Annotated in this window: 193 protein-coding genes, 1 tRNA gene and 10 pseudogenes (2 of these 204 only partly in view); 114 read left to right on the forward strand and 90 right to left on the reverse strand. The window is 63.6% G+C overall.

Annotation, left to right across the window (positions count from 1 at the left end; genetic code table 11):
• Window positions 1-1,251, forward strand: partial view of an IS110 family transposase gene (locus OKW26_RS39190; RefSeq protein WP_429356894.1) — the 3' portion only. Its footprint begins 75 nt before the window's first position; the window shows 1,251 of its 1,326 coding nt (coding positions 76-1,326); its start codon lies beyond the left edge, outside the window; it ends in the stop codon at window positions 1,249-1,251.
• A 41-nt stretch (window positions 1,252-1,292) separates the two neighbouring features.
• A pseudogene (locus OKW26_RS39195) lies at window positions 1,293-1,484 on the forward strand (transposase domain-containing protein); the annotation flags it as partial.
• Between the two features lie 59 nt (window positions 1,485-1,543).
• On the opposite strand, the gene OKW26_RS39200 reads toward OKW26_RS39195, so the two are convergent.
• Together OKW26_RS39200 and OKW26_RS39205 are read right to left on the reverse strand one after the other, a co-directional pair.
• Complete coding sequence (locus OKW26_RS39200) at window positions 1,544-2,467, reverse strand: dTDP-4-dehydrorhamnose reductase family protein (RefSeq protein ID WP_429356895.1); 924 nt, start codon at window positions 2,465-2,467, stop codon at window positions 1,544-1,546.
• A gap of 11 nt (window positions 2,468-2,478) precedes the next feature.
• Window positions 2,479-2,682 carry a heavy-metal-associated domain-containing protein gene (locus OKW26_RS39205; protein WP_090803824.1) on the reverse strand — a complete coding sequence of 68 codons (204 nt, stop codon included), beginning with the start codon at window positions 2,680-2,682 and terminating at the stop codon, window positions 2,479-2,481.
• Window positions 2,683-2,816: 134 nt separating this feature from the next.
• Between OKW26_RS39205 and cueR the strand changes: the two genes are divergently transcribed.
• The 4 genes from cueR (at window position 2,817) to OKW26_RS39225 (ending at window position 5,544) form a co-directional block, all read left to right on the forward strand.
• Entirely contained in the window at window positions 2,817-3,239 is a 423-nt protein-coding gene (gene cueR, locus OKW26_RS39210; RefSeq protein WP_018418651.1) for a Cu(I)-responsive transcriptional regulator, read from the forward strand.
• Between the two features lie 296 nt (window positions 3,240-3,535).
• A complete protein-coding gene (locus OKW26_RS39215; RefSeq protein WP_429356896.1) occupies window positions 3,536-3,682 on the forward strand; it encodes a DUF3563 family protein in 147 nt (48 codons plus the stop codon).
• 248 nt (window positions 3,683-3,930) lie between these two features.
• On the forward strand, window positions 3,931-4,278 hold the full coding sequence (locus OKW26_RS39220) for a hypothetical protein (protein WP_429356897.1): 348 nt from the start codon (window positions 3,931-3,933) through the stop codon (window positions 4,276-4,278).
• Between the two features lie 225 nt (window positions 4,279-4,503).
• Entirely contained in the window at window positions 4,504-5,544 is a 1,041-nt protein-coding gene (locus OKW26_RS39225) for an ABC transporter substrate-binding protein (protein WP_429356898.1), read from the forward strand.
• A 77-nt stretch (window positions 5,545-5,621) separates the two neighbouring features.
• On the opposite strand, the gene OKW26_RS39230 is transcribed toward OKW26_RS39225, so the two are convergent.
• Together OKW26_RS39230 and OKW26_RS39235 are read right to left on the reverse strand one after the other, a co-directional pair.
• Window positions 5,622-6,467 carry a 23S rRNA (adenine(2030)-N(6))-methyltransferase RlmJ gene (locus OKW26_RS39230; RefSeq protein WP_184062159.1) on the reverse strand — a complete coding sequence of 282 codons (846 nt, stop codon included), beginning with the start codon at window positions 6,465-6,467 and terminating at the stop codon, window positions 5,622-5,624.
• Window positions 6,468-6,586: 119 nt separating this feature from the next.
• Window positions 6,587-7,558 carry a potassium channel beta subunit family protein gene (locus OKW26_RS39235; protein WP_429356899.1) on the reverse strand — a complete coding sequence of 324 codons (972 nt, stop codon included), beginning with the start codon at window positions 7,556-7,558 and terminating at the stop codon, window positions 6,587-6,589.
• Window positions 7,559-7,793: 235 nt separating this feature from the next.
• On the opposite strand from OKW26_RS39235, the gene OKW26_RS39240 reads away from it, so the two are divergent.
• A complete protein-coding gene (locus tag OKW26_RS39240; RefSeq protein ID WP_090803833.1) occupies window positions 7,794-8,591 on the forward strand; it encodes a 3-hydroxybutyrate dehydrogenase in 798 nt (265 codons plus the stop codon).
• A gap of 10 nt (window positions 8,592-8,601) precedes the next feature.
• A complete protein-coding gene (locus tag OKW26_RS39245) occupies window positions 8,602-9,834 on the forward strand; it encodes a patatin-like phospholipase family protein (RefSeq protein WP_429356900.1) in 1,233 nt (410 codons plus the stop codon).
• 155 nt (window positions 9,835-9,989) lie between these two features.
• On the opposite strand, the gene OKW26_RS39250 is transcribed toward OKW26_RS39245, so the two are convergent.
• A complete protein-coding gene (locus OKW26_RS39250; RefSeq protein ID WP_429356901.1) occupies window positions 9,990-11,189 on the reverse strand; it encodes an amino acid aminotransferase in 1,200 nt (399 codons plus the stop codon).
• Between the two features lie 511 nt (window positions 11,190-11,700).
• On the opposite strand from OKW26_RS39250, the gene uvrB reads away from it, so the two are divergent.
• From uvrB to OKW26_RS39275, 5 genes are all read left to right on the forward strand, one after another.
• Entirely contained in the window at window positions 11,701-13,794 is a 2,094-nt protein-coding gene (gene uvrB, locus OKW26_RS39255) for an excinuclease ABC subunit UvrB (RefSeq protein ID WP_184062154.1), read from the forward strand.
• 340 nt (window positions 13,795-14,134) lie between these two features.
• Entirely contained in the window at window positions 14,135-14,683 is a 549-nt protein-coding gene (locus OKW26_RS39260; protein WP_184032585.1) for an iron transporter, read from the forward strand.
• 111 nt (window positions 14,684-14,794) lie between these two features.
• Window positions 14,795-15,127, forward strand: a complete 333-nt coding sequence (locus OKW26_RS39265) for a cupredoxin domain-containing protein (RefSeq protein ID WP_429356902.1) — start codon at window positions 14,795-14,797, stop codon at window positions 15,125-15,127.
• 108 nt (window positions 15,128-15,235) lie between these two features.
• Window positions 15,236-16,081, forward strand: coding sequence for an FTR1 family iron permease (locus tag OKW26_RS39270; RefSeq protein WP_429356903.1), 846 nt, complete (start codon window positions 15,236-15,238; stop codon window positions 16,079-16,081).
• Window positions 16,078-17,487, forward strand: a complete 1,410-nt coding sequence (locus OKW26_RS39275) for a 4Fe-4S binding protein (protein ID WP_429356904.1) — start codon at window positions 16,078-16,080, stop codon at window positions 17,485-17,487. The genes OKW26_RS39270 and OKW26_RS39275 overlap by 4 nt, the downstream gene beginning before the upstream one ends.
• A gap of 278 nt (window positions 17,488-17,765) precedes the next feature.
• Here OKW26_RS39275 and hemP read toward each other — a convergent pair whose 3' ends face one another.
• The 4 genes from hemP to OKW26_RS39295 form a co-directional block, all read right to left on the reverse strand.
• Window positions 17,766-18,026 (reverse strand): hemin uptake protein HemP, encoded by a 261-nt coding sequence (hemP, locus tag OKW26_RS39280; protein WP_184062150.1) that lies wholly within the window; start codon window positions 18,024-18,026, stop codon window positions 17,766-17,768.
• Between the two features lie 184 nt (window positions 18,027-18,210).
• On the reverse strand, window positions 18,211-18,693 hold the full coding sequence (locus OKW26_RS39285) for an SRPBCC family protein (RefSeq protein ID WP_090803848.1): 483 nt from the start codon (window positions 18,691-18,693) through the stop codon (window positions 18,211-18,213).
• Window positions 18,694-18,778: 85 nt separating this feature from the next.
• Window positions 18,779-19,177 carry an OsmC family protein gene (locus OKW26_RS39290; RefSeq protein ID WP_429356905.1) on the reverse strand — a complete coding sequence of 133 codons (399 nt, stop codon included), beginning with the start codon at window positions 19,175-19,177 and terminating at the stop codon, window positions 18,779-18,781.
• Window positions 19,178-19,382: 205 nt separating this feature from the next.
• On the reverse strand, window positions 19,383-20,261 hold the full coding sequence (locus tag OKW26_RS39295) for a pirin family protein (RefSeq protein ID WP_429356906.1): 879 nt from the start codon (window positions 20,259-20,261) through the stop codon (window positions 19,383-19,385).
• A gap of 122 nt (window positions 20,262-20,383) precedes the next feature.
• Between OKW26_RS39295 and OKW26_RS39300 the strand changes: the two genes are divergently transcribed.
• Window positions 20,384-21,394 carry a LysR family transcriptional regulator gene (locus tag OKW26_RS39300; RefSeq protein ID WP_187613915.1) on the forward strand — a complete coding sequence of 337 codons (1,011 nt, stop codon included), beginning with the start codon at window positions 20,384-20,386 and terminating at the stop codon, window positions 21,392-21,394.
• Window positions 21,395-21,817: 423 nt separating this feature from the next.
• Here the strand turns inward: OKW26_RS39300 and OKW26_RS39305 are convergent, their stop codons facing one another.
• From OKW26_RS39305 to OKW26_RS39345, 9 genes are all read right to left on the reverse strand, one after another.
• Window positions 21,818-22,237 (reverse strand): ExbD/TolR family protein, encoded by a 420-nt coding sequence (locus OKW26_RS39305; RefSeq protein ID WP_090803854.1) that lies wholly within the window; start codon window positions 22,235-22,237, stop codon window positions 21,818-21,820.
• A gap of 16 nt (window positions 22,238-22,253) precedes the next feature.
• Window positions 22,254-22,985: a MotA/TolQ/ExbB proton channel family protein gene (locus tag OKW26_RS39310; protein ID WP_184044393.1), complete on the reverse strand. Its 732-nt coding sequence runs from the start codon at window positions 22,983-22,985 to the stop codon at window positions 22,254-22,256.
• Window positions 22,986-23,013: 28 nt separating this feature from the next.
• Window positions 23,014-23,751 carry an energy transducer TonB gene (locus OKW26_RS39315; RefSeq protein WP_429356907.1) on the reverse strand — a complete coding sequence of 246 codons (738 nt, stop codon included), beginning with the start codon at window positions 23,749-23,751 and terminating at the stop codon, window positions 23,014-23,016.
• 328 nt (window positions 23,752-24,079) lie between these two features.
• A complete protein-coding gene (locus tag OKW26_RS39320) occupies window positions 24,080-24,334 on the reverse strand; it encodes a (2Fe-2S)-binding protein (RefSeq protein WP_090803857.1) in 255 nt (84 codons plus the stop codon).
• A gap of 149 nt (window positions 24,335-24,483) precedes the next feature.
• The gene (murI, locus tag OKW26_RS39325; RefSeq protein WP_429356908.1) at window positions 24,484-25,371 is read right to left on the reverse strand and encodes a glutamate racemase; all 888 of its coding nucleotides are present in this window, start codon (window positions 25,369-25,371) and stop codon (window positions 24,484-24,486) included.
• Window positions 25,372-25,535: 164 nt separating this feature from the next.
• Window positions 25,536-26,015 carry a bacterioferritin gene (gene bfr / locus OKW26_RS39330; protein WP_018418627.1) on the reverse strand — a complete coding sequence of 160 codons (480 nt, stop codon included), beginning with the start codon at window positions 26,013-26,015 and terminating at the stop codon, window positions 25,536-25,538.
• A gap of 202 nt (window positions 26,016-26,217) precedes the next feature.
• Complete coding sequence (locus OKW26_RS39335; protein ID WP_429356909.1) at window positions 26,218-27,741, reverse strand: fumarate hydratase; 1,524 nt, start codon at window positions 27,739-27,741, stop codon at window positions 26,218-26,220.
• A 51-nt stretch (window positions 27,742-27,792) separates the two neighbouring features.
• Window positions 27,793-28,143: a YqhA family protein gene (locus tag OKW26_RS39340; protein WP_184062143.1), complete on the reverse strand. Its 351-nt coding sequence runs from the start codon at window positions 28,141-28,143 to the stop codon at window positions 27,793-27,795.
• A gap of 208 nt (window positions 28,144-28,351) precedes the next feature.
• Window positions 28,352-29,254 (reverse strand): DMT family transporter, encoded by a 903-nt coding sequence (locus OKW26_RS39345; protein WP_429356910.1) that lies wholly within the window; start codon window positions 29,252-29,254, stop codon window positions 28,352-28,354.
• A 473-nt stretch (window positions 29,255-29,727) separates the two neighbouring features.
• Between OKW26_RS39345 and acs the strand changes: the two genes are divergently transcribed.
• From acs to OKW26_RS39365, 4 genes are all read left to right on the forward strand, one after another.
• Window positions 29,728-31,710 (forward strand): acetate--CoA ligase, encoded by a 1,983-nt coding sequence (acs, locus tag OKW26_RS39350; protein WP_429356911.1) that lies wholly within the window; start codon window positions 29,728-29,730, stop codon window positions 31,708-31,710.
• 157 nt (window positions 31,711-31,867) lie between these two features.
• On the forward strand, window positions 31,868-32,296 hold the full coding sequence (locus tag OKW26_RS39355; protein ID WP_184062140.1) for a DUF4212 domain-containing protein: 429 nt from the start codon (window positions 31,868-31,870) through the stop codon (window positions 32,294-32,296).
• A 4-nt stretch (window positions 32,297-32,300) separates the two neighbouring features.
• Window positions 32,301-34,319 carry a sodium:solute symporter family protein gene (locus tag OKW26_RS39360; protein ID WP_429356912.1) on the forward strand — a complete coding sequence of 673 codons (2,019 nt, stop codon included), beginning with the start codon at window positions 32,301-32,303 and terminating at the stop codon, window positions 34,317-34,319.
• 70 nt (window positions 34,320-34,389) lie between these two features.
• A tRNA-Ser gene (locus OKW26_RS39365) sits at window positions 34,390-34,480 on the forward strand.
• Between the two features lie 249 nt (window positions 34,481-34,729).
• Here the strand turns inward: OKW26_RS39365 and OKW26_RS39370 are convergent.
• The 3 genes from OKW26_RS39370 to OKW26_RS39380 all read right to left on the reverse strand — a co-directional run bounded on the left by OKW26_RS39370 (window position 34,730) and on the right by OKW26_RS39380 (window position 37,322).
• Window positions 34,730-35,386, reverse strand: coding sequence for a hypothetical protein (locus OKW26_RS39370; protein ID WP_429356913.1), 657 nt, complete (start codon window positions 35,384-35,386; stop codon window positions 34,730-34,732).
• Window positions 35,387-35,403: 17 nt separating this feature from the next.
• The gene (locus tag OKW26_RS39375; protein WP_429356914.1) at window positions 35,404-36,786 is read right to left on the reverse strand and encodes an AAA family ATPase; all 1,383 of its coding nucleotides are present in this window, start codon (window positions 36,784-36,786) and stop codon (window positions 35,404-35,406) included.
• A gap of 185 nt (window positions 36,787-36,971) precedes the next feature.
• Window positions 36,972-37,322 carry a hypothetical protein gene (locus OKW26_RS39380; RefSeq protein WP_429356915.1) on the reverse strand — a complete coding sequence of 117 codons (351 nt, stop codon included), beginning with the start codon at window positions 37,320-37,322 and terminating at the stop codon, window positions 36,972-36,974.
• Window positions 37,323-37,402: 80 nt separating this feature from the next.
• On the opposite strand from OKW26_RS39380, the gene OKW26_RS39385 reads away from it, so the two are divergent.
• From OKW26_RS39385 to OKW26_RS39415, 7 genes and pseudogenes are all read left to right on the forward strand, one after another.
• Entirely contained in the window at window positions 37,403-38,167 is a 765-nt protein-coding gene (locus OKW26_RS39385; protein WP_429356916.1) for a hypothetical protein, read from the forward strand.
• A gap of 28 nt (window positions 38,168-38,195) precedes the next feature.
• Entirely contained in the window at window positions 38,196-38,681 is a 486-nt protein-coding gene (locus OKW26_RS39390; RefSeq protein ID WP_260330531.1) for a hypothetical protein, read from the forward strand.
• Between the two features lie 61 nt (window positions 38,682-38,742).
• On the forward strand, window positions 38,743-38,943 hold the full coding sequence (locus OKW26_RS39395) for a hypothetical protein (RefSeq protein ID WP_184032630.1): 201 nt from the start codon (window positions 38,743-38,745) through the stop codon (window positions 38,941-38,943).
• Window positions 38,944-38,980: 37 nt separating this feature from the next.
• A pseudogene (locus tag OKW26_RS39400) lies at window positions 38,981-39,772 on the forward strand (RHO alpha subunit C-terminal catalytic domain-containing protein); the annotation flags it as partial.
• Between the two features lie 15 nt (window positions 39,773-39,787).
• A pseudogene (locus OKW26_RS39405) lies at window positions 39,788-40,917 on the forward strand (FAD-binding oxidoreductase).
• A gap of 176 nt (window positions 40,918-41,093) precedes the next feature.
• Entirely contained in the window at window positions 41,094-41,555 is a 462-nt protein-coding gene (locus OKW26_RS39410; RefSeq protein WP_429356917.1) for a hypothetical protein, read from the forward strand.
• Window positions 41,556-41,561: 6 nt separating this feature from the next.
• The gene (locus tag OKW26_RS39415) at window positions 41,562-41,717 is read left to right on the forward strand and encodes a hypothetical protein (protein ID WP_429356918.1); all 156 of its coding nucleotides are present in this window, start codon (window positions 41,562-41,564) and stop codon (window positions 41,715-41,717) included.
• Here OKW26_RS39415 and OKW26_RS39420 read toward each other — a convergent pair.
• Window positions 41,664-43,231, reverse strand: a protein-coding gene (locus OKW26_RS39420) for an IS3 family transposase (protein ID WP_429353101.1) whose coding sequence is annotated in 2 segments (ribosomal slippage) — window positions 41,664-42,793 and window positions 42,793-43,231 — 1,569 coding nt in all. Because the reading frame shifts where the segments join, the coding sequence is not laid out codon by codon here. The genes OKW26_RS39415 and OKW26_RS39420 overlap by 54 nt on opposite strands.
• A gap of 68 nt (window positions 43,232-43,299) precedes the next feature.
• Between OKW26_RS39420 and OKW26_RS39425 the strand changes: the two genes are divergently transcribed.
• The gene (locus OKW26_RS39425; protein WP_429356919.1) at window positions 43,300-43,842 is read left to right on the forward strand and encodes a hypothetical protein; all 543 of its coding nucleotides are present in this window, start codon (window positions 43,300-43,302) and stop codon (window positions 43,840-43,842) included.
• A 108-nt stretch (window positions 43,843-43,950) separates the two neighbouring features.
• On the opposite strand, the gene OKW26_RS39430 is transcribed toward OKW26_RS39425, so the two are convergent.
• Genes OKW26_RS39430 through OKW26_RS39465 form a run of 8 tightly spaced genes read right to left on the reverse strand, consistent with a single transcriptional unit; the run spans window position 43,951 to window position 50,449 of the window.
• Complete coding sequence (locus tag OKW26_RS39430; RefSeq protein ID WP_429336071.1) at window positions 43,951-44,241, reverse strand: contact-dependent growth inhibition system immunity protein; 291 nt, start codon at window positions 44,239-44,241, stop codon at window positions 43,951-43,953.
• Window positions 44,231-44,311 carry a hypothetical protein gene (locus OKW26_RS39435; protein WP_409259047.1) on the reverse strand — a complete coding sequence of 27 codons (81 nt, stop codon included), beginning with the start codon at window positions 44,309-44,311 and terminating at the stop codon, window positions 44,231-44,233. The genes OKW26_RS39430 and OKW26_RS39435 overlap by 11 nt, the downstream gene beginning before the upstream one ends.
• Window positions 44,312-44,370: 59 nt before the next feature.
• Window positions 44,371-44,763, reverse strand: coding sequence for a Na+/H+ antiporter subunit G (locus tag OKW26_RS39440; protein WP_429356920.1), 393 nt, complete (start codon window positions 44,761-44,763; stop codon window positions 44,371-44,373).
• 8 nt (window positions 44,764-44,771) lie between these two features.
• Window positions 44,772-45,047 (reverse strand): K+/H+ antiporter subunit F, encoded by a 276-nt coding sequence (locus tag OKW26_RS39445; RefSeq protein ID WP_018418609.1) that lies wholly within the window; start codon window positions 45,045-45,047, stop codon window positions 44,772-44,774.
• Window positions 45,041-45,535 carry a Na+/H+ antiporter subunit E gene (locus tag OKW26_RS39450; protein WP_429356921.1) on the reverse strand — a complete coding sequence of 165 codons (495 nt, stop codon included), beginning with the start codon at window positions 45,533-45,535 and terminating at the stop codon, window positions 45,041-45,043. Before OKW26_RS39450 ends, OKW26_RS39445 begins: the two co-directional genes overlap by 7 nt.
• A gap of 2 nt (window positions 45,536-45,537) precedes the next feature.
• The gene (locus OKW26_RS39455) at window positions 45,538-47,319 is read right to left on the reverse strand and encodes a monovalent cation/H+ antiporter subunit D (RefSeq protein ID WP_429356922.1); all 1,782 of its coding nucleotides are present in this window, start codon (window positions 47,317-47,319) and stop codon (window positions 45,538-45,540) included.
• A complete protein-coding gene (locus tag OKW26_RS39460) occupies window positions 47,316-47,648 on the reverse strand; it encodes a Na+/H+ antiporter subunit C (protein WP_429356923.1) in 333 nt (110 codons plus the stop codon). The genes OKW26_RS39455 and OKW26_RS39460 overlap by 4 nt, the downstream gene beginning before the upstream one ends.
• Window positions 47,648-50,449: a monovalent cation/H+ antiporter subunit A gene (locus OKW26_RS39465; RefSeq protein WP_429356924.1), complete on the reverse strand. Its 2,802-nt coding sequence runs from the start codon at window positions 50,447-50,449 to the stop codon at window positions 47,648-47,650. The genes OKW26_RS39460 and OKW26_RS39465 overlap by 1 nt, the downstream gene beginning before the upstream one ends.
• A 539-nt stretch (window positions 50,450-50,988) precedes the next feature.
• On the opposite strand from OKW26_RS39465, the gene OKW26_RS39470 reads away from it, so the two are divergent.
• Both OKW26_RS39470 and OKW26_RS39475 read left to right on the forward strand, forming a co-directional pair.
• Window positions 50,989-52,251, forward strand: coding sequence for an MFS transporter (locus tag OKW26_RS39470; RefSeq protein ID WP_429356925.1), 1,263 nt, complete (start codon window positions 50,989-50,991; stop codon window positions 52,249-52,251).
• A 56-nt stretch (window positions 52,252-52,307) separates the two neighbouring features.
• Window positions 52,308-53,393, forward strand: coding sequence for an asparaginase (locus tag OKW26_RS39475; RefSeq protein WP_429356926.1), 1,086 nt, complete (start codon window positions 52,308-52,310; stop codon window positions 53,391-53,393).
• Window positions 53,394-53,430: 37 nt separating this feature from the next.
• On the opposite strand, the gene OKW26_RS39480 is transcribed toward OKW26_RS39475, so the two are convergent.
• A complete protein-coding gene (locus OKW26_RS39480; RefSeq protein ID WP_090803881.1) occupies window positions 53,431-54,423 on the reverse strand; it encodes a chemotaxis protein in 993 nt (330 codons plus the stop codon).
• Window positions 54,424-54,773: 350 nt separating this feature from the next.
• On the opposite strand from OKW26_RS39480, the gene OKW26_RS39485 reads away from it, so the two are divergent.
• From OKW26_RS39485 to OKW26_RS39495, 3 genes are all read left to right on the forward strand, one after another.
• Window positions 54,774-55,349, forward strand: coding sequence for a DUF4142 domain-containing protein (locus OKW26_RS39485; protein WP_429356927.1), 576 nt, complete (start codon window positions 54,774-54,776; stop codon window positions 55,347-55,349).
• A 110-nt stretch (window positions 55,350-55,459) separates the two neighbouring features.
• Window positions 55,460-57,199 (forward strand): tetratricopeptide repeat protein, encoded by a 1,740-nt coding sequence (locus OKW26_RS39490; RefSeq protein WP_429356928.1) that lies wholly within the window; start codon window positions 55,460-55,462, stop codon window positions 57,197-57,199.
• A 68-nt stretch (window positions 57,200-57,267) separates the two neighbouring features.
• Entirely contained in the window at window positions 57,268-58,293 is a 1,026-nt protein-coding gene (locus OKW26_RS39495) for an aldo/keto reductase (protein ID WP_429356929.1), read from the forward strand.
• 43 nt (window positions 58,294-58,336) lie between these two features.
• Here OKW26_RS39495 and OKW26_RS39500 read toward each other — a convergent pair whose 3' ends face one another.
• Window positions 58,337-59,080 carry an SDR family oxidoreductase gene (locus tag OKW26_RS39500; protein ID WP_429356930.1) on the reverse strand — a complete coding sequence of 248 codons (744 nt, stop codon included), beginning with the start codon at window positions 59,078-59,080 and terminating at the stop codon, window positions 58,337-58,339.
• 118 nt (window positions 59,081-59,198) lie between these two features.
• On the opposite strand from OKW26_RS39500, the gene OKW26_RS39505 reads away from it, so the two are divergent.
• The 6 genes and pseudogenes from OKW26_RS39505 to OKW26_RS39530 all read left to right on the forward strand — a co-directional run.
• Window positions 59,199-60,089 (forward strand): LysR family transcriptional regulator, encoded by an 891-nt coding sequence (locus OKW26_RS39505; RefSeq protein WP_429356931.1) that lies wholly within the window; start codon window positions 59,199-59,201, stop codon window positions 60,087-60,089.
• A gap of 137 nt (window positions 60,090-60,226) precedes the next feature.
• Entirely contained in the window at window positions 60,227-61,741 is a 1,515-nt protein-coding gene (locus OKW26_RS39510) for an amino acid racemase (RefSeq protein ID WP_429356932.1), read from the forward strand.
• A gap of 221 nt (window positions 61,742-61,962) precedes the next feature.
• Window positions 61,963-67,911: an excinuclease ABC subunit UvrA gene (gene uvrA / locus OKW26_RS39515; RefSeq protein ID WP_429356933.1), complete on the forward strand. Its 5,949-nt coding sequence runs from the start codon at window positions 61,963-61,965 to the stop codon at window positions 67,909-67,911.
• 723 nt (window positions 67,912-68,634) lie between these two features.
• Window positions 68,635-69,627: a GlxA family transcriptional regulator gene (locus OKW26_RS39520; RefSeq protein ID WP_090803900.1), complete on the forward strand. Its 993-nt coding sequence runs from the start codon at window positions 68,635-68,637 to the stop codon at window positions 69,625-69,627.
• A gap of 116 nt (window positions 69,628-69,743) precedes the next feature.
• Complete coding sequence (gene rfbC, locus OKW26_RS39525) at window positions 69,744-70,295, forward strand: dTDP-4-dehydrorhamnose 3,5-epimerase (RefSeq protein ID WP_090803902.1); 552 nt, start codon at window positions 69,744-69,746, stop codon at window positions 70,293-70,295.
• Window positions 70,296-70,339: 44 nt separating this feature from the next.
• A pseudogene (locus OKW26_RS39530) lies at window positions 70,340-70,687 on the forward strand (GNAT family N-acetyltransferase); the annotation flags it as partial.
• A 216-nt stretch (window positions 70,688-70,903) separates the two neighbouring features.
• On the opposite strand, the gene OKW26_RS39535 reads toward OKW26_RS39530, so the two are convergent.
• The 3 genes from OKW26_RS39535 to OKW26_RS39545 all read right to left on the reverse strand — a co-directional run bounded on the left by OKW26_RS39535 (window position 70,904) and on the right by OKW26_RS39545 (window position 72,120).
• Window positions 70,904-71,065: a DUF1328 domain-containing protein gene (locus OKW26_RS39535; protein WP_013089029.1), complete on the reverse strand. Its 162-nt coding sequence runs from the start codon at window positions 71,063-71,065 to the stop codon at window positions 70,904-70,906.
• A gap of 57 nt (window positions 71,066-71,122) precedes the next feature.
• Window positions 71,123-71,287, reverse strand: coding sequence for a hypothetical protein (locus OKW26_RS39540; protein WP_184062126.1), 165 nt, complete (start codon window positions 71,285-71,287; stop codon window positions 71,123-71,125).
• Window positions 71,288-71,490: 203 nt separating this feature from the next.
• The gene (locus tag OKW26_RS39545) at window positions 71,491-72,120 is read right to left on the reverse strand and encodes a LysE/ArgO family amino acid transporter (RefSeq protein ID WP_018418582.1); all 630 of its coding nucleotides are present in this window, start codon (window positions 72,118-72,120) and stop codon (window positions 71,491-71,493) included.
• Window positions 72,121-72,237: 117 nt separating this feature from the next.
• Between OKW26_RS39545 and OKW26_RS39550 the strand changes: the two genes are divergently transcribed.
• Entirely contained in the window at window positions 72,238-73,131 is an 894-nt protein-coding gene (locus OKW26_RS39550; protein WP_187611980.1) for a LysR family transcriptional regulator ArgP, read from the forward strand.
• 37 nt (window positions 73,132-73,168) lie between these two features.
• Here the strand turns inward: OKW26_RS39550 and OKW26_RS39555 are convergent, their stop codons facing one another.
• Complete coding sequence (locus OKW26_RS39555) at window positions 73,169-74,119, reverse strand: LysR substrate-binding domain-containing protein (protein ID WP_429356934.1); 951 nt, start codon at window positions 74,117-74,119, stop codon at window positions 73,169-73,171.
• A gap of 169 nt (window positions 74,120-74,288) precedes the next feature.
• Between OKW26_RS39555 and OKW26_RS39560 the strand changes: the two genes are divergently transcribed.
• Together OKW26_RS39560 and OKW26_RS39565 are read left to right on the forward strand one after the other, a co-directional pair.
• Window positions 74,289-75,461 carry a M20 aminoacylase family protein gene (locus OKW26_RS39560; RefSeq protein ID WP_184062123.1) on the forward strand — a complete coding sequence of 391 codons (1,173 nt, stop codon included), beginning with the start codon at window positions 74,289-74,291 and terminating at the stop codon, window positions 75,459-75,461.
• A 60-nt stretch (window positions 75,462-75,521) separates the two neighbouring features.
• Window positions 75,522-76,937 (forward strand): MFS transporter, encoded by a 1,416-nt coding sequence (locus OKW26_RS39565; RefSeq protein WP_429356935.1) that lies wholly within the window; start codon window positions 75,522-75,524, stop codon window positions 76,935-76,937.
• Between the two features lie 85 nt (window positions 76,938-77,022).
• Here the strand turns inward: OKW26_RS39565 and OKW26_RS39570 are convergent, their stop codons facing one another.
• The 3 genes from OKW26_RS39570 to OKW26_RS39580 form a co-directional block, all read right to left on the reverse strand.
• Window positions 77,023-78,024 (reverse strand): NADP-dependent oxidoreductase, encoded by a 1,002-nt coding sequence (locus OKW26_RS39570; protein ID WP_429356936.1) that lies wholly within the window; start codon window positions 78,022-78,024, stop codon window positions 77,023-77,025.
• Window positions 78,025-78,119: 95 nt separating this feature from the next.
• A complete protein-coding gene (locus tag OKW26_RS39575; RefSeq protein WP_429356937.1) occupies window positions 78,120-78,929 on the reverse strand; it encodes an oxidoreductase in 810 nt (269 codons plus the stop codon).
• A 109-nt stretch (window positions 78,930-79,038) separates the two neighbouring features.
• Complete coding sequence (locus tag OKW26_RS39580; RefSeq protein ID WP_429356938.1) at window positions 79,039-79,647, reverse strand: TetR/AcrR family transcriptional regulator; 609 nt, start codon at window positions 79,645-79,647, stop codon at window positions 79,039-79,041.
• A 92-nt stretch (window positions 79,648-79,739) separates the two neighbouring features.
• On the opposite strand from OKW26_RS39580, the gene OKW26_RS39585 reads away from it, so the two are divergent.
• Window positions 79,740-81,185, forward strand: a complete 1,446-nt coding sequence (locus OKW26_RS39585) for a DEAD/DEAH box helicase (protein ID WP_429356939.1) — start codon at window positions 79,740-79,742, stop codon at window positions 81,183-81,185.
• Between the two features lie 50 nt (window positions 81,186-81,235).
• Here the strand turns inward: OKW26_RS39585 and OKW26_RS39590 are convergent, their stop codons facing one another.
• Genes OKW26_RS39590 through OKW26_RS39600 form a run of 3 tightly spaced genes read right to left on the reverse strand, consistent with a single transcriptional unit; the run spans window position 81,236 to window position 84,124 of the window.
• Window positions 81,236-82,240, reverse strand: a complete 1,005-nt coding sequence (locus OKW26_RS39590) for a substrate-binding domain-containing protein (RefSeq protein ID WP_184070111.1) — start codon at window positions 82,238-82,240, stop codon at window positions 81,236-81,238.
• A 29-nt stretch (window positions 82,241-82,269) separates the two neighbouring features.
• Window positions 82,270-83,310 carry an ABC transporter permease gene (locus OKW26_RS39595; RefSeq protein ID WP_429356940.1) on the reverse strand — a complete coding sequence of 347 codons (1,041 nt, stop codon included), beginning with the start codon at window positions 83,308-83,310 and terminating at the stop codon, window positions 82,270-82,272.
• Window positions 83,303-84,124, reverse strand: coding sequence for an ATP-binding cassette domain-containing protein (locus OKW26_RS39600; protein WP_221309219.1), 822 nt, complete (start codon window positions 84,122-84,124; stop codon window positions 83,303-83,305). The genes OKW26_RS39595 and OKW26_RS39600 overlap by 8 nt, the downstream gene beginning before the upstream one ends.
• A 417-nt stretch (window positions 84,125-84,541) precedes the next feature.
• Between OKW26_RS39600 and OKW26_RS39605 the strand changes: the two genes are divergently transcribed.
• Window positions 84,542-86,947 (forward strand): filamentous hemagglutinin N-terminal domain-containing protein, encoded by a 2,406-nt coding sequence (locus OKW26_RS39605; protein ID WP_429356941.1) that lies wholly within the window; start codon window positions 84,542-84,544, stop codon window positions 86,945-86,947.
• Window positions 86,948-87,188: 241 nt separating this feature from the next.
• Here OKW26_RS39605 and OKW26_RS39610 read toward each other — a convergent pair whose 3' ends face one another.
• Window positions 87,189-88,223, reverse strand: coding sequence for an AraC family transcriptional regulator (locus OKW26_RS39610; RefSeq protein ID WP_184062115.1), 1,035 nt, complete (start codon window positions 88,221-88,223; stop codon window positions 87,189-87,191).
• A 143-nt stretch (window positions 88,224-88,366) separates the two neighbouring features.
• On the opposite strand from OKW26_RS39610, the gene OKW26_RS39615 reads away from it, so the two are divergent.
• From OKW26_RS39615 to OKW26_RS39645, 7 genes are all read left to right on the forward strand, one after another.
• The gene (locus OKW26_RS39615; protein ID WP_429356942.1) at window positions 88,367-88,774 is read left to right on the forward strand and encodes a carboxymuconolactone decarboxylase family protein; all 408 of its coding nucleotides are present in this window, start codon (window positions 88,367-88,369) and stop codon (window positions 88,772-88,774) included.
• A gap of 45 nt (window positions 88,775-88,819) precedes the next feature.
• Window positions 88,820-89,875, forward strand: a complete 1,056-nt coding sequence (locus tag OKW26_RS39620; protein WP_429356943.1) for a 3-keto-5-aminohexanoate cleavage protein — start codon at window positions 88,820-88,822, stop codon at window positions 89,873-89,875.
• A 78-nt stretch (window positions 89,876-89,953) separates the two neighbouring features.
• Window positions 89,954-91,228, forward strand: coding sequence for an MFS transporter (locus tag OKW26_RS39625; protein WP_184062172.1), 1,275 nt, complete (start codon window positions 89,954-89,956; stop codon window positions 91,226-91,228).
• 5 nt (window positions 91,229-91,233) lie between these two features.
• Window positions 91,234-92,070 carry an SDR family NAD(P)-dependent oxidoreductase gene (locus tag OKW26_RS39630; protein WP_429356944.1) on the forward strand — a complete coding sequence of 279 codons (837 nt, stop codon included), beginning with the start codon at window positions 91,234-91,236 and terminating at the stop codon, window positions 92,068-92,070.
• Window positions 92,071-92,300: 230 nt separating this feature from the next.
• The gene (locus OKW26_RS39635) at window positions 92,301-93,941 is read left to right on the forward strand and encodes a 3-(methylthio)propionyl-CoA ligase (RefSeq protein WP_429356945.1); all 1,641 of its coding nucleotides are present in this window, start codon (window positions 92,301-92,303) and stop codon (window positions 93,939-93,941) included.
• Between the two features lie 91 nt (window positions 93,942-94,032).
• Entirely contained in the window at window positions 94,033-95,157 is a 1,125-nt protein-coding gene (locus OKW26_RS39640) for a porin (RefSeq protein ID WP_429356946.1), read from the forward strand.
• 124 nt (window positions 95,158-95,281) lie between these two features.
• Window positions 95,282-95,656, forward strand: a complete 375-nt coding sequence (locus OKW26_RS39645) for a BON domain-containing protein (RefSeq protein ID WP_187611993.1) — start codon at window positions 95,282-95,284, stop codon at window positions 95,654-95,656.
• Window positions 95,657-95,915: 259 nt separating this feature from the next.
• Here OKW26_RS39645 and OKW26_RS39650 read toward each other — a convergent pair whose 3' ends face one another.
• From OKW26_RS39650 to OKW26_RS39660, 3 genes are all read right to left on the reverse strand, one after another.
• Window positions 95,916-96,311: a VOC family protein gene (locus OKW26_RS39650; protein WP_429356947.1), complete on the reverse strand. Its 396-nt coding sequence runs from the start codon at window positions 96,309-96,311 to the stop codon at window positions 95,916-95,918.
• A 282-nt stretch (window positions 96,312-96,593) separates the two neighbouring features.
• Complete coding sequence (locus OKW26_RS39655) at window positions 96,594-97,457, reverse strand: class I SAM-dependent methyltransferase (protein WP_429356948.1); 864 nt, start codon at window positions 97,455-97,457, stop codon at window positions 96,594-96,596.
• 89 nt (window positions 97,458-97,546) lie between these two features.
• A complete protein-coding gene (locus tag OKW26_RS39660; RefSeq protein ID WP_429356949.1) occupies window positions 97,547-98,440 on the reverse strand; it encodes an NAD(P)/FAD-dependent oxidoreductase in 894 nt (297 codons plus the stop codon).
• Window positions 98,441-98,725: 285 nt separating this feature from the next.
• On the opposite strand from OKW26_RS39660, the gene OKW26_RS39665 reads away from it, so the two are divergent.
• From OKW26_RS39665 to OKW26_RS39675, 3 genes and pseudogenes are all read left to right on the forward strand, one after another.
• A complete protein-coding gene (locus tag OKW26_RS39665) occupies window positions 98,726-99,358 on the forward strand; it encodes a TetR/AcrR family transcriptional regulator (RefSeq protein ID WP_018421953.1) in 633 nt (210 codons plus the stop codon).
• Window positions 99,346-99,467 (forward strand): annotated as a pseudogene (locus tag OKW26_RS39670) (IS5/IS1182 family transposase); the annotation flags it as partial. The gene OKW26_RS39665 and the pseudogene OKW26_RS39670, both read left to right, overlap by 13 nt.
• A gap of 807 nt (window positions 99,468-100,274) precedes the next feature.
• On the forward strand, window positions 100,275-100,598 hold the full coding sequence (locus OKW26_RS39675; RefSeq protein ID WP_429356950.1) for a hypothetical protein: 324 nt from the start codon (window positions 100,275-100,277) through the stop codon (window positions 100,596-100,598).
• Between the two features lie 273 nt (window positions 100,599-100,871).
• Here the strand turns inward: OKW26_RS39675 and OKW26_RS39680 are convergent, their stop codons facing one another.
• The 8 genes from OKW26_RS39680 to OKW26_RS39715 form a co-directional block, all read right to left on the reverse strand.
• Window positions 100,872-102,020, reverse strand: coding sequence for a WD40/YVTN/BNR-like repeat-containing protein (locus tag OKW26_RS39680; protein ID WP_429356951.1), 1,149 nt, complete (start codon window positions 102,018-102,020; stop codon window positions 100,872-100,874).
• Window positions 102,021-102,103: 83 nt separating this feature from the next.
• Entirely contained in the window at window positions 102,104-102,373 is a 270-nt protein-coding gene (locus tag OKW26_RS39685) for a MoaD/ThiS family protein (RefSeq protein WP_090803938.1), read from the reverse strand.
• A gap of 271 nt (window positions 102,374-102,644) precedes the next feature.
• Complete coding sequence (locus OKW26_RS39690) at window positions 102,645-103,091, reverse strand: copper chaperone PCu(A)C (protein WP_244145121.1); 447 nt, start codon at window positions 103,089-103,091, stop codon at window positions 102,645-102,647.
• A gap of 115 nt (window positions 103,092-103,206) precedes the next feature.
• Window positions 103,207-104,112, reverse strand: a complete 906-nt coding sequence (locus OKW26_RS39695; RefSeq protein WP_429356952.1) for a copper resistance D family protein — start codon at window positions 104,110-104,112, stop codon at window positions 103,207-103,209.
• A 2-nt stretch (window positions 104,113-104,114) separates the two neighbouring features.
• Window positions 104,115-104,480, reverse strand: coding sequence for a copper resistance CopC family protein (locus OKW26_RS39700; RefSeq protein WP_429356953.1), 366 nt, complete (start codon window positions 104,478-104,480; stop codon window positions 104,115-104,117).
• 18 nt (window positions 104,481-104,498) lie between these two features.
• Window positions 104,499-105,392, reverse strand: a complete 894-nt coding sequence (locus OKW26_RS39705) for a hypothetical protein (RefSeq protein WP_429356954.1) — start codon at window positions 105,390-105,392, stop codon at window positions 104,499-104,501.
• A gap of 106 nt (window positions 105,393-105,498) precedes the next feature.
• On the reverse strand, window positions 105,499-105,879 hold the full coding sequence (locus tag OKW26_RS39710) for a DUF2946 domain-containing protein (protein WP_429356955.1): 381 nt from the start codon (window positions 105,877-105,879) through the stop codon (window positions 105,499-105,501).
• Window positions 105,880-106,483: 604 nt separating this feature from the next.
• Window positions 106,484-107,476 (reverse strand): LacI family DNA-binding transcriptional regulator, encoded by a 993-nt coding sequence (locus OKW26_RS39715; RefSeq protein WP_429356956.1) that lies wholly within the window; start codon window positions 107,474-107,476, stop codon window positions 106,484-106,486.
• Window positions 107,477-107,807: 331 nt separating this feature from the next.
• On the opposite strand from OKW26_RS39715, the gene OKW26_RS39720 reads away from it, so the two are divergent.
• Together OKW26_RS39720 and OKW26_RS39725 are read left to right on the forward strand one after the other, a co-directional pair.
• A complete protein-coding gene (locus OKW26_RS39720; RefSeq protein WP_429356957.1) occupies window positions 107,808-108,575 on the forward strand; it encodes a sugar phosphate isomerase/epimerase family protein in 768 nt (255 codons plus the stop codon).
• Between the two features lie 3 nt (window positions 108,576-108,578).
• On the forward strand, window positions 108,579-109,718 hold the full coding sequence (locus tag OKW26_RS39725) for a Gfo/Idh/MocA family protein (RefSeq protein WP_429356958.1): 1,140 nt from the start codon (window positions 108,579-108,581) through the stop codon (window positions 109,716-109,718).
• 104 nt (window positions 109,719-109,822) lie between these two features.
• Here OKW26_RS39725 and OKW26_RS39730 read toward each other — a convergent pair whose 3' ends face one another.
• Together OKW26_RS39730 and OKW26_RS39735 are read right to left on the reverse strand one after the other, a co-directional pair.
• Window positions 109,823-111,070 carry an MFS transporter gene (locus OKW26_RS39730; protein ID WP_184062097.1) on the reverse strand — a complete coding sequence of 416 codons (1,248 nt, stop codon included), beginning with the start codon at window positions 111,068-111,070 and terminating at the stop codon, window positions 109,823-109,825.
• A complete protein-coding gene (locus OKW26_RS39735) occupies window positions 111,067-112,140 on the reverse strand; it encodes a PRC-barrel domain-containing protein (RefSeq protein ID WP_429356959.1) in 1,074 nt (357 codons plus the stop codon). Before OKW26_RS39735 ends, OKW26_RS39730 begins: the two co-directional genes overlap by 4 nt.
• 444 nt (window positions 112,141-112,584) lie before the next feature.
• On the opposite strand from OKW26_RS39735, the gene OKW26_RS39740 reads away from it, so the two are divergent.
• Both OKW26_RS39740 and OKW26_RS39745 read left to right on the forward strand, forming a co-directional pair.
• Window positions 112,585-113,979 (forward strand): NCS2 family permease, encoded by a 1,395-nt coding sequence (locus OKW26_RS39740; protein WP_429357173.1) that lies wholly within the window; start codon window positions 112,585-112,587, stop codon window positions 113,977-113,979.
• An 89-nt stretch (window positions 113,980-114,068) separates the two neighbouring features.
• Entirely contained in the window at window positions 114,069-114,815 is a 747-nt protein-coding gene (locus OKW26_RS39745) for a DUF899 domain-containing protein (RefSeq protein WP_429356960.1), read from the forward strand.
• A 100-nt stretch (window positions 114,816-114,915) separates the two neighbouring features.
• Here OKW26_RS39745 and OKW26_RS39750 read toward each other — a convergent pair whose 3' ends face one another.
• Together OKW26_RS39750 and OKW26_RS39755 are read right to left on the reverse strand one after the other, a co-directional pair.
• A complete protein-coding gene (locus OKW26_RS39750) occupies window positions 114,916-115,098 on the reverse strand; it encodes a hypothetical protein (protein WP_018418561.1) in 183 nt (60 codons plus the stop codon).
• A gap of 130 nt (window positions 115,099-115,228) precedes the next feature.
• A complete protein-coding gene (locus OKW26_RS39755; protein WP_429356961.1) occupies window positions 115,229-116,143 on the reverse strand; it encodes an NAD-dependent epimerase/dehydratase family protein in 915 nt (304 codons plus the stop codon).
• Window positions 116,144-116,301: 158 nt separating this feature from the next.
• Between OKW26_RS39755 and OKW26_RS39760 the strand changes: the two genes are divergently transcribed.
• The 8 genes from OKW26_RS39760 (at window position 116,302) to hutG (ending at window position 125,771) form a co-directional block, all read left to right on the forward strand.
• Complete coding sequence (locus OKW26_RS39760; RefSeq protein ID WP_090803954.1) at window positions 116,302-117,225, forward strand: LysR family transcriptional regulator; 924 nt, start codon at window positions 116,302-116,304, stop codon at window positions 117,223-117,225.
• Window positions 117,226-117,541: 316 nt separating this feature from the next.
• Complete coding sequence (hutH, locus tag OKW26_RS39765) at window positions 117,542-119,062, forward strand: histidine ammonia-lyase (protein WP_184062092.1); 1,521 nt, start codon at window positions 117,542-117,544, stop codon at window positions 119,060-119,062.
• A gap of 25 nt (window positions 119,063-119,087) precedes the next feature.
• Window positions 119,088-119,783: a histidine utilization repressor gene (gene hutC, locus OKW26_RS39770; RefSeq protein ID WP_429356962.1), complete on the forward strand. Its 696-nt coding sequence runs from the start codon at window positions 119,088-119,090 to the stop codon at window positions 119,781-119,783.
• A 61-nt stretch (window positions 119,784-119,844) separates the two neighbouring features.
• Window positions 119,845-121,533 carry a urocanate hydratase gene (gene hutU, locus OKW26_RS39775; protein ID WP_429356963.1) on the forward strand — a complete coding sequence of 563 codons (1,689 nt, stop codon included), beginning with the start codon at window positions 119,845-119,847 and terminating at the stop codon, window positions 121,531-121,533.
• 8 nt (window positions 121,534-121,541) lie between these two features.
• Window positions 121,542-122,192, forward strand: a complete 651-nt coding sequence (locus OKW26_RS39780; RefSeq protein ID WP_429356964.1) for a HutD/Ves family protein — start codon at window positions 121,542-121,544, stop codon at window positions 122,190-122,192.
• A gap of 84 nt (window positions 122,193-122,276) precedes the next feature.
• Window positions 122,277-123,506, forward strand: coding sequence for an imidazolonepropionase (gene hutI / locus OKW26_RS39785; protein WP_184062088.1), 1,230 nt, complete (start codon window positions 122,277-122,279; stop codon window positions 123,504-123,506).
• A 15-nt stretch (window positions 123,507-123,521) separates the two neighbouring features.
• Entirely contained in the window at window positions 123,522-124,907 is a 1,386-nt protein-coding gene (locus OKW26_RS39790) for a formimidoylglutamate deiminase (protein ID WP_429356965.1), read from the forward strand.
• Window positions 124,908-124,958: 51 nt separating this feature from the next.
• Window positions 124,959-125,771 (forward strand): N-formylglutamate deformylase, encoded by an 813-nt coding sequence (gene hutG / locus OKW26_RS39795; RefSeq protein WP_429356966.1) that lies wholly within the window; start codon window positions 124,959-124,961, stop codon window positions 125,769-125,771.
• Window positions 125,772-126,049: 278 nt separating this feature from the next.
• Here the strand turns inward: hutG and OKW26_RS39800 are convergent, their stop codons facing one another.
• Window positions 126,050-126,184, reverse strand: a complete 135-nt coding sequence (locus OKW26_RS39800) for a hypothetical protein (RefSeq protein ID WP_260321281.1) — start codon at window positions 126,182-126,184, stop codon at window positions 126,050-126,052.
• A 342-nt stretch (window positions 126,185-126,526) separates the two neighbouring features.
• Between OKW26_RS39800 and OKW26_RS39805 the strand changes: the two genes are divergently transcribed.
• Together OKW26_RS39805 and OKW26_RS39810 are read left to right on the forward strand one after the other, a co-directional pair.
• The gene (locus OKW26_RS39805; RefSeq protein WP_187612009.1) at window positions 126,527-127,189 is read left to right on the forward strand and encodes a hypothetical protein; all 663 of its coding nucleotides are present in this window, start codon (window positions 126,527-126,529) and stop codon (window positions 127,187-127,189) included.
• Between the two features lie 187 nt (window positions 127,190-127,376).
• Entirely contained in the window at window positions 127,377-129,305 is a 1,929-nt protein-coding gene (locus OKW26_RS39810; protein WP_429357174.1) for a DUF3857 domain-containing transglutaminase family protein, read from the forward strand.
• A 58-nt stretch (window positions 129,306-129,363) separates the two neighbouring features.
• Here the strand turns inward: OKW26_RS39810 and OKW26_RS39815 are convergent, their stop codons facing one another.
• From OKW26_RS39815 to glgC, 5 genes are all read right to left on the reverse strand, one after another.
• A complete protein-coding gene (locus OKW26_RS39815) occupies window positions 129,364-130,515 on the reverse strand; it encodes a branched-chain amino acid ABC transporter substrate-binding protein (protein ID WP_090803969.1) in 1,152 nt (383 codons plus the stop codon).
• 420 nt (window positions 130,516-130,935) lie between these two features.
• A complete protein-coding gene (locus OKW26_RS39820; RefSeq protein ID WP_429356967.1) occupies window positions 130,936-131,397 on the reverse strand; it encodes a hypothetical protein in 462 nt (153 codons plus the stop codon).
• Window positions 131,398-131,542: 145 nt separating this feature from the next.
• Window positions 131,543-132,409 (reverse strand): pyridoxal kinase PdxY, encoded by an 867-nt coding sequence (gene pdxY / locus OKW26_RS39825; protein WP_090803972.1) that lies wholly within the window; start codon window positions 132,407-132,409, stop codon window positions 131,543-131,545.
• Window positions 132,410-132,678: 269 nt separating this feature from the next.
• Window positions 132,679-134,139 carry a glycogen synthase GlgA gene (gene glgA / locus OKW26_RS39830; protein WP_184032883.1) on the reverse strand — a complete coding sequence of 487 codons (1,461 nt, stop codon included), beginning with the start codon at window positions 134,137-134,139 and terminating at the stop codon, window positions 132,679-132,681.
• A gap of 128 nt (window positions 134,140-134,267) precedes the next feature.
• Complete coding sequence (glgC, locus tag OKW26_RS39835; protein ID WP_429356968.1) at window positions 134,268-135,533, reverse strand: glucose-1-phosphate adenylyltransferase; 1,266 nt, start codon at window positions 135,531-135,533, stop codon at window positions 134,268-134,270.
• Window positions 135,534-136,009: 476 nt separating this feature from the next.
• Between glgC and OKW26_RS39840 the strand changes: the two genes are divergently transcribed.
• Both OKW26_RS39840 and OKW26_RS39845 read left to right on the forward strand, forming a co-directional pair.
• Entirely contained in the window at window positions 136,010-137,122 is a 1,113-nt protein-coding gene (locus OKW26_RS39840; RefSeq protein WP_429356969.1) for an alpha/beta fold hydrolase, read from the forward strand.
• 247 nt (window positions 137,123-137,369) lie between these two features.
• Complete coding sequence (locus OKW26_RS39845) at window positions 137,370-137,837, forward strand: GFA family protein (RefSeq protein ID WP_429356970.1); 468 nt, start codon at window positions 137,370-137,372, stop codon at window positions 137,835-137,837.
• Window positions 137,838-138,316: 479 nt separating this feature from the next.
• Here OKW26_RS39845 and OKW26_RS39850 read toward each other — a convergent pair whose 3' ends face one another.
• The 4 genes from OKW26_RS39850 to OKW26_RS39865 all read right to left on the reverse strand — a co-directional run bounded on the left by OKW26_RS39850 (window position 138,317) and on the right by OKW26_RS39865 (window position 143,326).
• On the reverse strand, window positions 138,317-139,633 hold the full coding sequence (locus tag OKW26_RS39850; protein ID WP_429356971.1) for an MFS transporter: 1,317 nt from the start codon (window positions 139,631-139,633) through the stop codon (window positions 138,317-138,319).
• 66 nt (window positions 139,634-139,699) lie between these two features.
• Window positions 139,700-140,914, reverse strand: coding sequence for a tricarballylate utilization 4Fe-4S protein TcuB (gene tcuB, locus OKW26_RS39855; RefSeq protein WP_429356972.1), 1,215 nt, complete (start codon window positions 140,912-140,914; stop codon window positions 139,700-139,702).
• Window positions 140,901-142,310, reverse strand: a complete 1,410-nt coding sequence (gene tcuA / locus OKW26_RS39860) for an FAD-dependent tricarballylate dehydrogenase TcuA (RefSeq protein WP_429356973.1) — start codon at window positions 142,308-142,310, stop codon at window positions 140,901-140,903. Before tcuA ends, tcuB begins: the two co-directional genes overlap by 14 nt.
• A gap of 95 nt (window positions 142,311-142,405) precedes the next feature.
• Window positions 142,406-143,326, reverse strand: coding sequence for a LysR family transcriptional regulator (locus tag OKW26_RS39865; protein WP_429356974.1), 921 nt, complete (start codon window positions 143,324-143,326; stop codon window positions 142,406-142,408).
• A gap of 256 nt (window positions 143,327-143,582) precedes the next feature.
• Here OKW26_RS39865 and OKW26_RS39870 point away from each other — a divergent pair, with 256 nt between their 5' ends.
• Window positions 143,583-144,302: a substrate binding domain-containing protein gene (locus OKW26_RS39870; protein WP_429356975.1), complete on the forward strand. Its 720-nt coding sequence runs from the start codon at window positions 143,583-143,585 to the stop codon at window positions 144,300-144,302.
• On the opposite strand, the gene OKW26_RS39875 is transcribed toward OKW26_RS39870, so the two are convergent.
• From OKW26_RS39875 to OKW26_RS39890, 4 genes are all read right to left on the reverse strand, one after another.
• Entirely contained in the window at window positions 144,293-145,243 is a 951-nt protein-coding gene (locus OKW26_RS39875; RefSeq protein WP_429357175.1) for a cupin domain-containing protein, read from the reverse strand. The two genes, OKW26_RS39870 and OKW26_RS39875, sit on opposite strands and share 10 nt — an antisense overlap.
• Window positions 145,244-145,806: 563 nt before the next feature.
• Complete coding sequence (locus OKW26_RS39880; protein WP_429356976.1) at window positions 145,807-147,111, reverse strand: MFS transporter; 1,305 nt, start codon at window positions 147,109-147,111, stop codon at window positions 145,807-145,809.
• Window positions 147,112-147,194: 83 nt separating this feature from the next.
• The gene (locus tag OKW26_RS39885; protein ID WP_429356977.1) at window positions 147,195-148,382 is read right to left on the reverse strand and encodes a porin; all 1,188 of its coding nucleotides are present in this window, start codon (window positions 148,380-148,382) and stop codon (window positions 147,195-147,197) included.
• Window positions 148,383-148,418: 36 nt separating this feature from the next.
• Complete coding sequence (locus tag OKW26_RS39890) at window positions 148,419-149,600, reverse strand: M20 aminoacylase family protein (protein ID WP_429356978.1); 1,182 nt, start codon at window positions 149,598-149,600, stop codon at window positions 148,419-148,421.
• A gap of 153 nt (window positions 149,601-149,753) precedes the next feature.
• Between OKW26_RS39890 and OKW26_RS39895 the strand changes: the two genes are divergently transcribed.
• Together OKW26_RS39895 and OKW26_RS39900 are read left to right on the forward strand one after the other, a co-directional pair.
• Complete coding sequence (locus tag OKW26_RS39895) at window positions 149,754-150,644, forward strand: LysR substrate-binding domain-containing protein (protein ID WP_429356979.1); 891 nt, start codon at window positions 149,754-149,756, stop codon at window positions 150,642-150,644.
• A 489-nt stretch (window positions 150,645-151,133) separates the two neighbouring features.
• Window positions 151,134-151,400, forward strand: a pseudogene (locus OKW26_RS39900) (alpha/beta fold hydrolase); the annotation flags it as partial.
• Between the two features lie 159 nt (window positions 151,401-151,559).
• Here OKW26_RS39900 and OKW26_RS39905 read toward each other — a convergent pair.
• The gene (locus OKW26_RS39905; RefSeq protein ID WP_429356980.1) at window positions 151,560-152,492 is read right to left on the reverse strand and encodes a DMT family transporter; all 933 of its coding nucleotides are present in this window, start codon (window positions 152,490-152,492) and stop codon (window positions 151,560-151,562) included.
• Window positions 152,493-152,622: 130 nt separating this feature from the next.
• Here OKW26_RS39905 and OKW26_RS39910 point away from each other — a divergent pair, with 130 nt between their 5' ends.
• Window positions 152,623-153,540 (forward strand): LysR family transcriptional regulator, encoded by a 918-nt coding sequence (locus OKW26_RS39910; RefSeq protein WP_429356981.1) that lies wholly within the window; start codon window positions 152,623-152,625, stop codon window positions 153,538-153,540.
• 51 nt (window positions 153,541-153,591) lie between these two features.
• On the opposite strand, the gene OKW26_RS39915 is transcribed toward OKW26_RS39910, so the two are convergent.
• Window positions 153,592-153,792, reverse strand: coding sequence for a hypothetical protein (locus OKW26_RS39915; RefSeq protein WP_429356982.1), 201 nt, complete (start codon window positions 153,790-153,792; stop codon window positions 153,592-153,594).
• Between the two features lie 357 nt (window positions 153,793-154,149).
• Between OKW26_RS39915 and OKW26_RS39920 the strand changes: the two genes are divergently transcribed.
• The gene (locus tag OKW26_RS39920; RefSeq protein WP_184070003.1) at window positions 154,150-154,941 is read left to right on the forward strand and encodes an SDR family NAD(P)-dependent oxidoreductase; all 792 of its coding nucleotides are present in this window, start codon (window positions 154,150-154,152) and stop codon (window positions 154,939-154,941) included.
• Window positions 154,942-155,067: 126 nt separating this feature from the next.
• Here OKW26_RS39920 and OKW26_RS39925 read toward each other — a convergent pair whose 3' ends face one another.
• Window positions 155,068-156,063, reverse strand: coding sequence for an LLM class flavin-dependent oxidoreductase (locus tag OKW26_RS39925; protein ID WP_090805675.1), 996 nt, complete (start codon window positions 156,061-156,063; stop codon window positions 155,068-155,070).
• A gap of 320 nt (window positions 156,064-156,383) precedes the next feature.
• On the opposite strand from OKW26_RS39925, the gene OKW26_RS39930 reads away from it, so the two are divergent.
• From OKW26_RS39930 to OKW26_RS40000, 15 genes are all read left to right on the forward strand, one after another.
• Window positions 156,384-157,985, forward strand: coding sequence for a rhodanese-related sulfurtransferase (locus OKW26_RS39930; protein WP_184062057.1), 1,602 nt, complete (start codon window positions 156,384-156,386; stop codon window positions 157,983-157,985).
• Window positions 157,986-158,531: 546 nt separating this feature from the next.
• The gene (gene bamE / locus OKW26_RS39935) at window positions 158,532-159,083 is read left to right on the forward strand and encodes an outer membrane protein assembly factor BamE domain-containing protein (protein ID WP_090803993.1); all 552 of its coding nucleotides are present in this window, start codon (window positions 158,532-158,534) and stop codon (window positions 159,081-159,083) included.
• Between the two features lie 59 nt (window positions 159,084-159,142).
• A complete protein-coding gene (locus OKW26_RS39940) occupies window positions 159,143-160,096 on the forward strand; it encodes a patatin-like phospholipase family protein (RefSeq protein WP_184044233.1) in 954 nt (317 codons plus the stop codon).
• A 355-nt stretch (window positions 160,097-160,451) separates the two neighbouring features.
• Window positions 160,452-161,141, forward strand: coding sequence for an ABC transporter permease (locus tag OKW26_RS39945; protein ID WP_184044506.1), 690 nt, complete (start codon window positions 160,452-160,454; stop codon window positions 161,139-161,141).
• 5 nt (window positions 161,142-161,146) lie between these two features.
• A complete protein-coding gene (locus OKW26_RS39950; protein WP_184044231.1) occupies window positions 161,147-161,860 on the forward strand; it encodes an ABC transporter permease in 714 nt (237 codons plus the stop codon).
• Window positions 161,861-161,951: 91 nt separating this feature from the next.
• Entirely contained in the window at window positions 161,952-162,743 is a 792-nt protein-coding gene (locus OKW26_RS39955) for an ABC transporter ATP-binding protein (RefSeq protein ID WP_184044229.1), read from the forward strand.
• 28 nt (window positions 162,744-162,771) lie between these two features.
• Window positions 162,772-163,815, forward strand: a complete 1,044-nt coding sequence (locus OKW26_RS39960) for a GlxA family transcriptional regulator (protein ID WP_429356983.1) — start codon at window positions 162,772-162,774, stop codon at window positions 163,813-163,815.
• Window positions 163,816-163,972: 157 nt separating this feature from the next.
• Window positions 163,973-165,208: an aspartate aminotransferase family protein gene (locus tag OKW26_RS39965; RefSeq protein ID WP_429356984.1), complete on the forward strand. Its 1,236-nt coding sequence runs from the start codon at window positions 163,973-163,975 to the stop codon at window positions 165,206-165,208.
• A 67-nt stretch (window positions 165,209-165,275) separates the two neighbouring features.
• A complete protein-coding gene (gene aruF / locus OKW26_RS39970; RefSeq protein WP_429356985.1) occupies window positions 165,276-166,328 on the forward strand; it encodes an arginine/ornithine succinyltransferase subunit alpha in 1,053 nt (350 codons plus the stop codon).
• Window positions 166,325-167,362, forward strand: a complete 1,038-nt coding sequence (gene astA, locus OKW26_RS39975) for an arginine N-succinyltransferase (protein WP_429356986.1) — start codon at window positions 166,325-166,327, stop codon at window positions 167,360-167,362. The genes aruF and astA overlap by 4 nt, the downstream gene beginning before the upstream one ends.
• 2 nt (window positions 167,363-167,364) lie before the next feature.
• A complete protein-coding gene (gene astD / locus OKW26_RS39980) occupies window positions 167,365-168,828 on the forward strand; it encodes a succinylglutamate-semialdehyde dehydrogenase (protein ID WP_184044222.1) in 1,464 nt (487 codons plus the stop codon).
• A 12-nt stretch (window positions 168,829-168,840) separates the two neighbouring features.
• Entirely contained in the window at window positions 168,841-170,181 is a 1,341-nt protein-coding gene (gene astB / locus OKW26_RS39985; RefSeq protein WP_429357176.1) for an N-succinylarginine dihydrolase, read from the forward strand.
• On the forward strand, window positions 170,165-171,235 hold the full coding sequence (gene astE, locus OKW26_RS39990) for a succinylglutamate desuccinylase (RefSeq protein ID WP_429356987.1): 1,071 nt from the start codon (window positions 170,165-170,167) through the stop codon (window positions 171,233-171,235). Before astB ends, astE begins: the two co-directional genes overlap by 17 nt.
• A gap of 145 nt (window positions 171,236-171,380) precedes the next feature.
• Window positions 171,381-172,175 (forward strand): ABC transporter substrate-binding protein, encoded by a 795-nt coding sequence (locus OKW26_RS39995; protein WP_176365738.1) that lies wholly within the window; start codon window positions 171,381-171,383, stop codon window positions 172,173-172,175.
• Between the two features lie 250 nt (window positions 172,176-172,425).
• The gene (locus OKW26_RS40000; protein ID WP_429356988.1) at window positions 172,426-173,802 is read left to right on the forward strand and encodes an EAL and HDOD domain-containing protein; all 1,377 of its coding nucleotides are present in this window, start codon (window positions 172,426-172,428) and stop codon (window positions 173,800-173,802) included.
• 100 nt (window positions 173,803-173,902) lie between these two features.
• On the opposite strand, the gene OKW26_RS40005 is transcribed toward OKW26_RS40000, so the two are convergent.
• Window positions 173,903-175,360 carry an HDOD domain-containing protein gene (locus OKW26_RS40005; protein ID WP_184062051.1) on the reverse strand — a complete coding sequence of 486 codons (1,458 nt, stop codon included), beginning with the start codon at window positions 175,358-175,360 and terminating at the stop codon, window positions 173,903-173,905.
• Window positions 175,361-175,455: 95 nt separating this feature from the next.
• Window positions 175,456-177,270, reverse strand: a complete 1,815-nt coding sequence (locus OKW26_RS40010) for a putative bifunctional diguanylate cyclase/phosphodiesterase (protein ID WP_429336195.1) — start codon at window positions 177,268-177,270, stop codon at window positions 175,456-175,458.
• A 352-nt stretch (window positions 177,271-177,622) separates the two neighbouring features.
• Here OKW26_RS40010 and OKW26_RS40015 point away from each other — a divergent pair, with 352 nt between their 5' ends.
• From OKW26_RS40015 to OKW26_RS40025, 3 genes are all read left to right on the forward strand, one after another.
• Window positions 177,623-178,924 (forward strand): EAL and HDOD domain-containing protein, encoded by a 1,302-nt coding sequence (locus tag OKW26_RS40015; RefSeq protein WP_429356989.1) that lies wholly within the window; start codon window positions 177,623-177,625, stop codon window positions 178,922-178,924.
• Between the two features lie 171 nt (window positions 178,925-179,095).
• Window positions 179,096-179,659, forward strand: coding sequence for a peroxiredoxin (locus OKW26_RS40020; RefSeq protein WP_184062048.1), 564 nt, complete (start codon window positions 179,096-179,098; stop codon window positions 179,657-179,659).
• A 77-nt stretch (window positions 179,660-179,736) separates the two neighbouring features.
• Window positions 179,737-180,201, forward strand: coding sequence for a hypothetical protein (locus OKW26_RS40025; RefSeq protein ID WP_090804017.1), 465 nt, complete (start codon window positions 179,737-179,739; stop codon window positions 180,199-180,201).
• 17 nt (window positions 180,202-180,218) lie between these two features.
• Here OKW26_RS40025 and OKW26_RS40030 read toward each other — a convergent pair whose 3' ends face one another.
• From OKW26_RS40030 to OKW26_RS40050, 5 genes and pseudogenes are all read right to left on the reverse strand, one after another.
• Window positions 180,219-183,545 (reverse strand): efflux RND transporter permease subunit, encoded by a 3,327-nt coding sequence (locus OKW26_RS40030; protein ID WP_429356990.1) that lies wholly within the window; start codon window positions 183,543-183,545, stop codon window positions 180,219-180,221.
• A 3-nt stretch (window positions 183,546-183,548) separates the two neighbouring features.
• A complete protein-coding gene (locus OKW26_RS40035; protein ID WP_429356991.1) occupies window positions 183,549-186,683 on the reverse strand; it encodes an MdtB/MuxB family multidrug efflux RND transporter permease subunit in 3,135 nt (1,044 codons plus the stop codon).
• A gap of 23 nt (window positions 186,684-186,706) precedes the next feature.
• Window positions 186,707-188,068 carry an MdtA/MuxA family multidrug efflux RND transporter periplasmic adaptor subunit gene (locus OKW26_RS40040; RefSeq protein ID WP_429356992.1) on the reverse strand — a complete coding sequence of 454 codons (1,362 nt, stop codon included), beginning with the start codon at window positions 188,066-188,068 and terminating at the stop codon, window positions 186,707-186,709.
• A gap of 433 nt (window positions 188,069-188,501) precedes the next feature.
• Window positions 188,502-189,348: pseudogene (locus OKW26_RS40045) on the reverse strand (IclR family transcriptional regulator).
• A 432-nt stretch (window positions 189,349-189,780) separates the two neighbouring features.
• A complete protein-coding gene (locus OKW26_RS40050; RefSeq protein ID WP_429356993.1) occupies window positions 189,781-191,172 on the reverse strand; it encodes a hypothetical protein in 1,392 nt (463 codons plus the stop codon).
• A gap of 572 nt (window positions 191,173-191,744) precedes the next feature.
• Between OKW26_RS40050 and OKW26_RS40055 the strand changes: the two genes are divergently transcribed.
• From OKW26_RS40055 to OKW26_RS40065, 3 genes and pseudogenes are all read left to right on the forward strand, one after another.
• Window positions 191,745-193,010, forward strand: a complete 1,266-nt coding sequence (locus OKW26_RS40055; protein WP_429356994.1) for an IS256 family transposase — start codon at window positions 191,745-191,747, stop codon at window positions 193,008-193,010.
• Window positions 193,011-193,057: 47 nt separating this feature from the next.
• A complete protein-coding gene (locus tag OKW26_RS40060) occupies window positions 193,058-193,273 on the forward strand; it encodes a group II intron maturase-specific domain-containing protein (RefSeq protein WP_429357177.1) in 216 nt (71 codons plus the stop codon).
• 872 nt (window positions 193,274-194,145) lie between these two features.
• Window positions 194,146-194,196 (forward strand): annotated as a pseudogene (locus tag OKW26_RS40065) (hypothetical protein); the annotation flags it as partial.
• Here the strand turns inward: OKW26_RS40065 and OKW26_RS40070 are convergent.
• From OKW26_RS40070 to otsA, 5 genes are all read right to left on the reverse strand, one after another.
• Window positions 194,196-195,431, reverse strand: a complete 1,236-nt coding sequence (locus OKW26_RS40070; protein ID WP_429356995.1) for an ImcF-related family protein — start codon at window positions 195,429-195,431, stop codon at window positions 194,196-194,198. The pseudogene OKW26_RS40065 and the gene OKW26_RS40070 overlap by 1 nt on opposite strands.
• Window positions 195,332-196,855, reverse strand: a complete 1,524-nt coding sequence (locus OKW26_RS40075) for a M23 family peptidase (protein WP_429356996.1) — start codon at window positions 196,853-196,855, stop codon at window positions 195,332-195,334. Before OKW26_RS40075 ends, OKW26_RS40070 begins: the two co-directional genes overlap by 100 nt.
• Window positions 196,856-196,859: 4 nt before the next feature.
• A complete protein-coding gene (locus OKW26_RS40080) occupies window positions 196,860-199,232 on the reverse strand; it encodes a DUF2345 domain-containing protein (RefSeq protein WP_429356997.1) in 2,373 nt (790 codons plus the stop codon).
• A 525-nt stretch (window positions 199,233-199,757) separates the two neighbouring features.
• Window positions 199,758-200,222: a hypothetical protein gene (locus tag OKW26_RS40085; protein WP_429356998.1), complete on the reverse strand. Its 465-nt coding sequence runs from the start codon at window positions 200,220-200,222 to the stop codon at window positions 199,758-199,760.
• 147 nt (window positions 200,223-200,369) lie between these two features.
• Window positions 200,370-201,803: an alpha,alpha-trehalose-phosphate synthase (UDP-forming) gene (gene otsA / locus OKW26_RS40090; RefSeq protein WP_184062037.1), complete on the reverse strand. Its 1,434-nt coding sequence runs from the start codon at window positions 201,801-201,803 to the stop codon at window positions 200,370-200,372.
• A gap of 376 nt (window positions 201,804-202,179) precedes the next feature.
• Here otsA and OKW26_RS40095 point away from each other — a divergent pair, with 376 nt between their 5' ends.
• The 19 genes and pseudogenes from OKW26_RS40095 (at window position 202,180) to OKW26_RS40185 (ending at window position 224,072) form a co-directional block, all read left to right on the forward strand.
• Window positions 202,180-202,941, forward strand: a complete 762-nt coding sequence (locus OKW26_RS40095; protein WP_429357178.1) for a GntR family transcriptional regulator — start codon at window positions 202,180-202,182, stop codon at window positions 202,939-202,941.
• A 126-nt stretch (window positions 202,942-203,067) separates the two neighbouring features.
• Window positions 203,068-204,678 (forward strand): gamma-glutamyltransferase family protein, encoded by a 1,611-nt coding sequence (locus OKW26_RS40100; protein WP_429356999.1) that lies wholly within the window; start codon window positions 203,068-203,070, stop codon window positions 204,676-204,678.
• Window positions 204,679-204,790: 112 nt separating this feature from the next.
• Entirely contained in the window at window positions 204,791-206,101 is a 1,311-nt protein-coding gene (oxlT, locus tag OKW26_RS40105; protein ID WP_429357000.1) for an oxalate/formate MFS antiporter, read from the forward strand.
• A gap of 52 nt (window positions 206,102-206,153) precedes the next feature.
• Window positions 206,154-206,930 (forward strand): ABC transporter ATP-binding protein, encoded by a 777-nt coding sequence (locus tag OKW26_RS40110; protein ID WP_184044181.1) that lies wholly within the window; start codon window positions 206,154-206,156, stop codon window positions 206,928-206,930.
• Entirely contained in the window at window positions 206,927-207,781 is an 855-nt protein-coding gene (locus tag OKW26_RS40115; protein WP_429357001.1) for an ABC transporter permease, read from the forward strand. The genes OKW26_RS40110 and OKW26_RS40115 overlap by 4 nt, the downstream gene beginning before the upstream one ends.
• A 41-nt stretch (window positions 207,782-207,822) precedes the next feature.
• Entirely contained in the window at window positions 207,823-208,803 is a 981-nt protein-coding gene (locus tag OKW26_RS40120) for an ABC transporter substrate-binding protein (protein WP_429357002.1), read from the forward strand.
• Window positions 208,804-208,823: 20 nt separating this feature from the next.
• The gene (locus OKW26_RS40125) at window positions 208,824-210,176 is read left to right on the forward strand and encodes an amidase (RefSeq protein ID WP_429357003.1); all 1,353 of its coding nucleotides are present in this window, start codon (window positions 208,824-208,826) and stop codon (window positions 210,174-210,176) included.
• 116 nt (window positions 210,177-210,292) lie between these two features.
• Window positions 210,293-210,440: pseudogene (locus tag OKW26_RS40130) on the forward strand (IS6 family transposase); the annotation flags it as partial.
• 405 nt (window positions 210,441-210,845) lie between these two features.
• A complete protein-coding gene (locus OKW26_RS40135; protein ID WP_429357004.1) occupies window positions 210,846-211,193 on the forward strand; it encodes a hypothetical protein in 348 nt (115 codons plus the stop codon).
• A 475-nt stretch (window positions 211,194-211,668) separates the two neighbouring features.
• Complete coding sequence (locus OKW26_RS40140; protein ID WP_429357005.1) at window positions 211,669-212,970, forward strand: ATP-binding protein; 1,302 nt, start codon at window positions 211,669-211,671, stop codon at window positions 212,968-212,970.
• A 184-nt stretch (window positions 212,971-213,154) separates the two neighbouring features.
• Entirely contained in the window at window positions 213,155-214,234 is a 1,080-nt protein-coding gene (locus tag OKW26_RS40145) for an efflux RND transporter periplasmic adaptor subunit (protein ID WP_429357006.1), read from the forward strand.
• Between the two features lie 12 nt (window positions 214,235-214,246).
• Entirely contained in the window at window positions 214,247-217,321 is a 3,075-nt protein-coding gene (locus OKW26_RS40150; protein WP_429357007.1) for an efflux RND transporter permease subunit, read from the forward strand.
• A pseudogene (locus OKW26_RS40155) lies at window positions 217,318-220,471 on the forward strand (efflux RND transporter permease subunit). Before OKW26_RS40150 ends, OKW26_RS40155 begins: the two are co-directional and overlap by 4 nt.
• The gene (locus OKW26_RS40160; protein ID WP_429357008.1) at window positions 220,468-221,901 is read left to right on the forward strand and encodes an efflux transporter outer membrane subunit; all 1,434 of its coding nucleotides are present in this window, start codon (window positions 220,468-220,470) and stop codon (window positions 221,899-221,901) included. Before OKW26_RS40155 ends, OKW26_RS40160 begins: the two are co-directional and overlap by 4 nt.
• A gap of 264 nt (window positions 221,902-222,165) precedes the next feature.
• Window positions 222,166-222,306 (forward strand): hypothetical protein, encoded by a 141-nt coding sequence (locus tag OKW26_RS40165; RefSeq protein ID WP_429357009.1) that lies wholly within the window; start codon window positions 222,166-222,168, stop codon window positions 222,304-222,306.
• A 2-nt stretch (window positions 222,307-222,308) separates the two neighbouring features.
• Window positions 222,309-223,109, forward strand: a complete 801-nt coding sequence (locus OKW26_RS40170) for a MipA/OmpV family protein (protein ID WP_429357179.1) — start codon at window positions 222,309-222,311, stop codon at window positions 223,107-223,109.
• A 147-nt stretch (window positions 223,110-223,256) separates the two neighbouring features.
• Window positions 223,257-223,505: a hypothetical protein gene (locus OKW26_RS40175; RefSeq protein WP_429357010.1), complete on the forward strand. Its 249-nt coding sequence runs from the start codon at window positions 223,257-223,259 to the stop codon at window positions 223,503-223,505.
• Window positions 223,502-223,702 (forward strand): hypothetical protein, encoded by a 201-nt coding sequence (locus OKW26_RS40180; RefSeq protein ID WP_429357011.1) that lies wholly within the window; start codon window positions 223,502-223,504, stop codon window positions 223,700-223,702. The genes OKW26_RS40175 and OKW26_RS40180 overlap by 4 nt, the downstream gene beginning before the upstream one ends.
• Before the next feature lie 118 nt (window positions 223,703-223,820).
• Window positions 223,821-224,072 carry an EF-hand domain-containing protein gene (locus OKW26_RS40185; RefSeq protein ID WP_184062163.1) on the forward strand — a complete coding sequence of 84 codons (252 nt, stop codon included), beginning with the start codon at window positions 223,821-223,823 and terminating at the stop codon, window positions 224,070-224,072.
• Window positions 224,073-224,925: 853 nt separating this feature from the next.
• Here the strand turns inward: OKW26_RS40185 and OKW26_RS40190 are convergent.
• Window positions 224,926-225,672, reverse strand: coding sequence for a response regulator (locus tag OKW26_RS40190; RefSeq protein WP_429357012.1), 747 nt, complete (start codon window positions 225,670-225,672; stop codon window positions 224,926-224,928).
• A 724-nt stretch (window positions 225,673-226,396) separates the two neighbouring features.
• On the opposite strand from OKW26_RS40190, the gene OKW26_RS40195 reads away from it, so the two are divergent.
• Window positions 226,397-227,143: a response regulator gene (locus OKW26_RS40195; protein ID WP_429336224.1), complete on the forward strand. Its 747-nt coding sequence runs from the start codon at window positions 226,397-226,399 to the stop codon at window positions 227,141-227,143.
• A gap of 224 nt (window positions 227,144-227,367) precedes the next feature.
• Here the strand turns inward: OKW26_RS40195 and OKW26_RS40200 are convergent, their stop codons facing one another.
• Together OKW26_RS40200 and OKW26_RS40205 are read right to left on the reverse strand one after the other, a co-directional pair.
• The gene (locus tag OKW26_RS40200; RefSeq protein WP_429357180.1) at window positions 227,368-228,327 is read right to left on the reverse strand and encodes a response regulator; all 960 of its coding nucleotides are present in this window, start codon (window positions 228,325-228,327) and stop codon (window positions 227,368-227,370) included.
• A gap of 10 nt (window positions 228,328-228,337) precedes the next feature.
• Window positions 228,338-230,686, reverse strand: the 3' portion of a protein-coding gene (locus tag OKW26_RS40205; protein ID WP_429357013.1) for a hybrid sensor histidine kinase/response regulator. Its footprint extends 1,080 nt past the window's final position; only the last 2,349 of its 3,429 coding nucleotides appear in the window; the start codon falls outside the window, past its right edge — the gene reads right to left on this strand; it ends in the stop codon at window positions 228,338-228,340.

Here is a 230,686-nt window from a genome sequence, read left to right on the forward strand (position 1 = left end):
TGGGTGGCAGTCCCCCGGACGGCCGACGACCAGCCGGTGCGCGAGTTCGGCACGATGACCGGTGACCTGCACGCGATGGCCGACTGGCTGCTCGCGTGCGGCGTCGGTACCGTGGCACTGGAATCCACCGGCGTCTACTGGATCCCGGTGTATGAGGTGCTCGAGCAGCGCGGGCTGACAGTCTGGCTCGTCGATGCGCGGCAGATGAAGTACGTGCCGGGGCGCAAGAGCGACGTACAGGACTGCCAGTGGCTGCAGAAGCTCATGAGTCTCGGACTGCTGCGTGCGGCCTGGCGCCCCGCTGGCGAGGTCTGCGTGGTGCGCGCGGTGGTGCGGCAGCGCGAGCTGCTGCTCACCGAACAGGGTAGCTGGGTGCAGCGCATGCAGAAGGCACTGCTGCAGATGAACCTCCAGCTCACCGAGGTACTCACGGACGTGATGGGTACGACCGGACAGGCGATCATCCGCGCGATCGTGGCCGGCGAACGCGACCCGAAGGTGCTCGCGCGTTTCCGCCACAGTCTCGTCAAGGCCAGTACCGAAGACATCATCAGGGCGCTGAGCGGCAACTGGCGCGAGGAGCACCTGTTCGTGCTCGCGCAGGCGCTCGCAATGTTCGACAGTCTCGCCGAGCGCATCCTCGAGTGCGATGCGAAGACCGAGGCGCTGCTGGTCCCCCTGGGGCGTCACGACGTCCAGCTGGCCGGGCCGGACAAGAAACGCCAGAAGAACGCCCCCCGGTTCGACGCGCGTACCGCGCTCGCGCGCTGGGCGGGCGTGGACCTGACGCGCATCAACGGCCTGTCCGTGGCCACCGTGATGACGATCCTCTCCGAGATCGGCCCGGATCTGAGCCGCTTTGCCAGCGTCAAGCACTTCTGTTCGTGGCTGCGCCTGTGCCCCGCCACGAAGATCAGTGGCGGCAAGACGCTGTCTTCCGGCACACGACCCTCCGCCAACCGCGCCCGGCAGGCGCTGAAAATGGCAGCCATGAGCCTGTCGCGCAGCGACTCGGCGCTCGGCGCGTTCTACCGCCGGCTGTGCTCACGCATGGACAAGCCGCGCGCCAATACCGCGGTCGCCCACAAGCTTGCCCGCATGGTGTACTTCATGCTCACGCGCGGCGAAGCCTTCGTCGACCAGGGGCAGAAGCGCTATGAGGAACAGCAGCGCCAGCGCAGCATCGCAGCCCTCAGGCGACGTGCTTTCGCCCTCGGATTCCAGCTCCAGCCAAACGCGCCGACTCCATGAAAACCAACCTTTTCCATTGGGTTTCTTGAGAGAGGATCCGATTGTTCGCCGGGTCGCTGCGCGCTGGCCAACGTGCGGCCGCAATCATGAGCCTCATCCGCTCAGCGCAACTGAACGGTCACGAACCCCACGCATATCTGAAAGACATCGGGACACGGCCGCCCACCCACAGGGCAAGCGACATCGCCGCATTGCTGCCACATAACTGGCAACCTCTTACCGCTGTCGCCTGATTCACCGTTCGTCAACGTGGGTTCGCCAGCCGCTTACCGTACGCACGCAAGGCGCCGGATCATACGGAAGTTGCCTGTCCCTGCCACGGAAACGCGGCCAGCACCTCCCGGATCGCCATATCGAAAGGCGTGCGTCGGCCGATTCCGAGTACCTCTAAACGGCTCGATGCCAGATGACAGTTGTGCGGGCGCGGCGTCGCGTCGGTGGGTGTGCGCTGGGGCGTCAGGCGCGCGTCGAGTTGCAACGCTTCTGCCAGGCGCATGGCGATCTCGTACTTGTTCATTGGTTCGTCGCCCGACCATTGCACGATGCCAGAGACCGTTTCGCCGCGCGCGTGCCGCTCGAGCATCTGTCGGATCACGAAAGCGACATCGGGCGTGAACGTAGGATAGCGGATCGCCCAAGCGTCCATCCTGGCAGCCTGGGCCCCCGGCGCCGCCGCCGCTGCAATCGCCGGCACGAGGCTAGTCACGGCCGATTCCGACCAACTGACGATCGGACCATATAGCAGCGGCAGACGCAGCACGCATCCGCCCTCGGCCGTGTCGGTCAGCGCTCGCTCGCCTTCGAGCTTGCTCTGTCCGTACGCGTTCAGTGGCGCAGGTGTGCTGTCGTGACGATAGGGCGGGTGCGTGCCGTCGAACACGTAGTCGGTCGAGATCGACAGTGTCCACGCGCCGTGTCGGTTCGCCGCCCCGGCGATCATTCGCACGGCATCGACGTTCAGCGCGCGAGCAAGCGCCGGATCGCGCTCGCATACATCGGGACGGCGCTCCGCCGCGGCAATCACGACGGCATCCGGCGCTACGCGGTCGATGAAACGCTCGACCGCAACGCTATCGCGAACATCCAACGCGACCATTCGCGGAGACGTTCGGCTATATGCGGTGGAGACGGTCTGCCAGCCGGTTTGGCGCGCGAGTTCGTCGTTGAGCGCGCGGCCGAGCAATCCGGAACCACCTATTACGGCAACCTTGAACATGCGCGGCACCCTCAGCGCACAGACGTGACCGTGTATCCGGCCTCGTCAATCGCGGCCTTCAGCGCATCGACGGGTTGCGCCGACTCCACGAGCACGCGGCCGGTCGCGAGATCCACCTGAACCTGCGCGGCGGCGTCGTGCTCGCGAATCGCGCTCGTGACAGCGGCAACGCAGTGCTGGCAGCTCATGCCTTCTACATGGAGTTCGATTGTCATTGCAAAGACCTCGGCGGAATCAGATTGCGGATAGTCGAATTATGCCTGCCGTACCCTGTTTGGGTAGCTGACCTTCCCACCATGGGAAGGTGTAGGATCGATTGGAGTTCAGCCGCAACCTTGAGGAAACAGTCATGAACATAGGCGAAGCGGCCCGCGTGTCGGGCGTTACGGCAAAAATGATCCGCTACTACGAAAGTGTCGGCCTATTGACTGCGAAGGCGCGCACGAGTGCCGGTTATCGCGTGTATGGCCCGCAGGAAGTGCATTCCTTGCGCTTTATTCGCCAGGCTCGCCGGCTCGGATTTCTGGTCGAGGATATCCGGCGGCTGCTTGCTCTATGGCACGACCGCTCGCGTGCAAGTGCCGAAGTAAAGCGGATCGCGCTCGAACATGTCGCCGAACTCGATCGCCGCATCGCCGAACTGACGGACATGCGCGACACTCTCGCGCATCTGGCCGATCATTGCCATGGTGATGACCGGCCAGATTGTCCGATTATCGAGCGACTGGCGGACACCGATCTTGTATCCGGACAAGGTTGCCGCCCGCTTTAGCGGCTGATCGAAGTGCAACCCAGCCCTGCCGATTCTCAAGGTCGAGCGATTCATGCACCGAAAGTGAGCATAAAAATTGCGAAAATGACGTCCACTTAAAGGACGCCTGGATGAATCCCAATAAAATCAGGAACTGCATCGCACCTTTCCAGTGCACTATTCCAAAACGGAATGCACACCATGCAGGCATTTCACTGTTCAGGTTGCACCTTAAGGCTATAATGCGGGTTAACCCTTTTACGGGAAATCCCTGATGTCAAATCACCGGGGATTCGATCTGATCCTTGGAGAACATCATGTTTGCATTCATTCTTGAGAAGCTCAGCAGCTGGTTCGAAACCGCGGAACGTAGCCGTCGTGAGGCATATCTCGCCTCGTCGTCGGATATCGTTCAGCTCGAACAGCGCATCCGTTCGCTCGAAACCAACGGCTATTCGCTGTAAGTTTCCGCTTTGAGTTTGACCTGGCGGCGCTTGCTTTTGCGCGGCCGTGCAGTACCAATGTCGAGCCCCGTCAAAGCGGGGCTTTGTCGTATCTGGACATCGAAATCCGCGTGTGCCTTCGACGTTTTTTCGAGTGAACGGCGCAAGAAAGCTGCTGATGGCGAATATCGACTAGCTTCGTAACGCGGCCCGCGGTAATGTATGGCGTTTTTCGCACAAGACGGCATTCATAACCAATCGGGCTGTCCATGTCCTCCGTCCGTTCGCTGCAAACTTTCCGAGCCGTGATGGCCGTGGCCGCCATGGCGACGCTCGCCGCCCTCTGCGCCGCGTCGGACGCATTCGCAGTGTCCGATAACGGGCGTCCCCCCGTGATCCTCGATACGCTTGGCGGCGTCAATAATGGCCAGAGCGGTACCGTACTGCTGAGCTCGCCGCCTGCGCCGGAGCCGATCGTCGCCGCGCCGCCGATCGCGGCACCGGTCGAGCTGCCTCCGGAATCGTCGCCGCCGTTCGTGGTCGCGCCGTATATCCAATTGCCGGCGGGTGGTGGCGTGCCGCGGCCGGTGCCTCGAGCGGTGCCCCTTCCGCAATAGGCACCGACGGCGCGAGAGATCGTCGTCGGTGCTTCTGCGCGGTCCCGTTTCTCCCCCATACGCCAGCTTGCCTCGCACCCGACAATCTCATTCGGGTTTGGGCGCATGGCGTCCGTGAAACCGTCCGACGACAATCGTTGCGCGCCTCGCCGCCGTGAGCTTCGATCTCGGCATGTGCGCCTGCGTCACTGCTTCGAACGGAAAACACAACAAGGAGACGTCACCATGCTCAATCAATGGATGCAGCGTGCGACGCGCGCCTGCGTGATGCTGCTCGCACTGGCTGCGTTGCCCGGCGCTGGGTTCGCGAAGGACACGCCGGAAATGCCGTCACTGACGATGGCCGTCGGCGGCTTACCTGGCCTGTACTATCTGCCGGTCCTCGCCGCACAGCAGCTCGGCTACTTCAAGGACGAAGGCCTGAACGTCACGCTCGAAGATTTCGCAGGCGGCTCGAAAGCGCTCGAAGCGGTGGTGGGCGGCAGCGCCGAAGTCGGCGCGGGCGCGTTCGAGCACACGTTGTTCATGCAGGCGAAGGGTCAGCACTATCGCGCGTTCGTGTTGATGGGCCGCGCACCGCAGATCGTGATCGGCGTGGTGAAGTCGAAGGCCAATCAGATCAAGTCGCTCGCGGACTTCAAAGGCGCGAAGGTCGGCGTGAGCGCACCGGGTTCGTCGACGGATCTCGTGCTCACCGTTGCGTTGCGCAAGGCCGGCGTGCAGCGCAGCGACATTTCGGCGATCGGTGTCGGCAGCGGCGCGACGGTGCTGGCCGCAGTGGGCAGTGGGCAGATCGACGCGCTGTCCAATGTCGATCCAATGATGACCAAGCTCACGCGTAGCGGCGCCATCAAGGTGCTTGTCGATACGCGCACGGTGAAAGGCACGCAGGAGGTGTTCGGCGGCATGATGCCCGCGGCGACGCTTTACGCGGCCGAAAGCTTCATCCAGAAAAATCCGAAGACAACGCAGGCGCTGACCAACGCGATCGTGCGTGCGAATCATTGGCTGCAGACCGCGAGCGACGCGGATCTGCTGAAGATGGTGCCGCAAGCCTATCTATTGGGCGACCCGACGCTCTATCTCGACGCCTTTCACAACGTGCGCGACGCGTATTCGCCGGACGGACTGATGCCCGCTGATGGCCCGGCGACGTCGCTGCGCGCGTTGTCGTCGTTCGATAGCCGGCTCGATCCGAAGAAGATCGATCTGAGTGCTACCTATACGAACCAGTTCGCGAGCAAGGCGGCCGCGCAGTTCAAGTGAGCGTATGCGGAGATCGGGTTGCGCAAGACAGGTGACCGGGAACCGCGCGCGGCACGCTCACGCGCCGCTCATCACGTTCAATTGCCGCGATATTCGACCTTGAACGTCGCAGCCTTGTCCTCGCCGAGCGTTTTGACGAGCCATGGCATCTGATCCTTCAGCGTCTTGGCGAGCGTATACGGCGGATTCAGGATGAACATGCCGCTACCGAACAGCCCATAGCCGTCTTCCGGCGGATTGCTGACGCTCAGGCTGACGTGCAGCCAGTTGTCCTTCTGCAACTGCTTCAGTTGATCGGGAAAGCGCTGCGACTCAGGGCGCTTGACCTGCGGATACCAGACCGCGTACGTGCCGGTCGGAAACCGCTTCAGACTTTCCTCGACACAGCGCAGCGTGCGCCCGTAATCGCGCTTGTCTTCATACGACGGGTCGAGCAGGATCAGCGCGCGGCGCGGCGCGGGCGGCAACAGCGTGAGAATCCCGTCGAAGCCGTCGCCCGCATACAGCATTGCGCGTCGGCCCGCGTCGCGAAAATTGTGGCGCAGCACGTCGATTTCGGTGCTGTGCAATTCGAAGAGCCGCATACGATCCTGCGCGCGCAGTTGTCGCCACGCAAGATACGGCGAGCCCGGATAAAAATGCAACTGGCCATCGGCATTGAGCGCGCTGACTTCATCGACGTATTCGGCGAACAGCGGCGGGAGATCGTTGCGGCCCCACAGTTTCGCAATACCCGTTTCGAACTCGCCGGTCTTCGTCGCGTAGCCTTCCTTCAGCGAGTAAACGCCGGCGCCCGCGTGGGTGTCGATATACCAGTAGGCCTTGTCCTTCTGGCCAAGGTAGCGCAGGAGCTGCAACACGACGGCGTGTTTCAGAACGTCGGCGTGATTGCCGGCATGAAAGGCGTGGCGGTAGCTGAGCATGATGAGAGGACGCTGAGAGAGCGCAGGCTGGCCCGAAGGAGCCGGCGACGCGCGGTCGCGTATTGTACGCGACCGCGCGTGCCCGGTTAGCCACCCGGTGCGTGGCGCTGCGCGCGCGATTACTCGTGCGCGTCGCCGATGATCTCCTCGATCCGCTGCTTTATCTCCGGTGTGATGCGCTTGGCCACCTCGGCGGACTGCATGTTTTCGCCGATCTGTTCGACCCGCGAGGCGCCCGTGATCACCGTGCTGACATTCGAATTCTTCAGAATCCACGCGATCGCGAGCTGACCGACCGTGCAGCCGAGCTCGTCGGCGACCGCGCCGAGCTGGCCGACCACGTTGTTCCGGGTCGGGTCCGTGAGCTGCTGACGCAGCCAGTCATAGCCCTGCAACTGCGCGCGACTGTCGGCTGGCACGCCGTCACGATATTTGCCGGTGAGCAGACCCGATGCGAGTGGGCTCCACGTGGTCAGGCCGAGGCCGATGTCCTCGTAGAGCCGTTTGTATTCCTGCTCGACGCGTTTGCGGTGAAACAGGTTGTATTGCGGCTGCTCCATGACCGGCTTGTGCAGATGATGCCGCTCGGCGATTTCATAGGCGGCGCGAATCTCGTCGGCGCTCCATTCCGAGGTGCCCCAGTACAGCGCCTTGCCGCGCGCGATCATGTCGCTCATTGCCCACACCGTTTCCTCGACCGGCGTGTTCGGGTCCGGACGATGACAGAACACGAGATCCACATAGTCGAGCTGCAGGCGCTTCAGCGACGCGTCGATCGCGTTCATCAGGTACTTGCGGTTCAGCGTGTGGTACTGGTTCGGCGCTTCGTTGAGTCCCCAGAAGAATTTCGTCGACACGACGTAGCTCACGCGCGGCCACGCGAGCTCCTTCAACGCATGGCCCATGATCTCCTCGGATTTGCCGCCCGCGTAGACTTCGGCGTTGTCGAAGAAATTGACGCCCGCGTCGCGCGCAGCGGCAAGCGATTCGCGCGCGGCGCGGTGATCCACCTGGTTGCCGTACGTGACCCATGAGCCGATGGACAACTCGCTCACTTGCAGGCCCGAGCGGCCCAGACGTCGATAATTCATGCATGTCTCCTGGTTGGTGATGCCACGGGAATGGAGCCCGGATTCAGCCCGAAAGCGTCCAGTTTAAAGAGATACGGCTCGATGTGCGTTTTACCTATGTCGTTCACAGGGTTCATGCACAATAGCAAAGTCGGCCGCCGCGCTGCATCCGCCGAACGGTCTATACCGTTTGGCCGACTTCTCGCCGCGCGCGGTCTCGTGGTCTCATTGCTCATCAACTGCATGGAGGTTCTGGATGTCGTCTCTGAACTCGAATCTGAACGGCAAAGTTGCCGTCGTCACTGGTGCCGCGAGCGGCATCGGCAAACAGATCGCGTTGACTCTGTCGGCCGCGGGTGCTGCGGTCGCGATCGCCGACCTGAACCAGGACGGCGCGAACGCCGTGGCTGAAGAAATCAGAAAGGGCGGCGGTAAGGCAATCGGCGTGGCAATGGACGTGACGAACGAAGATGCCGTCAACCAGGGGATCGACAAGGTCGCCGAGGAATTCGGTTCGATCGACATTCTCGTTTCCAACGCCGGCATCCAGATCGTCAATCCGATCGAAAACTATTCGTTCTCGGACTGGAAGAAGATGCAGGCCATTCACGTGGACGGCGCGTTCCTGACCACCAAGGCCGCGCTCAAGCACATGTACAAGGACAATCGCGGCGGCGTCGTGATTTACATGGGCTCGGTCCACTCGCATCTCGCCTCGCCGCTGAAGTCGGCGTACGTGACCGCGAAGCACGCTCTGCTGGGCCTGTCGCGCGTGCTTGCCAAGGAGGGCGCTGCGCATAACGTGCGTTCGCACGTCGTGTGTCCGGGCTTCGTGCGCACGCCGCTCGTCGACAAGCAGATTCCCGAGCAGGCGAAAGAATTCGGCATCAGCGAAGAGGAAGTGATCAAGCGCGTGATGCTGGGCGGTACCGTCGACGGTATCTTCACGACGGTCGAAGACGTCGCGCAGACCGTGCTGTTCCTGTCGACATTCCCGAGCGCGGCGCTGACCGGCCAGTCGTTCGTCGTGAGCCACGGCTGGTACATGCACTAAGGGGCGGCCCATGGCGCAACGCAATCTGAAGCGGGCACGGGTGGGCGTGTCGGGCGACGGGGAGGGCGCGGGTCCGTCGGTCGCCGCACGCCCGCGCCGGCATCTCCGGTTGCCCAACTACGAAACCGTCGCGCTGATGCTGCAAGGCGGCGGCGCGCTCGGCGCCTATCAGGCCGGCGTCTTTCAGGGACTTTACGAAGCCGGCATCGAACCGAACTGGATCGCGGGCATCTCGATCGGTGCACTGAATACGGCGATCATTGCGGGCAATCCACCGGAACGACGCGTCGAGCGTCTGCTGCAATTCTGGGAGACGATCTGCCAGCCGGCGTTCGGGGCGCCCTTGCCGGCTCCGATCGAGCACCTGCTGTTCAATTCGAGCGAAGCGGTGCGCAAGGCATTTACGGCAGCGCAGGCAATGAGCGCGATCGTCGAAGGGCAAAAGGGCTTTTTCGTGCCGCGTTTCCCACCGCCGTTGCCCACGGTGTCCGGTCCGCCGCAATTGGCGAGCTACTACGACACCACGCCGCTGAAGGCCACGCTCGAGTCGCTGTGTGATTTCGACCGGATTAATTCCGGCGGAATACGCGTGTCGGTGGGCGCGGTGAATTGCGGCACGGGCAATTTCGCGTACTTCGACAATACCCACACCACGCTCAGGCCCGAGCATTTCATAGCGTCTGGCGCGTTGCCGCCGGGCTTCGCGGCCGTCGAGATCGACGGTCAGTTCTACTGGGACGGCGGCCTGATGTCGAATACGCCGCTCTACGAGATGCTCCAGTCCACGCCGCGTCGCGACACGCTCGCGTTTCAGGTCGACCTATGGAGCGCGATCGGGCCGGTGCCGGACAACCTCACCGACGTGCAGGGCCGCATGAAAGACATCCAGTATTCGAGCCGTACGCGTCTCGTGACCGACATGCTGCAGCGCTCGCAGCGTTTCCGCCACGTACTGCGCGAGGTGCTGGACCGTGTGCCAGAAGACCAACGCGACGATCCGTGGTGCAAGCTGGCCGAAGATCTGTCGTGTTCAAAGCGCTACAACGTGATTCACCTGATCTACCGGCACAAGGAATACGAAGGACACTACAAGGACTTTCAATTCGGTCTGTCGACGATGCGCGAGCATTGGCGAAGCGGTCTCGAAGATATTCTCCGTTCTCTCGAGCAGCCCGACTGGCTCGATATGCCGGAAAACGATGCCGGGTTCGTCACCCACGATATTCATCGGGATTCGCGCTGATTCCTCGCGGAGAGCCCCGACGCTGCGCCAACCAAGGCCGAACCGTCAGAAAACAAAAAAACGGCGCCCTTTCAGAAAAGGGCGCCGTTTTTACAGGCGGTGGCAGCGGCGAACCTGCTGCACTTGCACGGCAAACCTCCGCGCTGTGAATCGCCTTACTTCAGCACGTGAGCAATCGCGGTGGCGACGACGTCGAGGTTGCGCGTATTGAGCGCAGCCACGCAGATGCGGCCCGTGCTGACCGCATAGATACCGAACTCTTCGCGCAGACGGTCCACTTGCGGTGCCGTCAGACCCGAGTACGAGAACATGCCGCGCTGGGCGTTCACGAAGCCGAAGTCACGATCAACGCCGCTTGCCTTCAGACGCTCGACGAGACCATTGCGCATCGCGCGGATGCGCTCGCGCATTTCGCCCAGTTCGCTTTCCCACGTCGCGCGCAGTTCCGGCGATGCGAGCACGGCCGCGACTACCGAGCCGCCGTGCGTCGGCGGGTTCGAGTAGTTGGTGCGGATCACGCGTTTCAGTTGCGACAGCACGCGCGCCGCTTCTTCCTTGCTCGCGGTGATGATCGACAGTGCGCCGACGCGCTCGCCGTACAGCGAGAACGACTTCGAGAACGACGAAGACACGAACACGTTCAGTTCCTGCGCCGCGAACAGACGCACGGCTGCCGCGTCCGCTTCGATGTTGTCGCCGAAGCCCTGGTAGGCGATATCGAGGAACGGCACGAGGTTGCGCGCCTTGACGACCTCGACGACCTGCTTCCACTGCGCGATGCTCAGGTCGACGCCGGTCGGGTTATGGCAGCACGCGTGCAGCACGACGATCGTGCCCGCCTCATAGCTGTTCAGCGCGCTCAACATGCCGTCGAAGTTCACGCCATGCGTCTGCGCGTCATAGTACGGATACGATTCGACGACGAAGCCCGCGCCTTCGAACAGCGCGCGGTGATTTTCCCAGCTCGGATCGCTGATCGCGACCTTGCTATTCGGATTCACGCGCTTCAGGAAGTCCGCGCCGATCTTCAGCGCGCCCGTGCCGCCCAGCGCCTGCGCCGTGACGACGCGGCCGGCCGCGATCAGCGGCGAGTCGTTGCCGAGCAGCAGCTTTTGCACGGCGGCATCGTAAGCGGCGATACCTTCGATCGGCAGATAGCCACGCGGCAGCGCGGCTTCGACGCGAGCCTTTTCCGCCTCGCGCACGGCGCGCAGCAGCGGAATCTTGCCTTCTTCATTGAAGTACACGCCAACGCCGAGGTTGACCTTGGTGGCGCGCGTATCGGCGTTGAAAGCTTCGTTCAGGCCCAGAATCGGGTCGCGGGGAGCAAGTTCGACGGCGGAGAACAGAGACATGATGGGTGGGCAGCAGTAGTGAAAAGAGGGCGGCTTCGCGCGCGAGCGGCTCCATCTGGGGCGTCGGCGGCGTTTCGCGGGTGGGCGTGAGTTCGACGAAACGCGAAAATCGGGGACGGCCTATGGACAGCGGCGAGCGAGCGCAACTTCGCATTGTAACGAATCCGGGCGCTTTTTTCGGACGACCAGACGGGCAAAAGGCGATTATTTGCTTGAAAAACAGGCACTGGAGAGCCATGTGGCCGTAAGGAATTCGAGCGGGGCGTGGCGATGTCGACGGCGCGACCAGGCCGAGGTGCGCTGTCCATTGGCGCTGATTGCGCCACGATGACGCCTGGCGTGGAGGACACAGCCCGGCATGGGAGTTCGCGGTAAACCCCGTCAGGGCGCGCAAGTCCGCAAAGGGCCACAACACACCGGCGCCCAGGGCCGCCCTGCGTAAGCCCGCTCGATCTTCGCTTTCCGCAACCCGTTAGAATGATTCTTTGCCCAAGGCCCGGTGCCGCCCCTCATGTCCGAACACCATCTGACTGAAGCCGACGATACGCTCGACGAATCAAAATTCATCGCGTTCGAAGGTTCACCGTTCAAGCTCTACCAGCCGTATCCGCCCGCCGGCGACCAGCCCACGGCCATCGACACGCTCGTCGAAGGCGTCGGCGACGGTCTCGCGTTCCAGACGCTGCTCGGCGTGACCGGCTCCGGCAAGACTTTCACGATGGCCAACACGATCGCGCGGCTCGGCCGCCCGGCGATCGTGTTCGCGCCGAACAAGACGCTCGCCGCGCAGCTGTATTCGGAGTTCCGCGAGTTCTTTCCGCGCAACGCGGTCGAGTACTTCGTTTCGTACTACGACTACTACCAGCCGGAAGCGTATGTGCCGCAGCGCGATCTGTTCATCGAGAAAGACTCGTCGATCAACGAGCATATCGAGCAGATGCGGCTGTCGGCGACCAAGAGCCTGATGGAGCGGCGCGACGTGGTGATCGTCGCGACGGTGTCGGCGATTTACGGTATCGGCAATCCGTCCGAATACCACAAGATGATCCTGACGCTGCGCACCGGCGATCGGCTCGGCCAGCGCGACGTCATCGCGCGGCTGATCGCGATGCAGTACAGCCGCAACGAAGCCGACTTCCAGCGCGGCTCGTTCCGCGTGCGCGGCGACACGATCGATATCTTCCCGGCCGAGCACGCCGAGATGGCGGTGCGCGTCGAGCTGTTCGACGACGAAATCGAAACACTGCAGCTATTCGATCCGCTCACCGGCCGCGTGCGACAGAAAATTCCGCGCTTTACCGTGTATCCGTCGTCGCACTACGTGACGCCGCGCGATACCGTGCTGCGCGCCGTCGAAACGATCAAGGCCGAGCTGCGCGAGCGCCTCGAATTCTTCTATAGCCAAGGCAAGCTCGTCGAGGCGCAGCGCCTCGAGCAGCGCACCCGCTTTGACCTCGAAATGCTGCAGGAGCTCGGTTTTTGCAAGGGCATCGAGAACTATTCGCGGCACTTCTCGGGCGCGGCGCCGGGCGAGCCGCCGCCGACGCTCGTCGATTACCTGCCGCCCGACGCGATCATGATGCTCGACGAATCGCACGTGCTGATTGGCCAGCTGAACGGCATGTACAACGGCGACCGCGCGCGCAAGGAAAACCTCGTCGACTATGGCTTCCGGCTGCCGTCGGCGCTCGACAACCGGCCGCTCAAGTTCAACGAGTTCGAGCGCAAGATGCGCCAGGTCGTGTTCGTGTCGGCGACGCCCGCCGATTACGAGAAGAGGACCGCGGGGCAGGTCGCCGAACAGCTTGTGCGTCCGACCGGCCTCGTCGACCCTGAAATCGAGGTGCGGCCGGCGCGCAGCCAGGTCGACGACGTGCTTGGCGAGATCAACGAGCGCATCAAGGCCGGCGACCGCGTGCTGGTCACGACGCTGACCAAGCGGATGGCCGAGCAGCTCACCGAGTTCCTGGCCGACCACGGCATCAAGGTGCGCTATCTGCACAGCGACATCGACACGGTCGAGCGCGTCGAGATCATCCGCGATCTGCGTCTCGGCGCGTTCGACGTGCTGGTCGGGATCAACCTGCTGCGCGAGGGGCTCGATATTCCCGAGGTGTCGCTCGTCGCGATTCTCGACGCGGACAAGGAAGGCTTCCTGCGCGCCGAGCGGTCGCTGATCCAGACCATCGGCCGGGCGGCGCGTAACGTGAACGGCAAGGCGATTCTGTACGGAGACAACATCACGGACTCGATGCGTCGCGCGATCGACGAAACCGAGCGGCGCCGTACGAAGCAGATCGCGTTCAACGCCGCGCACGGCATTACGCCGCGCGGCGTCGTGAAACGGATTCGCGACATCATCGATGGCGTGTACAACATCGACGAAGCGCGTGCCGAGTTGAAGGAGCAGCAGACTCGCGCGAAGTTCGAGGACATGTCCGAGAAGCAGCTCGCCAAGGAGCTCAAGCGCCTCGAAAAGCAGATGATGGAGCACGCGAAGAATCTCGAATTCGAGAAGGCCGCGCAGACCCGCGACCAGCTAGCGCTGCTGCGTCAGCGCGTGTTCGGCGCGAACGTCGGCGACCACGTGTCGGGCGTCGAATAGCTAGCGTCCCTCCACCGCTTTTGTCCGCCACGAAAGGGCGCGGCCATTCGCCGCGCCTGTTCACATCGGCCGGCGCTTTAGCTCCCGCTGCAGCCGTCGGCGCGGCCAACTTGGCCGTGACGAATTCCGTCCCTGTTTCCCCGCCGCACGAAGGTTTCTTAAGCGAGCCTTAAGACCCTGCTGACATCAGGCAGAGCGTGCTGACAGGTTTGTTCTCGTCAACGATCGATGATAAACTCGCCCCAATATTGAGAATGGTTCGCATTTAAATTTACATCTGACTTGCGAGCGCAGCGTTTCAATGAAATCGATTCCAGTCTGATAGAAACAAGGAGCTTCAATGCGGATTTCTTCCTTTGTGCGCGGTGGCGCGGCAGCGGTAGCTGCTGTCGCGGCGCTGTCGGCCTCGGCCGCCGAATATCCGATCGGCAAACAGCAGATCCAGGGCGGCATGGAAATCGGCGCGGTCTACCTGCAGCCGGTCACGATGGAACCCGAAGGCATGATGCGCAAGGCGTCGGATTCGGACATCCACCTCGAGTCCGACATCCACGCGGTCAAGAACAATCCGACCGGTTTCGCCGAAGGCGACTGGATGCCGTATCTGCAGGTGCACTACGAACTGACGAAGGCCGGCTCGAACCAGCCGTTGAAGGGCGACCTGATGCCGATGGTCGCGAACGATGGTCCGCACTACGGCGACAACGTCAAGTTGCAAGGCCCGGGCAAGTATCACCTGAAGCTGATCGTCGAACCGCCGATGCAAATGGGCCACATGGCGTTCGGCCGTCACGTCGACAAGGAAACCGGCGTGGGTCCGTGGTTCAAGCCAATCACGCTCGAATACGACTTCACCTTCGCTGGCATCGGCAAGAAGGGCGGTTACTGATCGGCGCGCGGTGCCAATGTGTCGCTCAACGTATCAGTGAATGCAGCAGACGGCGCGCGGACAGTCGGAGTCATATCTGGCATTGGCGCGTCGCGTTTTCCGGAAAGGGCAATGAGAATCAACCGAAAGATCGCGATGCTTGCCGCCGCGTTTTGCCTGGCGGCCACGGCTCATGCAGCCGACCTGCCGACCTTCAAGCTCGAAATGAACGACGGCAAACTGAACCCGGCCCGCATCGAAGTGCCGGCAGGCCAGCGTATCAAGATCGAAGTACGCAACACCGGCAAGGGCGCGGCCGAATTCGAAAGCGTGCAGTTGCGTAAAGAGAAGGTTCTGGCGCCGGGCGCCGATTCGTTCGTCGTGATCGCTCCGCTGGAGCCGGGCGAATACAAGTTTTTCGACGACTTTCACCACCAGGCGCAGGGCGTGATCGTCGCGAAGTAAGCAGTGGTCTCGATCGAATGCGAACGCGAACTCGCCACGGCAAGCGGGCGCTGTCGGTCGCGCGAGGCAACGGAAGCGGGCTGTAGAAGGATCGAAGGGAGAGCTTGAATGGGTCAGATTCTGTTCGTCGTGTGGCGGGAGAGCGTCGAGGCACTGCTGGTCGTCGGCATCCTGTACGCATGGTTGAAAAATGGCGACGACGACGCCCGCCGCGGCTTGCCGTACCTGTGGGGCGGCGTGGCGGCCGGCGTGATCGCGGCGGTGGCGCTCGGCGCGGCGCTGGTCGGCTTCACCGAGGTGCTCTCCGGTGACGCGCAGGATTACTTCCAGACCGCGATGGTGCTCATCGCCTGCGTGCTGATCGTGCAGATGGTGCTGTGGATGAAGCAGCACGGCCGCACGCTGAAGCGCGACATGGAACAGTCGCTGCAAAAGAGCCAGCGCGATTCGAACTGGTGGGGCGTGGCGCTGCTGGTCGCACTGGCGATCGCGCGCGAAGGCAGCGAAACCGTGATCTTCCTGTACGGCCTCGGCTTTGGCCAGTCGGGTCATGTCGACGGCAGTCAGATGCTCGCTGTCGTGATCGGTCTCGCGCTTGCGTTCCTGACCTTCTACGTGTTGCAGCTCGGCGGCAAGATCATCTCGTGGCGGCTCTTTTTTCGCGTCACCGAAATCATGCTGCTGTTCCTCGGCGCGGGGCTGTTCCAGACCGGCGTCGACAAGCTGATCGACAAGGAAATCCTGCCGACGCTCGTCGACCAGCTGTGGAATTCGTCGGCGATTCTCGATGACTCGAGCACCTTCGGTTCGCTCGTCGCGACGCTGACCGGCTACCGCGCGCATCCGGCGCTGATGAATCTGCTCGCCTATGCCGTGTATTGGGCGGTCGTTTATCTGCTCGTGCGCCGCGCCAGTCGCAAGCCCGCGCAGCAGACGGTAGGGCGCGCGGCATGAGCGCCGTGATGGCTTCCCGGCCGGGCCGCCTCGCGGCGGCCGGCCAGTGGATGCAGCGCCACGGCGCGGTGATTCGCGGCATCCAGTGGGTCGTGGTCGCGGTGTATGTGTTCCTGATCGTCGTGCCCGCGCTGATGCCGCTGCCGGACGACACCGCGCATCTGTGGAACAACCTGACGCTCGCCGCGCAGTTCGTGTTCTGGGGCATCTGGTGGCCGTTCGTGTTGCTGTCGATGGTGATGCTCGGCCGCGTCTGGTGCGGCGTGCTGTGTCCGGAGGGCGCGCTCGCCGAATTCGCGAGCAAATTCGGCCGCGGCCGCGCGATTCCGCATTGGATGCGCTGGGGCGGCTGGCCGTTCGTCGCGTTCGGCATCACGACGATCTACGGGCAGATGGTGAGCGTCTACCAGTATCCGAAAGCGGTGTTGCTGGTGCTCGGCGGCTCGACCTTCGCGGCAATCGTGATCGGTCTGCTATACGGACGCGAGAAGCGCGTCTGGTGCAAATACCTGTGCCCGGTCAACGGGGTTTTTTCGCTTCTGTCACGGCTCGCGCCGTTTCACTACAAGGTCGACGAAGACGCGTGGCGCCGCTCGTATAAGAACGGCGAGCATGGGCATCGCGTGATTCCGATCAACTGCGCGCCGCTCGTGCCGTTGCGCAACATGAAAGGCGCGGCGGACTGCCATATGTGCGGCCGCTGCAGCGGACACCGCGATGCGATCGCGCTGACATGGCGCAAGCCGTCGACCGAAGTCGTGCAGTTGGGCGACAAGAACGCGAACCCGTGGGACACCGCGCTGATCCTGTACGGCCTGCTCGGCATCGCGATCGGCGCGTTCCACTGGACCGCGTCGCGCTGGTTCATCGACCTGAAGATGTTCGCCGCGACGTGGCTCGTCGATCGCGACATCACGTGGCCGCTCGACACCAACGCGCCGTGGTTCCTGTTCACGCATTACCCCGACCAGAACGACGTGTTCTCGTGGCTCGACGGCTCGCTGCTGATCGGCTACATCCTGTCGACGGCGCTTGTGTACGGCACCGTGCTGCTGCTGTTGCTGACGGGCGCGACGCGCATGCTCGGGCGCTTCGACGCAACGCGTCTGCATCACTTGACGCAGGGGCTGATTCCGATCGCGGGCGCGGGCGTATTCCTTGGTTTGTCGGCGACGACGCTGTCGCTGCTGCGCGCCGAGCACGTGTCGCTGTGGTGGGCGTCGGGTCTGCGCATCGCAATTCTCGTGATTGCGAGCGCGTGGAGCGCATGGCTCGCGTGGCTCGTCACGCGCCGCTACAGCGAGCGCTTCGTGCAACGCGCGCTGGCGATGTTGTGGTTCGTCGCGGCGCTGGCGGTCGTCAATAGCGCGTGGTGGCTGATGTTCTGGGGCTGGGCCTCGAAGTAAGTCTTCAGCCTGTGTCCGGTGCGAACGCAGGCGCAAGCGCAAACGAAAAGCCGTGGGATGGTGACACCCCACGGCTTTATCATTTTCAGCGATGTACGCCGTTGCGCGCATCGGCTTTCGAGCGAGAACCAAAAAAGCGGCCTGGCTTGCTGCGACGGCTGGCTTGGTGTCTGCACGAAGGGGTCTAGTTCTCGCGTGCAAACCGTCGTGGCTGGCTAATGCCTAACACCTCTCTGGGAGGTGGTCCCCACAATACCCGGTACTTACCTCGTGTCTCGCTACTTCGTCAGGATCAGCTTGCCGAGGCGCGTTGCACGCAGTTGATACGTGTCGCCGTTGTGCACGATGCTGATGTGACTATGGCCTTGCAGCAGCGCGTCGCTGCGCACGACCCGTTCCGACGTCTCGCTCTGGCCGGCGGTTCGTTGCGCGCCGGGTTTCGCCGCGGGCACGGCCGTCGTCGACGATTTCGGGCGGCTGGTTAGCGCGGCCGCCGAGCGGCGCAGGCTGAGCGTGGAGGAGCGAGTCATATCGGTCATTCGTTTTAGCTTGTTCGTCGATTCGATGTGATCATTCTAAATGATAACCATTCCTATTTACAAGATCGAGAAATTGATCGGATCCGACTTTTGATAGCTGAATGAAAGTGCGTCTAGATGGCGATTCTGGAAGCCATTCTGACATGACCCCGCGAAAGCGCGGGCAGGGCGCCCGCGCGGTATGTCAGTGCAACGGTCCCGGTTCCTGCCCGGCCGCGACGTACTGGCGGATCAGCCGCACCGTATCGATATCGTTCTCGCGATACGCGGACTTGACGATCTCCTGCGTCTGCACGGCGTCCTGGTCGGTCGAGACGGGCAGCGTGGTCGCGTACTCGAAGCGTAGGAACAACTGCAGCTCATCGGGCTGCTCGATCGTCATCGTCAGGGAGCCGCCGACGTGCTCGGCGGTCGGCAGGATGTCGTAGCGCACGCTTTCGCTTTCCTGCAGCGTGACGCGATCGCGCACGGTGGCCTGGCCGTAGTGCAACTCACGCTCGAGCACATTGCCGTCGCGCGACAGGATCGTGCAGCTGTCGAGACCAATCACGAACAGTTGCGGCTGCTCGGCGCGCAGCACGAGCCCTTCCCACAGCTGCTCGCGCGTCATCGATTCGACGAAGGGATTCAACGGATCGTTGATCTGAATAAGGTGTTCGAAATTCAAGACGACTGCGTCCTATGAAAATATTGCAATATCCGTGACCCGAACGGACGGCGTCCGACCGTCCTATGCGCGTTTGCTGCGACTGTTAAGCGACCGCGAGCGCGGAGCGGATCGAGATCGTGTGCGTGAGGATCTTGTGCACCGGGCACGCATTGGCAATTTGCAAAAGCCGTTCCCGCTGCTCGCCGGAGAGTTCGCCATCGAGCATGATCTGACGGTCGATCGTCGAGCCTGCGTCGCTGGTTTCCATCGACAGTTTGACGCGTACACCCGCGAGCGGCCAGCCTTTGCGCTGCGCGTACATCTTTAGCGTGATCGACGTACAAGCGCCGAGGCTCGACAGCAGCAGCGAGACCGGCGTCGGGCCGCGGTCGCCGCCGCCTAGCGATTCGGGTTCGTCGGCAAGCCAGGTGTGCTTGCCGTCGTCGAATACGACCTGGAAATTCGTCGAACCGATGTGGGCGGTGATGGTGGGCTCTGCCATGTGCGCTCCTCTGCTAGGGATCTAATAGCGTCGCACGCCACGGACTGTCGAAATCAACGCGGGCCGCGCGACATGAGCCGATATTGTGAACGAATTTAGCGGCGTTCGCGCCCCGAGGCGGGTGATTTGGCGGCGCGCGCGTGGCTGGTGGCAAGCTTCACCTCGCGCCGACAGGCGTGACAAACGCGCGGCACGCGCTCGCCTGTCAGTGCGTGATCGCGCCCATCCGCCCGGCCTGATAGTCGATCACCGCCTGACGGATCTCGTCTTCGGTATTCATCACGAACGGGCCATAGCGCACCACCGGCTCCTTCAGCGGCACGCCGCCGAGCAGCAGCACTTCGAGCGGTTCGTCGCCGGCCGTGATGGTCACCGCGTCGCCGTCGTTGGCGAACACCACCATCGTGCGCGCGTCGATGTCCGCGCGCGCGTCGCCTTCGCCATACACGCCCTTGCCGGACAGCCCATACGCGAACACGCGATAGTCGGCCGGTACTGGCTGGCGGATCGTCGCGCCCGGCTGCAACGAGAAATGCTGATACAGGATCGGCGTGCGCGTTTCGATCGCGGCCTTGACGCCGAGCGCTTCGCCCGCGATGACCTTCACGCGCACCTGACCGTCTTCGGACTTCGCGGCCGGAATGCGTGTCGACGGGATTTCCTGATAGCGCGGCGCGATCATCTTGTCGCGACGCGGCAGGTTCACCCATAGCTGCAGGCCGTGCACGCGACCGCCGGTGCGCGTGAATTCCGGGTCCGGCATTTCGCTATGCACGACGCCCGCGCCCGCGGTCATCCATTGCACGTCGCCGGCGTGCAGCGTGCCGGAATGGCCCGCCGAATCCTTGTGGCCGAACTGGCCCTCGAGCACATAGGTGACCGTCTCGAAGCCGCGATGCGGATGATCGGGCGCGCCGATGGCCTCGCCTGGCGCATAGTCGACCGGCCCCATTTCGTCGAGCAGCAGGAACGGATCGAAGTCCATCAGCAGACGCGTCGGAAACGGTCGATGAACGATGAATCCGCCGCCCTCCACTGTGCGAACCGACGGGAACGTGCGTTCGATCGTGCGTGACGTAGTCATCAATATCACCTCGAAAAATGGGGAATAGCGCGATTTCTGAAACATGGGGCTATTATAGGGACCGTTTTTGGCGGTGCCAGCCGTCCCTCAGCAATGGATTGTTCTATTCATGGAACGATGAGATGAAGATCGATTCACACAATCTGAACGACCTCATGTACTTTTCGCAGGTCGTCGAACATGGCGGATTTTCGGCCGCCGAGCGGGTGCTGGGCATTTCGAAGTCGCGCCTGTCGCGTCGGCTCACGGAGCTGGAAGCGTCGCTCGGCGTGCGCCTGTTGCAGCGTTCCACTCGCAAGCTCGCACTGACCGAAGCGGGGCAGCTGTTCTACCAGCACTGTCAGGCGATGCTCAGCGAAGCGCAGGCGGCGGTCAATGTCGTGCAGCAGCTGCGCTCGTCGCCGCGCGGCACGGTGCGCGTCAGCGTGCCGGTTACGATCTCGCAGACGATTCTGTCGACGATCCTGCCGGAATTCATGCACCGCTTTCCGGAGGTGCGCGTCGTGATGCGCGTGACGAATCGCGTGGTCGATCTGTTCGAGGATTCGATCGACGTCGCACTGCGCGTGCGTTCGGATCCGCCGGAAAACGCGAACATCGTCGTGCGGCCGCTGTGGCGCACCGAGCAGATGCTGGTCGGCGCGCCGAGCCTGCTGCAGCAGAATGCGCCGCCGCTGACGCCGGGCGACCTGAACCGCTTCGAAACACTCGACGTGCCGACGAGCGACGGCCGCCACGTGTACAACCTGATCTCGCCCGACGGCACGCGCCATGCTCACGAACACGAGCCGCGCCTCGTGACCGCCGATCTGATGACGATTCGCGAGGCGGTGCTTGCCGGCGTCGGCATCGCCGCATTGCCGGAGATGATGTATGGAGCCGCGTTGAGAGCGGGGCAACTGTCGCCCGTGATGCCGGGCTGGAGTTTTCCGACGCCGCAGTTGTACGCGGTGTTCGTGTCGCGTCAGGGGATGGTGCCGGCCGTGCGCGCGTTCGTCGATTATCTTGTCGAGATGCTCGATCCGGATGAGGGCAAGCACATCATCGGCGAGTGTCCTGAGCGCGCCGAAAAAGCGGCGGCGCAGGGATCGGTGGCGAGGGCTTCCTCCGCTGTGTCGGCGGCGGTTTCATGAGGCTCTGTGGCAACTTGAGGGGGCAGGGTGCGCTGCGGGCCGCTAGCGCGCTTCGCAAATCGTTTTTAGCATTTAAGCGCGGCCTGTCATGATTACTTTCAATGGCCGCGTGCTTGAATGCGCGCACACACAGGCATATAGTGAAATCCCTTTCGCTAAGGAGTGTCCTATGCGAAAACTCATGGCCGCTATCATAGCGGGCCTGATAGGGCTGACCGCGTTGTCCGTGTCGACCACGGCCCTCGCATGCGGTGATAAAAGCTATCAGTCTTCGGCCGATGGCAAATGATCCCGCCGCCCGAAGGCGCCGAGTGCGCACAAAAAAAGGCCTTCATCCGACGATGAAGGCCTTTTACTTTTTGGCCCTGTTTAAAAGGGGTGTTCCCGTGGACGAGCGCGCTGCTCCGCGTGCCACGTTACCGCTTACTTCGCTTTGGGCTGCGTGACGAAACCGATCTTCGTCAGTCCGCCAGCCTGCGCGGCGGACATCACCTGAGCGACCTTCTCGTACGGCACCTTGCGGTCCGCATCGAGATGCAACTCCGGCTGCGGGCTCGCCTGCGCGGCCGCGGCGATCTTCGCGGCGAGCGCCGCATCGTCGACCTTGGTGCTGTCCCACAGCACGTTGCCGTCCGCGTCGATCGACACCGTCACCTGCGCGGGCTTCGTGTCTTCCCTCTGACTGCTCGCGTGCGGCAGATCGATCTTGACCGCGTGACGGATCACCGGAATCGTCACCATGAAGACGATCAGCAGAACCAGCATCACGTCGACGAGCGGCGTCATGTTGATCTCGTTCATCAGGCCGTCGTCATCGTCTCCGGCGAAAGGGCTCATTGCCATTGGAATGCCTCGTCGATCAGTTGGCGCGGGTTGCGAGACGCAGGCCGTCGCCGCGCTTGGTCGACGACAGACGGGCACCCGTTACGAAGAACGCATGCAGCCCGTGCGCGAAGCGGCTCAATTTCGCGACGATCGCCTTGTTGGCGCGCGTCAGCGCGTTGTAGCCGAGCACGGCCGGAATCGCGACGAACAGACCAAACGCGGTCATGATCAGCGCTTCGCCGACCGGGCCGGCGACCTGGTCAATCGACGACTGGCCGCTCGCGCCGATCGCGAGCAGCGCGTGATAGATGCCCCACACGGTCCCGAACAGGCCGACGAACGGCGCGGTGCTGCCGATCGACGCAAGAATCGCGAGACCGCTCTGCATGCGCGCGACGCTTTCGTCCATCGTGTCTTTCAGGCAGCGCGTGATCCAGTCGGACACGTCCATGCGGTCGTGCAGATGCGGCTGCGTCTGGTGATGATGGTCGGCCGCTTCCTGGCCCGACAGCGCGAGCGCGAGGAACGGGTTGTCATGCGGCGTCGAGGCGCCGCCGCCGAGCTTCTTCACGCCGTCGGCGAGGTCGTCCGAATGCCAGAACGCCTGCTCGGCGTTCTTCGTCAGGCGCTTCAGGCGCATCACGTTCCAGCCTTTGACGACGATCACGCTCCACGACATCACCGACATGATCAATAGCGCGAGCGCGATACCGCGCGTCACGAAATCCCCTTGCGCCCACACGTGTGCCAATCCGTAGTTTTGCATTGCAATTCCTTGTTTTTGAAAGCTTGCTTCAGTCGGTCAGATTGAAGTTGAAAGGCTGGGTGTACGCGGCCCTGACGGGCTCGCCGTTCTCGAGATACGGTTTGCAGGCGCTCGCGCGTACGGCGGCCAAGGCCGCGTCGTCGAGACGGCTAAAGCCGCTGCTTTTCTTCAACTCGATGTTCTCGAGCTTGCCGTTCAGACCGACGACGAAGTGCACGTACGCGGTGCCGGATTCGCCGCGGCGCCGCGATAGAGCCGGGTATTCGGGCTGGGTGATATTGCAATCGAGGTGCGACACGTTTTTCGGCGCGCTGATTTCCATCGTCGGCTTGCCGATCGCGGGCGCTGCCGCGGTGGGCGGTGTCGCCGGCGCGGCGGGCGCGGCCGGCGTCGGATCGGGCGCCGCGACCGGCGTCGGCGATGGCGCAGCGGCCTGTGGCAACGGAGTTGGCGTCGGCTTGGGCGTCGGAGTCGGCTTCGGCTGGGCTTTCGGCCTCGTATGGACGGGCGGCGTTGGCCGGGGCGGCGGCGGAGCGATCGATTGCAGCGCGACCGGCGCGGCGAGCGGCGCGGGCGGCAGCAGTTCGGCGGTCATCACGTGCGATTCGAGCGCGACCGGCACAGGCTCGTGACGCAGCGTCATGATCACGGCGAGCAGAGCGACGTGAACCGCGGCGACTACGGTAGTGGCCGTCAGCGCGCGGGAATTCGGTCGGGTGGACGACGCCAGCGGGGCGCCGGCGGAAACGGGATGCGGAGCCTGCATGGTCAGTGTGGCAGCGCGCCGTGCGGGCGGCGCGTCAAACAGGGCATCGTCATGTTCGGAAAATCAGCAGCGAAATGAACAAAGTAGTCACGAAACCAATCAGCAATTCCATCTCGAACTCCTTTCGAAGGGGGAGCGGGGTAGCTGGCTGGTACGAGTACTGGCTTGCTGACGGCGGTGGGATAACGCAGTACGGTGGACAGTACTGCGGTTGTGTTGCAGACGTGCGGCACATTCAACGTCGCATCGGAGCGTTACATAAAGCGTGCGTGAAGCGGAGGGGCTTTAGACGCACCGACACGGCTTGCACCGGCCCTGCTAGCTGAGCTCAGGCTGCCTTGCGCTCGTAGAACGCGACTTGCACGACCTCGGCGACGCTCTGCACCTGCCGATGCTCGACCACGCCGCAACGGCTCGCGCACACACCGCTTTGCAGCATCACGTCACGCACGGATTCCTCGCATTTGCCGCAGCACGAGGCGACGCCGAGTTCAAACTGCAACTCGTCGAACGAGTCGATGCCGTCCGCAATCGAGGAGCGGATTGTGCGGTCGGATACGGATTTGCAGACACAGACGATCATGGCAGGCGTCATAGCTAACGTTAATGCGAATTATTATCATTTTGTTTGGTTCGTTTGGCAAGCGTCCCGTGCGATTTTTTGTAACAAAACCAGACTCTTAGAATGGATTTCGTCGGCAGGAAGGGCGGGGCGCGCGCCGGTTGCCGGCGCTAGGCGGCGCGAGAATCCGATGCGGCCGTGCGGCCCGACGGTATCGATACCTGCTCGACCGCGGCCTCGATCCGCAGCAGCGTGGCGGCGAGTTGCTGCTGATGGATGCCGTCGTCGGTGGAATAGAAGCGCGGCAGCGGCGTGCCCCCGGCCGACGCGGCGGCGCGCAGGCCGTGCTGCTCGAGCACGCGTTCGAGCTGACGCGCGATCGCCACGCTCGTGTCGATCAGCGCGAGCCGCTCGCCGACGATGTCCCGGATCGCCGCGTCGAGAAAGGGGTAATGGGTGCAGCCGAGCACCAGCGTGTCGGCGCCCGCGTCGAGCATCGGTTCCAGGTAGCTGCGCAGCAGCGCCTGCAGCTCGGCCGAGCCGACGTCGCAACGCTCGACCGCCTGCACGAGCCCGTGGCCGGGCTGGCACAGAAAGCGGCAGTCGGCGGCGTAGCGTTCGAGCAGCCCCTGGAAGCGGGCGCTGCGCAGTGTCGCCTGGGTCGCCAGCACGCCGGCGACGCGGCTTTTCGATTGCAGCGCGGCGGGCTTGACACCCGGCTCGACGCCGACGAGCGGAATCGGCAGCTTTTCGCGCACCAGCGCGATCGACTGCGCGGTCGCCGTATTGCATGCGACCACGAGCGCCTTCGCGCCTTGTGCGGCGAGCCATTCGCCGATGGCCAGCGTGCGGTCGGTGATGAAGTCGTCGTCGCGCTCGCCGTAGGGCGCGTACAGCGAATCGGCGACATACAGCAACGCCTCGTCAGGCAGTTGCGCGCGCACCGCGCGCAGCACGGACAGGCCGCCGAGCCCCGAATCGAAAATGCCGATCGGCGCCTGCGACGCGGCGCCAGCGGCAACACTGCGGACAGTCGGCGACGGCGAAGGGACGGGCATAGGCGAGAAAAACGAGCGTGAAGTGGCGGTCGGCGAAAAGGGCGAAACCACGGTGAGGCGCGAACAAGCGCGCAAGTATATCGCCCGTGCGGTACGGTCCGGCGCGAATGCCTGCTGGGCAGGCGTCGTGCCGCTACCGCGCGGGACGCTTCAGCGTGCTTCGATCAGGACTCGACCGAGCCCATCGCGCTTTGCTGGTAGTTCTGGATACCGACCTTGTCGATCAGATCGAGCTGGGTTTCGAGCCAGTCGATGTGCTCTTCGGTGTCGTCGAGAATCTTCGTGAAGATTTCGCGCGAGATGAAATCGCGCACCGATTCGCAGTAGGCAATCGCCTCCTTGCAGGTGCCTTGCGAAATCTGTTCGAGCTTCAGATCGCATTCGAGGATCTCTTTGGTTTCCTCACCGATCAGCAGCTTGTGCAGGTCCTGCAGATTCGGCAGACCGTCGAGCATGAAGATCCGTTCGATCAGCATGTCGGCATGCTTCATTTCGCCGATCGACTCGTCGTACTCGTGCTTGCCGAGCTTGTCGAGGCCCCAGTGGCCGTACATTCGGGCATGCAGGAAATATTGATTGATCGCGGTCAGTTCGTTCTTCAACTGCGCGTTCAGATATTCGATGACCTTCTTGTCGCCTTGCATGTTATTTCCTTTTTCGGGAACCTTGAATTTCCAACAACAATAAACGCCATGTCCAAAAAAGCCAAGAGATCCGATACAACTGTTGGCGGCGTTGGCGGCCTCGTGCGTGCGGCGCCTTGCGCGTGCATGACGCACGGAAAGAAAAAGCCGGGATCGCGGCCCCGGCTTTTCGACTGATCTGAGTAGCGTTAATCGCGACTCATCAAGCCGTGGCGACCGGAATCTTGCCGATCCTGGCTTGCCATTCCTTCGGGCCGGTCTGGTGCACGGAGGTGCCGTTCGAATCGACGGCGACCGTGACCGGCATGTCCTGCACGTCGAACTCGTAGATCGCTTCCATGCCGAGGTCTTCGAACGCGAGCACCTTCGCGCTGCGGATCGCCTTCGACACGAGGTACGCCGCACCGCCGACGGCCATCAGATACGCGGCCTTGTGCTTCCTGATCGCCTCGATCGCGACCGTGCCGCGCTCGGCCTTGCCGATCATCGAAATGAGGCCCGTTTGCGCGAGCATCGCCTCGGTGAACTTGTCCATCCGCGTCGCAGTGGTCGGGCCCGCCGGGCCGACCGCTTCGTCGCGCACCGGATCGACCGGGCCGACGTAGTAGATCACGCGGTTCGTGAAATCGACCGGCAGCTTCTCGCCCTTAGCGAGCATGTCGGCGATGCGCTTGTGCGCGGCGTCGCGGCCCGTCAACATCTTGCCCGACAGCAGCAGCGTCTGGCCCGGCTTCCAGCCCGCCACTTCTTCCGGCGTCAGCGTGTTGAGGTCGACGCGCTTGCTGGTTTCCGTGTTCGGTTCCCAGTACACCTTCGGCCATGCGTCGAGCGACGGCGCTTCGAGCCTGGCGATGCCCGAACCGTCGAGCGTGAAGTGCGCGTGGCGGGTCGCCGCGCAGTTCGGGATGATCGCGATCGGCTTGGATGCGGCGTGCGTCGGCGCGGCCATGATCTTCACGTCGAGAACAGTGGACAGACCGCCGAGGCCCTGCGCGCCGATACCGAGTGCGTTGACCTTCTCGTGCAACTCCACGCGCAGCTCTTCGATCCAGTCCTTCGGGCCGCGCTCGATCACGTCCTGAATGTCGATCGGGTCCATCAGCGATTCCTTCGCCATCACCATCGCTTTCTCAGCGGTGCCGCCGATGCCGATGCCCAGCATGCCCGGCGGGCACCAGCCCGCGCCCATCGTCGGCACGGTCTTCAGGATCCAGTCGACGATCGAGTCCGACGGGTTCAGCATCGCGAACTTCGACTTGTTCTCCGAGCCGCCGCCCTTGGCCGCGACCTGCACGTCGACGGTGTTACCCGGCACGATCTCGTAGTGGATCACGGCCGGCGTGTTGTCCCTGGTGTTCTTGCGCGCGCCTTCGGGGGGGCTCACGATCGATGCGCGCAGCACGTTGTCCGGATTCAGATAACCGCGGCGCACGCCTTCGTTGATCATGTCGGTGACGCTCATCGTCGCGCCGTCCCAACGCACGTCCATACCGACCTTCACGAACACCGTGACGATGCCGGTGTCCTGGCAGATCGGGCGCTTGCCTTCGGCGCACATGCGGCTGTTGGTCAGGATCTGCGCGATCGCGTCCTTCGCTGCGGGGCTCTGTTCGAGCTCGTACGCGCGGCCGAGCGCTTCGATGTAGTCGAGCGGATGGTAGTAGCTGATGTACTGCAGCGAATCAGCGATGCTCTGAATCAGGTCTTCCTGTTTGATGACGGTCATGGCTAGCTCAGTGGGGAGTGGCGCTTGTTGTCGGATCGCAGCACGGTGCGGTCAGTCTTGCGCCTTCATGGGAGTGGAAATTCTGGTGCCACCCACGGCGTGCAAGGCCGCGGGTCCTTCGAAATGTTTGGGGTGCGTGTGCGTGGTGTTCTGGTCGGGGCTGATGAAGGTCTTCAGCAGATGGATCGACGAGATGCTGATCAGCGCCATCGACAGCTTCACTTTCAGCACGCCGGCGTTCACGTGATCGAGCCATTCCGGTTCGTCCGGATGACCGTCGAGGCCGAGGCGCGATACGAACGTTTCATAGCCGCCGATGATCACCATGATCAGCATCAGCCCGAGGTACAGCGGCACCTGCAGCCAGCGGCTCATGAAAACGAGGTGGGGCAGCGCGCGCATGGGGCGGCGCGGACGGGCGCAGGCGGGTCGCGAAGCGGACATAGGCAACGGTCAGATGAAGCGCGGGTGACGGAACAGGGGGCCAGGCGCCGACGGCGGTGCGGGGCGCGGCCACCGAAGGGGCGCGAGACTCGCGTCAGGCGCGCCATTGTACAGCGTCGGTCGAAGCTGCTGCTTTGCGGCGGGCAGCGCGCCCGCGACACCAGAATTACGATGCGATCGGCGGCACGCTGCGCGCCTTCAGGCTCGCGAGGCCGATACCGGCGACCACGCAGGCAAGCGCGATGCCGTGCGCGAGCGTGGGCCGCTCGCCGAGGAACTCGATGCCGTAGAGCGCCGCGGCGACCGGCAGCACCGCGCTGAACACGCCGGCAAGACTGCCTGGCACGTGACGGATGCCTTTCATCCACAGCCAGAACGAGAAGATGCTGGCCGACAGCCCGTACCACAACACCAGCATCCAGACGCTCGACGGCACCGCGCGATAGTCGAAATGCGCGAGCGCGCCGGCGCCGAGCGGCAGCATCAGCAGCAGGCCGAACAGATGCGTGTACGCGCAAATATCGATCGGCGCGAGCGTCTGCGTGAGGCGGCGGGACAGAATGATGTACAGCGATTCGCAGCACACGGCACCGAGCACCATGAAGTTGCCCGCGAGCGAGCCGGTGCCGGCCGTCGCATCCGCGCCCGCCTGGAAGTGCGCGACATTGATGACGACGACGCCGACGATCGCCAGCGCGATCGACGCGAGCGCGCGGCCATCGGGCCGCTCCTTCAGGATCAGCCACGACAGCAGCGCGACGACCGCCGGAATCGTGCTCGTGATCACGCCGGCCGCGACCGCGCTGGTACGCGCGACGCCGTTGAGCATCAGCAGCGTGAAACCGAAGGTGCCGAATAGCGCCTGCAAAAACAGGTTGATCCATTCGTCGCGTTTGACACGGCGCAGTTTGGTCGCGCGCAACAGCGGCCATAGCACGGCCATCGCGATTACGAAACGCAGCAGCGCGAACAGCGGGACGGGGACGAAGGCGACGATCGATTTACCGATTCCGACATTGCTGCCGACCAGCAGCATCGAGGTAATGAGAAGCAGGGCGTAGCGATTCAAGCTGGAATCCGGACGGCTAGTTCAGTTAGCATTGTAAAAGGCCGTGCGAGAGAGCATAAGGGTGCGAAGGCGGGCGCGCTGGCGGTGCGTCGAGTTCGCATCACCGGTATGCAATGTGCTGCGAGTGAGCGTAGAAGGCTCTGTAGAACGGGCGATCTTTTTCGCGCGCATCTCGTCTGATCAACGCGTAACTGCGTCGATGGCGGGCGCGATCTAAGGGTTTTCGCTTGCAGATCAATACGATGCGCGTAAGTGGCCGGTAAGTTGCCGCGCTTATGGTTAAGCCTTGACGCGGAATAGGATCGCGCAGGGCGCCCGCATGCACGGATGTTGCGATGCCGCACGCACGCGCGTTTGACGGTATCGCGAGGTGGGAGACAGCGCCGCTCGTGGCGGCTCGCACGGGATAAGGCCCGCGCGCCCGACGCGCGCCGGTACAGGTTTTACGTTTCATCTTCACCAAGGGGTTGTCGATGTCTGCGATTGAATCGGTTCTTCAGGAACGCCGCGTTTTTCCGCCCTCCGCTGACACTGCGAAGGGTGCCACGATCTCCGGCATGGACGCGTACCGGGCGCTCGCCGCCGAAGCGGAGCGCGACTACGAAGGCTTCTGGGGGCGTCTCGCGAAGGAGACGCTGAGTTGGCACAAGCCGTTTACGAAGGTGCTCGACGAATCGAAGGCGCCGTTCTACACGTGGTTCGAAGACGGCCAGCTGAACGCGTCGTATAACAGCATCGACCGTCACGTCGAGGCCGGCAACGGCGAGCGCGTCGCGATCGTGTTCGAAGCCGACGACGGTAGCGTCACCAACGTCACCTATCAGGATCTGCTGCAACGCGTATCGCGCTTCGCGAATGCGCTGAAAAAACGCGGCGTGAAGAAAGGCGACCCGGTCGTCATCTATATGCCGATGTCGATCGAGGGCATCGTCGCGATGCAGGCGTGCGCGCGGATCGGCGCGACGCACTCGGTCGTGTTCGGCGGCTTCTCGTCGAAGTCGCTCAACGAGCGGCTCGTCGACGTCGGCGCGGTCGCACTGATCACGTCCGACGAACAGATGCGCGGCGGCAAGGCTTTGCCGCTGAAGAACATCGCCGACGAAGCGCTCGCGCTCGGCGGCTGCGAGAAGGTCAGGAGCGTGATCGTGTACCAGCGCACCGGCGGCAAGGTCGCGTGGGACGCAGGGCGCGACCTGTGGATGCACGAACTCGCACAGGCCGAGTCGGACCAGTGCGCGCCCGAATGGGTCGGCGCCGAGCATCCGCTCTTCATCCTCTATACGTCGGGCTCGACCGGCAAGCCGAAGGGCGTGCAGCACAGCACCGGCGGCTATCTGCTGTGGGCCGCGCAAACGCTGAAATGGACCTTCGACTGGCGCCCCTCCGACGTGTTCTGGTGTACCGCCGACATCGGCTGGATCACCGGCCATAGCTACATTACGTACGGGCCGCTCACGCTTGGCGGCACCCAGGTCGTGTTCGAGGGCGTGCCGACCTATCCGGACGCCGGGCGCTTCTGGCAGATGATCGCGAAGCACGGGGTCACGCTGTTCTATACGGCTCCTACTGCGATCCGCTCGCTGATCAAGGCCTCCGAGGCCGACGCTAAAGTGCATCCGAAGAGCTACGACCTGTCGACGTTGCGCATCATCGGCACGGTCGGCGAACCGATCAATCCGGAGGCGTGGGTGTGGTACTACGAGAACGTCGGAGGCGGCCGCTGTCCGATCGTCGATACGTGGTGGCAGACCGAGACCGGCGGCCACATGATCGCGCCGATGCCGGGCGCGACGCCGCTCGTGCCGGGTTCGTGCACGCTGCCGCTGCCGGGCATCATGGCCGCGGTCGTCGACGAAACCGGGCAGGACGTGCCGAACGGGCAGGGCGGCATTCTGGTGATCAAGCGCCCGTGGCCGGCGATGCTGCGCAACGTGTGGGGCGATCCGGACCGCTACAAGAAGAGCTACTTCCCCGACGAGCTCGGCGGCAGGCTCTACCTCGCCGGCGACGGCGCGGTGCGCGACAAGGAGACCGGCTACTTCACGATCATGGGCCGCATCGACGACGTGCTGAACGTGTCGGGCCATCGTCTCGGCACCATGGAGATCGAGTCGGCACTGGTGGCCAATCCGCTCGTCGCGGAAGCCGCCGTGGTGGGCCGCCCCGATGCGACGACCGGCGAGGCGGTGTGCGCGTTCGTGGTGCTCAAGCGTGCGCGTCCGCAAGGCGAAGAGGCCGTGAAGCTCGCGAACGAGCTGCGCAACTGGGTCGGCAAGGAGATCGGTCCGATCGCGAAGCCGAAGGACATCCGCTTTGGCGAGAACCTGCCGAAGACGCGTTCGGGCAAGATCATGCGTCGTCTGTTGCGTTCGCTCGCGAAAGGCGAGGAAATCACCCAGGACGTGTCGACGCTGGAAAACCCGGCGATTCTCGATCAGCTCGGCGAGTCGATTTAAAGCGTTGTAAGCGGGTCCGCGCGGACGGCGGCGGTGTGTCGATCGACACGCTTGCAGGCACGCCGCGCAGACCCGTTATTCGAGCGGACGGCTTGCATCGCGGCGTTGCGCGGACAATCCCGATTGCCTCGCCGATGCCTTTTTGATACATAGGCGCATGGCCGCGCCGCACCTATCCTCCCACGCCAGGTTGAACCCCCCGCCCGAACCGCCACCGGTCTCGGCGGCGATGGCGCTCGCGCATCGCAAGTACTGGCGTTTCAACCTCGCGCTGATCGCGGTGCTGATGACGCTTGGCTTCTTCGTCTCCTTCGTCGTGCCATTGCTGGCGCCCGCGCTCGCGCAGGTGCACGCAGGCGGCTTCAGGCTGCCGTTCTACTTTGGCGCACAAGGCGCGATCCTGATCTACCTCGCGCTGATCGTCGTCTATATCGTGCTGATGCAGCGCGCCGATCGTCAGTTGCAGCACGCGTTCGAAGCGGATTCGCAGCGCGATGCGGCAAGCGGTCCCGCCGCGGATTCCACCAGCGGCGCGAACGATGACGTCACGATCGGCAAGGCCGCGCCGGCCGCGCGCGGGCGCTGAGCCGATGAAGCTCACGCATCGGCTGATCCGCTCGTACGCGCTCTATACGCTCGGCTTTCTGCTGTTCGTCTACGTGATGTGGCGCATCGAGCGCAGCACCGGTCCCGGGATGTGGATCGGCTATGTGTTCCTGTTCGTGCCGATCGCGGTGTATGCGGTGATCGGCGTGCTGTCGCGCACGTCCGACCTGGTCGAATACTACGTAGCGGGGCGGCGCGTGCCGTCGGCGTTCAACGGCATGGCGACCGCGGCCGACTGGTTGTCGGCCGCGTCGTTCATCGGTCTGGCCGGCTCGATCTACGCGACCGGCTACGACGGCCTCGCGTACATGATGGGCTGGACCGGCGGCTATTGCCTCGTCGCGTTCCTGCTCGCGCCGTATGTGCGCAAGCTCGCGCGCTACACGATTCCCGATTTTCTCGGCACGCGCTATTCGAGCAACGCGGTGCGCGGCCTCGCGGCGCTCGCCGCGATCCTGTGCTCGTTCGTTTATCTGGTCGCGCAGATCCAGGGCGTCGGGCTGATCGCGACGCGCTTTATCGGCGTCGATTTCGCGGTCGGCATTTTCTGCGGGCTCGCGGGCATTCTGGTGTGCTCGTTTCTGGGCGGCATGCGTGCCGTCACGTGGACCCAGGTCGCGCAGTACATCATCCTGATCCTCGCGATGCTGATACCGGTATCGATGATCGCGCACAAGGACGGCCTCGGCTGGGTGCCGCAATTCAGCTATGGGCGCCTGATGGAGCGCATGGAAGGGCTCGAGAAACAGGTGCGCGACGCGCCGCTCGAGGAGCGCGTGCGCGACGACTATCGACGCCGCGCCGCGTTGATGCAACTGCGGCTCGATACGCTGCCGCAATCGTTCATCGACGAAAAGCAGCGGCTCACGCAGGAGGTCGGCGATCTGCGCCGCCATAACGGTCCGTTGCGCGAGATCAAGGAGCGCGAGCGTGCGCTCGAACAGTTTCCGCGCGATGCCGCCGCCGCGCAGATCGTCTGGAGTCAGAAGCGCGACGACATGCTGATGCGGGCGAGCGCGCCGGTGCCGATGCAGGAACCGTTTCCTGCTGTCGGTGAGGAAGACCGGAGCACGCACGCGCGTAACTTTCTATCGCTGCTGCTGTGTCTGTCGCTTGGCACGGCGAGCCTGCCGCATATCCTGACGCGCTACAACACGACGACTTCGGTGGCGTCGGCGCGGCGCTCGGTCGGCTGGACGCTCTTTTTCGTCGCGCTGTTCTATCTGACCGTGCCGGTGCTGGCGGTGCTGATCAAGTACGAGATCCTGTCGAATCTGGTCGGCCATCATTTCGCCGATCTGCCGCAGTGGCTGATGCAATGGCGCAAGGTCGAACCGAGCCTGATCAGCCTCGCCGATACGAACGGCGACGGTATCGTGCGCTGGAGCGAGATCCAGATGCAGCCCGATATGGTCGTGCTCGCGGCGCCCGAGATCGCGGGGCTGCCGTATGTGATGTCGGGCTTGATCGCGGCGGGGGCGCTCGCGGCGGCACTATCGACCGCGGATGGTCTGCTGCTGACGATCGCGAACGCGCTATCGCACGACGTGTACTACCACATGGTGGATCCGAACGCGTCGAGCCAGCGGCGCGTGACGATCTCGAAGATTCTGCTGCTGGGTGTCGCATTGTTCGCGTCGTACGTGGCGTCGCTGAATACGGGGAATATTCTGTTTCTGGTCGGGGCGGCGTTTTCGCTGGCGGCGTCGAGTCTGTTTCCGGCGCTCGTGCTCGGCGTGTTCTGGAAACGCACGACGCGGCTCGGCGCGGTGGCGGGGATGGTCGCGGGGCTCGTCGTGTGCATCTACTACATCGTGTCGACGTATCCGTTCTTCACGCAGATGACGGGATTCACAGGTGCGCGCTGGTTTGGCATCGAGCCGATCAGTTCGGGCGTGTTCGGTGTGCCGGCGGGTTTTCTCGTGGCGATCGGGGTGAGTTTGCTCGATCGAAAGGCGGACGCTTATACGATCGCGCTGGTCGACTATATCCGGCATCCATAGGCGGTTTGCGCGGGGCTTTGGCCAGGGTGTGGCGCAGGGCGCGAAGTTTGCTATAATTCGGCTCCCCGCCGGAGAGATGGATGAGCGGTTTAAGTCGCACGCCTGGAAAGCGTGTATAGGTTAATAGCCTATCGGGGGTTCGAATCCCCCTCTCTCCGCCAGAATGAAATATCAAAACCCTGCAAGTTCAGTGAATTGCAGGGTTTTTGTTTTTCTGACTGACAAATCGACTATCAAACGACCTTCAAACGACCTTCAAACGACTTTCGGCGGGGCGCGGGTCAGGGACACCATAAGCGCATCGCTGACCGCGCCCCGCTGAAAGCGTATCGTGCGCACCCTGAGAGGGCAAATTCGTACTGGCAAGATGTTCGAGCAGTGCGCGCCGCGCCCCGTGGGGTCGGCAACAATCACATTGCTCCGGCGAGGTCGCGCATTTTGCGTTGGGCAAAAGTTGTGATCTTTCCACGGAAACGTTGATAAGACGGCAAATCCTGCACCGGTCCGCTAGTGTTGAGATCAAACGCTAGGCGCGCTCGCATCTCAAAGAAACGATTCTTAAATTTCCTCAAGCGAGCGCCCTGAGTCTCGCTCGCTTCACATAGGGCCTCGAGCAACAGCCCCTTGGCGTCTCTAACATCCTCCAGTCGGCGAATCGCGGGAATACAATCCAACTTCCCTCTGTAATCCGCGTTGCCGGCTATGCGCTTGATTGCCTCGCGATCGGTGAGGAGCCACGTTTCCAACTGCGTCACCGGAATGACTGGAATGACCCTGTCTGCTGCCACCAGACCGTCTGCGGCCGCGATGATTTCTTGTTCCCGCTGGACGATCCCAGCGTTGTCCGCGTCTCGATGGACAAATATCACGTCGGCGTTTGGATAGTGCCTCAATAGAGCATCAAGCTTCTCACGAACCGTGCGCCCAACTGGACGCTGGAACATGCTCAAATCCGGAGCTTCGCCGCTGACTTCTGAGAAACCCTCCTCAATTAAGACATTTTCGATATGGTCCACCAAATTCAAATCGGATGTGCCTTCGCCCGTGAGTATGAAACGTATTTTCATGTCCGCCTCCCCATCGTTTATTCTTCTAAGTCCAGCTCTATTTGAGCATTCGGCGGAAGTGTGAGATAAGCAATGATCGACCCTCGGTCGACGCAAGCGTTGTTTGGCACGTTTCGCCAGCTATCCTGCAAACTCTTGCAGCGAATCGTTGATGCCGGTTTGCCATCTGGCCCACGAACTTTGACGATATCTGCGTAGATCAGGTCGTCCGGCGTCCCGAGCTTCACCAGTACTGGTGAGTGTGTGGCAATAAAAATCTGCCGCATGGGGTTGTCCTCGCCTGCAGGCTGGTTCGCATCGACTGCCAACTCCTTGAGCAATCCAAGCATCGCACTCATCTTGGCGGGATGAATGCCATTCTCAGGTTCCTCAAAGCAGAGCAACCCTTTGAAGTCTGGGTCCTCAGCCATAATGCACAGTGCAAGGAATCGCAATGTACCGTCAGAAAGCGCTCGTGCTGGAAGGAAGGCGCCCGAGCGTTCCTTGACTTCAATGGTTAATAGTTGTCGGACCTGATCGACGTCGACCCTGACATCCGAAGTAGGAACAATCTCCGACAATCGACTGGCAATACGCGAACAGACGTTCTGATCTCGTCGCTGAAGTTTATACAACGTGGCGGCCAGTTTCCCCCCGTCTGCACCGACACTGCTTTCTTCGTGCATCTTGTTTGAACGCCGCATGGCGCTCGGCTCCAAGGAAAGAAAGCGCCATGACTGCATTTCCCTGCGCGCTGCGAGAACAGTGGGCCACACTGCGCTATTGGTATTTGCAACAACCGTCTTTGGAATTCGATGCGCGGGGATTTTTTGCGGTTGACCGCCACTGCCCCCGTCTTGGTGCAAATGAATTTCGGTTATGCCGTCGTCCACGACCTGTGTCGAAATGTATCCGGCTCCCTTCCGCTTATTCACGACTACCTGATCGCGAAACAGCGCGGCACTCAAAGGAAAATGAAGCTTGTTGGCCGCTTCGCCCTTATTGATATATGTCAGCGCTTCGCGGGCGAGATAAAGCCCCAAGGATCCGGAAGACTCGTCCTGTGGACCGCGAGCGAGTTCCACCTCGTAGCGCAGAAAGGTTGATGTAGCTCGTGCTCTTCGACCGAAGTCGTCGACGAGGTCCAGTGGCACGATCATTTCTACCGCCAGTGAAAGTCGCTCCGCCCGAAAATCACTGCTGGTCCAGAAGACGTCAAGCGGATCGGAAGACTCCGAATCGCGTACCGCCAATGCAGCTTCCATAATGGACTTATCGCTCAGCAGCGAGAGGAATTTTATCGCATCGAAAATGTTCGACTTGCCGACGCCATTGAGCCCTGCGATGCAATTGAAAGGGCCAAACGACACGGAAAAGTTGAGCAGGTTTTTGAATCCGTGAGCTTCGAGCTTAGTAAGCATAGCTTTCCCGGTTATCTAGCCAGCGGGCGAGGTGGCAGCCTACGATGTCTTGTTACTGGCTCTTTCGTCTACTAGCGGACGCTGGCTTGGTCGTGCCAGATCATAACGCGCCATTCCAATATTGGGTATCAGAGACGGTAATGAATCGTCCGTCTGATTGATCTGGTGGACCGTCCTCTCGGCAGTCATTGTCTTGACCATTGAATGAAGCCAAGTCGCCATTGCGTGGCAGTTAGCCCGTAGTAGGCAGCGATTACCGCGAGGGCTCCGACGACGACGCCAACCGCCGTCTTGGCGGCATGACTCAAAAGGCTCATAGGTCTTTCCCATACGCACACGAGTGCAGCACTGTAGCGCACGCGGACCAAGATCTGCGCCGCTAATCCGTGCCCCCTGCGACGCAGCGTGCCTGTCTGTTTTTCCCCCATATGGCCCTCCGCCAAATGCTTGGGAAAGTTGAACCGCGAAGCCATTCCCGCGAGCGTCTTTTTTTTCCGTTTCAGCGAGAGCCGTCGAGATTTTGGGCGGTCGCCCATGTACGGACTGCCTGTCGCACAGTAATTATCTGACTGCTGTCAACTCCGGCAGCGACTTCAGATAGACCATCGACACACCCATGTCCCTGTCCGTATTTGAAATGCACTCCGTGGAGCTGTTCTGCCAGCGGCCACCGGGTGCCTGTTATGTCATCTGCGACGAATGGCACTATAAAGCGTGCCTCGGCAAGGCCGCAGACCTTCAGAGAGCCAGGGCGGAGACCCGGGAATTTCTTGCTATCGCCGCACTGAATCGCAGGAAGTGGGAGGAGGACCGGAAACTGATTAGGAATCTCATTGGCAGTCACTGGCTGTTTTTTCATGATGTACGGGACCGGAATCCTGACTCCGATGGCTGGCGGGTCATCGTTGCTCTGCTCGAAGAGGTGCGCCGGGGCAAACTGCTTGCCGTTAAAGGTCCGCGTAATGGCCTGTTTCCGTCACCGTACAGCAGCACGCCGTTAATGAATCCCGTAGCGAGGACAGGTAGTCACACGAACGGCGAGCCCATTCTGTCCGTCCAGTATGATCCGGCCACCTGGCAAACCCGGCTGGACGCTGCGCGCGCAGCCAGGGCTGGCGATAGGGGTGCATCAACGCTGCTTGGTGATGCGCAGCCATTCGAGTATCGGCCTGACATGCCTGATGTAGACGCCGTGCAGGTCGCTGGCAATCAGGGAACACCTCGCAACAATCAGGCACAGAACAAACAAACCGATGACATCGCTCGAATTTTGCGGCTAACGCCCGGTCAATCCCGGCAGCTTCACGACGAGATTACCGGTCAAGGGCTCGGGTTTCATGAAATCATGGAGCGCGCGAAAGATATGTTCAACCTGTGGTAATTGACAAGGTCAGAACAGGAGAATTTTGATGGTTGATACACAGAAAGAAATCGGGCGTCGTTTATCGGCGCTTCAGGGCCTGCAATTGAGCAGCGTGAACCGTGCTGCCGATATGCTGACTTTGGGGTTTGGCGATCTGCGGCCCGTCACCAACTTTCGCGGCGTTATCAAACATGTCGGCGAATGGGCACTCCATATCCAATGCGCTTGGAGGCTAGAGGAAACGGCTCAAGTTGTGGCAACTCAAGAAGATCTCAGCGGGTCCGACGAAAGCGCATACGCGACTGCGGATCACCTTCGAGGACTGCTGGTAGAGCGCGGACCTTGTATTGTCGATGGCGTGTCAGTCAGTGATGACGGGGGCATGATCGTTTCGCTGTCGCGCGGATTTCGTCTCGTCGTTACCCCGGATGGAATCGAAGGAGCCGAAGACTGGCGATTTTTCGCCCCAGGCGTTGACGCGGCGCATCTTGTGATTAAAGGTGGGGCCGTCGCCCCTGAGTCTTTCGAGTGAAAAGTAAAAGCCGATCCTTGCACCCCAGTTCGATCGTCGTTCGCTACGACACCGAGAAAAAATGCTGGTGTGCAATGCTGTCGCCGAAGCGGCAATACGTCCGTTGTGCGAGGGGAAACTGGACATTCCCGTACTGCTGGAAGAATTCGATTTCAAGCTTGACGACGAGTTCGCACGTCGTTTTGGCGCTGCCATTCTGAGCCTGCTGGCTGAATACAAGCTGGAGCTGAAACAGTTCGTTTCTGTCACTCCGGCACCATAGAGAGCTTGTCCGTTTCGCGCTGTCCGGCAGAAACGGAGAACAACCCGAGGACATCTCGAAGCTGGAAGAGACGATGACGCCTCGATTCGCACCGTACGATTTGCGAAATACGAAGATTGCCTTCGAGCAGGAAATCATCGAGAACGGCAATTGGAAACTCGTGATGGAAAATAACCGCGAGTGCTACCACTGCCAGGCCACTCATCCGGAACTAACGGCCTCATTCCTGCCCGAAGACTTCGGCTTCTGTCCAGAGAATCTGAGCGAAGAATCGCTGTGCGCACTCGAAGACTACAAGACGCGTAACGCAGCGTGCCAGACGAGCTGGGAGCGCGATGGGTTCATAGGCGAGGCCGTCGAGTGGCTTGACGAAGATGCGGTCACCCAGTTCCGGGCGCAGCAACTTGGCATCGCCGGCGAAGGCGAGTCGCAGACCATCAGCACCAGGGTCGCCAGCACGAAGCTGTTCGGCAATCTCACGCGACGCGACCTCGGCGACCGGCACCTGTGGACACACAACTCATGGACTCACGTCATGAGCGACCACGCGGTCATCTCGTACATCATTCCCGTTGCCCCCGACAAGACGCTGGTGCGCACCAAGTGGCTGGTTTATGCCGATGCGGTTGAGGGTGCCGATTACAACCTCAAGGATTTGACTGAAGTCTGGATAGCGACCAACACACAGGACAAGCACCTGGTGGAAATCACGCACGAAGGTACGCAAGACCCGGCATATGTGCCGGGTGTGTTCTCGCCGTTCACCGAAGCCTATGTCGACCAGTTTTCACGCTGGTATGCGGTCCGCCTGAGCGCGCACGGCATCTGAAGCAGAGTCACCATCATGAATTCCGTAGAAAAGATGTTTGACCGGGCACCGGAGATTGTCGACCGACTCACTCACGCCGGAACCTGGGAAAGTGGTGCCCGGCATTGGCCGAGTGGTGAACAGCAAACGCTGACGTGCTGCCGCATCGTTGACGAAACGCACGACGTCAAGAGCTTCGAGTTCCGCACGGAGGATGGTTTGCCAGTGCGCTTTGAGCCGGGGCAGTTCATGACGGTGTCCGCGAACGTACAGGGACACACAGTCGAACGCTGCTACACGATTTCTTCGCCGCCAACGCGTCCATATCTGGTGTCCATTACCGTCAAGCGCGTGCCTGGCGGCGTCATGTCGAACTGGCTTCACGACAATATGAAGCCGGGGGGCAGTTGCGCGCATATGGTCCGTCGGGAACCTTCACGTCTACGGTTTCCGCTGCGCCAAAGTCGCTCTATCTGTCAGCCGGTTCGGGAGTGACGCCACTGATGTCGATGACCCGGGCGAGCATCGACCTCGGGCTTGACCGGGATATCGCATTTGTGCACAGCGCGAGGACGCCTGCCGATATCGTTTTTCGCGCGGAACTGCAGAGGCTGGCGAAGCTGTCGCCGCGACTGAAGCTGTTCTTCGTATGCGAAGGCATCGGTGACGAAGGCGACTGGGCTGGCGCGACAGGTCGGCTTAGCCTGCAACGGCTTTCTGAATGGCTGCCCGACTTCAAGGAGCGGGAATTCTTCACCTGCGGCCCTGCCGGCTACATGTCCGCAGTAAAAGAATTGCTCCACGAAGGCGGTCACGACCCGGACCGTTACCATCAGGAAAGCTTCACTTTCGCGCCGGCTGTGGCGCCGGAGCCTGTGGAGGAAAAGAACGGTGCGGTTCGAGAGGTGTTCACGGTCAGGCTTTCCCGCTCGGCCAGGACGTTCACCATGAGCCCGTCTGACACCGTGCTGGCTGCTGCCAGGAAGAACAGCGTCCCGATACCGTCGTCCTGCAGTCAGGTTGTATGCGGGACGTGTAAAACCAGGGTGCTCGAGGGCACTGTGGATATGAAGCACAACGGTGGGATTCGTGAAAGAGAGGTTCAAAAGGGCTTCCGTTTGCTTTGCTGCAGCCGACGCACATCGGACCTCGTTCTCGAGCTTTGAAACTGCATTCCGAATTCCTCCCGCGATAGTCCGGTCGTGCGGACTGTGCTCCAGATTGAGGTTGGCGCGAGCGGCGCTGCACATGGTGATGACAAGGTAACGGTGGTGCGGCAAAACCAACGTGCTAGACTGCATCGGTGGTCATTCGCAACATAAACATTGCCGATACACCCAACATGAATACTTCCTTCGTGAATCCGTTGCCAGGCGTTCCAGATGTTGAATCGCCGTTCTTCGACGAGCTTTTCGCCCAGAAGGAGGCATCTGAAAACGTTTTACGTGTGGCCAGACAACTCCGTGAGAATGGCTTCGCGATTATCGATTTTCCGGATGCCGAGTTCGACGCGCGCGCGGAACGAATCAAAACGAAATTCCATGGAAGGTTTGATTTTGACCACTGGCGCGACGAGCTCTGGCATAAAAATGACGGCATGAGGGTGCAGGACGCGTGGGAGACCGACGAGGACGTGCGATCGCTGGCCTCCAATCCACAGATTCTTCATCTTCTTTCCCAGCTCTACGGACGCCGTGCCATCCCGTTCCAGACGCTGAACTTTCCTGTCGGAACCCAGCAGCCTATCCACAACGACGCCATACACTTTTCGTGCGTTCCAGAGCGCTTCATGTGCGGTGTGTGAGTCGCATTGGAAGACGTGGACGGCACCAATGGCGCGCTCGAATACTATCCGGGCAGCCACAAATTTCCGACCTATGTGCGGCGCGCGTCAAGCAAGTTGTCGCCTCACTCATGCAGCCAGAGGCTGTTTATTTGCGCTGATCGACGCCATCTCGACGACTGAGTCGCGTTCGGGGTTAAGCGTCACGGCACCAACCGGTGTCCAGTTGCGCGTGTGGCGCGACCAGCGGGCCGGATTGCGCTCGCGGGCCCTCTCGTACAGTGCATGCCGAGCGGCGAGAAGCGCACGATCGTCACCGGCGTGACGCTGCGCAGGCGTCACGTAGCGGATGCCACTATGACGATGCTCGAAGTTGTACCACTGCACGAAGCCGGCAGCCCAGGTGCGAGCAGCGTTCAGGTCCTCGAAGCCTGTGACCGGAAACTCCGGCCGGTACTTCGCGGTTCGGAACAGCGCCTCGGCATAGGCGTTGTCGTCGCTGACCCGGGGGCGCGAGTACGACGGCTTGATGCCCAGCCAGTGCAGCATCGCCAGCACGGTAGTGGCCTTCAGCGTCGCCCCGTTATCGCCGTGCAGCACCGGCCGGGCCTCAAGGGCGGCAATGCCTTCGGAGAGCGCCGTACGACGTACGAGATGAGCAGCGTGTTCGGCCGCGTCGCTGTCGTGCACCTCCCAGCCGACAATCTTGCGGCTGTACAGGTCCAGAATCAGGTACAGGTGGAACCATCGCCCTGTGACCGTTGCCGGCAAATAGGTCATGTCCCAGCACCACACCTGGCGCGGCGCGGTTGCAACGTGCGTGGTCGGCGGCCGGCCGCTCGAAGGAGTTCTGGCACGGCCACGGCGCCTCATCTGCCCATGCTCGCGCAGCACGCGTGCAAAGGTCGATTCGCTGGCGATATACACGCCTTCGTCAGCCAGCATCGGCACGATGCGCGCCGGTGGCATGTCGGCAAAGCGCGGCTCGCTGGCTACGCGCAGCACGTTTTCCCGCTCCTGCGGGCTCAAGGTGTGCGCGGGCAGCAGGCGCATCGCGCCGGGCCTGGCGTCGCCAGTGACGAGCCCTTGATTGGCCCTCCAGCGCTGCAGGGTACGCACGTCGATTCCGGCCACCTCGCAGGCCAGGCGCAACCGTGCGCCAGCCAGTCTTGCCGAATCGATTTCCCGGGCCAGGAACTGGCGATCTTCGAGGCCGATCATTCGTCCTCGCCCTTGTCCGTGTTGAAGATCGCCCCGAGTTTTTTTGAAAGAACCAGCAATGCGGCTGCCTCGGCCAGTGCTTTCTCCTTGCGCCGCAGTTCGCGTTCCAGTTCCTTGATGCGACGCTGGTCCTGCTTCGTCTGCTGTGGACTCGCACGGGCCTCTTCGGGCTCGGCCAGCGCCTGCGTGGCCGCTTGCCGCCACTGCGCCAGTTCCTGCGGATACACGCCATGCTCGCGGCACCACGCATTGCGGGCCGTCTCGTCCATCGCTGCCGTGCTCAACACCGCTTCGAAACGCGCGGCCGCTGTCCATGCCCGCTCGCGAGCGGGCCTGGACAGCGCATCACTGCGCCAGCGCTCCAGCGTCTGCGCGCCCACACCGATCTCTCGCGCAACCTCTTCCACTGATGCGCTCTCCGGCGGCAGCAACCGCGCCACTGCTCTGTCCTTGAATGTCTTTCCGTAACGCGCCAACTTGTTCTCTCTTTATCGCCCCCAGATTCCAATTTTATCCAGGCGACAACCATTGTGACGCGGGGGGTGTGAATGAGCACATGGGCGTCTGCTCGGCAACGCAGCACAAGCCCACGGCGCACTACGCTCGATACTTGAGCCTCTGGCAGCAACTGATCAGGAAAGCAGGAATCGCCCCTGTAACGTTCCACGCCAGGAAGGGGCAGGCACTGATTTGGGCTTCGAACCTGCTGCATGGCGGCTCGAAGCAGACCGATCCAACCCGTACCCGTTGGAGTCAGGTCACGCACTATTACTTCGAAAACTGCGTGTACTACACCCCTGTGGTATCTGACCCGGCGTTCGGTCAGACCCACTATCGACAGATCAAGGATGCCAGCACAGGTTTTGTTCAGCCCAACATTTATTCTGGAGTCGAGGTCGAGCATGCCGTCATCGAACGCAGCATGCCTGATGCATTTGAGCCTTACGCAAGGCCGAAACTCCCACCGGATTTCGATTCCGCCGTCTATCTCCAACTCAATCCGGACATTGCGGCAGCCAATGCAGATCCGGCGGCACACTACCTTGAACACGGGTGTCGGGAAGGGCGGCGGTGGAAGTTTCTCTGAGACGTGGGGTATTCGATCCACGCCGGTTCAGCCATCAGATCGGCAAGGTCGGGCTCGGAGTGGCCACGCCAGGTGAGATCGAACCAACCTCGCGCTCCGACGAGTCGCTTACTCGCTCAGAAGACGCCTCAATTCCTCGAGAAACGAAGCGGTCGTGTAGCCCCACAACGCCGGGTCGAAATCTTGCCCGTAATCCGTTTCAAACGCTGAATCCAGATCATCCGGGTGCTCGCTTATGAACGAATCTATTTCGTGGATCATTTCGAGTTGGCTTTCCCGCGGGCAGTCCCTCTTGTAGCATGAAACAATTTCCGGAATCGTATCTCCCCATAAATCAGAATCCTGATTAAGGTATGCGCCAAACAACTGATACAGTTTCGGGTAACGATCATCCAACATATGCAGTAAGAATGTAGTACGGCATTCCATTGTAGGTTTGATATTTCAGTACAACGACAACCTCATTCATCCGCGTCAATTTTCCTGTCTGTCGTGCAATTCCCGAGAGGCGCGAAGCTTCGACGAGCCTCACCCCTCATCCCCCTTCCGCAACTCCCCCGTATTCCCCCGTTCCGCGCAAGCGCCCGTAACAGGCGGCCGCCCCCGCGTCGCCTCTGACAGCGTCACTCCCTGCTGAATCCCAGCCTTCGCCAGCATATGTGCGCTAATCGGTGCGGTGAGAAACAGAAACGCCGGAATCAGCAACTCATGCAGGCTCGCGAAGTTGTTATGCGCGCTGAAATACACCACCGACGCGAGCACGATGCCGCCCACACCGAGCGTGGTCGACTTGGTCGGACCGTGCAGTCGCATGAAGAAGTCGGGCAGCCGAGCGAGCCCGACCGCCCCGACCAGCGTGAACAGGCTGCCGGCCAGCAGCAGCAAACAAACGATCGCTTCGACAAAAGTTTCCATCGGCATACCCCACGCTAGTTGAGTTCGATGATGTCGCCGCGCTGCAGGTACTTGGTGAGCGCGACGGTACCCACGAAACCCATCACGGCAATCAGAAGCGCAACCTCGAAGAGCACCGTCGAGCGTAAGCTGATGCCGTACACGACGATCAACGCGATCGCATTGATGTTGAGCGTGTCGAGCGCGACGATGCGATCGGGCAGCGACGGCCCGCGCACGAGGCGCCACAGCGCGAGCAGGAACGCGATGCCGAGGATCGCGAGCGAGATCGGAATCACGATGGCTAGCATGCGAAGATCTCCATCAATGGGGCTTCATAACGGGACTTGATGAGCGCGATGAGTGCCGCTTCGTCGCCGAGATCGAGCACGTGCACGGAGAGGCGCGTGCGGTCGTCGCTGAGTTCGGCGCACAGCGTGCCAGGGCTCAGCGAGACCACGCTGATAAGCACCGTGAGCGCGATCTCGTGGGTGCTGTCGAGCGGCACTTCGATGAACGCCGGGCGCATCCGCCGCGTCGGGCCGAGCACGAGCAGCGCGACCTCGACGTTGGCCACGATGATATCGACCAACACATGCCAGGCGAGGAGCACGAGCAGCCACGGTCGGCCGAAGCGCACCGGTCGCAGCCACAAGCCTTCGGCGACGCGAAAAGAGATCGCGTAGCCGAGCGCGGCGCCGAGCAGCAGATTGCCTAGCGAGACGTCGTTCATCAGCAGCACCCAGCAGATGATCAGCAAGACCGCGAGCCACGGGTGGGGGAAGAGCCTTTTCAACATCGTCAGTTCCCCTGCGCGTCGGCCGTGGTCGCGGCGGCCGCTGGTGGCGAGGAGCGCGCCGCGGGCAGGATCGCGTGCACGTAGGCGCCGCGATCGAATAGCTGTGTCGCCGTATCGGTGAGATAGTGCCGCACCGCGCCCGCGCCGAGCGTGATGGCCACGACACAGCCGAGCAGGATCGCGCAGGCGGCCAGCTTCGCATTACTGCCACGCGGTGCGCGCTCCTCTTTGCCGGCGGCGGCGCGCGCGGCCGGCGCGGCCCACATCAGGCGCGTGCCCGTGCGGCTCAGCGCGACGATCGAGAGCAGGCTCGACAGCAGTACGGCCGGCCACAGCACGACTGCCGCGCCGAGCGGCGTGGCGGCCAGCACCATCGCCTTGCCGAGGAACCCGGACAGCGGCGGCAGGCCCGCGGCGCCCACCGCGACGATCAGATAGAGCAGCGCGGCGAGGTTCGACGGCCACGGTGCATGCGTGCGCGGGACCGCTTCGACCGTAGCTTCGGCTTCGGTGTGAGCCGGTTCCCCGACCAGCACGGCGAGCGTGCCGGCCGTCTCGACCTGCAGCGGCTGCACCCGCGCCAGCGTCGCCACCGCTTCGCCGTCCGGGTCGGGCGAGATGGCCGCCGCGGCCGCGTCGTCGAGCGCTTCGAGCGAGCCGGGCTCGATCGAATTGGCATCGGCGGAAACGGCGGCGTGGGCGGCGTGCGGGGGCGGGGCTTGCTCGGGTTCGAGCGTGTCGGCGAGCAGGAACAGCGCGCCTGTGCAGAGCGTCGTGCTGATCAGGTAGTAGAGCAGCGCGCTCCATGCGAGCGGCGTCTGTAGTGCGATCGCCGCGATCAGCAGACCCACCGAAACCAGCACGAGATAGCCCGTCGTGGTCTTGAGACTCGACACCGCCAACGCGCCCAGCGCGCCGAACACGATCGTCGCGATCGCGAGCCACCACGCCCACTGATGCATGAACGCATCGAGCACGCCGCCCGCCGCGCCGAACACGAGCGCGTCGCAGCGCAGCATCGCATAGATGCCGACCTTGGTCATGATCGCGAACAGCGCGGCCACCGGGCCGATGGCGCTGCGGTAGGCCTGCGGCAACCAGAACGACATCGGAAACACGGCGGCCTTGAGGCCGAACACGAGCATCAGCGTCGCGCCCGCGAACTGCGCGAGCGGCAGCGACTCCGGCCCGAGACGCGCCAGACGTTCGCCCATGTCGGCCATGTTGAGCGTGCCCGTGACGCCGTAGAGCACGCCGATCGCGACCAGAAAGAACGACGAACCGACGAGGTTCATCAACAGATAGTGCAGCCCGTTGCGCACCCGTCGCGCGCCGCCACCATGCAGCAGCAGCGCGTACGACGCGATCAGCAGCAGCTCGAAGAACACGAACAGGTTGAAGAGATCGCCCGCGAGGAAGGCGCCGTTCAGGCCCATCAGCTCGAACTGGACCAACGCACGGAAATAGCGGCCGCGCCTCGCGTCCTCGCTCGAGGTGCCGAGCAGGCAGCAGACCGCCAGCACGGCGGTGAGCACCAGCATCAGCGCGCCGAGCCGGTCGAGTTCCAGCACGATGCCGAACGGCGCGGGCCATGCGCCGAGCGCGTAGCTGGCGATCTCGCCTTGCGCGGCGCGCGCCATCAGCAGGCACGCGACGGGCAGCAGCGCGATGATGGCGAGCGCGTTCAGCGCGCGTTGCAGGCGTTTCGCGCGCAGCGGCAGCACGACGATGACGCCCGCGGAAAAGAGCGGAATCAGGATCGGGAGCAGGAGAACGTGGTTCATTCGACGCGCGTCTCCTCGTCATTGACGTGATCGTTGCCCGTGATCGAAAACGAGCGCAGCGCGAGCACCACGGTGAAGGCCGTCATTGCAAAGCCGATCACGATGGCCGTCAGCACGAGCGCTTGCGGCACCGGATCGACGTATTGCGCCCCCGCCGCGATGACCGCTGGCTTGCCGATCGCAAGCCGGCCCATGCCGAGCAGGAACAGGTTGATCGCATACGAGAACAGCGTGATGCCGAGAATCACCGGCAACACGCGTGCGCACAGCAGCAGGTAGATGCCGCACGCGCAAAGCACGCCGATCGCGATGGCAAAGGCGGCTTCCATCAGCTTTTCTCCACGGACTGCATGTCCTTGTCGCGTACGCCGAGGTGCGAGACGATCGTGAGCGTCGTGCCGACCACCGCGCCCGTTACGCCGAGATCGAACAGCATCGCCGTGGACAGTTCGATCTCGCCGATCAGCGGCACGTGCAGGTGCCCGAACGCACTGGTCAAAAACGGCTGGCCGAACGCGAGACTGCCGAGCCCCGTGGCCGCGGCGATCAGAATGCCGAAGCCCGCAAGCGCGCGGTAGTTGAGGTGGATGCGCGACTCGGTCCACAGCACCCCGCTCGCGACGTACTGCAGCAACAACGCGATCGAGAGGATCAGCGACGCGATGAAGCCGCCGCCCGGCAGGTTGTGGCCGCGCAGGAACACGAACACGGCGACGAGCACGGTGAGCGGCAGCATCAGCCGGGCGAGGATCGCGAGCATCAGCGGATGCGATTGCGACGACCATGGCCGGCCATCCGGCCCCGCATCGGGCGACTTCAGGCGCAGCCCGCGCAGCAGCGCCTTGACGGCGAGCCCCGCGACCACGAGCACGCTGATTTCGACCATCGTGTCGAAGCCGCGGAAATCCACGAGGATCACGTTGACGACGTTGTGGCCGCCGCTGCCGGGCAGCGCATTGGCGAGGAAGTACGGAGCGATGCCTGGCAGCGGCGCGCTCGTCATGATCCTGTACGACACGGCGCCGAGCAGCGCGCCGCCCGCGAGCGCGAGTACGCCGTTGCGCAGCCGGACGGGGAGCGGCTCGACGGCGCGTTGCAGCGCGGGCAGGAAATAGACGGCCAGCACGAGCAGCAGGATCGTGACCAGTTCGACGGAGATCTGCGTGAGCGCGAGATCGGGCGCGGAGAAGCGCACGAAGGCGAGCGACACGAGCAGGCCGCAGGTGCTCAGCATCACGAGCGCGTAAAGGGTGCGCGCACGCACGAGCACCACGCCGACGGCGAGCAACGCCATCAGCACGAGGCCGCCCAGCGTGAACGGATCGGGCGGCAGGCGCGTGTGGCTGCCGCTCCAGGTGTCGAGCGCGACGAGCGGCACGCCCGGCACGATCAGCATCGCCGCGATCATCCATGCGAGGTAGGCCGGCAGCGAGCGCGTCTCGAACAAGCGCACGATCACGCCGGCGCACTGTTCGAGACGCTGCACGAAGCGCTCGAAGATTTCGCTCGCGTTCAACTCGGTGAGCGCCGTTCGACGGTGGCGGAACGCATTGCGGCGCAGGAAAAAGAGCGCCGCGCCCGCCGCGAACGACACCGCGCTCATCACGAGCGGCGTATTGACGCCGTGCCACAGGCTCAGGCTGTAGTCGGGCAGCTTGCCGCCGAGCGTGACCCACGCGGCCGACTCGAGCAGCCTGCCGATGCTTTGCTGCGGGAACAGGCCGATCAGCAGGCACAGCGCCACGAGAATCTCGACCGGCAGCCGCATGAAGCGCGGCGCCTCGTGCGGCGGATAGTGCGGCAGATCGCGCGGCGTCTCGCCGTCGAAAAACACGCCCCAGACGAAACGTAGCGAGTACGCCACGGAGAGCGCCGCCGCCACGATCGCGATGACCGGTACGGCGAGGTTCAGCGGCCCGAACATGCTTTGCGCGAGTGTTTCGCCGAAGAACATTTCCTTCGAGAGAAAACCGTTGAGCAGCGGCACGCCGGCCATCGACAGCGACGCGACGCTCGCGAGCACGGCCGTATGCGGCATGTACCTGCGCAGGCCGCGCAGACGGCCCAGATCGCGCGTGCCGGTTTCGTGATCGACGATGCCCGCGGCCATGAAGAGCGACGCCTTGAACACCGCGTGGTTGACCGTGTGAAAGAGCGCGGCGACAGTCGAGAGCTGCGTGTCGAGGCCGAACAGCAGCACGATCAGGCCGAGATGGCTGATGGTCGAATAGGCGAGCAGGCCCTTCAGATCGCGCTGCAACAACGCCAACCCCGCGCCGCCCACCAGCGTGACGAGCCCGGCCACTGTCGCCGTGTAAGCCCACAGGTGGGTACCTTCGAAGAGCGGATAGAGACGCGCGAGCAGAAACACGCCGGCCTTCACCATCGTCGCCGAATGCAGATAGGCCGACACGGGTGTGGGCGCCGACATCGCGTGCGGTAGCCAGAAGTGAAAAGGAAACTGCGCCGACTTCGTGAACGCCGCGAACAGCGTGAGCAGCAGAATGGCCGGGTAGAGCGGATCGTGCTGCACCTTGTCAAGCTGGGCGAGCACGTCGTTCAGCTCGTAGCTGCCGCATACGTGGCCGAGCAACAGCACGGCCGCAAGCAGCGCGAGACCGCCCGCGCCGGTAATGGTGAGCGCCATGCGTGCGCCGCGCCTCGCGTCGGGCCGCGATGGCCAGAAGCCGATCAGCAGGAACGAGACGAGGCTCGTCAGTTCCCAGAAGATGACGAGTAGCAGCAGGTTGTTCGACAGCACGATGCCGAGCATCGCGCCCATGAAGAGCAGTAGCAGCAGGTACAGACGCGGCAACGAATCGCTGCCGGCGAGGTAGTAGCGTGCGTAGATGAAGACGAGCAGGCCGATCGCGAGTACGAGCAACGCGAACATGAACGAGAGGCCATCGAGGCGCAGCGACAGCGCGAGGCCGATGTCGGGCATCCACTCATGGCGCCATTGCAGCACGTCGTGGTCGCCCATGCCCACGCGCTCGCTCAGCAGCAGCGCGCAGCCGAACAGCGCCGTCGCGAACGCGATCCAGGTGCAGAGCGCGGCGGCGCGCGGCCTCGTGAGCGCAATGAGCGCCGCGGCCATGAACGGAAGTAGGACGAGCCACCCCAGTACCATTCGATGCCCTCCGGGAGTTCGAGTGTTAGACGGTGTGGCTGGCCGGTGGGACTGGGCCGGCGTGCCGCCAGCCGGGCGGTTGCCCACGGGGCACAATCATAGCCGCAAACAGCCCGGCAGTTCACATCGATACATCAAGCATAAATATACGCACCGCGAAGCGCGCGGCGAGCCCGACTGATGCCCAATCGTGCCCATTGATGCGGACGCGCGTTCGATTTAACGCCCGTCGCGTGACATACGGCGCGCTGATGCACCGTAATCGGCAAACTTGACGATCAATCGAGGCGCCAAATTGAAAGGAACTGAACTGGATCTGTATGCAACTGAAGAGCCAGGCCACACTTTGGCTTTCAATCTTTTCGATGGCACATGGGTGTCCGATGTGCCGGGCTACGGTTTAGGTATGGCCCCCATTTCGACGATGGGCGTCTCCACTGGTTCGAGATCAGCCTCCTTTGTGCATGCCCTCCGGTCTTGCTCTAAACTAGCGCCCGCCCAACCCACGCCCCGATGCGCCCTGTCACGAGCAACAACCGATGCCCCCAGCCTCCATCGATCCCGCCGATTCCCCGCATTTCAGCCTGCCGAAACACCCGCCGTTCCAGCGTTTCTGGTGCACCCGCATCCTGTCGTCGCTGTCGTTCCAGATGCTCGCGGTCGCGATGGGCTGGCATGTCTACGCGCTCACGCATAGCGCGTTCGCACTTGGCCTCGTCGGTCTTGCGCAGTTTCTGCCGATGTTCCTGCTGACGCTCGTCGTCGGCCATGTCGCCGATCGTTACGATCGCCGCCGCATCGCCGCCGTCTGCCAGAGCCTCGAAAGTGTCGCTGCATTGCTGTTCGCGATCGGCACCTTCGGCGGCTGGATCAGCGCGCCGGTCATCTACGTGCTGGCTGCCTGCGTCGGCGCGTCGCGCGCGTTCGAATCGCCGGCCGTGGCGTCGCTGCTGCCGGCCGTGGTGCCGCGCGGCTATCTGCCGAAGGCGACCGCGTGGGCGACGTCCGCCAATCAGACCGCGCAGATCGCCGGGCCCGCGCTCGGTGGTCTGCTGTACGGCATCGGTCCCGGTGCCGCGTATCTCGCGTGCACGCTGACGTTCGCGGCGGCGGCCGCGTCGGTGTGGAGCATTCCGTTGCAGATGAAGCCGGCGAGCCGCGCGCCCGTCACGCTCGAATCGATCTTTTCGGGCATCGCGTTCATTCGTCGCGAGCCGGTGATTCTGGGCGCGCTGTCGCTCGATCTGTTCGCGGTACTGTTCGGCGGCGCGACCGCGTTGCTGCCGATCTTCGCGCGCGACGTGCTGCACGCGGGCCCGCTCGGTCTCGGCCTGTTGCGCTCGGGCACGGCGATCGGCGCGCTCGCGGGCACGATCTGGCTCGCGCATTTTCCATTGCGCAACCGGCCCGGCGCGGCGATGTTCGGCGGCGTGATCGTGTTCGGCATCGCGACGATCGTGTTCGGGCTGTCGCATCAGTTCCTCGTGTCGTTGTTCGCGCTGATGGTGCTCGGCGCGTCGGACACGATCAGCGTGGTGGTGCGGCTGTCGCTCGTGCAATTGCGCACGCCCGATGAAATGCTCGGCCGCGTCAGCGCGGTCAATTCGTTGTTCATCGGGACGTCGAATCAATTGGGCGAGTTCGAATCGGGCCTGACCGCGGGATGGTGGGGCGCGCAGCCGGCGGTGCTGGTCGGCGGTGTCGCGACGATCGTGATCGCGCTGTTGTGGATGCGGTTCTTTCCCGAACTGCGGCACACGCGTACGCTCGAGCGCGAAGAGGCGCTCGCGGCGAGCGCCTGATTGCCAGGGCCTGGGCGCCATCGCCCGATCCATGACACGACGAGGAGACGAACCGCATGAGCCAGTCCGAACTGCACCCCGCCGCGCCGGTCGCGGCGACGATCTATCGTGGCGAATCCGTCGAGAACACGCATCTCGCGCACGTCGCGGTCGTCGATGCGGACGGTCGTCTGCTGTATTCGTTCGGCGACGCCGCGCGCATGACGCTCGCGCGTTCCGCCGCGAAGCCGGCCCAGGCGCTCGCGGTGCTCGAAACCGGCGCGCTCGAGCGTTGCGGTTTCGACGAAGCCGATCTCGCGCTGATGTGCGCATCGCACAGCAGCGAGCCGCGTCATATCGAACGCACGCGCGGCATGCTCGCGAAAGCGCAGGCGAGCGAGGCCGATCTGCGTTGCGGCGGCCATCCGCCGTTATCGGATGCGGTGTACGTCGACTGGATCCGGCGCGGCTTTGCGCCCACCGGCGTGTGCAGCAACTGTTCGGGCAAGCACGCGGGCATGCTGGCCGGCGCGGGTTCGATCGGCGCGGCGCTCGCCGGCTATGAGCTGCCCGGGCATCCGTTGCAGGTGCGGGTGAAGCAGACGGTCGCGAGCGTCTGCGATCTGCCCGACGAGGGCGTGCAATGGGCGATCGACGGCTGCAATCTGCCGACGCCGGCGTTTGCGCTCGACCGGCTCGCACGTCTGTTCGCGAAGCTCGCGGCGGCACAGGATCAACAGGAAACCGAAGCCGCCGCGACGACGCCGCGCGCGGCCGCGCTCGCGCGCATCTATCGCGCGATGACGTCGTACCCGGAACTGGTCGGCGGTGAGGGGCGCTTCTGTACGCTGCTGATGCGGGCTTTCGATGGCGCGCTGGTCGGCAAGGTCGGCGCGGACGGCAGCTATGCGATCGGCGTACGCGCATCGCGGCAGACCGCGCGGCTCGGCGCGAAGGGCGCGCTAGGCATCGCGTTGAAGATCGAGGACGGCAATCCCGCCGTGCTCTACGCGGTCACCGCCGAGTTGCTCGCCGTGCTCGATATCGGTACGCCTGAACAACGCGCGGCGCTCGACGGCTTTCATGCGCCGCAGCGCCTCAACACGATGGGCATCGAGATCGGCCGGATGGATTTCTCGATCGAGCTTGCCGCGCATCGTTGAGCGCGGCGACCCGATTCACTGCTCGACACCCCAGAGCTCAAGCCGCCGCCGCCTTCGCCGGCGCGGCACCCAGCGCATCACGGATCGCATCGGCGAGCTCGCTCGCCGCGAACTTCGCGACATAGCCGTTGGCGCCCGCGTTCTTCACATGCGCCTCATTGGCCGCGCCCGTCAGCGACGAGTGAATGATCACCGGAATATCGCGCGTGCGTTCATCGGCCTTGATCTGGCGCGTCAGCATGAAGCCGTCCATCTCCGGCATCTCCAGATCGGTCAATACGAGCGCGATGGTGTCTTTCGCGCGCGCGCCGTTTTTCTGCGCTTCGCGCGCGACCTGCTGCAGCGTCTGCCACGCTTCCTCGCCGGTCTTCGTCATGATGTAGTCAGCGCCGATCGCGGTGAGCGCCTGTTCGATCAGCTTGCGCGCGAAGCCGGAGTCGTCGGCGGCGAGGATCTTCGCGCCGCGGCGGATGCCGAGCGCCTGGCCGACCGAGGCCGGATCGACGCTCGGATGCTGCGACGGGAACACGTCGCGCAATACCTGCTCGACGTCGATCACCTGGGCGAGGCGCGAGTCGCCGGTATTGCCGTCGATGCGCGCGATGCTCGTGACGAGCTTGCCGCCCGCCGAGCCATCGGCCGACAGCACCTGGTTCCATTCGAGTCGCACGATGTCGTCGACTTCCTCGACCGCGAAGGCCTGCGTCGAACGCGCGAATTCGGTGACCAGCAGGATGTTCAGGCCGCGCGTCGGCTCGCAGCCCATCAACCGCGGCAGATCGATCACGGGGATGATCTGCCCGCGAATGTCGACCGCGCCCATCACGTAAGGCGACGATCCGGCGATCGGCGTGACGGTCGGCATCGTCGAGATTTCGCGCACCTTGAACACGTTGATCCCATACAATTCGTGCGCGTCGCTGCCCGGCACGTGGCCGAGGCGGTATAGCAGCAGCTCGAACTTGTTGGAGCTCGTCAGGTTGCTGCGTTCGGTGTGGCGCTCGTGATTGGCACGGTGGTCGTCTGCCATCGGAATCGTTCTCCAGAATTGCGGTGCTGAGCGGTGCTGAGCGTGCCTGTATCTGGTTATCGGCGCCGATGGCGAAAAATTCAGCACTGCGTGGCAGCGTCGAGCGGCGCGCGCGATTCACGCGAATACGGCAAACGTGTGCGCATTCATATGAGGGTTACCTAAGGTTACAGAAGCGACAGCAGGGTTTCACCTGCCCGACGGCGTGGCTTCTAGAATCGGCAGCGATAAAAGCGTGGCGCCGCGCTGGGCTCGCAAGCAGTCCGCAGCGTTTTGCATCGCACGCTTCGTTCGCGGCGCACACGTGTCCGTCGTTTTGCTTTCAGATGCTTTCACCTCAAGGAGAACGTATGATCCGCCTGCCTTCCGTCCCTTCCGTCGCTTTGGCCCGCATCGCCGCCGTTGCCTGCTTCGGTGGTCTTCTGACGGCCGCCTCGGTGGCCAGCGCGCAGAGCGCCGCGTCCACGGACACGGGCCGCTTGCATGCCGCCGACCAGACCTTCATCGCGGACGGCACGCAAGCCGTCGCGACGCAGCGCGATGCCGCGCGTATCGCCACCGCGCGTTCGGCCGACCGCGACGTGAAGGCCTTTGCCGAGCGCGTGTCGAGCGACGACGCCAGGATCACCGACGCGTTGCGCGCAGCGAGTCCGCGCGGTGTCGACGTGCCGAAGAACGATCCCGATGCGGCCGTGCTCGCAAGCATCAACCATCTGCGCGGCGCGGACTTCGACAAGGTGTACATCGAGCAGGTCGCGCTCGCGGGTGAACAGAAGGCACTGTCCGCTTTCCAGGCGGAAATCGCGGCGGGCCGCGACGAGCAGTTGACGGCCGCCGCGAAACAGGCGCTGCCGACGATCCAGCAGCACTATGCGATGGCGCAGGATCTCGCGAAGCGCAAGCATCTGTCCGTGGCCGCGCAGTAAGCGGCGTCACGTCGCTAAGCGGCAGGCGGCGGTACTTCGAACCCGGGCTTTTCGGCGATAATCGTGCGCTTCTTCCGACGATTCTTCGCGCCTCCGATTCCAGGTACCGCATGAGCAAGCACGCCAGTCTGCCGCAACAGTTGGACCATCTGCTTCGACAAGCCGTCGCGCTTCAGCAGAACGGCGCGCTCGTCGAAGCCGAGGAGTTGTATCGCGAGATACTCGAACTGAAGCCGAAGCATGGCGACGCGTTGCGCTGGCTCGGCGAACTCGCGCTGCAAACGGGCCGCTTGCAGGAAGGCATCGATCTGCTGAAGAAGGCGCTCGTGGTCAACGCGAGACAGCCGGCCGTGCATTCGAATCTCGCCTATGCGCTGAACGCGTTGCAGCGTCATGACGAAGCGCTCGCGTGTGCCGAGCGGGCGCTCGCGATGCAGCCGAAATTCGCCGATGCGTTGAACAATCGCGGCAACGCATTGGCGGCGCTGAACCGTCCGCTCGATGCGCTCGCGAGCTACGAACGCGCGCTTTCGCTCGTGCCGGAGTTTGCGCCGGCGTGGAACAATCGCGCATGCGTGCTGCGCGATCTCGGCCGCTATGCCGATGCGCTCGATAGCTGCGACCAGGCGCTCGCGTTGCAGCCGAACTATCCGGATGCGTGGAGCAATCGCGGCAACGTGCTCGGCGATCTGAACCAGCCGCACGAAGCACAACACTGCTACCAACGCGCGCTGGAACTTGCGCCTGCTTTCGTCGATGCATGGAACAACCTCGGTCTCGCGCAGATCGATCTGAATCAGCGCGAACAGGCGTTGTCGAGCTATCAGCGCGCGCTTGCGTTGAATCCGGCGTCGGTCGAAACGCACTGGAACCAGGCGCTGTGCCTGCTGCAAATGGGCCGCTTCGATACCGGCTGGCGCGAATACGAATGGCGTTGGGAGCGCAGCCGCATCAAGGCCGGCAGGCGCGCGTTCGCGCAGCCGTTGTGGCTCGGCGATGTTCCGCTCGACGGCAAAACGATTCTGCTGCATGCGGAGCAGGGCCTGGGCGATACGTTGCAGTTCTGCCGCTATGCGCCGCTCGTTGCGAAGCTCGGCGCGAAGGTCGTGCTCGAAGTGCCGGGCGCGTTGTTGCGATTGCTGTCGACGCTCGATGGTGTCGATCAGTTGATCGAAGCGGGGCAGCCGTTGCCGCCGTTCGATTGTCATTGCCCGCTGCTGAGCTTGCCGCTTGCGTTCGGCACGAACGAAGCGAGCATTCCGGCGGCGACGCCGTATCTTTTTGCGCAGCCGGCGGCCGTCAGCGAATGGCGTGAGCGGATCGAACACGACGGCAACATCAACGCGGATGCCAACGCAATCAGGCCGCTGAAAGTCGGCCTCGTCTGGGCCGGCGAGAACCGCGCGCATATCGCCGAGCTGCGCAAGATCGACGCGCGTCGGTCGCTCACGTTCGAGCAACTCGCGCCGCTCCTCGAGGTGCCGAACGTTCGCTTCTTCAGCGTGCAGAAGGGCGCGGCCGCGCCGCAATTAGCCGAAAGCGCCTACGGTGAACGCGTCGCCGATTACACCGGGCTGCTGCACGATTTCGCCGATACCGCCGCGCTCGTCGCCAGTCTCGATCTGGTGATTTCGGTCGACACCTCCACCGCGCATCTGGCCGGCGCGCTCGACAAACCCGTCTGGATCCTGAACCGCTTCGACACCTGCTGGCGCTGGTTGCTCGAACGCAGCGACACGCCGTGGTATCCGTGCGCACGTCTGTTCCGTCAACCGGCGCTCGGCGATTGGGGCGGCGTGATCGATGCCGTGCGCGATGCATTGGGGGATCTGAGCGCCACGCCTTCGTGACGCCTTCGGGCGGAGACGCGTAGACTGAACTTCCGTTCATCGATGGCAATGCCACGGAGAGTTCTTCAATGGAATACAGACATCTGGGTGCATCGGGTTTCAAGGTGCCGGTGCTGAGTCTCGGCACCGGTACATTCGGCGGCAAGGGTGAATTTTTCCAGGCGTGGGGCGCGACCGACGTCGCCGAAGCGCGGCGTCTGATCGACATCTGTTTCGACGCGGGCGTCACGATGTTCGACACGGCCGACATCTATTCGAAGGGCGCGTCCGAGTCGGTGCTCGGCGAGGCGCTGAAGGGCAAGCGCGACAAGGCGATCCTGTCGACCAAGGCGACCTTTCGTTTCGACGACGATCCGAACGGCGTCGGCTCGTCGCGCTTCCATCTGATCCAGGCGGTCGATTCAGCGCTCAAGCGTCTGCAAACCGATTACATCGACCTGTTCCAGTTGCACGGCTTCGACGCGAAAACGCCGATCCCCGAAGTGCTGTCCACGCTCGACGACCTCGTGCGCGCGGGCAAGATCCGCTATATCGGCGTGTCGAATTTCTCCGGCTGGCATCTGATGAAGTCGCTCGATATCGCCGACCGTTACGGCTATCCGCGCTATGTCGCGAATCAGACCTACTACTCGCTGGTCGGGCGCGACTACGAGTGGGAGCTGATGCCGCTCGGTGTCGACCAGGGCGTCGGTGCGGTGGTGTGGAGCCCGCTCGGCTGGGGCCGCTTGACCGGCAAGCTCAAGCGCGGCCAGCCGCTGCCGGAGACGAGCCGTCTGCACAAGACCGCCGACATGGGGCCGCCGGTGCCGGAAGACTATCTGTTCCACGTGCTCGACGCGCTCGACGAAATTGCCGCCGAAACCGGCAAGACCGTGCCGCAGATCGCGCTGAACTGGCTGCTGCAACGGCCGACCGTCGCGACGCTGTTGATCGGCGCGCGCAACGAGGAGCAACTGCGGCAAAACCTCGGCGCGGTCGGCTGGAATCTGACGCCGGAGCAGGTCGCGAAGCTCGATGCGGCCAGCACGGTGCGCCCCGCGTATCCGTACTGGCATCAGGAAGGCTTCGCGGAACGCAATCCAAAGGCGGTTTGAGCGGCTGGTCCAGCTCGGCCGCACGCTGGACCAGCGCATCCCATCAGGCCAAACCGCCATTGGCCCGCAATACCTGCCCATTGACCCAACCCGCATCCGGGCCGACCAGAAACGCGACCACGCCCGCCACGTCTTCCGGCTCGCCGAGGCGTTGCAGCGGCGGCATCTTCGCGAACGTCTCGATCTGCTCGTCGGTCTTGCCTTCGAGGAACAGCGCGGTCGCGATCGGTCCCGGCGCGAGCGCATTCACTGTGATGTTGCGCCCGCGCAGTTCCTTCGCGAACACACGCGTGAACGCTTCGACGGCTGCCTTGGTCGCCGTGTAGATGCCATAGCCGGGCAGGTTCAGCGCGAGCACGCTGGTCGAGAAATTGACGATGCGCCCGCCGTCGTTCAGGCGCGCGGCCGCTTCGCGCAGCGTGTTGAAGGTGCCGCGCACGTTGATGTCGAAGGTTTGGTCGTAGAGTGCGTCGGGCGTGTCGGCGAGCGGCGTGGGCTTCATCACGCCCGCGTTGTTGACGAGCACATCCACCTTGCCGAGTTCGCGTTCGGTGATTTCGAACATGCGACGTACGTCGCCGGGCTTCGACACGTCGGCTTGCACCGCGACCGCCTTGCCGCCAGCTTCGCGGATCGCGCCGACGAGCGCGTCGGCTTCGCCCGCGCTCGCTGCGTAGTTGACGGCGACCGCGTAGCCGTCGTTCGCGAGCCGCTGTGCGATCGCCGTGCCGATGCCGCGCGATGCGCCCGTGACGATGGCGACTTTCGGTTGTGGGTTCGTGTTCATGATTGGTTTCCTCATAGAAGGTGGTGGATCGGTGAGGTGAATCATGAAGGCTTTGCGCGCAGAGATAATCCGGTTAGACTCGCCATCATCATTCCATTTGCTTTAATAATCCGCCGATATGGACCGTTTCGAGGAAATGCGCGTATTCGTGCGGATCGCCGAGCGCCAGAGCTTCACGCGCGCCGCCGACGATCTGCAAATTCCGCGCGCGACCGTCACCAACCTGATGAAGCGCCTCGAGCAGCGGCTCGGCGCGCGGTTGCTCGAACGCACGACCCGCACGGTGCGGCTCACGCCCGACGGTGAAGCGCACTACCAGCGCTGCGTGCGCCTGATCGCCGATCTGGAGGAGGCCGAGGGGGCGTTTTCCAATCTCGCGCCAAAGGGGCTGTTGCGCGTGAACGTGCAGGGCACGCTCGCGCGGCACTTCGTGGTGCCGGCGCTGCCCGCGTTTCTCGCGCGCTTTCCCGACATCGAGCTGATGATCGGCGAGGACGACCGGCTCGTCGACCTCGTGCGCGAGGGCATCGATTGCGTGCTGCGCGCGGGCGTGCTGCAGGATTCGTCGATGGTCGGGCGGCGCGTCGCGCAACTGCAGCAGGTGACGGTCGCGAGTCCCGCGTATCTGGCCAAGTATGGCGAGCCGGCCGATCCTGACGCGCTGTCGACGCATCGCGCGGTCAACTACGTGTCGAGCGCGACCGGCAAGCCGGTGCCGCTCGAATTCCGCGTCGACGGGCGGGATGCCGCGCTCGTGCTGCCGTCGGCGGTGTCGGTCAGCGGCGCCGAACTGTACACGGGCGCGGCCCTCGCCGGGCTCGGCATCGTGCAGGTACCGCGTTACCGCGTGGATGGCGAGTTGGCGGCGGGGCGGCTGCGGGTCATTCTGGCGGACTATCCGCCGCCACCGATGCCGGTGTCGGTGCTGTATCCGCAGAACCGGCAGTTGTCGTCGCGCGTGCGGGTGTTCGCGCGGTGGCTGCGGGAGATTTTCGAGGCGGTGAACTGAGGGAGCGAAAAACGCAAAGGAATGCGTTTTCGTGGTTAACGCCTGGACATGTGCGCCTCGCATAATGTCATTTTCAAGAGCGCAGAAAGCCGCCCGTGATCGAGGGTGGACGCACAGAACGACCGGGGGATCTGATCATGAATCGTTTTCGTTCGCTGGGTGTGGCGACGGGCGCGGCGCAGTTCGCCAGTGCCGACATCCTCAGCCGGATGAGCATGGCGTCGCGCCGGCCAGGCGCCGCGCGCCCCTTCGATCTGATTTTCGAACCGCGCGCGTGGCAGGGGCCCGCCGCGCCCGAGGCGACGGACCCGCAGTTCAAGATCCACGTGTTCGACACGATGCGCGCGTTCGAAAAACGCGGCGTCGACGCGATCGTGCTGCCATGCTTTCTGAGCCATACCTTCATCGACGAACTCGCGGCCAACGTCAGCGTGCCGGTCGCCAACATCATGACCGCGCTGTCCGCGCACGTGCGGCGCACCTATCCGTCGGCGCGCCGAATCGGCGTGCTGACGTCGGCGGCGATTCGCGCGAACGGCCTGTTCGAGCGCTACTTCGAAGCCGGGCACTTCGACGTGTGCTATCCGCGCAACGACACCGGTTTCGACGGCGTGACGAGCGCCGTCTTCGGTGTCGGGGGCATCCGCGATGGGCGCCTGCACGGGCGGCCCGTCGAGCTGTTGCGCGCGGCGTGCGCGGATCTGGTCGCGCAGGGCGTCGACGTGATCGTGCCGGGGCTCGCGGAGATCGGCCTCGTGCTGCGCGCGCTCGGGCGCATCGAGGTGCCGCTCGTCGATACGAACCAGGTGTATGCGCGCTATGTCGCGGCGGCGCAGTACACGCAGCCGGAGCGGGCGTTCCGCCTCGGCGTGGTCGGCGGCATCGGGCCGGCCGCGACCGTCGATTTCATGGCCAAGGTCGTGCGCAACACGCCGGCCGCGCGCGACCAGGACCATATCCGGATCATGGTCGAGCAGAATCCGCAGATCCCCGACCGCACCGCGGCGCTGCTCGAGCGCGGCGACGATCCCACCCTCGCGCTGTACGCGGCCTGCAAGACGCTCGAGGACGGCGGCGCGGATCTGATCGCGATTCCGTGCAATACCGCGCATGCGTTCGTCGAGCGGCTCCAGCCGGCGCTGCGCGTGCCGATCGTCAATATGCTGAGCTGTACCGCCGATTATCTGCGCGAGACCTTTCCGGGTCTGCGCGAAGTGGGCGTGCTGGCCACCTCGGGTACGCTCGCGAGCCGCGTCTACGAACAGGCGCTCGACGCGCGCGGCCTGGTGCAGATCGCGCCGTCCGCCACTGCGCAAGCGCGTCTGATGAACGCGATCTACGGCCCGCGCGGCGTGAAGGCGGGGCACACGTCGGGCGACTGTTGCGACGACCTCGCGGCGGCCGTCGACGATCTGCTCGCGCAGGGCGTGCAGGTGATCGTGCTCGCGTGCACCGAGTTGCCGTTGCTGTTGCGTGAGCCGGTGCTCGCGTGTCCGGGCGGGCGCGTGGTGCGGCTGGTCGATCCGACCGACGTGCTGGCGAGGCGCTGCGTTGCGTATGCGCTTGGCGACGGTGTCGCGCGTGGCACACCGGCGGGTTGCGCGACGCCGGATGCGGCCGGGCGCTCGCGGGTTGAAAGCGCGCTGGGCTAGTCGGGTGGCGTGACCGCGGCGCAGCCGTTTGCGCCTCGCCGCCGATCCAGAGGTCAAGGCGCGCCCGAGCCCGCCATGGAAAACTGTATAAACATACAGTATAGTATCCCCCTACAGCCAGGCTTCCGGGCGCTCCTCGCGCCGACCCGGCTGCACCGAACTTGCGCGGTCGCGAGAGCCGGCCGTGAGAGGTGACCCACTCCTTCAGACGGTCGGAAAAATTGTCCTCCAACGACGCAACCCTTGACACCCTCGCTGACACTCCCCAAGGCGGCAACCCGAGCGGCAACAAGATCCAGGGCACGATCCGCATTCGCGGCGCCCGCCAGCACAACCTGAAAAACGTCGACCTCGACGTGCGCACCGGCGAAATGACGGTCGTCACGGGGCCGTCCGGCTCGGGCAAGTCGAGCCTCGTGTTCGACACGCTGTATGCGGAAGGTCAGCGCCGCTACGTCGAAACCTTCAGCGCGTACGCGCGCCAGTTCCTCGACCGGATGGATCGGCCGCAGGTCGACCGCGTCGACGGCGTGCCGCCCGCCATCGCGATCGACCAGACCAACCCGGTGCGCAGCTCGCGCTCCACGGTCGGCACGATGACCGAGCTCAACGATCACCTGAAGCTGCTGTACGCGCGCGCGGCCGAGCTGTTCGACCGCCAGAGCGCGTATCTGGTGCGGCACGACACGCCGGAGACGATCTACGCGGAACTGCTCGAGCGCACCGCGCAGGAGGAGCCGCGGCTCGTCGTCACGTTCCCGGTCGAGCTGCCGGAGTCGGCGTCCGCGCAGGAGGTCGAGCAGTGGTTGTCGGCGAGCGGCTATACGCGCGTGCAGGCGCAGCGCGAAGTCGATTCGCCGACCGGCAAGCGCAAGCTGCTCGACGTCGTCGCCGACCGCTTCCGGCTGCGCTCGGTGGATAAAGCACGCGCGATCGAGGCGATCGAGGCATCGCTGAAGCGCGGCGGCGGGCGCGTCAATATTTACGTGCTGCCGGCTACCTCGGACGAGCCGCAGGCCGAAGCCGCCGAGCCGCGCATCTGGCGTTTCTCCACCGGCTTGCACAGCCCCGAAAGCGATCTGCGCTATGCCGACCCGCAGCCCGCGCTGTTCTCGTTCAACTCGGCCTATGGCGCTTGCGATGCCTGCCGCGGTTTTGGCCGCGTGATCGGCGTCGACCTCGGTCTCGTGATCCCCGACGCGCGCAAGACGCTGCGCGAAGGTGCGGTCAAGCCGATGCAGACGCCCGCGTGGAAGGAGTGCCAGGACGACCTGATGCGCTACGCGGCGAAAGCCGACATCCGCCGCGACACGCCGTGGGGCGAGCTCAGCGAGCGCGAACGCAACTGGGTCGTCAACGGCTCGCCGGACTGGAACGGCAAGTGGCAGACGCATTGGTACGGCGTCAAACGCTTCTTCGACTATCTCGAATCGAAGGCGTACAAGATGCATATCCGCGTGCTGCTGTCGAAATACCGCAGCTACACGCCGTGCGAAACCTGCGGCGGCGCGCGTCTGAAAACCGAATCGCTGCTGTGGCGCCTCGGCAGCAAGGCCAATGCGAACGACGTGCTCGCGCCCGCGCAGCGCTTCATGCCGCGCGGCGTGAAGTGGTCGCGCGCGCAGCTCGAGGCGTTGCCGGGCCTGACCGTGCACGATCTCATGCTGATGCCGATCGAGCGCATCCGCCGCTTCTTCGACGACATCGCGCTGCCGAGCGCGTTGCTCGACGACGCGCTGAAGCTGCTGCTCGCCGAAGTGCGCACGCGCCTCAAGTATCTATGCGACGTCGGTCTCGGCTATCTGACGCTCGACAGGCAAAGCCGCACGCTGTCGGGCGGCGAGGTGCAGCGTATCAACCTGACCACCGCGCTCGGCACGTCGCTGACCAAGACGCTGTTCGTGCTCGACGAGCCGAGCATCGGCCTGCACCCGCGCGACCTGAACCGCATCGTCGAAGCGATGCACCGGCTGCGCGACGCGGGCAATACGCTGGTCGTGGTCGAGCATGATCCGTCGGTGATGCTCGCGGCGGACCGGCTCATCGACATGGGTCCGGGACCGGGCGAGCGCGGCGGCTCGATCATTTTCGACGGCGCGCCCGAGGCGATTCGCTCGACCGGCACGCTGACCGGCGAGTACCTCGGCGGCCGGCGCCATGTCGCGGATGCCGCGCACTGGTCGCGTCGCGCGGTCGACGCGAGCACGCCGCGCATCGTGCTCGAAGGCGCGAGCGAGCACAATCTGCGCGACGTCACGGTCGAAATTCCATTGCAGCGGCTCGTCTGCGTGACCGGCGTGTCGGGTTCCGGCAAATCGACGCTGCTGCAGGACGTGCTGTATCCGGCGATGGCGCGCCACTTCGGGCTCGCCACCGAAGCGCCGGGCGCGTTCAAGGCGCTGAACGGCGCGGACCAGGTCACCGACGTCGTGTTCGTCGACCAGTCGCCGATCGGCAAGACCGCACGCTCGAATCCGGCCAGCTACGTCGGCGCGTTCGACGAAATCCGCAAGCTGTTCGCGAAGGCACCGCTCGCGCAACAGCGCGGCTACGGCCCCGGCATGTTCAGCTTCAATTCGGGCGACGGCCGCTGCCCGACCTGTGGCGGCTCGGGCTTCGAGCACATCGAAATGCAGTTCCTCTCCGACGTGTACCTGCGCTGCCCCGATTGCGACGGGCGCCGTTATCGCGCGGAAATGCTGGAGGTGAAGATCGAGCGCGACCAGCCGGCGCGCGGGTTGAGCATTGCCGACGTGCTCGAACTGACCGTCAGCGAGGCTGCCGCGTACTTCGCGCAGGACGCCGAAGTATTGCGCGTGCTGCAGCCGATCGTCGACGTCGGGCTCGAATACGTGAAGCTCGGCCAGCCCGTGCCGACGCTGTCCGGCGGCGAGGCGCAGCGGCTCAAGCTCGCGGGCTTTCTCGCGGAGTCGGCACAGGCGCGCGGCGCACGCGGCGCGAAGCAGGTGATCGCGAAGCGTCTGTTCATGTTTGACGAACCGACCACGGGTCTGCATTTCGACGACATCGCGAAGCTGATGCAGGCGTTCGGCAAGCTGCTCGCGAGCGGTCATTCGCTGATCGTGATCGAGCACAATCTCGACGTGATCCGCGCGGCCGACTGGATCATCGACCTCGGTCCCGAAGGCGGCGACGGCGGTGGCCGCGTGTTGTGCGCGGGCACGCCGGACGAAGTGAAAGCGTGCGCCGAATCGCATACTGGCGAGGCGTTGCTGCAATACGACCGCGCGATGGACACCGCAACCGCGGCGGAGCCCCAGGGCATCCCGCTGCAGAAGGCCCTGAGCGCGGCCCGCGCACGTCGCGCGATCGAAGGCGAGGACGTGGTGCGCATCGTCAACGCGCGCGAGCATAACCTGAAGGCGCTCGACGTCGACATTCCGCACGGCAAGTTCAACGTGATCACCGGCGTGTCGGGCTCGGGCAAATCGACGCTCGCGTTCGACATCCTGTTCCACGAAGGTCAGCGGCGCTACCTCGAATCGTTGAACGCGTACGCGCGCTCGATCGTGCAGCCAGCCGGACGGCCCGAAGTCGACGCGGTGTACGGCATTCCACCGACCGTCGCGATCGAGCAGCGGCTCTCGCGCGGCGGTCGCAAGAGTACCGTCGCCACGACCTCGGAGGTGTGGCACTTCCTGCGTCTGCTGTACGTGAAGCTCGGCTTGCAGCACTGCATTCACGACGGCACGCCGGTCACGTCGCAAAGCGCCGAATCGATCGCGGCGCAGTTGCTGCGCGATCACAAGGGCCAGCACGTCGGCTTCCTCGCGCCGCTCGTCGTAAACCGCAAGGGCGTCTATACGGACCTCGCGAAATGGGCAAAAGCGCGCGGCAATACGCATCTGCGTGTGGACGGCGAATTCGTGCCGGTCGATCCGTGGCCGAAGCTCGACCGTTTCCGCGAGCACACGATCGAGCTGCCGGTCGCTGACCTCGTCATCTCGGCCGATCACGAAGCGGAGCTGCGCGAAGCGCTCGATCAGACGCTCGACATCGGTAAAGGCATCATGCATCTGCTCGCGCCGCTCGACGGTCTGCACGACGCGCTCAACGGCGGCGAGTCCACCGCGAAGCTCGGCGACGTGAAGGTGCTGTCGACGAAGCGCGCGTGTCCGGTGTGCGGCACGAGCTACCCCGAGCTCGATCCGCGCATGTTCTCGTACAACAGCAAGCATGGCTGGTGCACGAGCTGCGTCGGCACGGGGCTGTCGCTGACGCGGGAGCAGCGGGCCGCGTACGACGACACGATCGTCGACGACGACAATCGCGGTCGCGAGCAGAGCCTGCCCTCGGAGGAGCAGGAACCGGAAGGACTCGTCGACGAGCCGTGTCCGGATTGCGCGGGCACGCGTCTGAATCCGGTCGCGCGCGCGGTCACGTTCGACTCGCAGGCGATCGTCGACGTCGCGCAATGGACCGTGTCCGACACGCGCGCGTGGATCGATACGCTGCGGATGACGGGCCGCGACGCCGAAATCGCGCGCGACGTGGTCAGCGAAATCGGCAGCCGGCTGCAGTTCCTCGAAGAAGTCGGGCTCGGCTATCTGAGCCTCGATCGCGCGGCGCCGAGTTTGTCGGGCGGCGAAGCGCAGCGCATCCGGCTCGCCGCGCAGCTCGGCAGCAATCTGCAGGGCGTGTGTTACGTGCTCGACGAGCCGACCATCGGTCTGCATCCGCGCGACAACCAGATTCTGCTGAACGCGCTGCGCAAGCTCGGCGACAAGGGCAATACGCTCGTCGTCGTCGAGCATGACGAAGATACGATCCGGCGCGCGGATCACATCATCGATATCGGGCCGGGCGCGGGCAAGCGCGGCGGCACGCTGATCGCGCAGGGCAGCGTCGCGGACCTGTCCGCGCAGCCCGATTCGCTGACCGGGCGTTTCCTCGCGCAGCCGATCGTGCATCCGCTGCAGCCGCGCCGCGAGGTCGTCGCGCCGGGCAAGCGTGCGGCAGCGGTGCCGGAGAACTGGCTGACCGTGCATGGCGGCAAGCTGCATAACCTGCGCGACGTGACGGTCGGCATTCCGCTCGCGCGACTTGTCGCGGTGACGGGCGTCAGCGGCTCCGGCAAATCGACGCTCGCGCGCGACGTGCTGATGACCAATCTGCTCGATGCGGTCGGGCGCTCGGTGCTGTCGTCGCCGGCCACGCGCCGCGCGCGTGCGGCCGCCCAGGAGAAGCCGGCCGCGAACCGGCGTTCGAGCGTGCTCGCGCGCTCGGCGCCGCGCGCGCCGCTGAACGTCACGCACATATGGCAGGGCTGCGATTCGGTCACCGGCTGGGAGAGCATCGACCGCGTGCTGGAAGTCGATCAGACGCCGATCGGCAAGACGCCGCGTTCGTGTCCCGCCACCTACATCGGCGTGTGGGATGCGATCCGCAAGCTGTTCGCGGGCACGCTGGAGGCGCGCGCGCGCGGCTATACCGCGTCGCGTTTCTCGTTCAACACGGGCGAGGGCCGCTGCCCCGCATGCGAGGGCCAGGGCGTGCGCACGATCGGCATGAGCTTCCTGCCCGACGTGAAGGTGCCGTGCGACGTCTGCCACGGCCAGCGCTTCAATCCGGAGACACTCGCGGTCACGTGGCGCGGCAAGAACATCGGCGACGTGCTGACCATGGAAATCGACGAAGCGGTCGAGTTCTTCGCGTCGATTACGAACATCGGGCATCCGCTGCAACTGATGAAAGACGTCGGGCTCGGCTATCTGACGCTCGGCCAGCCATCGCCGACGCTGTCGGGCGGCGAGGCGCAGCGCATCAAGCTCGTCACCGAGCTGAGCAAGGTGCGCGACGACATCACGCGGCGTGGCCAGAAGCCGCCGCACACGCTGTACGTGCTCGACGAGCCAACGGTCGGCCTGCACATGGCGGACGTCGCGAAGCTGATTCGCGTGCTGCACCGGCTCGTGGATGGCGGGCATAGCGTCGTCGTCATCGAGCACGATCTCGACGTGATCGCCGAGGCGGACTGGATCATCGACCTCGGTCCGGAGGGCGGCGTGGGCGGCGGTACGATCGTTGCAGCAACGGATCCGGAAAGCCTGTCGCGCGTGGCCGCGAGTCACACGGGCGCGGCTCTGCGGCCGGTGCTCGCGCGCACGGCCGCTACGTCGACGCTGGCCGGCGAAGGGACGAATGGCTGAGGCACGGTGACGAGCGGTGGCGCGGCCGTTGCAACTTCGCAGGTTGCAACGGCCGGCGCCTCGTCGCGTGTCCGCCACACATGATTGCTGCGCTGCATCCAATCATCCGAAGTTCGATCAATGCGGCGCATGCGCGCGTTTAAATCATACGAAAGAGGCCAGCGATGTTTCAAAATAGAAACATTTTTAGATCCCCTGATAAATCAGCATTTGGATATTAATTTGTGGTGCGGAGCGAATGCCACGGAAATGCCTAATGCCGCGGGCAATAAATTTACGCTTTGCGAATAAACCACCGAATTGCCGGGACATAATAGGCCGATAAGCAGTTCACAATTGAAACATTTTTGAACCGCGCAAGAAGCGTACTCGGTAACGCGCAATGGCCGGGCTTCGCATTATCGGCAACTTTGTCCGAATGCGCGAGAGTGCCGTCCATCAAGGCTTTGCGGTAAGATCTCCTCAAGCTCTTCGCGCGGCTTGCATAGTTGCCCGGCGTGTCGCGCGCTCATATCAATCGCTCAATAACCGCTTTTCCTCAGACATGGGCTGTCCTGATGAAACTCGTTTTTCAAATTTACTATAGCGATCCATTCCGCTAACATCACGCTTAATCCTTTATGCGGCGTGTGTCTGTTTTTTCGCCGTAATAACGCATTCTCTCGTTCCGTCTGATGGCGGGGCAAATCGGGGTCCGCAACGTATGACCGTTTGGGGAAGATCATGCCGCACATGCACCTTGATACAACGAGAATTACGTGGCTACACACGCCCGCTTTGAACGTCCGTACTGCAGCGCGGCGAATCGGCATTCTGCTGTTCGACGGCTTCTGGCTGCTCGGCCCCGGTACCGTCGTGGAAATGTTCCAGACCGCCAATGAGTTCGCGGGCACGCGAGCGGGCGAAGATCCGCCCTACGAAGTGCAGTTCCTGTCGATGGACGGCGGCAATGTCGCCAGTTCGTCGTCGGCGCGCATCTGGACTGACCACATCGACACGCGCTTTGGCGGCGGTTTCGACGTGCTGTTCATCGCTGGCGGCTACGGCGCCCACGTGGCCGCGCGCGACGAACGCCTGCTGAACTGGCTGCGCGCCGTGCAATCGCGCACACGCGCGATCGAAACGATCGGCGAGGGGCGCCTCGTGCTCGAAGCGGCCGGCCCGACCGAGCATGACGGCCTGATGAGCCGCTATCCGGGCGCGAGCGCGAGCGAAGGCGCGTTCAGCGCGGCCAACGACCGTCACGACTGCGCCCGCAGCGCGCTGATGTTCATCAAGCGCGACCTGGGCGCCGAGCTTGCGCGCAGCGTCGCCGATCGCGTGATGCCAGGCATGGCTGCGACGTGGGTGCCGCTGCCGGCCGAGGGCGGCACGCTGAGCGTCGCCGAAAAGATTCGCGCGGCCGCGCGCTGGATGGAGGCCAACTGCGACCGTCCGGTCTCGGTCGCCGATGCCGCGCAGGTCGCCGCAATGAGCGAGCGCAATTTCCTGCGCCGTTTCAAGCACGAGATGCAGATCACGCCGTCGGACTACCTGCTGCAGGTGCGGCTGCGTATCGCGTGCAACTTCCTGACCGAGACCGAATTGCCGGTCGACAAGATCGCGCGTCGCAGCGGCACCGGCAACGGCGATCGTCTCGCGAAAATTTTCCGCAAGCGTATGGCTTTGTCACCAACCGAGTATCGCGCCCGCAGCCGGGCGGCCAGTGAGGCGTAGCATGTATCTTTAGCATGCGATAGGGCGCCCGCGTTGCGGGCGCGCCTCGTCTGTCGGACGCGGTCGCGAGAGCGGCCGTATGTTCGCTGGCCAGCCTTTTTACGAGCACAGTGGCGATGGGCAACAGGGTCATGGCGACGGCATTGCCGGAGGTGAAACTCATCGAGCCGGAAGTGTTCATCGACGAGTTCGGCTTCTGCTTCGAGAGTTTCAGCGCGGACGAGTTTTCGGACGACGTCGCGCAAGGTTTCAACTTCGTGCAGGACCGCCATCTGCGCGCCGTGCATGGCGTGCTGCGCGGCTTGCACTACCAGGTGCAGCGTCCCCAAGGGCGGCTGCTGCGCGTCGTGCGCGGTGAGATCTTCGACGTCTCGGTCGACGTGCGCCTGAACTCACCGAACTTCGGCAAATGGAGCGGCGAGTATCTGAGCGAAGCCAACCATCGGCAGATCTGGGTGCCGCCCGGTTTCGCGCACGGCTTCGTCGTGCTGTCCGATGTCGCCGAATGCATGTGGAAGACCACCGAGTACTGGTTCCCCGAACTCGAGCGCTGCCTGCTGTGGTCCGATCCCGACATCGGCATCCAGTGGCCGATCGACTTTCAGCCCATCCTCGGCAGCAAGGATGCGGCGGGCCGTCGTCTGTACGAGGCTGAAAACATCTCGTGAACGACAGGGCCAACCCTACACTTCGGGCATCCAGTCAGTACGAGGTGCTCAACGTGAAGCGTCGCGCAAGCCATCCGCAATCCGTTCCGGTCCGCTGTGTGTGTCGCGCGTTTGCGCCGCTCGGCGCGCAGGGGCTCAATTGCACGTGCGTGGATCAGACCATCGAGATGACCCGCGGCCGTGTGCTGCGCGGCGATTGCCATGTCTCGGTGTATGAAGGACACATCGTCGGCACGATGACGCTTTATGCTTCGGATGGCGAAGCATCGTGCGAGCTATACCGGCATGGCGATGTCGCGAGCCTGCGTCAGTTCGCGGTCGATCCCGCATGGCAGGGGCGCGGCATCGGCCCGTTACTGATCGCGTTCCATGACGCCGCAGATCGCGTATGCGGCCTGAAGCGATGCCGCATACGCCTCTGGCATACGGAGAAAAGAAGCGGAAGGAAAGCAGAATTGAAGCGCCCGATGCTTCGGCAACTATTGCAATATGCTGCGGCAAGTATTGCAACGGCGACAGCGGCCGCGCAATCCTCAACGCGGTACCCACGCAGCGTGGCCAGTTCGCATCGGGCGAGGCGTGAATTCACCGAACGCTGTATGCAGCCGTCAGCGTCGGATCACGCCCATCAGCAGGGTGACGAGGAAGATCACCAGGAAGATGAAGAACAACACCTTGGCGATTTCGGTTGCGCCCGCGGCAATGCCTCCAAAGCCGAACACCGCGGCGATGATGGCGATGATGAAGAAAATCACAGCGTATCGAAGCATGGTGCCTCCACCGGTGGATTGTTGAAATGACGTTTGAACGGCGCCCCGTTGCGTACGTCACGCGGCTTCACGGGTGAGATGCCGGCGAGCGGATTTCAGCAATAGATGTGCCATCGCTTGATTGCCGCCGACGTTCCAGCGATTCACGATCAGATAGCCGACGAGCGCCGCCCGCCAAGCGCAGCGGTCCGCCGCGCGCGGCGGCTGGCCCGTCGACGACATCGGCGGCCTCGCGCCGCGTCTGCCGGAGGTCGAGACGGGGCGCTATTTCGATGCCCAGGCGAAGGAGGCTGACCAGCAGTCGCTGCTGAAGTGTCCGGTGCTCGCGCGGCTGATGAACCTCGTGCCGCGCGACGAAGCCGATGCGCCCGCCGCGCGAGGCGAGCCGCAAGAATCGGCGCTGAAATCAGGCACGCGTCGAACGCTCAACGCAATTGCGTGAACGCGAGCAGCAACACCATGCTGCCGATCGCGCCATCCAGCACGCGCCACGCAGTTGCGCGGCGAAACAGCGGCGCGAGCATGCGAGCGCCATAGCCGAGCGCGACGAACCACACCGCGCTGACCGTCATCGCGCCGAGCGCGAAGGCGACCCGCGCGCCTTCCGGTTCACGCGCGCCGGCCGTGCCGATCAACAGAAACGTGTCCAGATAGACGTGCGGGTTGAGCCATGTGAACGCAAGCGTCATCAGGATGATCGGCAGCGCGCGTTGCGCAGGCGGCGCCTGATCGCGGGATGCGCCGGCCGAGCCATCGAGCACCGCGTGTCCGGGCCGCACCGCGCGGCGCAGCGCGCTGATGCCGAACCAGGCGAGATACGCGAGCCCAACATAGAGCATCGCGTGCACGAAGCGCGGGAAACGCTCCATCAGCACCGCGGCGCCGCCGACGCCCGCGCCGATCAGAATGAAATCGGACAACGTACACAACAGCACGATCTTGCCGACATGCGAGCGCATGATGCCCTGCCGCAGCACGAACGCGTTCTGCGCGCCGATCGTAACGATCAGCGACGCGCACAGCGCCGCGCCATGGGAAAAAGACAACCAGTTCATAAATGGTCCGGAAAAAGGAAAGCAGCGGGGATAGACGGGAAAATCCAACAGCGCTAGTCTGCGGGTTGGCATCTCATAAGAGAAGCTAATTTGCTTAATGCCGATTAAGGAACGCTAATGCTCGACTACGCCTTGCTCGACGCGCTGGCCGCCGTGGTCCGTCACGGCTCGTTCGACCGTGCCGCGAGCGAGCTCAATATCACGCCGTCCGCGGTGTCGCAGCGGGTCAAGCTGCTCGAGGAGCGCGTCGGCAGCGTGCTCGTGAAGCGCGGGCAGCCGTGCGTCGCGACCACCTCGGGCGCGCTGCTATGCCGCCATACCGAACGCGTGCAACTGCTCGAAGCGGAGCTGAACGGCCGCATGCCGGCACTGCCCGGCGCGCTCGTCGAGCAGTGGCCGGCACTGCGCGTCGCGGTCAACGACGACAGCGTCGGCACCTGGTTCGTCGACGCGGTCGCGCCGTTCTGCGTCGAACGCGAAATGCTGCTCGACCTCGTGATCGACGACCAGGACTACACCGCGCAGCGCATTCGCGACGGCAGCGTGCAGGGCGCGATCACGACGCAGGCCGAACCGGTGCAGGGCTGTCGCTCGACGCGCCTCGGCCGCATGCGATACCTGGCGGTGTGCTCGCCGGCGTTTTTCGCGCGCTATTTCGCCGACGGCGTCACGCGCGACAGCCTGCGGCGCACGCCGTGCGTCGACTTCAATCCAAAGGATCAGCTGCAAAAGCGCTTCATGCGGCGCATTACGCGCGCGGAGCTCGATCCGCCGCTGCACTGGATTCCGCACGTCGCCGGTTTTTTGCGCGCGTGCGTGATGAGCCTCGGCTGGGGCATGTGTCCCGAGCGGATGATCGCCGGGCATTTGCAGCGCGGCGAACTGGTCGAGATCGCGCCGGGCAAGCATATCGACGTCGATCTGTACTGGCAGAGCTGGCGTCTGTCGATCGGCTGGCTCGACGATTTCAGCGCGATGCTCAGAAAGCGGGCCGGCGAGTTTCTCGATTGACTACGCGGCGGTGCCGCATGCAGAAATGCGGCAGCTGCTATAGCAACAGCTCGATCGAATGAAACAGGCGGCGCTGTTCCGGGTCCTGCGAGCGCGCGCCTTCGTCGATCGTCTCGCGCAGGCAGTCGAGAAAGCAGGCGGCCGCCGGGCTCGTGGGCGCGCCACGCCGCGACGTGATGCTGACGATGGTTTCGTCCAGCGTTTCACGCAGCGGCAGCGCCCACAGGTTTTCCTTCGCGCGTATCACCTCGACGAGCGGCCACGGAAAGACGCTGACCATATCCGTGTGCGCGAGCAAGCCGAGCACGATCGCGAGCGAATGCGCGAGCACGATCGTGTGCGGCACCGGCATGCCGCGCTTGACGAACAGATTGTTCGACATCGACTCGCGGCTCGCCGGGTCCCAGTTCAGTATCCATTCGGCGTCTTGAAGGTCGAGCAGCGTGCGGCAACCGGCCTTCGGATGGTCGCGCCGCGCGACCACCGCCGCGTGCGTCGAAAAGAGCGGCGCGTTCTGAAACTCCGACTGCGGCGACGCGGGCGGCGGCCGGCCGATCGAAAAATCGAGGCTGCCGTCGCGCAGACGCGGCTGCACGACCGCGAGCAGGCCTTCGAAAAATTCCAGTTGCACCTCCGGCATCCGCTCGCGAAAGCGCCGCACGGCGGGCGGCAGAAAAGTCAGCGCGACCCACGGCGTGACGCCGATCGACAGCTTGCCGGCGGCGGCTCCGCGCAACCCCTCGATCTCGGCTTGCGCGCGCTGCAACTGGCCGAGCACGAGCCGCGCATGCACGACGAGCGCGCGCCCGAACTCGGTGAACGCGACACCGCTCGCGCTGCGCACGACGAGCGGCGCGTGCAGATCGGCTTCGAGCTCGCGCATCGCCTTGGTCACGGCGGCCGGGGAAAGCCCCAGCGAGCGGGCGGCCGCCCGGATACTTCCGGTATCGGCGATCGCCGCCAAGGTATTGAGCTGATGCAGTTTCATTCGAATGAGAGGCGTGACGGGGGCAACCAAGGGTTGGCACCGCAACGATTCTACGCCTGCCGCCCGAATATCGGCGCCGCTATGCTGGGTTCACGCTGACAGGGGCGCAACCAGTTGCATGGGATCGGACTAAGCGCTGAAGCGCCAGGTCCGATCGACAGGAGATGGTATGAACACGATGGTCATTCCGGCGGGCATCGCCGAAGTCGAACAGGAAATGATCGCGCTGCGACGCAGCATCCACGCGCATCCGGAGCTGGCCTACGAGGAGTTCGCAACCGGCGATCTGGTCGCCGACCGCCTGCGGGAGTGGGGCTACAGCGTCCATCGCGGCTTGGGGCAGACCGGCGTGGTCGGGCAACTGAAGCTCGGCCACGGCACCCGCCGGCTCGGCCTGCGCGCCGACATGGACGCGCTGCCGATCCACGAAACCACTGGCCTGCCGTACGCGAGCAAGCTGCCCGGCAAGATGCACGCATGCGGTCACGACGGCCATACGGCGATGCTGCTCGCCGCCGCCAGGCATCTGGCGCGCGAAAAAAGCTTCGACGGCACGCTGAATCTGATCTTCCAGCCGGCCGAGGAAGGGCTCGCCGGCGCGAAGAAAATGCTCGACGACGGCCTGTTCGAACAGTTTCCCTGCGACGCCGTGTTCGCGATGCACAACATGCCGGGCTTTCCTACGGCCAAGCTGGGCTTCATGCCGGGGTCGTTCATGGCGTCGTCGGATACGGTGATCATCAAGGTGATCGGCCGCGGCGGCCATGGCGCGGTGCCGCACAAGGCGGTCGATCCGGTCGTCGTGTGCGCGCAGATCGTGCTCGCGCTGCAGTCGATCGTGTCGCGCAACATCGCGCCGCTCGATATGGCGATCATCACGGTCGGCGCGATTCACGCGGGCGAAGCGCCGAACGTGATCCCCGAAACCGCCGAGATGCGCCTGTCGGTGCGCGCGCTGCGGCCCGAGGTGCGTGACCATCTGCAGCAGCGCATCACCGAGGTCGCGACCGGGCAGGCGGCCGTGTTCGGCGCGCGTGCCGAGGTCGACTATCAGCGCCGCTACCCGGTGCTCGTCAACGATGCGGCCATGACCGCGCTCGCGCGCCAGGTCGCGCTCGACTGGCTGGGCGTCGACGGGCTGATTCACGACATGCAACCGCTGACCGGCAGCGAGGACTTCGCGTTCCTGCTCGAACGCTGCGCGGGCAGCTATCTGATCATCGGCAATGGCGACGGCGAGGGCGGCTGCATGGTCCACAACCCCGGCTACGACTTCAACGACGCTTGCCTCGCGACCGGCGCGGCCTACTGGACCAAGCTCGCGCAGACGTTCCTCGTTTGACGCGGCGGCGGTGCGCGAGCGCCTTGCCGTAGCAGCCACAAGATAATGACGGAGACACAGATGGACTATTCAGCCACACCGCGGTCCGCGAGCGCCAATGCGCTCGATGCGCTCGATGCGCTCGATGCGCAGCGCCTCGCCGATGAACCTCAAAAGCGCGTCGGCCACGCGAAGGCGATCGCCGCGATCACGCTCGGCAACGGCCTCGAGTTTTTCGACTTCACGATCTACAGCTTCTTCGCGACGATCATCGGCAAGCTGTATTTCCCGGTCGAAGGTCAGCTCGCGCAGCTGATGCTCGCGGTCGGCACGTTCGGCGTCGGCTTCATCATGCGGCCGGTGGGCGGCATCGTGCTGGGGGGCTACGCGGACCGCGCCGGACGCAAGGCCGCGATGAGCCTGACGCTGTGGCTGATGACGCTCGGTTCCGCGATCATCGCGTTCGCGCCGACTTATGCGGCGATCGGCGTCGCGGCGCCGCTGCTCGTGATTCTCGCGCGGCTGATCCAGGGTTTCGCGCTGGGCGGCGAGGTGGGCGCATCGACGGCGCTGCTGCTCGAATACGGCAGCGATCGCACGCGCGGCTTCTACGGCAGCTGGCAGTTCGTGAGCCAAGGGATGAACACGGTGGTGGGCTCGCTGCTCGGCGTTGCCCTGGCCGCGACGCTGTCGCCGGCCGCGCTCGAAAGCTGGGGCTGGCGCGTGCCGTTCGTGATCGGCATGGCGATGGGGCCGATTGGCATCTATATCCGGCGGCATCTCGACGAGACGCTGCCGGGTATTGAAGATGGCACGGCAGCGTCTGGCGGCGCTGTTGCGCAGACTGCTTCGAATACCGTTGCGAAGCCCGCTGCGCAAGTTCCGTCGCTACCTGTGCGCGACCTGTTTCGCGACCACGCGCGCTCGATCACAACCGGCGTGCTGACGACGATCGGCGGCACCGCGGCGAACTACATCGTGCTGTTCTACCTGTCGACGTACGCGATCCGCATCCTGCATCTGCCGATGGCGACCGCGCTGTGGGCCGCGTGGACCGGCGCAGTGGTCACGGTGATCTGCTCGCCGTTCGCGGGCGCGCTGTCGGATCGGGTCGGCCGCAAGCGCGTGCTGTGGGTATCGCGCGTGCTGCTGATTCTCGCCGTCTACCCGGCCTTCATGACGATCAACGCGTCGCCGACGGTGCCGGTGCTGCTTGCGGTGGTCGCGGGCCTCGCGCTGCTCGTCACGTTCACCGCGGTGCCCAATATCGTGATGCTGCCCGAGCTGTTTCCGCGCGCGATCCGCGCGACCGGCATGTCGATCGTGTACTGCCTCGGCGTGTCGGTCTTCGGCGGCTTCGCGCAGTTTTTCGCGACCTGGCTGATCCAGATTTCGGGCAGCAATCTCGCGCCGGCGTGGTATCTGATCGGTTGCAGCGTCGTGTCGTTGCTGCCGTTGCCGTTCATGCGAGAGACCGCGGGTAGGGCGATCGATTGACGTGATGGCGATCGGGGTCCGCTGAAAAAAGAGGCGCGATCTTTTCGATCGCGCCTCTTTTGCCATTTGCCCTGCTTCACGCTGACTATCGGATCTTGATGACAACCTTACCCTTGGTACGTCCGGTTTCGACATAAGCCAAAGCCTCCTGGGTCGACTCAAACGGAAAGACCCGATCGATGACGGGTCGTATCGCTCGCGCGTCGATCAGTGCGGCAATCCGGCTGAGCTGTTCTCCGCTGGCCCGCATAAAGAGAAATGTATAGCTGACGTCATGACGTTTCGCGGCCTTCCTGATGCGATAACTCAGAAAGCGCATCACCGTTTTCAGGAACCACGACGCACCGATCTCTTTCGCAAATTCGGCATCAGGCGGACCGGCGATCCCGATGAGTTTGCCACCCGGCTTGAGCACACGCAGCGACTTCTCGAGCGCATTGCCGCCTTGCGTATCCAGTACCAGGTCGTAGTCCTTCAGGATGGTCGCAAAGTCGTCTTTCGTGTAATCGATGACGATATCCGCGCCGAGTTGCTTCACCAGTTCGAGATTCCGCGCGCTCGCTGTTGTCGCGACGGTCGCGCCCACATGCTTGGCCAGTTGAATGGCGAAGCTGCCGACACCGCCCGAGCCGGCATGTATCAGCACTTTCTGCCCTTTCTTCAATTGCCCTTTTTCGATCAGCGCCTGCCAGGCGGTCAATCCCACCAGCGGGATTGAAGCCGCTTCCTCCATCGTGAGTGCTGTCGGCTTGAGGGCCACGCCATCCTCTTTGACCGCGATGAATTCCGCGAAAGTGCCGATGCGATCCTTGTGCGGGCGCGCGTAGACCTCGTCGCCCGGCTTGAATCGCCGCACGCGCGAGCCGACGCGCACGACAACCCCTGCCAGATCGTTGCCCAAAATCAGCGGCAAACGATAGGGCAAAATGAGCTTGAACTCTCCGTCTCTGATTTTGGCATCGAGCGGGTTCACGCCCGCGGCGTGGATCTGGATCAATACGTCGTCCTCGCGCGGCTCTGGAGCCGGCATATCGCCGGATCGTAAGCCATTCTTGCGTCCATATCGATCGACGACGAATGCTTGCATCATGGTTCCTTGTCAGTGGCTCGTTAAGTCTGGTTGTTTCGCTGGCAATAGCACGGATGCAGAGCCTTTGAACAGGGAGGAGACAGTCACGTCGTCTACGTTGCCAGCCGCAGATCTTTGCGGATACCGGCGTCCACCAGTCCAGCGGGCGCAAATCTGCGCAGCAATCGCAGACGGGCGGCGAGTCCGCCAGCGGTATAGCGGAGTTTCGGACGAGCCGCGATGGCGGCCTGCAGTACGGTTTCGGCCACGACCTCGGGACCGTCGGCGCCCTCGACCACTTCCTTCACTCGCTTGTCCACGGCCGAGCGCACCTCGCTGTATTCGTCGAGAGGGGCGTCGGGCGCGATCAAGTTCGCGTCGAAAGGCGTCTTGATGTAGGCAGGTTCAATGACCGATACGCGGATGCCCAGCGTACGCAACTCATGGTCGAGCGACTCCGAATAACCTTCCACCGCGTGCTTGGTGGCGGAATACAGCGCCATATAGGGCATTGGCAGAAAACCGAGCACGGAACCGATGTTGATGATGCGGCCGCTGCGTTGTCGCCGCATATGAGGCACGACAGCACGCGTCATGCGGATGATCCCGAAGAAGTTCGTATCGAAGATCGTGCGTGCCTGGTCGATCGAACTCTCTTCCGCGGCGGCAGGGGCGACGCCGAAACCGGCATTGTTCACCAGCAGGTCGATGCGGCCCTGCAGGCGCAGCACTTCGCTGACGGCGGCTGCAACGGATGCATCGCTGGTCACATCGAGCGGCAGCATGTCGAACGACTGTTGGCCGGCTCGTTGGCCGCGCCGACTGGTGCCGTAGACCTTGTATCCGGCCTTCGCAAGCCGCTTTGCCGTGGCTTCGCCGATTCCTGACGAGGCGCCCGTCACGAGCGCTATTTTGGTTTGCATGATGTTCTTCCCAAGATGTCTTTGCGTGGGTGGTTGAGCATTCGTTTCACTCGAATATGATGACAGTCATATTTGCGGTCCAACGAAAACCGGCACAGGGCCGGCGTTTTTACGCATCAGTCGGTGCGAGTTTTTTCAATGCCGCTTCAAGAAAACTCTCCGATAGTTTGGGGTCGTCGACGGCACGCGCCATCACCATCGTGCCAACCATTGTGGCGATCATCAAAAGCGCCTGTTCGTGCGCGCCTGGCTGACCCCAATCGGGCAATTGGCGCGCAACGACATCGATCATCTCCTTGATGCGGCGGGTGGCCGCGCGCCGTACGGCCGGCGCCTGGCGCGGCATCTCCGAGCCGAGGGCAGAGATCGGGCAACCTGTCTCGATGCTCTCGCAATGCTGCTTCGACAGATAGGCGCGCATCATCGCCGGCAACGCCTGTTCCGGCGGCACGGACGCGGCGATACGCTCCGACAGCGCCACGGATTCAGCTCCGGCGCGGTCAGCGGCTTCGGCAAGCAGCACCTCGCGCGACGGGAAATGGGCATAGAAGCCGCCATGCGTCAGACCTGCCTCCTTCATGATGTCAGCCACGCCCGTGCCGTCGTAGCCGCTGCGCCGAATCGCGCGTGCGGCGACCTCGACGATGCGCTCGTGCGTGATTTCCTTGCGGCTGGCTGGCTTCCGGGTGATGGATGGATTTTTCATGACGACCATCATATATCATTTCGGCGGGATTTGCAGGGGCCATCCAGAGACCGACGGTTCAGGCGGTAACCGCTAGAATTGCGGCTTTAGCCCGGAATACGCCAATGTCTTTTGCCTCGCTTGGCCTGATCGATCCCTTGCTGCGCAATGTGCAGGACCTCAATTACCAGACACCTACGCCGGTGCAGGCCAAGGCGATTCCTGCTGTGCTCAGTGGCAAGGACGTCATGGCCGCGGCACAGACCGGCACTGGCAAAACGGCGGGCTTCGCGCTGCCGCTGTTGCAACGGCTGGTGCAACACGGCCCGGCGGTGTCCAGCAATCGCGCGCGCGTTCTGGTGCTGGTGCCCACGCGTGAACTGGCCGAACAAGTGCTGCAAAGCTTTATCGCTTACGGCAAAGGCCTCGACTTACGATTTCTGGCCGCCTACGGCGGTGTGAGCATCAACCCGCAGATGATGAAGTTGCGCAAAGGCGTGGATCTGCTCGTCGCCACGCCGGGCCGTTTGCTAGATCTCCATCGCCAGAACGCAGTGCAGTTTGATCAGGTACAAACGCTGGTGCTGGATGAAGCCGACCGCATGCTGGATCTGGGCTTTGCGCGCGAACTCAACGCCGTCTTCGCTGCGTTGCCCGCTCAGCGCCAGACCCTGCTGTTCTCTGCCACGTTTACCGATGATATTCGCGCCATGGCGGCGGGCATTCTGCGCGGCCCGGTCAATATCAGCGTCAGCCCGCCCAATGCCACGGCCAGTAAGATCAAGCAGTGGGTGGTGCCGGTGGATAAAAAGAACAAGCCCGACCTCTTCATGCACCTCGTGGCTGAGAACGACTGGAAGCACGCGCTGGTGTTCGTCAAAACCCGCAATGGCGTGGATTACCTGGCGGCCATGCTGGATGAAGCGGGCTATGCGGTCGACACCATCCACGGCGACAAACCGCAACCCGCGCGCCTGCGTGCGCTGGAGCGCTTCAAGACGGGCGAAGTACATATGCTGGTCGCTACCGATGTGGCTGCGCGCGGGCTGGATATCGACGATCTGCCGCTGGTGATCAACGTTGATCTGCCGATCGTGGCGCAAGACTATGTGCACCGTATTGGCCGTACCGGCCGAGCGGGCGCCAGCGGCGTGGCGGTGTCCCTTGTGTGCGCCGATGAAGCCCCGCAACTGGCCGCGATTGAAGCGCTGATCCGGCAAACGCTGCGCCGTGAAGAAGAGCCGGGTTTTGAAGCCGAACACCGCGTGCCGCAAACTGGCGCGACGGGCCAGATCATCAAGAAACCCAAAAAGCCTAAGAAGCCCAAAGTGCCGCAAGCTGCGCCGGGCGCCATGCAGGTGCTCAGCAAAAAACCGCGCCCGCAAAGTGGCGAAAACAAACGCAAGCCTGCAGCGCAACGCGCTGTGGCCGCGGGTAAAGGCACAAGCTTGTCCAGCGGTAGCCCATTCAGCGTGCAAAAGCCACGCAGCAAACCGGCCAGCAAGCCAGTTGCGGGTTCACGTAAGCCGGCTGGCAAACCCGCTGGTGGTCGCGGCAAACGCCAACCCTGATCCGTGTGTGACGGCAACGCACACGCCATTCCATCTCACATCATCCGACCTTAGCGGATTCCGCGTTTGATCAACGGAATGAGCGAGTCGATCGTCGCAGGTGTTTGGACACCCGCGCCGGTGTTGATGGTCAGTCCCGCGAAATGATAAGCAGCCGAGAGCACGCATTGCGTGACCGGCAGGAAGCCTTGCAGATAAAGTTGCTGGTCGAGCGTCGCGGTGATGTATTTGCTCTGCAGCCCCGAAATCGTGGCCGGTGCCAGATCGATGCCACCAATGATGATTTGCCCCGGCTTCTTGCCAGCCTGCTGGAGCGCCTGCGGAATGAACCCGGTTACACCGCCGTGCTGAGTTCCAATCGCCTTCAGATTAGGGTGCGCCTGGATAAAGGCGACCAGGATCGGCACGGCGAGCGATGAATCGGAATCCACCTGAGGTGAGATATTGAGCCTCGTCACCTTTACGCCGGCCTTCTCCAGCGTTTCGGCAAGGCCACGGTCAGACTGACTGCGCACACTCTCGTTGAACACACCGTATTCCAGCGCCTCGTCGCCCTTCTTGATCCCAGCGTTGAGCATCGCCTGCGCGGTGATCTGCCCGCCGACGTAGAGTTCGACGCCGGCGTAGCCGAAGCCCTTCGCGTCGTAAAGTTTCTGGTTCTCGGGTAGCGGCGTGTTGCCGACGGTAACGATGATGCCCTGGTCTACCGCCTGCTTGATCAGTGGCGCGAAGGCTGGATCGCCCGGATGGCCCATGATGCCGATGCACGTCGGATGCGCCGCCATCGCCTGGCGAAACTGCGCAAGCATTGTCTCCGGGCTCCAGGCCGAGAACTGCTCGATCACCTTGATGCCTAAGGCATGCCCCGCGTCCGCAGCCCCGGTCTGACGTGGCAGCGTCGCGCCGTCTCCAGGGTTTCCGCCCATCTGCATATACATTGTCATACCGGCGCCGAGCGGCCCCGTCGTGGTCGGCTCAGTGGCACCGGCCGTCTGCGCGAGGCCAAACGCGAGAATACTCGCCCCCAGGAGGGATCCCGTCATGATCTTGATCATTTCTGCTCCTTTCTCCTGATTTAACGGCTTTATCGCCCCCCAAGCCTGAATCTTTCGCGCAACACGCGCAGCTTGGCGGGATTCTCTACCAACAGATGCAGCGTCACAGCGACGATGAACACCACCCCTTCGATCGCCTGTACCCAGAAGCCGGCGATACCTGTCGCAACGATTCCGGCCTCCAGCATGCCTATCACGAAAGTGCCGAAGAAGGTACCCACGATCGTCGCCGTGCCACCAAACACCGAGGTTCCGCCGATGAACACGCCGGCCAGCGCCGGCAGCAGATAGCCCTGCCCCTGGGTTGAAAAATAGTTCAGATTCTCGAGCGTGAGCAGCACCGTGGCGAAACCGGCCAGCACACCCATCAGCGTGAACAATTTCACCGTCTCACGCACGACATTGATGCCCACGACCTTCGCCACGTTTCGGTTGTCTCCGATGAACAGCAGGTGCTCGCCAAAACGGTGACGATTGAGGATGAACCACATGAACACTGCGAGCCCGAGCGCCCAGAGCGCTTGCATCGGGACCACACCGAACAACGTGCCCGCGAATACTGCATAGGCTGAACCGTTGGCGAGCTCCTGTAGCGCATTGGAGAGCCCGCCGGACAGGATCGAAGCAACCCCAGCCCAGAGGAACTGCGTGCCGATTGTCACGATGATCGAAGGCACACCGACCACCGCGACCAGCACCCCGTTCACCACGCCGACCAGCGCGCCGCCCGCCAATGCCGCGATCCCGGCTAACCAGGCTGATCCGGTGGTGTTCACGCACCAGGCGAACAGGAAGCCCGAGAATGCCATCACGGAGGGGAAGGACAGATCAATTTCCCCCGCCGCAACCACCAGAGTGAGCCCGATCGCCAACACCGCCAGCGGTGGCACGGTGGTCAGGAAGGAGAAGTAGATTGGCCAGCCTAAAAAGACGCGCGGTGCGGTTGCCATGAACAGGCCGACCACCAACGCGAACACGACCAGGCTCGGCACTCCCTCGATGCGTGCAAAATCCGGCAGGCGAAAACGCACCAGCCGCGCCGGCTGTTCGTCTTTTATCGGATCACTCACGTCCTTGCCCCGCAGCCAGCGCCGGCCCGTGCCCGCTCTGCTGTAGCGAAATCAAGAACCGGGTGAGTTCCTCGAGGCTCATCTCACCCGACTTCATATCCGCGACGATCCGGCCACGATCGAGCACGACGAGCCGATCGGCGAGCTCGTGCACATGGGCGAGGTTATGTTCGATGTAGATGCAGGCGCGGCCGGACTCCTTGATCGACCGGACGAAGTCGAGAACCTTACGTACCTCGCTAATGGCAAGCGCAACCGTTGGTTCATCGAGAATGATCAGATCGCTGTCGAAATACATCGCCCGTCCGATCGCGATGCCCTGGCGCTCGCCACCGGAGAGTTTCGCAATCAGCGAATCCGCGTCGATCCCCACGCCGCGGAAACCGAGCTGGCGCTTCAAAATATCGTTGGCAATGCGCCGCTGTTCGGCAACTTTGATGAAGCCGAACCGGTTGGTGATCTGCCGGCCGACAAAAAAATTACGCCACAGCGGCTGCTTCTCGCCCAGCGATTTTTCCTGATAGACCGTCTCGAAGCGCAGTCGGTGCGCCTCGCGCACCGAAAAGCGGTTCCAGTCGACCTCCTTGTCCCGGATGAACAGCTTGCCCGTGCTCGGCCGCACGACACCAGTCAGTACCTTGATGAGCGTCGACTTACCCGCGCCGTTATCACCGATCAGGCCGACGATCTCGTTCCGCCCAATGGCCAGATCGATGCCGGAAAGCGCCCGTATCTTGCCGTAGGACAGGCTGATACCTTGGGCGCGCACGATATGCTGATAGGCGCACGTACCGGGCGCTGCCTGGTTCGGCATCACGCCGCGCTCCAGCTCGAATGACCCACAGCGATGTTGTGAACGACGACAGCCATAGATCTTTCCCCTTTGCTTATCGATCGCCGCATCAACTTACATTGGAAATGTCCCTGAAATTTAGCAAGCCTTAGAGTCCAGTTCAAGAATCGCTTACGAGACCGCTTATATTTCATCGGGAAAATATTAGTCTTGGGCACTTGAACAACGCACAACCTGAGGGATAGAAGAAGCGCGCCAGAAGGGTCCCCACAGGACGAGCGGCCACAAACGCCCGGTCAAAAAGGCGCAAAAAGCAGAGGTATCGGCATGCATCCGCCACTCCAGCGGCTATTCTTCAGACACTACGACTAACGCGTTTCAGGCCGGCTCTGCGGGTCGTCGTCAGCCATTCCGCGCCCCACGCGGAAAGGGGGGTGTATGTCACGTCCAGAACTACCTCGGCCCGCGCGACGCGCGCTGCGTCGTCGGCAGTCAGCCGGACGCCTGTGGCTCGTCATCGGCAGCGCGCTCACCGGACTGTGCTTTGCCCATACGACGCTCGCGGCGGGCAAACTTCCACAAGGCGGCACTTACGTGGCCGGCACGGGCGCGATAGCAAGCCAGGCCAACGGCCTCGTGATCACGCAACCGGGTTCGACGCGCGGCGTGATCGAGTGGAACAGTTTTTCGATCGGCAGGAACAACAGCGTGACGTTCGACAACGGCTCGGGCGCGACGCTGAACCGCGTGACGGGCGGCTCGCCGTCCGCCATCTTCGGCAGGCTCAGTGCAACGGGCAGCCTGTATGTGATCAATCCGCAAGGCATCGTCGTGGGGCCATCGGGCGTGATCAGCACCGGTGGCCGTTTCGTCGCGTCAACGCTCGATGTCTGCAACGACGCGTTCATGCAGGGCGGTGGTTCCCTCACGTTGTCGGGCGACCCGAACGCAAGCGTGATCAACCTCGGCAAGATCAGTTCGAGCAGCGGCGATGTGTTCCTGATTGCGCGACACGCCGTGATCAACGCGGGCACTATCACAGCGCCCAACGGTACGGCCGAACTGGCTGCAGGCGAACAGGTGTTGTTACAGGATTCGGGCAGCAGCAGACAGGTGTTCGTGCAGACGGGCGGCCAGGGTACCGTGGTCAACAAAGGGCGCATAAACGCCGCGCAGATCAGCCTGCAGGCCGCCGATGGGAACGTCTATGCGCTTGCTGGCGGCGGCACGCGCATCCGCGCGACGGGCACGGCGGATCGTGACGGTCACGTGTGGCTCGTCGCCGATGGCGGCCGTGTCAGTCAACTCGGCAAGGTCGCCGCAAGCAACGCCGACGGCAGCGGCGGAACGGTCGACACGCAAGCGGCACAACTCGCATTCGGCAGGCATGCAGCCGTTCACGCGGGCCAATGGAACCTGTTGACACCCACATTCACAATCGATAGTGCGGCCACCCGGGCGTTGCAGCAGAGCCTGAATTCGGGCACATCGGTCGCGGTCACGACGACGGGCGTCAATGGCGCAACGGGCGACCTGAGCATTGCATCCAGCCTTATCTGGGAGGGAGCGGCTTCGCTGACGCTTGTCGCGTACCACAACGTCTCAGTGACGACGGGCACGACGATAGCGAACCGCGGTACCGGCAATCTGACCGTGCGCGCCGACGCAACGGGCAGCGACAATGGAGGCAGCATCGCGAATAACGGCATCATCGACTGGTCGGCAAGCACGGGTATCGTCAGTGCGCTGTACGACATCGGGGGCAACTACAGCGCGGGAACCATTCTGTTGAATCAGGCGTGGACGGCGCCACCTGACAGCGGTCTCGTCACGCAGTCGACCGCCTATGAACTTATCAACTCGCTCGCCGACCTCCAGAAAATCAACCAGGACCTTTCGGGCATCTACGCGCTAGGCAAGGACGTGGATGCAACGCCGCCGTCGGGCACGTTCAATGCGCCGATTGGCGCTTTCCCAGCGAGTCCTTTCACCGGACAGTTCGATGGCATGGGCCATACGATATCCAACCTCAAGATTCAGGCATCACCGTCGGACATCGACCCGGGCGCAGGTTTGTTTTCCGCCATAGGATCTGGCGGTGTCGTACGCGACCTGACGGTGCAAGGCGAGGTCAGTGGCACGGCTAACGCCGGCTACTATGGGATTCTGGCCGGCCTGTTGGATACTGGGCTCAACACCAGCACCATTGCGTCCGTCCACACCAGTGGTACGGTCGCGGTCGAGAACGCTCAAGAGGCGGGCGGCCTCGTCGGCTGGTCCGATGGCACTATCACACGGTCCTCCAGCAATGCTGACGTGTCGTCGTCTCAAGGTTTCTCCGATGGTGGACTCGTCGGCTACAACGGGGGAGTCATCAGGCAGTCTTTCGCATCGGGGAGCGTTGTGGGCACTTCGGCCTATGCCGGCGGGCTGGCCGGTCAAAACGCAGGAACGATCACGCAGTCGTACGCGACGGGTGCAGTCAGCGCGACTGATGCAGCCGCGGGAGCGCTAGTGGGAGTGAATCTATATAGCAGTGTTGAGCAATCATTTGCCACTGGCAGCGTTCAAGGGCAGGGAGGCGGAGGTGGCATCGCGGGCTTCAACTACGGGCCAGTGACCATAAGCAGCGACGTGTTCTGGAATACACAGACGACCGGCACCACCGTCGCTGTAGTGAGTGTGGCTAATGGCGCCCAGGTTGGCAACGCCCAGGGCCTGACCACCGCTCAGATGAGCAACCCCGTCAGCTTCGGTCCCACATACGACTTCGGACCTGGCGGGGTATGGGCCATGCCCGCCGGAGCAACGCACCCCGTGCTGCGGTGGCAACTGGGTCAGTAGTTGGCGAAGGCTTGTCGGCAAGAGGGAACTCGACACGACGCAGATGCTGTCGTGAAAATCATTTGGGCGGGACAATTCCGGGAGGTCGGCGATGAATTGCTCCATTCGCGCGAGGCTTATCCAGTCTGCCTGGATCATCCTTCTGGCCATGCCCTGTGCGGCATGGGCGCAATCGCAAACGATAGTCACGATCGCTGGCACTGGGGCGCAAGGGTAGAGAATCAGCGGCCCAACGCGATGGTTAGCCAGGCGATGCATCGCGGGCCCCAGCACTTCGTTGTGCATTTTTGCGGCGCCACGTCGAAACGCTGCAGCCGAAGCGGCCGTTGAACCAGCGGGAAAACGCGCTCAGCGATGAGAAGCCTACCAGCGTAGCCACTTCAGACAGCGGCCGGTCGCCGCTACTGACATACCGCATCACCTGTTCAACCCGCACCGCATCGACAATCGACAGAAAGCTGCCACCCTGACGGGCGAGGTGGCGATTCACGGTCGTGCGATCCACGCCCAGATGCTGCGCGATCCGGTCGGCCGAGCAGGTGCCAGACGGCAAAAGCGCAATGACCAGTTTCCTGACCTTGTCGGACATGGTTGCGTTGGACTGAAGCAGCATCGAATCCAGATACTGGCGCACCTGCTGCGCCATGACCGGATCGTAAGCTGGAATCGCGGCGTCGAGATCCGCTGCGAGGCACACGATGCCGTCGAAATCCTGGTTGAACTCAACGGGCGCGCCAAATACACGCGCATGCATGGCGAGGCTGGCTGGAGCGCTGTACGTGAGACAGATGGTGCGCGGCTTCCAGGCGGCGCCCAGCACCAGGCCCAGCGTCCGGTACAGGACGCCCAGTATCAACTCCGTTGCCTGGCGCATCGAGCCAGGCATGCCGCCCATGAGGTCTTCGCGGATGATGGCGAGTCCTGCCGTCTCCTCGACGCGCATCACCACCGCCTCGTTCTGCAGGCGCAGATAGTGCGCCATCGATTCGAGCGCGCGGCGCAGTGTCGGCTGTTCCCGCATCGCAAAACCGAGAGGGCCAAGGTTCGACAGGTGGCGGGTCTCGGCCATGCGCAGCGCGAAATCCTCGACGGCAGCGGCCCGGGCGGAGGTTTCCAGCAACCGCGCCACTGCCTCGGCCGGAATCATGATGTCGGGGTTCAGCAACGCGGAACGGTCAATGCCGGCATCACTTAACTGCTGGTAAGGATCAAGGCCCACCGATCGGGCCACTTCGACGTAACTGGTCAGGGAGGCACTGCGAAGCAGATAGGACATATGGTTTTCCCTCGTGCATCAAAATGTAAATTTTTTGCCTCAATCTGTCAAACCGCTATTTGCCAGTATCCGATACTTGCCTCCAGAGACGCGTGATGACCAACGCGTACGGAAATTCGAGAAGTTCGAGAGGAGGCGAAACAATGAGCAATGAGACGAGCCGCAGCGCGACCCCGGTCTGCGATCAGTTGCGCGCAACCGGCAACTGGAATCCCGCCTGGGATGCCATTGCAGAACTCGATCCAATCTGGGCCGAGAAATTCATGGCGATGGGCATGCACACCGTGATGTCGGGTGTGCTGGAACCGAAGGTGTTCGAGTTCCTCGCCATCGCGGTCGACGCGTCCTGCACGCATATGTATGCGCCGGGCACACGCCGTCACATCCGCCGCGCGCTCGAACTGGGCGCCACCAGGGAAGAAATCGCTGCGGTCTTACAGGCGGTTAGCGTCCTTGGCATTCATTCGTCCAGTCTCGGCGCGCCGATCCTGCTGGAAGAACTGGCCGCCTTCGAGAAGGCAAACGTCGACGCTGCGCAGGCCGTTGCCTGACGTCAGCGCAGTCACTTCACTAATTTTCAAAGAGGAACACAGACCATGCATTTCATGGACGACTCCCTGCTGCCTGAAAACCAGGAAAAACTCGTGATCCAGGTGGCGCCCTATGGGCCGCAATGGATCCCCGGCGATTCGGACGATATCCCGGTCACGATGGACGAGCAGGTGCAGAAGGCCGTCGACTGCTACAACGCAGGCGCGACTGTGCTGCACGTGCACGTGCGCGAGGAGGACGGCAAGGGCAGCAAGCGTCTGTCGAAGTTCAACGACATGCTTGCCCGTCTGCGCGATGCTGTGCCGAAGATGGTGCTGCAGGTCGGCGGCTCGATCTCATTCGCGCCGGAGAATGAAGGCGAAGCGGCCCAATGGCAAAACGATGACACACGTCACATGCTCGCGGAGTTGAACCCCCGTCCGGATCAGGTCACCGTCGCAATCAACACCAGCCAGATGAACGTGATGGAGTTGATGACCGAGGCCGACATCGCGGGTACCTCGCTCATGAACCCGGCGCTGCAGGCTGCCTATCGCGACATGATCGTGCCGTCCAATCCCTCATGGCACGTCGAACACATCAGGCGTCTCGTCGCCAACGGCATCCAGCCGCAGTTCATGCTGGGGAATCTGACGCAACTCGAAACGGTCGAGCGTCTTATTCGCAACGGTGCGTATAGCGGTCCGCTGAATATCAATTACGTGGCAATTGGCGGCGGCGCGGCCGGGTTGCATCCCGCCGACATGATCGAGTTTGCCCGCCGCACCCCGGAGGGCGCGGTGCTTACGTTCGAAACGCTGAACCGGAACGTGGTGCCGATGAATACGCTGGCGATTGCGCTGGGCCTGCATGTACGGGTCGGTATCGAAGACACGCTGTTCGGCCCGAACGGCGAGCGGGCGACTTCAGTGCAGCAGATCGAGCAGATGGTGCGCATTGCGCGCGAGCTCAATCGCGACATCGCGAGCGGCGAGGATGCCCACCGCATCTATCAGATCGGCACCCGGTGGGGTTCGGTCGACGAGACGCTGGACAACCTGCGCATGGTACCTAATCGCACGCCCGGCCGGCGCGACGTGCCGGCACGCAAGGTCGCGTGAGCGGGGATAACGGGGCGCAACGCGGCAGCGTATCGCGTTGCGCCTCGCTCTGAACCCTCTCAGGCATGGAGACAGATGATGTTCTGGAAGAAAAGCCCCTCTGCGGTTCTGGCGTCGCTACTGGTGATCCACCTGCTGGCCCACATCGACCGCAATATGCTGCTCGGTTTCTCGCCGCAGATCATTAAAGACCTGGCGCTCAGCAACACGCAATACGGCTTTCTGGTCGGCGCGGTATGGGTGCTGAGCTTCGGCGTGATGGCGATGTTCATGGGCACCCTTGCGGACCGCTTCAGCCGCACCCGGGTCATCGCCGCCGGCGTGCTGATCTGGAGCGCCTGCACGCTGGCCTCGGGCCATGCCCAGAGCTTTGAGCAGATGGTGGTGGCGCGCTTTTTCGTTGCCAGCGGCGAGGCGGCGCTGGTACCTGCCGCGGTGGCCCTGCTGGCTGAACTCTTCTCGGAGAAGCGACGAGGCACGGCAATGGGGCTGTTCTTCATGGGGATCCCCATGGGCGTCGGCTGCAGTTTCCTGCTCGCCGGCAGCTTTGGCGCCACGCATGGCTGGCGGACCACGTTCTATGTCCTTGGCATCGTCGGCGTCGCCGTTGCCTTGCCGCTGGCGCTGCTCAAGGAAGACCGTAGCCAGCTCGCACCGCAGGAACGCGGCGCACCGTTCGTAGCCCAGGCGCTCGCGGTGTTGCGCACCGTCGGCAGCAACCGTGCGCTGGGCTTCGTAATCGTTGGTTTCGTACTGGTACACCTCGTTTTTGCCAGCTTTTCCTTCTCGCAGTTGTGGCTCGTCAACGAACGCGGCATGAACGCGGCTGGCATTGCCACCAGGATCGGCGCGCTACAACTGGTGTTCGGCACGCTGGGCGCGGTGATGGGTGGCGTCATGGGCGATCGTGTGGCGAGCAAACTGCGCGGCGGACACGCCAGCTTCATGGCGCTCCTTGTCGTGATCTGCGCGCCGTTGATGCTGGCCTGCCGTTTCGTCCCGGTCAGTTCGCCGCTGTTCTACATCGGCATGTGCGCGGGATTCTTCCTGCCGCTGGCGGTGTACGGCCCGGGGGCGGCGGCGATCATGAGCATGGCACCCCAGAAGATGCGCTCGACGATCTTCGGTTTCACGATGCTCTCGATCAACGTATTCGCCCTTGCCATCGGCACCGTGGTCATCGGGATGGCCGCCGACCATTTCATCAAGGCTGGCGCCACCGCTCCGCTGACGGGTGTCCTGATCGCCACTGACGTGCTGACGATCAGTTCGGCGCTGTTTTTCGCCCTCGCGGCGCGCGCCTCGCGCAGGCAGCGTGCGCTCGCGCTGCAAAACATACAACCTGCGAGGTAATGGACATGCAAGACCAACGTCGAAATCTGGAAGGGCGTGTCGCCCTCGTCACCGGTGCCGGTCGCGGGATGGGCGGTGCCATCGCCGTGGATCTGGCCCGCGCCGGTGCACGGGTCGCGATCTGCGATATCGACATGCCGGCCCTCGAAGAAACGCGCGCTGCCGTGGAAGCGGCCGGCGCACCGTGTCTGGCGCTGCGCTGCGACGTCTCGTCCAGCAGCGAAGTCGCCAACCTGTTCGCCGCGATCGCCGAGCGTTTTGGGACGTTGCACATTCTCGTCAACAACGCCGCGCTCGTGCCGAACACGCCGATCGATACGGCGCGCCGCAACAGGCATTACGCCTATCTCACCACGCCCGTGCAGCGGCAATCGCTGGCTTTCACCAGCAGCATCAGCGACGAGGAGTGGCATCGTTACTGGGACGTCAACGTGCACGGCCTCTTTTACTGCACCCGCGAAGCGCTCAGGCTGATGCAGCCGCAGCGCGACGGCAGGATCATCAACATCGCGTCGATCGCCGGAATCTCGGCCATGAGCGCGCATAGCCCGCACTACAGCGCCACCAAGGGCGCGGTGGTCGCCTTCACGAAGTCGGTCGCAGCCGAAGTGGCGGGTGCCAATATCTTCGTCAACGCGATGGCGCCTGGGGGTGTGGCCACTCCCGAATTCACGGAATACTTCGAGGCCGCCGGTGAGGAAAAGCGCAACCAGTTCTGGCAAGTGGTGCCGGCCGGACGCCTGGGCACGATGGAAGAATACGCCTCGACGGTGACCTATCTGGCCGGCGACCACTACCTGGTCGGCCAGGTGATCAGCCCGAATGGCGGCGTGGTGATATGACCGGATGCGCCGCGTGACCTGAAGCGATCACGCCTGAAAATCCTTGCATCGACCTCTTCAGCATCTGCCATAACGATCAGTTCTGCGAATAGGATTGTGAGCGCTTCTGGAGATCGGTCTTTGACAAACGACGACTGACCGGCGGTAAAAGACCGCAGGCGCCCAATGGCTCGAATGCTGCCGCGGGCGATGTCGGCTCGTGACTCTGCATTAAAGAATGGACGGACGAAATGAACGGTTTGATGCTGCAAAAGCAGTTGCTGATTTCCTCGCTGATCGTGCATGCCGATCGCCATCATGGGGATACGGAGATCGTGTCGCGGCGGGTAGAGGGTGACATCCATCGCTACACCTTCCGCGACTGTCACCGGCGCGCGCGACAGATGGCCAATGCGCTCACGAGTCTGGGCATCAGGCCGTCCGACCGTGTCGGCACCCTCGCCTGGAACGGCTATCGCCACATGGAGCTGTACTACGGCATATCCGGCATGGGCGCAGTGATGCATACGATCAATCCGCGCCTGCACGCAGACCAGATCGCCTACATCGTCGACCATGCGGAAGATCAGGTCCTGTTCTTCGATCTGACGTTCCTGCCGCTGGTCAAGGCCATTGCCGGCCGCTGCAAGACTGTCAAGGCGTTTGTCGCGATGACCGATCGCGCGCATATGCCGCTGGATACCGGCATTGCCAACCTGCTGTGCTACGAAGATCTGCTCGAGCGCAGCTCGTCGACCTACGTGTGGCCGAATTTTGACGAGGATACCGCCTGTGCGCTGTGCTACACGTCCGGTACCACCGGCAACCCGAAGGGCGTCCTCTACTCGCATCGCTCGTCGCTGCTTCACACCTTCGCTGCCGCACTGCCGGATGCGCTGAACTGCTCGGCGCGCGACGTGATCCTGCCGGTCGTGCCGATGTTCCATGTCAATGCGTGGGGCATTCCGTATGTCGCGTGCATGGTCGGGGCCAAGCTGGTTTTCCCCGGCCCCGGGTTGGACGGCCAAGCGCTCTACGAACTCGTCGAAGCCGAGCAGGTCACCTTCGCGGCTGGCGTGCCGACAGTATGGCAAGGCCTGCTGACCTGGCTCGAGCAAGGTGGCCTGAACTTCTCGACCCTGAAGCGCACCGTCATTGGCGGCGCAGCCTGCCCGCCCGCAATGCTTCACACGTTCCAGGATGGGTACGGCGTGGAGGTCCTGCACGCATGGGGCATGACCGAACTGAGTCCGCTCGGGACCATCGGCGCGTTGAAAGCAAGGCACCTCGCACTGGGTCCGGAAGACCGTTGCGCCCTGCAATCCAAACAGGGGCGCGCGGTATTTGGCGTCGATATGAAGATCCTCGGTGAGAACGGCCAGGAACTGCCATGGGACGGCGTGAGCTCGGGCGATCTGCTGGTGCGTGGCCCATGGGTGGTGCGCAACTACTTCCGCAATGAAGGTGGCAACCCGCTGCGGATCGATGCCGACGCGCATGGCTGGTTCCCGACCGGCGATATCGCGACCATCGACGCCGACGGCTTCATGCAGATCACCGATCGCAGCAAGGACGTGATCAAGTCCGGCGGCGAGTGGATCAGCTCGATCGAGATCGAGAACCTCGCAGCCGCGCATCCCGCGATAGCGAGCGCGGCCTGCATTGCGGCGAAGCATATGAAGTGGGACGAGCGGCCACTGCTTGTCGCCGTGAAACAGCCCGGTGCACAGGTCACAGCCGAAGAATTGCTGGCGTTCTTCGAAGGAAAGATCGCGAAATGGTGGACGCCGGATGCAGTCGTATTTGTCGATGCGGTGCCGCTTGGCGCTACCGGCAAGGTGCTGAAGAACCAGCTGCGCGAAGCGTTTCAGGACTATCTGTTGCCGACTTAAGGAAGCAGGTGGCCTGGCGTGTTGAGTATTGAACGTACGTCTTGAACGTACGTCGTTACGGGTGGATTAAAGCAACAAAACTGGAGACGCAATGAAACTGAAATGGGTAGCTGCGGCCGCGGTGGCCGTCCTTGGAAGTCCGGCCTATGCGCAGTCGTCGGTGACGCTGTACGGCGTCGTGGATTCCGGTCTGCTATATCAAAGTACCTCGGCGGCCTCGTTCAGCCCGACGGCGAAGAATCTGGGGAAGGTCTATCGCTACAAGGACGGCGGGATCTACTCGAGCATCTGGGGCATGAAGGGGACCGAGGATATCGGCGGCGGCTATCACGTCAACTTCAAGCTGCAGGGGTCGTTCGACAGCGGCACCGGCAAGTTCGGCCTGGCGGATACGCCGGGCGCGGTGGCGCAGTTCAACCAGTTCGCAACGGTCGGCTTGTCGGGACCGTTCGGCACGGTCAACGCCGGTCGCCAGATCGTGCCGATGGCCTACGCGATGGCCGATACCGACGTGCGGGCGGGCCAGTATTTCGGCAGCATCCTGACGGCATGGCTGGGCATGAACCAGGCCGCCGGCTGGTCCGGCACCAGCACCAATGGACCGATCGGCGCGCTGTACGACAGCAATGCGATCGTCTACGAGTCGCCGACATTCGCCGGCGTGTCCGCAGCGCTCGAATATGCGCCCGGCGGTGTGGCAGGCAGCTTCCAGGGCGGCACGCGCGAGTCCGCCGTGCTCAAATACTCAAACTATGGCCTCAATCTGAGAGCCGTCTACTACAACGGTCACGACACCAATCCCGGACCGACGACGGTGCCCACCGGACTCGCCAACAACCGCCTCTACTACCTCGGGGCGCTGTACACCTATCACGCCTTCTCCATTTCCGCGTCATATTCCAACGGCAGGAATCCGGCGCACGCGAATCTGGTCAACCTCGACCTGTATTCGGCCGGCCTCGGCTATCAGTTCTCACCGGCATTCAAGCTCACCAGTGGCGTGTATTACCTGAAGGACGCGAACAATTCGGCCAACAAATCGCTCGAGGTCGCCGGAGGCGCCGAATACAGTCTGTCCAAGGCCACTTTGCTCTATGGCCAGGTGGGTTGGGTGAACAACCACGGAGATATGACGCAGACGATTACGTACGGCCAGCCCGTCGCGCCGGGCCTCGGGACGACGGCGGTCATGCTCGGGATACGCCACTACTTCTAGGGATCCTCCGTATTGGGCTCGAAATGAAGACCTCTGGCCGGTGAAGCGTGCCGGCTCGCCCCGCGGTAGCAGAACAGCGATTCCAACGGGGATCCCACAAGACTCAGGAAGATTGGAGAAAGCAATGAAGGTAATCAGGGCACTCAAACTGGCGGTCGGCGCACTGATCGTGACGACATGGATCAATGCATGGTCCCAGCCTGGCGAATCGGGCAGTGGGCCAGCGTCAACCGTCATGGCGTCGCCGGGCAGCGGCGCTTCGGCGAGTTCCAGACAGGCTGATCGCGCGCTCGGCAGGAAGGTACGCGCTGCGCTCATGAAGGACAAGGAGATCAGTGCTTCAAACATCAGTGTCCGTGCGAGAGGTGGCGCGGTGACGCTGTTTGGCACGGTGCCCGATGCAGCGCAGATCGACAGGGCGGCCGGGGTTGCCGAAGCCGTGCCGGGCGTGACAACCGTGAAAAACAATCTGACACTCAAACGCGTATTCGGCCAGTAAGTGGTCATCCTAAGTAAGTCCGGACCGCTGCCAGGCTTGCACCGAAGCGACACCGCTCTGCCTACGACGTCAGTCCGCCGGCGCATCTGGTTGGCGGACGGCGCAAATGGATCGATTGCGCAGATGAGCCCGGTTTCGTCGAAGGGGTGACGGCATTCGTCGGGAGGCAAAACACCCAACGTCGACCGAGCGTGCCGCACCGTTCTTGAGCTTTAGCGAATAGACGAACCGACAGAAAAGTGCTGCTGTCGGTAACGTCCTACCTTGAACGAATCTCGGCAGTACAGAGGTCGCGCTGATGTGTGGCAATCTGCCATGTGTTTCCCCACGGATCTCTTACCATTGCTCGCCTGTCGCCGTATGGCATGTCGGTTGGAACTTCGAGTGAGATCGCATTCGCCGCAATCGCTCGCTGGTAGGTCGAATCGGCGTCCTCGACGTAGACATACAGAAATGCCGGCATCGGATCGCGAAGGCCGTCTGCGCCGCTAACCATCACGACGGAATCGCCGATCATGATTTCGGCAGGCCGCCCGTGACGGAATTCGCCCTGTGCCTGAAACACCATCTTGATGAATGTGATCAGGTTTTCCGGATCCCGTACGACGATTCGGGGCGTGACGGTACGCCATCCATCGGGCTGAAATTTAGCCATGTTGGGCAGCCTCGGAAGAGATTCGCAAGGGCATTGTCCTCCGGGCGCCGGATGGCCGCAAAGGGGGGCGAACTCGGGCGAATCGGCATCTGGCTCGGTTCGGCCACAAACTGCCGGTCACATGCGCCGCCGGAAGGCCGCTCAGGCGTCGGCTCTGCTTCGCAACCGGCCATCTGATTGTCGCAAGGCGAGCGCTCGTTCAGCGGCCAGAAGGGACATCAATCTGGCCGGCCAAAGACGCCCTGTTCCACCGAGCGGAGGCATCTCCCCTGTTAATCCCTGTCAGCTTGCCGGATTTCGTGCCATGACGACCCATGCCGCGCCGTTGATCATCACCGACCCCTCGCCGGGGAGGCTCGCGAAGGCGGCACGAACTGCGGCGGAGGCACGGGCGCGGATGTCGTCGGGCTGACCAGCGAGCGCACGCGACAGCGGGCCGACCTCAAGCGTCATCCTCACTGCGTCGTCGATCGCCGCGTCCCGCGTTTCGCCCTCGCCGAATGGGACGGCCGCGTCGAAGGGCGAGATAACGATTTCGGTGAAACCGGCCGCCGTCAGGATGCGCGCCACGTGCTCCCGGTCGCCGAACGAAAACGGGCCGGGCGCTTCGGGATCGGGGAGCGCGCTCGGCGGGACGATGTCCTTGAGCGCGCCCACCGGCAGTCGCATCCAATCGTTCTCGGCCGCACCGCGCCAGCAGACGAAAGCGACCCGGCCGCCCGGCCGGAGCGCGCGTCGCATATGGGCGAACGCCGCTGTCGGATCGGGGAAAAACATCACGCCGAAACGCGAGAACAGAATGTCGAACGCGCCTTCGGGCAGCTCTGCGCTGCTGGCGTCGGCCACCTGAAACAGGGCCGGCGTATCGTGGCGCGCAAGCGCGCGCGCTCGATCGATCAGCGGTTCGGATATGTCCACGCCCAGCACTTGGCCCCCCGCGCCGACGCGAGCGGCCAGAGCCAGACTTGACGCACCCGCGCCGCAGCCGATGTCCAGCACGCGCTCACCCGTCGCGGGCGCGGCGGCTTCGATCGCGGCCTGGCCGAACACCGCCACCAGAGCGTCGAGCCGGACCTGGTTGGCGACCCAGCGCTCCCCGCTTTGACCATTCCAGTCACCCACCTGATCAGCACTTTGCTTTGCCATGTCATCTCCTTGACTCGACGATCCGCCTTTCGCCGCGTCGATTTACGCCAACCTTTTCGAAGGCGACGACGCAACAAGGATCTGTGCTCTCAAACCACCATCGACTGCTGGGCGAAGATACCCGCCATCGCGCCCTGCGATGAAGCCTGGGTGACCGAGGGCAAGAAGGGCGTGGCGAGGTCGCCAGCGGCGTAGATGCCGGGCATGCTGGTTTGGCGGCGCTCGTCGACTTTGAGGACGATGCCGGTGGGCGTATCGACCGTGGCGAGGCCCAGTGATTCATGCAGGCGTGCGGACGGCTTGTTGCGCGGATGGGCGAACAGGACGTCGACCGCGACATTGCGGCGGGTATCGAGATTGACGGTGTTGATATGGCCCTTGTGATGGGCGATCTCGACGATCCGGCCATCGACGACAGGTATGTTGCGACGCGCCAGATCGACTTGGATATCGGGCGCAATGTCATGACCATCGGCGAAGACAGTCAGTTTGTCCGTCCAATCGCGGAACAGCCTGGCAGACTGGTGCGACTGCGGGCTGGACCAGACGAGGCCCCAATGCTGGCCGGCGACTTCAAAGCCGTCGCAATAGGGGCAGGGCACGATGGACGTGCCCCAGCTTTCGGCAAAGCCCGGAACATCAGGCATCTGGTCGGCGACGCCATAGCTCAGGATCAGGCGGTGCGCCCTCAGGCTTTCGTTATCGTCAGTGACGACGCAGAAATCGTCGATGGCGCCAGACACGCTCTCGGCCCGGGCATCGACCAGCCTGATCGTTGGATAGCGCGTCAACTGCTGCCGCGCCTCGACCAGGATGTCCAGCGGTGGCTTGTGATCGTGGCCGAGCAAGCCATGCGAGTGGCCTGCAAAGCGGTTGCGCGGCCGGCCGGTATCGAGAACCGTGACCTTGCGGCGGGCACGGCCGAGCTGCAGGGCGGCGGCGAGGCCGGCAAAGCTGCCGCCGATGATGATGACGTCATCCATGGTGATGGGCTCCGTGTTGTGATTGGAGGGGTGGGCTGGGCGTGGTGTGCAATATCGTCCAGCGATACGCGCTTGAGACGGTCGGCGAGTAGGGCTTCGGCATTGGCGAGAAAGTTGCTGATGGCTGTATTGATCGGCCCCACAATCCCGCATTCGATATCGCCAGGCGCCCCGGGGAAACCTGATTTGGGCAACTGGTTGAAACCTATCCTTGGCTTGCACATTTAAGATACTGCGTGGTATCGTAGTGCAAGAATTTGAATACTGTCAAGTACTGGAATTGTTGTGACCGAAAACAGCCAGAGCCGGCGCGGCCGGCCCGCCAACGAGGCGCTTCGCCAAACGATCGTCGACGCCGCCTGCGAACTCTTTGTGGAATTGGGTTTTCAAGCGACGACCATGGACAAGGTCGCGCAGCGGGCGAAGATATCCAAGCTCAGCATCTATCGGCACTTCGAGAACAAGGAGGCGCTGTTCAGCGCGGCCATGGTGGCCCACTGCCATCAATTTGCACCCCAGGCCCTTTCTGAAAGCGTCGACGGTTCAGCCGAAGATCAGCTCATGGCGGTGGGATCATCCCTGCTTCGCACGCTGTTGAGCCCGGACGTCCGCAGTGTCGAAGCCATGGTTTTGGCCGACAAGACGAATCAAAAGTCGTTAAGCAAGCTCCATTACGAAGCCGGGCCCGCCCATGTCATCGCCCAAATCGAGGCCGTGTTGCGTCAGTTGCACGCGAAAGCGATTCTGAACGTACCCGATGCTCTCCGATCCGCCCGCTTGTTTGCCGCGCTTTTCAAAGGATCCGATCTTCTGCTTGTCGCACGCTTCGATGAGGCGAGAGCAGAGGATGACAACGAAATCGAATCCTATTGCCGGTCGGCCGTCGCCATGTTCATCGCCGCGCACGGTGGCATCTAAAGGTGCGCTATCGCGGCTTGATGAAGAACCCGCAGAGTTGCACACGCTGTTCGCTCTAAGCAATCTGTGGATGACGCGCGAACGACTGATGCGCGAGGCCGCTGCATGAGCGCAAAAGCCGCCCGCGCGGGCAGGCAATCGGCGCCTTCCTTATGCCGAACGTAGCGCTGCATTCGAGCCAGGTGCCGCACCGCTTCCACCGCATCGGCCCTATGTGGATGGCTCAGTGCGGCAAAACGAGTTCTGAACACCATCCCTAACCTTGCGGGCGCTTCCTTTCGATCTGGTGAACGACAAGCTGATTGCTTATAGAGAAATCAAACTTAAGTTCTAGAGCAATTCGAGGGTCGAGCAAGACGTCATCCTTGCACGGCGTAAGCCGCCTCACCAACTCACGGGTCTAAGCGTCCGCAGAGGCCGATGACTTGTCCCCCAGGCGACGGCACGGAATGACCGTTCCACTCCGATACCTACCCTTAGAACAGAGACTGCTCGACCGGCTGCAACGGGTCCACTTGCGACGATCCTCCGCTGCGGGCCGGCAAGCGGTTCCATCGAACTATTGCATCGACCGGTTGAATCCGCCAGTGGAACTGGGACGTTCAAAGTTGCTTTGCCCCTTCAGGTGGGCGATAGTTCAGAGGGTGGAATGACAAACCCAAGGCCCGCCAGATATAGCCGCTCACTCCAGTTGTAGCAATTCTGTAGCAAACCAAAATTCACCCCGCAGTACCGCGCCCATAGCCCCACGCGGCAACAATCGACCGATATCCGAACGTTGCGATATGACAGCGCCTCTTCATCCAAAAAAACCGTCTTATTTTCGCTCGAAGTCTGTCACCATTTCATGCGACACCGACCGTGAGCGTAGCGTTGGTCCTGCATCGCGGAAGCGTGTCCTAACGGGAGAGTCCTGATGAGCAAGAAGTCCGAAGCGAGCGGTAAGAGCGGCGCGAATGAGTCGACCGCTGCGACGCTGGCCGCGCTGGCGAATTACATCAGTGAATTCGTCATCAATGGGACGCTCGACACCAGATGCGCCGCGAAACTAGTTAAGCGCCTGAGAAAGGAAGCGGAAACCATTTTGGAAAATGGAAGCGCGACAAAGCTGGCACAAAAGGATCTTAAGAAAGCGTTCGACACGGTTGACGCTGCAGTCCAGGACCACGATGCGAAACTGCTGGTCACAGCTAACGCAGCACTACGTACAGCAGACGAGGAGAAAAAGGCGGAAAAGTAGCACTGAAGACTCGCACGCCTTGACGCCGTAGTAGCTGCGTCCTCCGCCAAAAGCTGTCTCTCGCGCAGGAGCGTCCGCGTGACTGCTGGTGCTGATCAGACATTCGGCGAAGTGTCAAAAGGTCTCTTGCGACAAGCCGAGCTACACAAAGCGGTTCGCCGGCGCGTACGGCTCGAAGTATCGATCCATCACGCCGATGCACGCATTCAGGCTATGTCCGGCGCATGAATGGCAATGTAGGCGTTTCATGTCTCACCAGCCCGCCCCGCGCCCTCATCCAAACCGAACACAATAAGCAGGCGGCAAATGCGCTGAAATCAAATGCCAGCTTTCGCCGCCGTCGTCGGACGTCCATAGCGCGCCGGTGGTCGACGCCATTGCGAGGCGCGTGCCGGAGTCATCTACAGCGAGCCCGTGCCGATACACGAGGTCATACGCCGGTGCAGGCGGCAACCCGTTCGAGAAACGCTCGAACGTGCGGCCGCCGTCGCGTGTGCGCGTGACGACGAACTGGCCGTCCACCGGGATCCGGCACTGGTCTTTCACGGCGGGCACAAACCACGCGGTGTCCGGCTCGTGCGGATGCACGGCAACCGCGAAGCCGAAGCTCGATGGCTGCGCTTCGATCCGCTGCCAGTGCGCCGCGCCGTCGGTCGAGCGGAAGATCGCGCAGTGATGCTGCGTCCACAGCGCATCTGGATTTGCGGCGCATTGCACGACGCGGTGCGGGTCTTGCACGTTGGCATCGCCGCGCCGCTCCGGCGGCATGTAGTCGGCCTCCATGCCTTCGGCACTAACGCGCCAGGTCGCGCCGCCGTCGGCGGTTTGCCAGACGCCGCCACACGACACGCCGATGGTCACGCGCCGGCTGTCGCGCGGATCGACCATCACGGAATGGATGCCCGGCGCGTCGTAGCCGCCTCCGAACCATTCTCGGCGCTCCGGGCGATCCCACAGCGCCCGGTTGAGCAGCCATGTATCGCCGCCATCGTCGGAACGGAAGAGCCCGCCGGGAATCGTGCCGGCCCACAGGACGCCCGGCTCGTCCGGGCCGCCGGTTTCGAGCGACCAGATTTGCTGGAGCGTCCAGTTAGGAGCCGGCGGGCTGGGCACGGCCGCGCTCGCATTGTCCGCGCTCGTGTCCGCGCCGTCACCGGCGTGCGTCTCGTCGGCAGGCTGCGGCGGGTAGACGGGGACCGCGCACTCTTCCCAATCCTCTATGCCCGCGCGCCGGCGATGCAGCTTCACGCCGAAGTGGCCGAGATTGAGCGCGGCATACAGCGAACCGTCGCGCGGATCAGGCAGCACCATGCTCACCGGCTCGCCGACGAAATACGGCTCAGCGAGCGTCCAGCCGCCCTCGCCGTCGGCTTGCAGAACGAACAATCCCTTGCGGGTTGCAACAAGCAATCGATCGCTCATGTGGAGTGTCTCCTGTCGACCAGAGTTGGCGCTTTAGCGCTTACTCTGGTCCCATGCAAAGCTCGAGTAAGAGTGGAACCTTCTTATCCGCCCGACAACGCCTGTATGACGTAAACCCGGCTTTCCTCGCCGAGCGCATCGGACAGATGTTGTCGGTCGCGCACCGGCCGGCCGTCGACAAACACGGCGAGATGTCTTCGCAGTGAGCCCTGATCGTCAAGGATGTAGCCGCGCAGTCGAGGTTGCGCGGCGAAGACGGCCTTCAGTGCTTCGCCGAGCGTGCGCGCGTCGATCTCGCGCTCGGGCGTTGCGATATGCCGTTGAATCGAAGCAGCGAAGAAGATGTGCGCCATGGCGGGGTAGCCGAGCGGGAATGGCCTGTTCGTCGATTCTGCAGTTTAGACGATCCGCCGGGTGCTTCGGGGCATCGCCATACAACAGACGACAGGTTGCGCCTCCGAAGCGGCCGTTGCGGTGTCGCGAGTCCGAAAGTCGGCTCGGGGTCGCGTGCCGCCGAGCGCATCGAGCATCATTGACCAGATACAAACGTCCGCCGCTTGCCCGAATCGTTGCAGCCCGCGTTCTCAAGTCTCGCGATCGATTTCGCGCGGGCTGCAAGCGTCATTACTGGCCGGTTGCGCTCTTCACCGCGCATTGCCCGACGATACTCTCCCCGTCACTGAATTTGAACGTGACGGGAACCGTCGAACCGACCGTCAGCGGCTTCTTTTCCTTCTCGAACATCACGTGATAGCCGCCCGGCGCGAATGCGAGTGTCCCGTTGGCCGGGACGGTCACCTTGTCGACCATGACCATCTTCGACGTGCTCCCGGTAGTCTGCGTCTGATGCAGCATGGACATCCCGAACGCATCGGTGCTAACACCTTCGAGATCGACGGGCTTGTCTCCCATGTTCATCAGCTTGAAGTAGCCTCCGGACGGCACGTCGCCCGGCATCGAGCGGATCCAGCAGTCGGACACCATCATGGCGCCCGACGAAGCGGCGAAAGCGGTTAGCGAAGCAGCCGCGAGCGGCAGCGCGATAGCCAGGCGGAAGAAGGGGTGGTGCATGGCATAACCTCCTGTTCTACGTTAAGGAAAATGTGATGGGCCGGTGGGACCTACGTCGCGGCACCGAGGCAAGGCTCGATCGTCATATCGGTCGCATGTCTACATGGTCGCTCCGCTATCCGCCCGTCGGCGACGTATGGCCCAGCACCGCAGCCAGCCCAAGTACGGCTAGCATGACGAGCGCTTCGACAGAGAGAACGCCGTCGAAGCGGCGTTGCGCGGCGGGGTAATCCGGATCGTTCCGCTCGGCAAGCACGAGCAGATCGGGCAGAATCGCCATCCGGTTCCAGCCGCCGAGCAATGTCGCCAGGACCACACATGCAAGCTTTGCGGCGAGCAACCGGCCCCAGTGTGTGCGCAACAGCGGCGCGCTGGCCTGCGCCGTGTCCTGAACGGCGTTGTAGAAACCGGTGACGAGAACAAACACGAGCGCAGCCGTCGCCAGATGAGACAGCGCCGAGCAGAACGCAGCCCTCTGGCCGGGCGGACGGCCTGGTTCGCGTTCGAGCCGGCGCAGCAGGATCGCGGCGACGATGACACTGCCGGCCCAAAGCGCAGTCGCGGAAAGATGGACGACGTGAATCGCCTCACGCCACGAGAAGTCGCCGGAGTCGGCCGCATGGCTCGCGGCTGCCTTGCCCGCGACCCACAGGACGAACCCCGCAGCAAAGAGCGCTGAGCCGCGCTCTTTCTTGAGGCCACTCAACGCCGCGAGCAGCGCGCCGGCAACGCCGATCGACCATGCCTTACCGAAGTGGGACTGCGTCAGTACTGGGGCGATAGCCGAACCAGCTTCACCGAGCGGCGAACCGCTCATGATTGCGGCCTGAAGCCAGAGGTACGCCAGGGCGGTGAGAGCGAGTGCGACTGACGCGACGGTCCGCCAGACTCGCGTCGTGTCTTGCCCTGGCAATCCGCTACGCGCGCCCAGCACGCCGCATGCAAGAGCGCCGGTAGCGACGGCAAACAGAATGTCCTGCATCGCGGCCAGTGCAATCTGGGCGACGACGAGCGGATCCACCGTTACTTCACCGTGAACGTGTAATGCCCCTGGGTGCGATGGCCGTCGTTGGCAACGGCGACCCACGAGACGGTATAGGCGCCCGGCACGAGGGGATTTAGCCCTACCGACATGTGCTTCCTGTTCGACGGGTCAACCGCAGCTTTGCTGCTCGTCACGGACTTGCCTTGCGAGTCGGTGACGGCGATCGAGCTGAAGGCGGGCTCCAGACCATCGTCGAAGTCGATCGCCACGTCCTTCTGCGAGGTCGTGACGGTCGCACCGGCCCCCGGCGCCTCCTGGGTCGGGTAGGCGTGCGCCTGCGCGAGATTGCAGCCGGCGATCATCAGCGCGGCGATGGCCGCGCGTGCAATCGTGTGCAGTTTCATGAGAGGACTCCTTACACGTTAGAACAGCGGCTTGCCGAGCGTTTTCGGCGCAATATCGTCGAAGAAAAGATGGGCCTGTACCAGGATGCCCACATGCGAACCGCTCGCGCTGTTGATTGGTATCTGGGCTTCGACACCGAACTGGCCGTAGCGGTTGATCCAGATGAACCCTGGATTGATTGTCCCAGTGGTTTGGCCCTGACTTCTCGATAGCGGAAACTCGACGATGGGAACAATGTTCGAGAGCGGCTGCGGCAAGCCGAAATCATGCACCTGCTGCTGCAGATAGGGCAGGCTGTACTGGACCGTGAAACCGTAGTCGAAAGAATTGGGCTGACCGGCCCCGGTGGTCAACGAAGGCCCAGCTTCGGCGGTAATGGCAACGGGTCGGAGATAGGCCAGTGAGTCGGGCAGATCGCCCATACCCTTGCCCACGTAGATCGTCGGCGAGATGGTCGAAAAGCTGTCCGCAATCGCGTGGCTGCCGGTTCCACCCAATTCCGCATGCACCCCGACTGAAGTCATGAATTCGTGCGGGGCGTTCACATACAGCAGATACTTCAGGCCGACTCCAAAGTTATCGAACCCGCGCGCAGTCGGATTGTTCTGCATCACGTAAGCGCCGTCGACGGACAGGGCAAGCCTTGACGTGATCAGCTTGTCGTACTCGAAGCTGAACGTATTGATGCTTTGATCGCCGTTGTCTCCAGGAACACGCTGATGCCCGTATTCGAAGTTAGCTTCATCGCCGACACCTGGATCATCGACGGCCAACGTTGACGGAAAGACACGGTCGCCCGCGATGGCATGGGCAGCGGCTGGCGATGAGGCGAGCAGGAGCGCAGTTGCAGCGAACGAGATCGATGCCGTGGCGAAGAAGGGTTTGCCATGGCGCAAGGTATTGGCATTCATGTTTCATCCATTGATTGAGGTCGTCATTGCGCCGCCGCGAGTCTGTGAAGAGACACGACGACGCCTGGCGATGCGTTCGTGCACGGCATCGCCACCAGGGCTCAATTCAGGATGAAACGGGGGGCGCGCGCGGCTGGGCGGATGCCAGCGGTTCGACGCGACGGATGCTCTCGAACCGCGTCGCAACGCGATGCTGGATGGCCCAGACCGTGACCGCAAATTCAGGCTGGACGCTCGGCAGTACGGGCGTGTGCGCAATCAGGTTGCAGTAGCCGCAAGCATGCCAGTGAGCAGCCAGCGAGTGGGAGGTGTCCTCGTTGCCCGGCGGATTGCCTGGAGTCGAATGTGCGGAGCAGAGCGAGGCTGAAGGAAGCCCAGCCTCGTTGCGGTCAGCCAGTGCCTGCGAAACCGTCGGCGCGAGCGTTGCCATCAGGATTGCCAGCAATCCCAGATAGGAGCCCAATTTCCGGCAGAAGCAGCTCAGCATAAGGCCGACGATTCGAGATTGGTCTGGTGAAGGTGAATGCGGCGCATTATGCCATGTGTTACTTGCAGGCATCGACCTATGACAGCTTGCCGCGTCAGACACGGCGACCCCAGGTACGCAGATGTAGCCTTGGTTGAGGCGCTTGGGTCCAAAGGCTCTTGCGATCGGTGTCGTGCTTCTGGACTGGAACCACGCACAGGCCGGCGCGGCTCTCGGTTACCGAGTTATCGCTAGTGCGCGGAACCGGTTTCCTGAATGACCGGACCCCGCTTGGCAACGGACGGCTGTCAGCCCCAAAGTCGAAGGTCTCTTTGGGGTCGACAACAGCCGAGCGCATCGGGTGGTAGCCGGCCCATCTCCAGTCATTCGCTCGCGTGCGCCCGCACCTGCTATTTGCTGATGGGTCTTCGGCTGGCTCGACTGAGCAAAACCGCCACAGCGACGGCGCCAGCCGCGGCGACCACGAAAGCTTCAACGAACGATTTCATGAGCCGTGAGAGCAAGGTGGCCGACATGCATCGGCGTCGGCAGCCTCACCAAAACTGAGCCAGCTTCAAACCACCTCGGTGGGCAAAGCAGATCTCTACTTCTCCCGATCGACCGCTCAAACCGACTCCCGCAGCACCAGCTGATGCTGCAGGATGCGCGACGCTGGGCGTTGGCCGTCGAGCAGCGCCAGCAGCATTTCGGCCGCCGCGGCGCCCAGCTCGACCATGGGCTGGGCCACGGTCGTCAGCCCCGGCTCGAAGATGCCAGCGATGGGCACGTCGTCGAAGCCCATTACCGCCACGTCGTGCGGCACCCGCCGGCCGGCTTTGCTAAAGCCCTTGATCGCGCCGATGGCCAACGTGTCCGAAACGGCGAACACGGCGCTCGGTGGATCCACCACCGCCAGCAGCTTTGCCGCCGCCTGGCTTCCGGCGGCGTAACTATTGTCGCCAGTAACGCAGACAAGCTCGGACGCAGGCGCGAGACCGGCGCGCAGTAGTGCCGCGTGATAGCCCTCGCGGCGCTGACGCGCATACAGGAAGCGCTCATCGCTGGTGATGAAGCCGATGCGCCGGTGGCCCTTGTTGATGAGGTACTGCACGGCATCCGTACCGGCCTGGCGGTGGTCGATGCTGACATAAGGCACGTCACTACCGGGCAAGTATTCCGAGCAATTGACCCATGGCTTGCCGTTCGCCGCCTCGCGCCGGGCTGCCGGGTCGGACATGGGCACGAGATTGATGACGCCGTCGCTCAGACTGCCGGCCAGCGTCGGCAGCGAGGCGTCCGCCGTGCCAGTCCAGGCTTCCAGGTCCGCCGGAAGCAGCGTGTAACCGGCCTGGCGACTGACCGCGCCGGCCCCGCGCACGATCTCGGCGTAGTAGGGGTTGGCGAAATCCGGCATGAGCATCAGCAGAATGCGACTCTGACCGGTACTCAGGCTGCGGCCGAACGGATTGGCCCGGTAGTTCAGTGCCCGTACGGCTGCCTCGACCCGCTCACGCGTGGCCGCCGTCACGGCCTTCGTCCCGTTGAGCACACGCGACACCGTGGCAATGGAAACGCCAGCCTCGCGGGCAACGGCTTCGATGGAGGGTTTGCTTCGCATTGGTTCGTTCAGGCAGCGGCGCGTTTGTCGCCAGCAGGAAGGTAACAATTTTAGCATCACGGGAAAAGGTTTTCCCCTCATGCGTCATCGAACCTCGAAACTGAGCGGGGATTCAGACTCGGCTTGCGGGGATCCATGGTGTTGCTGCAAACCGCAGCGTTATGCAATCCGCTTATCCGAAGCTTCTCGCATACTCCTGTTTGTGCCGGTCCCTGCTGCATAGGGTAAAGCCCTTGTTCCAGGTAAATGGGAAAGCGCTTACATTTTGACTTGCGCCCAGCGCCGTAGGCCATCCGTGCCGCATCCACCTTGACTCTTTGGATTGACGACCATGAATCAAGCCTTGCCCATTTCCATCCAGATTTACAGCCTGCGTAATGCGGGCGAACTCGACCGGCAGTTCGACATTGCCGCCCAAGCCGGATTTCGCCAGGTGGAGCTGATCGGGTCCTTGCTCGAAAATGCGGCCGACACCCGGAACAAGCTTCAGGCGCGCGGCCTTAGCGCCTCCTCCAGCCACCTCAGCATGGCCATGCTGCGTGAGCGGTTGCACGAAGTGAGCGCGGCGTGCGAGACCCTCGGTATCACCCAGTTGGTCATGCCCGCGGTGCCGCCCGCCGAGCGCGACAGTGACGCCGCATACTGGCGGGCGCTCGGCAACGAGTTGGGCAGCCTCGCCCATCGGCTAGCCGCTCAGGGCATCGCCCTCGCTTACCACAACCATGATTGGGAACTCAGCGCCAAGGAGAACGGCGCAACGGCGCTGGAACTGCTGTTCGAGTCCGCCGGGGCAAGGCCGCTCGGCTGGCAAGTGGATGTAGCCTGGCTCGTGCGCGGCGGCGCCGATCCTCTGCCATGGCTTCGTCGTTATACGGGCCGCGTGGTCTCCGCCCATGCGAAAGACCTCGCGCCCGCGGGTGAAAAACTGGACGAGGACGGCTGGGCCGACGTCGGTCACGGTGTCATGGATTGGCCCACGCTGGCCGCCGCCTGCCGCGAAGCGGGGGCGCGTTTCCTCGCCGCCGAGCACGACAATCCCAGCGACGGCGAACGGTTCGCCCGCAATGCCTTTGCCTATCTGCACCAGCTCGGAGCCTGATCCATGAAACCTGTCTTCGTCGGCATCATCGGTTGCGGCAACATCAGCGATGCCTATTTCACCGGCGCGGCGAATTCGGAATTCGTCCGCATCAAGGCTTGCGCCGACTTGCGTCCGGAGGCCGCCCGGGCCAAGGCCGCGCAGCACGGCGTTGCCGCGATGACGGTGGATGCGCTGCTGGCCGACCCCGACATCGAAATCGTCATCAACCTTACGGTGCCGCACGCGCATGTGCCGGTAAGCCTGCAGATTCTGGAGGCGGGCAAGCACGTCTACCTCGAAAAGCCCCTGGGTACCGAGTTCGCGTCCGCACGCGCGATGCTGGCGCGAGCCGAGGCTTCGGGATTACGCGTGGGCTGCGCGCCGGACACCTTCTTCGGCGCGGCCCATCAGGCGTGCCGCACGGCGCTCGATGCGGGCCGCATTGGGCGTGCCATTGGCGGGGCCGTGGCCGTGTTGTCCCGCGGCATGGAGTCCTGGCACCCCAATCCTGAGTTTTTTTTCAAGCCTGGCGGCGGCCCGATTCACGACATGGGCCCGTATTACGTGACGCAGTTGGTCAACCTGCTTGGGCCGGTGGCACGCGTGTCTGCTTGCGCCACCATCGGTTTTCCCCAGCGCATCGTCTCCAGTGAGCCGCTGAGGGGCCAGGTCATCGAGGTCGAGGTGCCCACCACGGTCAACGGTATCCTGCATTTTGAGGGTGGGGCCAACGTGGTGATGAGCGCCTCCTGGGACGTGTGGGCCCATCAGCGTGCGCCTATCGAGATCTATGGCACGGAAGGTAGCCTGTTGGGCGTCGATCCCAATTTCTTTGGCGGGAGTCCGCGCGTGGCTGAACGTGATAGCGGCTTTAAGCCGCTCGACACACAGGTCCATGCTTTTGGCGTCGACAACTTCACGTTGAGGAGTGGTGCGCGGGTGGCCAATTACCGCGCTGTGGGCGTGCTGGACATGGCCATGGCGTTGCGTCGAGGTCGGCCGCATCGCGCGAGCGGCGAACTGGCGTTACACGTGCTGGAGGTGCTGGATGCCTTCGAACGCTCGTCGCGCGAGGGGCGGCACATCGATATCGAGACCGTCGTGCAGCGACCCGTCGTCGTGCCATTGGGTCGAGGCGAAGAGGTGTTTCTCGCCGACTGACTCACCTGACTTCCAGAGTGATCAAGCCGTTGCGACGTGATCCGACTGCGACCATCACATCACGCCCCGGCTGATACAGCTCGCGCGACTCACCTCGCCGCCGACTATCCACGACCGGGCACAGCCGCGCCGTCGCCGTTGCTGGCCGTCGCCGCGTCGCGCGTCTCGGGCATCGCCGCCCACACCAGCAGCACCGCGAGCGCACCGGCCGCCGCGAGGCAGAAGAAGCTCACCGTGTTGCCGAAACGATCGGCGACGAAGCCCGCCGCCGTCGTGCTCAACGTTGCGCCGATGCCGGCCGCGAGCCCGAACAGGCCGATACACAGGTTGTAGCGGCCCTTGTCGCCGGCGACGTCGGCGGCGATCAGCGGCAGCATCACGCCGAACACCGCGGCGCTCAAGCCGTCGAGCATCTGCACCGGCACGAGCAGATAGGGGCTGCTGATGCCCGCGAACAGCAGCGCGCGGATCGGCAACGCGGAGAAGCCGAGCAGCAGAATCGGCCGGCGGCCCCAGCGTTCGGCCGAGCGCCCGACCCACGGCGACATCATCGCGACGATCGCCTGCGGCACGATGATGCATGCCGCGATCACGAGCTGCACGTTGTCTCCCATGCCGGCCGTCACTTCGCCGGCGGCCAGGTTCAGCATCGCCGCGTTCGACAGATGGAACAGCACGATGCAGGCGGCGAACAGCAGCATGCGCTTGTCGCGCAGCAGCTCGCGCAGGCTTTCGCGCCGCTCGAGCTGCTCGGGGGTGGGCGCCGCTTGCGGCAGCTCGATCGTGTCGGTGCGCTGGATCATCGCGAGCGCGATCAGCGCGGGAACCGCGAGGCCCGCGGTCAGGACGAACACCGCGCGCGGCGAGTAGTACTCGCCGAACAGTCCCATCAGACCGGCCGCGACCGCGCTGCCGATCGATGCCCAGCGCGCATTGCGGCCGAGCCGGTCGCCGAGATTCGCGCGACCCACCAGCGCGAACGAGATCGCCGCGAGCGCCGGCGTCAGCATGCAGCTCGCGAAGCCGTGGAACACCTCGGCGGCGATCACCGGCAGCACGGTCGGGCTGATCGCGAGCAGCATCGCGCTGAGGATGATCGCGCCGATCGCCCACGCGGCCGCCGCCTTCTTGTTGCGCAACGCGTCGACCGCGGCGCCGCCGGGCACCTGGCTGACCATCGCGCTGATCGTGCCGACCGACAGCACCATGCCGATCTCGCCCTGGGTCCACTTGTGCGATGCGAGGTAGGACGCGATGAACGGCCCGAAGCCCGTCTGCACGTTGGCGACGAAGAAGTTGAGCCAATCGAGCGCGCGCAGACTTCGCGCCGTGACCATAGTACGGACCGTCATCGGACCGCCCGTGCGTTGGAAACCGCGACGGCCGACGACGCGGCCGGCGGCGCTGAGGCCGCCGGCGCGGCGCTGGCGGCAGGCTGCGCGGGCGGCGCCGGCGACACCGCGCGAATCGGCTTGTCGCTCGCGTAGAGCGGCGTCGCGTTGATCTGCGCGTCGCTCAGATCGATCTGCGGATGCAGTTCCTTGTCGCGCGTGACGAAGCGCAGCGCCGACCAGTTCGCGGCGATCGTGCGCCGGTCGGGGCTGACCATGCCGCCGACGTCGAGGACGATCGCCTGCGGCTGCGCGTTGCCGTCGATCAGCACGTCGACCACACGGCCCACCTTGGCGCCGTTCGCGCGCTCGACGGTCGCATCGAGCAGCGGCAGTTCCAGCGGGTTCGATTTGTTCGCGGTGCTCGGCACGGCCGTCGGGTTCAGCGTGATCGGCGCCCCCTTCGCGGTCGGCGTGAAGTGGAACGCGCCCCACGGGAAGTTCACCTTGCGGTCGCCGACGCCGAGGAAGCCCTGCAGATTGACGACCATCTCGCGCGGCTTGCCGGCTGCGTCGGCGATCATGTCGACCGCGCGGCCGACCACCTTGCCGTCGGGCTTCTGCACCTGGCTGTCGAGCAGCGCGCGCGCGTCGCTGCGCTCGATCGTGCGCAGCACGATCAGCGGCGGCGGCGGGGGAGGCGGCGGAGCCGGCACGACAACGGGCGGCGGCGGTTCGACCTTGTGCGGCTTCACGACCGGCTTCTTCGGTTTCTTCGGCTCCTCGGGCCCCTCGTTCGCCTCGCTCTCGACCGGCTCGGGCGCGGACGCGGCGACCGGCGCGCTTGCCGGCTCGACCGGCATCACCGTCGCATCGACGATCGGCGCCTGCTGCGTACCCCACAGCAGGCTGCTGCAGCCGGACAGCGCGGCGAACGCGAACAGCGCGGCCACGGTGCACAGCCGGCGCAACAGTCGAAGCACATCGAGCGAATCAGGCGAATCAGGCGAATCGAGCGGGCGAAGCGATCCAAGCGGTCCAAACGGGACAATCGGCAGGCGCCCGGCGGGGCGCGGAAAACCGCCAGTCATCAGGAAAAACTCCACGGGCAGGTGCGGACGGGCGCGATGAGCCGCCGCGGTTGGATGGGGTACGGCCCAGAGTTTAACCTGCGCTGCCGCGCGGGCAGCCTTTCGCCGGTTGCGTTGCAGGCGGTTTCGCCGATGCGCTGGCGGTATGGCGCTGCACGCCGCGTGCCTGGAACGCGATCGCCGGGGTGGGTTCGGCGCGTTTCGCGGCTGCCCGTATGCCGTAGGTGTATACGCGCGCAGCGCTCGCGCGAGCGACCGTCGCGCAAAAGATATAAGTCGCGCGACATGTCCGGCATGCCATTCATGCGATTGGACACATAGTTCGCTTCACCTACATTTCGACTCAGAAAAGCGTTACCCACACCGACCAATCCACGAGACGAACCTGATGACGGCCGCTTTAGCGGCCGTTTCAGCGCGCTGATAAAGGAGGCACTCATCATGATGGAACCCCAGGCCCTCGCGAATTCCGACGTTGCGAGCGAATCCTTCGACACCGAATCATTCCGCGGTAAGGGCTTTCTCGACCGCTACTTCGACATTTCCGCGCGCGGCAGCACGCAGCGCCAGGAGATCGTCGCGGGCATCACGACCTTCCTCGCGATGGTCTATTCCGTGTTCGTCGTGCCCGGCATGTTCGGCAAGGCAGGCTTCGATACCAGCGCGGTGTTCGTCGCCGTGTGTCTGACCACGGCGTTCGGCTCGCTGCTGATGGGCGTGTGGGCGCGTCTGCCGATCGCGATCGGCTGCGCGATCTCGCTGACCGCGTTCACCGCGTTCGGCCTCGTGCTCGGCAAGGGCCTGCATCCAACCGTTGCGCTCGGCGCGGTGTTCCTGATGGGCGTCGTGTTCACGACGATTTCGGTGACCGGCGTGCGCTCGTGGATTTTGCGCAACCTGCCTGTCGGCATCGCGCACGGCACCGGGATCGGCATCGGCCTGTTCCTGCTGCTGATCGCCGCGAACGACGTCGGGCTCGTGGTCAAGAATCCGGGCGCGGGGCTGCCGGTGTCGCTCGGCAATATTGCGGCGTTGCCGGCGCTGATGTCGGTCGCCGGACTCGCCGCGATCGTCGGGCTCGTGCGGCGGCGCGTGCCGGGCTCGATCCTGATCGTGATCGTCGCGATCTCGGCGATCGGGCTCGCGATCGATCCGGCCGTGGCGTTTCACGGCATCTTCGCGGTGCCGTCGTTGAGCGCGCCGGGGCATGCGTCGCTGATCGGCGCGATGGACGTGAAGGGCGCGCTGTCGATGGCGGTGCTGCCGAGCGTGCTCGCGCTCGTGATGACCGCCGTGTTCGACGCGACCGGCACGATCCGCGCGGTCGCGGGCCAGGCGGGGCAACTCGACGAAAACGGCCGCATCATCAACGGCGGCCGCGCTCTGACCGCCGATTCGCTGAGCTCGATCTTCTCGGGCCTGCTCGGCGGCGCGCCGGCGGCCGCGTATATCGAGTCGACGGTCGGCGTCGCGGCGGGCGCGAAGACGGGGATGGCGGCGGCGGTCGTCGGTCTGCTGTTTCTCGTCGTGATGTTCTTCTCGCCGCTCGCCGCGCTGGTGCCTTCGTATGCGACCGCGCCCGCGCTGATGTACGTGGGGCTGCTGATGCTGTCGAACGTCAGCAAGCTGCATATGGACGACATGGTCGACGCGATGGCGGGGCTCGTATGCGCGGTGTTCATCGTGCTGACCGCGAACATCGTGACCGGCATCATGCTCGGCTTCGCGACGCTCGTGATCGGACGCGTCGTCAGCGGCGAGTATCGCAAGCTCAATGTCGGGACCGTGGCGATCGCAGTCGTGCTGGTCGGGTTTTATGTCGGCGGCTGGGCGATCTGAGTTTCGTTGCGGCTCCTTGACTTTCGCGTCAGCGTCTCTAAACCTTAAGCTTGAGGTCAAGCCCTGCATCCGCAGGAAAGGAGACGCAGATGGAACCGCAACATCGCATCGGCAGCCGGGAAGAGTGGCTTGCCGCGAGCCGCGCGCTGCTCGCCGACGAAAAAGCGCATATGCGCGCCGGCGACGAACTCGCGCGCAAGCGCCGCGAATTGCCGTGGGTCAAGGTCGACAAGGTTTATACGTTCGATACGCCGGAAGGCCGCAAGACGCTCGCGGAGCTGTTCGACGGCCGCAGCCAGCTGATCGTTTATCACTTCATGCTGGGCCCGGACTGGGAAGAGGGGTGCGTCGGCTGCTCGTTTCTGTCGGACCATATGAGCGGCATTCTCACGCATCTGGTCCATCACGACGTCAGCTATGTGACGGTATCGCACGCGCCGCTCGAGAAGATCGACGCGTTCAAACGGCGCATGGGGTGGACCTTTCCGTGGGTGTCGTCGAGCGGCAGCGATTTCAATTTCGACTACCACGTGTCGTTCACGCCGGAGCAGCTGGCGAGCAAAAAGGCGTTCTACAACTTCACCGAGCAGGACGTCGGCATCGACGAACAGCACGGCCACAGCGTGTTCTACAAGGACGCAAACGGCGACGTGTATCACACGTACTCATGCTACGCACGCGGCGACGAGCGCTTCGTGAACACCTACGCGCTTCTGGACATCGCGCCGAAAGGCCGCAACGAGAACAGTAGTCTGACCGACTGGGTCAGACATCACGACCGCTACGACGACCACGCGCGCGCGGCTTGCCCGGCGTGCGGATCGTACACGGTGTGAAGTGGTGAAGCGGTGAAGCGGGTCGACGAAGGGGGCGAGGGGCGCGCGCCGCGCTAGCTGGCGCGCCGCCTCTGTGCTGCACGAGCGCTGCATCAGCTCGCTACAGCGCCATCTCGAAGGCGGGTCTGAGGAACATTTCCATCGCCATCACGATGAGGCTCATCGCCGCGGCCGCGAGCGTCAGCACGCCGTATTCGTCGTAACGCGTGTCGTACAGACACGCGACGACGAACAGAATCGCCATCAGGTTAGTCAGCCAGTCGAAGTTCAGCGCGAAGCTCATCGGTCGAATCGGGGCGTGTGCGCGACGGTGGAATCGCACCGTCAGGTGCCCGCGATTTTATCGAAAGGAGCTTACGGATTCGCAACGACCGCGCTTACATAGCTTACGTCGCGCGGCGCGCAAAGCCCCGTCAAACGGTGCTTTGCGGCCCCATCATGTCGCGTTCGATCCATTCGATCACCGATGTGCGCCGCGGTTGCCAGCCGAGCAGTTTGCGCGCGCGTTCGCCGCGCACGCGGCTGTTCGAGCCAAGACCGTACGAGGCCGTTTCGTAGCCCCATTCCTGTTTCGCGTCTTCGAGCGGCCAGTCCTGCGGCGCGCCGAGCTTCATCGCGCGTGCGATCGCGGCGCTCATGTCGCGGAACGACGCTTCGCCGCTTTCGACGAAATAGAACGTGCCGGCAGGGGTTTTATCGAGTGCGAGGCGATACAGCTCGGCGACGTCGTCGATATGCACGTTCGACCAGACGTTGCCGCCGCTGCCCACATGACGCACGACGCCGCTTTTCTGCGCCTGGCGCACGAGTCGCGGCAACTGCACGCTCGCGCTGCCGGCCACCGCGCCGTGACCGTAAATCAGCGTGTTGCACAGCACGGCCGAGCGCACGTTGCGTTGCGCGGCGTCGAGCACAAGTTGATCGATCGCGACGCGCGCCGCCTTGTCGGCGGTCGGGGTGGGCAGCGCGTCTTCGTGATAGATGCGTGCTTCACCCGCTTCGCCGCCCGACGCATCGCCGACGATGCTCGACCCGCTCGTGTGCAGGAACACCTTGCCCGAACCGGCGAGTCCGTCGATCAGCGCGCGTACCGCGCCTTCGTGATCGCTGCTCGCGGCGTTGATCACCGCGTCGGCCGCTTGCGCTTCGGCGATCAGCAACGCGCGGTCGTCGAGCGTGCCGAGCACGGGCTCGATGCCGAGCCGCTGCAACTCGCCGCTGTGTTCGGGTTTGCGAATCAGCCCGCGCACCTGATGGCCGGCGTGCGCCAGATGCGCCGCGATCGAGCTGCCGATAAAACCGCTTGCGCCAGTAACGAAAATCTTCAAGACGTTCTCCTGAGGGAAATGCCAAGACCGCAATCTCTTGCATGGGATCGGAGTAAGCGCTAAAGCGCCAACTCCGATCGACAGGCACGCAGTATCGCTCGCGCGGATTCTCGCAAAAAGCGTGTTAGTCTCAAATCAATCTTGATCTGAAATCAACAATGAAAACCTCCACCGACGAATTGCTGGTGTTCGTCACCGTGATCGACAGCGGCTCGATTACCGCGGCGGCCGAGAAGCTGGGGCAGACCGTCTCCGGCGTGAGCCGCGCGCTCACGCGTCTCGAGCAGAAGCTCGACACCGCGCTCGTGCGGCGCACGACGCGGCGTCTGCATCTGACCGAGGAAGGCGACGCGTTCCTGCGGCGCGCCCGCGCGATCCTCGACGCGCTGGAAGAGGCCGAGGAGTCGGTCGCGCGCGGGCGGCAACGGCCGTCGGGGCGCTTGCGCGTCGATGCGGCGTCGCCGTTCATGCTGCATTGCGTGGCGCCGCATATGACCGCGTTTTCGGCGCTGTATCCGGAGATCCGGCTCGAATTGACCAGCAACGAGCGGATCGTCGATCTGCTCGAACAGAAGGTCGACATCGCGATTCGCATCGGCGCGCTGCAGGATTCGACGCTGCATGCGCGCGCGCTCGGCGAGAGCAGGCTGCGCGTGCTCGCGAGCCCGGCGTATCTGGCCGAGCACGGTGAGCCGACCACGCTCGACGCGCTGCACGCGCATCGGCTGATCGGCTTTACGGCGCCGGAGCATTTGAATCGCTGGCCGTTGCGGGAAGGGGGCAGGGGAACGAAGCGCGCCAAGGGGCAGCGGGACGAAGCCGCGCTGCTGAAGATCGAACCGTCGATCACCGCATCGAGCGGCGAAACCTTGCGGCAACTGGCGCTGTCCGGCTGGGGCGTCGCCTGTCTGGCCGACTTCATGACCGCCGGCGACGTGCGCGAAAACCGCCTCGTGCCGATTCTCGGCAACCTGCTCGTCGATGAACGGCAGCCGGTGCATGCGGTGTACTACCAGAGCGCATCGCTCGCGGGGCGCGTGCAGTGCTTTCTGGATTTCATCGCGGCGCGGGTCAAGCTCTGATCCGCGTCGCAGAGCCTTCTGTCCTATAACCCAGATATCGGCGGAGCCGGCGTGTCCGGCTTCCCGCCAGCGTGAGCGCGCCAATTTTGGCCAGATGGCGACCCGCGCCGCGGAGGTGTATATACAACTGTGGGCTAAATCACGGCGGCCACGCCGACCCATGCGTCCAGCACACGCCGCCTACGACCTGCCGCGCTCGCGCCGAGCCACGTGCCAAATAATGGAAATCCCCAGGCACGAAATCTCGAAAAACAAGTTGTATATACAAGGGCCGCCGGCTAGACTTATTTGAACTTGTATAGACAGGACGACAACCATGATTCTGAAGCCCGGCTACCTGAGCCTCCCGCAACTGCGCCAGATCGCGCGTGAGCAGGTCACCCTGCAACTCGATCCCGCGAGCCACGCCGCCATCGACGCGTGCGCGCAGGCCGTCGCCGACATCACCGCCAGGGGCGAGCCGGCTTATGGCATCAATACCGGCTTCGGCCGCCTCGCCAGCACGCACATTCCGCGCGATCAGCTCGAACTGCTGCAACGCAATCTGGTGCTGTCGCACGCGGTCGGTGTCGGCGAGCCGATGTCGCGCCCGGTCGTGCGTCTGTTGATCGCGCTGAAGCTGTCGAGCCTCGGCCGCGGCCACTCGGGCATCCGCCGCGAAGTGATGGAGGCGCTGATCGCGCTGTTCAACGCCGACGTACTGCCGGTGATCCCGGTCAAGGGCTCGGTCGGCGCATCGGGCGACCTCGCGCCGCTCGCGCATATGTCGGCGACCCTGCTCGGCGTCGGCGAAGTGTTCGCGAAGGGCGAGCGCATGCCGGCCACCGAAGGCCTCGCGCTCGTCGGTCTGAAGCCGCTGACGCTGCAGGCGAAGGAGGGTCTCGCGCTGCTGAACGGCACCCAGGCTTCGACCGCGCTCGCGCTGTACAACATGTTCGCGATCGAAGACCTGTACCGCACGGCGCTCGTCGCCGGCGCGCTGTCGGTGGATGCGGCGATGGGCTCGGTCAAGCCGTTCGACGCGCGCATCCACGAACTGCGCGGCCATCGAGGCCAGATCGACGCGGCCGCGGCTTATCGCTCGCTGCTGCAAGGTTCGGCGATCAACGTGTCGCACGCCGATTGCGACAAGGTGCAGGACCCGTACAGCCTGCGCTGCCAGCCGCAGGTGATGGGCGCGTGTCTGGACCAGATGCGTCAGGCCGCCGAAACGCTGCTGATGGAAGCGAACGCGGTCTCCGACAATCCGCTGATTTTCCCGGACACCGGCGAAGTGCTGTCGGGCGGCAACTTCCACGCCGAGCCGGTCGCGTTCGCGGCCGACAACCTGGCGCTCGCCGTGGCGGAAATCGGCGCGCTCGCCGAACGTCGCATCGCGCTGCTGATCGACGCGACGCTGTCGGGCCTGCCGCCGTTCCTCGTCAAGGATGGCGGCGTGAACTCCGGCTTCATGATCGCGCATGTGACGGCCGCCGCGCTCGCGTCGGAAAACAAGACGCTCGCGCATCCGGCTTCGGTCGATTCGCTGCCTACGTCCGCGAACCAGGAAGACCACGTGTCGATGGCGACGTTCGCCGCGCGCAAGCTCGGCGATATCGCCGACAACACCGCGAACATCCTGTCGATCGAACTGCTCGCTGCCGCCCAGGGTGTCGATCTGCGCGCGCCGCACAAGACCAGCCCGAGCCTGCAGAAGGTGATGGACCTCGTGCGCAAGGACGTCGCGCACTACGAGCTCGATCACTACTTCGCGCCGGACATCGCGGCGGTCACGAAGCTCGTGCAGGCCGGCGCGGTCGCGAAGCTGAGCCCGTTCTCGTTCGCGTCGGAACAATGAGTCGTCGAGAGCGCGGATCACACCCATGAACGCACCCGCTTATCAGGGCATCAAGGACTTCATCCTCGCGCGCATTCATGCGGGCGAGTGGGCCGAAGGCGACCAGGTGCCCTCCGAAAACGAGCTTGCGCGCGAATTCAGCGTCGCACGCATGACGGTCAACCGCGCGTTGCGCGAGTTGACCTCGGAGCAGGTGCTGACACGCGTACAAGGCTCGGGCACTTTCGTCGCCCGTCCCAAGTACGAGTCGACCCTGGTGGCGATCCGCAGCATCTCCGACGAAATCGTTGCGCGCGGTCATCGCTATCAGGCGAGGGTGCTGAACATCGGCGCCAGCATCGCCGATGCGGCGCTCGCCGAAGAGATGCAGGTGAGCGCGGGCAGCCCCGTGTTTCATTCGCGCCTGCTGCATTTCGAAAACGAGGAGCCGGTGCAGCTCGAGGAACGCTCGGTCAATCCGGCCGTCGCACCCGAATACGCGCTGCAGGACTTCACGACCACCACGCCCAACCAGTACCTCGTGCGCGTCGCGCCGCTGCAGCGCGTCGAGTACCGCATCGAGGCGCTCGCCGCCGACGAGATCACGCGCGAGCTGTTGAACATGAGTGAACGCGAGCCGTGTCTGGTGCTGCACCGGCGCACGTGGTCGCAAGGCGAGGTCGCCTCGATCGCGAATCTGTGGCATCCGGGCACCCGTTACCGCTTCACTGGGCATTTCTGAATTCGCTTTTTCGTCTTCGCCGAATCTTTATCGAACCTCTTCACGCATGATTAGGGACACCATGAACAATCCGAAACACGTCGATCCGCGTCTCGATCCGACTCGCACGATCCGCGCACCGCACGGCGCGGAAAAGACCTGCAAGACCTGGATCGCGGAAGCCGCGTACCGGATGATCCAGAATAATCTGGACCCCGAAGTCGCCGAGCACCCGCATGCGCTCGTCGTGTACGGCGGCATTGGCCGCGCCGCGCGCAACTGGGATTGCTTCGATCAGATCCTCGCGTCGCTGAAGGACCTGAACGAAGACGAAACGCTGCTGATTCAGTCGGGCAAGCCGGTCGGCGTGTTCCGCACCCATGCGGACGCGCCGCGCGTGCTGCTCGCGAACTCGAACCTCGTGCCGCACTGGGCGACGTGGGAACACTTTCACGAACTCGACCGCAAGGGCCTGATGATGTACGGCCAGATGACCGCGGGCAGCTGGATCTACATCGGCAGCCAGGGCATCGTCCAGGGCACCTACGAGACCTTCTTCGCGGTCGCGAACCAGCACTTCAACGGTGACCCGAAGGGCCGCTGGATTCTGACCGGCGGTCTCGGCGGCATGGGCGGCGCGCAGCCGCTCGCGGCGACGATGGCGGGCTTCTCGATGATCGCGGTCGAATGCGACGAGACGCGCATCGACTTCCGTCTGAAGACGCGCTACGTCGACAAGAAGGCGAAGACGCTCGACGAGGCGCTCGCGATGCTCGACGAAGCGAAGCGCGCGGGCAAGCCGATCTCGGTTGGCCTGCTCGGCAATGCCGCCGACGTGTTCGCCGAGTGCGTCGCGCGCGGCATCACGCCGGACTGCGTGACCGACCAGACGAGCGCGCACGATCCGATTCATGGCTACCTGCCACAGGGCTGGACGGTCGGAGACTGGCGCGAGCGCATGAAGACCGCGCCGGAAAGCATCGTCACGCCGGCCAAGCAGTCGATGGCCAGCCAGGTGCAGGCGATGCTGACGCTGCAGGAACGCGGCGCGGCAACGCTCGACTACGGCAACAACATTCGCCAGATGGCGCTCGAAATGGGCGTGGAAAACGCGTTCGATTTCCCGGGCTTCGTACCGGCGTATATCCGGCCGCTGTTCTGCGAAGGCAAGGGCCCGTTCCGCTGGGTCGCGCTGTCGGGCGATCCCGAGGACATCTACAAGACCGATGCGAAGGTGAAGGAACTGATCCCCGACGATCCGCATCTGCACAACTGGCTCGACATGGCGCGCGAACGCATCGCGTTCCAGGGTCTGCCGGCGCGGATCTGCTGGGTCGGCGTGAAGGATCGCTATCGTCTCGGCCAGGCGTTCAACGAAATGGTCCGGAGCGGCGAGCTGAAGGCGCCGATCGTGATCGGCCGCGATCACCTCGATACCGGTTCGGTCGCGAGCCCGAACCGCGAAACCGAATCGATGAAGGACGGCTCGGACGCGGTCAGCGACTGGCCGTTGCTGAACGCGCTGCTGAACACGGCGGGCGGTGCGTCGTGGGTGTCGTTGCATCACGGCGGCGGCGTCGGCATGGGCTTCTCGCAGCACGCGGGCGTCGTGATCGTCGCGGACGGCACGCAAGCCGCGCACCAGCGCCTCGGCCGCGTGCTGTTGAACGATCCGGCCACCGGCGTGATGCGTCACGCGGATGCGGGCTATGAACTCGCGCAGCAGACGGCGCGCGAGGCCGGTCTCAATCTGCCGATGCTGGGCCGCTGATCGTGACCATGGTCAACCACGCGGGCGGCATGGCAGGCGTCACGCTGATTCGCGGCGCCGACCTCGTGGCGGCGCCGTGGAAAAACGGCGGCGGGCTCACGCGTGAGGTCGCGGCGTTTCCGTCGCCAGGCGGCGGGCAGGGTGCGGCGAGCGCCGACTTCGTGTGGCGCGTGAGCGTCGCCGAGGTTGCGCAGGCGGGACCGTTCTCGCGCTTCGACGGCGTCGACCGGACGCTGGTGTTGCTGGCTGGCGCGGGCATGCTGCTCGATGAGCTGGGCGACGCGGGCGTCGCTTCGACGCATGTGTTGCGGCAGCCGCTCGACATCGCGCGCTTCGATGGCGCGACGCGCATCGACGCGCGGCTCGTCGACGGCGCGACGCGCGACTTCAACCTGATGGTGCGGCGCGACGTGGCGCAGGGCGAGTTGGACGTGTGGCGCGCTGGCACGCGGCAGGATGCGCCGCGCGTGCTCGACGGCGACGTGGCGCTGCTGTTTTGCGCGGGCGGCGCGGTCACGGTCGGACTGGCGGCGGACCACGCGCAAGCCGTGCGGCTCGACACCGGCGACACGCTGCGCGTCGACGGGCCGAACGCGCTCACTTGCGCGCTGACGGGCGACGGCGCGGTGCTCGCGATCACGATCCGCTACACGCGATGACGAATCAACCGTGATAGGGCCTCACATGCGCTCCATCGCGGACAACCCATCCACAGACACACGACGAGCGGCAAAGAGCACGCGATGAAGCAAACCGTCTGGCATCACCTGAATTTGTGCCCGCAGGGCGATCCTCGCCACACGCTCGCCGATGCCGCGATTGCGGTCGACGGCGGCCGTATCGCGTGGCTCGGCGCTTTCGCCGATTTACCCACGCCCTATGCCGCATGGCCGCGCGAAGATCTGCGCGGCGCATGGGTGACGCCGGGCCTGATCGATTGCCATACGCACCTCGTGTACGGCGGCCAGCGCGCCGACGAATTCGCGCAGCGGCTCGCGGGCGTCAGCTACGAAGCAATCGCGCGACAGGGCGGCGGCATCGTGTCGACGGTGCGCGCGACGCGCGCCGCGGACGAAGCGTCGCTGTTCACGCAAGCGGCCGCGCGGCTCGAACCGCTGCTCGCCGAAGGCGTGACGGCGATCGAAATCAAATCGGGCTACGGCCTCGATCTCGCGAGCGAGCGCAAGATGCTGCGCGTCGCGCGGCAACTCGGCGAGCGCTATCCGGTCACGGTCTATACGACGTTTCTCGGCGCGCACGCGTTGCCGCCCGAATTCGCGGGCCGCGCGGACGCGTATATCGACGAAGTCTGCAACACGATGCTGCCCGCGCTCGCGGACGAAGGCCTCGTCGATGCGGTCGACGTGTTCTGCGAGCGCATCGGTTTTTCGCTGGAACAGAGCGAGCGCGTGTTCAACGCGGCCGCGCGCTACGAGCTGCCGGTCAAGATGCACGCCGAGCAGTTGTCGAACGGCGGCGGCACCGCGCTCGCGGCACGGCATCGCGCGCTATCGGCGGATCACCTAGAGTTTCTCGACGAAGCCGGCGTCGCCGCGATGAAGGAAGCGGGCACCGTCGCGGTGCTGCTGCCGGGCGCGTACTACTTCATCCGCGAGACCCAGTTGCCGCCGCTCGAACTGCTGCGGCGCTACGAGGTGCCGATCGCGATCTCGACCGACAGCAACCCGGGCACCTCACCGGCGACTTCGTTACTGCTGATGATGAACATGGCGAGCACGCTGTTTCGCATGACCGTGCCCGAGGTGCTGCAAGGCGTCACCACGCACGCTGCGCGCGCGCTCGGCAAGAGCGATCGGCACGGTGCGCTGCAGGTCGGTCGCGCGGCCGACTTCGCGGTGTGGTCGGTCGATTCGCTGGCGGAGCTCGCTTACTGGATTGGCCGGCCGCTCTGCGCGCGCGTCGTGCGCGCGGGCGAAACCGTTTATACGCGGCGCGAGTCGCGTGCGACCTGAACTAGAACCTGAGAGATGACGCAATCCAATCAATCGCTGTTCGCCGCTGACGCGTATCTGCCTGAGGGCTGGCGCCGCAACGTGCTGCTCGAATGGGACGCTCACGGCACGCTGACCGCGGTCACGACGGATCGACCCGAGGCGCCGGCGGGTGTGCCGAAGGCGGCGGGCCCGCTGATGCCAGGCATGCCGAATCTTCACTCGCACGCGTTTCAGCGCGCGATGGCGGGGCTCACCGAATTTCGCGCCAATGCGACGGATAACTTCTGGTCGTGGCGCGACCTGATGTATCGCTTTGCCGCGCGCATCACGCCGGAAGGCCTCGCGAGCGTCGCGCAGTGGCTCTACATCGAGATGCTGAAGGCGGGCTATACGTCGGTGTGCGAGTTCCACTACGTGCACCACGCGCAGGACGGCCAGCGCTACGCGAATCAAGCCGAGCTTGCGCAACGCGTGGTGGACGCCGCATCGGCGAGCGGTATCGGCATCACGATGCTGCCGGTGCTGTATCAGTACAGCGGCTTCGGCGCGCGCGCGCCGCGCGACGATCAGCGGCGCTTCATCAATACGCCTGAGAGCCTGCTCGATCTGCTCGGCACGCTACGCGCCGCGCGCCCCGAACATGCGGCGCTGCGTTACGGCGTGGCGCCGCATTCGCTGCGCGCGGTATCGGAGGCGTCGCTGCGCACGTTGCTCGGCGGCATCGACGCAAGCGTGCCTGTCCACATCCATATCGCCGAACAGACCGCCGAGGTCGACGCGTGCCTCGAAACCGAAGGCACGCGGCCGGTGCAATGGCTGCTCGATCGTTTCGATGTGGACAGCCGCTGGTGTCTCGTGCACGCGACCCACGTCGACGCGAACGAAACGCTCGCGCTCGCGAAGAGCGGCGCGGTCGCGGGTTTGTGTCTGACCACCGAGGCCAATCTCGGCGACGGCATTTTTCCCGCGCAAGACTATCTCGACGCGCACGGCCGCATCGGCGTCGGCTCGGATAGCCATGTCGGCGTCGATTGGCGCGCCGAGTTGCGTCTGCTCGAATACGGCCAGCGTCTGACGCGCCGGCAGCGCAACGTGCTGGCGTCGGCGCAAGCTCCGCATGTCGCGGATCGTCTGTACGCGGCCGCGCTCGACGGTGGCGCGCGTGCGACCGGCCGCGCGGTCGGCGCGTTGCAGCCGGGCCATCGCGCGGACTGGCTCGTGCTCGACGCCGACCATACGAGCATCGCCGGGCATGAGCGCGAGGCGTGGCTGTCAGGCGTCGTATTCTGCGAGCACGGCGATACGCCGATCCGCGACGTCTACGCGGGCGGCGTCAGGGTTGTCGACGATCGCCGGCATCGCGACGAAGAGGGTGCCTATGCACGCTATCGCGCGGCGCTCGCGGAACTGCTCAAATAACGGCCATGACCCGCCGAACTGATTCTCCGATCCCACCGATTCCGGACTGACATGACTGCTTCGAACCTCACGCCGGTTTTCTCGCTGCATCAGGGAAGCCTGCCGTTGCTGATCTCGATCCCGCATCTGGGCATGCAAATCCCCGCCGACATCGCCGTGACGATGACACCGGTCGCGCAACGCACCGACGATTGCGACTGGCATCTCGATCGCCTGTACGCATTCGCGAAGCGCCTCGGCGCGTCGATCCTGACGCCGACCTACGCGCGCTACGTGGTCGACCTGAATCGTCCGCCCGACGGCGCGAACCTGTACCCGGGGCAGGACACTACGGGTCTGCTGCCGGTCGACACGTTCGACAAGGAGCCGCTCTATCGCGACGGCCATCTGCCCGACGACGCCGAAATCGCGCGCCGTCGCGACGCTTACTGGAAGCCGTATCACGACGCGCTGACCGGCGAGCTCGCGGCGCTGAAGGCGAAGCACGGCAAGGTGCTGCTGTGGGAAGCGCATTCGATCCGCTCGCGCGTGCCGCGGTTTTTCGACGGACGTCTGCCGGATTTCAACTTCGGCACGTCGAACGGTGCGAGCGCCGCGCCGAGCCTGGCTGACGAGCTGGCCGCGCTGGTCGGGCGCCACGGCGGCTATACGGCGATCGCGAATGGCCGCTTCAAGGGCGGCTATATCACGCGGCAATACGGGCAGCCCGAGCAGGGCGTGCATGCGGTGCAACTCGAGCTGTCGCAGATCACGTACATGGAAGAGCGCCTGCCTTATGCATACGATGAAGACCTCGCCGCGAAGGTCGCGCCGCTGCTCGAAGCGCTGGTAACGACGGCGCTCGCTCGCGTGAAATCCGCCTGAAGCTTGTATTCCTTTCTCACCACGCGGATCACGATTGCTGCAAGAACGCGCGGCATCGCGGTCCGCGTCGGCCCGCATCGGTCAGCGTATCGCGAAGGTGTAACAGCATGTGTCCGTGATTGCGTGCGGGCGCGTTCATATGGAATGGTTTGAGCGTCGAGCGCGCACAGCGTATCGTGCGCCGGCTGTTTCAAGACGCGGCGCGCCATGAAAAAAAGCCCCGCGAAAGCGGGGCTTTTTGATGTGCACCGCGTCCATCGGACACGGTTTCACCGCCATTAGTGGCAGCGCTTTTCCCAATGATGATGCACGCGCACCTTATGGCACTCGTGCTGATGCTCATTGGCCTGAGCGGGGACGATCGTGCTCAGGGTGGCGACGGCTGCGGCGACGGCGAGAACGATTTTCTTCATTACAAAACCCTTAAGTCAGTGTTGTGGAGCAAGCCATGCAGCACGACGCGTGCCGCATCGGCGTGTAAGCATGCCACATCAAGCGGCCGCGGATAGGACCGGCGCGCGAATACGTGTGTCAATGCAACACGCGATGTGTCGTCAGCCCTGTTTTGACGCGCTTTGCGCTGAATTGGCCGGTGCGTACCGTGTCAAATGTGTACCTTCGGCATCTGGGCCCCACCGCACGCAAAGCGACGTAGCGGCATTGCACGCGACACCGCGAGACGACGACCCTTTCAAAACGATGACATGCGCGACGCGGTCATCGATTCATCAGGCGAAAAGATGGAAGACCCAGCGATGGAAGATTCCGACGAATTGCTGCTGCCAGTCTGGCGCGCGAACCTGGTGTTGCTGACCAGCGAGGTCGGCGCCGCGAGCCGGCTCGCGCGCATGATGACGTTTTCCGCGAGCTACCTGAAGCTGATGCTGTCCGGGCAACGCGAATTCAGCGAGGAATTCGTGCGCGGCGTCGAGGCCGTCACCGGTTTGCCGGGCGGCTGGATGAACGTGCCGCACACCGGTCACGAGATCCCGCCGAATGCGCGCGAGGCGATCGACAACGAGCAGCCGCTCGCGCGCTTTCGGGGCACCGCGCATCCGGTGCGCAAGAAGACGGTGTTGCGGCCCGAGCCGATTTTTGGGCAGCCGCCGCCCGCGCGACGCCTCGAGGAAGAAACGCTCGATGTCGAAGCGCACCGCCGTCATGCGCATTTTCGCAAGGTGCGCGATCTCGCGACGCAGGAGGTGCGGCGCTTCGAGCGGCATCTGCTGCACGCGCCGGTGGAGCTCGCATCGATGCGCGCGAAGGTCGAGGACGTAATGGCCGCGGCCGAACTCGACGACCGCATTCAAGCCGACCTGGAGGGCCGGCTGGAACAGATCGACAAGCACCGGCACATGCTGCTGCGGCACGTGGAAAAACTGCAGGCGCTGCTGAGCCAGCTCGACGACGGCGAGTGAAGACGATCGACGCCGGCCGCTGCGTCGCGGGTGCGCCGGTGACTTCAATGCCGCTCGAGCTCGACGCGGCAACGCCGACCCCGGCCCGAAACGCACGGGTCGGCGATGTGCTACAACGACGACACGAACCTGTCCGAGGTGGATCTTGGGGAACGTCGTCGTCACGTTGGCGCACACGTCGATCGCGATGATCGGGCGCGCATGCCGCGCGCGCGGCGTGCGCGCCGCGGCGTTGCTTGCCGCGCTATCGGCCGCGAGCGGCATCGCCTTGCCGCTTTGCGCGGCAGCCGGCGAAATCATCACCTCCACCAACGAACGCGCCCCTGCGACGATCGAGCGCGACGTCCATTTGTTCGTGATCCAGAAAGACGGTTCCGTCGAGGAACACGACGACACGCTGATGCGCGCGGACACGGCCAGCGGCGTCGACGAGATCGCACAACGCTACGTGTGGTTCAACAAGGACATCGAGCAGGTGCAACAGTTGGCCGCCGACACGATCGACCCCGACGGCACCGCGCATGCGGTCGGTCCCGAGGCGATCCGCGACGTGCAGGAGCCGCGCTCGTCCGGCGCGCCGAGCTTCGAGGACGGTGTATTGCGCACCGTGATCTTCCCCGGCGTCACGATCGGCTCGCGCGTGCACCTGGAATTTCGCAAGACCCGCGCGAAGCCGCTGCAAGCGGGCACCTTCGCCTATCTGGTCGAGCCGTCGCTCGAGCCCGTCGACGAGCAGCGTCTGATCTTCGACCTTCCCGCCGACGTGCCGCTCTATGCCGATGCGCGCGGCTACGTCGCGATGCCGCCCGTCACCGCGAACGGCCGCACGCGCTACGAGTTCGACTACCGGCACGGCCCCTATGCGCGGCTCGAAGCGGGCGCGGTCGGCTACGCGAACTGGGGCGACCGGCTGATGGTGTCGACGGTGCCGGACTTCGCGAGCTTCGCCGCGCGCTATCGCGGTCCCGCCGAGAACGACGCGACCCGCGACGATCCCGCGATCATCGGTCTCGCACAGCAACTGACGGCCGGCCTTACCGATCCTCGCGACAAAGCCCGCGCGCTGTACGACTGGATGCGTCTGAACATCCGCTACGTCGCGCTTTTTCTCGGCGAGACGGCGGCGATTCCGCACAAGGCGGCCGACATCCTGCGCAACCGCTATGGCGACTGCAAGGACCACGTCGCGCTATACGGCGCGCTGCTCGCGGCCGCCGGCATTCGCAGCGAGCCGGTGCTGCTCAATCTCGGTCCGTACTACACGTTGCCCGAGGTCCCCGGCTACGGCGCGAGCGCGATCAATCACGCGATCATCTGGATTCCCGAGCTGGCGCAATTCGCGGACACGACGGCGGGCGGCACCGCGTTCGGCTATCTGCCCGGCGGCGTCATGGACCGGCCGGTGCTGCTCGTCGACGACGGCGTGCTCGCGCGCACGCCGGCCACTCAACGGCGCGAACGCAAGGCGCGCGTGCAGATCGACATCGACGAAAACGGCACCGCACATTATGCGTACCGCGTCGAGGATCGGGGCTATACCGCGGAGCTCGAACGCAACACGTTCCGCCGCGCGACGCGCCAGGGCGCGCAGCAGCTTGCCGCCAGGCGTCTGCTGCAAGCGGGCTTGCACGGCTCCGCGCAATTGCAGACCGACGACGTCGCCGTGACCGGCGGTCCGTTCGCGACGTCGATGCAGGGCAGCGTGCCGCATCTGATCTGGCCGGACGGCACGACCGCTGTGCGGGCGCTGACGAGCCTCGCCGGCGGCATGGGCTCGCAGGTCGAGGCGTGGCTCGCGGAGCCCGTCAGAACGCAGCCGTGGGCGTGCATCGGCGGGGAGTTCGATGAAACGCTGGAAATGAGCTTGCCGCGCTTCGTGCGCGTGACCGACCTGCCGACCGACAGCACGGTCGAGAACCCGTTGCTCACGTTTGCGTCGCACTACGTCTTCGATCCGGCGACGCGCACGTTGCAGGTCAACCGGCATCTGCGCGCCGCGTTCGGCCATCAGATGTGTACGCCAAACGAATTCGCGGCGATTCGCGACGCCCTCGTGCGCATCGAGCGCGATCTCGATGCCGAGGTGGTCGTCCGGGCGGCGAGCGCGAGCCAGTAGCGCGCCCCGCGCCGGCCACGCGCCGGGCAGGGCCGCGACGATCTACTGGACGTGGAGCTTAGGTGCCGCTCTTCGTCACGACCGGCACCCACGCGCCGTTCTTCACCTGATACAGCGTCGACGCGCCGCTCTTCAACGCGCCGGTGCTGTCGAACGAGATCTTGCCGGTCACGCCGTCGTAGTCGATCGACTTGAGCGCCGGACGGTACACGTTCGGCGAGTCGGATTTGGCCTGCTGCATCGCCTTGATCGCGACCCACGCGCCGTCGTAGCCGAACGGCGCATAGGACAGCACGTCCGCGCCGAAGCGCTTCTTGAACTTCGCGTTGAAGTCCTTGCCACCCGGCAGTTGCGCGAGCGGGCGGCCGTATTCCCAGGCCATCGCGCCGTCGGACGCATCGCCCGCGAGCTTGATGAAGTCCTCGTCCATCACGCCGCCGCCGCCGACCAGCTGTGCGTTCAGGCCGAGCTGCTTCATGCGCCGCGCGAAGCCCGCCGCCTGGCTGTCGAGGCCGGCGAAGAACACGAGGTCCGCATTGGCGCCCTTGAACTTGGTGATCTGCGTGCTGAAGTCGACCGCGTGGTTGTCGGTGTAGTCGCGCGCGACGATGTTGCCGCCGTGCGCCTTCACGGCCTTCTCGAACTCGTCGGCTTCGCCCTGGCCGAACGCGGTGCGATCGTCGATGATCGCGATGCGCCTGGCCTTCGTCACGTCGACGGCATAGGCGCCCGCGTTGCCGGCGTTTTGCGCGTCGGTCGAAATCACCATGAAGGTGTTCGCGAAGCCGCGGCCCGTGATGATCGGATTCGTCGCGGCGGGATCGAGCACCGGAATGCCAGCCTGCTCGTAGACCTGCGAGGCCGGGATCGTCGTGCCCGAGTTGAAGTGGCCGACGACCACCGCGACGCCCGAGTCGACCAGCTTCTGCGCGGCCTGAACGCCGACACGCGGGTCGGCCTGGTCGTCCTGCGAGACGATCTCGAAGTGCGCGACCTTGTCGCCGATCTTGATCTTCTGCGCGTTGGCTTCGTCGATCGCGAGCCGCACACCGTTTTCCAGATCCTTGCCGTAGCCGGCATTGGCGCCCGTCAGCGGCGCGGCAAAGCCGATCTTGACCGGCAGGTCGTCGGCGAAACTGGCAACAGGCGCGACGGCAAACATCGCACCCACGAGCATGGCCAGCGGTTTCAGCGTGTTGCGAAGACTCATGGTCTCTCCTTGCATCGACGGTTGTTATGAAAGCGGTACGACAGCGAAGCGGTACGACACGTGAGGCCGAGGCAAGCCCTCGCGCATCGCAAGACTACGAAGGATCGCTCGCCGCTCACAATGCTGGAATACGCGCACTGGCGTTGAGCCTCGCAGCGTGTTCGCGACGTCAATCTGGGGCGAATATAGAAAGCCAAATTGCCGTCGTCTTGGCAATTCGTGGCGTTTTGGATGAGCATTTCGGCATAGGCGGCAACAGGTGCATGTGGTGCACACGGAGCGTGCGTCAGGCATGCAAGCTGGCTTGCCGTGCGAAGGGCCGTCTGGGCTGCGGATTACGGCATATGCTTAAGAAGCCGGCGCGAGCGCGCCGGCCGGTGTTGCGGTGTTGCGTTGTCGGAGGAGATTCGAGCCTTTTGCCTAGCGCTCGCCTTGCTGGCGCAGCAGCTCTTCACGCAGATGCAAAAGCGGCGCCTTCGTGTCTTCGTCGGCCCACGTGTCGAGATCGTCGATCGCGCGCTGGCAGCCGTCGAGCACCACGTCGAGATCGACCGGCACGCCGTTGTTCAGCGCGAATTCGATCGTCTCGGCGAACTGCTGGCAGTCGTCCTCGCCGTACGAGATGTCGAGATTGTCGGCGATGATTTCGGCGATATTGCTGCGTGCCTTGTCGTCGGCCGTCACCATGTCGACGATGCCGCGCGCGACGGCGGCCGAGTAGTAGAGCGCGATATCGAGCCATTGCGCGGGATCGAAGTCGGGCTGGTCGAACTGGTTCTCGAAGAACTCGATCGCTTCCTGTTCGTGCGCTTCGTCCGCGTCGACGCTGATGCACAACTGCTCAAAAAATTCTTCCCGCTCGCTGCGGATATGACCGTCCATCGAATGCCTCGTCTGCTGAATGCCGGATGCTGAAAATGCCGTGGCGCGAGGGCGCAAGCCCTGGTCCACGCGGCACGCATTATAGGACGGCCGCCAGCAGGGTGCTGGCGAGGGCGCTCGGCAACGAGCGACGTGTCTAAGTTATCTAAGCGGTTTCCGCGACCCACGCATCGAACCACTCGCGCGGCTGGGCGATTTCATTTTGCATCGCCACCAGTTCGAGTTCATAGCGTCCGGCCTGCCAGGTCGCCTTGACGACCGCATTGACCGCGGCGAGCGTGTGCTCGAAGGCCGAGCGGATCGAATCGCCGAGCAGCGTGCGCGCGACGAAGACCGCGCTCGTCAGATCGCCGACGCCGACCGGCTGGCGCGCGAACGGATAGAGCGGACGCTGTCCCATCCACGCTTCGCGTTCGGTGACGACGAGCATGTTGAAGCGGTCGGCGGGGCTGTTGCGATCGAGCAGATGCTTGACGAGCACGAGCTTCGGCCCACGCGCGAGCAGCTCGCGGCACGCGGTGACGGCTTCCTCGAACGTCTCGATCTCGCGACCGACGAGGCGCTGCAATTCGATGTGATTCGGCGCGATCCCGTCGGCGACTTGCGGCATTTCTTTCACGAGGAATTCCTGGATGCCGGGCTCGACCTTGTAGCCGCCCGTGGCGCCCATCACCGGATCGCAAAAGTACCAGGCGCGGGGATTGGCCGCCTTCACGGCCTTGACGATGTCAATCACCGCCTGCGCCTGTTCCTTCGTGCCGAGATAGCCGGAGACCACTGCGTCGCAGCGCGGCAGCATGCCGATCGCGCCGATGCTGTCGACGAGATCTTCCATCTGCGATGCGTCGATCGCGCTGCCGCTCCAATGCCCGTATTGCGTGTGATTCGAGAGCTGCACGGTGTTGAGCGGCCACACGTTGACGCCGAGCCGGCACATCGGAAACACGGCCGCGCTGTTGCCGGCGTGACCGAACACGACATGGGACTGGATGCTCAGAACGTTTTTCGTCATGGTAAGGCTCGCGCAACCGGTCATGCGCGGTCAACAAAACACTGGAAGGGGAGGCTCGCGCGGGCGGGCCGATGGCCCGGGCGCCGCGCGGCAGACATGCCTGATACAGATGGTGCAGGAAAAACCCACGAACTGCATAGCCGGCAAGCCAGCAAACGATACAGGAGTTTGACAGCCGCGAGTTGATCCGTCCCCGTGCTGTTGCGCCGAACCATCAAACGCGCGTGAAGATTAACGAAACCTGACAGTTCAGCGTGCGGCCGGATGCTTCAGACGAGTTCGCGATACAAGGCCAGATAGCGGTCGGCCGACGCGCCCCAGCCGAAGTCCTGGCGCATCGCGCGCCGCTGCGTGGCCTTCCATTCGGTGCGGCGTCCGTACAGCGCGAACGCGCGGCGGATCGCCGAGGCGAGTCCCTTCGGATCGAAGCGTTCGAACACGAAGCCGGTGGCGAAATCGTCGGCGAGGTTTTCGAGCGATGCGTCGGCGACCGTATCCGCGAGACCGCCGATGCAGTGCACGAGCGGCAGCGACCCGTAGGCGAGCGCATAGAGCTGGGTGAGCCCGCAAGGCTCGAAGCGCGACGGCACCGCGACCACGTCGCTGCCGGCGATGATCGTATGCGCGAGGGTTTCATCGAAGCCAAGCTCGACCGCGACCGATTCCGGATGCGCCTGCGCGACCATCCTGAGGCCATTCTCGAGCGCCGGATCGCCGGTGCCGAACACGACCAGTTGCCCGCCGCGCTTGACGATCTCGGGCACCGCGCCGAGCAGCAGATCGAGGCCTTTCTGCTCGGTCAGCCGGCTGACGACGCCGAACAGCAGCGCGTCGCTTCTCTGCGCGAGGCCGAAGCGCTTTTGCAGCGCTTCCTTGCAGGCGAGCTTGCCCGCCAGTCTCGACGCGCTGTAGTGCGTCGCGAGCAGCGTATCGGTGGCGGGATTCCACACCGTGTAGTCGACGCCGTTCAGGATGCCGCTCAGATCGTGCGCACGATGGCGCAGCAGTGCATCGAGCCCGCCGCCGTGCGCGAGCGTCTGGATTTCGCGCGCATAGGTCGGGCTGACGGTCGTGATGCGCTCGGCGTAGTAGAGCCCCGCCTTCAGGAACGACAACTGACCATAAAACTCGACGCCGTGCATGTTGAAGAAATCGTGCGGCAGGCCGAGCAGGCCGAACTGATGCGCGGGAAAAATCCCCTGGTAGGCGAGGTTGTGGATCGTGAACACGCTGCGCGCGGGCGCGCGGCCGTGCTCGCGTTCGGCGGCCTTCAGGTAGGCGGGCGCGAGCCCCGCGTGCCAGTCGTGCGCGTGGACGATCTGCGGTGACCACGTCGGGTCCGTTTGCTGCGCGAGTTGCGCGGCGACCCAGCCGAGCAGCGCGAAGCGCTGCGCGTTGTCGCCGTACGGCACGTGTTCGTCGTTCAGATACGGGTTGCCGGGGCGGTCGTACAGCGACGCGGCGCGGATCACGTAGACGGCGAGCCCGTTGGTGGGCAGCGTGCCGCGTTCGAGCGTCACGTTCGGCGCGCCGAAGCGGCTGCCCAGTTGCGCGACCGGCTGCAGATCGCGCAGGCCGGCGAGCACGGCCGGAAAGCCCGGCAGCAGCACGCGCACGTCGGCGCCGCGCTCGATCAACGCGGACGGCAGCGCGCCCGCGACGTCGGCGAGACCGCCCGTTTTGAGGAGGGGATACAGCTCGCTTGCGACGTGCAGGGCGCGAATCGTCATAGGCCGGGTCTCTGTCGGGGTGGCAGGGTTGCTCGGGGTCGGCAAATAGTCAGCGGTGGTTCGGGCGAAGCCGGGCGATGCCCGCGCCGGCGGCGCGTGGCCGCCGGCGCGGGCAGGCGGTGGGCGCGCTACTGCGGATGCTCGCGCAACGCCTCCTGCGTGACCAGCACGACGCCTTCGTCGGTGCGATAGAAGCGCTCGGCGTCGCGCGCCGGGTCTTCGCCGATCACCGTGCCTTCCGGAATCGTGCAGCCACGGTCGATCACGACCTTCTGCAGGCGGCAACTCGCGCCGACCGTGACCTGCGGCAATAACACTGCCTCATTGATATTACAGAACGAACTCACTTTCACGTTCGATGACAGCACCGAGCGCGAAATCTGCGAGCCCGAGATCACGCAGCCGCCGCAGACGATCAGATTGTTGCCCGAGCCCTGCAGCCCCTTCATGTCGCGTACGAACTTCGCGGGCGGCAACTGCTCCTGGTATGTCCAGATCGGCCATGACTCGTCGTACAGGTCGAGCGTCGGTATCGTCGAGGCGAGGTCGAGGTTCGCGGCCCAGTACGCGTCGATCGTGCCGACATCGCGCCAGTACGGCTCGACGCTCGGGTCCGACGACACGCACGACATGCTGAACGGATGCGCGATCGCCACGCCCTGCGTGACGACGCGCGGCAGGATGTCCTTGCCGAAGTCGTGATCGGTATCGATTGCGGCGATGTTCTCTTCGAGCTGCGTGTACAGGTAGTCGGCGCTGAACACGTAGATGCCCATGCTCGCGAGCGCCGTGTCGGGGCGACCGGGTATCGCAGGCGGGTCGGCCGGTTTTTCGACGAAGCCGGTCACGCGGCGATTTTCGTCGACCGCCATCACGCCGAACGCGACCGCTTCCATGCGCGGCACCTCGATACAGCCGACCGTGCAGTCGGCGCCGCTGTCCGCGTGATCGGCGATCATGCGCGTGTAGTCCATCTTGTAGATGTGGTCGCCCGCGAGCACGACCACATACTTCGGGCGGATCGAGCGGATGATGTCGAGGTTCTGGAACACCGCGTCGGCGGTGCCGCGATACCAGTGCGCGCCTTCGACGCGCTGCTGCGCGGGCCACAGGTCGATGAACTCGCCCATCTCGCCGCGCAGGAAGCTCCAGCCGCGCTGCAGATGCCGCAGCAGCGAATGCGCCTTGTACTGCGTGACCACCGCGATGCGGCGGATGCCGGAATTCAGGCAATTGGACAGCGCGAAGTCGATGATCCGGTATTTGCCGCCGAAGTGCACCGCCGGCTTCACGCGCTTGTTCGTGAGCGGGCCGAGCCGGGTACCGCGTCCGCCGGCGAGGACGATCGCGAGGGTAGTGCGTTGTAAGTCGTTCAGCCGTGCCGGAGTATTCATATTTGTCTCCTGTCGATCGGAGTGAGCCCTTCAGCACTCGCTCCGACCGCATGCAAGATGGTTGCTTGATTGATATACCCCCGGGGATGATCTGGTCGCTTCCTCTGAGCTGATGATTCGGGCTGCCTGGCAGTCGTGCCGCATTGCCGTTCTTCGCTGCCTGTTTTCGCGGGTCCCTCAGTCAGTTCTAGCACCGATTGGACGCGAGCGAATAATGTTTATTGCGAGGGCCGCGTGGCGGATCATCCTCAAACGATCGCCTGTTACGGCGCGTTTTTCGGTGCGGCGCAACACATTGGCCACGAGGTCGCGTCCGGACGATGCTTGAGCCCAGAACGCGCAATATGCATGCCATCTCGCCGCGGCCGTGTGCCGTGCCCGCAGTGCGCGACTGGCGGCGGAGTTCGGCGGCGCATCGTAGAATCGTGCGCTCCCTGCCTCGTGCATCCCTATTGCGTTTTTTGCAGAGCATCCCGATGAATCTTCACCGCCCATTCCTGCTTGCCCTGTCGAGTGTCTGCGCCTGTGCGATGCTGTGCGCGGCGTCCGTCGCGGTGGCCGCCACGCCGGCGGGCGCGCCGCTCAGCGAGGCGAGCCCGAGCGCCGCGAGCGCCGCGGCCGCGTCTTCGCTCGACGATTCCGGCCCGGCCTACGGTCCGGAGCTGCAGGGCTTCAGCTACCCGGCGCCGGTCGGACGCTTCGAATTCACGTCACAGGGCGTGCCTTTGCAGATGGCCTACATGGACGTGAAGCCCGCGCATGCGAACGGCCGCACCGTGGTGTTGCTGCACGGCAAGAATTTCTGCTCGGCGACGTGGGACGCGACGATTCGCCGGCTGAGCGATGCCGGCTATCGCGTGATCGCACCGGACCAGATCGGCTTTTGCAAATCGAGCAAGCCCGAGCATTACCAGTACAGCTTCCAGCAACTCGCGCGCAATACGCATGCGCTGCTCGATTCGCTCGGCGTCAGCGAGGTGACGGTGGTCGGTCATTCGACGGGCGGCATGCTCGCCGTCCGCTATGCGCTGATGTATCCGCGCGAAACGCAGCAACTGGTGCTCGTGAACCCGATCGGACTCGAGGACTGGAAGGCGAAGGGCGTGCCGTCGCTGTCGGTCGACCAGTGGTATCAGCGGGAGCTGAAGACCACCGCCGACGGCATCCGCCGCTACGAACAGGCGACCTATTACGCGGGGCAATGGCGCGCGGACTACGAACCGTGGGTGCAGATGCTCGCGGGCATGTATCGTGGGCCGGGCAAGCAGATTGTCGCGTGGAATTCCGCGCTGCTCTACGACATGATTTACACGCAACCGGTCGTCTATGAGCTGGGGCAGCTCAGCATGCCGACGCTGTTGCTGATCGGTCAGAAGGACACGACGGCGATTGGCAAGGACGCAGCGCCGCCCGAGGTGCGTGCGAAGCTCGGCCATTACCCCGAATTGGGCCGCGCGGCCGCGAAAGCGATTCCCCGTGCGACGCTGGTCGAGTTCGCGGGGCTCGGTCACGCGCCGCAGATGCAGGACCCGAAAGCGTTTCATAAGGCGCTGTTGGAGGGGCTGACAGCGGCGCCGGAAAACCGTTGATCGATTACGAGGGTTTCTGTCGCGCCGCCATAGTCCTGCGTCGCTCTCCGTTAAGCGAAGCTGCCTGGGGCTATTTTGCGGTCCATCGCGGCGTTGCGGAAAGGGCCGGCTGCGGATAGGCGGTAGTCGGCCATGAACAGCCGTTCGACAGTGGTAGATAAATCGTCGACAATACGCCGCCGGGTCACGCACGTACCGGACTTACAAATCTCGTCGCCTATCAACTCGCGGCAGCTAGGAGCCACGTATGCCCGCACCTTTTATCGGCTGTTGCCTCTGCGGCCAGATCAAATTTGAGCTGAGGGACGAGCCACTCACTTTTTATGTTTGTCACTGCGGTAACTGTCAGCGCAGAACAGGCGGTGCTGCGCTACCTGTCATGTTGGTACGTCGATCTGATTTACATGTTGTAGAAGGCGAACCGAACATGCTGATATTTGACTTTGGTCCTGGGCGGCAGCGTCGTAGCAAGGCATGTCCACGTTGTGACACGCGGCTTTGGGCGGAGCCGATTGATCAGCCAGATCTGGCAATGCTCAGACCCGGGACGTTACAGGACCAAAGCGAATTTGCCCCAATAGCGCATATTTTCACCCGTAGCAAACAGCCATGGTTTCTGATTCCTGAAGGCGTTCCTGCTTTTGAGGGAAGAGTCAGCGAGCAAGCGGAGTTACTTCGCTTATGGCGTGAGAGGAAGGTCGACGGGCGACAATGAACCCAGGATTGATGCAAGGTCGCCGGCAATCCGACCGCTTAGCGACTCCACGTCCGTCGAACGTCGTTCAATCGTTTTGGGCCCTGTCCGGCCATAAGCGGGCTCCCACATCTCGAACATGAATGGCCGCTTGGCCCGCCGAATACGGACGTTCGCAATTCGGTTCAGCAGCAATTGTCGGCGCTCTCCAACGTCGGCCAATGGGCGCCTTGGCCAGCACCATGCGCAATAGCCGCTGTACTACACAGAGGACGGCCTCTGGGCGTCAACTTCGACCTGAATGAATTGCAGGCGTTTCAGCCGTCGTATAGTTGGGCGCTTCCGAAACGCCGCCGAGGCGATCAACGTCTTGTAGCCGACTCTGAGCCACCCTATCGACAAGCCCCGCGCCGGTAACACTCGCGCTCAGGCACGAAGCGGCACTGGGACGCGGGCATGCGCGTGTCCCGATTTCGTCCGCGGTTGCCTTGTGCGACTCGTCAAGCGACGGTCGCCGATCGCTCCGCCGCACCGCCTCGTCGATAGAGCACGAGCGTCGCGACGAGGCCACATACGGCTGCGAAACTCAGCCAGTAACCGGGCGCCGCCTTGTCGCCGGTCACCTGGATCAGATACGTCGACACGGCGGGAGTAAATCCGCCAAAGACGGCGGTTGCAAGGCTGAAAGCGAGCGAGAAACCAGCGACGCGCACGTTGACCGGCATGACTTCAGTCAGAGCCGCGACCATCGCGCCGTTATACATTCCGAAAAAGAACGACAACCACAGCAGCACCGCTAGCATTCGGCCAAAGCTCGGCGCGGCCGCCAACCAGGAAAGAGCCGGGTAGGACGTGCAGATGGCAAGCAGTGTGATCGCGATCAGGATCGGCCGGCGCCCAATACGATCCGACAACGCACCGCCGATCGGTAGCCAGATAAAGTTGGATATGCCGACACAGATAGTGACCAGCAGGCTGTCCGCAGTCGTGAGCTTCAGCACCGTCTTGCCGAAAGTCGGGGTGTACACGGTGATCAGGTAGAAGGTGGTGGTCGTCATCGCGACGAGCAGCATGCCTGCAAAGACGGTGCGCCAGTTCGCCAGCATCGTCCGAAACACCTCGCCGACGCGCGGGTGATGGCGCTGCTTCTTGAACTCTTCCGTCTCCTGCAATGAGCGCCGCAGGAAGAAAATGAACGGCACGATTGCACAGCCAATGAAGAACGGAATACGCCAACCCCAGGCGCCAATCTCATTTGCCGTCATCCAGCTGTTAAGGAAATAGCCGAGCGCCGCTGCGACCACGATGGCGACCTGCTGGCTCGCCGATTGCCAGCTCGTATAGAAGCCTTTGCGGCCTGGGGACGCCATTTCCGCAAGGTACACCGAGACCCCTCCGAGTTCGGCGCCGGCCGAAAATCCCTGCAGAAGTCGTCCCATCAGCACCAGTGCAGGCGCGAGCATGCCGATCGTCGTATACCCCGGCACGCATGCAATCAGGATCGTGCCGCTCGCCATGATCGACAACGTCACAATGAGTCCCTTACGGCGGCCGACTTCGTCGATGTACGCCCCCAGTACGATGGCGCCGAGTGGTCGCATCAGGAACCCGGCCCCAAAGACGGAAAACGTCAACATCAGCGATGCGAACTCGCTACTGGACGGGAAGAACACCCTGGCAATCTGGGTGGCATAAAAGCCGAATAGAAAAAAATCGAACTGTTCCAGAAAGTTGCCGCTGGTGACGCGCAGGACCGCGCTGAACTTTGACGTGCGAGCGCCAACCGGATCTTTCGCCGCTAACGATGAGGCGTTCATGATTTGTCTCCATGGATGTCTTTTTATGGCTTAAAGGCCGGTCGACAGCGTTCGACCGGTTTGCGGTCAGTCGGACCGGGTTTGTAGGGTATTGGCTTGTCGCTTTTCGATCGACGACTTCAGGAGTGCAACCGACCGATAGATTCCGTGGGCAAACTTGCCGTACGGCAGCGTGGCGAAGAGCGCCATGACTACGCCCAGGTGTGCCGCGAGCAACCATGCCATTTGAGCGGTGTCGCGCCAGGCCAGAAGCGCGAGCCCGGTTGCACTGGTGAGCAGGAGCAGCGCAATGAAGCCTCTATCCATCGGTTTCTGCTTCGGATCGCCGTGATCCGGGTGGCGGCGCAGGTTGAGCCACAGCAGTCCCGCCGGCCCAATAAGCAGGCCCATCCCGCCCGCAGTGCCGAGGAGCACAGGCAGGGTGAACAATGCGTAGGGAGCGTGCAGGCCGAGCGCGTAGTGATAGAAGGTCGCGACGACGGTGGCCGCGAAGCACAGCATGAAGCCATAGAACGTGAAATGGTGAAAGCGGCGACGTGCGAGTGTGAACGCGTCGCTCGATTCATTGCAGCCGTCTCCGTGCCCGCCGTCGAGGTAAGTGAGTCCAAGCACATGCTTCGTCGCCTCGGCGACGGCGGGAACCGAGGCCGCCGTCCCGGCGGACACATCACGCCAGAATCGCGTCACGCCGGCTCCGAGTGCAAGGCTGGCAAAGCCGAATACCGCTCCAAAAAGCGCAGCCAGCAGGTTGTGCGGGAACACAGCATAGAAGTTTCCGCCCATACGCTCACCGATGAGTGACCCTTTCAGCCAGACGCCGAGAATGAGGAAAAACGCGAGACCGGCTGCAAGCGCAAGCGAGACGGTCAGGCCGTTGCGCTTGTAAAGCGCGCCCATGAAGGACGGCCATGCGTATTCGGCGTAGGTCTCTATCCGAACCTGAGCCATCGCCTTCGGTACGTTGACCGCGAACTCATGCGGCGGGGCGTACTGGCACGCGTGGTAGCACGCTCCGCAGTTGTGGCAAAGGTTGGCGAGGTAGTTGACGTCGGCCTTGCCGAACTCGAGTCGGCGCGTCATGGCCGGAAAGACTGCACAGAATCCTTCGCAATAGCGGCAGGCATTGCATATCTGCATCTGTCTTGCGACTTCAGCTTCGTTGTCGGTCAACGGAAGAACGCGAATGACCGGAGACGGCAGTTCGCTCATGGAGCGATGGATACCGGAGGGAGCCGACGCGAGTTCCTGAGCCTCGCGAGCCAGTGCTTCAAGCTTGTGCACGGTGAACTCCAATGTGTTGGGTAACGGCCTCTGCCGCTTCAGCGCCCGCAATGCGTCCAAAGGCGGTGCCGATTGACATGCCGACGCCCGCCGTATAACCCTTGCCGAGCACATTGCCGGCCATCATTTCGCCTGCTACGAAAAGGTTGTCGCTTGGGCGTCCGCCGAAATGCACCTGGGCCTTGTCGTTGACCTTGAGCCCGAGGTACGTGAACGTGATGCCGGGTCGCAATGCATAGCCATAGAAGGGTGGCGTATCGATCGGGCGCGCCCAGTGAGTTTTCGGTGGCATGAGGTTTTCCGTGTGACAGTCATCGAGCGCAGTATGGTCAAACGTTCCGATTCTGCACGCGGCGTTGTACGCGTCGATCGTCTTGACGAAGGTTGACTCGGGCAACTTCAGTTTTCGGGCGAGCTCCGGAAGTGTGTCGGATCTTTCACCCGGGAAGACCGGCGGCATGAATCGGCCGACGGCCTTGGCATCGATAATCGAGTAGCCGATCTGGTCGGGCTGCTGCGCGACAAGGCGGCCCCAGATCGCGTACCGCTTTGGCCAGAAGTCTTCGCCCTCGTCATAGAAGCGCTTCGCGTCGCGGTTAAGGACTACGCCGAGCGATACACAATCGATCCTGGTGCAGATTCCACCGTCATACAAAGGCGCGCGTGCGTCGATTGCCACGCAATGCGATTGCGAGGGGTCGCCGATTGCATCCGCGCCCGCATCGATCATGAATTTCAGCAATACGCCCTTGTTGAAGCGGGTCCCGCGAATCAGGAAGTTGTCGGCGGGCCACTCGCCGCGTTCGTTCTGGCCCCACGCCTCTCGCAACCATTCTCGATTGGATTCGAAGCCGCCGGCCGCCAGCACGCACGCGCGTGCTTCAAAACGTTGCTTGCCGCTTCTTGCCGCGACGAACCGGTCGCCATCGAGCTCAATCGCGTCGACCGGGGTTTCATAGCGAATCTGAACGCCATGCGCTTCAGCGCTGCGGTAATACGCATTGACGAGCGCCTTGCCGCCGCCCATGAAAAACGCGTTGGTCCGGGCCACATGCAGCGCGCCTGACAGGGGAGGCTGGAACCGCACGCCGTGCTTCTGCATCCACGGCCGGCAACTGGACGACGCACGGATCACGAGACGCGCCAGATGCTCATCCGTCAGGCCGCCAGTGACCTTGAGCAGGTCCTGCCAGTATTCTTCTTCGGGATAGGTGTCGACCAGCACATCCTGGGGTACATCGTGCATGCAGCGCAGATTGCGTGTGTGCTGGGAGTTGCCGCCACGCCATTCCCTGGGTGCCGATTCGAGCAGTTGCACGGAGGCGCCGGCTTCACGCGCCATGAGAGCGGCGCATAGCGCCGCATTGCCGCCGCCTATGATGAGCACGTCGATCATCTCAGTTGTCTCCTTTGAGACGAACTGTAGAAGGCGACGACACCCGCCGCCATCAGCAAAGCGGCAAGGGGGCTTCAGGTTTCGTGAAGGGTTCTCTAGCGCAGAGTCGCGCCCGGCCAGCGGCCTTCGACTACGACCGCCCGGGCGACGTCGGCAAGCACGACCCGCGCAGCGAGCCCGGCGGGAGACAACTCGTCATCGGATACGCTGACGATCAGATTCGGTCTTCTCGCGTCGGCATCCGCGATCGGGACGCTCGCGAGAGTCACGTTCTCCGGGCGCGCCAGCGCCGCGCCTGGCTGGATCGTTGCCCCCAGCCCGGCGCGCACCGCGTCCATCAGCATGGCAAGGCCATCGACTTCGGCGACGATACGCGGCTCGTACCTTGCGCGCTTGAATGAGGCGGCCAGCAGCGCGCGCAGGCCGTGTGATCCGCTCGGCAGAATGAGCGGCAGTTCGCCGAGCTTCGCGATGTGCACTTGTGAGCCGGCAGGCATGCCGTGAAGCGTGCTAGCTCCGATTACGAACAGCCGCTCGTCGAGCAACGGTATGACGCTCCAACGTTGGGCCGGCTCCTCGTGGAACAGGATCGCGAGATCGATCTGCCTCGCGCCAAGCATGGAAGCAAGATACCCCGACAAACTCTCAACCATGCGCAGCCGGACGTCGGGGTAGCGTTCGCGCATCGCCTGCATGAAGGCCAGGCCCAGTACGCCCGTCGTACTCGGTGCGAGGCCTACGCTCACATGGCCCGAAAGACGGGCCTGACGGGCGGCAAGCGCTGCATCGTCGACGTGACGCAGTGCAAGCTGCGCTTGCCGCCAGAACGCGAGCCCAGCGTCGGTTGGCACCACGCCGCTAGACGTGCGCTGCAGCAGACGGGTCGATAGCTCGCTCTCCAGCCGGCTGATCTGCTGGCTCAGCGCGGATGTGACCACGCCGAGTTCGAGCGCCGCCTTGCCCATGCTTCCGTGCTCCACGACGCTGACGAAATATCGTAACTGTCGCAATTCCATGCGATCTCCGGAGAGTGGGCGTGGGCTGCATTCTGGCAGGGCAACGGGAAAAGGCCAAATATGCGGGTCCCGGAGCGTAACTTTCTCATTGTTAAGGCGCCGCTAGCTCAGAATCCTGACTGTTCCTGGCGTCGAGCGTCTGCCTGTCCTCGGCGGATTCAACCGGTCGACGCGCGGCCTCGTCCTGACAGAAGGCGGCCGGCTGTTTCGTGAACATGCCTTGTTAGCGTTGCAAGCACTCGATGACGCGCGCGAAGTGACATCGTCGCTAAATCGCACGCCACAAGGCGTGCTGCGCGTGACAATGCCACCGGCATTCGGCCGCCTGCACATCGTGCCGCATCTGCCGGCCTTCATGGCGCGCTATCCTGATATCGACCTCGACATCGTCTCTACGGACGAAACGCTCAACATGATCGATGCGGGCATTGATGTGGCGATCCGTACCGGCGTGCTGCCCGATTCGTCATTGATGGCGAGGCGCCTGGCACCGCATCGTCGTATCGTCTGTGGCAGCCCGGCGTATTTCGCGCGTAGCGGCACGCCGCGTGTGCCTGGCGATCTGGCCGCGCGCGATGCGCTTCGCGTGTCCCTGGTCCCGGACGACAAATGGTATTTCACGCTGGTCACCGCGGACGCGCGGGCGTCGCAAGAACAGGAACAGGTGCTGGTGGAGTTGCAGGGGCGCTTGCGCGCTGACGACTCCGAAGCCGTGCTCGCGCTCGCCGTGGCCGGTTGTGGCGTGGCGCTCCTGCCGACATGGCTCGCCTCTACGGCCCTGCGCGGAGGACGCTTGCAGCACGTGCTACCGGAATGGGAAGCACGCACCGGACGAGCCGAACCCGCGGTCTGGGCGGTCTACCCACCGAAGAAGATCGTCTCGTCGAAGGTGCGCGCCTTCGTGGATTTCTATGCCGAGTCGTTTGGCGAGCCGCCGTACTGGGACGACGGCCTCGCACTGGAGCGTCAGCCTTGATGGGCGAAGCGGATGTCTAGCGTGCGCAGGTAAGTCTGCAAGCCTGCATCCTGGATTGGAATCACATAGGCGTTTTCGTTCGTTTCGTTCAAATGCGCATGCCAGTGTCCCGGCGGCGTGACGAATGCCATCCCCGTTTTCCAATCGACGCGGGTCGGGTTCACGATATTGCCATCCCTGTCCAGTTCCGTTCCGACCAGCGTATAGACACCCGGCTTGCCGCTGGCGATGAAGTCGAGTGCAATCGACTGGTGCCGGTGCGGCTTCTGCACCGAGTTGGGCGGCACGATGCCGAACATCGCCCACAACACATGCGTGACCGTGCGCGTCTGCGGAAAGTTGGTGTTGCCCATTAGTACGCTGATGCGGTTGCGACGACCCGCGTTCGCTTGTTCCGCGACCGCGCGCAGTGCTGCCTGCGCCTCGGCGGCCGGATAGCGTGTCGGCGCAAAGCGCGCATGTACCCCGGTGGTACCAAGATAGGTGAGCAGCGGCGCGTCATTGACGTAATAGAGCGTGGCCGTCGCAGCAGCGGACAGCACCGTGGCATGGCCGCCTGGGAGCGTGAAGAAATCGCCCATCGAAAAGGGGAAGCTCGTTTCGGACTGCTGCACGCTACCCGCTCCGCTAATGACGTAGCAGACCTGCGAGGTCGCATTGGGATCGAGTGTCAACGCGTCGCCCGCATTGATGCGCAGGAAGTTGGCGCTCAAGCCGGGACCGGTCGCGGGACCCGGGCAGCCCAACTCCGCAGACAGGTCAAGCGGCACGACTCGGGTTGCGCCGTCTGCATAAAGCGAAGGCGAGAAGCTGCAGAACGGCACACGCGAGATGAGCTTCGCACCAATCGGATTGGCGGACGAAGTGTATTCGAAGTATTGCGCGTCTTCCGTGGCGACATTCGGTTTGGTGAGAAGCGCGGGGGATGTCCTGGTCAGCATGGTTTTGCTCCTTTTGAGTTTTGAGGGGGCTTCGCGCGGTTCCATTTGTGAGGATCCGCATCCGAAGGCTGACCTGACTTTAGGCGCGGGGCGTTGGCGCCGGAAGTGCCGGACATCGAAATCACCTTTGCGCAAAAGGAACACCGTGCCACGACGGTTTCGAGGCGCGGCGGGTTGTTCGTGCCGGGCCGCTAGGCAGTTCATCGTCGGCCACGGTTCGGCCATGAGGCAATGTTCAACGAGGTTGTGTTGACGGGCCGAAATCGTACCGACAGCGGACGTTTGATTTCGGACTCTGATCGACCGCTCCGGGTCGCATGCTGCCGACCACGGCGGTCGAGGAGCAAAGCGAGAAATATGCGATTTGCATCGGACAGCACCCGGCCATCAACGGTCACTCCTAGTACTCTCGCGAACGTCCGAATCCGAGAGGCCTAGCTGCCTTTGGACCGGCTATTGGTCACCGGCTAAACATGTGCCCGGGCGGCGATTTCTTCGACGGGACGATTTGTTTTGAAATAGATATACCGCTCCGGATCACTAGCGAAGCCGTGACACAGCGATCAATCGGCGGCTCTTTCTTCGAACATCGGCAGAGCGACCAGGCTGATTAGCCCACACACGCCCATATACCAGACTGGGGCATAGGCGTTTTTTGTCACGCTGATAAGCCATGTCACAACGAAGGGGGCAAAGCCGCCGAAAAGGGTGACCCCAAGACTGTAGATGATGCCCAATGACCGCCCACGGATTCCTCGCGGAAACCTCTCGAGCAGGAGCAGAAACCCGCCCGGACTGGCCAGTACTTTGAGGGCCATGATGAGCGCCACGCCCGGAAGGATCGTAACCATGGCCGGTGCCCGAAGCATTATCGCAAACACCGGGTAAAGCACCAGAACGCTAGCCACGCCGGTGATATAAAGCATCGGCTTGCGTCGTTTCAGCCTATCCGTAAGCCTGCCGCACAATGGTGACGCCACCATCAGCATCAGACCAGCGACCCCGCTCGGCAAGAATGCTGTCGCCGCTGACAGATGAACGACGTTTGTCAGATACGATGGCAAATAGAAAACAATGATATACATCGACGACGTACCGCCAAGCATCAGCAACGTGCCAAGGACGATATGGCGCACATCGTATTGCGTTTCCATGCAAGCACGACTAGCCATGGGCGGCGTTGCGTGGTGCGTTTCGTTCAGGTTCTGACGGATATATAGGCCAATCGGACCGATCAACAGGCCCAACAGGAATGGCACGCGCCAACCCCAGCTTTCGAGGGCGGCTGACGACAACGCATGCGTCAATAGCAGTGCGCAAAATGCGCCTGCAAGCGCTGAGGCACCCTGACTCGCCATCTGCCAACTGACCAGATAGCCGCGAGTGCCCGGCGCGGCCGATTCCATCAGGAATGTCGTTGAAGCCCCGACCTCGCCACCCGCCGAAAAACCCTGGATGAGCCGACCGGCCAGAATCAGAAGCGGCGCAGCGAGACCGATCTGCGCATAGGTCGGCGTCAGGCCGATGATTGCAGTGCCTAGCGCCATCAACAGGATCGTCAGGGTCATCGCGGCTTTGCGGCCCCGGCGATCCGCGTAGGCACCGATCACGATGCCACCAATTGGACGGATCACGAAACCGACACCGAAGGTCGCGAACGACAGCAAAAGCGGACCGTGCAGCCCGCCGACCGGGAAAAAGAGCTTGCCGATAAGCGCAGCAAAAAAGCTGTAGACCGTGAAGTCGAAAAATTCGAGGGCGTTGCCGAGCGCCGTCGCGAGAATGACCCTTCGACGTGAAGACGGATCGACGCGAACGGCGGATAACGGGTCGCGCAATTGCGCGCTGGGAGTACTGATTGTCTTCATGGGTCCCTTCAGACGCTGTGGGGCAGAGGGCACAGCGTCGGCATCTGGTCGCACTGACCTGTGCCGGCCCGCTGTGCTCAGGCTCAGAACTTGTGATACATACCGAGGGATACGGTCATCGGCGTGGTGCCTTGCTCAGGCGATGCCGAGTTCGGTTGTGTCGGCAACGACGTACCGTTTAGCAACACGGACGAGATGCCATAGTTCCGGATAAAACCGGCCCGGGCATAGAGGCCAGTACGCTTCGACAGGGTGTAGTCATAGCCGAGCATTGCACCTAGCGCCGAATCTTGAGCCAGTCGCCCTGCGCTGTCCCGAACACCTGACGTATCGCGATAGACGACCGACGCGCGCAGCACATTGTGTCCGTAGGGCAGCGTCGCGCCCAGCATGTACGAGCGCGCAATGCCATTTCCCGCGAGGCGAGGCGCTACCTGGGCAAATCCAGCCGAAAGTACATAACTGCCCACGTCGTAGATCGCTGCGACGCCATAGGCATCGTTGCGCACGGTCTGCGTTCCTGAGGACGTGGCAACCGGTGTGCTCCAGACCTGGTTATAGTCAGCCGCTACGTACAGCGAACCGTTCGTCCACGAGGCAACGACCCCCTGGTTAGACGCATACGGCGAAACACCTTGGGTACCGTTGAACGCATAGAGGAACGTCGCACCCAGCCCCCCAACGCGCGGCGTGGTCCAGGTCACCGCGTTGCTGACCCGAACCAGCACCTGGCTCGACCCTGGACCGAGGTCGGCATTGTAGCCGACACCCTTACTGGTCTGCACGACGCCACCGGCCAGCCACGTGACAACCGAGTTGGTGACGACCTCTCCGAACGGGTCGGCCACATCGGGAAGAGACGCGGTGGTCTGGCGGCCCAACCGCACCACGCCCCAGCTCGTTGAATTCAGGCCGACCCATGCCTCGCGATCGAACAGGGTCTGGCTCGTCTGCAGGCTGCCGTTGTTGGCCTCGAATCCGTTCTCCAGATTGAATTCGGCCTTCAGTCCGCCTCCCAGATCCTCCCGCCCAAACAGGCCGAATTGTGACGTATGTGTGCCACCGCTTTGCATCTGCCAGAGCTTTTTTGCGCCGACGCTCTGGTAATTGATGCTCATGTCGACTACGCCATAGAGCGCGATCCCGTTGCTGGAGAGTTGGCTGTTGTATTGCGGTAAGGTGAACTGCTGAGACTGAATGAACGAGTCCGGATACGCAGCGTGAGAGAACAAGGCTATCCCCGCAACGAAAACACTCTTCTTATTTTTCATCGAGATCACGAAATGATTAGTAGATAGGTGCTGTCGTCACGCAGCCAGATACTGCTCGACTAAGCGGGCCCAATAGCTGGCGCCGATCGGCAGGGCTTCGTCGTTGAAGTCATAGCCCGGGTTGTGAAGCATGCAACTGCCGTGGCCTTGCGCGCCGTTGCCCAGCGCGACGTAGCAACCGGGCACTCTCTCGAGCATCCAGGAGAAGTCCTCCCCGCCCATCCTCCCCGGCGGCGCCGGGAAAATATTTTCAGCACCGACCACCGCGATAGCCGCTTCACGAGCCAATGCCGTCTCTTGCGGCGTATTCACGAGGACGCGAGAAATTGGTTTGTAGTCGATCTCCGCGGTGACGCCCAGGCTGCGAGCCTGGAATTCGACGATCTCGCGCAGACGGGATTCAATCAGCGCCTGCACCTCCTTGTTGCGCGCGCGCACGGTTACAAGGATTCTGGCCGTCGACGGCACGACGTTATGAGCCGTGCCGGCCATGATCGCGCCTACGGTTACGACCGCCGCGTCCGCCGTCGAAATGTTGCGTGAAACGATGGTCTGAAGCGCCATCACGATGCTAGCGGCTGCAACCACAGGATCCCGTCCGAAGTGGGGCATGGCGCCGTGGCAGCCCTTACCTGTCAGCACGATCGTCACCGTGTCGGACGAGGCAGCCACCGCGCCGCTTTGCACGACAAACTGCCCGACCGGCAGTCCCGGCGCGTTGTGGAGAGCGAATATTGCGTCGCACGGGAACCGTTCGAAGAGGCCGTCCTCGAGCATGCGCACCGCCCCACCCAGACCTTCTTCAGCGGGCTGGAAAATCAGGTTCAAGGTGCCGTTGAAGCGCCGGGTTTGCGCCAGATAGTGAGCGGCGGCCAGCAGGATCGCGGTGTGACCGTCGTGACCACATGCATGCATCTTCCCGCGTGTCTTGCTCGCATAAGGCAGGCCGGTGTCCTCAAGGATGGGCAGCGCGTCCATGTCGGCGCGGATGCCAATCTTGCGCGAGCCATTGCCGACCTTCAGGCGTCCGACCAGGCCAGTGCCGCCCACGCCTTCAGTCACCTCGTAACCCCACGCTTGCAGCTTCTGCGCGACCAGCCGGCTTGTCTCGAGTTCTTCGAAGCCAACTTCTGGATGGGAATGAATGCGCCGACGCAACTCAACAAATTCCGCCGCATGTTCGCGAATCTCGGGATGAATATCTACAGTCTGGGACAACGCTACCTCCTCAAATAGGGCCGAATAACCGCGCCGGCAACAACTGCAGCGCGGATCGAACGGCAGTCTATGGGGGTGGGGGTAAACAAAAAACTGATAAACTTTCATGCCCATAACCATTGGTTATGGTTTTTCGCCTGGAAATAGAGATCGATGAAACTCCATCAACTTCGCGCGTTAGTCGCGGTCGCGGATCAGGGCAGCATCGCCGGCGCAGCCCGGTCGCTATTCGTCAGCCAGCCGGCAGTCACCAAAGCAATCCGCGAACTCGAGTCGGATATCGGGATCACCTTGCTTGGCCGCAGCGTTACCGGTGTGACGTTGACGTCCACCGGTGAATCGCTAGTGCGACGTGCGCGGTTAATCGTCGGCGAGCTGGAGCGCGCCGAGGAACAGATGGCGATGGAAAAGGGCGCGCTGGAAGGGAAAATTACCGTCGGGGTGACGCCCATCACTGCGCTCACCCTGCTGCCGGGCGCCTATGAGCGGTTTCGAAAGGACATGCCTCAGATCAGAGTCACATTCCTGGAGCAGACGACCACGAGGTTGCTCGACAACCTGCGCCAGGGGACGCTCGATTTTGCGTTGGGCACATCAGCTGAGGTACTCTCTGATTCCGCCATGCAGGTTACTGACCTCGCGGTGTATCCCCTAGCGTTTGCGGTAAGGCAAAATGGTCTGCTGGCTCAAGCAACCTCGCTGGCAGATCTTTGTGATGCCGAGTGGCTGCACTCCGATACCACCGGCGCGTACCCAATTTACGTTGCCGAGTTGTTTCGCCGGCACGGCTTGCCGCCGCCGCAACGAATGACACTTTGCACGTCGCAGGCGCTTCTTTATAGTCTCGCGATAACGTTCGACGCAGTCATTGCGTGGTCGTTGCACGCGATCGGCGCTGTCAATGTGCGCGGGCAGTTCCGCAGGCTCGACTTCGTTGAAACGACACGCGATCTGAAGCTGCAGTTGATGCAGCGCGCAGGTGCGATCCAGACGCGACCCTCCGAATATTTCATGCGCTGCATCGTGGATGCGGCAGCAGTGTGATCCTCTGACTCGGCACGCGCGAAGCTATGACTGGTGACGACCAGAATATCTAAGCACGACGATTAACCGTCGGATATCCAACTTAGAGCAGCCATTCGCAATTGCCGTCCGAACGACTGGAGCGGGTCGCCATGCGTCCGACGCGCCGGCTGTACGCGGCCACGTGCCGACGCTCGCCGTCAGGCAGAGGCTCGCATTCAGCTGGCCCTTCCAGAAATGCGGCGTTGCGGATAAATTTCATGTCGTAGCAATCTACATCCCAAAAGGCTACGCAACGGGTTTAGGTCAGCGTGGCAAAGTTCGCGAATGTCTCCTTTTGCGGAGGACCGACGACCGCTCCGGGTCGGGAAGCGCCTTTCCCGGGAGATCCGCGAACAATCATTTTGCTGCCTCTGGCACACCTGTATTCCGCTCAAAGCCTTATGGGATAGGAATTTGGGGGGCATCGGCGAAAAGTTTATTGTGATGACCGTTGTGCGCAACCTGTTTTTTTATGAGCTGGGCCAGCTCAGCATGCCGACGCTGCTGCTGATCGGCCAGAAGGACACGACGGCGATCGGCAAGGACGCCTCGCCGCCCGAGGTGCGCGCGAAGCTCGGCCATTACCCCGAATTGGGCCGCGCGGCCGCGAAGGCGATTCCCCATGCGACGCTGGTCGAGTTCGCGGGGCTCGGTCACGCGCCGCAGATGCAGGACCCGGAAGCGTTTCATCAGGCACTGCTCGATGGACTCGCGGCGGTGCCGACCAATCGTTGAGCGTTCAAAGGGCCTTCTGTCCCGCTACCGTACTCCTGCGTCGTTCACCGCCAGGCGAAACGTCCTGGTTGCTACTTTATGGCTCGTCGCGGATTTCCACGGAGGACGCTTGCGGACAGGCTCTAGTCGGCCAGGAACTGCTTGCGCCCTGAAGACAGCCTAACCGTCAACCGAAGTGGCGGGATGCATTTCAAGTGCCGCGTTGGCGTCCCTTTTAAACGGAACCGCCGCCAGCACCGATGCAAGTACCATCAGACCTCCGCCAAACCATGCCCAGCCAGAAAGATGCTCACCGAGCCATACGTATGCGAATAGCGCGCCGAACGCGGGCTCGCTTCCCATCAGCAAAGCGACGCGCGTTGGGTTGCTGCGCTTGACGGCGAAGTTCTGTGCGAAGAAAGCGAACAACGTACAGGCGAGCACGAGGTAAGCGATGCTCGCCCAGAAGTCACCGTGCCCACTGAGCGACGGCAGCGCATCCCAATGTTGTGACGGCAGCACGAACGTCGCCAGGACACTGCCCAATGCAACGACGCCTGCCTGGACCGCCGTCACCGACAGCGGAGCAAGTTCCGATTCGCGCATCACACGCTTGGTCACGCACACCATCAGCGCACGCAGTAACGCCGCAAGAAGAATCAGCGCGTCGCCCGCGGTCGGAATGATCACGCCTGCGCTCACGAACGCGGCGCCCGTCAGCGACAGGCCCACGGCGATCCATTCGCCACTCGACGGCTTTCGTCGTAGCAACACCCATTCGACCAGCGGCGTAAGCGCGACACACAGACTGATAAGGAACGCCGCATTCGACGCGCGTGTGTGCGCTATCCCGAAAGTCTCGGCCAAAAAGATGCCGAGCAGGATTGCACTGGAGCCGAGCGCGCCCAGCAAGGCGGACGCTTTGACGTGTCGGAGCGAGCGCAACGCCGGCGACAACACGAGGAACGTCAGCCCGAAGCGCAACGCCAGCAGACCGAGCACGGGATAGATCGTGAGCGCGCCTTTCACGACCCCATAACTGGTGCCCCACACCATCGCGACCGCAAGCAGCATCAGGTCGGATATCCATAACGGGCTCTTTTGCTTCGACATGACGGACCTTCTGTTTTTCATTCGAACGGCCCAAATTGTCGGGTATTGCATTGACAAATATAATCCGGGTCAGTGGAACATCTTTTATGTTTGAGATGCACAAATAGCTGGTGAGGGTGCGAGGGTCGCGATGAATCCCAATGAACTCTTTGCGTTGCTACCCGACATGGCGACGTTTGCGAGGGTTGTCGACGCCGGCAACTTCTCCATTGCCGCGCGGCAACTGGGCAGTACACCGTCGACTGTCAGTCGGCAGATCAAGCGCCTTGAGGATTCGCTTGGCACGCGGTTGCTTGAGCGCTCGACCCGTAGCATCCGTTTGACGGATTCAGGCGCGCAGATCTACCGGTATTGCCGGGATATGGTCGGCGCAGCGTCGGGCGCCGTCGACGTCGCTGGACAAGTGACGGGTGATCCGCGAGGCAAGGTCAGCATCAGTGCGCCGATTTCATTTGCGAGATCTGTCATCCATCCGCTTGTTCCCGAATTTCTGCGCATGTGGCCCGACGTGGATGTCCATCTGGTCTTCGCCGACCACGAAGTCGATCCGCTACGTGACGATGTCGATATGGTGATCCGACTCACGCGTTCGCCTCCGCCAGGCCTTGCTGCCCGGCGACTTGGAGCGGTCAAATGGGTTCTATGCGCGTCACCTGCCTATCTCGCGGAACGGGGGACCCCGGCCGAGCCGCACGACCTTGCTCGGCATGCATGCATGTATCTAGGGGAGACGGTCGACGACAATCGATGGCATTTCCGCCGCGACTCTGAGACACAGTCGGTCGAAGTGAAGGGGCGATACATCGCCAATGATGCGGGCGCGCGATTGGATGCTGCGCTGCATGGCCTGGGCATTGCGAGCTTGCCCGATTTTGCTGCTGCGCAGGCGATTTCGAGGGGCGACATTCTCCGGGTGCTGACCGACTGGGAATTCGAGGCCCGTACATATATGGGACCGGTCTGGCTGCTTTATCCGTCGAGCCGTTTTTTACCGTCTCGAGCACGTGCGCTCATCGATTACCTGGTGAGCCAGCTTCACGACAGGTAGGCTGCTACACCGACGGCATCGGGCGCGCAGGGCTGCGCGCCTCCTTTGCTGTCAGCCGTGGTAGAAGCCGTCGGTGACCGAGTTTTGCAGCACGCCGTCGACATAGACGCCGACAGGGTCGCCATCAGTGGACGTGAGGATCGAGCCGATGTGCTGGCCGGGTAGTTTCATCCGGCCACCTTGAATTTTGGTCATCTCCTGGTGATCAAGTTCTGCAGTGTTCTGGATGTCGTCGATGGTCAGCGTGTTCATGATGTGTCTCCTTGAACAAGAGGGTTGTACAAACATTTAAGCGGCCGGCTGCTTGCAGCACACAACGCACATGTCATGCCATCCGGGCGTGATCTGCGCGGAGCGCGCATCCCCAGTGAATCGCGATGATGCGAGTTTGGGCGCCACCATCACTTAGCCAAACGAAGTTGGAAAATCGCTGACATGGCCTTGCTTTCCTTCTCCTACAACAGCAACGAATCGCAGGCGTTCCTGACCGAACCGCCTCACTGGTCGATGGTGGCGCATCGATTACACGTACGTGAACCTCCTGGCGGCATCCGACGTTCAAGACCCGATGTCGCCATTTTTAATTCATCCATTGAAAGGAAATCACTCATGGACCTGAACCTGACAGGCAAGCTCGCACTGGTGAGCGGCAGCACAGCCGGCATCGGTCTCGCTATCGCCAGCACGTTGGCGCAGGAGGGCGCTCGTGTGATCGTGAACGGCCGCGCCCAGTCATCTGTGGACGACGTGGTCGCGCAGCTGAAAGCGCAGACGGGCAGCGACGTGCAGGGATTTGCGGGCGATCTCAGTACCGCCGCTTCAGCAGAAGAGCTCGCGCGACGCTATCCGGACGTGGAAATTCTGGTCAACAACCTCGGCATCTTCGAGCCCAAGCCGTTTGAAGAGATTCCCGATGCGGACTGGCAGCGGTTCTTCGACGTCAATGTCTTGAGTGGGGTACGCCTCGCTCGCCTGTTTTTGCCTGCGATGAGGCAGGCCAACTGGGGGCGCATCATTTTCATTTCGAGCGAAAGCGCGGTGCAGATTCCAGCAGAAATGATCCACTACGGGATGACGAAAACCGCGCAGCTGGCGGTCTCGCGGGGGCTCGCCGAAGCCGTTGCCGGCACGGGCATTACGGTCAATAGCGTGCTGCCGGGGCCGACGAAATCGCGTGGAGTGGGTGAATTCGTGGAGACCCTTGCCAAGGCCGACGGCAAATCGTTTGAAGCGTTCGAAACAGAGTTCTTCGAGAAGGTCCGTCCCACCTCGCTCATCAAGCGATTCGGTTCGCCGCAGGAAATCGCGTCGCTCGTGGCCTATATCGCCAGTCCGCTTTCGTCGGCCACGACGGGAGCCGCGTTGCGGGCCGACGGGGGCGTTATAAAGAGCGCCTTCTAGACCGCGAAGGCATTGGGCCGACTTCTCACACGACCGGCCCCAACTCAGTGCAAAGACAAGGGCGGCTTGCCATGAGCCGCCCTTTTTTCGTGCGTCGCCGTGTCCGCCGATCGGTTCGCGAACCGCTTATCTGGCCGCCATCATTTCATCGCGCACCTCGGCGCCGATCTCGAACGAGCGCAGCCGCGCGGCGTGATCGTAAATCTGCGCGGTCAGCATCAACTCGTTCGCGCCGGTCTGCTCGATGATCGATTGCAGACCTTCGCGGATTGCGTCGCGATCGCCGAGCACCGTGCAGGCGAGCGCACGCGCGACGTTGTTCAACTCCATCTCCGACGCGTCGAGCCGCTCGACCGGCGGCTGCAATTGTCCCGGCGTGCCGCGCCGCAGATTGATGAACTGCTGCTGCAGCGACGTGAACAGGCGTGCGGCTTCGTCGTTCGTGTCGGCGGCGAACAGATTGACGCCGACCATCGCATAGGGCTTCGCCAGCGTCGCGGACGGCCGGAACTGCGTGCGATACACCTGCAACGCGGTCATCATGTAATCGGGCGCGAAGTGCGACGCGAACGCGAACGGTAGCCCGAGCGCCGCGGCCAGTTGCGCGCTGTACAGCGACGAACCGAGCAGCCACAGCGGCACGTTCAGGCCCGCGCCCGGCACCGCGCGAATGCGCTGGCCCGCGACCGGCTCAGCGAAATACCGTTGCAATTCGACGACGTCGTCGGGGAAGGTTTCGGCGCTCGCCTGGAGATCGCGGCGCAGCGCGCGAGCGGTGGTCTGATCGGTGCCGGGCGCGCGGCCGAGGCCGAGATCGATCCGCCCCGGATACAGCGACGCGAGCGTGCCGAACTGCTCGGCGATCACGAGCGGCGCATGGTTCGGCAGCATGATGCCGCCGGAGCCGACGCGAATCGTCTTCGTGCCGCCGGCCACGTAGCCGATCACGACCGAGGTCGCCGCGCTCGCGATACCGGTCATGTTGTGATGCTCGGCGAGCCAGTAACGCTTGTAGTTCAGCTTTTCCGCGTGCTGCGCGAGTGACAGTGTGTTCCTGAACGCGTCAGCCGGCGTGGCACCCGCGGTGACCGGCGAAAGATCGAGAACCGAGAAGGGGATCATTGTCTGTTGATTGCGATGGGCGGCGCTTTTGCGCGATGGGGCATTGTGGCAAAGCGGCGCCTTTTCTGCTGGCGGCGCGGCGATGCCCCTGTCGACCGAAGGGTCGGCAGGACCGATGAGGCGCACTGAGGCGCGACCCATGGCGCGGAAATTGCGCGTGCGTGTTCGTGCGGCGGTGCTTCGCATTCGCAGTGCGCCCGAATCAGCAATCCAGCGAGTGACCGTGCGCCGATCGGAATTCGAGTGTACGGTTAAGTATCGGTGCGGTGACGCGACCCGTTGCCGGACATCCGGAATGTAGCGAAGGAGTTCCCGATCCCATGAATGTCGTCAAAGAGTTTCGTACCCGGTCATTCCAAGACGTGTCCCACGCATTGCTCGACCGCGAGGAGATCGCGCTCGTCGACGTGCGTGAGGAAGATCCGCACGCGCGCAGTCATCCGTTGTTCGCCGCCAATCTGCCGCTGTCGCGGCTCGAACTCGACGCGCCGCTGCGGCTGCCTCGCCCGGCCGTGCCGATCGTCGTGTTCGATGCCGGCGAAGGCCTCGCGAGGCGTGCGGCCGAGCGCTTCGCCGAACTCGGCTATACCAACGTCGCCTTGCTAGAAGGCGGCCTGCAAGGCTGGCGCGAAGCGGGCGGCGAGTTGTTCAAGGATGTCAACGTGCCGAGCAAGGCGTTCGGCGAACTGGTCGAAAGCGTGCGTCATACGCCGTCGCTGTCCGCGCAGCAGGTGCAGGCGCTGCTCGATCGCGAGGCCGATGTCGTGGTGCTCGACGCGCGCCGCTTCGACGAGTTTCAGATCATGAACATCCCCGGCAGCATCAGCGTGCCGGGCGCGGAGCTGGTGCTGCGCGCCAGGCAGCTCGCGCCGGATCCGGCCACGCGCATCATCGTCAATTGCGCGGGGCGCACGCGCAGCATCATCGGCGCGCAGTCGCTGATCAACGCGGGCGTGCCGAATCCGGTGGCCGCGCTGCGCAACGGCACGATGGGCTGGACGCTCGCCGGTCAACCGCTCGCGCACGGCAGCGCGCGGCGTGTCGAAGGCGCGGTCGACGACGCTTCCCGTCTGGCCGCGGCAGACGGCGCGCGCGCGCTTGCCGACCGGGCGCGCGTGCGCCGCACGTCGCGCGACGAAGCGCGCCGCTGGGCCGACGAAGCGATGCGTACCGTCTATCGCTTCGACGTTCGCAACCCCGAGGAATACGAGGCGGGCCACGTTCCCGGTTTTCGCAGCGCGCCAGGCGGCCAGCTCGTGCAGGAAACCGACCTGTTCGTGACGGTGCGCGGCGCGCGCGTGATCCTCGCGGACAGCGACGGTGTGCGCGCGAACATGACCGCATCGTGGCTCGCGCAGATGAACGTAGAGGTGTACGTGGTCGATGGCCTGACGGCGGCCGATTTCGCCGAGAAGGGCATGGCGCCGTTGGCGCGCAACGCGGTCACGCCGCCCGACGTCGACGACATCGCGCCGGCCGAGCTCGCCGCGCTGCTGCAGTCGACGGGAACCGTCGTGCTCGATTTCACGAGCAGCACGCACTATCTGAGGCGGCATATTCCGGGCGCGTGGTTCGTGATCCGCAGTCAGCTCGCCGACGCGCTGCGCACGCTGCCCGACGCGAAGCGCTATGTGCTCACGTGCGGCAGCGACGTGCTCGCGCGCTTCGTCGCGCCGGAGCTCGCCGCGGCGACCGGGCGGCCGGTGCAGGTGCTGCGCGGCGGCACGATCGCGTGGATCGACGCGGGCCTGCCCGTGGAGTCGGGCGGCACGCGGATGGCGTCGCCGCGAATCGATCGTTATCAGCGGCCGTATGAGGGCACCGAGAACGCGCGCGAAGCGATGAGCGCGTATCTGGAGTGGGAGCATGGGCTCGTCGCGCAACTCGCGCGCGACGGCACGCACGGCTTTCGTGTGATTTGATGGGCCGGCCATCCGGCGGCCGGCGATCCGGGGGCCGGCCATCCGGCACCCCTCTTGCGCCACGCGAATCTTCTGCCGATTCGGTGTAAACGCGCTCTCGTCGAAAGCCTCCGATGCGTTTAGATTAGCGGCATCTGGAAGGCTTTTCGAGGGACCAGGGCGGCCATAAAAGGCAGCGGTTTGTCATTCGGCGATGGCGCAAGGTGAGTAGCCAAGGTTGCTCATCGCTTCGTCTGGAGCAGACCGCTGCGCGTCGTCCGCGGTGCCTCGCGCAAGGCGGCTAATGAGCCGCCGTCACTTTCGGTTGATCCTATCGACCGACATGGCGACGCTGTACACAGCGTCGCCTTTTTGCTTCTGGCGTGCCCATCTCGACGGACCTCAGCCGGTCCATTAGTGCTACGCGCAACACGTTGCGTGCGTAGCCGCACCCGTCGCGCCCGCGTTGCTCGCGGTTTTCTCCGTGCGCGGTTATCCTTGTAGTACACACTACAGACCGGCCAGGCGCCGCGACGACAGATCCCACACCTCCGGACAGGAACCGAAGTGAGCCTCAAACCGCTGGGCGTCACGCTACTGATAGCGTGCTTTGCGCTGACCGGCTGCGACCAACAGCAGAGCGATCAAGCCGTGCAAAAACTCAAGGACTTTTTCAACGCCGTCAAACCGGACGCGTTGCTGCTCAAGAACATGACGCCGGGCGTCACGACCGAAGCGCAAATCCTCGCGCAGATGGGCAAGCCCGAGACCACGCGCACCTTCACCGACGGCTCGAAGCGCTTCGAATATCCGCGCGGCCCGCAAGGCCTGAACACCTACATGGTCGACATCGATCGCGACGGCAAGCTGCAGGCGATCACGCAGGTGCTGACCGCGGACAACTTCGCGCAGGTTCGCTCGGGCATGACCGAGGACGAGGTGCGGCGCTTGCTTGGCAAGCCTGGACAGGTGGCGGTGTTTCCGCTGAAGCCGGAAACCGTGTGGAGCTGGAAATGGCGCGAGGGCGGCGTGACCGAAGAAGGCATCTTCAACGTTCACTTCGACCGGAACCAGAGGGTGTACACCACGTCACGCTCGGATGTGATCCGCGGGCGATAGGCGGGGGCAATGTCGATCAGAAGACGGCCGGATAAGCGGGCCGAAAAAGCGGGGTAGGCATGATACGTCGACGTCGATACAGCCGGATCGGGCTGGTGTTGGGGGGCGGCGCCGCGCGCGGCTGGGCGCATATCGGCGCGATTCGCGCGCTGCAAGACGCGGGCATCAGGCCCGACGTCGTGTGCGGCACGTCGATCGGCGCGCTGGTCGGCGCGGTCTATGCGAACGGCGATCTCGACTGGCTCGAGGAGTGGGTGTCGCGCCTCACGTGGCAGACCGTGGTGCGGCTGCTCGATCTGCGCATCTCGGGCGGCCTGCTTGGCGGGCGCAAGGTGATCCAGCTATTCGCCGACAAATTCGCCGGCTGCTCGATCGCGCAACTGCACATGCCGTTCGCGGCGGTCGCGACCGAACTCGACACGGGCCGCGAAATCTGGCTGCAGGACGGCAGCACGATCGACTCGGTGCGCGCGTCGATTGCGATTCCGGGCATCTTCACGCCGGTATGGCACAACGGCGTGTGGCTCGTCGACGGCGGGCTCAGCAATCCGGTGCCGGTGTCGGTCGCGCGGGGCATGCGCGCGGACTGCGTGATCGCGATCGATCTGAACAACGACATCCTGAACGGCCGCGATTTCGGCGGCCCGGTCATTCAAACGCCCGCGCTCGATCCCACCGCGCCGCCGCCCGTCGCGCTGCGCCGCAACGGCAAGCCATGGCCGCGCTGGCTCGCGCCGGCGGAGGCGAGCGCCACCGACGACGTGCGCGTGCCGCCGAAGCCAAGCGCGCAGGTGCCGTCGATGCTGAGCTCGATCGCGCAAAGCATCGACATCATGCAGGTGCGTATCACGCGCAGCCGGCTCGCTGGCGAACCGGCCGATATCCTGATCCAGCCGCGTCTCGGCGGCATGGGCATCTTCGATTTTCATCGCGCGGCGCCAGCCATCGAGGAAGGGCGCGAGGCGGTCGAGCAGATGCTGCCGGCGATTCGCGCGCGGCTCGGGCTCGACTGAGCGCGAGCTGTCAGGCGTCGGAGCCGGCGTGAACGCGCTGATGCAACAGCGCGACGCGTTCGGGCGGTGCCACCGCCGTCGGCGCGGCCTATCGAAAAAGCGACCCGAAACTTGCGAAATCGCCGCACGGCCAGGCGCGCGCCGCGCGTGCGACAACACGATAACCCCCATGAAACCAAGCGCTACGAGCGTTCCGTCGGGCGTCGAAGTGTCATGTTGCGTCGCAGCAAACCGCTCGCCCGGTATTTGAGAAATTGATTTCGGCTTGCGAGACTCCGCGCCATGCCGGAGCAGCGAGCAGCCCATGAAGCCGCCGCCATCCGCGCCAATTCTACGAACCTGGATGGAGACACGCGTGTTCCTATACGGCTTTGGTCCCGTGCTGCTCGCCGGCACGCTCCAGACGATCGAGCTGTCCGTTCTGTCGCTGGCGGCCGCTGTGTTGCTCGGCCTCGCGGGCGCGGCGGCGAAACTCTCGTTCAACCGGCCCCTGCGGGTCATCGCGACCGGCTACACGACGCTGATCCGCTCGGTGCCCGACCTCGTGCTGATGCTGCTGCTGTTCTACAGCATCCAGATCTGGCTCAATGATCTGACCGACATGTTCAACATCGAGCAGATCGACATCGATCCGTTCGTGGCCGGCGTGCTGACGCTCGGTTTCATCTACGGCGCGTATTTCACCGAGACTTTTCGCGGCGCCTTTCTCGCGGTGCCGCGCGGCCAGCTCGAAGCGGGCAGCGCGTACGGCATGAGCGGCGTGCGCGTGTTCACGCGCATCCTGTTCCCGCAGATGATGCGCTTCGCGCTGCCCGGCATCGGCAACAACTGGCAGGTGCTCGTGAAGGCCACCGCGCTCGTGTCGATCATCGGTCTCGCCGACGTCGTCAAGGCCGCGCAGGACGCGGGCAAGAGTACCTTCAACATGTTCTTCTTCATCCTCGTCGCCGCGCTGATCTATCTGGCGATCACCACCGTATCGAACCTCGTGCTGATCTGGCTGAACCGCCGCTATTCGATCGGCGTGCGACACGCGGAGCTCTGAGCGTCATGATCGACATCCTCAATCAATTCTGGAAGGCGTATCTGTTCTGGGACGGGCAACGCCTGTCGGGTCTCGCGGTCACGCTGTGGCTGCTGGTCGCGTCGATCGCGATCGGCTTCGTGTGCGCCGTGCCGCTCGCGGTCGCGCGCGTGTCGAAGAAGCGCTGGCTGTCGACGCCGGTACGTCTGTACACCTACGTATTTCGCGGCACGCCGCTCTACGTCCAACTGCTGTTGATCTACACCGGCGTGTACAGTCTCGCGTTCGTGCGCTCGCACAGTCTGCTCGACGCGTTCTTTCGCAGCGGCTTTCACTGTGCGATCCTCGCGTTCGCCTTGAACACCTGCGCGTACACGACCGAGATTTTCGCGGGCGCGATCCGCTCGACCTCGCACGGCGAAGTCGAGGCGGCGCGTGCCTACGGCATGAGCGCGTTCACGATGTACCGGCGCATTGTGATACCGTCCGCGCTGCGCCGCGCGTTGCCGTTGTACAGTAACGAAGTGATCCTGATGCTGCATGCGACGACGGTCGCGTTCACGGCCACGGTGCCCGACATCCTGAAGGTCGCGCGCGACGCGAACTCGGCGACCTACCAGTCGTTCAACGCGTTCGGGCTCGCGGCGCTGATTTATCTCGTGGTGTCGTTCGCGCTCGTCGCGCTGTTCAGGCGTGCCGAGCGTCGCTGGCTCGCGCATCTCGCGGTGCGCACGCACTGAGCGCGCGTTGACGACATAGCATCGGGCGCCTCGAGCTTCGGCAGGGCGGCGTCCGCACCAGACCGATCCGTATTCTCACTGGGAGAGCATCTTGCTCCATACCACTCAAACCGAAGCTTGCAAGCTCGCCGTACAGGACATCCACAAGCGCTACGGCGACAACGAAGTGCTCAAGGGCGTGTCGCTCAACGCGAACAAGGGCGACGTGATCAGCATCATCGGCGCGAGCGGCTCGGGCAAGAGCACTTTCCTGCGTTGCATCAATTTTCTCGAGCGGCCGAACGCCGGGCAGATCATCGTCGACGGCGAAGCGGTCAAGACGAAGACCGATCGCGCCGGCAATCTCGAAGTCGCCGATCACAAGCAGCTTCAGCGCATCCGCACGAAGCTCGCGATGGTGTTCCAGCACTTCAACCTGTGGGCGCACATGAACGTGCTCGAGAACGTGATCGAAGCGCCGATTCATGTGCTCGGTCTGAAGCGCAAGGAGGCCGAGGATCGGGCGCGCGAGTATCTGGAGAAGGTCGGGCTCGCGCCGCGTCTCGAGAAGCAGTATCCGTCGCATCTGTCGGGCGGCCAGCAGCAGCGTGTCGCGATCGCGCGCGCGCTCGCGATGGACCCGGACGTGATGCTGTTCGACGAGCCGACCTCCGCGCTCGACCCCGAACTGGTCGGCGAAGTGCTGAAGGTGATGCAGAAGCTCGCCGAGGAAGGCCGCACGATGATCGTCGTCACGCATGAAATGGGCTTCGCGCGCAACGTGTCGAACCACGTGATGTTCCTGCACCAGGGCCGCACCGAGGAAGAGGGCAATCCCGCCGAGGTGCTGAGCGCGCCGCGCAGCGAGCGCCTGAAGCAGTTCCTGTCCGGCAGCCTGAAGTAGCGCGCGGCTCGCTTTTTACGGACACCCGATGGCCCGCACGTCCAGCCCGGCTCGCACGACCCAGGTCGCGATCGTGGCACTGCCGCCCGTGTCGATGTCGGGCGTCGGGCCGATCGTCGACGCGCTCAGTCTCGCCAATGAAATCGACGGCCGTGCGCTGTATCGCGTGCAGGTATGTTCGTGGGACGGCCGCGCGGTGCCGCTCGCGGGCGGCGCGCAATGGCCGGCCGATGCCGCGTTCGGCGACGCGATCGCGTGTGACTGGCTGATCATCGTCAGCGAGCGGTTCCAGCAGTTCGCCGACTATCGTCTGTTTCTCGCGAGCCTCGCGCGCGTCGGTCAGCGCACGCCGCTCGTCACCGGTATCCACCACGGCGTGTGGTGGCTCGCGATGGCGGGGCAACTGTCCGGCTATCGCGTCAGCGTGAACTGGGAAACCTATCAGCAGTTCTCCGAACAGTTCGAACGCTCGATCGTCACGCAGCAGATCTTCGAAATCGATCGCGATCGCGCGACCTGCGCGGGCGGCCAGGCGACCGTCGACTTCATGCTCGCGATGATCGGCCGCGAGCACGGGCCCGAACTCGCGGAGCGCATCGCCGATACGCTCGGCGTAGGCGTGCTGCGCGCGGGCGAGGAGCGTCAGCGCATTCCGTTCGTGACCGCGCCGGGCGAGCGCCACCCGCGCCTGAACGACGCGCTGCTGCTGATGGAAGCCAATATCGAGGACCCGCTGACCACCGATGAAATCGCCGGCTTCGTAGGCGTCTCGCGGCGGCAGCTCGAGCGCCTGTTTCGCCAGTATCTCGGCTCGATGCCGTCCAAATACTATCTGGGGCTGCGGCTGTCGAAGGCACGCACGCAATTGCAGCGCACCAGCAAATCCGTCGTGCAGATCAGCCTCGCATGCGGGTTTGCGTCGGCGGCGCACTTTTCGAATGCGTATCGGGAGCGCTTCGGCGTCACGCCGCGCGAGGATCGCCGCAACTGGATCGACCGCCAGACCGGCGCGCACGGCGGCGCGAGCGAGCCGCGGCCGGCCGCGCTGATCGAGCGGCCCGAGCTCGATTGACGCAAGCCATCTGAAAGCGAAACCGCGGCAAGTTCAGCGCAAAGCTCGACAGCCGCGACGCGCGGAACCTCATAGAAAGCGTCGCGTATGCGCAAGACGTGCCGCGCGCGGTTTCCTACACTAGCTGTATTACCTGTCACCCGTAAAAGGAATTGCCATGAACGACCTGACTGTGACACGCCAGACCTTCGACGAAGTCATGGTGCCGGTGTTTGCCCCCGCCGCCTTCGTACCGGATCGCGGTCTCGGCTCGCGCGTGTGGGACACGCAAGGCCGCGACTACATCGACTTCGCCGGCGGCATCGCCGTCACCGCGCTCGGTCATGCGCATCCCGAGCTGCTGAAGGTATTGCATGAGCAGGGCGGCAAGCTGTGGCACATCGGCAATGGCTACACGAACGAGCCGGTGCTGCGCCTCGCGAAGCGCCTCGAAAGCCTCACGTTCGCCGACCGCGCGTTCTTCGCGAATTCGGGCGCCGAGGCGAACGAGGCCGCGCTGAAGCTCGCGCGCCGCGTCGCGTTCGACCGTCACGGCGCGCAGAAAGATGAAATCATTTCGTTCGCGCAGTCGTTCCACGGCCGCACGCTGTTCACCGTCAGCGTCGGTGGCCAGCCAAAGTACTCGGAAGGCTTCGGCCCGGTGCCGGCCGGCATCACGCATCTGCCGTACAACGACATCGAAGCGGCGAAGCAGGCGATCGGCGCGCAGACCTGCGCGGTGATCGTCGAGCCGATCCAGGGCGAGGGCGGCGTGATCCCGGCCGATCCGGCGTTCCTGAAGGCGCTGCGCGAAGCGTGCGACCAGCACAACGCGCTGCTGATTTTCGATGAAGTGCAAACCGGCGTGGGCCGCAGCGGCTTCTTCTACGCGTACCAGGACACCGGCGTGACGCCGGACATCCTGACCACCGCGAAGGCGCTCGGCAACGGCTTCCCGATCGGCGCGATGCTGACCACCAAAGAGCTCGCCGCGCACTTCAAGGTCGGCGTGCACGGCACGACTTACGGCGGCAATCCGCTCGGCTCGGCGATCGCGGAAAAAGTGGTCGAACTCGTCAGCGACCCGAAGCTGCTCGAAGGCGTACGCTCGCGCAGCGAAGTACTCAAGGGTCATCTCGCGAAACTGAACGAGCGCTTCGGGCTTTTTACCGAAGTGCGTGGCAAGGGTCTCCTGATCGGCGCCGAACTGAACGACACGTTCCGGGGCCGCGCGAAGGACTTCGTCACCGCGGCCGGCCAGCACGGCGTGATCATGCTGATGGCGGGTCCGGACGTGCTGCGCTTCGTGCCGTCGCTGATCATGCCGCTCGACGACATGGCCGCAGGCTTCGCGCGCCTCGAGACGGCGTTCGGCGAACTCGTCGGTGCGAACGCGCAGGCGGCGTCGCATTGATGTTCAGGCAGTCCCGCACGCCCACGCTGATGCAGCGGATCATGCGTCACATTCAACAGGAACGATGATGCTCTTCGTACGTCCAGGCCGCCTTGCCGATCTCGATGCGCTCGAGCATATGGCGCGCACCGCGCAGCCGGTGCTGCATTCCCTGCCGCACGACCGGCGCGCGCTCGAAGCGCGGGTCGCGTTGTCGGAAGACTCGTTTCGCGCGGAGGTCGATTTTCCGGGCGAGGAGTTTTATCTGTTCGTGCTCGAAGACTCGGAGACCGGCAAGCTGATGGGCACCGCGAGCATCGTCGCGGCGGCCGGGTACGCGGACCCGTTCTACGTGTTTCGCAACGACGCGCTGATTCATGCGTCGCGCGAACTGCATGTGAATCGCAAGATTCACGCGCTGACGATGTCGCACGAGCTGACCGGCAAGAGCCGGCTCGCGGGCTACTACATCGACCCGTCGCTGCGCGGTGACGCGGCCGCGCAGCTGATGTCGCGCGCGCGGATGATGTACATCGCCGCGAATCGCAAGCGCTTCACGCCCGAGGTGTTCTCGCTGCTGCTCGGCGTGACCGACGAAAACGGTGTATCGCCGTTCTGGGAAGCGGTGGGGCGCAAGTTTTTCGGCCGCGATTTCGCCGACATCGAAGTCGAATCGGGCGGCCGCAGCCGCACCTTCATCGCCGAAGTGATGCCGACCTATCCCGTGTATGTGCCGCTGTTGCCCGAAGCGGCGCAGCGCGTGCTCGGCGAGCCGGACGCGAACGCGCTGCTCGCGTATGAGATTCATCTCGAGGAAGGCTTCGAGACCGATCGCTACGTCGACATCTTCGACGCGGGTCCGGTACTGACCGCGCAGGTGGATCGCAGTGTCAGCGTGAAGCACAACGAAACGCGCGTCGTGCGCGAGGCATCTGCGACGCACGGCGCAACGTACCTGATCGCGCACAACGGCGCCGCCGGCGAGTTCCGTTGCGTGCTCGGCGATCTCGCGCCCGGCAAGGAATCGGGCGCCGGGTTGTTACAGGCGGCGCGCGCCGCGCTCGGCGTACGGGAAGGCGATGCGGTGCGCTGCGTACCGCTGCATCAGCCGCAGGATGAACAATCGGGAGAAGCGCAATGATCGTCGTTCGCGTAGTACAACGAGGCGATGTGGATGCGCTGATGCGGCTCGCGCAGGAAACCGGGCCGGGCCTGACCACCTTCAAACCGGATCGCGATGCGCTCGCGGCGCGTGTCGAGCGCGCGCGCCGCACGATGGAAGATCAGGCCGCGCCGCACGAGGCCGGTTATTTCTTCGTGATGGAAGACACCGCGACCGGCGACGTGGCCGGCGTCTGCGGCATCGAAACGGCGGTGGGTCTGCAGCAGCCGTTCTACAACTATCGCGTGAGCACGGTCGTGCACGCGAGCCAGGATCTCGGCATCTGGACGCGCATGCACGCGCTGAACATCTCGCACGACCTCACCGGTTATGCGGAAGTGTGCTCGCTGTTCCTGAGCCCGCGTTATCGCACGAGCGGCGTCGGCGGCTTGCTGTCGCGCTCGCGCTTCATGTTTCTCGCGCAGTTTCGCGAGCGTTTTCCGCAGCGTCTGTGCGCGGAGTTGCGCGGCCATTTCGACGAGCAGGGCACGTCGCCGTTCTGGCGCGCGGTCGGCTCGCATTTTTACCAGATCGATTTCAACGCGGCCGACTATTTGAGCTCGCACGGCCGCAAGGCGTTTCTCGCCGAGCTGATGCCGCGCTATCCGGTGTACGTCGAACTGTTGCCGGAAGAGGCGCAGCGCTGCGTCGGCCTCACGCATAACGACACGATTCCCGCGCGCCGCATGCTCGAAGCCGAAGGGCTGCGCTATGAGAATCACGTCGATATTTTCGACGCGGGTCCGGTGCTCGAATGCCATATCGCCGATTTGCGCACGGTGCGCGAAAGCGTGCTGGTGGCGGCTGAAATCGGCGAGGCAGCGGAGCAAGCCGCGCAGGACGGGCCGAAGTCGATGGTATCGAATACGTCGCTCGGCGATTTTCGCGTTGGCGTCGTGCCGGGCGTGCCGCGCAACGGTGTGTGCCGCCTGAGCGCGGCCGAGGCCGACGCGCTTCGCGTGCAGGCAGGCGATCCGCTGCGGGTGCTGCCGTTGAAACACAAACAAGGATGATCATGAGCGAGCTTTTCATCGACGGCGAATGGGCCGCCGGCACAGGACCCGTATTCGCATCGCGCAATCCCGGCACGGGCGCGGTGGTGTGGCAAGGCAACAGCGCGTCGGCGGACGACGTCGATCGCGCGGTACGTAGTGCGCGCCGCGCGTTCGCCGCGTGGTCGGCGCTGACGCTCGACGAGCGCTGCGCGGTGGTGCGCCGCTTCGCCGCGCTCGTGACAGAGCGCAAGGAAGCGCTCGCCGAAGCGATCGGCCGCGAGACCGGCAAGCCGCTGTGGGAAGCGCGCACCGAAGCGGCCTCGATGGCCGCGAAGGTCGAGATCTCGATTCAGTCCTACAACGAACGCACCGGCGAAAAGCGCTCGGCGATGGCCGACGGCACCGCGGTGCTGCGGCATCGTCCGCATGGCGTGGTGGCGGTGTTCGGGCCGTACAACTTCCCGGGCCATCTGCCGAACGGGCATATCGTGCCCGCGCTGATCGCCGGTAATGCGGTCGTGTTCAAGCCGTCCGAACTCGCGCCCGGCGTCGCGGCGCTGACCGTGCAGATCTGGCGCGACGCGGGGCTGCCTGCCGGCGTGCTGAATCTCGTACAGGGTGAGAAGGACACCGGCATCGCGCTCGCGAATCACCGGCAGATCGACGGACTGTTCTTCACCGGTAGTTCGGATACCGGAACATTGCTGCACAAACAGTTCGGCGGACGGCCGGAGATCGTGCTCGCGCTCGAAATGGGCGGCAACAATCCGCTCGTGATCGGCCCGGTCGCGGACCTCGACGCCGCCGTGCACCACACGATTCAATCGGCGTTTCTGTCGGCGGGGCAGCGCTGCACGTGCGCGCGCCGCATCTTCGTGCCCGACGATGCGTTCGGCGAGCGCTTCCTCGCGCGCCTGACGGAAGTGACCGCGCGCATCGGCGTCGGTGAATACAACGCCAAGCCGCAGCCGTTCATGGGCGCCGTGGTGTCGGCGCGCGCGGCCTCGCGTTTGATCGGCGCGCAGGAGCGTCTGCTCGCGAGCGGCGCGAAGGCTCTGCTGAAAATGGAGCAGCGCGATCCGCAGCTCGGCTTCGTCACGCCCGCGATTCTCGACGTGACCGACGTAAAGGACCTGCCCGACGAGGAGCACTTCGGTCCGCTCGCGCAGATCATCCGCTACCGCAATTTCGACGACGCGCTCGAACGGGCGAACGATACCGAGTTCGGTCTCTCGGCGGGCCTGCTCGCCGACGACGAAGCGCTGTGGGCGCATTTCCAGCGCACGATTCGCGCGGGCATCGTCAACTGGAACCGGCCGACCAATGGCGCTTCTTCAGGAGCGCCGTTCGGCGGGCCGGGCCGCTCCGGCAATCATCGGCCGAGCGCGTACTATGCGGCCGACTACTGCGCATACCCAATGGCCTCGGTCGAGAGCGCGCAACTGAACATGCCCGCGAGCGTCTCGCCGGGCCTTCAATTCTAAGGATCGACGATGCTGCAAGCCACTGAAGCCAATTTCGACGGCCTGGTCGGCCCGACTCACAACTACGCGGGCTTGTCGTTCGGCAACGTCGCGTCGCAGAACAACGAGAAGTCCGTCGCGAATCCGAAGGCCGCCGCGCGCCAGGGTCTGCGCAAGATGAAGCAGCTGGCGGACCTCGGCTTTCATCAGGGCGTGCTGCCGCCGCAGGAGCGTCCGTCGATGCGTCTGTTGCGCGAGCTCGGTTTTTCCGGCGACGATGCTTCGGTGATCGCGCGCGTCGCGAACAACGCGCCCGAACTGCTCGCGGCGGCGAGTTCGGCCTCGGCGATGTGGACCGCGAACGCGGCGACGGTGAGCCCATCCGCGGATACGCACGACGGCCGCGTGCATTTCACGCCGGCCAATCTGTGCAGCAAGCTGCATCGCGCGATCGAACATGAGTCGACACGCCGCACGCTGCGCGCGATGTTCAGCGACGCCGACCGCTTCGTCGTGCACGAGGCGCTGCCCGGCACGCCCGCGCTCGGCGACGAGGGCGCGGCGAATCACACGCGCTTTTGCGAGCAATACAAGGCGCGCGGTGTCGAATTCTTCGTGTATGGCCGCAGCGAGTATCGTCGCGGGCCGGAACCGAAGCGCTATCCGGCGCGCCAGACGTTCGAGGCGAGCCGCGCAGTCGCGCATCGTCATGGCTTGCAGGAAGCGGCGACCGTGTACGCGCAGCAGAACCCTGAAGTGATCGACGCGGGCGTGTTCCATAACGACGTGATCGCGGTCGGCAATCGCAACACGCTGTTCTGCCATCAGCTCGCGTTCGTCGAGCAGCAGGCGGTGTACGACGAGCTGCGCGCGAAGCTCGCGAGCCTGCACGCAGGGTTCACCGTAATCGAAGTGCCCGACGCCCAGGTCAGCGTCGCCGACGCGGTGACGTCGTATCTGTTCAACAGCCAGCTGCTGACTCGGCCCGACGGCAAGCAGGTGCTGGTCGTGCCGCAGGAGTGCCGCGAAAATCCGCGCGTGGCCGCGTATCTGGATGAGCTGACTGCGCACAGCGGTCCGATCGACGAAGTGCTCGTGTTCGATCTGCGCGAGAGCATGAAGAACGGTGGCGGCCCCGCATGTCTGCGGCTGCGCGTCGTACTCGACGACACCGAACGCGCGGCGGTCGCGCCGGGTGTGTGGCTCGACGACACGCTGTTCGGCCGTCTCGATGCGTGGATCGAAAAGCACTACCGCGATCGTCTCGCACCCGCCGATCTGACCGATCCGAAGCTGCTGGTCGAGTCGCGCACCGCGCTCGATGAGCTGACGCAAATCCTCGCTCTGGGTTCGCTGTATGACTTCCAGCGCTGAGCACCCGATGGCGGTCCCGAGCGCGATGCTCGACGATTTTCTCGCGTGGACGCTCGCGGGGTCCCGGCCTGCCGCACATCAAGCGCAAGGCACGTGTGCGAACGGCGTGCGCTGGACGTGGCAGGGCGACGGTGTACTCGTCATCGAGCCCGCGGAGCAGCACTCGGACATCCGTAGCGTGCTTGTGTCGGCCGGCGTGCATGGCGACGAAACCGCGCCGATCGAACTGCTGTCGCGCATCGTCGCCGATATCGCGCAGGGCCGCGCCGTGCTTGCATGCCGGTTGATGGTGATTCTCGGCAACATCGAGGCGATGCGCGACGGCGGCCGCTATCGCGACGACGATCTGAACCGGCTGTTCAGCGGCCGTCATCTGCAACTGCCGCACAGTCATGAGGCGCCGCGCGCGGCCGCGCTCGAACAGGCCGCGACGCGTTTTTTCGCCGATGCATCCGCCACGCCCGGCGCGCGCTGGCATATCGACATGCATACGGCGATCCGCGCGTCGGTGTTCGAGCGCTTCGCGCTGTTGCCGCATACCGGCAAGCCGTTTTCGCGCGCGATGTTCGAATGGCTCGGCGACGCGCGTATCAGCGCGGTGCTGCTGCACACGACGAAGGGCAACACCTATTCGCACTTCACCGCGCAAGCGTGTGGCGCTGCTGCGTGCACGCTCGAACTCGGCAAGGTGCGGCCGTTCGGCGAGAACGACCTGACACGCTTCGAGGGCGCGGATCTCGCGGTGCGCGCGCTGCTGGCCGGCACGCGCGTGGGTTCGCGAGCCGACGCGCAAGCCGCTCTGCCGCGTGTGTTCACCGTCGTCGATCAGCTGACCAAGCAAAGCGACGCATTCGAACTGCTGCTCGCGCCGGACGTACCGAACTTCACGCCGCTCATCAAGGGCAGCTTGCTGGCGCGCGACGGCGACTATCAATACACGGTGCAGCGCGACGAAGAGCGCATCGTGTTTCCGAACCCGACGGTCAAGCCCGGCCTGCGCGCCGGTCTGCTCGTCGTCGACACCACCGCCGACACACTGTCCAGGCTTGTCTAGACAGGTTCCATGTACAATCGCGGGCTTCGCGGCTGTCGCATCTACGGGTCACGCCGGCCGCGCGAGTCCGAAGCGCGGCGGCGTAATCCGCCTGTGCGCGCCGAATCGGCTCCGTTTCAGTCCACACCGTAAAGGAACATCCGTAATGAAGAAGAATTGGCCCAACCTGGCCGCACTCGCGCTGTTCGCGACGGCGGTGTTGACGGCAGGCACCGCGTCGGCGGCTGAGATCAAGGAAGTGCGCTTCGGCGTCGAGGCGTCGTATGCGCCGTTCGAATCGAAATCGCCCGCTGGCGAGCTGCAGGGCTTCGACATCGACGTCGGCAATGCCGTGTGCGCGAAGCTGAAGGCCAAATGCGTGTGGGTCGAGAACTCGTTCGACGGCCTGATCCCGGCGCTCGAAGCGCGCAAGTTCAGCGCGATCAACTCGGACATGACGATCACCGACCAGCGTCGCCAGGCGATCGACTTCACCGATCCGATCTACACGATCCCGAACCAGATGATCGCGAAGAAGGGCAGCGCTCTGCAGCCGACGCCCGCATCGCTGAAGGGCAAGCACGTCGGCGTGCTGCAGGGCACGATCCAGGAAACCTATGCGAAGGCGCGCTGGGCGCCGGCCGGGGTCGACGTCGTGCCCTATCAGACGCAGGACCAGATCTACGCGGACCTCGCGTCGGGCCGTCTCGATGCGTCGTTCCAGGACGCCGAAGCGGCATCGAAGGGCTTTCTGAAGAAGCCGCAGGGCGCGGGCTTCGAGTTCGCCGGTCCGGCCGTCAGCGACGACAAGCTGCTCGGCGCGGGTGTCGGCTACGGCGTGCGCAAGAACGACAAGGCACTGAAGGATGCGCTGAACGGCGCGTTGAAGGAGCTGAAGGCGGATGGCACGATCGACCGCCTCGCCGCCAAATACTTCGACGTGAAAGTCGTGCTGAAGTAACGATGCATCGAAGTGTGCAAAACGGCCGCGCGTTGCGGCCGTTTTGCTTTCTGCACGCGTGTCGCAAACGTTCAACAAATATTTCGAGATATTGCCTCGTAAGCCTGTTCGTGCCCAATGACGCTGCGATAAAATTGCGACGCACACTGCCGCGCGCGACGGAGCTTGCAACGTCACAGAAACGCGCCAACGTGCAGCGAAAAACAGAACATAGCGGCCAGGCGCCAGCGGCGCCGAGCGGGGGACTGGAATGACCACCATCGCAATCGAGACTCTGAGCCACAGCGGCACGACCGACGACGCGTCGCTCACCGCCAGCTACGCAAGGCAGCCCATTCTGAATCGGGACGGCATGCTGTGCGGCTATGAGATCAAGGTGCGTGCGCCCGAGCTGCCGCTTGCCGACGCGGACCTCACCGCCCCGCAAGCCAATACCGATCTCCCTCCCGAAACCGACGCGTTGCCGGGCCGCGCGTCCACGCCGGTGCAACGCGTCGCGCGTGCGATCGTGCGCGGGCTCGTGCAGGGCGACGTGCGCGGCGCGCTGACCGGCCATCCGGCCTACGTCGACGTGAGCCGCGAGCTGCTGCTCGACGACGCGATCCTGAGACTGCCCGCCGAGCGCTTCATGCTCGAGCTGCCTTCATCGCTCGAAGTCGACGACGCGTTGATCGCGCGTATCGTGTATCTGCATGGCCGCCGCTACCGCTTCGCGCTCGACGACGTCACGCAGCCCAACGAGACTTTCGCGAAGCTGCTGCCGTACGCCGAAGTCGTCAAGATCGACGTCACGCGCACACCGCGCGCGCTGCTGCCGAAGCTCGCGAGCGTGCTGAAGTCGGCTGGCAAGCTGCTGCTCGCATCAGGTGTCGATGCGCAGGCCGACTTCGAAACGTTGCACGAGCTCGGCTTCGACCGCTTCCAGGGTTATTACTTCGCGCGCGCGCAAAGCTCGGCGACGCGCCGCGTCAGCGCGCCGCGCCACGCGCTGCTCAATCTGCTGCAACTGCTCGCGGGCGACCCGACGGTCGCGCAGCTCGAAGCCGAGCTGAAGCTGAACCCGGTGCTCGTCATGCATCTGATGAAGCTCGCGAATTCGAGCGGCCTCGCGGTCGGTCACAAGGTGACGACGCTGCGCGACGCGATCAACGCGACCGGCACCGACCGCATCGCGCGCTGGACGCAGCTGCTGCTGTACGCAGACGGCCGCAAGGTCGCGCTGGAGGACGATCCGCTGCTGCAACTCGCGGCCACGCGCGCGCGCTTCATGGAACTCGCGATCGAGCGCATGCCCGAGGCGGGCCGCGACGAAGCCGATGCGGCCTTCCTGACCGGTGTGTTTTCGTTCGTCGATGCGGTGTTCGGCGGCTCGCTCGAAAATACGCTGAACATCCTTACGCTGTCGCGACCGATCCAGGCAGCGATCCTGCATCGCGAGGGCAGGCTGGGTCTGCTGTTGAGCGCGGTCGAAGCGCTCGAAGGCGGCGCATGGGAGCGCGTCGCCACGCTATGCGAGCGTCTTGCTCCGTTGACCGTGGAAGAGGTCGCGCAGATGGGTCTCGCGGCCGGCGCATGGGCCGGCGTCGCGGATCGCAGCGCGGAAGGGCTCGAGCGGATCGAGGATTGAGTGGGGAAAAAGCCTCACACGGTGCCCGGATAAAATCGTTTTCGGGCAAACACGGAAAGGATCGACGTGAAGCGGCGTGATCAACGATCACGCCAGGTCTTCACATCGTCTCCATTTCCCGCATCTGCCCCTGGCCGAAAAAACGTCCTAACTCCCGTGCCAGTTCGTTGAGCACGCTCATCTCCTTCTGCGAGATGCGGCGCGCCTCCTGCGTATGCGACCAGTCGCCGTAGAGCAGCGCGACCGTCTGATCGGTTTCGTCGACGATCGGCAGCAGCACGAACGCGCGCGCGTCGTCGAACGAGCGCCGGAACCACTCGGGCAGCCGCGCGACCATCTTCGGATCGCGCGCATTCTCGATGAAGATGCCCACCGAGTTCGCGATCGCGAGATGAAATACGTCGGGTTCGAACGCGGTGCTGAACGAGAGCCGCGGCAGCGCCGCGTCGATCTTCGGCCCGAAGCCGAGACGCGCCTTGAACGTGCCGCTGCTGTGCTTGACGTACACCACGGTGCGCGAGAAGCCGAGCGCCGCGAGCACGGTCTCGGCGGCCATCGCGAGCGTCGGTGCGAGCGGGCTGCCCTCGGGCAGGTCGCGCAGATCCTTCACCCCGATCTCGATGCGCGCCTCGGGTGTAAGCGCCTCGCGCGCGATCGCATCGGCATTCGCGCGTAACTCGACGATCTCGCGCATCACGCTGTCGCCGCCATCCTCACGCGATAGCGCGACGCTCATCTGCAGCAGCACCTCGGGGTCGGTGTTCAGCGCGCCGCTGTACTCGTGCGCAAGCTCGCCGATGCGTGCCTCGCGCTCCCCCTCGGGCATGTTCTGCTGGGTGAGCACGTCGGCGACCGCGGTCGAATAATTGGTGATCGCGCGCAGCCACTGCACCTGGCGCGGTTGGGTCACATCCTCCGGATCGAACTCACCCATGCCCGAGCGGATCGTGTCAGGCAGGCGCCAGCGCACCGCGGCTTCGGCGCCGATTTCATCGAACGTCACGCCGAGCACGAGCACGCACGCATCGGTTTCGAGTGCGCCGCCGTCGATATGGCGGCGAATCTGGTCCCATTCGGCGTCGAGATAGAACACGACCAGCAGCTTGCCGATCTGCCGCATCAGCGTGCAGACCACCGCTTCCTCACCGGCGCGCAGGTCGCCGCGCTCGGTCAGCTTGCGCGCGACGCAGCCCGACAGCAGCGTGCGGTTCAGTTCGAGTTTCGCGTCGATGCGGCGCGGCGCGCTTTGATGAAAGTGATCGACGATCTTCAGACCGACGACCAGATGGCCGACCGCATCCATGCCGAGCACCATCAGCGCGCGCGACACGGTCGTGATGTTGCCGCCGAACGCCATGTACATCGCCGAGTTCGCGAGGCGCAGCACCTTCTGGGTGAGCGCGAAGTCCGACAGCACCACTTGCACGAGGCCGGTGAAGTCGAGGTCGTCGTTGGTCACTGCCGCCATGGTGGTGCGCAGCGATTGCGACAGCATAGGGAAATCGCCGCGCTCGCTCATTCGCGTCCAGAGCCGGTCGAGCACTGCCGCCTTTACCATGTGAGTCCCGCAAAAGCCATACGTGTTCCAGTGAATGCCATGCCGGTCGTGAGCCGGCTTGTTGCGCTGCCTGGGCGTCGTGTCTGCATCGCCCGTTACGCGCCGTGCAACTGAAGCTCGCGCGATTCGAAGCGCTGCGCGAGTTCCTCGGACGGCAGCGCCTTGCAAACGAGCCAGCCCTGAATGTGATCGCAGCCCATCTCGGTGAGCAACGCGCGTTGCGCTTCCGTTTCGACGCCCTCGGCTACCAGTTCGAGGTCGAGCGTCTGCGCAAGGCCGACGACGGCGCTAACGATTGCCTGATCGTTTCGCGAGGTTAGCAGATTCTCGACGAAACTCCGGTCGATCTTCAGCTTCGCGAGCGGAAAACGCTGCAGGTACGCGAGGCTCGAATAGCCGGTGCCGAAGTCGTCGACGGCGAAGCGGATGCCCATCGCGGTCAGCTCTTCGAGCAAGCCTTTCGCGTGCGCCGGATCGTGCATCAGCAGACTTTCGGTGATCTCGAAGACGAGGCGGCGCGGATCGATGCCGGTCAGCTCGATCGCCTCGCGCACCGAGTCCTTGAAGCGCGGATCGCGAAACTGCTGCGGCGACACGTTGACGGCCACGTACTGCAGCGAGATGCCCTTGGCGTCCCACTGGATCAGTTGCATGCACGCGACCTTCAGCACCCAGTTGCCGAGAAAGTTGATGAGCCCGATCGACTCCGCGAGCGGAATGAACATCGACGGCGGCACGAGGCCATGCACCGGATGCGTCCAGCGAATCAACGCCTCGACACCGACCACGCCCCGCGTGCGGCTGCTCGTGATCGGCTGGAAGTGTAGCGAAAACTCGCCGTTGCGTACGCCGTCGTAGAGGTCGGCCTCGAGCTTGAGGCGCTCGGCGTCGGCCGGGTTGTCGTCGGGTACGTAGAACGCCAGCGTGTTGCCGCCCGCGGCCTTCGCCTGCAACAGCGCGTGGTCGGCCCAGCGCAGCAGGTGCGTGTCGTGGCCGCCGGTGTCGTTGGCGTGGCGCACGTCCGGGTAGAGCGCGATGCCGATGCTGGCCGACAGGTGCACCTGCTGACCCTTGAACACGTACGGCTGCTGGATCGCGGTCAACAGACGCCGCGCCAGCGCTTCGGCGGCCGCCGCCGCGTCGGTGCGGCTCGCGGCAGGCTTCACGAGGATCGCGAACTCGTCGCTGGCGACGCGCGCGATCGTTTCGTTCGGGCTCGTCATGTTCAACAGGCGCCGCGACGTGTCGCGCAGCATCTCGTCGCCGGCGTCGTAGCCGAGTGCGCGATTCACGCGCTGATAGTCGTCGAGATCGAGCAACAAGAGCGCGACCGGCGTGCCGTGCGCGTCGGCCTTCTGTTGCGCGTCGAGCAACGCGTGCAGCAAGCCCGACTGGTTCGGCAGGCTGGTCAGCCGGTCCAGATGCAGCGCCTGGGTCAGGCGCTCTTCGGTGGCGCGCCACGACGACACGTCGAAGCCGGCGATCGCGTAGCCGTCGACGCCGTCGTGGCTGCTGCGCACGACCCGCAGCTCGACCGTGATCGGATAGGTCAGCGACTTGACGAGCCCGAGCGTCGCTTTCTCGACATTGCCCGAGGCCGCCGCGAGCTTGAGCAGCGCGTCGAGGCGCGGCACGTCGGCGGGCGCGACCAGATCGTGCAGCGTCGCGGTTTTCAGGTATTCGCGGTGATAGCCGATGAAGCGCAGGCTCGCGTCGGACACGTAGATGAAGCGCAGCGCATCGTCGACGTGCGCGAGCAGATCGACCGCGCCGACCACCTGTTCCAGTGGGGGCGGGCGGTTCGCGCTGCTCGGCTGGTCGTCGTCCTCGCGCCGGCCGAACGCCCACAGCCGGTCGATGACCGTGCGCAAGGAGCCCCGGCGGGGCGCGGTGATCGTGTTCGCTTCCATGTTTGTCGCTGGCAACCTGGGTTCGTCCGCAGGCGGGGCTGCTTGTCCGCCGCTCCGGGCGGCCAGGAGATAGCAGGCCGCCCCATCAGAACGAGATAACGACGCATGCGGGGAAATCTTTAGCGGCCCGTGGAGAAAAACATCTGGTAAGGAGAAGCCCGGCGCCGTCGCCGGGACGATTCGGTTAAAGTGACGTCGCTTCGCGGCCGTTAATACGGCGAATCCCCTTTTTTGGCGACGCTGATGACGTCGCGCTGCATAGACTTTCCGAACCTTGCACTGATGATCCATGTCCGAACGCCCCGTCGTCAGGTCCGCCAGAGCCCCACGGCCCGTCCCGCGGGACGTCGAGGTGCGTGATGTCCTCGCCGGCGCGTCGGCCGGCTATCGTGAGCACGGGGAGCTGGACGCTGCCCCACAGTACGTCTATGTCGGCCGCCAGCCGATTCTCGATCGCGATGGCGCGCTTCACGCCTATGAGCTGCTGTTCCGTGCCGGAACGTACAACTACGCCGAAATCAGCGACGACACGCAGGCCACCGCGCAGGTGGTCGCGCGCACGATCGGCGGAATCGGCGTACCCGCCGTGCTCGGCCAGCATCGCGGCTTCGTCAATATCGATCGCGCGCTGCTCTTTAGCGACATCGTCCATCTGATGCCGCCCGAGCGCTTCGTGCTCGAAATCCTCGAAACCGTGCGCTACGACGCCTCGCTCGCGCGTCGTCTCGGCGAGTTGCGCGGCGCCGGCTTCCAGGTCGCGCTCGACGACGTGCACGATCTGTCCGACGAGCTGAGCGCGATGCTGCCGTACGCCGACATCGTCAAGATCGATTTCCTGCAGACGCCGCGCCGTACCGTCGCGAAGCTCGCGTCGACGCTGCGCGGCCACGGCAAGACGCTGCTCGCCGAGAAGGTCGAGACGCGCGAGGACTTCGCGCTCGCCCACGAGCTCGGTTTCGATCTGTTCCAGGGCTACTTCTTCGCGCGGCCGCAGGTGCTGGCCGCGCCGCGCAACCGCTCGCTGCGTCCGGGCCTGCTGCGGCTGCTCGCGCTGCTGTCGCGCGACGCCGGCATCGTCGAGCTCGAGGCGGAGCTGAAGGTCAACCCGGGCGTGGTCGTGCAACTGCTGCGGCTCGTCAATTCGAGTGCATTCGGCCTCGGGCGCAACATCGCGTCGCTGCGCGAGGCGATCATCGCGACCGGCACGCGGCAGATCGCGCGCTGGGCGCAACTGCTGCTGTACTCGGACACCGGCGAGTTGCCGTGGCGCGCCGATCCGCTCGTGCAACTGGCGGCGACGCGCTCGCGCTTCATGGAACTCGCCGCGAACTGGCTGCGTCCGGCCGACGGCGAATTCGCCGACGCTGCGTTCATGACCGGGATTTTTTCGCTCGTGCACATCGTGCTCGACAGCACGCCGGACGCGGTGCTCGAGAAACTCGGCCTCGCGCCGCAGATTCGCGACGCGATCGTCGCGCGCAAGGGCGAGCTGGGCGCGCTGCTGCTGATCGCCGAGGTCGCGGGCGAGGGCGGCGACGCGGCGCCGGTCGCGACGGCGGCGGGCTTCCACGCGCTGACGCCCGACGTGCTGTCGGAGCTGAACCTGTCGGCGGCGGCGTGGTTCGGCGCGCACGTGGCGGAATTGGGCGTTTGATACGTCGAGCTCGCGCGCCGCACCCTTTCGATTCGCTTGTGATCCGGGCGACGACCCACGCCGCGTGCGCATCCGTGGTCCAATAGTAAGTTCAGCGAAGGCCTGTGACGTCGGCCGAAGCTGTCTCCGATGGACCCGATCAATTGCGTGCGCTCACGCGTGGAGGAGCAGATGAAGACAAAACCCATACCGGCGGTACTGGCCGCCGTCATGGCGTTCGGATTCGCAATGCATTCGCCGCTCGCCTCGGCAACCCTGAAGCCCGGCGATACGGCGCCGACGTTTACCGCCGAGGCCTCGCTCGGCGGCAAGACCTACGCGTATTCGCTCGCCGACGAACTGAAGAAGGGCCCGGTCGTGCTGTACTTCTATCCGGCCGCGTTCACGAAGGGCTGCACGATCGAGGCGCACGAGTTCGCCGATGCGGTCGACCAATACAAGAAGTACGGCGCGACGGTGATCGGCGTGTCGCACGACAACATCGATACGCTGACGAAGTTTTCGGTCAGCGAATGCCGCAGCAAATTCCCGGTCGCGGCCGACGCCGACGCGAAGGTGATCAATGCGTACGACGCGGCCATGCCGTTGAAGGCCGGCATGGCGAATCGCGTGTCGTACGTGATCTCGCCCGACGGCAAGATCATCTACGAGTACACGAGCCTGTCGCCCGACAAGCATGTCGAGAACACGCTGAACGCGCTCAAGGAGTGGTCGGCCGCGCATAAGGGGCAGTGAGGCGCAGTGAGGGGCCGAACGCGCCGTCGCGTTTGCCGACGTTAGCCGACTAAAACCATTTGCCGGATGAGCTTGCGATGCCGATTGTCGTTGCGTTGATTGCGCTGATCGCGCTGGGGTACGGCGCGGTGCGTGCCTTTTATGCGCTGCAGGCCGCTTTCGGGCTGGCGGTGGCGGAGGGTGTGGCTGTGCTGGTTGCGTTGCTGATCGCCGGTGCGCTCGCGTACTGGCGGCAGCGGCGCCGCGAAGTCGCGCCGAACGTGCGCGACGGCGACTGGACGCACGAATTGAAGGGCAGTTGGGGCTCGGTGCGGCTCGCGGCGGCCAAGCGGCTCTGCGAGATTCGCGTCGGCGACCAGCAGGGCGCGTATATCTTCGCCGATCTGCTCGGCGCCGAAGCACAGGGCCGCGACGCACAGGCGCGGCTCGCGCTGAAGGTCAAGGACTCGCGGCACGGCGAGTGGCTCGTGCCGATGTCGAACGAGCGGGCGGCGCGCCGATGGCAGCGGATTTTCTCGCTGGCCATCGAGCAGAAGCTGTGAGCGCCACCTTCACTACGTCATGACGACGTCGGCGTCGCGCCACCCGCGCGGCGTGCCTTTCTCGCCTCCCAGCGCACGCGGATGCGATCCATGTACAGATAGACGACCGGCGTCGTATAGAGCGTCAGCATCTGGCTGACGATCAGCCCGCCGACGATCGAAATACCGAGCGGCGCGCGCATCTCCGCGCCTTCGCCGCTGCCGAACGCGAGCGGCAACGCGCCGAGCAGCGCGGCGAAGGTGGTCATCATGATCGGCCGGAAGCGCAGCAGACAGGCCTGGTAGATCGCGTCGCGCGACGACATTCCCTTGCGCGACGCGTCGATCGCGAAGTCCACCATCATGATCGCGTTCTTCTTCACGATGCCGATCAGCAGGATCACACCGATCAGCGCGATGATGCTGAACTCGGTCTTGAACAGCAGCAGCGCGAGCAACGCGCCGACGCCCGCGGACGGCAGCGTCGACAGGATCGTCAGCGGGTGGATGTAGCTCTCGTACAGGATGCCGAGCACGATATACACCGCCGCGAGCGCGGCGAGGATCAGGATCGGCTGGTCGGACATCGACTGCTGGAACGCCTGCGCGGTGCCCTGGAAGCTGCCGTGAATCGTGGCGGGCATGCCGATCTCGGCCATCGTGTCGTAGATCGCCTGCGTGGCGGTGGACAGCGACACGCCCGGCGGCAGGTTGAACGAGATCGTCGAGGCGACGAACTGGCTCTGGTGATTGACCGATAGCGGCGTGGTGCCGGGCCCGAAGCTCGCGATCGCCGACAGCGGCACCATCGTCTCCTTCGCGGTCGACACCGCCGAGCCCGACGACGCGCTCGACTTGCCGCTCGCCGCGATGGAGTTGATGGCCTGATTGCGCGCGGAGTCGGCTGCGATGCTGGCCGCGCTCGTCGCGGTGGTGGCGGCCATGCCGCCGGTTGCCGCGCTCGTCGTGGTCGACGTGCTGGTCGCTCTGGACGTCACGGTGCCGGCCGGCGCGTTGGTGGTCTGCGCGCCGCTCGCGCTGCCGCCCGACGTGCTGACGAAAATCTGCTTCAGCATCTCCGGGCTCTGCCAGTATTGCGGCGCGACTTCCATCACGACGTGATACTGGTTCAGCGGGTTGTAGATCGTCGACACCTGGCGCTGGCCGAACGCGTCATACAGCGTGTTGTCGATCTGCGCGGGCTTGATGCCGAGGCGCGATGCCGTGGCGCGATCGATCGTCACCATCGCTTCGAGACCGCCTTGCTGCTGGTCGGAGTTCACGTCCGCGAGCTCCTTGCGTGCCTGCAGCGCCTCGGTGAGCTTCGGCCCCCACTTGTACAGATCGGGCGTCGAGTCGGCGAGCAGCGTGAACTGATACTGCGCGTTCGATTGCCGGCCGCCCACGCGAATGTCCTGCACCGCCTGCAGGAACGTGCGCGCGCCGGCCACGTCGCCGAGCGGCGCGCGCAGCTGCTGGATCACCTGGTCGGCGGACAGCTTGCGCTCGCTCTTCGGCTTCAGCGACATGAACATGAAGCCCGAGTTGGTCTGCCGGCCGCCGGTGAAGCCGGCCACGCTGTCGACCGCCGGATTCTTGCTGACGATTTCCATCATCTCCGAGAACTTGCCTTTCATCGCCTGGAACGACGTGCTCTGGTCGGCCTGGATGCCGCCGATCAGGCGCCCCGTGTCCTGCTGCGGGAAGAAGCCCTTCGGCACGATGATATAAAGCGCCACGTTCAGCGCGATGGTCAGCAGCAGAACCATGACGATCAGGAGCGGATGCACGAGCGCCCAGCCGAGCGTGCGCTCGTAGCCGCGATGCATCGACGTGAAGCCGCGTTCGAGCCAGCGGCCGAAGCGGTTTTCCTCATGCTTTTCGTGCGGCTCGCGCAGGAGGCGCGAGCACATCATCGGCGTGAGCGTCAGCGATACGACCAGCGACACCGCGATCGCCAGCGACAGCGTCAGCGCGAACTCGCGGAACAGCCGCCCGACGATGCCGCCCATCAGCAGGATCGGCAGGAACACGGCGACGAGCGAGATGCTGATCGACATCACCGTGAAGCCGACCTCGCGCGCGCCGATGAACGCGGCCTTCATGCGCGGCACGCCGTCTTCGATGTGGCGCGAGATGTTTTCGAGCACGACGATCGCGTCGTCGACGACGAAGCCGGTCGCGATGGTCAACGCCATCAGCGACAGATTGTCGATCGAGAAGCCCATCAGGTACATCGCGCCGAACGTGCCGACGATCGAGATCGGCACGGCCACGCTCGGAATCAGCGTGGCGCGCCAGTTGCGCAGGAACAGGAACACCACCATCACGACGAGCGTGACCGCGATCACGAGCGTGCGCTCGGTGTCCCTCAACGACGCGCGGATCGTCGTCGAGCGGTCCGAGGTCGGCGCGATGTCGACGTCGGCGGGCAGCGACGCGTGCAGTTGCGGCAGCATCGCCTTCACGCGGTCGACGGTCTCGATGATATTCGCGCCCGGCTGCCGGTACAGGATCACGAGCACCGAGCGCTTGCCATTGAAGAGACCGAGGTTGCGCAGATCTTCGACCGAATCGACGACTTCGCCCATGTCGGAGAGTTTGACCGGCGCGCCGTTGCGATAGGCAATGACGAGGTCCTTGTATTGCGACGCCTTGCTCGCCTGGTCGTTGGTGTACAGCTGTACGCGGTTCTCGCCGAACTCGATCGAGCCCTTCGGGCTGTTCGCGTTGGCCGCGGCGAGCGCCGCGCGCACGTCCTCGAGGCCGATGCCGTAATGCGACAGCGCATGCGGCAGCAACTCGACGCGCACGGCCGGATTCGCCGAACCGCTGACATCCACTTCGCCAACCCCCTGCACCTGCGACAACGACTGCTGCAGCACCGTCGCGGCCGAATCGTAGAGCTGGCCCGCCGTCAGCGTGCTCGACGTCAGCGCGAGAATCAGGATCGGCGCGTCGGCCGGGTTGACCTTGTGGTAGGTCGGGTTGCTGCGCAGGCTCGCGGGCAGGTCGGCGCGCGCCGCGTTGATCGCCGCCTGCACGTCGCGCGCGGCGCCGTCGATGTTGCGGTTCAGGCCGAACTGCAGCGTGATGCGCGTCGAGCCGACCGAGCTCTGCGACGTCATCTCGGTGACGTCGGCGATCGAGCCGAGATGCCGCTCGAGCGGACTCGCGACGCTCGTCGCGACGGTCTCCGGGCTCGCGCCCGGCAGCGTCGCCTGCACCGAGATGGTCGGGAAGTCGACCTGCGGCAGCGGCGCGACCGGCAGCTTCGTGAACGCGAATACCCCCGACAGCGCGATGCCGATCGCCAGCAGCGTGGTGGCAACCGGTCGGGCGATAAACGGACGCGACAGGTTCATCGCTCAGTTCCCTGCATCGGTGGCGGGCGGCGTGGCGCTACCGGACGAATCGCCGCGGTTAAAGCGCTCGCGCAGCCGGCGGCCGAGCGAATCGAACGCGAGGTAGATCACCGGCGTCGTGAACAGGGTCAGCAGCTGGCTCACGATCAGGCCGCCGGCGATCGCGATACCGAGCGGCCGGCGCAGCTCCGAGCCCGCGCCGGTGCCGAGCATCAGCGGCAGCGCGCCGAGCAGCGCGGCGAGCGTGGTCATCAGGATCGGCCGGAAGCGCAGCAGACACGCCTGGTAGATCGCCTCGCGCGGCGGCTTGCCTTCCTCGCGCTCGGCGTAGAGCGCGAAGTCGATCATCATGATCGCGTTCTTCTTCACGATACCGATCAGCAGCACGATGCCGATGATGCCGATGATGTCGAGATCGTGGCCGGTGATCAGCAGCGCGAGCAGCGCGCCGACGCCGGCCGACGGCAGCGTCGACAGAATCGTGATCGGATGGATGAAGCTCTCGTACAGCACGCCGAGCACGATGTACATCGTGACGATCGCCGCGAGGATCAGGAACAGCTCGTTGGCGAGCGACGCCTGGAACGCGAGCGCCGCGCCCTGGAAGCGCGTCTGGAACGACGCGGGCAGACCGACGTCCTTCTCGGCCTGCTGGATCGCCTTGACCGCCGCGCCGAGCGACGAACCCGGCGCGAGGTTGAACGACACCGTGGTGGCCGGGAACTGGCTCAGGTGCGTGACGAGCAGCGGCGCGGGTTGCTCGATGAACTTCGCGATCGACGACAGCGGCACCTGGCCGCCCGTCGACGTGGAAGAGGGCAGGTAGATCGAGTTCAGCGACGTGGTGTAGTGCTGCATCGTCGGCTGCGCTTCGAGAATCACGCGGTACTGGTTCGACTGCGTGAAGATCGTCGAAATGATGCGCTGGCCGAACGCGTCGTACAACGCGTTGTCGATCGTGGCCGGTGTGATGCCGAAGCGCGCGGCGGTCGCGCGGTCGATCTCGATGAACACCGAGCGGCCGTTGTCCTGCAGATTGGTTGCGACGTCCGCGAGCTCGGGCGACTGCTTCAACCGGTCGACCAGCTTCGGCACCCACGTGGTGAATTCGCTGATGTTCGGATCGGTCAGCATGAACTGATACTGCGTCGGGCTGACGGTCGAGTCGATCGTCAGGTCCTGCACCGGCTGCATGTACAGCGACGCGCCCGGAATATGCGCGACGTCTTTCTGCAACTGGCGGATCACCTCGCTCGCGGTATTGCTGCGGTCGTCGCGCGGCTTCAGGTTGATCAGCATGCGGCCGCTGTTCAGCGTGATGTTGCTGCCGTCCACGCCGATGAACGAGGTCAGGCTTTCGACGTCCGGGTTCTTCAGGATCGGGTCGGCGAGCGCCTGCTGACGCTCGGCCATCGATGCGAACGACACCGACTGCGGCATCTGCGTGATCGCCTGGATCACGCCGGTGTCCTGCACCGGGAAGAAGCCCTTCGGCACGTACACGTACAGCAGGCCGGTCAGCACCAGCGTGAGCACCGCGACGACCAGCGTGGAGCGCTGACGGTTCAGCACCCACGTGAGCGCGACCGCGTAGCGCGCGATCACCCAGTCGATGAAGCGGTGCGCCTTCGCCTCGAAACGGTGACTGTCGTGCGGCGGCGTGTGGCGCAACAGCTTCGCGCACATCATCGGCACGAGCGTCAGCGACACGACCGCGGAGATGACGATCGTCACCGCGAGCGTGATCGCGAATTCGTGGAACAGGCGCCCGACCACGTCGCCCATGAAGAGCAGCGGAATCAGCACCGCGATCAGCGAGACCGTCAGCGAAATGATCGTGAAGCCGATCTGCTTCGAGCCCTTCAGCGCGGCTTCGAGCGCCGTGTCGCCTTCCTCGACGTAGCGCGCGATGTTCTCGATCATCACGATCGCGTCGTCGACGACGAAGCCGGTGGCGATGGTCAGTGCCATCAGCGACAGGTTGTCGAGCGAGAAGCCGCACAGGTACATCACCGCGAGCGTGCCGATCAGCGACAGCGGCACCGACAGGCTCGGAATGATCGTCGCGTAGATGTTGGCGAGGAACAGGTACATCACCAGCACGACCAGCACGACCGACATCGCCAGTTCGAACTGCACGTCGCGCACCGACGCGCGGATCGTCGTGGTGCGGTCGGTGACGACCTCGACGTCGAGCGCGGCGGGCAGCGACTGCTGCAACTGCGGCAGCAGCGCCTTGATGCTGTCGACCACCTGGATCACGTTCGCGCCTGGCTGGCGCTGCACGTTCAGAATGATCGCGGGCGTGTTGTCGACCCACGCACCGAGCTTCGTATTCTCCGGTCCCGCCACGATGCTCGCGACGTCGGTCAGCATCACCGGACGGCCGCTCTTGTACGCGACCACGGCGCTCTTGTATTCGTCGGCGTCGGTCAACTGGTCGTTCGAGTTGATCGTGTAGTTGCGCGTCGGACCGTCGAAATTGCCCTTCGGCGTGTTGACGTTCAGGTTCGAGACGGTGGTGCGCAGGTCGTCGAGATTCAGGCCGTACGCGGCGAGCGCGCGCGGGTTCGCCTGAATGCGGATCGCCGGGCGCTGGCCGCCCGACAGGCTGACGAGACCCACCCCGGCGACCTGCGAAATCTTCTGCGCGAGACGCGTGTCGGCGAGATCCTGCACCTGCGTGAGCGGCAGTGTCTTCGACGTGATCGCGAGCGTGATGATCGGCGCGTCGGCCGGGTTGACCTTCGCGTAGATCGGCGGCGCGGGCAGGTCGGACGGCAGCAGGTTGCCCGCCGCGTTGATCGCCGCCTGGACCTCCTGCTCGGCGATGTCGAGCGGCAGGTCGAGGCTGAACTGCAGCGTGATGATCGACGAGCCGGCCGAGCTTTGCGACGACATCTGGTTCAGCGACGGCATCTGCCCGAATTGCCTCTCGAGCGGCGCCGTCACGGACGACGTCATCACGTCCGGGCTCGCGCCCGGATAGAAGGTCTGCACCTGGATCGTCGGATAGTCGACCTCGGGCAGCGCGGACAGCGGCAGAAAGCGCAGCGCGACGAGGCCGACCAGCATGATCGCCGCCATCAGCAGCGCGGTGCCGACAGGACGCAGAATAAAAGCGCGGGATGGATTCATGCGGTAAGTGCCGTGCCTTTACTTTATTGCGATGCTTGCGCCGCGTGCCGGCCGCGATGCGCGTGCGCGCCGGATGCGGCCGATGCGCCGGACGCGCCACGCGGCCGCTCGGCCGGAATCGTGATCTTCGCGCCTTCGCGCAGCCGGTCCGAACCGTCGATCACGACGCGCTCGCCGACCGCGAGGCCCGACTGGATGCTGGTGCGCTCGCCGTCGACCGGGCCGACCTTGACCTGGCGCACGGTGACCGTGTTGTCGGGCTTCACGACGTACACGAAGGTACCCATCGAGCCGTTGAGCACCGCCGAGGTCGGCACGATCACCGCGTTCCTGATCGTATCGACGAGCAGGCGAGTGTTGACGAACTGGTTCGGGAACAGGCCGTTGTCCTTGTTCTTGAAGATCGCGCGCAGTTTGATCGTGCCGGTGGTCGTGTCGATCTGATTGTCCATCGTCTTTAGCGAGCCGACTTCGAGCGGATGCGTGTTGCTGCGGTCGTACGCGGTGGCCGACAGCGACTCGCCGTTCTGCGTGTGCTGGATGATCTGCTGCAGATTGTCTTCGGAAGTCGTGAACACCACGCTGATCGGATCGAGCTGCGTAATCACGACGATGCCGTTGGTGAGGCCCGAGGTCACGTAGTTGCCCGGGTCGACCTGACGCAGACCGACGCGTCCCGACACCGGCGCGGTGATGCGCGCGTACACGAGGTCGAGCTTGAAGCTGTCGATGTTGGCCTGGTCGGACTTCACCGTGCCTTCGTATTGCCGCACCAGCGACGCCTGCGTGTCGACCTGCTGGCTGGCGATCGAGTCCTGCGTGAGCAGCGTCTGATAGCGCTTCAGATCGAGACGCGCGGTGGCGAGCAGCGCCTCGTCGCGCACCAGCGTGCCCTCGGCGTTGCGCAGCGAAATTTCGTACGGGCGCGGGTCGATCTGGGCCAGTACGTCGCCCTTCTTGACCATCTGGCCTTCCTTGAAATAGACGTCCTGCAGCACGCCGCTCAGTTGCGGCAGCACGGTGACGGTGGCGAGCGGCGTGACCGTGCCGAGCGCGGTCAGCACGACCGGCATCTCGCCCTGCGTCGCGGCGGCGACGTGCACCGGCTGCGCCATGTTGGCCATCGCGTTCGGGCCGCCGCGGCCGAAGCGGCCGCTGCGCGCGCCGCTCGCCGCCCCCGACGCGCTCGCGCCGCTGCCGGGCCCGCCCCACGGATGCCAACGCCACAGCACGACGCCGAGCACGACCAGCGCCGCGACGATCAGCGCGACGGTGCGGCCACGGTGGCGTTTCACCGCGCCGGGGGCGCTCGATTGCGCGCCGTTCGCGGACGGCTGGGAAGCGGCAGGGCGTTGGGTTTCCGGGTGCTTTTGTTGTTCGTCCATCGGTTCGGTCGGGTGGCTGGCTTGATGATGTGAGCCGCCGATGCGCACGCCGCCATTCGAAGGGCGGTGGGCCGGCACATGGGCGGCATGTCAGGCGGTCGTGGCGGCGGGCGCCGCGCAATGTTCAGCGCGATGCTACCCGAGGCGCGGGACAGAGATGTTAACGCAATGCGGAATCATCGCGGCTGGACGCGGCCGGTTCGACGACGCTCACGGCTCGCGGCGCGCGATCCCGCGACGGGATGCGTGATCGTACGTTGCGGCGTCTGTAACAGTCCAGCCGCGTATTTTTCGGTTGATTACGAAGGTTACAGCATGTCGGCGCATCGTCGGGCGAGGGCGGGCCGCCGTCGCCACTCTCGCAGATCACGGGCGGCTGGCGCCGCGTTCGATCCGCGCGGGGCGCCGTTTGGCGCCCGATGCCGCCGACGGCTTATTCGTCGAGCCGGCGCCCCGGCGTGCCGCCGATCTCCAGCACGATCTTGTCGATGCATTCGAGCAGCGCGGGCGCGGCGCGCGCGATCAGCCAGTCGCGCGGACATTGGTCGGCCGAGCCGCCGCAATTGACTGCGTAGCGCTCGCCCGACGGCCCGACGAAGCCGAGCGCGATCGCGTTCAGCCCGTTGTACCACTCGCCGGTGGCGATTGCGAAGCCGCGCTCGAGGGTGTCCTGGATCGCGCTGGCGAGACGGCTGCCGATATAGCCCCAATCGTCACCTTCGGCCGTCTGCAGGCCGACCAGCAGACGGTCGCGGTCCGGTTGCGCGAGTGCCGCGAGGTACGCCCGGCCGACGGCGGTGCGCGTCAAGCTCATGCGCGAGCCGATTTCGAGTCGCGACACGAGCACCGCCGAACGCGGCCGGATCGCGTCGATGACGACCATGTCGTAGCGGTCGCGCACCGCCAGATGCACCGACAACGCGGTGCGTTCCGCGAGTTCGATCAGAAACGGCCCGCGCGCGCGAGCGGATGTCGAAGTTGCGCAGAAAGCCGTTGCTCAGTTCGAGCACCGACGAGGTCAGCACGAAGCGCTCGCTGTCGGGTAGTCGCAGCAGAAAACCGGTGCCGACGAGCGTCGCGGTGATGCGCGACACGGTGGGCTTCGGGATGCCGGTCAACTCGGCGAGTTCGCGATTGCTGAGTGGTGCGTGCGCGGCAGCGACGGCGCGCAGTACGGTCAGGCCGCGCGCGAGCGCGGTGACTTCATCGCCCGGGCCGTCTCGGTCTTTGCTGGCGGGGACCTTGGCGGCGACGGGTTGGTTGGGAGTGGATCGGTTCATGCGTTTTTATGGAACAGCATTTCAAATTGTTCGTGGGACAACCTGTTGATGGCCGCTCACAGAGGCAGGGACATCTCCAAACCGGGGCACCCATTCATACATTTTTAAGAAAAGTCATTGTATCGGAAGAAATTGCCGATCGATGGTCGACTACTTCTTTTTGCTTGACTTAGTCAGCATAACCATAAAAAATGGAACCGCATTTCGAAAGTCGCTTGTCTCCGCTGCATTTTGGTGCGCGCGAGCGGAAAAATCCCAAAATGCAGGATCGATTGCCCGTCCGATGCGCTTGCGCCTTTCGAATTACCTTCTCTCAGGTTCTAGCACGGCCCTCGGAATGGCTAGAACTTTTTAAGGCGTCACGGCAACGTGACGCTTTTTTTTGTTGTTATGGGAGCACAACAAAGTTTGCGGGAAGTAAGGGAGAGCGGTTCAGATACAACAAAGTCTGCGGCGACGCGTATTTTTATTGTGCAATGCGCCAATTTTAATGGTGATAGATTGGTGCTCTGCCTCGGCGATGCAAACCGGAGCACTTTGTCTCAACGCCGAGATCACGAGCGCGAATGCCGATTTCCACGAGTGGTTCAACCAAGTCATACGCTTGGGGCGCCTCAATTGCGCTATCGCGCAATTGCTTGAGAACTCCAGAGGAAAGGTCCGTGCAGAGGTGGCGGTTCGTGTCGCTGCCTTCAGGGTCAGCCATCCGTAAGTGACGGCATAGTCATCGGGGCTGCGAAGTATTTCGGATTTTATCCAAGACTGCCCTAACGCAGTCCTGTTGGGACGGTGGCGATGCGCGCGAGCGGCATTTTGGAGTGACAAAAGTTTGCCACCGAGCTCAGAATCATCTCCCGTGCTATTTCCAATAAGCGCTTCGATGTCATCCCAGAATCCCGCTGGGAGTTCCGGTTCTACATCGTCGTCCATATAGTTTTCATTAATTTTTGACGCGGCGAAAGCGGCGCGGAGGAACGCGTTCGCGTGGCCTTGTGTAGTTGCGAGAAGAATATCTTGATGGGGAAAGAGGTTGCCGCACGGCCAAGTATGGGCATAGTCGTCCCATTCTTGACCACTGACGGGATACGACTCGTTGAACAGCGCTGAAGCATCGATCGGGAATCCATACTCGGTTGATTTGAGTGCATTGAGCAAACCATCGCACAGCTCGGCAACCCGTTCCGGGGCGAAACTGCAGGCGGCCGCAAGTGCTGCACGGACAACGCGCGCGCTATTTTCCCCGTCGAGCGTAGTGCCGCTCAGAATTGCATCGTAGCCAGATAAATCGGGAGCATCAGCAGAGCGAACTGTGATATCGCACCGCGCGAGGTCGATATTCAGAAGTAGGTTCTGTGATGGGCGTGCGCTCTGACGCTCTCTCTTTTCCAGTTGGCGGAGGTAATCGATTGCCTCGTCGAATTTTCGCACTTCAGCAGCCACACAAGCAGATTCCCATTGGAACCTCGGGATTAGGTCGCTACTGTTCCAACCGCGCAACAATGCATATCGTTCCTCAGCCGGAGAGTCGGAGCATCGCAACTCGTTAAGAACTTCTAGGCGAATGCGCTGACTGGTCGGGTGAAGAGAAAGGAGCCTCTCGATTTCTCGGCGCCTCTGTTCGCGATTTTCAGCGTCTCCAGGCCACAAACCACGTGCGCGTGCCTCGGCAGTCAAAAGCGGTACGGAATCAGCCGTCGTAACGACCTTAAGGCGCGCCCAAATCGCCTCCATGTGTGCACTACGATTTTTGTCACCATAGCGAGTACGAATCAACTCGCTCAGAAGGCCTACACCATCTGCGTCAAGTTCTTCGCCAAGCGACATGAGGCGATCGAATGCCTCTTCGTCGTGGCCAAGCATCCATTCACAGTACGCTACCTTCGATGCGATCCTCGGCTCAGCTGCATCGAGCTAGCTTGTAATAACCCAAGGCAGCCTTTTCATACCGATGTGATGTCAAGCAAGCGTCAGCAGCGCACTCAACTCCCCAATCTGGATTGGGTTGATGATGTATCCGGAGAAGTCGAAGATCGTGTATCGCAAGGACAGCAATCGCACTGGCACTTATCCGAACGTGCAGTTTACGTTCCTCGGTTTTACGTTTAGACCGAGAGGGGCATTGAGCAAACACCAGCGGCGATTTACTGGCTTTCTGCCAGCGGCGAGCAGCGATGCCTTAAAGCGGATGAGACAGCACGTGCGAAGTTGGCGAATACACCGACGAACATCGGCGACGCTGGATGAACCTGCGCAGCAATGCAACACGACGATACAAGGGGAGCTAAGCTCGAATCTGGTGTATGGGGGATTTGAGGCGGGAGATTGAAGGCGGTGGAGGTTTCAGCTGAGAATCTGATTGTCGAAGTCGGAAACCAGCAAACAACAAACCATCCACCATGAGCAAGTTTACGGAAAAAGAAGTCGTCGGTCTATCGGAAGTCGGTCTGGGCTTGGACGATCTGGTGCGCCAGGGCGCGCGGCAGGTGATCCAGCAGGCAATCGAAGCAGAGCTGTCGGCGCTGCTGGAGCGGTTCGAGAACGTTAAAACCCTGCACGGACAGCGTGCCGTGGTGCGCAATGGCTATCTGCCGGAGCGCGAGGTGCTGACGGCGGCCGGCCCCATTGCGGTGAAGGTGCCGAAGGTTCGCGATCGATCAGGATCAGGTGTGAAGTTCAATTCATCGATTGTGCCGCCGTATGTGCAGAAGTCGCCGCGCGTGAGTGCGGCGCTGCCGTGGCTGTATCTGAAGGGCATTTCGACGGGCGATATGAGCGAAGCGCTGGGCGTGCTGCTGGGCGAGGACGCCAAGGGGTTGTCGGCGAACGTGGTAAGTCGCCTGAAGGCGCAATGGGGCGATGAGCACGCCAGCTGGAGCCGGCGTGATCTGTCGAACTCGCGCTACGTGTACTGGTGGGTCGACGGCATTCATACCGGCCTGCGCAGCGAGAACTCGGATGGTCAATGCCTGCTGGTGATCATCGGCGTGAGGCCGGATGGGCGCAAGGAGCGTGTGGCAATCGGCGACGGGTATCGGGAGTCGAAGGCGTCCTGGCAGGAACTGCTGCTCGATCTGAAATCGCGAGGCTTGCAGGGTGGTCCGCTGCTGGCCGTCGGTGATGGCGCAATGGGCTTCTGGGCCGCACTGGAGGAAGTGTTTCCTGCAACGCGCGGCCAGCGCTGCTGGTTTCACAAGATGGGCAACGTGCTCAACGCGCTGCCGAAGTCGCAACAGGGGCGCGCGAAGGCCGACCTGCAGGCGATCTGGATGGCGGCGACGCGCGCCGACGCGTACGCCGCGTTCGATCGTTTCGTGACGGTCTACGCCGCGAAATATCCGAAGGCAACCGAAACGCTGAAGAAGGACCGGGAGAGCCTGCTGGCGTTTTACGACTTCCCCGCCGAGCACTGGCAGCATTTGCGCACGACGAATGCGATTGAGTCGACATTCGCGACCGTGCGCCACCGGACGACTCGCACCCGCAACTGCGTGTCGCGACCAACCTTCCTCGGTCTGGCATTCAAGCTGATCGAGGAAGCCGAGAAAACCTGGCGCCGTATCAACGGCCCTGAGCAGATCAAGCTGTTGCTGGAGGGCATTGCCTTCAGGGACGGCGAACCGGTGCAAGGCGATCAACCGGTTCAGCAGAAACTCGCCGCCTGAAGCCGAACGCTATCAAGCTGCCCATACACCACTCTTGACGTTAGCTCATACAAGGGTGGTGGAACTACTATGGGGCGTTCTACCGGGCGGCGATGCACAGCCTCTTCGGCTACATCGACCTATGGCTTATGCGGTGGGCTCGACGAAAGTACAGGAGGCTGCGGCAGCGCAAGCGACGTAGTGCGGAATGGCTACGCAAGATGAAGTTCGCCCACCTCAGGTTGTTTGTCCACTGGCGTATCGTTGGCGTATCGGTCGGATAACGGGAGCCGAATGAGTCGAGAGGCTCACGTTGGGTTCTGCGAGAGACTCGGGGTGCAACTCCCCGGGTCTACTCACCTCATAACAGCCAGCCACGATGATCCCGCCGATCACGCCGGTCTCGAGTGGGCATCCTTTTGTTTTCGGAATGTCCTATATTCGCGGCAAGTGATCCCGATCACCAACCTCGCTGCCGCGGCGGACCGTCCGGGCCGGTTGCGGAACGCGCACGCTGACCATTACTGAGTTCTCACGCTTGACCCCGGGCTTCGCTTTCGCGGTGCCGACCCTGTGAATCGATTGACGTTTTAAGTTTCGCTTAAGTTTCGATCTCTACGGTTACCCCTCCGAAGACACGGTCGCCCCGAAGGCATGCGGACAGATGTTGGGCAAGCGCACCGACAGCGGTATCCGAACAAGCCCGAGCTTCGCGACGCGTGCGTAGCGCGAATGAGCGTGGCGGGCGTGGCCATGCAAAGTTGGCTTCGGGTCCGGCCTCTCTTCATTCGTGACGGCACGCGAGCCAAGTCGCCGTCGTTCAATATCACCGCTTCCCGCCGTTCCTTCATGAGTTTTCCCACATTCGAAGTGCCGGCAGCACGCACCGGCAAACTCCTGTTTTTCCGTTCGACCCCTTGCGTCCACGCGACGGATGCGCCGGCGCTTTGCTCGCCGCCACTCCCGCTGCCACGGACCGGTCGCGCCCGGCTCGCGCAGCAGGCAATACGTCCGGCAGATGTTTCGTGAGCGTCGGGACATGCGTGCGTGCATCCTGATCCTGGTTTTGTTCTCCTTATTCGCCGGTCCCGCGATGGCGCGCGCCCGTCATATCAAACACGTCGTGGCGAAACCCGCGGTGCTCGCGCGCGCTGCGATGGTCGTCGATCTGACGACCGGGCGCGCGCTGTATATGAAGCATGCGGATCAGCGCCTCCCGATCGCGTCGTTGACCAAACTTCTGACCGCAATGGTGGTGAGGCGCTGCTTCAGTTGCTCCGCCGCGCGCTTTTCGTCGATCGCGGCGCCGGTGCGGACCGCCCCCTGTGCGAGGGTGTTACCGATGGTCTGTGACGGTTGCGCGCCCGTTAGTACCCAGTCGCCGCTGACGCGCCGCTCGCGCGCGGTCCGGTCGATCGCCTCCGCGATCATGCCGTCCCACGCCGCGCGCGTGTAGATGCCTGGCACCGTCTGGGACGTATTGAATAGCCCCTGCGCGTCCGCACCGTTAAGCAGCGTCTGGAGCGACGCATCCGCGTATTTGCCGCTGACCTCGTCGAGGATGCTCTGGTACACCGTGTCGTCGGCCGATGCGAGACCCATCTGAATCACCAGCATGTTGCGGGTCGTGCTCACGACGCTCTGGTCGGGTGTGATGCGCCATTCGGGGTGGGCCTTCAGGTAGTCGGCGTAAAACGCGGCGAGCCGGCGGCCGGTATCGTCGCGCTCGCCTTCCGGCATATCGACCGGGCGGCGCCACAACGCGACAAGCGAGCGGCGCAGAAATGCGGCGTCGGCGCGGGCAGGGTCTCCAAGCATCAGGTAGGTTTTGAGCGCGTTGTAGGTGCTGCCGCGCGCCTCCTGCGACTGCAGCGCGTCGGCTCGCGCTTCGCCCGCAGCCTTCAGCAGGTCGGTGATGGTTTGCACGACCGGCGCCTGCAGATTGCGGGTCGCGGCGATACGGTATGGCGGCCACATCGCAGCGAGAAGGGCGTCGTTCGAAGAAACGCCCGCGCGTAGATACCAGGGCGCGCCATGCTGCCGACGGTACTCAAGCTTTTCCATCAGCTGCTGGAGCGCGAGCTGGGCTCGCCAGGCCTCGGCGGTTTGCGGTTTTGCATCGACAGCGGCCTGCGCTGTCTGACTGGCCTTACGCATCAACTGCCGGTTGCCGATGAAGGACACCGTCATCCATACGCACCACAGGATCGCCGCAGCCGTGACGAGCGTGGCGAGCGCGTTGGGCCAGTAGAAGCCGACGCGTCGGCCGCGGTAGTTGGGCGCCCCCGCCGCGATCTCGCGCCACACCGGCAGCAACGCGGCGGGCTGCACGCGCAGGACGGTTACTGCCGGCGGCGCGTCGGCGGGCTCGCCGGGCGTCCCGTCGCCGTTGGTAACCGGTACCGGTACGACGGTGGGCCCCGGAAAAACCGGCGCGAACATGACGCCCGCAAGCGGCGCGCGCAGCCAGTTCGATGCAGCCAGTCCCTGAAGGCCATCGACGATGTCTTTGCGTGATCGCCGGTTTCAGAGCGGAACAGTCTGGCGGCCCCGCCGTATGCGCCTGTCGATACCGCGAACAGATGGGCGATCACGATGATGACCAGCACGATCGGGATGCCAATCAATAGCCGCGTGCGAGGCGCGCCATCCGCGATGCCAAGGCGGTCACTCCCGAACCAGACCAGCAGGAGTGCGGCGATGGCGAGGACGAGCGCTGCGAGGGGCAGCTTCCTGATGGCATCCGACGCGATGTTGACATAGCCCAGCGTGCCGTTCCCGTCGAACGGCACTGCGATCCAGGTGGCACAAGCCGTCCCCGTCAGCGTCGGATGGTCCGAGAGAATGCGTCCAAACCGCAGCATTTCATAACCATCGCTCGGGCACGTCGGATAGAGTGCCATCGCGCGATCACAAAGGTCGTATTCGTAGCGCTTTGGATTGTGGTGGCTGTCGGTGCCGTTATCATATGGGTCTGCAACGGGGTCGGGCGTAAGCAGCATCACGTTGCCGCTGCTGCCGCGATCGATCCACGCCCGCGTAAAGCGCTGCCCCTTGTTGAACCACGCCTCGACATAGAGCGTGTCACCTGCGCCAAGCGAGCCGCCCGGCACTCGGGGAAACCACTTCTCATCCATGCCCGCTGGCTGCGGATAGAACTCCTGCGGGCCGGAAATGACGAAATAGCTGTGCCCCCAATAGTCGCCCGTGGTCGGCTGGGCCGTTTTTTTCACCCCGATCTGTACCTTGTCGAACCAGGCCTTGAAATCGCCGTCCGCCATGAATACTTCGAAGTGCAGATGCGCCACACCCTGATGCTGACCAACGTAGCCGAGTATGTCCTTGCGATACACCTTCTTCGTGCCGGCCGTCTGGACTACCCCATCCTTGCCCCCTGCCGTATCGAGCAGCCATTTGGGCAGCGCATTCGCCGAGCCGGTCTCCGGCGGGTCGTTAGGCTGGGGGACGATGTGCTCCTGGCTGGTCATGTCCAGCAGGTGCATGTAGAGCGAGTAATACGTGATCGTGCGTCCGTCTCCCGTGTTGGTCTTGTGCCGAAGCAGGACGAAACCGGCATTCGAGTTCAGCTCAGGTTGCCCGGTCGTCGAATTGGTGGTGCCATCCGAGATGCCATTCTTGCAGACCCGGTACGCAACAACATCCCCATCAGCGATCGCGCGGACGGGTTCCGTCTGCTCACCCGGGTTCAGATGGATGCCGCAATGAGAACGCCGGTCGAAGGTGACCGGCCAGACCCCGTGATGACCGATCTCGAACTGGTCGATGAGCTCCATCATGGGGTCCGGTTTCGACGCGTCGCTGGCCGTCAGGCCCGACGCGGGAAGGAAGGGAGGGCTGATGATCATGGCTTCAGTGGGATGACGAATACGGGTCGGAAATCTTCAGGCTGCTTTTCGGCAGGGACGGTAACTGGGTCGGCACGTTGCCGGGGCCGACAAACGTAAACGAGGCGGCCTTGATGGTGTATGCGCCGGGGCAGTGGAACGTGATGTTGCCGCCCTCCATGACAACCGAGGCCCCGCCGCAGTTGAGCGTGATCTTCGACTTCGCCGACACCTGCACATCCGCACTTTCGCTGGCGACGCGCAACTGCTTCTGCGCGAACAGATCCATGCCGTCCGTGAGCGCTGCCATCAGGACCTTCCCCTTCGCCGCGATAAATTTCATCCCGAGCTTGTGTGCACACAGCGAAATCAGATCCCCCGCCACCATGCGCAGGCGCCTAACGACGCTCACGTCCATGTCCTGGCCTGCCGTGACAATCGCGTTCTGCCCCGCCGAGTGCTGCATTGATTTCGGCGTCACGAACGCCATGCCGCCGGGGGCGCTCGCGAGCAGCCCTGCGTCGCGAAGCTGGTTCAGCCCGTCGAGCAGCGCCGACTGCGTGGCGCGGTCGGCCGGATCAGCACCGGCCTGCGTGGTCGCCGTTGCCAGATCCGTCACGCGCTGCAGGGCCGCCTTGAGCTGCGCGACAGCGGCGGGCATGTCCAGGTGCGGGGTATCCGGCCCGGCTGCCGCGTCCGCCGAGAGGAACAGGCCCTTCGCCGCGCGTGCCGTGCCCCACGATTTAGTGGTAGCCTCAAACCCCTCTCCGCGAGCGAGCTTCTTGCTGTTGAGCAGGTAGCCCTGGTTGAAGGCCGTCTGGCTGTACACGGTCGCGAGGCGCGCACTCTCCTTTCCTTGCAGATCGTTGAACACCACCTCCGCACCGAGCAGCGGCGAGCGCCAGATGGCATAGCTAAACAGCGACTGGTCTCCGCGCACCACGTCCGGGTGGGCGTAGTCGTGCATGGCCCCCGCTATGTAGATGCGGTCCACGTCGCGATTTTCGGCGTCGAGCAGGACCTCGGTCCCCGGCAGCAGGGGCGAGTGGAAGCCGCCCTGGTAGGACGATGACGGACGCAGCAGGCGCAGCCTCAGCAGCTTGTTGTCGGTGTTGCCCGAGCCCTGCAGGAACTTCGGCAGCACGCTATAACGCCCGTGGTCGTCCATGTCACCGTAGGGGGCGGAGTCGCTCGTCGTGACCACGCCCACAGCGGGACCAGGCAGAAAACGCCAGTCCCGCTCAAAGTCAAACCTCGGCCGGTAGGTCAGGTTCGCCGGCATCGCCTTGAAGCGCGTATAGGCCGGCTTGGTGCGGCTGCCCTTCATCTTGAACGAAGTGATCACGAAGCCGTATTCGGCGCTCGGCATCTTCGCATTGGTGAGCTTCATTACCACGCCCGCCGCGATGCCCTTGGCGTCGGTCCTGCCCGCCAGCGTCGCCTGACGCACGATCTGCTCATCGCGCCGCGTCTGCGCGAATGCTTCGCCCTGCGCTGGCGTCAGATGGCCTTCGACGCTGCGACTGATCTGCCCGAACGACGAGCGGTCATCCGTCCCGATGGAGACATTCGCCGTGGCGCGAAGGGGATCGTCCGGCGTGCAGTAGTTGCGCTCCCACAGTTCGATGGTGGCCGGCACCAGCGCGCGCTGCTCATGCACGGCCTGGGCCGCTTCGTGCCAGCTCGCATGCAGGCCCGAGGCATCCAGCAGCGGCACGTCGACCGAGCGGATATAGGCGCGCGGATTGTTGGCGAACACGATGGTGTCGAGCTTGCCATCCTTGCCGCGACCCTGCTTGTAGAACCAGAAAACGCCGAGGCGGCGGCAATGGCGGGCGATGAAACTCCAGAGCGACTCCTCCAGCATCACCACCTGCTCCATCTTCTCCTGCAACCCTTCGATCTGGAATTCGACATCGAAGGCATCGAAATTCTTGCGGTCGACCAGCGCCTGGGTGATCAGCTCCTGCAAAGTCACATCTTTAAATGTGTCGCTTTTGATGATGCGTTTGCAGAGGGCCACAAAGCGCGGCTCGATGCGTATCTGGTAAGCCGACTCGTCGCGGCTCGTGCGGATGCGCCTCCAGCTCGTCACCACGCCGTTGAAGGTGGCGGCGTCGCGACTGACGGGCTGCACGTAGCTCACCGAGGGCACCGCCGCCTGCTCGTCGATCTGCAGGCCCGCGCGACGGCCCACATACTGCTTGCCGTCGATCTCCAGCCGTGGCGACGTAACCGTGACGTCGACGCGGTAGTCCTTGCAGAAGCCACCGCTGGCCTTGAAATCGAGCACGTCGAGGTCATGGGGCTGGGAGCCGATCCAGATCCTGAGGTGCTGGGTCAGGCGCGCGCTCGGATGGCTGAGCGCGGCGGTAAAGTTTTTCGTGACAGCATTCATCCACACATCCCTGTATGGTTAAAGAAACGAGGCACAGCTGTTGCGTCAGCAACCGTCAACCGAAAAAATCTAGGGCGGTACCCGCTGCCCGTCAATCACTCCACTCACCCTGTGCGAAATTGCCAACGATTTTGTGAATGATCGTTAAATCGGAATCCTTTGCTTTTTCGAGATGGAAATGCGTGATAAACGGGTGCAGCAACACCTAATGGCGAACGACGCATGCGAGTCGATCGCGCGCGGGAAACGGTCAGCCCTGCTGCTAGTAATAGCGCAGTGTGGTAGAGAGAAGCGTGGCGTCGCCGCGAGCGCGCGCCTCCAGAAGTTCGGCGATGCGCTCAATCATGGCCAGCATCTCCCCGCGCGTTTCGTTCGGGTCGGGTCGGGAGGCACATGATTTATCTGATGGACGCGCGTGACAACATATGCAGACACAATATGCAAAACGAATAAACGTCTGCTTCTCGCCGTGCAATTGAAAAAGGCGGCATCAAGCCGCCTTCATTGGATTGCTGACAGAGCCAGTTAGTGCTTCGTCGTGGTCGTGCCAGGAGTCGCAAATCTGTCCTGAACGCTTTGCGCCGCATCGGCCAGCAGGTCCGCCGCATCGCGGGGAGTAAGACGACGGTTCGGAATACCCTTGGCGTCGAGCGCCAGAACCGTGAGCAGTTCATGATCGCAATTGTTCATGCGCCTGTAGTCCTCGCCGATATGAATCATGACCTCAAGCAGATTCCGCTGGTCGTGTCTTTCCTCAGGCGTTACAGAAGGATTCCTGAACAATGAAGTCGCAAGCGTAATCAGATGTTGAAGTTGCTGTCCCTGCCGTTCACAGAGATGGAAGGCAGCCAGCGCGAGACGTTCATACTGAAGCGCATCTAGGGGGGGCGGGAAGAAGGCTGTTGCCTGGTAGCTTTGGTCATACGCGGACCGGGTTATGGTTAAGGATGGCCCGGTCTCACACCTATGAGCGTGGGTGAGCGGGCACATGACAGGGCTGGAAAACCGGTGCAACACCAAACCGGCAGGCCCGAGTCTGCATGTGCTCTTCAGCGGGGCTGCAACGCGATGTCGCGTGGGTACTCGAGCCGATTGCGTCGTCGGCGTAGGGCGGCACGATGCGCCAATCGCCGTCGGTTAGCTCGCGCGATCGGCTGAATGTCCCAGCACCGGTTCACGGTCGTCACTGCGCTCAGCAGCCGAGAGATCCCTCAGAAAACTCGAACTCCACCAGTGCACATCGAACTGGCGGATCCGCCCCATTAATGCTGCGTGACGACTGATCCGTTCTTCGATTGACATCGTCAGCGCACGCTGAATGACCTGCGCTGTCCCGTGCGTATCGTACGGATTCACCAGAAGAGCTTCTTTCAATTGTTCCGCTGCGCCGGCAAATCGGGAGAGAACCAGCACGCCGGGATCGGCTGGGTCCTGCGCGGCGATAAACTCCTTGGCGACCAGGTTCATCCCATCGCGCAGTGGCGTGACAAGCGCGACGCGGCTTGCGCGATATAGTCCCGGTAGCCGCCTACGGGCGACGTTGCGATGAATATAACGAACCGGCATCCAGTCAAGTTCGCCGAAGTCACCGTTTATCGCGCCGCAGAGGCTGTCCATCTCGCGGCGCAGATCGTCATAGGCACCCACGTCTTCCCGGCTCGGGGACGCGATCTGGATGAGTGTTGCGCTGTTGCGGTTCTCGGGGTAGTTCGCGAGAAGCTCACGAAACGCGTGCACGCGCTGCGGTAGACCCTTTGAGTAATCCAGCCTGTCGACGCCGAGAAGCAGGCGGCGTCGGGAGTACTCCTGTCGCATACGATCGAACATTTCGACACCCTCCCGGTCCTGCGCGAGAGCGGCGAACTCATCGACGTCGATTCCTATCGGATACGCCCCGACCCGCAACGTGCGATTGAAGGCCCGAAGCTGTGCGCCGGGTAGCGCGTCAGCGCCGGCTTCGGACTCTACGTAGTGCGTAAAATGCGTCACATCCGCTTCGCTCTGGAAGCCGGCCAGATCGTAGGCGAATAGTGAACGCATGAGCCATTCGTGCTCTGGAATGGCCGCCATGATGAGAGGCGGTGGCATCGGGACATGCAGAAAGAATCCGATCCGGTTGCCGCACCCCATCGCTCTGAGTTCGGCAGCAAGGGGGATCAGGTGATAGTCATGGACCCAGATGATGTCGTCGGGCCTGAGCAACGGTAGCAGCTTCCGCGCGAACAGCTGGTTGACCCGCCGGTACCCTGCTGCGAATCGTACATCAAAATTCGCGAGGTCCAGCCGGTAGTGGAATACTGGCCATAAAACATCGTTCGCGTATCCCAGATAGTAGCTATCGTAATCCTGCTGGTTCAGGTCAAGCGTCGCCAGTTGTATGTTCCCGATTGTTTGCAGTCTGACGCTGGTCTCGCTGTCAGATTCGGGTGCCGCGTCGCGAATCTTGCCGCTCCAGCCAAACCACATCCCACCTGTCTGTTGCAGACTCTCTTTTACCGCTACAGCGAGACCTCCCGCTGCGGCCTTCCGGAGGTCAGCAGTGCGATTCGAAACAACAACAAGACGGCTCACTCAATCCCCCGCTTGGATACCGCAGCGCAAGGCAAGGGCGTGAGCGTGTTATCAGCAGGTCCGATTTGCCCAGCGCTACCGCTTGTCGCGAGGACAAAACCGCCTTTACCAAGCGTCCGTTCTTTACTACAGTGTGTAAGCAATCGTAACACAGTAGTGTTAGCGCTATTCAAAGCCGCGAAGTTCACTTCACGCTTGGCAAACGGCGAATTACTCGAATCAACCTTCGCAATATCGCCCTGATTGCAGAGCGGGACATCGAGAGAAATTTTGCACTGTATCAATTGTCGTTGCAAACACTCATCGAGCGGCTGCGGCAACCTCGCATCATGAATGTTTTGAGGCTACCGATAGTCACTGCCGAAAAGACCCGTCAATTCCAGGCTCATGCGTGAAAGACACAACCCAATCTCCCTCATCGCGCGCTGACCATGTTTATTTCAGCGTGCGCGACGATATCTTCGACATGCGCCTGCTGCCCGGCGATCGTATGACCGAAGGCAGTATCGCGGATCGCTTCGGCGTTTCCCGCACACCGGCGCGCGAGGCGCTGCAGCGCCTCCAAAGCGACGGGTTGATGCAAGGCTATGTGCGCGGCGGCTGGGAAGTCGTGCCGATCGATTTCAAGCGCTTCGAAGATCTATACGAAATGCGCAAGCTGATCGAGTCGTTTTCGGTCAGCCGGTTCTTTGGGGGCGACGGCGCCTTATCCGCGACCGCCTTGCAGATGCTCGAGCGGCTCGAGCGCATCTGGAACGTTCCTCACGCACGGCGCGTTCGCGATGGCCGCGAGATGGTGGCACTCGACGAAGCCTTTCACGAGGCGTTGGTCGTCGCCGCCGGCAACGCCGAGTTGAGCGCGGCCATGCAGCGCGTGACCGACCGCATCCGCGTGGTGCGGCGGCTCGATCTCGTCTATGGTGACTGCATCGATGACACTTACGACGAACACATTGCAATTCTCGCGGCCATCCGCAATCTTGCGGCGGACAGTGCCGTCGAGTTGCTGGGACGGCACATAGAAGGGAGCCGGGCGGAGGTGCGCACGCTGACGACCGAGCGCCTGCAACGCGCCCGCACCGCATTGGAGCCTTACAGCGCTCCCTATGCACCACCAAGGTTGCGCGGCACCATCTAGCAACATACGTCGGAGCGGCTCGAGCTTTTAAGCTCCTTCTGCAGTCAGCCTCTGCGGGAATTCTGGCTGATGGCACGGTTTTCGCATAGACATGGGTATGTATACAAGCAAACCCCTGTTGCTCCCATGGCATCCAAATTCCTGAATCCGGGCCGCGGAACCCGCGGCATGGCGGTTGCGCCTCACGCGCTCGCTGCGCAGAGCGCTCTCGCGATCCTGCGTGAAGGCGGCAACGCCGTCGAAGCGATGATTTCCGCCGCCGCGACCATCGCGGTCGTCTATCCGCACATGAACAGCATAGGCGGGGACGGCTTCTGGCTGATCTCCCGTCCCGGCGCCGAGCCGGTTGGCATCGAAGCATGCGGCGCGGCGGCGCTGGCCGCAACAATCGACGAATACCGCGCGCGCGGACTGTCGGCGATTCCCGTGCGCGGCCCGCTCGCAGCCAATACCGTGGCCGGCACGGTGTCGGGCTGGCAGCGCGCGCAGCGCTGGTCGGCTGAAACGCTCGGGGGCAGGCTGCCGGTCAAACGCCTGCTGGAAGACGCGATCCACTACGCGAAGCACGGCGTGCCGGTCACGCGCAGCCAGGCGCAGTGTGTGGAGAGCCGCCTTGCCGAATTGCGCCCGCTCGCGGGTTTCACCGAAACCTTTCTACCCGGCGGTTCCGCGCCCGTTACCGGCGAGCGCTTCGTCGCACCGCGTCTTGCCGCTACGCTCGAACGTCTGGCCGACGCGGGCTTCGACGACTTCTATCGGGGCGACCTCGCACGCAGCATCGCCGGCGATCTGCAGTCGGCGGGCTCCCTGCTGAGCCTTGCGGATCTCGAACGGCACGAGGCGCGCCTGCGAACGCCGCTCGCGCTCAAGCACTCGCTGGGCACGATCTATAACATGCCCCCGCCGACCCAGGGGCTGGTGTCGCTGCTGATTCTGGGCATCCTCGATCGGGTGCTGACGAAGGACATGGACCCGCTTGGTCCCGAGTTCGTGCATGCGTGCGTCGAAGCGACCAAGCTGGCGTTCGCCGTGCGCGACGCCGAGATTACCGACCCGGATTACATGCGCGTCGATCCGCGTGAGTTGCTGCAGCCGGCCGCGCTTGACGCGATGGCCGCGCAAGTCTCGATCACCCAGGCCGCGCCGTGGGGCGCCGGTCGCGGGCCGGGCGATACGGTGTGGCTTGGCGTGACAGACAGCAACGGCGTCGCGGTGAGCTTCATCCAGAGCATCTATCACGAGTTCGGCAGCGGCATCGTGCTGGCGGGGTCGGGCATCAACTGGCAGAACCGCGGCTGCAGTTTTTCGCTCGACGAGCGCGCACGCAATCCGCTGCTGCCGCTGCGCCGGCCTTTTCATACGCTGAACCCGGCGCTCGCACGTTTTGCCGACGGCCGTACGATGGTCTACGGCAACATGGGCGGCGACGGCCAGCCGCAATCGCAGAGCGCGGTTTTCTCACGCATCGCGAAATTCGGCTGGAATCCGCAAGCCGCGATCGATGCGCCGCGTTGGCTGCTGGGCCGGACCTGGGGCCAGTCGACCGACACGCTCAAGCTCGAAGCGCGCTTCGCGCCCGGCACAGTGGCCCGGCTCGAAGCGCTCGGCCACCAGGTCGAGACGATGCAGGCCTACGACGAGGCAATGGGACACGCCGGCGCAATCGTTCGGTATCCAGATGGATTGATTGAAGCGGGCTACGATCCGCGCAGTGACGGGGCAGCCGCGGGCTGGTAGACGCACACGCGCGCTTTTTTTCAATCAGATTGCAGGTCCGGCCTTTGAGGCCCGGAGGACGCTGCACGTCTGCCGGGCGCCGGCAGGCATTTGCTCAGTAAATGGAGTTTCGATGACCACACCCACACGCTCGCAATCCATAGCGTCGGCGGACCTCCGCAGCACTTCGACCACCGTGACAGGCAACCGTTGGCTTCAGTTGGGGCTGGGTCTCGTCTGCATGATGGCGATCTCGAGTCCGCAATATGTATGGACGCTGATGACCAAACCGCTCGCCGCGAAACTCGGCGTAGCGCTACCTGAACTGCAAGTCACGTTCTCGCTGCTGATCATATTGCAGACGTTTTTCTCGGCGTTTCAGGGCAAGCTGATCGACCGCTTCGGACCGCGCATGCCGATCTCGATCGGCACCGCGATGGCGGGCCTGAGCTGGATTCTGGCCTCGCAGGTGCATAGCGCGCCGATGCTCTATCTGACCTACGGTGTGATCGGCGGGCTGGGCACGGGCATTGTGTATGTCGGCGTGGTGGGGCTGATGGTGCGCTGGTTCCCGACCAGGCGCGGCTTCGCGGCGGGCGCGGTGGCTGCCGGCTATGGCATGGGCGCGATCGTCACGACGTTCCCGATCGCCACGTCGCTGCAGACACGCGGCATCGAAGCCACGCTGTGGATGTTCGGCATTGCGTTCGCAGTGGTCGGTCTGCTGGCTTCGCAGGGTTTGCGCGTGCCGCCTTCGCACGACGATGCCGCCGGTTCCGCGGGTTCCGCGGGTTCCATTTCCGCGCCGACGGTCGCGAGTTTTCGCCCGTCGCAGACACTGAAGACGCCGCTCTTCTGGCTGATGTTCGCGATGATGACCATGATGTCCACGTCGGGTCTGATGGTCACCTCGCAGATGGCCACTTTCGCCGCCGACTTCGGCGTGACCAAGGTGCTCGTGTTCGGCTTGGCCGCGCTACCGCTGGCGTTGACAATCGACCGCTTCACGAACGGACTCACGCGGCCGCTGTTCGGCTGGGTGTCGGACAAGGTGGGGCGCGAGAACACGATGTTCTTCGCGTTCGCGCTCGAAGGCGTAGCAATGGCGCTGTGGCTGCTCACGCGCGATAACGCCGTGCTATTCGTACTGCTGTCGGGCGTGGTGTTCTTCGGCTGGGGCGAAATCTTCTCATTGTTCCCGGCGACGCTGACGGACACCTTCGGCACCCGTCACGCCACCGAGAACTACGGCTGGCTCTACATCTCGCAAGGGATCGGCTCGATCTTCGGCGGCCCGCTCGCGGCATTGCTGCATCAGCACGCGGGCAGTTGGGAGCCGGTGTTCTCCACCGCGATCACGCTCGATATCGCCACCGCACTGCTGGCCATTGCCGTGCTTAAGCCGATGCGCCGCCGCTTTCTCGCCGCACAGCGGGGCGTTTGACTCCGCCCGCCGTCTGCCGCAATGCACACCGAACCGTCGTCGAGGAACAAACATGCCCGTTCAGCTTGCCTTACGCAATATCCGCAAATCGTTTTCGAACAAACTCGGCTCGGTCGACGTCCTCGGCGGTCTGACCTTCGATATTCACGAACGCGATTTCGTCAGCATCATCGGGCCTTCGGGCTGCGGGAAAACGACCGTGTTCAACGTGATCGCCGGCCTGCTCGAGGCGGATAGCGGCGATATCGTCTATCGCGGGCAAAGCGTCGACGGCTTACGCGGCAAGGTCGGCTACATGATGCAGCGCGACCTGCTGCTGCCGTGGCGTACCGTGCTGCAAAACGTGCTGATCGGACCGGAACTGTCGAATATGCCGGCCGCTCAGGCGCACGACATGGCGATGGAATACCTCAACACGTATGGCCTCGCGGGCTTCGAACATGCCTATCCCCGCATGCTGTCGGGCGGCATGCGTCAGCGCGTCGCGCTCATCCGCACGCTGATCAACGATCCCGACATCATCTTGCTGGACGAGCCGTTCTCGGCGCTCGACTACCAGACGCGCCTGTACCTGGAAGGCGTGTTGATGGAAGCTGTCGAAACGTTCCATAAGACAGTGGTGCTCGTCACACACGACATCGACGAAGCGGTCGCGTTGTCCAGGCGCGTGGTCGTGCTCGGCGGCCGGCCTTCGCAGGTGAAGAAGATCTATGACATCGACATCGCCGCGCGCTCGCCGATCGGTGCGCGCAGCGACCCCAACTTCGCGGGTTACTTTCATGCATTGTGCGGTGAGCTCGATATTCAGACGGAGGTAAAGGCAGCATGACGCAGTCCATTTCCATCGATAAATCGGCACCGGCACGGCGTGCACCGAAGGCTCACGTGCGGTACGCACTTGACAGCGGCTGGGGCCGCTCGCTGCTGCAACTGGCGGCCGTGATTGCGTTCTTCGCCATCTGGGAAGGGGCGGCGCGCCTGGGCTGGGTATCGAATTTCCTCGTCGGCTCGCCGTCGAAAATCCTCGCGGCGCTCGTGCGCGACACGCAATCGCATCAGCTTTTTATCGACACCGGCTATACGCTTTTCGAAGCCATTCTCGGTTTCGTGTTCGGCACGGCGGTCGGATCGGTGTGCGGGCTCGCGCTGTGGTATTCGCCGTTCGTCGCGCGGCTGATCGAGCCGTTCATCGTCGCGATCAACAGTGTGCCGAAGATCGCTTTCGCACCGATCGTGATCTTGTGGTTCGGCACCGGGTTGATCTCGAAGGTCGCGCTGGCCATTTCGCTGACCGCGATCGTCGCGCTGATCGCCGCGTATGAAGCGGCCAAAGACGCCGATCCCGATTTGCAGGCGCTGCTTGTCACGCTCGGCGCGAACAAAAACGATGTCTTCATGAAAGTGGTGGTGCCGTTCACTCTACCCTATGTGATCTCCACCTTTCGCATCAACGTCGGCTTCGGTCTGGTTGGCGCGGTGGTGGGCGAATTCATCTCGTCAGAGAAGGGCCTCGGGCACATGATCTTCACAGCGTCGAGCCTGTACGACCTCAACACCGTGTGGGCGGGCCTGTTCGTACTGATGGCGATCGGCTTCGTTCTGTACTTTTTGATCGACCTGCTCGAGCGCAAGCTGCTGCCGTGGCGGCAGGCGTCGAATACCACCACGCTCAAGGTTTAACCCATTTCCGGCAGTCCAACCACTTCATCTCAGGACAGACGATGGCACTCACCGCAAGAAAGGCGCTGAGCGCGCTGAGCATCGCTTTAACAGTGAGCGTTGCAGCTGTTTCGACGCCGGCGCTTGCCGCAGGCAAGAAAGTGACTATTTCGCAAGCGTTCCAGTCGATGCTGTATTTGCCGCTCTATGTAGCGATCGACGGTGGCTTCTTCGAGAAGCAGGGACTCGACGTTAGCAAGCAGACGGCGGGTAGCCCGAGCGCGGCGCTCTCCGCCGTGCTGTCGGGCAGCGCCGATTTCTCGCTGCACGGGCCGGAGTGGACGGCCGTGGCCGCCGAGAAGGGCGCGGATGTCGACGTGATCGCCAACGTCGTGAACGGTGCGGCGGTGTGGATCGCGGTTGCGCCGGACGTGAAGTTCAGCGGCATCAAGGATGTGAAGGATCAGGTTGTCGTGTCGGGACAGATGCCGACTACGAGCACGTCGCTGTTCTTCAAGCTGTTGAAGGAGAACGGCATGTCCCAGAGTGACGTCAAGCTGGTTCAGGTGCCGCTCGGCTCGGAGATCGGACCGCTGGTCGCCGGTCAGTCGAAGATCGCGGTGATGTATGAGCCGGGTCTCGATCAGGCCGTCGCGAAGGGCATGAAAGTCGTGCTCGGCTTTCCGAAGCTCTATGGCGAATACGCGTTCTCGTCGATCTCCGCCAAACGCAGCGTCGATCCTGATGCGGCCGCGAGGTTCGTGAAGGGGCTGCAAAACGCGCTGGTTTTCATGCAGGGCCATCCTGCGGAAACCGCGGCGATCGCTCGCAAGGAATTCCCGACGCTCGATCCCGTGGTGGTCGATGCAGCCGTCAAGCGCATGCTGGACGAAGGCGTGTATCCGAAGAACGTCGGCATCACGCCGAAAGCGCTGACCGTCGCGATGGACACGCAGATCGCGCTCGGCAACCTGAAGCAGCAACCCAGCTACGACAGGTTCGTCGTTCAGAGTTACATTCAGCCGGCGCTTGCCGCGAAATGACACCGTTTGCCGACGCTTCCATGACTATGTTCCCTGCTTCTTCCACCGTCGCCCCGATTCCCACTATCGCCCGGATTCGCGCCGAGGTCGCCTCGGGCAATGCAGACGTCGCGCAGTACGTCGTGCGCGCTTACGATGCCGCGTGCGAATCGCAGGCGTCATTGCATGCGTTCTGCTATTTGCCGGAGATCGCGCCGGTCAATGCCGTCGATGCGACGGTGCCGTTGGCGGGCGTGCCTGTCGTGGTGAAGGACGTTCTGGATACCGCCGACATGCCGACCGAATTCAACTCACCCGCCTACAAGGGCCGACGCCCTGAGCACGATGCGTGGGTGGTGGCGCGTCTGCGTGCGGCGGGCGCGTCGATTATCGGTAAGACCGTGACCACCGAATTCGCCTGGCGTCAGCCGGGCGCGACCGTCAACCCGTGGAATGGCGGGTTCACACCGGGTGGTTCGTCGAGTGGCTCCGCGGCGGCGGTGGCGGCGGGCATCGTGCCGCTCGCACTCGGCACGCAGACCCAGGGCTCGGTGATCCGGCCCGCGGCGTACTGCGGCATCGTCGGGTTCAAGCCGACTTATGGCGCGATCGCGCGCACGGGCGTGTTGCCGCTGGCGTGGTCGCTCGATCACGTCGGCATGTTCGCGACGCGCGTCGCCGATGTAGCTTACACACTGGCGCTCGTCACTGGGGCCGATGCAGCCGATCCGCACGTCTCGCACGTTCCGCACACTGCCGCGACGACGCGCGGCACTGGGACGCGGCGCATCGGCGTGCTGTCGAAACAGGTCGGCGGCGAAGTCGAGCCGGCGCAGCAGGCCGCGCTGGACAGGCTCGCGGCCCAGCTCGCGCGAGACGGTGCCGAGATAGTCTCAGTCGATCTGCCTGTCGAGATCTTCGAAACGCCCGCGCATGCGTTGAAACTGATGTCCGTGGAAGCGGCCATCACGCACGGCGAACTGGTCGATCGCACGCCCGAGCTCGTGAGCCAGGCAATGCGCGGTCTCGTCGACGAGGGACGCAAGCTGCCCGTCACCGCCTATGCCCGGATCAAGGCGGCGCAGATGCCGATGGCGCATCGCTTTCACGACTGGCTGACGCGCACGATGGCGCTCGATGCGCTGCTGGTCGCGCCGGCCACGGGCGAGCCGCCGCGCGGACTCGACTATACGGGCGACGCATCGTTCTGCGCACCGTGGACGTTCCTCGGTGTACCGGCCGTGACCGTTCCGGTGGGATTCGGGCCGGCGGGCTTGCCGCTTGGCGCACAACTGGTGGGCGCCGCTCACGGCGACCTGGATTTGCTGATGTTGGCGGAGTGGGTGGAATCGCGCACTGGCTGGCAAGCGACGGTGGCTCAGCAGCACGGCTGAGCGCAGAGGCAAGGCCGGGGGCAATCGAAAACCGCATAACGCCGAGGGGCCGGTGAGCCGGCCTTTCCCATCGGCCGGTGTTGATGTTCGTAAATTCCGCTAGCCGTGTTCACGGCAGCTATCCGGCGGCGAAGGCCAATATCCCCGAACTGGCGAACCTCAGGCATGTGTTCGTCAAGGCGAGCGCTCGTGTCAACAACCGCGCAAAGCAGTCATCAGCCGACGCGCGAGCGCGAGCGCCGAATGCGTGGTTTCCGAGCCCCAGAGATATTGATCAGGCATCCGGATCGAAGCAACGCGTTCTGATCGCGTCGACGTCGACCGAGCTTTCGTCGTGCGCGAGCAACTGGCTGTCCGGCAGGCGCAAGGGCACGAGGTTGTCAGCGAGTTCAGGCTGATCTGCGTGTTGACCGCCAGCTCCAGTTCGCCATCATGCCTCATCAGCAGCAGTAGCTGTGAAGTTCGAAAAGAACTCCACATCCTCGTCCCAACAGGGGCGGATAGGTGTCGTAGTGCTACATGAGCAATCAAGCATCGTCATGCATCCGCCAGTGCCAAAGTGACATCTTTTGACACACCTTTCCAACAGATTTGAGGTCGCGATCTCTGTACATTCTCTTCTCGGCGCGCGATCCGCTTCGTGCGCCCTCTATGTAAAGGAGGATGCTCATGAAAACTCGAACGTTTGCCATGCTGGTGGGTGGGGCTTTGCTCACATCCATGACTGCTTCCGCGTTCGCCGGCGTGGTCGTCGGTATCGCCGTGCCGGCTCCCGTCGCGGTCGTTCCGGCGACACCTGTCTATGCGCCGCCGACCGTGGTCGTGCAAAACGGTTACGCAGCAGCCGTGCCAGCGGCAGTCGCACCGGTTGTGACGGTTTCGCCAGTGCCCCCACCTCCCATGGCGGTCGTCGTCATGCCGCGTCGTCCTGTGATGCACGTAGTTACGGTGCCGCGTCGCGTCTGGATGCCTGGTCACTGGGTAGGTGGGGTTTGGGTGGCCGGTCACTGGTTGTGAAATCTCTGCGCCGAACCCGTCTCGTGCGATACATCACCCCGGTCCATCAAAGCAGCAAAGCCATGTTGCACATCGCTTCGGCGCCAGCGCTGCTCGCCGCGGTCTGCTGGTTGCCGACTTTGTGCTGCTGGGCGTCCTCGGTGCACTTACGGTTGGAGGGCGCATGAGGCTGAATGGACGTGCACCCAAACGATTGTCCCCCGCAGCGATAATTCACCATCGTTTAACAGCTCCGCATCGCAGTGCGCAGTGCCGTATGCGGCGCTAATGAACCTCGCGGAGCTCGCGCGACGCTATGGCAATTCGTCCGCCATCCTTTTGGACGCGCTGTACGGCATGACCGCGCAAGTGGATGAGTGCCTTTCCCGGGCAAGGATGCAGAGGACCCACTGCGATCCCGGGACCGGTCAATCGAATGCAAAAGGCATCTGACTGTTTTATGTATACCTGCGTAGCAGGTCATCGAGAGAGCGAGATGAAAGGAAGCGGTATGTCGGTATGGCGGGGTTCCCTTTTCGCGCGCAACGTATTGCTGTTGATTGTACTGATGCTGACAAGTCAGATCCTGGTCTTTGCCGTCTATCTGAACTTTATCCAGAAGCCAAGAGTTGACGATGGCGCAGCGCTCGTGGCATCGCAGATCCGGATCCTGGACCGGCTGTTGTCAGTCCTGCCGGACGACGAGCGAAACCGGCAACTGCTCGAAATGAACGGAGCGCCCCAAGGTGAACTGCCGCCGCCACAGGCTCGCGACGGGTTGCCTCCCGACTACATGGCGCACCGCTTTTTCGGTCGACTGGCATCGGAACTTGCCCCGGACGACCAGCTTCGCTGGGAGCGCGACGGGCACCGGATCTGGGTGCGTCTACATGTGCAGGACGTCCGGTACTGGGTGGCGCTGCGTGGAACATCGGCCATGAGCAGTACGCTGCCTTGGGCGCTGATCGGCCTGTTGTTAAGTGCGGCCACCCTTCCTGCTCTTGGGGCCTATCTGATCCACCGGCCGGTCGAACAGGCGCTGCGCCGGCTGGCGCGCGCTGCCGGCACCATCGAGCGTGGCGTTTGGCCCGAAGCGGTTCCCGTGAGCGGCCCGCGCGAGCTGGCAACAGTAGCGGAGGCGTTCAACCGGATGGCGTCGACGCTCGAAGATCTCGAAGCGACGCGCGCCGAAATGCTTGCGGGCATATCGCATGATATCCGCACGCCGCTGACCAAGCTGCGCATGGCCATCTTCGCACCGGAGTCATTCGAGGCCCCGGCCGCCAGTGCGGAACGCTTTGTCGAGGAGATCGACACGATCGTCCAGCAGTTTATCGATTTCGCCCGGGGGTGGGATAGCGAACCGGCGACGCACGGCGATCTGAACGCGCTGATCGAACAGCTCGCCGCCGACTATGCAGGTCTCGGTCGCACGTTCGAACTGTCGCTCGCGGAATTGCCACCTGTTGCGTTCCGACCGGTCGGCATGCAGCGCCTATTGATGAACCTGATGCAGAACGCGGTCGTGTACGGTCAGGTCGGGCTCGCAGTCCGGACTACCGTGGACGCGCGAAGTGTCACGATTGCGGTTGAGGATCGGGGGCCGGGCCTGCCTCAAGAGCTTCTGTCGTTGATCAAGCAACCATTCCGGCGCGGCTCAGAGGCGGATCGAAAGGGCGGGAGCGGCCTCGGCCTCGCGATAGCGGAGCACGTCGCACAGCAGCATGGCGGCACGCTCGATCTCTTCCAGAATGCGCCGTCCGGACTCAAGGCCGTCGTGCAAATTCCCATTCCTTAACGGGCACTTGTCGGCGCGATGACTGCGCCGTCGACGTGGTGTGGCAGGGACTACGACTTAATGTGACGTTCGAGCCCCGCCCAAAGGGTCTGGCAGGGCAGCGTGAGCATTTGATGAGATGGCCATTTTTCATGGTTGTGTGATGAAAAACCTTACAAGATACTTTGCGGTACTTAGTATATTCATGGCCGGCGTCGTGGCCGTCGGGTGGTTCCACCTGGCTCACGGTCACCGTCAGACGGCTGTCGCACCCGATCCGATCCCCGTGAGCGCGGTTGCGGCTTCGGTTACCGATGTTCCTGTCTATATCGACTCGCTCGGCACCGTGACACCGACACGTACCGTCACGGTCATCACGCAGGTCAACGGGATACTGCGTTCCGTCGATTTCAGCGAGGGGCAGACGATCAGGAAAGGACAGGTGATTGCACGCATCGATTCGCGGGCGCTCGAAGCGCAGCTGCTGCAGGCACAGGGTACGCTGCGTCATGACCAGGCTGTACTCGCAAACGCGAAACTGGACCTGCAACGTTATCAGCAGCTGATCAAAGCGGGCTCGATTACGCAGCAGACGCTCGATACGCAAGTTGCTACCGTCCAGGAGGACGAAGGCACCGTGCTGGCGGACACGGGCAACGTGAACAATCTGCAGGTTCAGGTCGGCTATTGCACCATCACGTCTCCCGTGGACGGCGTCGTGGGCCTGCGCCTGGTTGACCCCGGCAACTACGTGAGCAGCACCAGCACGACCGGTATCGCGGTCGTTACGCAACTGCAGCCGGCGACCGTGACCTACTCGGTGCCAGAAGACGACCTGGGACGGATCCGGCGGGCGATGTCGCAGGGGGAGGTTCAGGTGCTGGCCTATGACCGTGACGGCAAATCGTTGCTCGCGAAGGGCTCGCTGCTTGCGGTCGACAACCTCGTCAATACGAGCGCCGGCACGATCAACGTCAAGGCAGTCTTCCCCGATTCCGGCAACGCGCTGTTCCCGAACGAATTCGTGAATGTCCGGATGCAGGTCGACACGCTGCAGCGGATTCCGGTCGTGCCGACTACGGCGATCCAGCATGGCGCGAACGGCGATTTCGTTTTCGTGATCGGCGGCGCAGGCACAGTGGCATTGCGCAACGTGAAGACCGGGCCGGTAAAAGGCGACGACACGGCGATTCTCGATGGCGGGGTGAAGGAAGGAGAGCGGGTCGCGACCGACGGTGCAGACAGGCTCGATACCGGCTCGCTCGTGAAAGTCGTGGCGCACTGAGCGGAGCCGACGATGAACGCTTCACGAATCTTTATCGAGCGACCCATTGCGACCGCGCTGTTGATGATCGCGTTGTTTCTGGCCGGGGTGCTGGGATACATCCTGCTGCCTGTTTCGGCGCTACCGGAAATCGACTATCCGACGATCCAGGTCTACACGCAGTATCCCGGCGCAAGCCCGGATGTGGTCAGTTCGTCCATCACCTCGCCGCTCGAAAGACAGCTCGGCCAGATGTCGGGGCTGAAGGCGATGAACTCGACGAGTTCGAACGGCACATCGGTGATCACGTTGCAGTTCGATCTGTCGTTCTCGCTCGACGTCGCCGAGCAGGAAGTGCAGGCCGCGATCAATGCGTCGTCGAGCTTTCTGCCGGCGAATCTGCCGTATCCGCCTGTCTACAGCAAGGTCAACCCTGCCGACCCCCCGGTGCTCACGCTGTCGCTGACATCCGACGTGCTGCCGCTGACGAAGATCGAGGACCTGGCCGATACCCGGCTTGCGCAGAAGATCTCGCAGATTTCAGGCGTGGGTCTCGTCACGATCAGCGGCGGTCAGCGGCCGGCCGTGCGGGTTCAGACCGATACCGGCGCGCTCAACGCACTCGGCATGTCGATCGACGACGTGCGCACCGCGCTCGGCAGTGCCAACGTTGACCAGGCGAAGGGCAGTCTCGACGGAAAATACCAGTCGTATTCGATCGGTGCGAACGACCAGCTGCAATCGGCGGCGGACTATCGCGACCTGATCATCGCGTACCGGCAAGGCGCACCGGTTCGGCTGGCGCAGATCGCCAGGTCGATCGACAGCGCCGAGAATTTGCAACAGGCGGCGTGGACCAACAGCACGCCGTCTATCGTGCTGAACATCCAGCGGCAGCCGGGCGCCAACGTGATCGATGTGGTCGATAGCGTGCAGAAGCTGTTGCCGCAACTGCGGGCGAGCTTGCCCGCATCGGTGAAGGTCGCCGTGCTGACGGATCGCACGAAGACGATCCGCGCGTCGGTTGCCGACGTCGAAACGGAGCTGGCAATCGCCGTGGCGCTCGTCGTGATGGTGATCTTCGTATTCCTGCGCAATGTGCCCGCTACCGTGATTCCCGCAGTCACCGTGCCGCTTTCGCTCGTTGGCACGCTCGCGGTCGCGTACGGGCTCGGCTTTTCGCTGAATAACCTCACGTTGATGTCGCTGACTGTCGCGACAGGCTTTGTCGTCGACGACGCGATCGTAATGATCGAGAACATTACACGCTACATCGAGGCTGGGGAAACGCCCCTGAGGGCCGCGATCAAGGGTGCGAAGGAGATCGGCTTTACGATCGTCTCGTTGTCCGTGTCGCTGATTGCGGTGATGATCCCGTTGCTGTTCATGGGCGACGTGGTCGGGCGCCTGTTCCGCGAGTTCGCGCTGACGCTGTCGGTCGCGATCGTCCTGTCGGCGTTGGTGTCGCTGACGCTTACGCCGATGATGTGCTCGCGCATGTTAAAAGCGCAGCCACACTCGCATCGGGTCGATTTCTTCGACCGGCTCAACAGCAGGTACATACGCGGTCTCGACTGGGTATTGTCGCATCGGCGCCTGACGATCGCATCGGTGGTGTTGACGGCCACGCTGACGTTCGTCGTGCTGATGCTGATGCCGAAGGGCTTCTTTCCCGAGCAGGACACAGGTCTGATCGAAGGTGTCGTGCAGGCCGCGCCGACCATTTCGTTCCAGCGCATGATCGGCCAACAGCAGCAGGTCGTCGACCGGGTCGCACGCGATCCGGCAGTCGCAAGTCTCTCGTCGTTTGTCGGCATCGACCAGACGAGACCGACGATCAATCAGGGCACCCTGTTGATCAATCTGAAGGACAAGGGCGAGCGAGCGCGCATCGACGAGGTGATTCGCCGACTGACCGATGACACCGCAGGCCTCGCGGGCGTGCGCCTGTTTCTGCATCCGGTGCAGGATCTGACGCTCGACGACACCATCTCGACGACGAGCTACCGGCTCGGCGTGCAGTCGACCGATCCGGCGCTGCTCACTCGCTGGACTGGCGAGCTGGTTGGCGCGTTGCGCGGCGATCCGGCGTTTGCCGACGTGCAGAGCGAGGCGATGCAGTCAGGCAATCAGGTGCAACTCACGTTCGACCGCGATACCGCGTCGCGCCTTGGCATCACCCCGCAGGCGATCGACGATGTGCTGTACGACGCGTTTGGTCAGCGCCAGGTGTCGACGATCTACACGCAGTTGAACCAGTATCACGTGGTGCTGGTCGCGAGAAACAACGCCGACGACCTTGCGCATCTGCTTTCAGGACTCTATGTAAATACGTCGTCGGGCAGCCTCGCGCCGCTCGCGTCGATGGCGACGATGAAGGTGATGCCCGCGCCGTTGCGGATTGATCGCAAGGGCCAGTTCCCGTATGCGGACGTGTCGTTCAATCTCGCTCCCGGATACAGCCTCGGCACGGCGATCGCCCGTCTTGACCGGGTCAAGGAACAGATAGGGTTGCCGCAGTCCGTCCAGGTGTCGCTCGAAGGATCGGCCGCGACCTTTCAGTCGTCGCTGGCGAGCGAAGGGTACCTGGTCGCCGCTGCCGTGATCGTGGTCTATCTGATGCTCGGCATCCTGTACGAGAGCTTCATTCATCCGGTCACGATCCTGTCCACGCTCCCTTCGGCGGCGCTTGGCGCACTGCTGGCGCTGCTGATGACCGGAACCCAGTTCGACATCATGGGCCTGATCGGAATCGTGCTGCTGATCGGCATCGTGATGAAAAACGCGATCATGATGATCGACTTCGCGCTGGACGGGCAGCGCAACCACGGCCTGTCCGCACACGATGCGATCCGGCGTGCGGCTGAACAGCGCTTCCGTCCGATCCTGATGACGACGATGGCGTCGCTGTTCGGCGCACTGCCGCTCGCGTTCGGCTCCGGCATGGGCTCCGAGTTGAGGCATCCACTTGGCATCGCGATTATCGGCGGCCTGTGCGTCAGCCAGTTGCTGACCTTGTTCTCGACGCCGGTGATCTATCTGGCGATGCATCGTCTGGAAAGACGCTTTGCCGCGGACGAGCCGATCGTAACGGAGTATGTGCAATGAACCTGTCTGGCCCATTCGTCAGGCGGCCCATCGCGACGACGTTGCTGGCTGTCGCCCTTGCTCTATTCGGTATCCTGGCATTCAGGCTGCTGCCGGTTGCGCCGCTGCCCGAAATCGACTTTCCTACGATCCTGGTGCAGGGGCAACTGCCCGGCGCCGATCCGACGACCGTGGCCACCTCGGTCACAACGCCGCTCGAAGCGGCAGTTCGGCCATATTGCGGGCCTCGCTCAGATGACGTCGGTCAGCTCGCGCGGGCAAACGCAGATCACGTTGCAGTTCGACCTGAGCCGGAATATCGACGGCGCGGCACGCGACGTGCAGGCCGCGATCAACGCGGCGAAAACCAACCTGTCGCCCAACATGGACGGCAGCCCGACGTATCGCAAGGTCAATCCCGCGGATTCGCCCATCCTCGTGATCAGTCTGACCTCCGACACGGCCACGCCAGCCCAGCTTTACGACGCGGCGTCGACGGTGCTGCAACAGAAGCTGATGCAGACAACTGGCGTGGGCAACGTGGTGGTGGGCGGCGCCGCGCTGCCGGCGGTGCGGGTTGAACTGAATCCAGACCGGGTGAGCCACTACGGCATCAGTCTGGAGCAGATCCGCAGCACGATCGGGAATGCGAATGTCGATTTGCCCAAGGGATCGATGTCGGCGAGCGGGCAGAACTATTCGATCGGCGCGAACGACATGCTGTATTCGCCCGCCGACTACGGACGGCTGATCGTCAGGCAGAACAACGGCAACATCGTGCGTGTGTCCGACCTCGGCTATGTACGTCAGGATGTCGAGCAGCTTGAGAACTACGGCCTGTCGAACGGCAAGCCGGCCGTGTTGCTGGTCCTCTATAAGGAACCGGGCGCGAACGTGATCGACGCCGTCGACAACGTGAAGGCCGAACTGCCGGCGCTCGAGGCGGCGATCCCGTCGACCATCAAGCTGGCGATTTCGGTGGACCGCACGAAGACGATTCGCGGCTCGCTGCTCGACGTCGAAATGACGCTGCTTGTATCCATCGTGCTCGTGACGGCCGTCACGTTCGCGTTCTTTCGCAGCTGGCGCGCGACGCTCATTCCGGCGATCGTCGTACCGCTGTCGCTGCTGGGTACGTTCGGGGTCATGTACGTCCTTGGCTACAGCTTGAACAACCTCTCGCTGATGGCCTTGACCATTTCGACCGGTTTCGTGGTCGACGATGCAATCGTCGTCGTCGAAAACATCATGCGGCATCTGGCGCGCGGCAAGAAGCCCATCGAGGCGGCACTCGCAGGGGCGCAGGAAGTGGGCTTCACGGTGTTTTCGATCAGCGTTTCGCTGATCGCGGTATTCGTCCCGCTGCTGTTCATGGGGGGACTGATGGGCCGGCTGCTGCGTGAGTTCTCGGTGTCGCTTTCCGTTGCGATCGTGATGTCGATGCTGATTTCGCTCACGGTCACGCCGATGCTGACGAGCATTTTCCTGCGCGCAGGACCGCAAGCCGGGAACGGCGACGAGCATCACGAGAGCGGATTTTCTCGCCTGTACGGCACGTCGTTGCGCTGGGTCATCCGGCATCCGCTATTGATGGGTGGCGTGACGGTGCTGGTGTTCGTGCTGAACCTCTGGCTGTTCACCGTGGTTCCGAAAGGCTTCTTCCCGGAGGAAGACACGGGGCTGCTGCTTGGCACGCTGCAGGCGTCGCAAAGCATCTCCTGGCACGAGATGCAGCATCAGTTCCAGATGGTCAACAAGGCGGTGCAGGAGAATCCGAACGTCGCGTTCGTGGGTGGCTTCGTGGGGGGAGCGAACGCGCTCAACAACGCACTGCTGTTCGTCACGCTCAAGCCCCTGGGTGAGCGTCGCGCGACGGCCGATCAGGTGATCGCTCAGGTGCGCCGACGGCTTGCCGATATGCCGGGGACACAGCTCTATCTGCAGTCGTTGCAGGACCTCGCGGCCGGAGGCCGACAGAGCGCCGCACAGTACCAGTACACCCTGACCGCGGACGATCAGGCGACACTCGATCAATGGGTGCCGAAGTTAGTCGCGCAGATGCACAAGATGCCGGCGCTGGCCGACATCAACACCGATCAGCAGGACAAGAGCATGCAGGTCGGCATCGACGTCGACCGCGACTCCGCCGCGCGAATGGGCGTGAGCTTCAAGGATATCGACGAGGCGCTTTATGACGCGTTCGGCGAACGGCAGGTCTCGGCCATCTACGGGAACGCGAATCAATATCACGTCGTGATGGAGGTGGCGCCCGAGTACTGGACAAGTCCTTCGGTACTGAAGGACATCCATGTTCCGGCGAGTCCGGCGCTCGCCACGAGCGGCGCGTCGACGACCGCCGCCGGGGGGGCAACCGGCGCAAGCGCCGCTACGCCGTCGGCCGCGGCCCAGGCGAACGGTTCAGCGCTGGTGTCGCTCGCCGCGATGGCCCGGTTCTCGACCGACCCCAGCGCCATTTCGATCAATCACCAGGCTACGTTCCCCGCCATTACCGTATCGTTCAACCTGCGCCCCGGTGCATCGATCGGACCCGTGACGCAGCAGATCAGTCAGGCCGTCGCTGCGCTCAGAATGCCGGCGAGTATCTCCGGCGCGTTCGCCGGCACGGCAGCAGCGTTTCGTGAGTCGATGGCGAGCGAGCCGCTGCTGATCCTCGCCGCGCTGTTGTCGGTGTACGTCGTGCTCGGCATGCTGTACGAGAACCTGGTTCATCCTTTGACGATTCTCTCGACGCTGCCTTCTGCGGGCGTCGGCGCTTTGATCGCGCTGCTGCTCACTCATACGGAGCTGTCGATCATCGCGTTGATCGGCGTGCTGATGCTGATCGGCATCGTGAAGAAGAACGCGATCATGATGATCGACTTCGCGATTGCCGAAGGGCGTCAGCATGCGCTGCCGCCGGAGGAGGCGATCGTGCGCGCGGGCCTGATCCGCTTCCGTCCGATCATGATGACGACGGTCGCCGCAATTTTCGGCGCGCTGCCGCTCGTGCTGGGGTCAGGCTACGGATCCGAATTCCGCAAGCCGCTCGGTATCTCGATCATCGGCGGTCTGGTGTTCAGCCAGGTCATCACGCTCTATACCACCCCTGTCATCTATCTCTGGCTCGATCGGGCGTCGCAGCGGTTGCGGCGCCGAAGGAAACACGCATGACATCGCCCATCGGATTGCTGTCGGCCGTGTCGGTCGGCATGCGCTGCTGCGCCTGTGCGCTCGGCGCCACGCTTTGGCTTTCGGGCTGCGCGGTCGGCCCGGACTATCACCAGCCGGCCGTAGCGATTCCAACGCAGTTCAAGGAAGCGGGCACACAGTGGCGACTTGCGACGCCCAACCCGCAGGCATCGCTCTCAACCCGGTGGTGGGACGCGTACGACGATCCCGAGCTGTCCCGGCTCGTCGACGCAGCGCTGCAGTCGAATCAGTCGATTGCAGGCGCGGCGGCCGCCTATCGGCTCGCGCAGGCCACCGTCGCTGCAGACCGGGCGAGCCTGTTTCCGACGCTCGGTGTCGACGCGTCGGCCTCGCACAGCTCGAGCACGACGACGGAATACGCGAAGGCCTACGCGAGTTGGGAAGTCGATCTGTGGGGCGGCGTGCGCCGGCAGATCGAGTCCGGCAAGGCGAACGCGCAGAGCGCGGATGCGACGCTTGCCGGCGAGCGCTTGTCGATCGCCGCGACGCTGGCGACCGACTATTTCGACATCCGCCAGCTCGATATCGACATCGACCTGTTGCGGCAGCAGGAGGCGGTCAACGGGCGGATTCTCGCGATCACGCGCGCAGCGCTGGCACAGGGGACCGCGTCGCAAGTCGATCTGCTGTATGCGCAGGACACGCAGGAGGCGGTTGTCGCGAACCTGCAAATTTCACAGACCTCGCGCGAGCAGGACGAGCACGCAATCGCGGCGCTCACGGGTGTGCCGCCGACTTCGTTGTCGATTGCACCGCGGCTCGACTATGTGTTTCGCGAGCCCGAGGTGCCATCCGTGCTGCCGTCTGCGTTGCTGGAAAGACGGCCTGACGTGGTCAGCGCGGAACGCACCGCTGCTGCTGCGAACGCGCTTATCGGGGTAGAGAAGGCCGCATTCTTTCCGGACCTCGATTTATCGGCACAGGGTCTCGTGCAGCACAACACCTTCGCGACGCTGTTCTCATTGCCGACCCGGATGTGGTCGCTCGGTCCCTCACTTGCCGCCACGCTGTTTGACGGTGGTGCCCGCGTGGCCGCCGTGCACAAGGCGCAGGCGACCTATGACGAAGACGTCGCATCTTATCGCGAAGCCGTGCTCACGGCGTTCCAGAACGTGGAAGACAGCTTGTCGTCATTGAACCATCTGCGCCAGCAGGAGCACGCGTTTGCCGACATTTACCAGCGCAACCGGCAGTTGCTGGAGAGCGTCGCCGCGCAACTGACGGCCGGAACCGCGAGCGAGCAGTCCGATTTGACTCAGCAAGTGACGCTACTCACGGCCAGACAGAACCTGAACGATACGCAGGGGGCACTGGCGAAAAGCGGCGTTGGGCTGGTGAAGAACCTGGGCGGCGGCTGGATGTCGTCGAAGAGCCAGGCCCCGATCCCATGATGGCGGGCGCGCCGTTGTAACGTCGTCTGCCGATCTGCGCGGTCCAGAGTCCGATAGCGCCCACGACCGTTTTTCAAAGTCCGCGTCTCGAACCGCGTGCAAGGCCCCGTTACGTCCACTTGTGCGGTATCGCTTCCCCGCGACGTGGCTTGACATGACATGCAACACATTTCCAACAACATGTAGCGCACAGGTTCCCTACATTGGCGGCTGTGTCATGCGGGGTTCGCCAGTGGGGTGAATCCATCACATGGAGAGTGTGCAGTGAAATTTAAAATCGTTCTCGTGTCTGCTGCCAGTGCGGCAATTTCTATGGCTGTCGGCAAGGCGCCTGCTGGGTCCCTGGCGATTGATATCAGCGTGGGCGTTGCGGTTCGCCGGACAACCATCGATAGATGGGCTTGAACATGCATGACTATCGCTTTGTCGCCGCGGTTCTCAAGCGAAGCCGCGCACGACGGTGGCTGGGCGCGCTCGCCGTCATCGCCACTGAGTGCCTGCCTTACTCACCAGCGTTGGCGCAGTCGTCGCCGGACGATAGCGTGGGCATCAACGTGACCGCATTGCCCCACTATGAAGGCAGCAAGTCCTATCGTGTGCTGCCGTTGCCCATGCTGTCGCTGTTGAACGGGGCAATCTTCGTGCAGGGGCTCACGGGCGGCGTCGCCTACCCGTTGGGGCCGAGTGTTGCGGTGGGCCCGCTGATCGGCGTTCAACTGGGCCGCAACCAGGACTATGCGGCGGTGCTCAACGGCACCGGAGATATCGCAACGTCCTTCGACTTCGGTGCGTTCGCGCGCTGGCACTATGGTCCAGCGAGCGCGGGTCTGCGCTTCCTTCAGTCCGCGCATGCCGGCTATGGCAATCGTGTCACGCTGAGCGCGTCCTATGCGCTGGTCCAGAAGCCCGTTGACCGGGTGTCGGTGTCCGCCGACGCCGTGTGGTCCAACGGACCTTCGCAGCAGACGCGGTTCGGTATCGACAGCGAGCAGGCTGCGTCCAGCACGACCGGCCTCTCGCCGTATCACCCCTCAGCCGGCTTTTCGCGAGTCGACCTCAAGGTCGACTGGGATCATCGGCTGAACCGGCAGTGGTCACTGCAAAGCGCCTTCGGCGTCGGTTCCTTGCTCGGCGATGCTGCGAACAGTCCGATCGTTGAACGACGCGCGGCTGTAATTGGATCGGTGGGCGCTGCTTACCACTTCTGAGCGCTTACTTCGCGCTGCATCATCGTGAGAGCACTATCAATGAACCAGAATCTGACATCGACTCGTATTGCGCCACTGCTTGTCTGCCTCGCTGTTGGGTTGGGCATGGCGGGGTGTGCGGTCACGCCGCCGAGTGCGCCTACCGTCATGGCGGTCCCAGCGAACGGCAAGACCCTCAACCAGTTCCAGCAGGACGACTATAGCTGCCGCACGTACGCGACGCAGGTCATGAATCCGGCGGCGGCCTCGCATCAGCCGGCAACCTCCGGACTTGCTGCTACCGCCGTCGGCACGGCTGGAGGCGCTGCGGCCGGGGCTCTGATCGGCGCCGGGGCGGGCAACGCCGGTGCCGGCGCCGCAATCGGTGCGGGTGCCGGACTGCTGCTGGCAGCATGACGGGCTCGGCGCAGCACAATCAGACCGAAGCGTCGTTGCAGCAGCAATACGACAACGCGTACGCGCAATGCATCACGGCAAAGGGAGATACGATCGAAACACCTCGTTCGGCAGCGATCGTCGTGCCCGTACGCCCCGTGCCGCCCCGCGCCGTAATCTATGGCGCGCCCCCACCTTACTACTACGCGCCGTACTGATTTCGCTCGTATGGTCGTGTCATGGCTTGACCTGGAATTCTGCCGGCTGGAAATCCTGGGTCGAGCTTTGTCCCCTGGCTATTCCGTGCACGTCATTCATTTCTTAACGGAGTCTTTGATGAAACGTTTATTCATTATTCTGGCTGCAACGTTCGCTGTGTCGTCTGCGTTCGCGCAGAGCAGCATGCAGCAGATGTTGGAAGCGCGCTTTACTGCCGCGAATGCAACTCATGACGGCAAGCTCACGAAAGAACAGGCGGAGGCAGGTATGCCGCGCGTCGCAGCCCATTTCGATGAGATCGATACTACGCATCAAGGGTACGTGACGCTTGAGCAGATCGAGCAGTTCGCTGCGCAGCATCGGCAGTAAGCGCTTGCAAGGCAAGCTTCAATACCCTCGGGTGGTTTAACCGTGTATTGAATATGTCCCATCGGGTCGCCTCATCACGTCGAATGATGGGGCTGCTGCGCGCTCCGGTTACCCGACGCTAGCAACCCGCCATGGGCAAGTCGATAGCTGGAAGTCCTGCGGGCCTGGCGCACCGAAATCAATCCGAGCGTGCTCGTCGCGCCCGGCGCTCCAGTGGAGGGCGACCTGGACAGGGAGACCAACACCGCGAATCTTGGCCCCCCAAATGCGGATTACGGTCTGGGACACGAGCGGCGCGGCGTCCCCAGCGGTAACGCCTGAACGCATCCCTAATGCCAGTCGCTGAGCCTCAATCGAAAGGAGTTGAATTAATGCTTAATGCGCGTGTTCTTTGTCGCTTTGCGCTTGCTGCCGGTTTTTGCATGAGTGCCGCGGTGCTTAGCGGCTGTGTAGTCGTTCCGGTGGGTCGTCCAATAATGGCCCGGCCACTGGTTGTAGTCCCTCGACCGCCACTGATCGTCGCTCCCGCGTACTATTGACCTGAGTCTATTCGCGTCCGCCCCGTGGGCGGGCGGGATGCATAGCGGCCGCTTTGCATCCTGTCCGAAGCTCGCCGCAGGGACGATGCGCAACTGCGTCCAGTTCACGGATAGCGACCAGGATATAACGGCCGCTCAAAAATCGTGTATATCCGAGTGAGTCAGTGAGCCGGCGCTCGACTTATCTTCGATTACCCTTGCCATGGCGTTCGCGGTGGTCACCACTTGGCCGCTGCTACCGTATAGTAGTTTGGCGACTGGTCGCGCTCGAAGCAATAAGCGCATATACAGCAGTATGAGGGCAACCAGAGACCTCAGTTATGCGAATGGTGAGTCGATGTGCCGGCAGCATGCTCTTCGAGGTCCGGCACGAAGATGTATCCGCACCCGCGAACGGTCTGGATGAATCGTGGTGTCGACGGGTCAGTTTCCACGATGCGGCGCAGACGATAGATCTGAACGTCGATGCCGCGATCGGCGGACTCGGATTCCGCGCCACGAAGTGACTTGAGCAGACGCCGGCGGGTGAGTGTGCACATGGGAGAATTAACGAAAATCTGCAGCAGCGCAAACTCACTGGCAGATAAGGTAAGAGACGTCTCTCCGCTATTCAGAGTGCGCGACTGAAAGTCCAGCGTGAACGCGCCGAATGTGTAAGGTTGCCGTCGTTGGGGAATGCCCGCATCGGGTACGGCGCGCTGGCGCCGCAGCACGGACTGAATCCGTGCTACCAGCTCACGCGGGTTAAACGGTTTGCGGAGATAGTCATCGGCACCCAATTCAAGGCCAGCGATGCGGTCCTCTTCGTTGGCGCGGGCGGTGAGCATCAAGACTGGAATGTCGTCGCCTGATGCGCGCAACCTACGTAGTGCCGTCAAGCCGTCGACGCCCGGCATCATAAGATCGAGCACTATCAGGTCCGGGCGTTCGTGTTTGAGCCGGTGTTCGAGCGAACGCGCATCATGTAGCACTGACACGTCGAAACCCCACCTTACCAGGTAGCGGCGAGTCGCATCACACAATTCGGCGTCGTCGTCGATTAGAAGAATCTGAGCTGACATAGGAAGAGAATAACGCTCACAAACGAGTGATGACCGGGGCCGCGACTAACCGCAATGCGAGCGCACCGCAGAAGCTGCAGCACACGATCGATCGAAGAAATGTAGGCGAATTTCATAACGCCAGGTGTTAGCAAATCATGTCAGGAAATGTCATCGACGGGGCCTGTTTTTCTGTCCGCAAATGCACGGGTGCACTCGCTTTCTCGCTGACCACGAGCGACAGCTGTAATATGAGCAGTCAGGATGGCATGCCCGGCACATACGGGTGGCGCCGGGCGGTCGTGGGCTTTCGCCAGTCAGTGTTGTGGCCAGCACAATCGATGACATCTTTTGACATACCTTTCCAGCACATCCAGTGCGGAGATCCTTGTATATTCCGTTCGTCGAACCATACGGAACTTCCTGTGGCATGCAGATGCATGCGAAGGTGTTAGCGGATTGCAAGTCCGTTTTCTTGCCAAAGGAGGTATTGGATGTCGCTACGGAACTGCATGCCGCACTGGCACTGTCCGAGGTGCAACGTATCGCCGCAGACATCAAGCGGATTGGTAAGCAGTGCAGGCGCAACTGCAGGCCGGCAGGCCGCCCGGCGCAGCCCGCTTCGACGAGATTGTCGCCGCCCACCGAGGCACGTGACGGCTGTAGCAAAGCTAAGCGGTTCGCCGCGTAGCATCGGAAACAGGAACTAAAAGACAGGCGTTATTAGAGGTATCTGCTTAATCATATGTCAGATGATCTGCCAACCGGTCGCATCATCGTGCTGGACGACGATGTTGAAATCCGCAATATGCTGCAACGCTTTCTGACGGCACAAGGTTTCTCGGTGCGCGCGGTGAAGACAGGCATTGAGTTGGACGTCTTGATCGAGCGCTACCCGTTCGACCTGTTGATTCTCGATATCATGATGCCAGGCGAAGACGGCCTGTCCATCTGCCGTCGGTTGCGTGCTCGGAGAGAGACAATCCCCATCCTCATGCTAACAGCGCGTGGCGATCCCGCGGACAAGGTCGTAGGTTTGGAGATTGGCGCCGACGACTATCTCGCGAAACCGTTTCTGCCGAGCGAGCTGATAGCGCGGGTTCGGGCGATGTTACGTCGGCAGCAGTTTCAGGTGCGCCTGCAAAACGTGCGGGGCGAGATGCTGCTCGCAGGCGAGTCGCAATGCTTGCGGTTCGGCGCCTTCAGGCTGGACGTTCGGCGTAGAGAATTGATGTCGGACGAAGCGGGCATCGTCGAACTCGGCGCAGCTGAAATGCGTCTCCTGTGTGCGCTTGCGGAGACGCCAAACCGTCCCGTAAGCCGCGCAAATCTGATAGAGCGCGCGCGCGGGTCGCAATATGAGGCGAGCGCCCGCAGCGTTGACGTGCAAGTTCTTCGCTTACGACAGGTGATTGAGACAGAGGCAAGCTCGCCCCGACATATCCGCACGGTGTGGGGCCTCGGCTACATGCTCGTTGCAACCTCAAACTAAAGCGTCACCTGTTGGACGCTCGACAGTGACATTCAAGCCGCTTCCTCTGCTTTCCGTGTACACCGCGCGCAACGCCGTGGCTACAGCGTTCATCGGGGTCTCTTGCGCTGCAACTCCCGCAACTCGTGTGGCTCCCGACAAAGCGTCGAGCGTGCCGCCGCTGCTCGGGTAAAACAACAAGGCAGGGCAGTTTCCGTCATCGCTTGCGCGACCGTTCAGCTGTTTCAGGCCCTGTCCAGCGCCTTGATCGCAAGCGCAGCGCCAGCCGCGCGCGTCTCGACGTGCAGCTTACGGAACAGATGTTCGAGGTGCTTGTTCACCGTGCGCGGCGCCATGCCGAGAATGTCGCCGATATCGCGATTCGTCTTGCCGCGAGAGACCCAGAGCAGCACTTCGGCCTCGCGGGCCGTCAAATTGAAGCGCGTCGCGAGTGCGCTGCTGTGCACAGTGTCATCGGTCTCCTTGAGGGTGAGGATCCACTCTCCAGGATCGGGAGCGGAGGTTGCGCTCGCAGAACGCCGCACGTGTCCCGCGGTGAATTCGAGGACGGCGCCGGTCGGACTCCCGCGCCCGAGCCAGTCCGCAAACCAGTCGCGCAACAGCGGCGGCAACATGGGGTGCGCAACCGCTTGCACGAGGTCATCGGCGTGGCTGGCCCGGTAGGCAGAAATTTGCCGTGCCGCTTGCGGACTCTGCCAGCGGATCGCGCCATCGGCGCCGACGATCAGCGCCGCCCGCGCATCGAGCGACAGTGCCGCGTGCGCATAGAGTTGCGCACGTGAGCGCTGCACGTGTGCGCCAATGCGCGCGCAAACCTCCTCGGGACGCACGGGTTTCGTCACATAGTCGATGCCGCCGACGCGAAACGCGCGTACCACATGCTCGCTTTCCGTTAATGCCGTCATGAAGATCACGGGCAGATGTTCGTGGCGAACGTCCTGCTTCAGGTGCCTGCAGGTCTCGAAGCCATCCATGCCAGGCATCATCGCGTCGAGCAACACGACGTCGGGCGTCACGCGTGCGAGGCGCTTGAGCGCATCTTCGCCCGAAAGCGCGACCAGCACCGCGTAACCATGTGCCTGAAGCGTATCGGAGAGAAATGCGAGGTTGTCCGGCGTGTCGTCGACAATCAACACGACGGGACGCTCGCGCAGCCACTCGGGCGACGCATCGGTGGAGTTCATCGCGCGCGCGTCAGACGTCCGCGGCGCGAGACAGTCGGTCGAGTTCATGCTCAAGCTCCCTTAGCTGAAAGCGTTCCGCCAAAGCGCGCAACACGTCGATCTGCTCCTGTAGCGCGGGCCAGGTCGCGCGCGCCGAGTCGAGTTGTTCGATCACGCCTTGCAGGTAGCCGACTTCGAGGTGTGCGCGCAGCCGCTCGAGCACCGCTTTCGGCCACGCGACATCCAGTGACGCGTGCCTGACGGGCGGCGTGGCTTGCGCGGACGCGGACGGCTCGGATGCGATCCAGTCGAGCACGAGTAACTGCGCGAGCTTGTCGAGCAACAAATTGATCTGGAGCGGCTTCACGAGATATCCGGCGCATCCGGTCGCGCTCGCGCGTTCCCGATCGTCGGCAAATGCATTAGCCGAAAGCAGCACGATCGGGGCGTTCGACAACTGGTTTTCGCGGATCAGCCGGCTGGCTTCGTAGCCGTCCATCAGCGGCATTGAGATGTCCATGATGATCACGTCGACGCTGTGTGTCGCCAGCCAGCGCAACGCGTCGGGGCCGCTCTCCGCCTCGGCGACGTCGAAGCCGAGCGGCGTCAGCAGTTGCACGACGATGCCGCGCTGATCCGCGAGATCGTCGACGACGAGAATCGCGCGCTTCGGCCCGGTATAGCCGCGGATCGCCGCGAGTTCAGTGCGCGCGTCGGCTGCGCTGTTCACTGCTGGCGCGAACAGTCGCACGATGAAGCGCGTGCCGCGCCCGACCTCGCTGTCCACTTCCAGACTGCCACCGAGTGCCTGCGTGAGAAGCCGGCAGATCGTGAGCCCCAGTCCCGCGCCGTGATCGTGCGCATGCGCCGCTTCGCCTCGCTCGAACGGCAGGAACAGGCGCTCCATCTCGGCCGGAGGAATTCCGGGGCCGGTGTCGACTACTTCGAACTTCAACGTGTCGAGCACGTGGCTCACGCGCAGCGTCACTGTACCCGTGGACGTGAAGCGAATCGCGTTGCCGATAAGATTGGTCAGAATCTGACCCATGCATTTCTGGTCGGTACGCACGGTGGCGGGCAGGCGGCCTACGGTCTGCACGTCGAAAGCGAGCGCTTTCTCGAGCGCCTGCGGGCGCAGCATTGAGGTGACGTGCGCGACGAAATCCACCAGTGACACGCGTGCGATGTTCAGTTCCAGCTTGCCCGCCTCGATACGCGCGACGTCGAGCAGCCCATCGACGAGCGCAAGCAGATGTTCGCCGCTGCGGTGAATCGTTCGCACGGCGCTGTAGCGCGTCGGCGAAAACTCCTCTTTCGCCTGCAAAAGCAACTGTGCATAGCCGAGAATGCTGTTCAGCGGTGTGCGCAACTCGTGGCTCAAACCGGACACGTAGCGGCTTTTCGCCTGATTCGCCGATTCGGCGGCGGCCGTCGCGCGCTTGAGCGCGGCGTCGGTTTTCTGGTGCGCGTCGATTTCCTGCATCAGCAATTCGTTTTGCCGTTGCGATTCTTCCTGCGTGACGCGGCGGCTTTCGCGCTCCAGCACGAACCACCACGCCGCTATGCAGCCGACGAGAGAAAGCGCGAAGAATATCTTCAGAAAACTGTGGCCGATCGCGCTGTCGATCGACGATCCGTCGACGGCGAGCGAGGTCACACTCTGCGACCAGGTCAGATAGAGCACGCTCGCGAGCACCGCGAGTATCGCGCACATGAGGCTGGCATAGTGCATGAGACGCAGCGCGGCTGGGCCGAGCCGCACGCGGGGAAACACGCGATGTAGCGCGCGATCGGCTTGCGACGCGAAGCGTGCGTGCGGCTTGCAGCGATCGTGGCAGCGCGAATCGAGCGAACAGCACAGCGAGCAGATCGTGCCGCCGTAGGCAGGGCAGAAGGCTGTGTCTTCCGGTTCGAACGCGTTCTCGCAGATCGCGCAGCGAAGCGAAGTCGCATTGCCCGTGGGTTGGGCGGCGCGCGCGATGTAGTAGCGTCCGCGCGTGACGATCGCGAGCACCGGAGCACAGGCGAGCGCCACGCCGAACGCGATGAACGACGACATGGCTTGTGCCAGCAAGCCGAACATGCCGCTCTGCGCGAGCATCGCGGCGGCGGCGGCGATCAGCATCGCGCCTACGCCGACGGGATTCACGTCGTACAGGTGCGCGCGTTTGAATTCGATATGACGCGGGCTAAGCCCAAGCGGCTTGTTGATGACGAGATCGGCGAACAGTGCGCCGATCCACGCGATCGCGATGTTTGCGTAGAGCGACAGCACCCTGGCGATCGCCTCGAATACACCCATTTCCACGAGCAGCAGCGCGATCATCACATTGAACACGAGCCACACCACCCGCCCCGGATGGCTATGCGTCAGACGGGC

The sequence above is a fragment of the Paraburkholderia sp. 32 genome (assembly GCF_050435345.1).
Taxonomy (GTDB): Bacteria; Pseudomonadota; Gammaproteobacteria; order Burkholderiales; family Burkholderiaceae; genus Paraburkholderia; species Paraburkholderia tuberum.

Coding starts and splice junctions, on each gene's coding strand:
- OKW26_RS39200 (WP_429356895.1), bottom strand. CDS start 2,467: ATGTTCAAGGTTGCCGTAATAGGTGGTTCCGGATTGCTCGGCCGCGCG.
- OKW26_RS39205 (WP_090803824.1), bottom strand. CDS start 2,682: ATGACAATCGAACTCCATGTAGAAGGCATGAGCTGCCAGCACTGCGTT.
- cueR (WP_018418651.1), top strand. CDS start 2,817: ATGAACATAGGCGAAGCGGCCCGCGTGTCGGGCGTTACGGCAAAAATG.
- OKW26_RS39215 (WP_429356896.1), top strand. CDS start 3,536: ATGTTTGCATTCATTCTTGAGAAGCTCAGCAGCTGGTTCGAAACCGCG.
- OKW26_RS39220 (WP_429356897.1), top strand. CDS start 3,931: ATGTCCTCCGTCCGTTCGCTGCAAACTTTCCGAGCCGTGATGGCCGTG.
- OKW26_RS39225 (WP_429356898.1), top strand. CDS start 4,504: ATGCTCAATCAATGGATGCAGCGTGCGACGCGCGCCTGCGTGATGCTG.
- OKW26_RS39230 (WP_184062159.1), bottom strand. CDS start 6,467: ATGCTCAGCTACCGCCACGCCTTTCATGCCGGCAATCACGCCGACGTT.
- OKW26_RS39235 (WP_429356899.1), bottom strand. CDS start 7,558: ATGAATTATCGACGTCTGGGCCGCTCGGGCCTGCAAGTGAGCGAGTTG.
- OKW26_RS39240 (WP_090803833.1), top strand. CDS start 7,794: ATGTCGTCTCTGAACTCGAATCTGAACGGCAAAGTTGCCGTCGTCACT.
- OKW26_RS39245 (WP_429356900.1), top strand. CDS start 8,602: ATGGCGCAACGCAATCTGAAGCGGGCACGGGTGGGCGTGTCGGGCGAC.
- OKW26_RS39250 (WP_429356901.1), bottom strand. CDS start 11,189: ATGTCTCTGTTCTCCGCCGTCGAACTTGCTCCCCGCGACCCGATTCTG.
- uvrB (WP_184062154.1), top strand. CDS start 11,701: ATGTCCGAACACCATCTGACTGAAGCCGACGATACGCTCGACGAATCA.
- OKW26_RS39260 (WP_184032585.1), top strand. CDS start 14,135: ATGCGGATTTCTTCCTTTGTGCGCGGTGGCGCGGCAGCGGTAGCTGCT.
- OKW26_RS39265 (WP_429356902.1), top strand. CDS start 14,795: ATGAGAATCAACCGAAAGATCGCGATGCTTGCCGCCGCGTTTTGCCTG.
- OKW26_RS39270 (WP_429356903.1), top strand. CDS start 15,236: ATGGGTCAGATTCTGTTCGTCGTGTGGCGGGAGAGCGTCGAGGCACTG.
- OKW26_RS39275 (WP_429356904.1), top strand. CDS start 16,078: ATGAGCGCCGTGATGGCTTCCCGGCCGGGCCGCCTCGCGGCGGCCGGC.
- hemP (WP_184062150.1), bottom strand. CDS start 18,026: ATGACCGATATGACTCGCTCCTCCACGCTCAGCCTGCGCCGCTCGGCG.
- OKW26_RS39290 (WP_429356905.1), bottom strand. CDS start 19,177: ATGGCAGAGCCCACCATCACCGCCCACATCGGTTCGACGAATTTCCAG.
- OKW26_RS39295 (WP_429356906.1), bottom strand. CDS start 20,261: ATGACTACGTCACGCACGATCGAACGCACGTTCCCGTCGGTTCGCACA.
- OKW26_RS39300 (WP_187613915.1), top strand. CDS start 20,384: ATGAAGATCGATTCACACAATCTGAACGACCTCATGTACTTTTCGCAG.
- OKW26_RS39305 (WP_090803854.1), bottom strand. CDS start 22,237: ATGGCAATGAGCCCTTTCGCCGGAGACGATGACGACGGCCTGATGAAC.
- OKW26_RS39310 (WP_184044393.1), bottom strand. CDS start 22,985: ATGCAAAACTACGGATTGGCACACGTGTGGGCGCAAGGGGATTTCGTG.
- OKW26_RS39315 (WP_429356907.1), bottom strand. CDS start 23,751: ATGCAGGCTCCGCATCCCGTTTCCGCCGGCGCCCCGCTGGCGTCGTCC.
- OKW26_RS39320 (WP_090803857.1), bottom strand. CDS start 24,334: ATGATCGTCTGTGTCTGCAAATCCGTATCCGACCGCACAATCCGCTCC.
- murI (WP_429356908.1), bottom strand. CDS start 25,371: ATGCCCGTCCCTTCGCCGTCGCCGACTGTCCGCAGTGTTGCCGCTGGC.
- bfr (WP_018418627.1), bottom strand. CDS start 26,015: ATGCAAGGCGACAAGAAGGTCATCGAATATCTGAACGCGCAGTTGAAG.
- OKW26_RS39335 (WP_429356909.1), bottom strand. CDS start 27,741: ATGACCGTCATCAAACAGGAAGACCTGATTCAGAGCATCGCTGATTCG.
- OKW26_RS39340 (WP_184062143.1), bottom strand. CDS start 28,143: ATGCGCGCGCTGCCCCACCTCGTTTTCATGAGCCGCTGGCTGCAGGTG.
- acs (WP_429356911.1), top strand. CDS start 29,728: ATGTCTGCGATTGAATCGGTTCTTCAGGAACGCCGCGTTTTTCCGCCC.
- OKW26_RS39355 (WP_184062140.1), top strand. CDS start 31,868: ATGGCCGCGCCGCACCTATCCTCCCACGCCAGGTTGAACCCCCCGCCC.
- OKW26_RS39360 (WP_429356912.1), top strand. CDS start 32,301: ATGAAGCTCACGCATCGGCTGATCCGCTCGTACGCGCTCTATACGCTC.
- OKW26_RS39370 (WP_429356913.1), bottom strand. CDS start 35,386: ATGAAAATACGTTTCATACTCACGGGCGAAGGCACATCCGATTTGAAT.
- OKW26_RS39375 (WP_429356914.1), bottom strand. CDS start 36,786: ATGCTTACTAAGCTCGAAGCTCACGGATTCAAAAACCTGCTCAACTTT.
- OKW26_RS39380 (WP_429356915.1), bottom strand. CDS start 37,322: ATGGGCGACCGCCCAAAATCTCGACGGCTCTCGCTGAAACGGAAAAAA.
- OKW26_RS39385 (WP_429356916.1), top strand. CDS start 37,403: ATGTCCCTGTCCGTATTTGAAATGCACTCCGTGGAGCTGTTCTGCCAG.
- OKW26_RS39390 (WP_260330531.1), top strand. CDS start 38,196: ATGGTTGATACACAGAAAGAAATCGGGCGTCGTTTATCGGCGCTTCAG.
- OKW26_RS39395 (WP_184032630.1), top strand. CDS start 38,743: ATGCTGGTGTGCAATGCTGTCGCCGAAGCGGCAATACGTCCGTTGTGC.
- OKW26_RS39410 (WP_429356917.1), top strand. CDS start 41,094: ATGAATACTTCCTTCGTGAATCCGTTGCCAGGCGTTCCAGATGTTGAA.
- OKW26_RS39430 (WP_429336071.1), bottom strand. CDS start 44,241: ATGTTGGATGATCGTTACCCGAAACTGTATCAGTTGTTTGGCGCATAC.
- OKW26_RS39435 (WP_409259047.1), bottom strand. CDS start 44,311: ATGAATGAGGTTGTCGTTGTACTGAAATATCAAACCTACAATGGAATG.
- OKW26_RS39440 (WP_429356920.1), bottom strand. CDS start 44,763: ATGCCGATGGAAACTTTTGTCGAAGCGATCGTTTGTTTGCTGCTGCTG.
- OKW26_RS39445 (WP_018418609.1), bottom strand. CDS start 45,047: ATGCTAGCCATCGTGATTCCGATCTCGCTCGCGATCCTCGGCATCGCG.
- OKW26_RS39450 (WP_429356921.1), bottom strand. CDS start 45,535: ATGTTGAAAAGGCTCTTCCCCCACCCGTGGCTCGCGGTCTTGCTGATC.
- OKW26_RS39455 (WP_429356922.1), bottom strand. CDS start 47,319: ATGAACCACGTTCTCCTGCTCCCGATCCTGATTCCGCTCTTTTCCGCG.
- OKW26_RS39460 (WP_429356923.1), bottom strand. CDS start 47,648: ATGGAAGCCGCCTTTGCCATCGCGATCGGCGTGCTTTGCGCGTGCGGC.
- OKW26_RS39465 (WP_429356924.1), bottom strand. CDS start 50,449: ATGGTACTGGGGTGGCTCGTCCTACTTCCGTTCATGGCCGCGGCGCTC.
- OKW26_RS39470 (WP_429356925.1), top strand. CDS start 50,989: ATGCCCCCAGCCTCCATCGATCCCGCCGATTCCCCGCATTTCAGCCTG.
- OKW26_RS39475 (WP_429356926.1), top strand. CDS start 52,308: ATGAGCCAGTCCGAACTGCACCCCGCCGCGCCGGTCGCGGCGACGATC.
- OKW26_RS39480 (WP_090803881.1), bottom strand. CDS start 54,423: ATGGCAGACGACCACCGTGCCAATCACGAGCGCCACACCGAACGCAGC.
- OKW26_RS39485 (WP_429356927.1), top strand. CDS start 54,774: ATGATCCGCCTGCCTTCCGTCCCTTCCGTCGCTTTGGCCCGCATCGCC.
- OKW26_RS39490 (WP_429356928.1), top strand. CDS start 55,460: ATGAGCAAGCACGCCAGTCTGCCGCAACAGTTGGACCATCTGCTTCGA.
- OKW26_RS39495 (WP_429356929.1), top strand. CDS start 57,268: ATGGAATACAGACATCTGGGTGCATCGGGTTTCAAGGTGCCGGTGCTG.
- OKW26_RS39500 (WP_429356930.1), bottom strand. CDS start 59,080: ATGAACACGAACCCACAACCGAAAGTCGCCATCGTCACGGGCGCATCG.
- OKW26_RS39505 (WP_429356931.1), top strand. CDS start 59,199: ATGGACCGTTTCGAGGAAATGCGCGTATTCGTGCGGATCGCCGAGCGC.
- OKW26_RS39510 (WP_429356932.1), top strand. CDS start 60,227: ATGAATCGTTTTCGTTCGCTGGGTGTGGCGACGGGCGCGGCGCAGTTC.
- OKW26_RS39520 (WP_090803900.1), top strand. CDS start 68,635: ATGCCGCACATGCACCTTGATACAACGAGAATTACGTGGCTACACACG.
- rfbC (WP_090803902.1), top strand. CDS start 69,744: ATGGGCAACAGGGTCATGGCGACGGCATTGCCGGAGGTGAAACTCATC.
- OKW26_RS39535 (WP_013089029.1), bottom strand. CDS start 71,065: ATGCTTCGATACGCTGTGATTTTCTTCATCATCGCCATCATCGCCGCG.
- OKW26_RS39540 (WP_184062126.1), bottom strand. CDS start 71,287: ATGTCGTCGACGGGCCAGCCGCCGCGCGCGGCGGACCGCTGCGCTTGG.
- OKW26_RS39545 (WP_018418582.1), bottom strand. CDS start 72,120: ATGAACTGGTTGTCTTTTTCCCATGGCGCGGCGCTGTGCGCGTCGCTG.
- OKW26_RS39550 (WP_187611980.1), top strand. CDS start 72,238: ATGCTCGACTACGCCTTGCTCGACGCGCTGGCCGCCGTGGTCCGTCAC.
- OKW26_RS39555 (WP_429356934.1), bottom strand. CDS start 74,119: ATGAAACTGCATCAGCTCAATACCTTGGCGGCGATCGCCGATACCGGA.
- OKW26_RS39560 (WP_184062123.1), top strand. CDS start 74,289: ATGAACACGATGGTCATTCCGGCGGGCATCGCCGAAGTCGAACAGGAA.
- OKW26_RS39565 (WP_429356935.1), top strand. CDS start 75,522: ATGGACTATTCAGCCACACCGCGGTCCGCGAGCGCCAATGCGCTCGAT.
- OKW26_RS39570 (WP_429356936.1), bottom strand. CDS start 78,024: ATGCAAGCATTCGTCGTCGATCGATATGGACGCAAGAATGGCTTACGA.
- OKW26_RS39575 (WP_429356937.1), bottom strand. CDS start 78,929: ATGCAAACCAAAATAGCGCTCGTGACGGGCGCCTCGTCAGGAATCGGC.
- OKW26_RS39580 (WP_429356938.1), bottom strand. CDS start 79,647: ATGATGGTCGTCATGAAAAATCCATCCATCACCCGGAAGCCAGCCAGC.
- OKW26_RS39585 (WP_429356939.1), top strand. CDS start 79,740: ATGTCTTTTGCCTCGCTTGGCCTGATCGATCCCTTGCTGCGCAATGTG.
- OKW26_RS39590 (WP_184070111.1), bottom strand. CDS start 82,240: ATGATCAAGATCATGACGGGATCCCTCCTGGGGGCGAGTATTCTCGCG.
- OKW26_RS39600 (WP_221309219.1), bottom strand. CDS start 84,124: ATGCCGAACCAGGCAGCGCCCGGTACGTGCGCCTATCAGCATATCGTG.
- OKW26_RS39605 (WP_429356941.1), top strand. CDS start 84,542: ATGTCACGTCCAGAACTACCTCGGCCCGCGCGACGCGCGCTGCGTCGT.
- OKW26_RS39610 (WP_184062115.1), bottom strand. CDS start 88,223: ATGTCCTATCTGCTTCGCAGTGCCTCCCTGACCAGTTACGTCGAAGTG.
- OKW26_RS39615 (WP_429356942.1), top strand. CDS start 88,367: ATGAGCAATGAGACGAGCCGCAGCGCGACCCCGGTCTGCGATCAGTTG.
- OKW26_RS39620 (WP_429356943.1), top strand. CDS start 88,820: ATGCATTTCATGGACGACTCCCTGCTGCCTGAAAACCAGGAAAAACTC.
- OKW26_RS39625 (WP_184062172.1), top strand. CDS start 89,954: ATGTTCTGGAAGAAAAGCCCCTCTGCGGTTCTGGCGTCGCTACTGGTG.
- OKW26_RS39630 (WP_429356944.1), top strand. CDS start 91,234: ATGCAAGACCAACGTCGAAATCTGGAAGGGCGTGTCGCCCTCGTCACC.
- OKW26_RS39635 (WP_429356945.1), top strand. CDS start 92,301: ATGAACGGTTTGATGCTGCAAAAGCAGTTGCTGATTTCCTCGCTGATC.
- OKW26_RS39640 (WP_429356946.1), top strand. CDS start 94,033: ATGAAACTGAAATGGGTAGCTGCGGCCGCGGTGGCCGTCCTTGGAAGT.
- OKW26_RS39645 (WP_187611993.1), top strand. CDS start 95,282: ATGAAGGTAATCAGGGCACTCAAACTGGCGGTCGGCGCACTGATCGTG.
- OKW26_RS39650 (WP_429356947.1), bottom strand. CDS start 96,311: ATGGCTAAATTTCAGCCCGATGGATGGCGTACCGTCACGCCCCGAATC.
- OKW26_RS39655 (WP_429356948.1), bottom strand. CDS start 97,457: ATGGCAAAGCAAAGTGCTGATCAGGTGGGTGACTGGAATGGTCAAAGC.
- OKW26_RS39660 (WP_429356949.1), bottom strand. CDS start 98,440: ATGGATGACGTCATCATCATCGGCGGCAGCTTTGCCGGCCTCGCCGCC.
- OKW26_RS39675 (WP_429356950.1), top strand. CDS start 100,275: ATGAGCAAGAAGTCCGAAGCGAGCGGTAAGAGCGGCGCGAATGAGTCG.
- OKW26_RS39680 (WP_429356951.1), bottom strand. CDS start 102,020: ATGAGCGATCGATTGCTTGTTGCAACCCGCAAGGGATTGTTCGTTCTG.
- OKW26_RS39685 (WP_090803938.1), bottom strand. CDS start 102,373: ATGGCGCACATCTTCTTCGCTGCTTCGATTCAACGGCATATCGCAACG.
- OKW26_RS39690 (WP_244145121.1), bottom strand. CDS start 103,091: ATGCACCACCCCTTCTTCCGCCTGGCTATCGCGCTGCCGCTCGCGGCT.
- OKW26_RS39700 (WP_429356953.1), bottom strand. CDS start 104,480: ATGAAACTGCACACGATTGCACGCGCGGCCATCGCCGCGCTGATGATC.
- OKW26_RS39705 (WP_429356954.1), bottom strand. CDS start 105,392: ATGAATGCCAATACCTTGCGCCATGGCAAACCCTTCTTCGCCACGGCA.
- OKW26_RS39710 (WP_429356955.1), bottom strand. CDS start 105,879: ATGCTGAGCTGCTTCTGCCGGAAATTGGGCTCCTATCTGGGATTGCTG.
- OKW26_RS39715 (WP_429356956.1), bottom strand. CDS start 107,476: ATGCGAAGCAAACCCTCCATCGAAGCCGTTGCCCGCGAGGCTGGCGTT.
- OKW26_RS39720 (WP_429356957.1), top strand. CDS start 107,808: ATGAATCAAGCCTTGCCCATTTCCATCCAGATTTACAGCCTGCGTAAT.
- OKW26_RS39725 (WP_429356958.1), top strand. CDS start 108,579: ATGAAACCTGTCTTCGTCGGCATCATCGGTTGCGGCAACATCAGCGAT.
- OKW26_RS39730 (WP_184062097.1), bottom strand. CDS start 111,070: ATGACGGTCCGTACTATGGTCACGGCGCGAAGTCTGCGCGCGCTCGAT.
- OKW26_RS39735 (WP_429356959.1), bottom strand. CDS start 112,140: ATGACTGGCGGTTTTCCGCGCCCCGCCGGGCGCCTGCCGATTGTCCCG.
- OKW26_RS39740 (WP_429357173.1), top strand. CDS start 112,585: ATGGAACCCCAGGCCCTCGCGAATTCCGACGTTGCGAGCGAATCCTTC.
- OKW26_RS39745 (WP_429356960.1), top strand. CDS start 114,069: ATGGAACCGCAACATCGCATCGGCAGCCGGGAAGAGTGGCTTGCCGCG.
- OKW26_RS39750 (WP_018418561.1), bottom strand. CDS start 115,098: ATGAGCTTCGCGCTGAACTTCGACTGGCTGACTAACCTGATGGCGATT.
- OKW26_RS39760 (WP_090803954.1), top strand. CDS start 116,302: ATGAAAACCTCCACCGACGAATTGCTGGTGTTCGTCACCGTGATCGAC.
- hutH (WP_184062092.1), top strand. CDS start 117,542: ATGATTCTGAAGCCCGGCTACCTGAGCCTCCCGCAACTGCGCCAGATC.
- hutC (WP_429356962.1), top strand. CDS start 119,088: ATGAACGCACCCGCTTATCAGGGCATCAAGGACTTCATCCTCGCGCGC.
- hutU (WP_429356963.1), top strand. CDS start 119,845: ATGAACAATCCGAAACACGTCGATCCGCGTCTCGATCCGACTCGCACG.
- OKW26_RS39780 (WP_429356964.1), top strand. CDS start 121,542: ATGGTCAACCACGCGGGCGGCATGGCAGGCGTCACGCTGATTCGCGGC.
- hutI (WP_184062088.1), top strand. CDS start 122,277: ATGAAGCAAACCGTCTGGCATCACCTGAATTTGTGCCCGCAGGGCGAT.
- OKW26_RS39790 (WP_429356965.1), top strand. CDS start 123,522: ATGACGCAATCCAATCAATCGCTGTTCGCCGCTGACGCGTATCTGCCT.
- hutG (WP_429356966.1), top strand. CDS start 124,959: ATGACTGCTTCGAACCTCACGCCGGTTTTCTCGCTGCATCAGGGAAGC.
- OKW26_RS39800 (WP_260321281.1), bottom strand. CDS start 126,184: ATGAAGAAAATCGTTCTCGCCGTCGCCGCAGCCGTCGCCACCCTGAGC.
- OKW26_RS39805 (WP_187612009.1), top strand. CDS start 126,527: ATGGAAGATTCCGACGAATTGCTGCTGCCAGTCTGGCGCGCGAACCTG.
- OKW26_RS39810 (WP_429357174.1), top strand. CDS start 127,377: ATGATCGGGCGCGCATGCCGCGCGCGCGGCGTGCGCGCCGCGGCGTTG.
- OKW26_RS39815 (WP_090803969.1), bottom strand. CDS start 130,515: ATGAGTCTTCGCAACACGCTGAAACCGCTGGCCATGCTCGTGGGTGCG.
- OKW26_RS39820 (WP_429356967.1), bottom strand. CDS start 131,397: ATGGACGGTCATATCCGCAGCGAGCGGGAAGAATTTTTTGAGCAGTTG.
- pdxY (WP_090803972.1), bottom strand. CDS start 132,409: ATGACGAAAAACGTTCTGAGCATCCAGTCCCATGTCGTGTTCGGTCAC.
- glgA (WP_184032883.1), bottom strand. CDS start 134,139: ATGACGATTCGCGCCCTGCACGTCGCAAGCGAGCTGTATCCCCTCCTC.
- glgC (WP_429356968.1), bottom strand. CDS start 135,533: ATGAATACTCCGGCACGGCTGAACGACTTACAACGCACTACCCTCGCG.
- OKW26_RS39840 (WP_429356969.1), top strand. CDS start 136,010: ATGAATCTTCACCGCCCATTCCTGCTTGCCCTGTCGAGTGTCTGCGCC.
- OKW26_RS39845 (WP_429356970.1), top strand. CDS start 137,370: ATGCCCGCACCTTTTATCGGCTGTTGCCTCTGCGGCCAGATCAAATTT.
- OKW26_RS39850 (WP_429356971.1), bottom strand. CDS start 139,633: ATGAACGCCTCATCGTTAGCGGCGAAAGATCCGGTTGGCGCTCGCACG.
- tcuA (WP_429356973.1), bottom strand. CDS start 142,310: ATGATCGACGTGCTCATCATAGGCGGCGGCAATGCGGCGCTATGCGCC.
- OKW26_RS39865 (WP_429356974.1), bottom strand. CDS start 143,326: ATGGAATTGCGACAGTTACGATATTTCGTCAGCGTCGTGGAGCACGGA.
- OKW26_RS39875 (WP_429357175.1), bottom strand. CDS start 145,243: ATGCTGACCAGGACATCCCCCGCGCTTCTCACCAAACCGAATGTCGCC.
- OKW26_RS39880 (WP_429356976.1), bottom strand. CDS start 147,111: ATGAAGACAATCAGTACTCCCAGCGCGCAATTGCGCGACCCGTTATCC.
- OKW26_RS39885 (WP_429356977.1), bottom strand. CDS start 148,382: ATGAAAAATAAGAAGAGTGTTTTCGTTGCGGGGATAGCCTTGTTCTCT.
- OKW26_RS39895 (WP_429356979.1), top strand. CDS start 149,754: ATGAAACTCCATCAACTTCGCGCGTTAGTCGCGGTCGCGGATCAGGGC.
- OKW26_RS39905 (WP_429356980.1), bottom strand. CDS start 152,492: ATGTCGAAGCAAAAGAGCCCGTTATGGATATCCGACCTGATGCTGCTT.
- OKW26_RS39910 (WP_429356981.1), top strand. CDS start 152,623: ATGAATCCCAATGAACTCTTTGCGTTGCTACCCGACATGGCGACGTTT.
- OKW26_RS39915 (WP_429356982.1), bottom strand. CDS start 153,792: ATGAACACGCTGACCATCGACGACATCCAGAACACTGCAGAACTTGAT.
- OKW26_RS39920 (WP_184070003.1), top strand. CDS start 154,150: ATGGACCTGAACCTGACAGGCAAGCTCGCACTGGTGAGCGGCAGCACA.
- OKW26_RS39925 (WP_090805675.1), bottom strand. CDS start 156,063: ATGATCCCCTTCTCGGTTCTCGATCTTTCGCCGGTCACCGCGGGTGCC.
- OKW26_RS39930 (WP_184062057.1), top strand. CDS start 156,384: ATGAATGTCGTCAAAGAGTTTCGTACCCGGTCATTCCAAGACGTGTCC.
- OKW26_RS39940 (WP_184044233.1), top strand. CDS start 159,143: ATGATACGTCGACGTCGATACAGCCGGATCGGGCTGGTGTTGGGGGGC.
- OKW26_RS39950 (WP_184044231.1), top strand. CDS start 161,147: ATGATCGACATCCTCAATCAATTCTGGAAGGCGTATCTGTTCTGGGAC.
- OKW26_RS39960 (WP_429356983.1), top strand. CDS start 162,772: ATGGCCCGCACGTCCAGCCCGGCTCGCACGACCCAGGTCGCGATCGTG.
- OKW26_RS39965 (WP_429356984.1), top strand. CDS start 163,973: ATGAACGACCTGACTGTGACACGCCAGACCTTCGACGAAGTCATGGTG.
- aruF (WP_429356985.1), top strand. CDS start 165,276: ATGCTCTTCGTACGTCCAGGCCGCCTTGCCGATCTCGATGCGCTCGAG.
- astA (WP_429356986.1), top strand. CDS start 166,325: ATGATCGTCGTTCGCGTAGTACAACGAGGCGATGTGGATGCGCTGATG.
- astD (WP_184044222.1), top strand. CDS start 167,365: ATGAGCGAGCTTTTCATCGACGGCGAATGGGCCGCCGGCACAGGACCC.
- astE (WP_429356987.1), top strand. CDS start 170,165: ATGACTTCCAGCGCTGAGCACCCGATGGCGGTCCCGAGCGCGATGCTC.
- OKW26_RS39995 (WP_176365738.1), top strand. CDS start 171,381: ATGAAGAAGAATTGGCCCAACCTGGCCGCACTCGCGCTGTTCGCGACG.
- OKW26_RS40000 (WP_429356988.1), top strand. CDS start 172,426: ATGACCACCATCGCAATCGAGACTCTGAGCCACAGCGGCACGACCGAC.
- OKW26_RS40005 (WP_184062051.1), bottom strand. CDS start 175,360: ATGGTAAAGGCGGCAGTGCTCGACCGGCTCTGGACGCGAATGAGCGAG.
- OKW26_RS40010 (WP_429336195.1), bottom strand. CDS start 177,270: ATGGAAGCGAACACGATCACCGCGCCCCGCCGGGGCTCCTTGCGCACG.
- OKW26_RS40020 (WP_184062048.1), top strand. CDS start 179,096: ATGAAGACAAAACCCATACCGGCGGTACTGGCCGCCGTCATGGCGTTC.
- OKW26_RS40025 (WP_090804017.1), top strand. CDS start 179,737: ATGCCGATTGTCGTTGCGTTGATTGCGCTGATCGCGCTGGGGTACGGC.
- OKW26_RS40030 (WP_429356990.1), bottom strand. CDS start 183,545: ATGAACCTGTCGCGTCCGTTTATCGCCCGACCGGTTGCCACCACGCTG.
- OKW26_RS40035 (WP_429356991.1), bottom strand. CDS start 186,683: ATGAATCCATCCCGCGCTTTTATTCTGCGTCCTGTCGGCACCGCGCTG.
- OKW26_RS40040 (WP_429356992.1), bottom strand. CDS start 188,068: ATGGACGAACAACAAAAGCACCCGGAAACCCAACGCCCTGCCGCTTCC.
- OKW26_RS40050 (WP_429356993.1), bottom strand. CDS start 191,172: ATGTCGCTTGGCGAAGAACTTGACGCAGATGGTGTAGGCCTTCTGAGC.
- OKW26_RS40055 (WP_429356994.1), top strand. CDS start 191,745: ATGAGCAAGTTTACGGAAAAAGAAGTCGTCGGTCTATCGGAAGTCGGT.
- OKW26_RS40070 (WP_429356995.1), bottom strand. CDS start 195,431: ATGTTCGCGCCGGTTTTTCCGGGGCCCACCGTCGTACCGGTACCGGTT.
- OKW26_RS40075 (WP_429356996.1), bottom strand. CDS start 196,855: ATGATCATCAGCCCTCCCTTCCTTCCCGCGTCGGGCCTGACGGCCAGC.
- OKW26_RS40080 (WP_429356997.1), bottom strand. CDS start 199,232: ATGAATGCTGTCACGAAAAACTTTACCGCCGCGCTCAGCCATCCGAGC.
- OKW26_RS40085 (WP_429356998.1), bottom strand. CDS start 200,222: ATGTGCCCGCTCACCCACGCTCATAGGTGTGAGACCGGGCCATCCTTA.
- OKW26_RS40100 (WP_429356999.1), top strand. CDS start 203,068: ATGGCATCCAAATTCCTGAATCCGGGCCGCGGAACCCGCGGCATGGCG.
- oxlT (WP_429357000.1), top strand. CDS start 204,791: ATGACCACACCCACACGCTCGCAATCCATAGCGTCGGCGGACCTCCGC.
- OKW26_RS40110 (WP_184044181.1), top strand. CDS start 206,154: ATGCCCGTTCAGCTTGCCTTACGCAATATCCGCAAATCGTTTTCGAAC.
- OKW26_RS40115 (WP_429357001.1), top strand. CDS start 206,927: ATGACGCAGTCCATTTCCATCGATAAATCGGCACCGGCACGGCGTGCA.
- OKW26_RS40120 (WP_429357002.1), top strand. CDS start 207,823: ATGGCACTCACCGCAAGAAAGGCGCTGAGCGCGCTGAGCATCGCTTTA.
- OKW26_RS40125 (WP_429357003.1), top strand. CDS start 208,824: ATGACTATGTTCCCTGCTTCTTCCACCGTCGCCCCGATTCCCACTATC.
- OKW26_RS40135 (WP_429357004.1), top strand. CDS start 210,846: ATGAAAACTCGAACGTTTGCCATGCTGGTGGGTGGGGCTTTGCTCACA.
- OKW26_RS40140 (WP_429357005.1), top strand. CDS start 211,669: ATGAAAGGAAGCGGTATGTCGGTATGGCGGGGTTCCCTTTTCGCGCGC.
- OKW26_RS40145 (WP_429357006.1), top strand. CDS start 213,155: ATGGCCGGCGTCGTGGCCGTCGGGTGGTTCCACCTGGCTCACGGTCAC.
- OKW26_RS40150 (WP_429357007.1), top strand. CDS start 214,247: ATGAACGCTTCACGAATCTTTATCGAGCGACCCATTGCGACCGCGCTG.
- OKW26_RS40160 (WP_429357008.1), top strand. CDS start 220,468: ATGACATCGCCCATCGGATTGCTGTCGGCCGTGTCGGTCGGCATGCGC.
- OKW26_RS40170 (WP_429357179.1), top strand. CDS start 222,309: ATGCATGACTATCGCTTTGTCGCCGCGGTTCTCAAGCGAAGCCGCGCA.
- OKW26_RS40175 (WP_429357010.1), top strand. CDS start 223,257: ATGGCGGTCCCAGCGAACGGCAAGACCCTCAACCAGTTCCAGCAGGAC.
- OKW26_RS40180 (WP_429357011.1), top strand. CDS start 223,502: ATGACGGGCTCGGCGCAGCACAATCAGACCGAAGCGTCGTTGCAGCAG.
- OKW26_RS40185 (WP_184062163.1), top strand. CDS start 223,821: ATGAAACGTTTATTCATTATTCTGGCTGCAACGTTCGCTGTGTCGTCT.
- OKW26_RS40190 (WP_429357012.1), bottom strand. CDS start 225,672: ATGTCAGCTCAGATTCTTCTAATCGACGACGACGCCGAATTGTGTGAT.
- OKW26_RS40195 (WP_429336224.1), top strand. CDS start 226,397: ATGTCAGATGATCTGCCAACCGGTCGCATCATCGTGCTGGACGACGAT.
- OKW26_RS40200 (WP_429357180.1), bottom strand. CDS start 228,327: ATGAACTCCACCGATGCGTCGCCCGAGTGGCTGCGCGAGCGTCCCGTC.